The sequence below is a fragment of the Curtobacterium luteum genome (assembly GCF_014646995.1).
Classification (GTDB): Bacteria; Actinomycetota; Actinomycetes; order Actinomycetales; family Microbacteriaceae; genus Curtobacterium; species Curtobacterium luteum.
The window spans coordinates 1-211,007 of sequence record NZ_BMOI01000001.1 but is presented as its reverse complement, the minus strand read 5'-3'; the positions used below and the strand labels follow the sequence as shown (position 1 = coordinate 211,007).

General features: G+C 72.6%; 171 protein-coding genes, 4 tRNA genes, 1 other RNA gene and 3 pseudogenes. 64 read left to right on the top strand and 115 right to left on the bottom strand.

The features are described from left to right. Positions 1-213 precede the first annotated feature (213 nt). From prmC to argS, 9 genes are all read right to left on the bottom strand, one after another. Positions 214-1,089 (bottom strand): peptide chain release factor N(5)-glutamine methyltransferase, encoded by an 876-nt coding sequence (prmC, locus tag IEY20_RS00895; protein WP_372379377.1) that lies wholly within the window; start codon positions 1,087-1,089, stop codon positions 214-216. 20 nt (positions 1,090-1,109) lie between these two features. Next, positions 1,110-2,192, bottom strand: a complete 1,083-nt coding sequence (gene prfA / locus IEY20_RS00890; RefSeq protein WP_175329110.1) for a peptide chain release factor 1 — start codon at positions 2,190-2,192, stop codon at positions 1,110-1,112. A 3-nt stretch (positions 2,193-2,195) separates the two neighbouring features. Continuing rightward, complete coding sequence (rho, locus tag IEY20_RS00885; RefSeq protein ID WP_175329109.1) at positions 2,196-4,370, bottom strand: transcription termination factor Rho; 2,175 nt, start codon at positions 4,368-4,370, stop codon at positions 2,196-2,198. A 163-nt stretch (positions 4,371-4,533) separates the two neighbouring features. Beyond that, positions 4,534-5,445, bottom strand: coding sequence for a homoserine kinase (gene thrB / locus IEY20_RS00880; protein WP_229727783.1), 912 nt, complete (start codon positions 5,443-5,445; stop codon positions 4,534-4,536). Between the two features lie 80 nt (positions 5,446-5,525). After that, positions 5,526-6,605 (bottom strand): threonine synthase, encoded by a 1,080-nt coding sequence (thrC, locus tag IEY20_RS00875; RefSeq protein ID WP_175329107.1) that lies wholly within the window; start codon positions 6,603-6,605, stop codon positions 5,526-5,528. A gap of 59 nt (positions 6,606-6,664) precedes the next feature. Then, positions 6,665-7,996, bottom strand: coding sequence for a homoserine dehydrogenase (locus tag IEY20_RS00870; protein WP_175329106.1), 1,332 nt, complete (start codon positions 7,994-7,996; stop codon positions 6,665-6,667). A gap of 27 nt (positions 7,997-8,023) precedes the next feature. Continuing rightward, on the bottom strand, positions 8,024-9,505 hold the full coding sequence (locus IEY20_RS00865; RefSeq protein ID WP_175329105.1) for a diaminopimelate decarboxylase family protein: 1,482 nt from the start codon (positions 9,503-9,505) through the stop codon (positions 8,024-8,026). 43 nt (positions 9,506-9,548) lie between these two features. After that, positions 9,549-10,304, bottom strand: a complete 756-nt coding sequence (locus tag IEY20_RS00860; protein ID WP_175329104.1) for an LmeA family phospholipid-binding protein — start codon at positions 10,302-10,304, stop codon at positions 9,549-9,551. Between the two features lie 218 nt (positions 10,305-10,522). Further along, positions 10,523-12,193 (bottom strand): arginine--tRNA ligase, encoded by a 1,671-nt coding sequence (gene argS, locus IEY20_RS00855; RefSeq protein WP_175329103.1) that lies wholly within the window; start codon positions 12,191-12,193, stop codon positions 10,523-10,525. A gap of 58 nt (positions 12,194-12,251) precedes the next feature. Between argS and IEY20_RS00850 the strand changes: the two genes are divergently transcribed. Next, the gene (locus IEY20_RS00850) at positions 12,252-12,830 is read left to right on the top strand and encodes a hypothetical protein (RefSeq protein WP_022903539.1); all 579 of its coding nucleotides are present in this window, start codon (positions 12,252-12,254) and stop codon (positions 12,828-12,830) included. A gap of 211 nt (positions 12,831-13,041) precedes the next feature. Here the strand turns inward: IEY20_RS00850 and IEY20_RS00845 are convergent. Continuing rightward, positions 13,042-13,113 (bottom strand) — tRNA-Arg (locus tag IEY20_RS00845). 150 nt (positions 13,114-13,263) lie between these two features. Here IEY20_RS00845 and IEY20_RS00840 point away from each other — a divergent pair. Further along, positions 13,264-17,232 carry a Pls/PosA family non-ribosomal peptide synthetase gene (locus tag IEY20_RS00840; protein ID WP_188888847.1) on the top strand — a complete coding sequence of 1,323 codons (3,969 nt, stop codon included), beginning with the start codon at positions 13,264-13,266 and terminating at the stop codon, positions 17,230-17,232. An 8-nt stretch (positions 17,233-17,240) separates the two neighbouring features. Continuing rightward, complete coding sequence (locus IEY20_RS00835) at positions 17,241-18,566, top strand: M1 family metallopeptidase (protein ID WP_229727782.1); 1,326 nt, start codon at positions 17,241-17,243, stop codon at positions 18,564-18,566. A 48-nt stretch (positions 18,567-18,614) separates the two neighbouring features. Here the strand turns inward: IEY20_RS00835 and IEY20_RS00830 are convergent, their stop codons facing one another. Continuing rightward, positions 18,615-18,917 (bottom strand): helix-turn-helix transcriptional regulator, encoded by a 303-nt coding sequence (locus IEY20_RS00830; protein ID WP_022903381.1) that lies wholly within the window; start codon positions 18,915-18,917, stop codon positions 18,615-18,617. Positions 18,918-18,948: 31 nt separating this feature from the next. Between IEY20_RS00830 and map (IEY20_RS00825) the strand changes: the two genes are divergently transcribed. Then, the gene (gene map, locus IEY20_RS00825) at positions 18,949-19,716 is read left to right on the top strand and encodes a type I methionyl aminopeptidase (RefSeq protein WP_175329101.1); all 768 of its coding nucleotides are present in this window, start codon (positions 18,949-18,951) and stop codon (positions 19,714-19,716) included. Here map (IEY20_RS00825) and IEY20_RS00820 read toward each other — a convergent pair. Both IEY20_RS00820 and IEY20_RS00815 read right to left on the bottom strand, forming a co-directional pair. Further along, positions 19,700-20,266, bottom strand: coding sequence for a 4'-phosphopantetheinyl transferase family protein (locus IEY20_RS00820; RefSeq protein WP_175329100.1), 567 nt, complete (start codon positions 20,264-20,266; stop codon positions 19,700-19,702). The two genes, map (IEY20_RS00825) and IEY20_RS00820, sit on opposite strands and share 17 nt — an antisense overlap. Positions 20,267-20,307: 41 nt before the next feature. Next, the gene (locus tag IEY20_RS00815) at positions 20,308-20,511 is read right to left on the bottom strand and encodes a hypothetical protein (RefSeq protein ID WP_141399211.1); all 204 of its coding nucleotides are present in this window, start codon (positions 20,509-20,511) and stop codon (positions 20,308-20,310) included. 309 nt (positions 20,512-20,820) lie between these two features. On the opposite strand from IEY20_RS00815, the gene IEY20_RS00810 reads away from it, so the two are divergent. From IEY20_RS00810 to IEY20_RS00790, 5 genes are all read left to right on the top strand, one after another. Next, positions 20,821-22,743 (top strand): TPM domain-containing protein, encoded by a 1,923-nt coding sequence (locus IEY20_RS00810; RefSeq protein WP_175329099.1) that lies wholly within the window; start codon positions 20,821-20,823, stop codon positions 22,741-22,743. Positions 22,744-22,817: 74 nt separating this feature from the next. Continuing rightward, complete coding sequence (locus IEY20_RS00805; RefSeq protein ID WP_022902778.1) at positions 22,818-23,543, top strand: PspA/IM30 family protein; 726 nt, start codon at positions 22,818-22,820, stop codon at positions 23,541-23,543. Positions 23,544-23,622: 79 nt separating this feature from the next. Continuing rightward, positions 23,623-24,444 (top strand): arginase family protein, encoded by an 822-nt coding sequence (locus IEY20_RS00800; RefSeq protein ID WP_175329098.1) that lies wholly within the window; start codon positions 23,623-23,625, stop codon positions 24,442-24,444. Positions 24,445-24,514: 70 nt separating this feature from the next. After that, complete coding sequence (locus IEY20_RS00795) at positions 24,515-25,918, top strand: dihydrolipoyl dehydrogenase family protein (protein WP_175329097.1); 1,404 nt, start codon at positions 24,515-24,517, stop codon at positions 25,916-25,918. Beyond that, positions 25,915-26,271: a Fe-S oxidoreductase gene (locus IEY20_RS00790; protein WP_229727781.1), complete on the top strand. Its 357-nt coding sequence runs from the start codon at positions 25,915-25,917 to the stop codon at positions 26,269-26,271. The genes IEY20_RS00795 and IEY20_RS00790 overlap by 4 nt, the downstream gene beginning before the upstream one ends. A 549-nt stretch (positions 26,272-26,820) precedes the next feature. Here IEY20_RS00790 and IEY20_RS00785 read toward each other — a convergent pair. Further along, entirely contained in the window at positions 26,821-27,624 is an 804-nt protein-coding gene (locus tag IEY20_RS00785; RefSeq protein ID WP_148286031.1) for an ABC transporter ATP-binding protein, read from the bottom strand. Positions 27,625-27,632: 8 nt separating this feature from the next. Continuing rightward, positions 27,633-28,544, bottom strand: a complete 912-nt coding sequence (locus IEY20_RS00780; RefSeq protein WP_175329096.1) for a siderophore-interacting protein — start codon at positions 28,542-28,544, stop codon at positions 27,633-27,635. A 64-nt stretch (positions 28,545-28,608) separates the two neighbouring features. Between IEY20_RS00780 and IEY20_RS00775 the strand changes: the two genes are divergently transcribed. From IEY20_RS00775 to IEY20_RS00750, 6 genes are read left to right on the top strand one after another with little or no spacing between them, the layout of a single operon-like run. Further along, a complete protein-coding gene (locus IEY20_RS00775; protein ID WP_175329095.1) occupies positions 28,609-29,565 on the top strand; it encodes an alpha/beta fold hydrolase in 957 nt (318 codons plus the stop codon). 60 nt (positions 29,566-29,625) lie between these two features. Then, a complete protein-coding gene (locus IEY20_RS00770; protein ID WP_175329094.1) occupies positions 29,626-31,155 on the top strand; it encodes an ABC transporter substrate-binding protein in 1,530 nt (509 codons plus the stop codon). A 29-nt stretch (positions 31,156-31,184) separates the two neighbouring features. Beyond that, entirely contained in the window at positions 31,185-32,138 is a 954-nt protein-coding gene (locus tag IEY20_RS00765; RefSeq protein ID WP_175329093.1) for an ABC transporter permease, read from the top strand. Next, positions 32,135-33,031, top strand: a complete 897-nt coding sequence (locus IEY20_RS00760) for an ABC transporter permease (protein ID WP_229727780.1) — start codon at positions 32,135-32,137, stop codon at positions 33,029-33,031. Before IEY20_RS00765 ends, IEY20_RS00760 begins: the two co-directional genes overlap by 4 nt. Beyond that, positions 33,028-33,822 carry an ABC transporter ATP-binding protein gene (locus IEY20_RS00755; protein ID WP_175329092.1) on the top strand — a complete coding sequence of 265 codons (795 nt, stop codon included), beginning with the start codon at positions 33,028-33,030 and terminating at the stop codon, positions 33,820-33,822. Before IEY20_RS00760 ends, IEY20_RS00755 begins: the two co-directional genes overlap by 4 nt. After that, positions 33,819-34,601, top strand: coding sequence for an ABC transporter ATP-binding protein (locus tag IEY20_RS00750; protein ID WP_188888845.1), 783 nt, complete (start codon positions 33,819-33,821; stop codon positions 34,599-34,601). The genes IEY20_RS00755 and IEY20_RS00750 overlap by 4 nt, the downstream gene beginning before the upstream one ends. Before the next feature lie 183 nt (positions 34,602-34,784). Here the strand turns inward: IEY20_RS00750 and IEY20_RS00745 are convergent, their stop codons facing one another. Beyond that, positions 34,785-36,248 carry an amidase gene (locus IEY20_RS00745; RefSeq protein ID WP_175329090.1) on the bottom strand — a complete coding sequence of 488 codons (1,464 nt, stop codon included), beginning with the start codon at positions 36,246-36,248 and terminating at the stop codon, positions 34,785-34,787. 120 nt (positions 36,249-36,368) lie between these two features. Between IEY20_RS00745 and IEY20_RS00740 the strand changes: the two genes are divergently transcribed. Then, positions 36,369-36,674, top strand: coding sequence for a putative quinol monooxygenase (locus tag IEY20_RS00740; protein WP_175329089.1), 306 nt, complete (start codon positions 36,369-36,371; stop codon positions 36,672-36,674). Positions 36,675-36,716: 42 nt separating this feature from the next. On the opposite strand, the gene IEY20_RS00735 is transcribed toward IEY20_RS00740, so the two are convergent. After that, positions 36,717-37,343: a dihydrofolate reductase family protein gene (locus tag IEY20_RS00735; RefSeq protein WP_175329088.1), complete on the bottom strand. Its 627-nt coding sequence runs from the start codon at positions 37,341-37,343 to the stop codon at positions 36,717-36,719. A 71-nt stretch (positions 37,344-37,414) separates the two neighbouring features. On the opposite strand from IEY20_RS00735, the gene IEY20_RS00730 reads away from it, so the two are divergent. Then, on the top strand, positions 37,415-39,079 hold the full coding sequence (locus tag IEY20_RS00730) for an ABC-F family ATP-binding cassette domain-containing protein (protein ID WP_022902208.1): 1,665 nt from the start codon (positions 37,415-37,417) through the stop codon (positions 39,077-39,079). Between the two features lie 424 nt (positions 39,080-39,503). Beyond that, positions 39,504-41,540 carry a glycoside hydrolase family 43 protein gene (locus IEY20_RS00725; RefSeq protein WP_175329087.1) on the top strand — a complete coding sequence of 679 codons (2,037 nt, stop codon included), beginning with the start codon at positions 39,504-39,506 and terminating at the stop codon, positions 41,538-41,540. Positions 41,541-41,607: 67 nt separating this feature from the next. Here IEY20_RS00725 and IEY20_RS00720 read toward each other — a convergent pair whose 3' ends face one another. Both IEY20_RS00720 and IEY20_RS00715 read right to left on the bottom strand, forming a co-directional pair. After that, positions 41,608-42,090 carry a gluconokinase gene (locus IEY20_RS00720; RefSeq protein ID WP_083881886.1) on the bottom strand — a complete coding sequence of 161 codons (483 nt, stop codon included), beginning with the start codon at positions 42,088-42,090 and terminating at the stop codon, positions 41,608-41,610. A 47-nt stretch (positions 42,091-42,137) separates the two neighbouring features. Then, complete coding sequence (locus IEY20_RS00715; protein ID WP_229727779.1) at positions 42,138-43,667, bottom strand: GntP family permease; 1,530 nt, start codon at positions 43,665-43,667, stop codon at positions 42,138-42,140. A gap of 234 nt (positions 43,668-43,901) precedes the next feature. On the opposite strand from IEY20_RS00715, the gene IEY20_RS00710 reads away from it, so the two are divergent. Then, entirely contained in the window at positions 43,902-44,609 is a 708-nt protein-coding gene (locus IEY20_RS00710) for a FadR/GntR family transcriptional regulator (protein WP_175329086.1), read from the top strand. A gap of 305 nt (positions 44,610-44,914) precedes the next feature. On the opposite strand, the gene IEY20_RS00705 is transcribed toward IEY20_RS00710, so the two are convergent. The 5 genes and pseudogenes from IEY20_RS00705 to IEY20_RS00685 all read right to left on the bottom strand — a co-directional run bounded on the left by IEY20_RS00705 (position 44,915) and on the right by IEY20_RS00685 (position 48,676). Then, positions 44,915-45,529: a GNAT family N-acetyltransferase gene (locus IEY20_RS00705; RefSeq protein WP_175329085.1), complete on the bottom strand. Its 615-nt coding sequence runs from the start codon at positions 45,527-45,529 to the stop codon at positions 44,915-44,917. Positions 45,530-45,809: 280 nt separating this feature from the next. Then, positions 45,810-46,490 (bottom strand): uracil-DNA glycosylase, encoded by a 681-nt coding sequence (locus tag IEY20_RS00700; RefSeq protein ID WP_175329084.1) that lies wholly within the window; start codon positions 46,488-46,490, stop codon positions 45,810-45,812. Between the two features lie 5 nt (positions 46,491-46,495). Continuing rightward, positions 46,496-47,263: a Type 1 glutamine amidotransferase-like domain-containing protein gene (locus IEY20_RS17390; protein WP_373290322.1), complete on the bottom strand. Its 768-nt coding sequence runs from the start codon at positions 47,261-47,263 to the stop codon at positions 46,496-46,498. Beyond that, positions 47,212-47,746 (bottom strand): annotated as a pseudogene (locus tag IEY20_RS00690) (phosphoribosyltransferase). The gene IEY20_RS17390 and the pseudogene IEY20_RS00690 overlap by 52 nt, the downstream one beginning before the upstream one ends. A gap of 153 nt (positions 47,747-47,899) precedes the next feature. Then, positions 47,900-48,676 carry an SDR family oxidoreductase gene (locus IEY20_RS00685; protein ID WP_175329082.1) on the bottom strand — a complete coding sequence of 259 codons (777 nt, stop codon included), beginning with the start codon at positions 48,674-48,676 and terminating at the stop codon, positions 47,900-47,902. 92 nt (positions 48,677-48,768) lie between these two features. Between IEY20_RS00685 and IEY20_RS00680 the strand changes: the two genes are divergently transcribed. The 6 genes from IEY20_RS00680 (at position 48,769) to IEY20_RS00655 (ending at position 56,523) form a co-directional block, all read left to right on the top strand. After that, on the top strand, positions 48,769-49,854 hold the full coding sequence (locus IEY20_RS00680) for an acyltransferase family protein (protein WP_188888842.1): 1,086 nt from the start codon (positions 48,769-48,771) through the stop codon (positions 49,852-49,854). Between the two features lie 292 nt (positions 49,855-50,146). Beyond that, entirely contained in the window at positions 50,147-51,475 is a 1,329-nt protein-coding gene (locus IEY20_RS00675; protein WP_175329080.1) for a bifunctional o-acetylhomoserine/o-acetylserine sulfhydrylase, read from the top strand. Positions 51,476-51,860: 385 nt separating this feature from the next. After that, complete coding sequence (gene metX, locus IEY20_RS00670) at positions 51,861-53,060, top strand: homoserine O-acetyltransferase MetX (RefSeq protein WP_188888840.1); 1,200 nt, start codon at positions 51,861-51,863, stop codon at positions 53,058-53,060. Between the two features lie 181 nt (positions 53,061-53,241). After that, complete coding sequence (locus tag IEY20_RS00665; RefSeq protein ID WP_188888838.1) at positions 53,242-54,399, top strand: sensor histidine kinase; 1,158 nt, start codon at positions 53,242-53,244, stop codon at positions 54,397-54,399. 19 nt (positions 54,400-54,418) lie between these two features. Next, positions 54,419-55,741 carry an MHYT domain-containing protein gene (locus tag IEY20_RS00660; protein ID WP_175329077.1) on the top strand — a complete coding sequence of 441 codons (1,323 nt, stop codon included), beginning with the start codon at positions 54,419-54,421 and terminating at the stop codon, positions 55,739-55,741. Between the two features lie 110 nt (positions 55,742-55,851). Then, positions 55,852-56,523: a response regulator gene (locus tag IEY20_RS00655; protein ID WP_175329076.1), complete on the top strand. Its 672-nt coding sequence runs from the start codon at positions 55,852-55,854 to the stop codon at positions 56,521-56,523. A 230-nt stretch (positions 56,524-56,753) separates the two neighbouring features. On the opposite strand, the gene IEY20_RS00650 is transcribed toward IEY20_RS00655, so the two are convergent. From IEY20_RS00650 to IEY20_RS00630, 5 genes are all read right to left on the bottom strand, one after another. Next, positions 56,754-58,019: an MFS transporter gene (locus IEY20_RS00650; RefSeq protein ID WP_175329075.1), complete on the bottom strand. Its 1,266-nt coding sequence runs from the start codon at positions 58,017-58,019 to the stop codon at positions 56,754-56,756. A 268-nt stretch (positions 58,020-58,287) separates the two neighbouring features. Then, positions 58,288-58,467 carry a hypothetical protein gene (locus IEY20_RS00645; protein ID WP_148286059.1) on the bottom strand — a complete coding sequence of 60 codons (180 nt, stop codon included), beginning with the start codon at positions 58,465-58,467 and terminating at the stop codon, positions 58,288-58,290. Positions 58,468-58,622: 155 nt separating this feature from the next. Further along, positions 58,623-58,931, bottom strand: a complete 309-nt coding sequence (locus IEY20_RS00640; RefSeq protein WP_175329074.1) for a thiamine-binding protein — start codon at positions 58,929-58,931, stop codon at positions 58,623-58,625. After that, a complete protein-coding gene (locus IEY20_RS00635; protein WP_175329073.1) occupies positions 58,928-60,217 on the bottom strand; it encodes a glycosyltransferase 87 family protein in 1,290 nt (429 codons plus the stop codon). The genes IEY20_RS00640 and IEY20_RS00635 overlap by 4 nt, the downstream gene beginning before the upstream one ends. A gap of 242 nt (positions 60,218-60,459) precedes the next feature. Beyond that, positions 60,460-61,317 carry an ADP-dependent NAD(P)H-hydrate dehydratase gene (locus IEY20_RS00630; RefSeq protein ID WP_175329072.1) on the bottom strand — a complete coding sequence of 286 codons (858 nt, stop codon included), beginning with the start codon at positions 61,315-61,317 and terminating at the stop codon, positions 60,460-60,462. A gap of 24 nt (positions 61,318-61,341) precedes the next feature. On the opposite strand from IEY20_RS00630, the gene IEY20_RS00625 reads away from it, so the two are divergent. From IEY20_RS00625 to IEY20_RS00605, 5 genes and pseudogenes are all read left to right on the top strand, one after another. Further along, the gene (locus IEY20_RS00625; protein ID WP_175329071.1) at positions 61,342-61,980 is read left to right on the top strand and encodes an HAD family hydrolase; all 639 of its coding nucleotides are present in this window, start codon (positions 61,342-61,344) and stop codon (positions 61,978-61,980) included. Further along, a complete protein-coding gene (locus tag IEY20_RS00620) occupies positions 61,977-63,059 on the top strand; it encodes an NADH:flavin oxidoreductase/NADH oxidase (protein ID WP_022902607.1) in 1,083 nt (360 codons plus the stop codon). The genes IEY20_RS00625 and IEY20_RS00620 overlap by 4 nt, the downstream gene beginning before the upstream one ends. A gap of 62 nt (positions 63,060-63,121) precedes the next feature. Continuing rightward, entirely contained in the window at positions 63,122-65,083 is a 1,962-nt protein-coding gene (locus tag IEY20_RS00615) for a hypothetical protein (RefSeq protein ID WP_188888836.1), read from the top strand. 202 nt (positions 65,084-65,285) lie between these two features. Then, a pseudogene (locus IEY20_RS00610) lies at positions 65,286-66,755 on the top strand (hemolysin family protein). After that, a complete protein-coding gene (locus tag IEY20_RS00605; RefSeq protein WP_175329069.1) occupies positions 66,752-67,834 on the top strand; it encodes a hemolysin family protein in 1,083 nt (360 codons plus the stop codon). The pseudogene IEY20_RS00610 and the gene IEY20_RS00605 overlap by 4 nt, the downstream one beginning before the upstream one ends. 162 nt (positions 67,835-67,996) lie before the next feature. Here the strand turns inward: IEY20_RS00605 and guaB1 are convergent, their stop codons facing one another. Next, complete coding sequence (guaB1, locus tag IEY20_RS00600; RefSeq protein WP_175329068.1) at positions 67,997-69,436, bottom strand: GMP reductase; 1,440 nt, start codon at positions 69,434-69,436, stop codon at positions 67,997-67,999. A 253-nt stretch (positions 69,437-69,689) separates the two neighbouring features. Between guaB1 and IEY20_RS00595 the strand changes: the two genes are divergently transcribed. Continuing rightward, complete coding sequence (locus IEY20_RS00595; RefSeq protein ID WP_175329067.1) at positions 69,690-73,487, top strand: multifunctional oxoglutarate decarboxylase/oxoglutarate dehydrogenase thiamine pyrophosphate-binding subunit/dihydrolipoyllysine-residue succinyltransferase subunit; 3,798 nt, start codon at positions 69,690-69,692, stop codon at positions 73,485-73,487. Between the two features lie 213 nt (positions 73,488-73,700). On the opposite strand, the gene IEY20_RS00590 is transcribed toward IEY20_RS00595, so the two are convergent. The 3 genes from IEY20_RS00590 to IEY20_RS00580 all read right to left on the bottom strand — a co-directional run bounded on the left by IEY20_RS00590 (position 73,701) and on the right by IEY20_RS00580 (position 75,251). Then, on the bottom strand, positions 73,701-74,141 hold the full coding sequence (locus IEY20_RS00590) for a GNAT family N-acetyltransferase (protein ID WP_175329066.1): 441 nt from the start codon (positions 74,139-74,141) through the stop codon (positions 73,701-73,703). A 61-nt stretch (positions 74,142-74,202) separates the two neighbouring features. Continuing rightward, complete coding sequence (locus IEY20_RS00585; protein ID WP_022902600.1) at positions 74,203-74,445, bottom strand: zf-HC2 domain-containing protein; 243 nt, start codon at positions 74,443-74,445, stop codon at positions 74,203-74,205. Then, positions 74,442-75,251: a sigma-70 family RNA polymerase sigma factor gene (locus tag IEY20_RS00580; RefSeq protein ID WP_175329065.1), complete on the bottom strand. Its 810-nt coding sequence runs from the start codon at positions 75,249-75,251 to the stop codon at positions 74,442-74,444. The genes IEY20_RS00585 and IEY20_RS00580 overlap by 4 nt, the downstream gene beginning before the upstream one ends. A 114-nt stretch (positions 75,252-75,365) precedes the next feature. Here IEY20_RS00580 and aroA (IEY20_RS00575) point away from each other — a divergent pair, with 114 nt between their 5' ends. From aroA (IEY20_RS00575) to IEY20_RS00535, 9 genes are all read left to right on the top strand, one after another. Further along, positions 75,366-76,751 carry a 3-phosphoshikimate 1-carboxyvinyltransferase gene (gene aroA, locus IEY20_RS00575; protein ID WP_188888834.1) on the top strand — a complete coding sequence of 462 codons (1,386 nt, stop codon included), beginning with the start codon at positions 75,366-75,368 and terminating at the stop codon, positions 76,749-76,751. Continuing rightward, on the top strand, positions 76,748-77,788 hold the full coding sequence (gene rsgA / locus IEY20_RS00570; protein WP_175329063.1) for a ribosome small subunit-dependent GTPase A: 1,041 nt from the start codon (positions 76,748-76,750) through the stop codon (positions 77,786-77,788). Before aroA (IEY20_RS00575) ends, rsgA begins: the two co-directional genes overlap by 4 nt. Positions 77,789-78,196: 408 nt before the next feature. Then, the gene (locus IEY20_RS00565) at positions 78,197-78,433 is read left to right on the top strand and encodes a hypothetical protein (protein ID WP_175329062.1); all 237 of its coding nucleotides are present in this window, start codon (positions 78,197-78,199) and stop codon (positions 78,431-78,433) included. Between the two features lie 612 nt (positions 78,434-79,045). Beyond that, positions 79,046-79,603: an ABC-2 transporter permease gene (locus IEY20_RS00560; RefSeq protein WP_175329061.1), complete on the top strand. Its 558-nt coding sequence runs from the start codon at positions 79,046-79,048 to the stop codon at positions 79,601-79,603. 51 nt (positions 79,604-79,654) lie between these two features. After that, entirely contained in the window at positions 79,655-80,437 is a 783-nt protein-coding gene (locus IEY20_RS00555; RefSeq protein ID WP_175329060.1) for an inositol monophosphatase family protein, read from the top strand. 614 nt (positions 80,438-81,051) lie between these two features. Then, on the top strand, positions 81,052-83,751 hold the full coding sequence (locus IEY20_RS00550; RefSeq protein WP_175329059.1) for an AAA family ATPase: 2,700 nt from the start codon (positions 81,052-81,054) through the stop codon (positions 83,749-83,751). Positions 83,752-84,157: 406 nt separating this feature from the next. Then, positions 84,158-85,972: a glutamine--fructose-6-phosphate transaminase (isomerizing) gene (gene glmS, locus IEY20_RS00545; RefSeq protein ID WP_188888832.1), complete on the top strand. Its 1,815-nt coding sequence runs from the start codon at positions 84,158-84,160 to the stop codon at positions 85,970-85,972. A 185-nt stretch (positions 85,973-86,157) separates the two neighbouring features. After that, entirely contained in the window at positions 86,158-86,871 is a 714-nt protein-coding gene (locus tag IEY20_RS00540) for a M50 family metallopeptidase (RefSeq protein WP_175329057.1), read from the top strand. Positions 86,872-87,158: 287 nt separating this feature from the next. Further along, on the top strand, positions 87,159-87,791 hold the full coding sequence (locus tag IEY20_RS00535; protein ID WP_175329056.1) for an NUDIX domain-containing protein: 633 nt from the start codon (positions 87,159-87,161) through the stop codon (positions 87,789-87,791). 15 nt (positions 87,792-87,806) lie between these two features. Here the strand turns inward: IEY20_RS00535 and IEY20_RS00530 are convergent, their stop codons facing one another. Continuing rightward, positions 87,807-89,048, bottom strand: coding sequence for an amidohydrolase family protein (locus IEY20_RS00530; protein WP_175329055.1), 1,242 nt, complete (start codon positions 89,046-89,048; stop codon positions 87,807-87,809). 226 nt (positions 89,049-89,274) lie between these two features. Between IEY20_RS00530 and IEY20_RS00525 the strand changes: the two genes are divergently transcribed. Both IEY20_RS00525 and IEY20_RS00520 read left to right on the top strand, forming a co-directional pair. Continuing rightward, positions 89,275-90,699: an O-acetylhomoserine aminocarboxypropyltransferase/cysteine synthase family protein gene (locus tag IEY20_RS00525; protein WP_229727778.1), complete on the top strand. Its 1,425-nt coding sequence runs from the start codon at positions 89,275-89,277 to the stop codon at positions 90,697-90,699. A 2-nt stretch (positions 90,700-90,701) separates the two neighbouring features. Then, positions 90,702-92,057: an LLM class flavin-dependent oxidoreductase gene (locus IEY20_RS00520; protein ID WP_175329054.1), complete on the top strand. Its 1,356-nt coding sequence runs from the start codon at positions 90,702-90,704 to the stop codon at positions 92,055-92,057. A gap of 81 nt (positions 92,058-92,138) precedes the next feature. Here IEY20_RS00520 and IEY20_RS00515 read toward each other — a convergent pair whose 3' ends face one another. The 8 genes from IEY20_RS00515 to IEY20_RS00480 all read right to left on the bottom strand — a co-directional run bounded on the left by IEY20_RS00515 (position 92,139) and on the right by IEY20_RS00480 (position 100,154). Beyond that, on the bottom strand, positions 92,139-93,809 hold the full coding sequence (locus IEY20_RS00515) for an APC family permease (RefSeq protein ID WP_204620528.1): 1,671 nt from the start codon (positions 93,807-93,809) through the stop codon (positions 92,139-92,141). A gap of 125 nt (positions 93,810-93,934) precedes the next feature. After that, positions 93,935-94,693: a hypothetical protein gene (locus IEY20_RS00510; RefSeq protein ID WP_188888830.1), complete on the bottom strand. Its 759-nt coding sequence runs from the start codon at positions 94,691-94,693 to the stop codon at positions 93,935-93,937. 153 nt (positions 94,694-94,846) lie between these two features. Next, positions 94,847-95,223, bottom strand: a transfer-messenger RNA (tmRNA) gene (gene ssrA / locus IEY20_RS00505). 93 nt (positions 95,224-95,316) lie between these two features. Beyond that, complete coding sequence (gene smpB, locus IEY20_RS00500; RefSeq protein WP_022904941.1) at positions 95,317-95,793, bottom strand: SsrA-binding protein SmpB; 477 nt, start codon at positions 95,791-95,793, stop codon at positions 95,317-95,319. Positions 95,794-96,022: 229 nt separating this feature from the next. Next, a complete protein-coding gene (gene ftsX / locus IEY20_RS00495; protein ID WP_175329052.1) occupies positions 96,023-96,937 on the bottom strand; it encodes a permease-like cell division protein FtsX in 915 nt (304 codons plus the stop codon). Further along, the gene (gene ftsE / locus IEY20_RS00490; protein ID WP_031274382.1) at positions 96,934-97,692 is read right to left on the bottom strand and encodes a cell division ATP-binding protein FtsE; all 759 of its coding nucleotides are present in this window, start codon (positions 97,690-97,692) and stop codon (positions 96,934-96,936) included. Before ftsE ends, ftsX begins: the two co-directional genes overlap by 4 nt. Before the next feature lie 71 nt (positions 97,693-97,763). Beyond that, positions 97,764-98,873 (bottom strand): peptide chain release factor 2, encoded by a 1,110-nt coding sequence (prfB, locus tag IEY20_RS00485; RefSeq protein WP_175329051.1) that lies wholly within the window; start codon positions 98,871-98,873, stop codon positions 97,764-97,766. 96 nt (positions 98,874-98,969) lie between these two features. Then, on the bottom strand, positions 98,970-100,154 hold the full coding sequence (locus tag IEY20_RS00480; protein WP_175329050.1) for a cysteine desulfurase family protein: 1,185 nt from the start codon (positions 100,152-100,154) through the stop codon (positions 98,970-98,972). A 77-nt stretch (positions 100,155-100,231) separates the two neighbouring features. Between IEY20_RS00480 and IEY20_RS00475 the strand changes: the two genes are divergently transcribed. The 3 genes from IEY20_RS00475 to glgB all read left to right on the top strand — a co-directional run bounded on the left by IEY20_RS00475 (position 100,232) and on the right by glgB (position 107,230). After that, positions 100,232-102,271, top strand: a complete 2,040-nt coding sequence (locus IEY20_RS00475) for a glycogen debranching protein (protein ID WP_175329049.1) — start codon at positions 100,232-100,234, stop codon at positions 102,269-102,271. 247 nt (positions 102,272-102,518) lie between these two features. Further along, entirely contained in the window at positions 102,519-104,477 is a 1,959-nt protein-coding gene (locus IEY20_RS00470) for an alpha-1,4-glucan--maltose-1-phosphate maltosyltransferase (RefSeq protein WP_229727831.1), read from the top strand. Further along, positions 104,474-107,230, top strand: a complete 2,757-nt coding sequence (glgB, locus tag IEY20_RS00465) for a 1,4-alpha-glucan branching protein GlgB (RefSeq protein ID WP_229727777.1) — start codon at positions 104,474-104,476, stop codon at positions 107,228-107,230. The genes IEY20_RS00470 and glgB overlap by 4 nt, the downstream gene beginning before the upstream one ends. 141 nt (positions 107,231-107,371) lie before the next feature. Here glgB and IEY20_RS00460 read toward each other — a convergent pair whose 3' ends face one another. After that, the gene (locus IEY20_RS00460; protein WP_175329048.1) at positions 107,372-108,391 is read right to left on the bottom strand and encodes a tetratricopeptide repeat protein; all 1,020 of its coding nucleotides are present in this window, start codon (positions 108,389-108,391) and stop codon (positions 107,372-107,374) included. Continuing rightward, positions 108,388-110,124, bottom strand: a complete 1,737-nt coding sequence (locus IEY20_RS00455) for a DUF8094 domain-containing protein (RefSeq protein WP_175329047.1) — start codon at positions 110,122-110,124, stop codon at positions 108,388-108,390. Before IEY20_RS00455 ends, IEY20_RS00460 begins: the two co-directional genes overlap by 4 nt. A gap of 183 nt (positions 110,125-110,307) precedes the next feature. On the opposite strand from IEY20_RS00455, the gene IEY20_RS00450 reads away from it, so the two are divergent. After that, positions 110,308-112,182, top strand: coding sequence for a coiled-coil domain-containing protein (locus tag IEY20_RS00450; protein WP_175329046.1), 1,875 nt, complete (start codon positions 110,308-110,310; stop codon positions 112,180-112,182). A 112-nt stretch (positions 112,183-112,294) separates the two neighbouring features. Here the strand turns inward: IEY20_RS00450 and IEY20_RS00445 are convergent, their stop codons facing one another. The 10 genes from IEY20_RS00445 to IEY20_RS00400 form a co-directional block, all read right to left on the bottom strand. Beyond that, on the bottom strand, positions 112,295-113,059 hold the full coding sequence (locus tag IEY20_RS00445) for an alpha/beta hydrolase (RefSeq protein WP_175329045.1): 765 nt from the start codon (positions 113,057-113,059) through the stop codon (positions 112,295-112,297). Then, positions 113,056-113,358 (bottom strand): Rv1322 family protein, encoded by a 303-nt coding sequence (locus IEY20_RS00440; RefSeq protein ID WP_175329044.1) that lies wholly within the window; start codon positions 113,356-113,358, stop codon positions 113,056-113,058. Before IEY20_RS00440 ends, IEY20_RS00445 begins: the two co-directional genes overlap by 4 nt. A 12-nt stretch (positions 113,359-113,370) precedes the next feature. Further along, positions 113,371-114,375, bottom strand: coding sequence for an aggregation-promoting factor C-terminal-like domain-containing protein (locus tag IEY20_RS16980; RefSeq protein WP_229727776.1), 1,005 nt, complete (start codon positions 114,373-114,375; stop codon positions 113,371-113,373). A 60-nt stretch (positions 114,376-114,435) separates the two neighbouring features. Continuing rightward, positions 114,436-114,984, bottom strand: a complete 549-nt coding sequence (locus IEY20_RS00430; protein ID WP_022904073.1) for a DivIVA domain-containing protein — start codon at positions 114,982-114,984, stop codon at positions 114,436-114,438. A gap of 120 nt (positions 114,985-115,104) precedes the next feature. After that, positions 115,105-116,130, bottom strand: coding sequence for a phosphatidate cytidylyltransferase (locus IEY20_RS00425; protein WP_229727775.1), 1,026 nt, complete (start codon positions 116,128-116,130; stop codon positions 115,105-115,107). Further along, positions 116,130-116,684: a ribosome recycling factor gene (gene frr, locus IEY20_RS00420; RefSeq protein WP_022904072.1), complete on the bottom strand. Its 555-nt coding sequence runs from the start codon at positions 116,682-116,684 to the stop codon at positions 116,130-116,132. Before frr ends, IEY20_RS00425 begins: the two co-directional genes overlap by 1 nt. 46 nt (positions 116,685-116,730) lie before the next feature. Further along, the gene (gene pyrH, locus IEY20_RS00415; RefSeq protein ID WP_175329043.1) at positions 116,731-117,450 is read right to left on the bottom strand and encodes a UMP kinase; all 720 of its coding nucleotides are present in this window, start codon (positions 117,448-117,450) and stop codon (positions 116,731-116,733) included. Between the two features lie 111 nt (positions 117,451-117,561). Beyond that, entirely contained in the window at positions 117,562-118,389 is an 828-nt protein-coding gene (gene tsf, locus IEY20_RS00410; RefSeq protein WP_022904071.1) for a translation elongation factor Ts, read from the bottom strand. An 80-nt stretch (positions 118,390-118,469) separates the two neighbouring features. Beyond that, entirely contained in the window at positions 118,470-119,381 is a 912-nt protein-coding gene (rpsB, locus tag IEY20_RS00405) for a 30S ribosomal protein S2 (RefSeq protein ID WP_175329042.1), read from the bottom strand. Between the two features lie 324 nt (positions 119,382-119,705). Further along, positions 119,706-121,148 (bottom strand): sugar porter family MFS transporter, encoded by a 1,443-nt coding sequence (locus IEY20_RS00400; RefSeq protein WP_022904069.1) that lies wholly within the window; start codon positions 121,146-121,148, stop codon positions 119,706-119,708. A gap of 839 nt (positions 121,149-121,987) precedes the next feature. Between IEY20_RS00400 and IEY20_RS00395 the strand changes: the two genes are divergently transcribed. Further along, positions 121,988-122,374 (top strand): M23 family metallopeptidase, encoded by a 387-nt coding sequence (locus tag IEY20_RS00395; RefSeq protein ID WP_175329041.1) that lies wholly within the window; start codon positions 121,988-121,990, stop codon positions 122,372-122,374. 13 nt (positions 122,375-122,387) lie between these two features. Here IEY20_RS00395 and IEY20_RS00390 read toward each other — a convergent pair whose 3' ends face one another. The 9 genes from IEY20_RS00390 to rplS form a co-directional block, all read right to left on the bottom strand. Further along, positions 122,388-123,347, bottom strand: coding sequence for a tyrosine recombinase XerC (locus tag IEY20_RS00390; RefSeq protein ID WP_175329040.1), 960 nt, complete (start codon positions 123,345-123,347; stop codon positions 122,388-122,390). Between the two features lie 16 nt (positions 123,348-123,363). After that, positions 123,364-124,611 carry a DNA-processing protein DprA gene (gene dprA, locus IEY20_RS00385; protein ID WP_175329039.1) on the bottom strand — a complete coding sequence of 416 codons (1,248 nt, stop codon included), beginning with the start codon at positions 124,609-124,611 and terminating at the stop codon, positions 123,364-123,366. Beyond that, positions 124,608-126,137 (bottom strand): YifB family Mg chelatase-like AAA ATPase, encoded by a 1,530-nt coding sequence (locus tag IEY20_RS00380; protein ID WP_175329038.1) that lies wholly within the window; start codon positions 126,135-126,137, stop codon positions 124,608-124,610. Before IEY20_RS00380 ends, dprA begins: the two co-directional genes overlap by 4 nt. Continuing rightward, the gene (locus IEY20_RS00375) at positions 126,134-126,496 is read right to left on the bottom strand and encodes a YraN family protein (RefSeq protein WP_022902320.1); all 363 of its coding nucleotides are present in this window, start codon (positions 126,494-126,496) and stop codon (positions 126,134-126,136) included. Before IEY20_RS00375 ends, IEY20_RS00380 begins: the two co-directional genes overlap by 4 nt. A gap of 149 nt (positions 126,497-126,645) precedes the next feature. Then, positions 126,646-126,996: a histone-like nucleoid-structuring protein Lsr2 gene (locus IEY20_RS00370; RefSeq protein WP_175329037.1), complete on the bottom strand. Its 351-nt coding sequence runs from the start codon at positions 126,994-126,996 to the stop codon at positions 126,646-126,648. Between the two features lie 92 nt (positions 126,997-127,088). Further along, positions 127,089-127,412, bottom strand: coding sequence for a DUF2469 family protein (locus IEY20_RS00365; RefSeq protein ID WP_022902322.1), 324 nt, complete (start codon positions 127,410-127,412; stop codon positions 127,089-127,091). Positions 127,413-127,582: 170 nt separating this feature from the next. Further along, a complete protein-coding gene (gene rnhB / locus IEY20_RS00360) occupies positions 127,583-128,287 on the bottom strand; it encodes a ribonuclease HII (protein WP_175329036.1) in 705 nt (234 codons plus the stop codon). Further along, complete coding sequence (gene lepB, locus IEY20_RS00355; protein WP_022902324.1) at positions 128,284-129,027, bottom strand: signal peptidase I; 744 nt, start codon at positions 129,025-129,027, stop codon at positions 128,284-128,286. The genes rnhB and lepB overlap by 4 nt, the downstream gene beginning before the upstream one ends. A 201-nt stretch (positions 129,028-129,228) precedes the next feature. Further along, the gene (gene rplS / locus IEY20_RS00350; protein ID WP_022902325.1) at positions 129,229-129,585 is read right to left on the bottom strand and encodes a 50S ribosomal protein L19; all 357 of its coding nucleotides are present in this window, start codon (positions 129,583-129,585) and stop codon (positions 129,229-129,231) included. A gap of 178 nt (positions 129,586-129,763) precedes the next feature. Here rplS and map (IEY20_RS00345) point away from each other — a divergent pair, with 178 nt between their 5' ends. Beyond that, positions 129,764-130,555, top strand: a complete 792-nt coding sequence (gene map, locus IEY20_RS00345) for a type I methionyl aminopeptidase (protein ID WP_175329035.1) — start codon at positions 129,764-129,766, stop codon at positions 130,553-130,555. Positions 130,556-130,929: 374 nt separating this feature from the next. On the opposite strand, the gene trmD is transcribed toward map (IEY20_RS00345), so the two are convergent. From trmD to aroA (IEY20_RS00305), 8 genes are all read right to left on the bottom strand, one after another. Then, positions 130,930-131,634: a tRNA (guanosine(37)-N1)-methyltransferase TrmD gene (gene trmD, locus IEY20_RS00340; protein ID WP_175329034.1), complete on the bottom strand. Its 705-nt coding sequence runs from the start codon at positions 131,632-131,634 to the stop codon at positions 130,930-130,932. Between the two features lie 4 nt (positions 131,635-131,638). Continuing rightward, positions 131,639-132,196: a ribosome maturation factor RimM gene (gene rimM / locus IEY20_RS00335; RefSeq protein ID WP_175329033.1), complete on the bottom strand. Its 558-nt coding sequence runs from the start codon at positions 132,194-132,196 to the stop codon at positions 131,639-131,641. 19 nt (positions 132,197-132,215) lie between these two features. Next, the gene (locus IEY20_RS00330) at positions 132,216-132,452 is read right to left on the bottom strand and encodes an RNA-binding protein (protein ID WP_022902329.1); all 237 of its coding nucleotides are present in this window, start codon (positions 132,450-132,452) and stop codon (positions 132,216-132,218) included. Positions 132,453-132,456: 4 nt separating this feature from the next. Further along, the gene (gene rpsP / locus IEY20_RS00325) at positions 132,457-132,876 is read right to left on the bottom strand and encodes a 30S ribosomal protein S16 (protein ID WP_175329032.1); all 420 of its coding nucleotides are present in this window, start codon (positions 132,874-132,876) and stop codon (positions 132,457-132,459) included. Between the two features lie 143 nt (positions 132,877-133,019). Continuing rightward, entirely contained in the window at positions 133,020-135,140 is a 2,121-nt protein-coding gene (locus IEY20_RS00320) for an oxidoreductase (protein ID WP_229727774.1), read from the bottom strand. Positions 135,141-135,144: 4 nt separating this feature from the next. Then, on the bottom strand, positions 135,145-135,999 hold the full coding sequence (locus IEY20_RS00315) for an SDR family oxidoreductase (RefSeq protein ID WP_175329031.1): 855 nt from the start codon (positions 135,997-135,999) through the stop codon (positions 135,145-135,147). Positions 136,000-136,077: 78 nt separating this feature from the next. Next, positions 136,078-137,259: an acyl-CoA dehydrogenase family protein gene (locus IEY20_RS00310; RefSeq protein ID WP_175329030.1), complete on the bottom strand. Its 1,182-nt coding sequence runs from the start codon at positions 137,257-137,259 to the stop codon at positions 136,078-136,080. Between the two features lie 3 nt (positions 137,260-137,262). Continuing rightward, positions 137,263-140,514, bottom strand: coding sequence for a 3-phosphoshikimate 1-carboxyvinyltransferase (aroA, locus tag IEY20_RS00305; protein ID WP_175329029.1), 3,252 nt, complete (start codon positions 140,512-140,514; stop codon positions 137,263-137,265). A gap of 153 nt (positions 140,515-140,667) precedes the next feature. Between aroA (IEY20_RS00305) and IEY20_RS00300 the strand changes: the two genes are divergently transcribed. From IEY20_RS00300 to IEY20_RS00290, 3 genes are all read left to right on the top strand, one after another. After that, positions 140,668-141,798 (top strand): glutamate--cysteine ligase, encoded by a 1,131-nt coding sequence (locus tag IEY20_RS00300; RefSeq protein WP_022903586.1) that lies wholly within the window; start codon positions 140,668-140,670, stop codon positions 141,796-141,798. A gap of 97 nt (positions 141,799-141,895) precedes the next feature. After that, positions 141,896-143,026 (top strand): tetratricopeptide repeat protein, encoded by a 1,131-nt coding sequence (locus IEY20_RS00295; protein ID WP_175329028.1) that lies wholly within the window; start codon positions 141,896-141,898, stop codon positions 143,024-143,026. Between the two features lie 435 nt (positions 143,027-143,461). Further along, positions 143,462-144,724 carry an ATP-binding protein gene (locus IEY20_RS00290; protein WP_031273449.1) on the top strand — a complete coding sequence of 421 codons (1,263 nt, stop codon included), beginning with the start codon at positions 143,462-143,464 and terminating at the stop codon, positions 144,722-144,724. Between the two features lie 83 nt (positions 144,725-144,807). Here IEY20_RS00290 and ffh read toward each other — a convergent pair whose 3' ends face one another. Continuing rightward, entirely contained in the window at positions 144,808-146,370 is a 1,563-nt protein-coding gene (gene ffh, locus IEY20_RS00285) for a signal recognition particle protein (RefSeq protein ID WP_188888828.1), read from the bottom strand. Positions 146,371-146,448: 78 nt separating this feature from the next. Between ffh and IEY20_RS00280 the strand changes: the two genes are divergently transcribed. Genes IEY20_RS00280 through lipA form a run of 3 tightly spaced genes read left to right on the top strand, consistent with a single transcriptional unit; the run spans position 146,449 to position 148,780 of the window. After that, a complete protein-coding gene (locus IEY20_RS00280; protein ID WP_022905189.1) occupies positions 146,449-146,982 on the top strand; it encodes a hypothetical protein in 534 nt (177 codons plus the stop codon). A 44-nt stretch (positions 146,983-147,026) separates the two neighbouring features. Beyond that, positions 147,027-147,800 carry a lipoyl(octanoyl) transferase LipB gene (gene lipB, locus IEY20_RS00275; protein WP_175329026.1) on the top strand — a complete coding sequence of 258 codons (774 nt, stop codon included), beginning with the start codon at positions 147,027-147,029 and terminating at the stop codon, positions 147,798-147,800. Continuing rightward, positions 147,797-148,780, top strand: coding sequence for a lipoyl synthase (gene lipA, locus IEY20_RS00270; protein WP_022902334.1), 984 nt, complete (start codon positions 147,797-147,799; stop codon positions 148,778-148,780). Before lipB ends, lipA begins: the two co-directional genes overlap by 4 nt. A 214-nt stretch (positions 148,781-148,994) precedes the next feature. On the opposite strand, the gene IEY20_RS00265 is transcribed toward lipA, so the two are convergent. Both IEY20_RS00265 and ftsY read right to left on the bottom strand, forming a co-directional pair. Next, positions 148,995-149,153 carry a hypothetical protein gene (locus IEY20_RS00265; protein WP_175329025.1) on the bottom strand — a complete coding sequence of 53 codons (159 nt, stop codon included), beginning with the start codon at positions 149,151-149,153 and terminating at the stop codon, positions 148,995-148,997. Positions 149,154-149,284: 131 nt separating this feature from the next. Beyond that, a complete protein-coding gene (ftsY, locus tag IEY20_RS00260) occupies positions 149,285-150,154 on the bottom strand; it encodes a signal recognition particle-docking protein FtsY (protein ID WP_175329024.1) in 870 nt (289 codons plus the stop codon). 212 nt (positions 150,155-150,366) lie between these two features. On the opposite strand from ftsY, the gene IEY20_RS00255 reads away from it, so the two are divergent. After that, positions 150,367-151,392 (top strand): TerC family protein, encoded by a 1,026-nt coding sequence (locus IEY20_RS00255; protein WP_175329023.1) that lies wholly within the window; start codon positions 150,367-150,369, stop codon positions 151,390-151,392. Positions 151,393-151,521: 129 nt separating this feature from the next. On the opposite strand, the gene IEY20_RS00250 is transcribed toward IEY20_RS00255, so the two are convergent. From IEY20_RS00250 to IEY20_RS00220, 7 genes and pseudogenes are all read right to left on the bottom strand, one after another. Next, entirely contained in the window at positions 151,522-155,268 is a 3,747-nt protein-coding gene (locus IEY20_RS00250) for a chromosome segregation SMC family protein (protein WP_175329022.1), read from the bottom strand. 69 nt (positions 155,269-155,337) lie between these two features. Next, positions 155,338-156,309, bottom strand: a complete 972-nt coding sequence (mutM, locus tag IEY20_RS00245) for a bifunctional DNA-formamidopyrimidine glycosylase/DNA-(apurinic or apyrimidinic site) lyase (protein WP_175329021.1) — start codon at positions 156,307-156,309, stop codon at positions 155,338-155,340. A gap of 3 nt (positions 156,310-156,312) precedes the next feature. After that, a complete protein-coding gene (gene rnc / locus IEY20_RS00240) occupies positions 156,313-157,149 on the bottom strand; it encodes a ribonuclease III (RefSeq protein WP_175329347.1) in 837 nt (278 codons plus the stop codon). 49 nt (positions 157,150-157,198) lie between these two features. Beyond that, positions 157,199-157,402 carry a 50S ribosomal protein L32 gene (gene rpmF / locus IEY20_RS00235; RefSeq protein ID WP_079236346.1) on the bottom strand — a complete coding sequence of 68 codons (204 nt, stop codon included), beginning with the start codon at positions 157,400-157,402 and terminating at the stop codon, positions 157,199-157,201. Between the two features lie 45 nt (positions 157,403-157,447). Then, a complete protein-coding gene (locus tag IEY20_RS00230; protein ID WP_175329346.1) occupies positions 157,448-158,008 on the bottom strand; it encodes a YceD family protein in 561 nt (186 codons plus the stop codon). Positions 158,009-158,203: 195 nt separating this feature from the next. Further along, a complete protein-coding gene (coaD, locus tag IEY20_RS00225; protein ID WP_175329020.1) occupies positions 158,204-158,698 on the bottom strand; it encodes a pantetheine-phosphate adenylyltransferase in 495 nt (164 codons plus the stop codon). A gap of 19 nt (positions 158,699-158,717) precedes the next feature. Further along, positions 158,718-160,903: pseudogene (locus tag IEY20_RS00220) on the bottom strand (ATP-dependent DNA helicase RecG). A 180-nt stretch (positions 160,904-161,083) separates the two neighbouring features. Here IEY20_RS00220 and rsmD point away from each other — a divergent pair. Then, a complete protein-coding gene (gene rsmD, locus IEY20_RS00215) occupies positions 161,084-161,647 on the top strand; it encodes a 16S rRNA (guanine(966)-N(2))-methyltransferase RsmD (RefSeq protein ID WP_188888826.1) in 564 nt (187 codons plus the stop codon). A 238-nt stretch (positions 161,648-161,885) separates the two neighbouring features. Here rsmD and thiL read toward each other — a convergent pair whose 3' ends face one another. Further along, positions 161,886-162,881, bottom strand: a complete 996-nt coding sequence (thiL, locus tag IEY20_RS00210; RefSeq protein WP_175329019.1) for a thiamine-phosphate kinase — start codon at positions 162,879-162,881, stop codon at positions 161,886-161,888. Between the two features lie 24 nt (positions 162,882-162,905). Here thiL and IEY20_RS00205 point away from each other — a divergent pair, with 24 nt between their 5' ends. Then, positions 162,906-163,391, top strand: a complete 486-nt coding sequence (locus IEY20_RS00205) for a DUF3515 family protein (protein WP_022904717.1) — start codon at positions 162,906-162,908, stop codon at positions 163,389-163,391. A gap of 172 nt (positions 163,392-163,563) precedes the next feature. Here IEY20_RS00205 and IEY20_RS00200 read toward each other — a convergent pair whose 3' ends face one another. The 6 genes from IEY20_RS00200 to leuC form a co-directional block, all read right to left on the bottom strand. After that, on the bottom strand, positions 163,564-164,649 hold the full coding sequence (locus IEY20_RS00200) for a D-alanine--D-alanine ligase family protein (RefSeq protein WP_175329018.1): 1,086 nt from the start codon (positions 164,647-164,649) through the stop codon (positions 163,564-163,566). A 29-nt stretch (positions 164,650-164,678) separates the two neighbouring features. Further along, positions 164,679-165,692, bottom strand: a complete 1,014-nt coding sequence (locus tag IEY20_RS00195) for an NAD(P)H-dependent glycerol-3-phosphate dehydrogenase (protein ID WP_175329345.1) — start codon at positions 165,690-165,692, stop codon at positions 164,679-164,681. Between the two features lie 91 nt (positions 165,693-165,783). Beyond that, a complete protein-coding gene (locus IEY20_RS00190; protein ID WP_022904720.1) occupies positions 165,784-166,602 on the bottom strand; it encodes a lysophospholipid acyltransferase family protein in 819 nt (272 codons plus the stop codon). A 5-nt stretch (positions 166,603-166,607) separates the two neighbouring features. Further along, positions 166,608-167,975 carry a UDP-N-acetylglucosamine 1-carboxyvinyltransferase gene (gene murA, locus IEY20_RS00185; protein ID WP_022904721.1) on the bottom strand — a complete coding sequence of 456 codons (1,368 nt, stop codon included), beginning with the start codon at positions 167,973-167,975 and terminating at the stop codon, positions 166,608-166,610. Next, positions 167,975-168,571 (bottom strand): 3-isopropylmalate dehydratase small subunit, encoded by a 597-nt coding sequence (gene leuD / locus IEY20_RS00180; RefSeq protein ID WP_022904722.1) that lies wholly within the window; start codon positions 168,569-168,571, stop codon positions 167,975-167,977. Before leuD ends, murA begins: the two co-directional genes overlap by 1 nt. Further along, positions 168,571-170,034 (bottom strand): 3-isopropylmalate dehydratase large subunit, encoded by a 1,464-nt coding sequence (gene leuC, locus IEY20_RS00175; RefSeq protein ID WP_188888824.1) that lies wholly within the window; start codon positions 170,032-170,034, stop codon positions 168,571-168,573. Before leuC ends, leuD begins: the two co-directional genes overlap by 1 nt. Before the next feature lie 204 nt (positions 170,035-170,238). Between leuC and IEY20_RS00170 the strand changes: the two genes are divergently transcribed. Beyond that, positions 170,239-171,306: an FUSC family protein gene (locus IEY20_RS00170; protein ID WP_188888822.1), complete on the top strand. Its 1,068-nt coding sequence runs from the start codon at positions 170,239-170,241 to the stop codon at positions 171,304-171,306. A gap of 178 nt (positions 171,307-171,484) precedes the next feature. On the opposite strand, the gene IEY20_RS00165 is transcribed toward IEY20_RS00170, so the two are convergent. The 3 genes from IEY20_RS00165 to IEY20_RS00155 are packed head-to-tail and all read right to left on the bottom strand — an operon-like array spanning position 171,485 to position 172,973. Beyond that, complete coding sequence (locus IEY20_RS00165) at positions 171,485-172,090, bottom strand: histidine phosphatase family protein (protein WP_175329015.1); 606 nt, start codon at positions 172,088-172,090, stop codon at positions 171,485-171,487. Continuing rightward, positions 172,087-172,476 (bottom strand): fluoride efflux transporter CrcB, encoded by a 390-nt coding sequence (crcB, locus tag IEY20_RS00160; RefSeq protein ID WP_175329014.1) that lies wholly within the window; start codon positions 172,474-172,476, stop codon positions 172,087-172,089. The genes IEY20_RS00165 and crcB overlap by 4 nt, the downstream gene beginning before the upstream one ends. Next, a complete protein-coding gene (locus IEY20_RS00155) occupies positions 172,473-172,973 on the bottom strand; it encodes a fluoride efflux transporter FluC (RefSeq protein WP_229727773.1) in 501 nt (166 codons plus the stop codon). Before IEY20_RS00155 ends, crcB begins: the two co-directional genes overlap by 4 nt. Positions 172,974-173,173: 200 nt before the next feature. Between IEY20_RS00155 and IEY20_RS00150 the strand changes: the two genes are divergently transcribed. Next, positions 173,174-174,034 (top strand): ATP-grasp domain-containing protein, encoded by an 861-nt coding sequence (locus tag IEY20_RS00150; protein WP_175329012.1) that lies wholly within the window; start codon positions 173,174-173,176, stop codon positions 174,032-174,034. A gap of 12 nt (positions 174,035-174,046) precedes the next feature. Here IEY20_RS00150 and IEY20_RS00145 read toward each other — a convergent pair whose 3' ends face one another. The 13 genes from IEY20_RS00145 to IEY20_RS00085 all read right to left on the bottom strand — a co-directional run bounded on the left by IEY20_RS00145 (position 174,047) and on the right by IEY20_RS00085 (position 187,599). Continuing rightward, complete coding sequence (locus IEY20_RS00145) at positions 174,047-174,454, bottom strand: RidA family protein (RefSeq protein WP_175329011.1); 408 nt, start codon at positions 174,452-174,454, stop codon at positions 174,047-174,049. Between the two features lie 79 nt (positions 174,455-174,533). Beyond that, a complete protein-coding gene (locus tag IEY20_RS00140) occupies positions 174,534-176,870 on the bottom strand; it encodes a GNAT family N-acetyltransferase (RefSeq protein ID WP_175329010.1) in 2,337 nt (778 codons plus the stop codon). Next, positions 176,867-178,309, bottom strand: coding sequence for a lysine N(6)-hydroxylase/L-ornithine N(5)-oxygenase family protein (locus tag IEY20_RS00135; RefSeq protein ID WP_175329009.1), 1,443 nt, complete (start codon positions 178,307-178,309; stop codon positions 176,867-176,869). Before IEY20_RS00135 ends, IEY20_RS00140 begins: the two co-directional genes overlap by 4 nt. Beyond that, positions 178,306-179,808, bottom strand: coding sequence for a pyridoxal phosphate-dependent decarboxylase family protein (locus IEY20_RS00130; protein ID WP_175329008.1), 1,503 nt, complete (start codon positions 179,806-179,808; stop codon positions 178,306-178,308). Before IEY20_RS00130 ends, IEY20_RS00135 begins: the two co-directional genes overlap by 4 nt. Positions 179,809-179,930: 122 nt before the next feature. Then, positions 179,931-181,424: a reverse transcriptase family protein gene (locus IEY20_RS00125; protein ID WP_204620532.1), complete on the bottom strand. Its 1,494-nt coding sequence runs from the start codon at positions 181,422-181,424 to the stop codon at positions 179,931-179,933. A gap of 162 nt (positions 181,425-181,586) precedes the next feature. Continuing rightward, a tRNA-Glu gene (locus IEY20_RS00120) sits at positions 181,587-181,662 on the bottom strand. A gap of 57 nt (positions 181,663-181,719) precedes the next feature. Next, positions 181,720-181,795: transfer RNA gene (locus tag IEY20_RS00115), tRNA-Glu, on the bottom strand. 159 nt (positions 181,796-181,954) lie between these two features. Then, positions 181,955-182,590: an MBL fold metallo-hydrolase gene (locus tag IEY20_RS00110; RefSeq protein WP_022904244.1), complete on the bottom strand. Its 636-nt coding sequence runs from the start codon at positions 182,588-182,590 to the stop codon at positions 181,955-181,957. A gap of 217 nt (positions 182,591-182,807) precedes the next feature. Beyond that, the gene (locus tag IEY20_RS00105; RefSeq protein ID WP_175329007.1) at positions 182,808-183,809 is read right to left on the bottom strand and encodes a LacI family DNA-binding transcriptional regulator; all 1,002 of its coding nucleotides are present in this window, start codon (positions 183,807-183,809) and stop codon (positions 182,808-182,810) included. Positions 183,810-183,829: 20 nt separating this feature from the next. Next, positions 183,830-184,264: a hypothetical protein gene (locus IEY20_RS00100; protein ID WP_022904246.1), complete on the bottom strand. Its 435-nt coding sequence runs from the start codon at positions 184,262-184,264 to the stop codon at positions 183,830-183,832. Positions 184,265-184,269: 5 nt separating this feature from the next. After that, positions 184,270-185,181 (bottom strand): carbohydrate ABC transporter permease, encoded by a 912-nt coding sequence (locus IEY20_RS00095; protein WP_022904247.1) that lies wholly within the window; start codon positions 185,179-185,181, stop codon positions 184,270-184,272. After that, positions 185,178-186,152: a carbohydrate ABC transporter permease gene (locus IEY20_RS00090; RefSeq protein ID WP_022904248.1), complete on the bottom strand. Its 975-nt coding sequence runs from the start codon at positions 186,150-186,152 to the stop codon at positions 185,178-185,180. Before IEY20_RS00090 ends, IEY20_RS00095 begins: the two co-directional genes overlap by 4 nt. A 160-nt stretch (positions 186,153-186,312) precedes the next feature. Continuing rightward, a complete protein-coding gene (locus IEY20_RS00085; RefSeq protein ID WP_175329006.1) occupies positions 186,313-187,599 on the bottom strand; it encodes an ABC transporter substrate-binding protein in 1,287 nt (428 codons plus the stop codon). 325 nt (positions 187,600-187,924) lie between these two features. On the opposite strand from IEY20_RS00085, the gene IEY20_RS00080 reads away from it, so the two are divergent. After that, positions 187,925-189,256 (top strand): glycosyltransferase, encoded by a 1,332-nt coding sequence (locus IEY20_RS00080; RefSeq protein ID WP_188888820.1) that lies wholly within the window; start codon positions 187,925-187,927, stop codon positions 189,254-189,256. A gap of 310 nt (positions 189,257-189,566) precedes the next feature. Here the strand turns inward: IEY20_RS00080 and IEY20_RS00075 are convergent, their stop codons facing one another. Then, the gene (locus IEY20_RS00075) at positions 189,567-190,868 is read right to left on the bottom strand and encodes a glycosyltransferase family 2 protein (protein WP_175329004.1); all 1,302 of its coding nucleotides are present in this window, start codon (positions 190,866-190,868) and stop codon (positions 189,567-189,569) included. 145 nt (positions 190,869-191,013) lie between these two features. On the opposite strand from IEY20_RS00075, the gene IEY20_RS00070 reads away from it, so the two are divergent. The 4 genes from IEY20_RS00070 (at position 191,014) to IEY20_RS00055 (ending at position 194,972) form a co-directional block, all read left to right on the top strand. Continuing rightward, positions 191,014-191,175: a hypothetical protein gene (locus IEY20_RS00070; RefSeq protein WP_022903341.1), complete on the top strand. Its 162-nt coding sequence runs from the start codon at positions 191,014-191,016 to the stop codon at positions 191,173-191,175. Positions 191,176-191,266: 91 nt separating this feature from the next. After that, on the top strand, positions 191,267-192,193 hold the full coding sequence (locus tag IEY20_RS00065; protein ID WP_175329003.1) for a beta-1,6-N-acetylglucosaminyltransferase: 927 nt from the start codon (positions 191,267-191,269) through the stop codon (positions 192,191-192,193). Beyond that, positions 192,193-193,785 (top strand): lipopolysaccharide biosynthesis protein, encoded by a 1,593-nt coding sequence (locus IEY20_RS00060; RefSeq protein ID WP_175329002.1) that lies wholly within the window; start codon positions 192,193-192,195, stop codon positions 193,783-193,785. Before IEY20_RS00065 ends, IEY20_RS00060 begins: the two co-directional genes overlap by 1 nt. Further along, positions 193,782-194,972 (top strand): glycosyltransferase family 4 protein, encoded by a 1,191-nt coding sequence (locus IEY20_RS00055; protein ID WP_175329001.1) that lies wholly within the window; start codon positions 193,782-193,784, stop codon positions 194,970-194,972. Before IEY20_RS00060 ends, IEY20_RS00055 begins: the two co-directional genes overlap by 4 nt. Positions 194,973-194,988: 16 nt before the next feature. Here IEY20_RS00055 and IEY20_RS00050 read toward each other — a convergent pair whose 3' ends face one another. The 10 genes from IEY20_RS00050 to gltX all read right to left on the bottom strand — a co-directional run bounded on the left by IEY20_RS00050 (position 194,989) and on the right by gltX (position 210,885). Next, positions 194,989-195,573 (bottom strand): class I SAM-dependent methyltransferase, encoded by a 585-nt coding sequence (locus tag IEY20_RS00050; RefSeq protein ID WP_229727772.1) that lies wholly within the window; start codon positions 195,571-195,573, stop codon positions 194,989-194,991. A gap of 208 nt (positions 195,574-195,781) precedes the next feature. Continuing rightward, positions 195,782-196,693, bottom strand: a complete 912-nt coding sequence (locus IEY20_RS00045; protein ID WP_175329000.1) for a glycoside hydrolase family 16 protein — start codon at positions 196,691-196,693, stop codon at positions 195,782-195,784. Further along, positions 196,678-199,068, bottom strand: a complete 2,391-nt coding sequence (locus IEY20_RS00040; protein ID WP_175328999.1) for a PIG-L family deacetylase — start codon at positions 199,066-199,068, stop codon at positions 196,678-196,680. Before IEY20_RS00040 ends, IEY20_RS00045 begins: the two co-directional genes overlap by 16 nt. Continuing rightward, positions 199,055-202,645, bottom strand: coding sequence for a glycosyltransferase family A protein (locus IEY20_RS00035; protein WP_188888818.1), 3,591 nt, complete (start codon positions 202,643-202,645; stop codon positions 199,055-199,057). Before IEY20_RS00035 ends, IEY20_RS00040 begins: the two co-directional genes overlap by 14 nt. Continuing rightward, entirely contained in the window at positions 202,642-203,604 is a 963-nt protein-coding gene (locus IEY20_RS00030; RefSeq protein WP_175328997.1) for a glycosyltransferase family 2 protein, read from the bottom strand. The genes IEY20_RS00035 and IEY20_RS00030 overlap by 4 nt, the downstream gene beginning before the upstream one ends. Next, entirely contained in the window at positions 203,601-204,497 is an 897-nt protein-coding gene (locus IEY20_RS00025; RefSeq protein WP_175328996.1) for a glycosyltransferase family 2 protein, read from the bottom strand. Before IEY20_RS00025 ends, IEY20_RS00030 begins: the two co-directional genes overlap by 4 nt. 331 nt (positions 204,498-204,828) lie before the next feature. Then, positions 204,829-207,624: an alpha/beta fold hydrolase gene (locus IEY20_RS00020; RefSeq protein ID WP_175328995.1), complete on the bottom strand. Its 2,796-nt coding sequence runs from the start codon at positions 207,622-207,624 to the stop codon at positions 204,829-204,831. A gap of 649 nt (positions 207,625-208,273) precedes the next feature. Continuing rightward, positions 208,274-208,348: transfer RNA gene (locus IEY20_RS00015), tRNA-Gln, on the bottom strand. A gap of 45 nt (positions 208,349-208,393) precedes the next feature. After that, positions 208,394-209,371 (bottom strand): NAD(P)/FAD-dependent oxidoreductase, encoded by a 978-nt coding sequence (locus IEY20_RS00010; protein ID WP_229727771.1) that lies wholly within the window; start codon positions 209,369-209,371, stop codon positions 208,394-208,396. Positions 209,372-209,397: 26 nt separating this feature from the next. Further along, complete coding sequence (gene gltX, locus IEY20_RS00005; RefSeq protein ID WP_175328994.1) at positions 209,398-210,885, bottom strand: glutamate--tRNA ligase; 1,488 nt, start codon at positions 210,883-210,885, stop codon at positions 209,398-209,400. Positions 210,886-211,007: the final 122 nt, after the last annotated feature.

The following is a 211,007-nucleotide window of genomic DNA, read 5'->3' as shown; positions in this document are numbered from 1 at the left end:
CCGTCAACGTCGAGGGCGCCCGCAGCGTCGGCATCCACGCGGTCCTGGTCGAGGAGCACACCGACCTCCGGCAGGCGGTCCGCGCGTTCGTCGCGCAGCAGCGCGAGGCCTCCGCCGTCGTCTGACCGGGGCTGCGCGTCACGCCCGGCTCCGCCAGGCACGCGAGGGACGCCCGGCCGGGAGGCACGGCGCACGCGCGCCTCGGTGGTCGCGTCAGCGGGTGGCCGTCGTGGTGCGGTCGCGTCCGGTGAGGTCGACGTGCGTCTCCGGGCTCCGGAAGCCCCGGGCGGCGAGCACCTCGCGCACGCCCGCCCCCTGCGGTTCGGCGTGCTCGACCACGAGCACTCCCCCGGGCACGAGCAGCCGCCACGCGGTCTCGGCCAGGGCCCGCACGGCGTCGAGGCCGTCCGGTCCGCCGTACAGCGCCATCGCGGGGTCGTGGTCACGGACCTCGGGGTCGACCGGCACCGCGTCGTCGGGCACGTAGGGCGGGTTCGACACGACGACGGAGACCGTCCCGTCGAGCTCCGGCAGCGCGTCGGCGAGGTCGCCCTCGACGAGCCGGACCGTGCCGCCGTGGGCCTCGACGTTGCGCCGGGTCCAGGGCAGGGCCGCCGGGGACCGTTCCACCGCGTAGACCACCGCGTTCGGTACCTCGGTGTCCATCGCGATGGCGATCGCACCGCTGCCGGACCCCAGGTCGACGGCCACCGGCGCCGGCACCGCGGTCCCCCGCAGCGCGTCGATGCCGAACTGCACGACGCCCTCGGTCTCGGGTCGCGGGACGAAGACGCCCGGACCGACCGCGAGGGTCAGCGCACGGAAGTACGCCTCCCCCGTGATGTGCTGCAGCGGCTCACGGGTCCGCCGTCGGGCGACGGCCTGCCGGAAGCGTTCGACGTGCGCCCCGGCGATCGCGCCTCCCGTCAGCGCGCGCGCCTGCACTGCGCCGCGGGACGTGTCCGTCGCCCAGGCGAGCAGGAGCTCGGCGTCGACCCGCGGCGTCGGGACGCCGACGGACCCGAGCGCCGCGGCCGCCTCGTCGAGGAGGCGATCCGCGGCGAACGTCCCGTCCCCACCCACGGCGATCCGTGCCTCCCGACCGTCGATCACGCGTCCTGGTCGCCGATGGCGGCCAACCGGGCCTCTTCGTCGGCGCGGATCGCGGACTCGATGACGGGCTCGAGGGCGCCGTTCATGACCCGGTCGAGGTCGTACGCCTTGTACCCGGTGCGGTGGTCCGCGATGCGGTTCTCCGGGAAGTTGTACGTGCGGATGCGCTCCGAACGGTCCATGCCGCGGATCTGCGATTTGCGCGCATCCGAGGCGATGGCGTCGAGCTCCTCCTGCTGCTTCGCGAGGATGCGGGCGCGGAGCACGCGCATGCCGGCCTCGCGGTTCTGCAGCTGCGACTTCTCGTTCTGCATCGCCACCGTGATGCCCGTGGGCAGGTGGGTGATGCGGACCGCGGAGTCCGTCGTGTTCACGGACTGCCCGCCGGGGCCCGAGGACCGGTACACGTCGATCTTGAGGTCGTTCTGGTTGATCTGCACCTCTTCCGGCTCGTCGACCTCGGGGAAGACGAGGACGCCGGTCGTCGAGGTGTGGATGCGCCCCTGCGACTCGGTCGCCGGCACGCGCTGCACGCGGTGCACGCCGCCCTCGTACTTCAGGTGTGCCCAGACACCCTGAGACGGGTCGGTCGCGTTCGACTTGATCGCGACCTGGACGTCCTTGTAGCCGCCGAGGTCGGACTCGGTGCGCTCGAGCATCTCGATCTTCCAGCCCTTGGACTCGGCGTAGTGCGAGTACATGCGCAGGAGGTCGGCCGCGAACAACGCCGACTCCTCGCCGCCCTCGCCGCCCTTGATCTCCATGATCACGTCGCGCCCGTCGTCGGGGTCCCGCGGGATGAGCAGCCGGCGGAGACGCTCCTGGCGCTCCGTCAGCTGCTCCTCGAGCGCCGGGACCTCGTCTGCGAACGCCTCGTCCTCGCGGGCGAGTTCCTGGGCGGCGGCGAGGTCGTCCCCCGCCGCCTTCCAGGACTCGTACGCGGACTTGATCTGGTTGAGCTCGGCGTACCGCCGGTTCACCTTCTTCGCACGGACCGGATCGGCGTGGAGCGCGGGGTCCGACAGCTGCTGCGTCAGGTCCTCGTGTTCCGCCAGCAGCCCTGCCACCGACTCGAACACCGGTTACTCCTGGTGGCCGTTGTGGTGTCCGCCGGTCGTGGGGACCGACTTCTGCACCTGGACCAGGAACTCGACGTTCGACTGCGTCTCCTTGAGGTTCCGCAGCACGATCTCCAGCGCCTGCTGCGGGTCGAGCCCGGCGAGGGCACGACGCAGGCGCCACGTGATCGTGACCTCGTCGGCGGAGAGCAGCTGCTCCTCGCGACGGGTACCGGACGCGTTGACGTCGACGGCCGGGAAGATCCGCTTGTCCGCCAGGTGGCGGTTGAGGCGGAGCTCCATGTTGCCCGTGCCCTTGAACTCCTCGAAGATGACCTCGTCCATCTTGGAGCCGGTCTCGACAAGCGCCGTCGCGAGGATCGTCAGCGAGCCGCCGTCCTCGATGTTGCGCGCGGCACCGAAGAAGCGCTTCGGCGGGTACAGCGCGGCCGAGTCGACGCCACCCGAGAGCACACGGCCCGATGCCGGCGTCGCCAGGTTGTAGGCGCGACCGAGGCGCGTGATCGAGTCGAGCAGCACGACGACGTCGTGACCGAGCTCCACGAGGCGCTTCGCACGCTCGATGGCCAGCTCGGCGACCGTGGTGTGGTCCTCCGCCGGGCGGTCGAAGGTCGAGGCGATGACCTCGCCCTTCACCGAGCGCTGCATGTCGGTGACCTCTTCGGGCCGCTCGTCCACGAGGACGACCATGAGGTGCGCCTCGGGGTTGTTCTTGGCGATCGCGTTGGCGATGGCCTGCAGCACGACCGTCTTGCCGGCCTTCGGCGGCGACACGATGAGGCCGCGCTGGCCCTTGCCGATCGGCGACACGAGGTCGATGATCCGCGTCGACAGCTTCTGGGGCTCGGTCTCGAGGCGCAGGCGCTCGTTCGGGTACAGCGGCGTGAGGTCGGAGAAGTCCTTGCGGGCCGCTGCCTCCTCGGCGGTCTGGCCGTTCACGGTGTCGACCTTGACGAGCGCGTTGTACTTCTGCCGGCTCTGCTGCTCGCCGCCCTGGGGCTGCTTGATCGAACCGACGACGGCGTCGCCCTTGCGGAGGTGGTACTTCTTCACCTGGCCGAGCGAGACGTAGACGTCGCTCGGGCCGGGCAGGTAGCCGGTCGTCCGCACGAAGGCGTAGTTGTCGAGGACGTCGAGGATGCCCGCGATCGGGATGAGGACGTCGTCCTCGGTGACCTCGGGCTCGAGGTCGTCCTGCTGACCGCCACGTCCACGCTTGCGGTCGCGCTGGCGACGGCTCCGGCCCTCACCGTCCTGCTGGAGGTCCTGCTGCGGGCCGTTCTGGTTCTGGCCGTTCTGGTTCTGGCCGTTCTGCTTCTGCTGGCCGTTCTGCTGACCCTGCTTCTGCTGACCGTTCTGCTTCTGGTCGTCCTGCTTCGGCTGACCGTTCTGCTTCTGGTCGTCCTGCTTCGGCTGGTCGTCCTGCTTCTGCTGACCGTTCTGGTCGCCGTTCTGGGCGGCGTCGCCGTTCTGACCGCGACCACGGCCACGGCCACGGCTGCGGCGCCCACGACGCGAGCCGCCCTCGCCCTGGTCACCGGCGTCGCCGGAGTCGGCGCCCTGCTCGGCGGGCTGCACGGCGGAGTCGGCCGGTGCCTCCTGGCCGTCCTGCTGCTGCGCGGCCTGCTGGCCGTTCTGCTGCCCGCGCCCGCGGCGCTGGCCCGCGGCCTGCGCCGCTTCCTGCGCGTCCTTCTCGGCGCGCACCTGGTCGAGACCCGCGAGCAGGTCCTCGGTCCCGGTGTGGCCGTGGTTCTGGTGGTCCGCAGCCGAGGTCGGCGCGGCGTTGACGGTGCCGCCCGAGGAGGCGCGGCGCGAGCGGCGCGCACGGCCGCCGGCCGGCTGCTCGGTCGCCTCGGCGCCGGTGGCGGTCGGCTGCGTCTCCGCAGCGGGCTGCTCGGGCGCCGACGGCGCCGGCTGCTCGGAGGTGGACTGCGCAGGGGTCGACTGCGCGGCGACCGGCTGCTCGGCGACCGGCTCCGGCAGCGTCGGCTGCTCGGTCGCCGGGGCGTCGGCCGTCGCGGGACGCTTGTCCTCGATCGTGGCGATGAGGTCGCCCTTGCGGAGCTTGGAGAGCCCGGTGATGCCGAGCGAGGAGGCGATCCGCTGCAGCTCCGGGAGTCGGAGGGCGCGCAGGTCGCTGGGGATCTCCACCGGGGTGGAGTCGTTGACGTTCGTCAAGGTGGGTGTTTCCTTTCGAACCGCAGAACGCGGAGAGTTTCCACCAACCCGGATGCACAGGGATGCACGCACCGTCGTTCAGACGACGGACCGAGTACGGGTGATCAGGAAGAGAATGCCCCCGCGCACCTGACCCTGCACCGGCGAGGATCGTTCCTGCTGCCTATGCGGGATCGGCTTGGAGCGCCGAGTGCGCTGCCACTGTAGCACCACCCAGGTCCACCGCCAGCATGAGCGGCCGCCAGTCGGACTGTGCGTGTCGCGACACCAGGTCCGCCGCGGTGAGGCGCTGTGCCGGGTCGCTGCCGAGGACGAGCAGGCTGGGGCCGGCGCCGGAGACGACCGCGGCGAGCCCGTGCTGCCGCAGGAGTCCGATGAGGGCGTCGGTCTCCGGCATGGCACTCGCCCGGTAGGCCTGGTGGAGCCGGTCCTCGGTCGCCGCGAGCAGCAGCTCCGGGCTCTGGATGAGTGCCGCGACGAGCAGCGCCGAGCGGGACACGTTGAAGGCGGCGTCCGCGTGCGGGACGCTCGCGGGCTGCAGGGACCGCGCGAGCTTCGTCGACAGCGTCGACGTCGGTACGAACACCACCGGCGAGACACCTCGGTGCACCAGGAGCCGCTTGTACGCCGGCCCCTCCGCCGTCATCCACGCGATCGTCAGCCCGCCGAACAGCGCCGGGGCGACGTTGTCCGGGTGGCCCTCCATCTCGGTGGCGAGGGTCAGGAGCGTCGACGCGTCGAGGTCGACGATCCCCTCGAGGAGCCCTCGCGCGGCCATCAGCCCGGCGACGATCGCGGCGGCGGACGAGCCCATGCCGCGCCCGTGCGGGATGGCGTTGACGGCGTGCAGCTCGAGTCCGGGCTGCTCGGCGACGCCCGCGTACGCGAGCCCACGTCGGATCGCCTGCACGACGAGGTTCGTGTCGTCGGTGGCGACCTCGCCGGCACCGACGCCCTCGACGGTGACCGTCGCCCCGGCTCCGGGACGGACCCGGACGGTCACCTCGTCGTAGAGGGAGAGCGCGAGCCCGAGCGAGTCGAAGCCCGGGCCGAGGTTCGCCGAGGTGGCCGGCACCCGCACCCGCACCGCCCGTCCGGCCGGTACAGCGTGCTGGGCGGTCGCGCCCTCCCCCGGTCCGGACGAGCGGAGCACGCTCACTCCGCGCCGACCAGTCCGAGCACGTCCGCGACGGACTTGGTGTCCACCGGCACGACGGTGGGCTGCACCTCGCCGCCGTCCTCGGTGCGGAGGGCCCACTGCGGGTCCTTCAGGCCGTGGCCGGTCACCGTGATGACGACCTTCGCGCCCTTGCCGACCACGCCGGCGTCCGCTCGCTCGAGCAGCCCCGCGACGCCGATGGCCGACGCCGGCTCGACGAACACGCCGACCTCGGCGGAGAGGATGTGGTGCGCCGCGAGGATGGCCTCGTCGGAGATCGCACCGAAGTAGCCGTCGGTCTCGTCGCGCGCCTCGAGGGCGTACTGCCACGAGGCCGGGTTGCCGATGCGGATCGCCGACGCGATGGTCTCCGGCTTCGCGACGACCTCACCGCGGACGATCGGGGCGGACCCGGCGGCCTGGAACCCGAACATGCGCGGGAGCTTCGACGACCGGCCGGCGGCGACGTCCTCGCGGTAGCCGCGCGAGTACGCGGTGTAGTTGCCGGCGTTGCCGACGGGCAGGAAGTGGAAGTCCGGCGCGTCGCCGAGCACGTCCACGACCTCGAACGCCGCGGTCTTCTGCCCCTCGATGCGGTCGTTGTTGACCGAGTTGACCAGGTGCACCGGGTAGTTCGCCGCGAGGTCGCGCGCGATGTCGAGGCAGTCGTCGAAGTTGCCCTGCACCTGCAGCAGCTGGCCGTCGTGGGCGATGGCCTGGCTCAGCTTGCCCATGGCGATCTTGCCCTCGGGCACGAGCACCGCGGCGGTGATGCCCGCGTGCGTGGCGTACGCGGCGGCGGACGCGCTCGTGTTGCCCGTCGAGGCGCAGATGACGGCCTTCGCGCCGTGCTCGACGGCCTTCGAGATCGCCATCGTCATGCCGCGGTCCTTGAAGGAGCCGGTCGGGTTCATGCCCTCGAACTTGACGTAGACGTCCGCGCCGGTGCGCTCGGAGAGACGACGTGCCGGGATGAGCGGGGTGCCGCCCTCGCCGAGGGTGACGACGGGCGTCGCCTCGGTCACGTCGAGACGGTCGGCGTACTCGCGCAGGACTCCCTGCCACTGGTGGGCCATCAGGCTCCCCTTTTTGTTCGGTGTGGTGTTCGTGGGCGTGGTGCTCGCCAGGTCGCGGCTCAGGCGCCGGCGACCCGCAGCACGCTGGTGATCTCGGCGACGACGTCCTCGTTCCGGAGCGCCACCACGGTGTCGGCGAGGTCGGACTCGCGCGCCAGGTGGGTGCCGATGACGAGCGTCGCGGTCGCACCGGTGCGGTCGGCACCGGGAGCGTCCGTCTGCAGCGCACTGGTCTGTTCGACCGTCTCCACGCTGACGCCGTGCTTGGCGAGCACGCCGGCGACGGTCGACAGGACACCGGGGGCGTCCGCGACGTGCAGCGTGATCTGGTAGCGGGTGCGCACGGTCCCGATCGGGAACACGGGCAGGTCCGCCTGGGTCGACTCGGCGACGCCGGGGCCGCCGATGACGTGCCGGCGCGCGGCGGACACGAGGTCGCCGAGCACGGCCGATGCCGTCTCGACGCCGCCGGCACCCGCGCCGTAGAACATGAGGTCGCCCGCGGCCTCGGCCTCGACGAACACGGCGTTCTTCGCGCCGTGGACGCTCGCGAGCGGGTGCGACTCCGGCACGAGGGCCGGGTACACCCGGGCGGAGACGCCCTCGCGGCCGTCCTCGTCGGTCAGGCGCTCGGCGGTCGCGAGGATCTTCACCACGTAGCCGGCCTTGCGGGCGGCACGCACCTGGTCGATCGTGATCGCGGTGATGCCCTCGCGGTGCACGGCGACGAGCGGCACGGAGGTGTGGAACGCGAGCGAGGCCAGGATCGCGGCCTTCTGCGCGGCGTCGTAGCCCTCGACGTCGGCGGTGGGGTCGGCCTCGGCGTACCCGAGCTCGGTGGCCGTCGCCAGCGCGTCCTCGAAGGTCGCTCCCTTGCGGTCCATGAGGTCGAGGATGAAGTTCGTGGTGCCGTTGACGATGCCCATGATCCGGACGATGCGGTCACCGGCGAGGGAGTCGTGCAGGGGCCGGATGATCGGGATCGCCCCGGCGACCGCGGCCTCGTAGTACAGCTGCGCGCCCACCTGCTCGGCCGCGGCGAAGAGCTCCGGGCCGTGGGTGGCGAGCAGCGCCTTGTTGCCGGTGACGACGTCGGCGCCGGACTGCAGTGCCTGGAGCACGAGCGTCCGTGCGGGCTCGATGCCGCCGATGAGCTCCACGACGATGTCGGCGCCGAGGATCAGCGACTCGGCGTCGGTCGTGAAGAGCTCCTTCGGCAGGTCGACGTCCCGGGGCGCTCCGGTGTCGCGGACCGCGATGCCGACGAGTTCGAGACCGGCACCCGCACGCGAGGCGAGCTCGTCACCGTGCTCGAGGAGGAGCCGCGCGACCTGCGAACCGACCGAGCCGGCTCCGAGCAGGGCGACGCGGACGTTGCGGTATTCGATCATCTGGGGGTGGTTCCTGTCGGTCGGGGGTCAACGGCCGGAGCCGGCTGCGGGAAGGACCCCGGTGTCACGGGCGAGCAGGTCGTCGATCGACTCGCCTCGGACGAGGATACGGGCTGCGCCGTCGGCCACCGCCACGACGGGCGGACGTCCGACGTGGTTGTAGTTGCTCGCGAGGCTCCAGCAGTAGGCACCGGTCGCAGCGACGGCGAGGAGGTCGCCGCGGTGGACGTCCCCGGGCAGGTACTCGTCCTGGACGACGACGTCGCCCGACTCGCAGTGCTTGCCGACGACCCGGCTGAGGACCGCCGGGGCGTCCGACGACCTGGCGAGCCGGGCCGTGTAGTCGGCGCCGTACAGGGCGGGGCGGGCGTTGTCGCTCATGCCGCCGTCGACCGAGACGTAGGTGCGGGTGGCGACGTCGGCGGTCGGTTCGTCCGCCGCGACCGCGTCGTCCTCGGTCGCGACGACGGGCTCGTCACCGGGGTGTGCGTCCGCGGCCTCGAGCGTCACCGGCTTGATCGTGCCGACCGAGTACAGCGTGATGCCGGCGGGGCCCACGATGTAGCGCCCGGGCTCGACGGCGATCTCCGGGACGGGGATGCCGCGCTCGGAGCAGGCCTCCGCCACGATCGTCGCGAGGGCCCCGGCGACGTCCTCCGGCGCGAAGGCCGAGTCGGCCTCGGTGTAGTCGATGCCCCAGCCGCCGCCGAGGTTCAGCTCCGGCACGGGACCGGTGGCGACGAGGGCGGCGTGGACGTCCATGAGACGCCGGGCGGCCTCCCGGAACCCGGCCTCGTCGAAGATCTGCGAACCGATGTGCGAGTGCAGCCCGACGAACGCGAGCGACGGCTCGGCACGCACCTCGGCCGCCGCCTGCTCGGCCTCGGTGAGCGGGATGCCGAACTTCTGGTCCTCGCGGGCGGTCGCGAGGTACTCGTGCGTCGAAGCGTGCACGCCGCTGTTGATGCGGACGCGGACGCGCTGGACGATCCCGGCGTCGGCGGCCGCCCGTGCCACGCGCTGCACTTCCTCGTGGCTGTCGAGCACGATCGTCCCGACGCCGACCTCGACCGCACGGGCGATCTCGGCGTCGGACTTGTCGTTGCCGTGGAAGCCGAGCATGCCGGGGTCCACCCCGCCGGCGAGGGCGACCGCGAGTTCGCCGCCGGTGCAGACGTCGACGCGCAGGCCCGCCTCGGCCATCCACGCTGCGACCTGCGTCGTCAGGAAGGCCTTGCCGGCGTAGTACACGTGCGCCCGGGTGCCGATGCGACCGAAGGCCTCGGAGAACGCCGTGCGCACCCGCACGGCGCGGGACTGGACGTCGCGTTCGTCGACCACGTAGAGCGGCGTGCCGAACTGCCGGACGAGGTCGGAGGCGGTGATCCCGCCCACGGCGAGCTCGCCGTCGTCCGTCCGGGTCGCGGAGGCGGGCCAGATGCGCGCGGTCAGCGCGGAGGGGTCCGTCGGGAACCGCAGCCGCGGCGGGGCAAGGGGGTTCTCGCTCACGGGACCCGATCCTACCGAGCCGTGGCGGGCCTCCCGGCCGGTGTTACGAGCAGGAGCCCACCGACCGCAGCCCGTCCTCGCTGAGCGGCAGCGAATCCGCGGTCACGCGGACGGTCGCCTGTCGCGCCGTGATGTCCAGGTCGCGCACGGCGAGCTGGGACGGCAGGAAGCGCGCGGTGCACACGGTGACCGGGACGTTCGTGACGCCGGGGATCGTGTCGACCTTGAGCCCGAGCGACGAGTTGGTGATCCGTACGCTCTTCGGGGTGATCGTGACGCCCTTGCCGTCGTCCTGCGCGACGACGTCGCCCTTCGCGGCGTAGGTGATGTCGTACCCGAGGACCGCGGTGGAACCGGACAGCTCGACCCCGCCGTCGACGAGCTTCAGGCGGTCGAACAGCGGGCTGTACTTCGCGAGGTCCGTGATGCTGGCCGAGGCGAGCGTCACGGTGCCGTCGACGTCGCGGACGTCGCCCTGCCCGTCGACCGGCACGTCGTGCACGGTGACGTCGGCCGCGAGCGGGATGCCGTCGACCGTGATCCTCCGTGAGGAGATCTCGACCTGGTCGAGCTTCCCCGAGAGGAGCTGCGGGATGACGATGCCGTCGGCGTGTGCCTCGACCTGGCCGGTGGTGCCCTCGGGGAGGGAGCGTTCGACCTGCTCGGCGATGATCCGGTCGACCACGCCGCGGAGGACGAACTCGGCGACGACCACGAGGGCCGCGAGCACGAGGAGCACGACGACGAGGACGATCGGCCAGCGGCGGCGCTTCGGGCGGGCGACGGGGGCGGCGGTCATGCGTCCCACCCTGCCAGGACCCACCATCGACCCGCCTGGAGGCGCGGTGTGCGCCCGGTGTGTGCGCTGCGGTGCGGTGCGGTCTGCGTTTGCACAACCAAAGTCGTTCCAAACCACGCAAACGCGTGGTTCGGAACGACTTTGGTTGTGCGGCGCCCGCGGCGCCGGCGCGCACCGGCGCGCCCGGCGCGCAGCGCCGGCCGCGCGCAGCGCCAGCGCTACATGCGCTCGGGCGCGCTCACCCCGAGGAGCCCGAGGCCGTTGCGGATGACCTGCCCGGTGGCGTCGTTCAGCCAGAGGCGCGTGCGGTGGAGGTCCGTCACGGCCTCGTCCCCGAGCGGCGTGACGCGGCAGGAGTCGTACCAGCGGTGGTACAGGCCCGCGAGCTGCTCGATGTACCGCGCGATGCGGTGCGGCTCACGCAGCTCCGCGGCCTGCCGGACCACCCGCGGGTACTCGGCGAGGGCCCCCACGAGGGTGCTCTCGGTCTCGTGCGTGAGGAGTGCGGCGTCGAACGCGGACCGGTCCACCCCGGAGGCAGCGGCGTTGCGGGCCACCGACTGCGTGCGCGCGTGGGCGTACTGGACGTAGAAGACCGGGTTGTCGTTCGTCCGCTTCGTCAGCAGGTCGAGGTCGATGTCGATCGAGGTGTCGCTGGCGAACCGGACCAGCGCGTACCGGCCGGCGTCCACACCGACCGCGTCGACGAGGTCCTCCATCGTGACGATCGTGCCCGCGCGCTTCGACATGCGCATCGGCTCGCCGTCCTTGAGCAGGTTGACCATCTGCCCGATGAGGATCTCGAGGTTCTTGCCCGGCTCGTCACCGAAGGCCGCGCACATCGCCATCATCCGGCCGACGTAGCCGTGGTGGTCCGCGCCGAGCATGATGAGGTTCCGCTCGAACCCGCGCTCGCGCTTGTCGAGGTAGTACGCCAGGTCGCCCGCGATGTACGCCGGCTGCCCGTCGGACTTGATCACGACGCGGTCGCGGTCGTCGCCGAAGTCGGTCGTGCGGAGCCACAGCGCACCCTCGGCCTCGTACATCTTGCCGAGGGACTGCAGCCGCTCGATGGCCCGCTCGACGGCCTTCGACTCGTGCAGCGAGTTCTCGTGGAAGTACACGTCGAAGTCGACGCCGAAGTCGTGCAGGGACGACCGGATGTCGGCGAACATGAACTCGACGCCCTCGCGGCGGAAGAGCTCCTGCGCCTCGTCACGCGGGAGGTCGCGGACGTCGGTGCCGGCCGGAAGCGTGGCGATGACGCGCGCCGCGATCTCGCCGATGTAGGCGCCGCCGTAGCCGTCCTCGGGCGTGGGCTCGCCGAGCGCGGACGCCACGAGGGACCGGGCGAACCGGTCGATCTGCGCGCCGTGGTCGTTGAAGTAGTACTCCCGGGTGACGAGCCCGCCCTGCGCCTCGAACACGCGGGCGAGGCTGTCGCCGACCGCGGCCCAGCGGACGCCGCCCATGTGGATCGGGCCGGTGGGGTTGGCGGAGACGAACTCGAGGTCGATCTTCACGCCGTCGTAGAGGTCACCGTGCCCGAAGGACGCGCCCTGCTCGACGATGGTCCGCGCGATCGCACCGGCGGCCGCTGCCTCGAGCGTGATGTTGATGAAGCCGGTGCCGGCGACGTCGACCGAGGCCACGCCGTCGAGCTCGGTCAGCTCCCCCGCGATCTCCGTCGCGAGCTCGCGCGGGTTCGTCCCGACGCGCTTCGCGAGCTGCATGGCGGCGTTCGACGCCCAGTCGCCGTGTGCGCGGTTCTTCGGCCGCTCGAGGGCCGCGTGCGACTCCTCGACCGTCACCGTGTCCGACGCACCTCGTCGCTCCACGATCCCCGTCAGGATCGACAGGTACGCGGCGGAGAGTTCGGCTGGGGTCATAGCGGTCGATCCTACCGGCGTCCACGGGCCTCCCCGGACGATGCGCCATCATGGCCGGATGACCTCCCGCAGCCGCGTCCGGGCGATCAGCGCCGCCGTCCTCGCGACCACCTCCGTCGCCGTGCTCGCCGCCTGCTCCGGTGGCGGCCAAGCGGGTCCGACGGCCACCGCGACGCCGATCGGGACGCCGGTCACGCAGTCCTGCACCGACCTGCTGCCGCTGGAGTCGCTCGCGGTGTACGGGCAGGCGTTCGAGGAGGTCGGGTCCTACCGGCCGTCGAAGGGCTCGCCCGCGGCCTGGATCGCCGAGCACCGCGGACGCGTGTGCCAGTTCCGTGAGGTCTCCGACCACGCCGTGACGATCTCGTTCGCCGTGGCGCACCTGCCTGAGAAGTCGCTCACGAACCTCAAGGACGCGCTCTACCAGCGGGGTGGCTCGGTGCCGACGTACCGGGTCGAGGGGTACTTCGACCTCGCGGACGACGGGGTCGGTCGCGCGGACGCGTTCCCGGACCCGTACTGGGTCACCGCGTCCTCGACGCTCTTCACCGAGCCGGGCGGTGCCCAGCCGGTGGTGGACGCGATCCGCGGCGTGGTCGCGCCGAGCGCGACGTCGTCGGCGACGCCGACCCCCTGACGCCGACCCGCCGACGCCGTGCCCCTGAGGCGCGCTGGGCCGGACTGGAAGCCCGTGGCGGGCCCGCACCGTGCCTCCCGGCAGTCTGTCGGTGGCGGGAACGACCGTGACGCACCTGGCGGAAACACCACGGGGGACGGTCGCGGAACGCGACATCGCGCGCTGCCGGACGAGCGCAGCGAGGACGTCAGCTTGCGCGGGAATGTGTCTGTGCCCCCAGGAGGATTCGAACCTCCGCCCCTGCCTCCGGAGGGCAGTGCTCTATCCCCTGAGCTATGGGGGCCCGGGGTGTGATCAACCGTAGCAGGTCTCGGAGCCCCTCCCGGACCAGGGCGTGTCGCGTGCAGCGCGTCGTCGCAGTTTCCTCGGACGTCACTCCGGCCCTCTAGGATCGCGGCCCGACCGACCAGCGCACGGCCAGGGAGAGGACTCGATGACCACCGCCACCGGGAACCCGCAGCACGAACTCGCACGCGGAGCGCACGCCCCCGCGCCCCGGACGCTGCTCGACGTCCTCACCGAGACCGCGACGACGCACCCGGACGCCCTCGCGCTCGAGGACCCGGACGGCACGCTCGACTACCGCGCACTGCTCGGCGCGGTGCACGCGCAGGCGGACGACCTCGCCCGTCGTGGGGTCCGGCGCGGTGACCGCGTGGGTGTGCGGATCCCCTCCGGCGGGCGCGACCTCTACGTCTCGGTCCTCGCGGTGCTGGCCGCTGGTGCCGCCTACGTGCCGGTCGACGCCGACGACCCCGAGGAGCGCGCGTCGCTCGTGTTCGGCGAGGCCGGCGTCGTCGGCGTCATCGGTGCCGGTGGTGTCCTCGCCGACCGGCAGGGCGCTCCCCTGCCGGTGACCGACCCCGCGGCGAGCGCCGAGCTCCCCGGGCTGGACGACGACGCGTGGATCATCTTCACGTCGGGGTCGACCGGGGTCCCGAAGGGGGTGGCGGTGACGCACCGGAGCGCGGCGGCGTTCGTGGACGCGGAGGCGCGGATGTTCCTGCAGCGTGCGCCGATCGGTCCGGGTGACCGGGTGCTGGCGGGGTTGAGCGTGGCGTTCGACGCGTCGTGCGAGGAGATGTGGCTGGCGTGGGGGCACGGGGCCTGCCTGGTGCCGGCGCCGCGGTCGCTGGTCCGGACGGGGGTGGACCTCGGGCCGTGGTTGATCGCGCACACGATCACGGTGGTGTCGACGGTGCCGACGTTGGCGGCGCTGTGGCCGGACGACGCGTTGGAGCAGGTGCGGTTGGTGATCTTCGGCGGTGAGGCGTGTCCGCCGGAGTTGGCGGCGCGGATCGCGTCGCGGGACCGGGAGCTGTGGAACACGTACGGGCCGACCGAGGCGACCGTGGTGGCGTGCGGGGCGTTGATGGACGGGTCGGCGCCGGTGCGGATCGGGCTGCCGTTGGACGGGTGGGACCTGGCGGTCGTCGACGAGGCCGGCGTGCGGGTGCCGCCGGGTGATGTCGGGGAGCTGGTGATCGGCGGGGTCGGGCTGGGGCGGTACCTCGACCCGGCGAAGGACGCGGAGAAGTACGCGCCGTTCCCGGAGCTCGGGTGGGAGCGGGCGTACCGGAGCGGTGACCTGGTGCGGTACGAGCCGGAGGGGCTGGTGTTCCAGGGTCGGGCGGACGACCAGGTGAAGCTCGGTGGTCGTCGAATCGAGCTGGGTGAGGTGGATGCTGCCCTGCAGGCGCTCGACGGGGTGGCGGGTGGTGCCGCGGTGGTGCAGCGGACGCCGGCGGGGAACCAGGTGCTCGTGGGGTACGTGGCGCCGGTCGCGGGTCGGACGCTCGACGTCGGGGAGTTGAACGCCCGGCTGCGGGAGGAGCTGCCGGCGGCGCTGGTGCCCCTCGTGGCGGTGGTGGAGTCGTTGCCGACGCGGACCTCGGGGAAGGTGGACCGGGCGGCGCTGCCGTGGCCGTTGCCGGGTGCGTCGGACGCGTCGGTGCTGCCGGACACGGTGGCGTGGATCGCGGAGCGGTGGTCGGCGATCCTCGGGGTGCCGGTGACGGGGGTGGACGACGACTTCTTCGCGCACGGCGGTGGGTCGTTGACGGCGGCGCAGCTGGTGTCGGCGATCCGGGAGCGGTTCCCGACGACGACGGTGGCGGACGTGTACGACCACCCGCGGATCGGGGCGTTGGCGGCGGCGCTGGACGAGTCGGGCGCGGCGGCGGCGTCCGAGCGGGCGGTGGCGCCGGTGCCGCCGGTGACGGGGTTCGTGCTGACGGTGCTCGGGCTGCCGGTGCAGATCCTTCGCGGGGTGCGTGTGCTGACGTGGACGGCCCTGGTGTCGTCGGTGCTGCACGCGACGTCGTTGCCGTTCCTGCCGTCGCTGTCGTGGCCGGTGCTGCTGGTGGCGCTGCTGGTGTTCGTGACGCCGGTGGGGAAGATGGCGGTGACGGTGGTGCTCGCGCGGCTGCTGCTGCTCGGCGTCCGTCCGGGTGACCACCCCCGGGGCGGGTCGGTGCACGTGCGGCTGTGGCTCGCGGAGCGGATCGCGGAGGCGGTGGACGGTCCGTCGACGGCGGGTGCGCCGTGGATCAGCTACTACGCGAGGGCGTTGGGGGCGCGGATCGGTCGTGACGTGGACCTGCACGCGTTGCCGCCGGTGACGGGGATGCTCCGTGTGGGGGCGCGCGCGTCCATCGAGCCGGAGGTGGACCTCGCGGGGCACTGGGTGGACGGGGACGTGTTCCGGTTGGGTCCGGTGCGGGTGGACGCGGACGCGGTGGTGCGGAGTCGGTCGACGCTGCTGCCGGGGGCGCACGTGGGTGCTGGTGCCGAGGTCGAGCCGGGTTCGTCGGTCGTCGGTCGGGTGCCCGACGGCGAGCGGTGGGCGGGGTCGCCGGCGGAGCGCGTGGGGTCGGCTCGGCACGACCGGGAGGCCCGTCCCCCGTCGCGCCGCCGCTGGCTCGTCGCGTACGGGGCCGGTTCGGTCGCGGTCGCGGGGCTGCCGGTGGCCGGCGTCGCGGCGGGCCTGGCCGTGGTGGTGGCGCTCGTTGGTCCGGCGTCGACGCTCGGTGTGGCGCTGCTGCGTGCCCTCGCGGCGGTGCCGCTCGGGGCGCTCGTCGCCGGTGTCGTGTACGCGCTGCTGGTCGTCGCGTCGGTCCGGCTGCTCGGGCTGGGGCTGCACGAGGGCCGACACCCGGTGCGGAGCCGGATCGGCTGGCAGGTGTGGACGACGGAGCGGGTGCTCGACGCGGCGCGGACGCTGCTGTTCCCGGTGTACGCGTCCCTGGTGACGCCGCTGTGGCTGCGGCTGCTGGGCGCTCGGGTCGGGCGGAACACGGAGATCTCGACGGTGTTGCTCATCCCCGCGCTGACGCAGATCGCGTCGGGGGCGTTCCTCGCGGACGACACGATGGTGGCGACGTACGAGCTCGGTGGCGGGCGGGTGACGATCGGCCGGTCGAAGGTGGGTCGGCGGGCGTTCCTCGGCAACTCGGGCATGACCGGGGCGGGACGGTCGGTCCCCCGCGAGGCCCTGGTCGCCGTGCTGTCGGCGGTGCCGAAGAAGGCCAAGCGCGGGTCGTCGTGGCTCGGGACGCCCCCCGTGCGGCTGCGGCGTGCGGCGACCGAGTTCGACGAGGAGCGCACGTTCCGGCCGCCGCGGCACCTCAAGGTCGCGCGGGGCTGCTGGGAGCTGCTGCGGCTCGTCGCCCCGGTGGTCTCTGCGGCGATCGCGCTCGGGGTCGTCGGTGCCCTGCTCGCCCTGTGGTCCTCGGTCGGCCTGGGGTGGACGGTCGTCCTGGCGGGTCCGGTGCTCATCGCCGCCGGGGCCGTGGCGGCCGTCGTGTCGACGGCGGCGAAGTGGGCGTTCGTTGGCCGCATCGACGCCGGCGAGCACCCGCTGTGGTCCTCGTTCGTGTGGCGGAACGAGGTGCAGGACACGTTCGTCGAGACCGTCGCGCGGCCGTGGTTCGCAGAGCAGGCGACGGGGACGCCGGCGCTCGCGGCGTGGCTGCGCACCCTCGGCGCGCGCATCGGCCGGGGTGTGTGGATCGAGACGTACTGGCTGCCCGAGGCGGACCTCGTGACGATCGGTGCCGGCGCGACGGTGTCCCGGGGGACGGTCGTGCAGACCCACCTGTTCCACGACCGGGTGATGCAGCTCGACGCCGTGGACCTCGACGCGGGCGCGACCCTCGGGCCGCACAGCGTCGTGCTGCCGGCCGCCGGCATCGGCGCCGGCGCCACGATCGGGCCCGCGTCGCTCGTGATGCGCGGCGAGCAGGTGCCGGCGGGGTCGCTGTGGTCGGGCAACCCGATCGCGCCCTGGACGGCACCGCCGTGGACGGCCGGGTCGGCCGGGTCGGCAGGGTCGGCCGGGTCGGCAGGGTCGGCCGCCGACCGCGCCGCACGGACCCTCGACACCGCGGTCGTGCCAGACTGAGCGGCACCGTGAAGCCGCCGACGAACAGCCCCGCCGACCCGTACACCCCGCACAGCGGCGACCGCCGGTGGAGCGCCGTGCACTACGAGCTCCGGCTCGGGTACCGCGTCGCCACGAACCGGCTCGACGGCACCGCGACGATCACCGCACGGGCCGTCGAGGACCTCGACCGGATCGTCGTCGACCTGCACGGGCTCACGGTCGAGCGGGTGGACGTCGACGGGCACCGCGCGAAGAAGGTGTCGACGGCGACGCACAAGACCACCGTCACCCCGCCCGGACCGATCGCCGCCGGCACGGAGTTCACGGTCCACGTCAAGTACCGCGGGACGCCCCGGCCCATCCGCAGCCCCTGGGGCCAGGTCGGGTGGGACGAACTGACCGACGGCGTCATCGTCGCCGCCCAGCCCACCGGCGCACCCTCGTGGTTCCCGTGCAACGACCGGCCGGACGACAAGGCGACCTACCGGTTCGAGATCACCGCCGAGGCCGCGTACGACGTGCTCGCGAACGGCGAGCTGCTCGGCACCGACCGTGCCCGGGCCGGCACGACCTGGACGTACGCGACGACCGAGCCCATGGCGACGTACCTGGCGACCGTGCAGATCGGTCGGTACCGCACGACGAAACTCCGGAGCGCGGTCACGCCCGTCACCCTGCACCACCCCGCGGACCTGCAGGCGGCGGCGAAGACCGACTTCGGCCGGGTGCCGGACATGCTCGCGCTCTACGCGGACCGCTTCGGCCCGTACCCGTTCGGCTCCTACGGGGTCGTGGTGACCGACGACGAGCTCGAGATCCCGCTCGAGGCCCACGGTCTGGCGGTGTTCGGCCGGAACCACGTCGACGGCGAGCACGGCACCGACCGGCTGATCGCGCACGAGCTCGCACACCAGTGGTTCGGCAACTCCGTGACGGTCGCACGCTGGCGTGACATCTGGCTGCACGAGGGCTTCGCCTGCTACGCCGAGTGGCTGTGGTCCGAGCACCGGGGCGGCGACACTGCGGACGTCCTCGCCGAGCGCCACCGCGCGGGCCTGCTCGACCAGCCGCAGGACCTCGTGGTCGGCGACCCCGGCGCCCGCGACATGTTCGACGACCGGGTGTACAAGCGTGGCGCGCTGGCCCTGCACGCGGTCCGGCGCACGTTCGGCGACCGCGCGTTCTTCGCCGGTCTCCGGACGATCACCGAGCGACACCGGCACGCCAGCGTCGCCCCGGCGGACGTCCTCGACGCGTTCGCGGGTTCCGCGGGGGCGTCCGTCGACGCCGTCCGTGCCGTCACGGCGCCGTGGATCGACGAACCGGGCGTCCCCGAACTGCCCGCAGCCTGACGGCCGGCGGCGTCGGAGCGACGCGAGCCGAGCGGCCGGCCGGCAGCCTCAGGCGACGTCCGCCGTGTCGTCCGCGGAGACGGTCCGGCCGACGGCGACGTCCTCGCCGACCCGACGCACCTCGCGCCAGACCTCGTCGAGCGAGAGCCCCACGACCGCTGCCACGGCGGCGACCGTCCCGAACGACGGCGTCGCGATGCGTCCGGTCTCGATCTTCCGCAGGGTCTCGGGCGACACCCCGGCCGCGAGGGCGACGTCGAGCATCGAACGATCGGCGCGGGCGGCACGGAGCAGCGCTCCGAGGGCACGACCGCGGGCGAGTTCGACGGGGCTGAGCGGCAGACGGACCATGCACCGATAGTAATACCGGTACGATCATCCCGTGATCGAGATCCTGACCCCGGCAGAGGTCGACCGTGCCCGCCGCACCGGAGCGCTCGTCGGCACGATCCTGCAGACCCTGCGCGACCGCACCCGTGTCGGCACGAACCTGCTCGAGATCGACCGGTGGGCGAAGCAGCTCATCGAGGACGCGGGCGCCGAGTCCTGCTACGTCGACTACGCCCCGTCGTTCGGCCGCGGCCCCTTCGGGCACCACGTCTGCACGGCCGTGAACGACGCCGTCCTCCACGGACTCCCCCACGACCGGGCACTCGCGGACGGCGACCTCCTCACCCTCGACCTCGCCGTGTCGCTCGACGGCATCGCGGCAGACGCCGCGATCAGCTTCGTCGTCGGCACCGCGGACGCCGCCGACTCTGCCCTGATCGACGCGACGGAGCGTGCCCTCGCCGCAGGGATCGCCGCCGCCCGGCCCGGTGCCAGGATCGGCGACCTGTCCCACGCGATCGGCACCGTCCTCGAGGGCGCCGGGTACCCGGTCAACGTCGAGTTCGGCGGTCACGGGATCGGATCGACGATGCACCAGGACCCGCACGTGTCGAACGCCGGCCGGCCCGGACGCGGCTACACCCTGCGCCCGGGACTCCTCCTCGCCCTCGAGCCGTGGGTGATGGCCGACACGGACGTCCTCGTCACCGACCCCGACGGCTGGACCCTCCGCAGTGCCACCGGAGCGCGGACCGCACACACCGAGCACACCATCGCGATCACCGACGACGGCGCCGAGGTGCTCACGCTCCCCAGGTGACCGGCAGTCCCCCTGCCGCGACCGCGACCACGATGTCGGGTCCGGGGCGCGCGAGGACGACCGGCTGCACCCTCCCGTCGAGCGTCGCCCGCCCGCGGTCGACGTCGACGTCGACCGCGCGCGGGTCCACCCGCAGGCCCCGGCCGTCCCGTTTCAGGACGGCTTCCTTCGCCGCCCAGCAGGCCGCGAGCACGCCGACGTCGCCGACCGCACGGTCGAGCTCCGCCGGGGTGAAGGCGTCCAACGACGCAGCGGCCACCCGCGACACGCGCTCGACGTCGACGCCGACGGCGTCGGGCGCGACCGCGAGCGCCGTCAGGGCGGTCGTCCGGGACATGCTGACCCCGACCTCCCGGCCGTCCACGGTGGCCCAGGGCCGACCGTGCGCGGTGCTGCCGCAGTGCGCGCAGACGCGCCCCGCGCGCACCGCGGCCACGTCGACACCCGTCGCCGACGCGACGGCGGTGAGCAGGGCCTCCCGGTCGGCCGCGCGGTCCGCGCCCGCCGGACGGATCGTCACGACGACGGACTGGAGGCACGACTCACCCACGCAGGAAGCCTACGTCGGTGGGTGGTGCTGCCCGTGCCGTGTCAGGCGTGCGTGAGCGCGATCAGCGCGACGTTCATCGTGCTGTAGAGGCCCTCGGAGCGCGTCGCCTGGCGGACGCGTCCACGCAGGACCTCGTAGCGGCCGTCGTGCTCACGCACGAAGCCGATCACACCGCTCGCCGGCGTCGACACCCGGTGGTAGCCGTCCTCGAGCGGGACGACCTCGGTGTTCAGTGTTCGCTCCATTGCTGTCCCCTTCCGCTCGTCGTCGAACAGTGCGGTCAGCATACCCCGGCCCGGGGGACAAACCTCCCGGACCTGTGCGGATGACGATGGTTCGTCCACAGTCCCCGGATCACTGGTCCCCCGCGTGCGCGCCCTGGATAGACTCCGGGCGACGGCGCCCCCAGGGGGCCGTCCGGGGGCGCCGACGGCGGTCCCCGGGGGTTGGATGGAGGACGGATGCACACGGTCCACGATGGACGATCGGTCGGTACCGGACACGGTGCCCGGACGGCCACGGGCCGGCCGGCGGTCCGGTGGATCGCTCGTCTCGTGGCGGTGCTGGTCGCGGCCCTCGTCCTGCTCGCACCCGCGACCGCGGCCCGCGCCACCGAGCCCTTCACGCTGCAGGGCGGCGTGTACGTCGTCGACCGGGCCGACGCCCTGACCAGCGCGCAGCAGTCGCAGGTCGAGCAGGCCGTGCAGGACCTCTACGACCGGACGAAGACGCAGCTCTACGTCGTCTACGTGAAGACGTTCTCGAACCCGACGGACCACACCGCGTGGGGCGACGCCTTCCGGCAGCAGAACCAGATCGACTCGGACAGCATCGTGCTCGCCGTCGCGGTCGACGACCGGATCGCGGACGTCCACCAGACCAACGAGACCGCGCTCTCGTCGTCGGACGTGCAGCGCGCATACCAGGACGACGCCGTGCCGCGGTTGCGGGACGGCAAGTGGGCTGCCGCCGCGACCGCGTTCGCCGACGGCCTCGCGCAGACGCAGGACCCGCCGGACCTCACCGCGCTGTGGGTGGTCCTGCTCGTGCTCGTGGTCGCTGGTGTCGTGGTCGTGCTCGTGATCCGTGCCCGGAACAAGCGCCGCACCGCCGCCGCCACGAAGGCGCAGCAGGAGTCGCTCGTGGGCCTCGAGCGCTCCGCCGGTGGCGCGCTCGTCACGATCGACGACGAGCTGAAGACCGCCGAGCAAGAGGTCGGGTTCGCCACCGCCCAGTTCGGCGCCGACGCCGCGAAGCCCTTCGCCGAGGCCGTCGAGACCGCCAAGCGCGACGTCCGCCAGGCGTTCACCTACCAGCAGCAGCTCGACGACGAGATCCCGGACACCCCGCAGCAGCGCGCCGAGTGGGCGAACCAGATCATCGCGATCTGCGAACAGGCCCACGCCGCGATCGAGCAGCAGACCGAGGCGTTCGACCGGCTCCGCGCGCTCGAGGACGGCGTCGCCGACGCTGCGACGGCCCTCCGTGCGGACGTCGCCCGTGCACCGGAGTCCGTCACCGCCGCGGCCGTCGCACTCGACCGGGTCCGGTCCGCGTACTCCGGACGGACCCTCGCGACGGTGTCCGACTCCGTCGAGCAGGCGCAGCAGGTGCTCGCCTTCGCCACCGAACGGTCCGCGGCAGCGGACGCAGCCCTGGCCGCCGGCGACAAGGGCGAGGCCGTCGTCGCGGTCCGTGACGCACAGCACGCCCTCGCACAGGTCCAGCAGCTGACGACCTCGGCCACGAACGCCGAAGCGACCTTCGCCCAGGCCACCGCCCGTGCCGAGGCGATGCGCGCGGACATCGCCGGCGACGTCGCGGCCGCGCGCACGCTGACGTCCGGCGGCCCCGAGCTCGCCGCCGCCGTCACCCGCGCCGAGACGGTCCTCCGGCAGGGCCTCGACCCGAAGGACCCGATCTCCGCGGTCGACGCGCTGACCCGGGCGAACACCGACATCGACGCAGCCCTCGCGACGGCCCGGGGTGTCGAGGAGCAGAACCAGCGCGCCGCCCGGGCCCTGGACGACGCCCTGCGTGACGCCCGCTCGCGGATCAGCCAGGCACGCGACTACATCGCGCTCCGGCGCGGCGCCGTCGGCCCGACCGCCCGCACCCGCCTGTCCGAAGCCGAACGCGCGCTCGACGACGCGGTCGACCTCGCCACGACCGACCCCGGCCGCGCACTCCAGGCAGCCCGCGCCGCCGAGCAGTACGCGGCTGCCGCGATGGACGCAGCCGGCAACGACATGGGCGGCTGGCCGGGCGCAGGCGGCGGGGGCGGGGGCGGCGCCCAGCTCGGCGGGCTCGTCACCGGGCTCGTGCTCGGCGGACTCCTCGGCGGGCGCGGCGGCAGCTTCGGCGGCGGGTCCTTCGGCGGTGGCGGCTTCGGGGGCGGGGGGTTCGGAGGCGGGGGCGGCGGCTTCGGCGGGGACGGCGGCGGAGGCGGCGGTTTCTCCGGCGGCGGACGCTTCTGACCACCCGGACACCGCGCTCCTCGCCCGCACGACCACACACCACGAACCGGTTCTTCTCCAGAAAGGGAACAGCAATGGCCAAGCAGACGATCCTCGGTCGCATCTCCTCGCTCATCCGGGCGAACGTGAACCAGATCATCGACAACGCCGAGGACCCGCAGCTGATGCTCGACCAGCTCGTGCGGGACTACTCGAACAACATCGCCGACGCGAAGACCGCGATCGCCCAGACCATCGGCAACCTCCGCCTGCTCGAGCAGGACCACGAGGAGGACAAGAAGGCCGCCGTCGAGTGGGGCCAGAAGGCCGCCAACGCCTCGGCCGCCGCCGACAAGTACCGTGCCGAGGGCAAGACCGCCGACGCGGACAAGTTCGACAACCTCGCCAAGATCGCCATCGGCAAGCAGATCGCCGCCGAGCAGGAGGTCAAGGACAACGAGGGGCCGCTCGCCACGCAGAACGAGCAGGTCGAGAAGCTCAAGGCCGGCCTCGCGGGCATGGAGCAGAAGCTCGAGGAGCTCAAGTCCAAGCGGGACTCGCTCGTCGCCCGGCAGAAGACCGCCGAGGCGCAGTCGAAGGTCAACGACGCCATCGGCAACATCGACATCACCGACCCGACCAGCGACCTCAACCGCTTCGAGGAGAAGGTCCGCCGCGAGGAGGCCAAGGTCCTCGGCCAGCAGGAACTCCAGTCGTCGAGCCTCGACGCGCAGTTCGAGAGCCTCGAGGACGTCGGTAAGGACGCCGAGGTCGAAGCCCGGCTCGCCGCGCTCAAGAACGGCGGTTCGCCGACGATCTGACGCGTGTCCGGGGCGCCGGTCCAGCCGTCGCCCAGCACGCACTCCGGACGACGCCGGACCCTGCTGACAGACTGTGACGATGCACTTCATCGTGGTCGGTCAGTGGCAGGGTTCGGCGTCGTCGCGTGCGATGCGGCTCGCAGACGGTGCGGCGGCCATCGCCGCGGACCTGCCGCGCGCCTCGACCACGGTCGTCGAGGTCCCGCCCGGCGCCGGTGACCGTCTCGAGACCGCGATCGCCCGGTACACCTCGGTGCGGTCCGTGGCCGAGCGGGTCACCGAGGAGTCGAGCGTCGCGCCCGAGGCACCGTTCGTCATCGGCGGGGACGGGTCCGCGTTCCTCGGCGCCACCGTCGGCCTCGACGACGACACCCTCATCGTCCGGATCTCGGGTTCGAGCGGCTACCGGCCGCTCAACCGTGCGCAGCCGGTCGCGGCGGAGTCGGCGGCGCTCCGGGTCCTCGTCGACCGACCGGACGACCTCTTCCCCGACCTCCCGGTGCTCCCGGGGTCGCGGGTCGTCGTCGCCGGGATCCGCGGGGTGGAGGACAGCGAGGTCGCCGCGCTCGACCGTGCCGGCATCCGACGCCTCGACGTCGACGCTGCGACGCCCGAGGCCCTCGCCGAGACCGTGGCGGCGACCGGGTCCGGATCGGTCTTCGTGCACGTCGACCTCGACGTGCTCGATCCCTCGGAGGTCGACGGCCTCCTCGAGCCGGTCCCCTTCGGACTCGACGGTGCCGGACTCGTGGCGCTGATCCAGGCGGCGACACGCGGCCGACGGCTCCTCGGCGCGGCACTCACGGGGTTCGCGCCCGTCGATCCCGACCGCGCGGTCGACGATCTCGGCGTGATCCTCCGTGCGGTCGGCGCCCTGGCGAACGCGGCGAAGACCCCCTGACCGGGAGCCGACACCCCGCTGTACTCCTCCCGCTCGGCATCCCGTCGGACGGGCCGCGTAGGTTGGCGGCATGACGGACTACGACCTCATCGTGATCGGCGCCGGCGCAGTCGGCGAGAACGTGGCGGACTACGCCCACAAGCGCGGGCTCTCGGTCGCGATCGTGGAGGCGGAGCTCGTCGGCGGCGAGTGCTCGTACTGGGCGTGCATGCCGTCGAAGGCGCTCCTCCGCAGCGGTCACGCGCTCGAGGCCGCCAAGCGCCTCGACGGCGCGGCACAGGCCGTCACGGGCTCCCTCGACGTCGCGCGGGTCCTCGCCCGCCGCAACTCGTTCACCTCGGACTGGAAGGACGACGGGCAGGTCGCGTGGCTCGAGTCCGCCGACATCGCGCTCATCCGCGGTCGCGCGCGCATCACCGGCGCGAAGACGATCGAGGTGGACGGCGAGACGCACACGGCCCGCGCCGCCGTCGCCGTGGTCACGGGCTCACTGCACACCCTGCCGGACGTCCCCGGGCTCGCCGAGGCAGCACCCTGGGGCACCCGTGAGGCGACGAGTGCCCAGCAGGTGCCGGAGAGCCTCCTCGTGATCGGCGGCGGGGTGTCCGGTTCGGAACTCGCGACCGCCTGGGCATCGCTCGGTGCGAAGGTCACCCTCGTCGCGCGGCACGGTCTGCTCGGCGGCATGGAGCCGTTCGCGGGAGAGCTCGTCGCCGACGCACTCCGGGCACGCGGCGTCGACGTCCGCACCGGCGTCAACCCCGTCCGGGTCGACCGCGACGAGCACGGTCTGGTCACGACGACGCTCGACGACGGCGAGGTCGTCATCACGAGCGAGGTCCTCGCCGCGACCGGCCGCCGGGCACACACCGCGGACCTCGGACTCGAGACGGTCGGGCTCGAACCGGGCGCGTGGCTCGACGTCGACGACACCATGCTGGTGCACGGCACCGACTGGCTCTACGCGGTCGGCGACGTCAACCACCGCGTGCTCCTGACGCACCAGGGCAAGTACCAGGCCCGTGCTGCCGGAGAGGCCATCGCGGCGCGGCACCAGGGCACACCGCTGCACACCGAGCCCTGGGGCGCCCACGTCGCGACCGCCGACCACGCCGCCGCACCGCAGGTGACCTTCACCGACCCCGAGGTCGCGAGCGTCGGGCTCACCGAGGCGAAGGCCCGTGAGCAGGGCATCGACGTCCGCACCGTCGAGTACGAGCTGGGGAACGTGGCCGGCGCCGCGCTCCAGGCCGACGGCTACACGGGTCGCGCGAACCTCGTCGTCGACGAGTCCCGCGGGGTCGTCGTGGGCGCGACGTTCGTCGGGCAGGACGTCGCCGAGATGCTGCACGCGGCGACCATCGCCGTCGTGGGCGAGGTGCCGATCGACCGGTTGTGGCACGCGGTCCCTGCCTACCCGACGATGAACGAGGTCTGGCTGCGGCTGCTCGAGACCTACGGCCGCCCGGCGTGAACCCCTTCGTCGACTCGGTCGTGTCGCGGGCAGGCTGGCTGTTCGCGACGGCGGTCGGGCTGGCGGTCGGTCTGCCCCTCTCCACCGGACCCGTGCGCGTGGTCGACGGCCTCATCGTGTGCTCCGGACTCCCCCGATGGGCGTTCCGTCGCGGCGGCACGTGCGTCGGCTCGGTGTACCTCACGCGCGACAATGACGGCGACCGGGTGCTCCGGCACGAACGGGTGCACGTCACGCAGTGGCGCCGGTACGGCTTGGCGATGCCGCTCCTCTACGCGACGGCGGGACGCGACCCGCTGCGCAACCGGTTCGAGGTCGAGGCCGGCCTCGAGGACGGCGGCTACGTCCGCTGAGCCGACCGCCCACCGGGCGCGAGGTCACTTGACGGCGCACCACGCGCCTCCCGTCCGTCTGCCGTCGGCCGTGACACCCCGTCCGCGGCCCGCGTAACGGTCACGGGTGGTCGCTCCGCAAGCCCGCGACCGACACATCGTGACCGCTCGACAACGGTTCTGCGGGGAGTCGCGACCGCACGCCGAACACTCCGCTCGAGCACGCGCAACACGCCCTGCGCGTCACACCGCCGCGGGACCGCCGAGTTGCGCCGTCCGCGCAGTCGGTCGCAACACCCCGTCCGCGTCTCGCGGAACGGTCACAAGTGGTCGCTGCGCAAGCCCAGAGCCGACATCTCGTGACCGCTCGGCGACCTTCGTGCGGGGAGTCGCGACGGATCACCGGCCGCTCGGGTGCGCCCGACGCGCTGCCCGCAACACGATGTGTGCGTCGCGCCGCGGTCGCAGAAGGGGCCGCGCGGCACGAACGTGAGCGGCACGTCACGCGACCAACCGCGTGCCGAGGAGCCTCAACGCGCCGCGTGAGCCGCCCGTCGGTCCCGCGGGGCGTCAGGCAGCCGGCCGCCGCGGGACGACCAGCGGCGTGCCCGTCTCGGGGTCGGGCACGACGACGCACGGCAAGCCGAACACGTCCTCCACGAGCGACGCCGTCAGCACCTCGGACGGGGTCCCCGCCGCGACGATCGAACCCGCCCGCATGGCGACGAGGTGCGTCGCGTACCGGGCCGCTTGGTTGAGGTCGTGCAGCACCGCCACCACCGTCCGCCCCGCCCGGTGCAGCTCCGCGGCCAGCTCGAGCACGTCGTACTGGTGCGCGATGTCGAGGAACGTCGTCGGCTCGTCGAGCAGGACGATGTCGGTCTCCTGCGCGAGCACCATCGCGATCCACACCCGCTGCCGTTGCCCGCCCGAGAGCTCGTCGACGCTGCGGTCGGCGAGGGACACGGTGTCGGTCTGCTCCAGCGCGGCCTGCACGGCGGCCCGGTCCGAGCCGGACGACGGGTGCAGCAGGTCCTGGTGCGGGAACCGGCCGCGGGACACGAGGTCGCGGACGGTGATGCCGTCCGGTGCGATCGGCGTCTGCGGCAGCATCGCCACCCGTCGTGCAGCCGCCTTCGGACGGAGGGAGGAGATCGGCACGCCGTCGAGGTACACGGTGCCCGCGCTCGGCTTGAGCGTGCGCGCGAACGCCTTGAGGAGGGTCGACTTCCCGCACGCGTTCGGCCCGATGACCACCGTGAGCTCGCCGTCCGGGACGTCCACGTCGAGGGAGGACACGACCACGCGGTCGTCGTACGCGAGGGTCAGCCCACGGGCACCGAGTGCGGTCGTCGGCAGGGCGGTGGTCGGCACCGCCGTGGTCAATGCTCGGCCTTGCCGTTCCGCCAGTACCCCATGAACGCGACCTGCTTGCGGTCGAGACCGACACCTCGCACGAGGTGACGGCGGAGTTCCTTGACGCAGCCGGCCTCGCCCGCGATCCAGGCGTAGACCGGACGCTCGTCGACGGGGGCGGGGACCTCCCAGAGGACCTGCTCGTCGACGTCCACCTCGGTGAAGTCGGCGCTGTCGGCGCAGATCGCGGACGCGCCACCGGCCGCCGCCGTGACGGTCGAGGCCCACGCGTGCACCTGGTCGGTCATGCGGACACCGTGGGTCGCGCCGTTGCGCGCGATCCAGCGGACCTCGACCCCGGAGGGCGCGGTCACGGGCAGCCGGTCGGCGTCGGTGGGGACCTCGATGAAGACGTGGCCGACCGTGGCGACGTCGAGCGCCTCGAGGATGGCGCAGATGGCGGGCGCGGCGGTCTCGTCGCCGGCGAGCAGGATGCGGGTCGCGGTGCCCGGTGCGAACTCGGCGGCACCGGTCGGCAGCTCGTCGGGCGACTCGGGCACGCGCGGGCCGACGATGCGGAGTTCGTCGCCCACCCGGCAGTCGGACACCCAGCGCGAGGCGGGGCCGGCGTCGCCGTGCGCCACGAAGTCGATGTCGAGCTCGTGCGCGTCCGGACGGAAGGACCGCACCGTGTAGGTGCGGAGCGGGTTCCGCTGCTCGTCGGGCAGGGCACGCCAGGCGCCGTACCAGTCGCCGTCCTCCGGCAGCTCGGTGAAGCCGTGGCCGTCGATCGGCAGCATGACCTTGATCCGCTGGTCGAGCCCGACCGCGGAGAACTCCGCGAGCGCGTCACCCGTCAGCGTCACGCGCACGAAGTGCGGCGTGAGGGACGTGACGGCTGCCACGCGGACGGAGAAGATGCGGTACCGGGCTGCCACGAATCCAAGTATGGCATGCCTTACCTAACGCGACCAGGGTACGTGGCGGTGGCAGGATCGTGCCGTGTCCGATTCCGCCCTGCCCGACCCGAACGACGAGTTCGCCGACCTCGCCGCGCTCGCGACCGCGAGCGGCGTGGCGGAGCCGCTCCGCGCCTCCAGGCAGGTGGTCCGGACCGCGGACGGGCACGACGTCTCCGCGATCCGCTGGGGCGACGGCCGGGAGGCACGGATCACCTACCTGCACGGGCTCGGCATCGACGCGCACAGCTTCGACCAGACGGCGATCGCCGTCGGCACGCCGGCGGTCGCCCTCGACCTCCCCGGCCACGGCCGGTCGTCGTGGCGGGAGGACGCGGACTACGCCGCGAGCGCGACCGCACCGACGGTGCTGGCCGCGCTCGACGCCCTCGCCGTGCCGCCGGGGATCCTCGTCGGGCACTCCCTCGGGGCGATCCTGGCCGCGCGGCTGGCGGCGACCGCGCCGGAGCGTGTGACCGGACTCGTGCTCGTCGACATGTCGCCGGACTTCGCGCAGCGCGCCGTCGACCGGATCGCCCGCGCGCTCGAGGACGAGGAGCCGTTCGCGTCCCTGGACGAGGTCGTGGACCGCGCGGTCGAGGCACGCGTCGGGGACGACCGAGCCGTCCTGCTGCGCGAGGCACGGCACACCACCCGGCTCGGTGCGGACGGGCGACTCGTCCGACGCCACCACTTCCCGCACCTCGGGACCGGCCGGACCTCCTCCGTGGGGCGGTTCGCGGACGCCTGGCCGGACCTCGAGGCACTCGACGTGCCGATCCTGCTCGTGCGCGGCGACCGCGGCTACGTCTCCCCGAAGCTGCACGCGGGCTTCGCCGAGCGGCTGCCCGGAGCGCGCATCGTGACCGTCGAGTCGCGGCACGCCGTGCAGAACCAGGCGCCCCTCGAACTCGCCCGTGCGATCCGGGCATGGGCGGACGACCACGGATTGTTACACCCCGACGAGAAACCGTCGCAGGGCGACACCGCACGCCAGTAGTCTCGTGCGAGCGCCACGCGACGACCGTCGCCACGAGCGCCCGGAAGGAACCCACAACCCATGAGTCCGCTCCTCCCCCGCACCGCCGCGGCACGGCTCGCCGTCGTCGCGACCGCGGTGGCCGTCACCTCCGCACTCGCGCTGACCGGCTGCTCCGGATCGTCGACCGAACGCGGCGGCACCGACGCCACCGTGCGCGTCGGCCTGGTGCTCGAGCCCACGAGCCTCGACATCCGCACCCAGTCCGGTGCCGCGCTCGACCAGGTGCTCATCGACAACGTGTACCAGGGCCTGGTCGGGCGCACCGCCGACGGGAACGTCCGGGACGTGCTGGCCTCCTCGCACGAGGTCTCGTCGGACGGACGCACCTACACGTTCACGCTCCGCAAGGGCACGACGTTCCAGGACGGCAAGCCGGTCACCGCCGCAGACGTGGTGTGGTCGCTCGAGCAGGTCAAGTCGAACGACACGTACGTCGACTCCGCCAAGCTCGCCAACGTCTCGTCCATCACGTCCCCGTCCGCGGACACGGTGGTCCTGCAGCTCGCGAAGCCGGACTCGGACCTCCTCTGGAACCTCACCGGACGCGCCGGGCTGGTGCTCGAGAAGGCGGCGAAGAACGACTTGTCCGACTCGGCGAACGGCACGGGACCGTACGAGGTCACCTCGTGGAAGCAGGGCGACTCGCTCACCTTCGACCGCAACGACGACTACTGGGGCACCAAGGCGAAGGTCGCGAAGATCGAGTTCCGGTACATCACGCAGCCGTCGACGGCCGTGAACGCCATGGCGAACGGCGACCTCGACGTGCAGACCGCCGTCGACGGCACGCTCCAGAGCCAGCTCGAGGGCAACCAGGACATCACGCTGCACACCGGCAAGACGACCGACAAGTACACCCTCGCGTTCAACGACGCGAAAGCGCCGTTCACCGACAAGCGCGTCCGCCAGGCGATCCGACAGGCCATCGACGCGAAGGCGATCATCAAGGCGATCGGCGGGACGGGTGTCGAGCAGGGCGGCCCGATCCCGGCCCTCGACCCCGGCTACCAGGACCTCACCTCGATCGACGCGTACGACCCCGCGAACGCGAAGAAGCTCCTCGCCGCAGCCGGGAAGCCGAAGCTCTCCCTCACGCTCACGTACGCGAACATCTACCCGACGACCATCGGCGACGTCCTGAAGTCGCAGCTCGCCGACGTCGGGATCACCCTGACCGTCAAGCGTGTCGACTTCGCCACCTGGCTCTCCACGGTGTTCCAGGCCCCGAAGTCCGGTGAGCGGACGTTCGACATGAGCCTGGTGGACCACGTCGAGGCGCGGGACTTCGGCAACTGGGCGAACCCGGACTACTACTTCGGGTACGACAACCAGGAGGTCCAGGACCTCTACGCGCAGTCCGTCGCCGCGACGAGCGAGTCGGCCAAGGTATCGGCGCTCGAGAAGGCCGCCCGGATCGTCTCCGAGGACGCCGCCGGCGAGTGGCTCTACACGTCGACGTCGATCACGGCGGTCCGGAAGGGCGTGACGGGGGTGCCGTTCAACGGGACGAACTCGCGTCTCGACCTGTCGGAGCTCGCGGTCGCGTGAGCGTCCTGCGCCGTCAGTAGCATCGTCACGTGACCCGGTTCCTGGTCGGGCGGCTGCTGCTGCTCGTCGTCGGCCTGCTCGTGGCGAGCATCATCGTGTTCGCCACGCTGCGCGTGCTGCCCGGCGACGTCGCGCAGATCGTCGCGGGGACGCAGGCGACACCGGCGCAGGTCGCGCAGCTCCGGCAGGAGCTCGGCCTCGACCGTCCCGTCGTCGTGCAGTACCTCGACTGGATCGGGGGACTCCTCCGCGGCGACCTCGGTCGGTCGCTCGTCACCGACGGTCCGGTCGCCCCGGAGCTCGTGCAGAAGCTCGCCGTCACGCTGCCCCTCGCCGGCATGGCGCTCGTCGCGGCGCTCGCGCTCGGGGTGCCACTCGGTGTGCTCGCCGCGGTGCTCCGGCGCCGTGCGGGGGGCGCGGTCATCGGGTTCGTCGCGCAGGCGGTCGCGGCCGTGCCGATCGTCTGGGCGGGCATGCTCCTCGTCGCGCTCTTCGCCGTCACCCTGCACTGGCTCCCCACCCAGGGCTTCCCGCTCGACGGGTGGGACGAACCCGGACGCGCGTTCTCGTCCCTCGTGCTCCCCGCCCTGACGATCGGGGCGGTCGAGGGTGCGGTCATCCTCCGGTTCACCCGGTCGGCCACGCTCAGTGTGCTCGACGCGGACCACGTCCGGACCGCGGCGGCCATCGGCCTCACGCGGACGCAGTCGCTCCTCCGGCACGGGCTGCCGTCGGTCGCGCTGACCGTGCTCGCGGTGCTCGGCGTGCAGATCGCGGGTCTCCTCGTGGGCGCCGTCGTCGTGGAGCAGCTGTTCTCGCTCCCCGGCGTGGGCCGCATGCTGGTCGCCGACGTCGGGCGCCGGGACGTCACGAAGGTGCAGTCCGAGCTGCTCGTGCTCACCGGGCTCGTGCTGCTCGTCGGGTTCGCGGTGGACGTCGTGCACCGGACGCTCGACCCCCGGCAGCGGGAGGCGTCGTCGTGATCCGTCGCCTGCTCGCCCGGCCGACCGGGGTGTTCGCCGTGGTCGTGCTCGGCCTCCTCGTCGTCCTCGCCGCACTGTCGCTCGTGTGGCTGCCGCAGGACCCGTTCCGCGCCGACCCGTTCCACCAGTGGGAGGGTCCGAGCGCCGCGCACTGGTTCGGTACGGACGCCTCGGGACGGGACATCGCCAGCTACCTGCTCGCCGGCACCCGGACCACGGTCGTCGTGGCCGTCGGCTCCGGAGTGATCGCGAGCCTCGTGGGCATCGTCCTCACCGCCGTCGGGTCGCTCACCGCACGGTGGGTCCGCGAGGGCACGGCGGTCCTGCTCGACATCCTCGTGGCGTTCCCGACCCTGCTGACCGCGATGCTCCTCACCGCGGTGTACGGCGGCTCGCTCGGCGTCGTGGTCGTCTCGGTCGGGCTGTCGTTCGGCGTCACGATCGCCCGGGTGGCCCGCGGCGAGATCCGGCGGATCGCGCGGAGCGACTACGTCACTGCGGCACGGGCGGCGGGCGTCGGCCCGGGCGGCGTGCTCCTCCGGCACCTCGTCCCGAACGCCGCGCCGCTCTTCACCGTGCAGCTCTCGCTCGCGATGGCGACGGCGGTGCTCGCGGAGGCCGGCCTGTCGTACCTCGGCTACGGCGCCGGGTCGAACACCGCGTCCTGGGGCTCGCTGCTGTCGGACCTGCAGGCGTACATCGGCGTCCACCCGTGGAGCGCCACGTGGCCCGGTGCCTCGATCGCGCTGGTGGTCGCCGCGCTGTCCCTGCTCGGCGACGCCGTCCGGGACGCCACCGACCCCCGCCTGACGACGAGCGACCGGGAAGCCGACGCCGGCGCGCACGCGGACGGCAGCCGCGCAGCGGGCGCCGCTCCGGGGGTGACCGCGTGACGGGCGGCACCGGCGGGCTCGAGGTGCGCGACCTCACGGTCCGCATCGCGGGACGGACGATCCTCGACCGTGTGACGTTCACCGTGCCTCCCGGCCGACGCCTGGGCGTCATCGGCGCCTCCGGCTCCGGCAAGTCGATGACCGCGCTCGCCCTGATGGGGCTCGAGCCCACGGGGGCCGCCGTCAGCGGGAGCATCCGCCTCGACGGCACCGAACTCGTCGGTCTGCCGGACCGGGAGCGTGCGCGCCACCGCGGCTCCGGCATCGGCATGGTGTTCCAGGAGCCGGGGACCGCCCTCGACCCGCTCCGTCGGGTCGGGTCGCAGATCGCGGAGCCACTCCGACTGCACCACGGCCTGGACCGCCGCGCAGCCGGTCGCCGGGCCCTCGCCCTCGCGGCGGACGCCGGCCTGCCCGACCCGGAGTCGCTCCTGCGGCAGTACCCGCACCAGCTGTCGGGCGGCCAGCGGCAGCGGGTCTGCATCGCGATGGCGGTCGCGGGTGAGCCGGCCTACCTCGTGGCGGACGAACCGACAACCGCGCTCGACGTCACCACCCAGGCGCGTATCCTCGACCTCTTCGAGGGGCTCCCCGCGGGCATGGTGTTCGTCACGCACGACCTCGCGGTCCTCGCGCGCATCGCCGACACCGCGGTCGTGCTCGACGCCGGTCGGGTCGTCGAACGCGGCGCGGTCGAGGACCTGTTGGCCTCGCCGCAGCACTCCGCGACCGCGGCGCTCGTGTCCGCAGCGCGGGCGACGGTCCGCCGCACCCCCGGAGGAGACCGGTGACCGCACTGCTCGAGGGGACCGGGCTGCACCGGCACTACCGACTCCCCCGCCGGGGCCCGTTCGAGCCCGGCCCGGTCCGCACCGCGGTCGACGGCGTCGACCTGGCGGTGACGGCCGGGGGTTGCCTCGGCATCGTGGGCGAGTCCGGCTCCGGCAAGTCCACCCTGGTCCGGCTGCTCGCCGGCCTGGAGGCACCGACCGCCGGCACCGTGACGGCCTCCGGGCGTCCGGTGGTCGCCTCCAGCTCCGCACGCGCCCTGCGCTGGTACCGTCGCGAGACCGGCGTGGTGTTCCAGGACCCGTACGCCTCGCTCGATCCGCGGATGCGGGTGGGGGCGATCGTCGCCGAACCCCTCCGGGCGCTCCGGGTGCCCGGCTCGCACGAGTCGCTCGTGGCCTCGGTCCTCGAGCGCGTCGACCTGCCCGCCGACGCCGCCACCCGGTACCCGCACGAGTTCTCCGGTGGGCAGCGGCAGCGGATCGCGATCGCGCGGGCCGTCGTGCACTCCCCGCGCATCCTGTTCGGGGACGAGCCGATGAGTGCCCTCGACGTGGTGGTCCGGGCGCGCGTGATCGACCTGTTCCGCTCGCTCGCGGACGACCTCGGGTTGACCCTGGTGCTGGTGTCGCACGACATCGGTGTGGTGCAGCGGCTGTGCGACACCGTGGCGGTCATGTCGGGCGGGCGGATCGTCGAGCACGGGCCGGTGTCGTTGCTCGACGCGCCCGAGCACCCGGTGACGAGGGCGCTCGTGGCGGCGGCGCCGACGCTGCCGTAGGCGCGGGCGCGGGCGCGAGCCGGGTCGGGTCCGGCTTGGTCGTGGGCTTGGTCGCGGGCTTGGTCGTGGGCGGCGGATCGGGGAAACGCGCGCGCTTCGACGCTGCACGCGTCGAACGACGCGCGCAGTGTCGCAACGCGTGCGCTCCCCCGGTCCGGCGAGCCGTTGGACAGGCCGGGCGGGTCAGGCGGTCCAGGCCGCGGGGTGCCGTCGCTGCCAGCGGAGACGACGCTCGAGCTGGGCACCGATCGCGAGCAGGACCCGCTCGCCCCCGGGCCGCCCGATCAGCTGGACCCCCATCGGCAACTCGCCGCCGTCCGGGTGGTCGTCCGCCGTGACACCGACGGGCAGGGTGATCGCCGGGAGGCCCGACACGTTCGCCATCGAGGTCCACGGCGAGTAGGCGCACTGCCGCCGGAAGTCCTCCTCCGGATCGTCGCCGTACCAGCCGAGCGGCCGCGGCGTCAGCGCCAGCGTCGGGGTGAGCACGGCGTCGAAGCGGTCGAACGCCCTGATGAGCGCGACGGAGAAGGCGTCGAGCGCCGTCATCGCGTCGAGCACCCGGGTACCGGTCAGCCGCTGCCCGCGCTCGACGAGCCACGCCACGAGCGGTGTCAGCTGCGCGAGGTCGATCCCCGGCACGGTCGGGAGGCGTGCTGCGCTCGACTCCCACGCCACCCGGAACGCCTCGGCGTAGGGAGCGCGCGGCATGCGGACGTCCTCGACCCCGTGCCCGACCTCACCGAGAGCGCGGACCGCGGTCTCGACGGCTGACCGCGCCGCCGGGTCGACGATGACGTCGACGGTGTCGTCCCACGGGGAGCCCTCGAGCACCCCGACGACGAAGCGTCCCTCGCCCCGGACGGCGGCGGCGGTGAACGGGCCGTCCCCGACGTCGGGCGTGACGAGCGCGTACGGTTCCGGCTCGTCGAGCCCGGTCGGACGGACGAGCGCGTCGAGCAGCATGCCGGCATCCGCCACCGACCGGGTCAGCGGTCCGGCGACCGAGAGGCCGCCCACGCCGGACCGGCCGGGCATCGCGGGGACGCGTCCGCGGCTCGGCTTCAGACCGACGAGGCCCGTGGCCGCGGCGGGGATCCGCACCGAGCCTCCGCCGTCGGTGCCGATCGCGGCGGGGAGCAGCCCGGCAGCGACGGCGACCGCGGCCCCGCTCGAGCTGCCGCCGGGCGCGCGCTGCGTGTCGTACGGGTTGCGGGTGGTACCGAACCGGGTCTCGGACGACGAGGACATCCCGAACTCGGGCGAGGCCGTCTTGCCGAGGCTGATGCTGCCGGCAGCGTCGGCAGCGGCGACCAGCGGGTGGTCCGCCGGCGCTGCGCGCTCGGGCAGGCTGGCCGTGCCGTTGCGGGTCACGACACCGGCCCGGTCGTACAGGTCCTTGTCGCCGGCCGGGAGGCCCCACAGCGGACGCGACGTCGGCACCCGCTCGCCGAGGTGGTCGGCGCGATCGCGAGCGGACTCCGCGGTCACGGTCACGAAGGCACCGAGCCCCGGCCCGTCCGCTCCCGCCGGGTCGAGCCGCGCGATGCGCGCCAGGTAGTGGTCGACGGCCTCGCGCGCGGTCACCTCACCACGACGGATCCAGTCCCAGAGGTCCTGCGCGGAGAGGTGGTGGAGTTCGAACACGCGGCCAGCCTAGGCGGGACCGCACGAGTACCGAGGCGTCGACGGCGGCCTGTGGACTGATCCGGAATCCCACAGGGTGGCGGCGAGTTGTCCCCCGCAACGACGACGAAAGGTGTCCCCATGTCGATGACCGTCCTGCTCGAGGTCCAGCTCCGCGACGACCTGCCCGCCGGTACCGTCGAGGCGGCGATCCGGGAGACGCTCGCACAGACGCGCGCGTTCGACGGGAACGAGTCGCTCGAGGTGATCGTGGAGGACACCGACCCGCAGCACGTCGTCGTCGTGGAGCGCTGGGCGAGCACGGCTCACCACCAGGCCTACGTCGCGTGGCGCGGGACGCCGGAGGGAGCCGCGAAGGCGCTCGCGGCGGTCATCGCTGAACCGCCGGTCACGCGGACGTTCGACCGCACGATCAGCCTCGGCTGACACCGACGCCGACACCGACACGCGTCCCGCACCGTGGGCGTCTCAGCCGCGCTTCCGGCGGTACCGGACGTGCGTGGTGAGGCGGGAGTGCAGCACCTCGACCGGTTCGAACCCGAAAGTCTGCGACCCGTCGAAGATCCGTTCACCGCTCCCGAGCAGGACGGGGGCGATGTCGAGGATGAGCTCGTCGACCACGTCCGCTGCGAGGGCCTGGCGGACGGCGGACGCTCCCCCGGCGATGTCGACCCCGGCTCCGTCGGCCGCGTCGAGCGCCCGCGCGTAGGCGGCGTCGAAACCGTCGGTCACGAAGTGGAAGACCGTACCGCCGTGCAGCTCGATCGGCGGGTGCTCGTGGTGGGTGAGCACGAAGACCGGCGCGTGGTACGGCGGTTCCGGTCCCCACCAGCCGTCCCACGGTTCGTCCCAGGCACCGCGGACCGGGCCGAACATGTTGCGCCCCATCACGTACGCGCCCCGCGGCCGCATCAGCCACCGAGCGGCGGTCCGGTCCGCGTCACCGACCTCGACGCCGGGCATGTGCCACGTGTGCAGCTCCCCGCCCCGGACGCCGAGCGGATGGTCACGACCCTGGTCCGGACCTGCGACGAAGCCGTCGAGCGACATCGACATGTGGCAGGTGGTGTCCCCGGTGCTCGCGTCCGCCGCCATGGGGTCCTCCTCGTCCTCGTGGTGGCACGATCATGGCAGATCGAGCGCTTCCGGGATGGGACGATTGCTCCATGACCGCCACCCTCGTCGCCAAGGACCTCGCCGGCGGGTACGCCGCCCGGACGCTGTTCGAGGGGGTCGACCTCACTGTGGCGCCCGGCGACGTGATCGGCGTCGTCGGGGTGAACGGCGCCGGGAAGTCGACGCTGCTCCGACTGCTGGCCGGCGTCGACGAACCCCTCGCGGGGACGGTGTCCACCGCGCCCGCGGACGCGTTCGTCGGATGGCTGCCGCAGGAGCACGACCGGATCCAGGGCGAGACGGTCGCGGCGTACGTCGCGCGGCGGACGGGCTGCACGGCAGCGACGGTCGCCATGGACACAGCGGCGGAGGCCCTCGGCGCTCCGGACGCGGGTGACGCCGCGGCGGACGCGTACTCCGTCGCACTCGAACGCTGGCTGGCGTCCGGGGCCGCGGACCTCGAGGAGCGACTCCCCGCGGTCCTCGCCGAACTGGGACTCGAACGCGCGGACGGCGCACTCGGCGTCGGTCCGGAGTCGCTCATGACCGCGCTGTCCGGCGGGCAGGCGGCGCGGGTGGGCCTCGCTGCGCTGCTGCTCTCGCGGTTCGACGTCGTGCTGCTCGACGAACCCACGAACGACCTCGACCTCGACGGTCTCGCCCGACTGGAGCAGTTCGTGCAGGGCTTGCGCGGCGGGGTCGTCCTCGTCAGCCACGACCGCGAGTTCCTCGCCCGGTCCGTCACCGCGGTCCTCGAACTCGACCTGGCGCAGTCCTCGAACCGGCTCTTCGGCGGCGGCTACGACTCGTACCTCGAAGAACGCGCTATCGCCCGGCAGCACAAGCGCGACGCGTACGACGAGTACGCCGCGACCAAGGCGGACCTCGTCTCCCGTGCCCGGACCCAGCGGGAGTGGTCGAGCCAGGGCGTCCGCAACGCGATGCGGAAGAACCCCGACAACGACAAGATCCGGCGCCGCGCGGCGAGCGAGTCGAGTGAGAAGCAGGCGCAGAAGGTCCGGCAGATGGAGTCGCGGATCGCGCGGCTCGAAGAGGTCGAGGAGCCGCGCAAGGAGTGGCGGCTCGAGTTCACCATCGGCCAGGCACCTCGGTCGTCGGCCGTCGTGGCGACCCTCGCGGACGCCACCTTCACGCAGGGCGGGTTCACCCTCGGGCCGGTGTCGCTGCAGGTCGACGGCGGGGACCGGATCGGCATCACCGGCCCGAACGGCGCCGGCAAGTCGACGCTGCTCCGCGCCCTGCTCGGTCGACAGGCACCGACGACCGGCTCGGCGTCACTCGGGTCGAGCGTCGCGATCGGGGAGGTCGACCAGGCACGCGCGGCGTTCTCGGGGCCCGAACCGCTCGCCGCGGCCTTCGAGGCGCTCGTGCCGGAGTACGCCACCGCAGACGTCCGTACCCTGCTCGCGAAGTTCGGCCTCAAGGCGGACCACGTCGGACGGGCCTCGGCCGACCTGTCGCCGGGCGAGCGCACCCGTGCGGGCCTGGCGCTCCTGCAGGCCCGCGGCGTCAACGTCCTCGTGCTCGACGAGCCGACGAACCACCTCGACCTCGCCGCGATCGAGCAGCTCGAGCAGGCGCTCGACTCGTACGACGGCACGCTGCTGCTCGTGACCCACGACCGGCGGATGCTCGAGACCGTCCGGCTCGACCGCCACTGGCACGTGGAGGACGGGCGCGTCACCGAGCGCTGAACACCCGAGCGTCGTCCGCGGCGGACGGGAAGGTCAGGCCGTCGGGACGCGTGGGCTCCGCCGTCGGGCTCGGCACCGCGCACCCACGAGCCGAGGGCCGGTCGGACCTCGACGGACCCGCCCTGCACCGTCGCGGGGCTCGAGCGGGCGAACGCGACCCCGGTGTCGAGATCGGGCGCCTCGATCACTCCCATGCCGTCGCGCGCACCGGCGCCGGCCGCGCCCGGAGCCGGTCCGTCGCGCCCGCGACGAGGCCGGACACGGATCCAGTCCCGAGCCGACGGGACGGGCACGACCGAGCGCAGGGTGCGGGCTTGGGTGGCAACACGTGGCAACGCGGGGCGACCCCTTGCACCGCGGCAGCGACGTCGCGATCATGTTGACGTTGCCATCGGGGGCAACGACGACAGGAGGGGGCGGATCGATGGGGATTCGCAACACCAGGCCCGGTTCGACGGGCACCACCAAGCGAGGACTGACGACGCGAGCGGCACTCGCCGCGGTCGGCGTGGCCGTGACGGCAGCACTCGGCGTCGCCGGTCTGACGGCCGCGCCGGCCACAGCGGCCCAAGCGGCGTCGAGGTCGACCGCACCAGCGGCATCGACGTCGCCGGTGCGCTCCACGGACGGTGCGTTCCACCCGGGCGAGCCGTGGCTCGACGACCAGGGGCAGCCGATCCGGGGGCACGGCGGCCAGGTCGTCACCGCCGAGGACGCGTCCGGGAGGACGATCTACTACTGGTACGGCGAGGACCGGGTCAACGGCTACAGCGACACCCGCGGCGTGCACGTGTACTCGTCGTACGACCTGTACGACTGGAAGGACGACGGGCTGGCGCTCCGCACCATGACGAGCCGTTCGGACTTCGACGCCCCGTACTTCTCGGCGCTGTACGGCGGCTACGACCAGACCCAGCGGGACGCCGTGTACCGCGACCTCGGGGTCACGGCTCCGAGCTCGACCCGTCCGGGTGCGATCCTCGAACGACCGAAGGTGATCCACAACGCACGGACCGGACAGTGGGTCATGTGGGTCCACGCCGACGGCCCCACCGCGACCTCGGACGCGCAGTACGCGAAGGCACAGGCGGGCGTGGCCGTCTCCGACTCCCCGACGGGGCCGTTCCGGTACGTCGACTCGTACCGCCTCGACCACGTGGCCGCCGACGACCCGACGAACCACCAGCCGGACTCCCCGGGCATGGCGCGGGACATGAACCTCTTCGTCGACGATGACGGCACCGCCTACATCGTGTACGCGAGCGAGGAGAACCTGACGCTGTACATCTCGAAGCTCGACGACGACTACACCGGCCTGTCCACGGACCCCGCGGAAGCGGTCGAGGGCGTCGACTTCCGTCGCCCGCAGCCGTGGATCGGCGGGCAGCGCGAAGCGCCCGCCATCACCAAGGTCGGCGGTACGTACTACCTCGTGACGTCCGGCGCGACCGGATGGGCACCGAACGCCGCCGCCTACGCCACCGCGACGAACATCCTCGGGACGTGGACCGCGCACGGCAACCCGGCCACCGGAACCGATGCGGGCACCACCTGCGACTCGCAGAGCACGTCCCTGCTGAACCTCGGCGACGGTCGCGTCGTGTACCTCGGAGACCGGTGGAACAACGCCGAGGACCTCCGCACCGCTCCGTCCGTGTGGTTGCCCGTGACCTTCGGCGAGGGCGGCTCGATGTCGTTCTCGTGCGACACCGGCACCTGGAGCCTCACCGACCTGCACCCCTACTCCCCCTGGACGGTCACGACCACCGTGCCCGGTCAGGTCTCGCTCGGCGACACCGGCGCGCTCCCGAAGCGGGTCAGCGTCCGAGAGGGCGCCACCGGCACGACCCACCGCGTCACCTGGACGACCGCGCCGCTCCGGACCGCCGGCGAGCAGACCGTGACCGGCACGCTCGACGACGGACGGACGTTCACGCGGCTGGTGACGGTGCTGCCGAAGCGCCTGGTGTACTTCATCGACGCGGGTGGCCAGGCAACGGCGGACCACACCGCCGACCTCGCGTTCCTGCAGCGTCGCGGCGACCGGCTGCGCAACTCGGTGGCCGACCAGCGTTTCGGCGCCGATCCGTCGCACGGGACGCACTGGGGGTACTTCGGCACCACGGGCGGGACCAGCGGCACGTCGGGCGGTTCGATCACGAGCACCGTGCGCTGGCAGGCTGACGCGACCGACCTCGAGTACGCCCTCGGTGGCCTCGGGAAGGGGCGCTACCGGGTCGACGTGGGGTTCTGGGACCCGTGGACGAAGAGCGCTCCGGGTCGTGCTGCGGCCGTGCACGTCAACGGGACCTCCGTCGCGACCCACCAGCCGATCGACGGCACCTTCCGCACCCTGACGTCGACCACGCGCGTCGGCAAGGACGGCATCGTCGACCTCCGGATCTCACCCGCGACGAAGTACGGCATCCAGGTGAGCTGGGTCATGGTCTCGAAGGCCTGAACACCCGACCACGGCGCGCCCCTCCCTGATCCGGAGGGGCGTGCCGTGGGATCGGCGCACCGGGGAGTCAGCGCACCGCGAGCCCGAGCCGCTCGACCACCTCGTCGGCCTCCTCGTCCGGGGTGCGGTCCGCCGCCACGGTGATGTGCGCCTCGTCCGGGCCGGGGACCTCCAGCGTCGCGAGCTGCGAGGCGAGGAGGGACGTCGGCATGAAGTGCCCGGTCCGCTGCGCCATCCGGCCGCCGATCAGGTCCGCGCTCCCCGCGACGTGCACGAACACCACACCCGGCGCGCGGAGCACGTCTCGGTAGGAGCGCTTCAGCGCCGAGCAGGTCACGACGCCGGGCGTCCCGGACCCGAGGTGCTCCCGGACCCAGCCGCCGACGACCTCGAGCCACGGCCAGCGGTCCTCGTCGGTGAGCGGTGTCCCCGCGTGCATCTTGTCGACGTTCGCCTGCGGGTGCATCGCGTCGCCCTCGGCGAAGTCCCACCCGAGCCGCTCCGCCACGGTCGCGGCGACGGTGGACTTCCCGGAGCCCGAGACGCCCATGACGACCAACACGCGGGCGTCGAGCACACCCTCGGAGCCGGCCCCGGTCACAGGAACACCCCCGCGAGCAGGACCCCGAGCAGGCCGAACACCGAGATGAGGCACTCGAGCACCGTCCAGGTCTTGAACGTCTGTCCCACGGTCGTGCCGAGGTAGCCCTTCACGAGCCAGAACCCGGCGTCGTTCACGTGCGAGAGGAAGACCGAGCCGGCACCGATCGCCAGCACGAGCAGCGAGGTCATCGGCTGCGACAGGTCGTGCGCGATGGGCGCCATGATCCCGGCGGCGGTGACCGTGGCGACGGTCGCCGACCCGGTGGCGACCCGGACGAGTGCCGACACCACCCAGGCGACGAGCAGCACCGAGATCCCGGAGTCCTTCACGGCGTCGGCGATCACCCCGCCGATCCCGGTGTCGATGAGCACCTGCTTGAACCCGCCGCCGGCGCCGACGATGAGCAGCACGCCGGCGACCGGCGGGAGGGCGCTCTCGAGCGATCGCGACACGGCCGTCCGGTCCATGCCGCCACCGATCGCGAAGAACACCATCGCGAAGACGGCGGCGATGCCGATGGCGATCATCGGCGTCCCGAGGAAGTCGAGCACGCTGACCCACGACCCGGCGGCGTCGGGCGCGACGGCCTCGCGGATCGCCTGCGCGAGCATGAGGACGACCGGCAGCAGGATGCCGACGAGCGCGGTGGTGAACGACGGGCTGCGCGGTTCGCTGATGACGCGCGTGAAGTCGCTCTTGCCGTGGGGCAGGGACGCGGTGTCCTGCGTGGCGGGGCCGCGCCGCGCCTCCCGTCCGGCCGAGGCGGGGTCGTCGTGACCGCCGGCCGGTCCGCGCGAGCCGAACAGGTCGGGAGCCGGGATGTCGACCCAGCGCGCGGCGAATCGCGCGAAGACCGGACCGGCGAGCACGATCACGGGGATCGCGAGGACGATGCCGAAGGCGAGGGTCGTACCGAGGTTCGCGCCCACCGTCGAGATCGCGACGAGCGGGCCGGGGTGCGGCGGGACGAACGCGTGCATGGTGGAGAGACCGACGAGCGCCGGCACCGCGATCTTCATGATCGGGACGTCGCTCCGCTTCGCCACGAGGACGATGATCGGGATGAGGAGGACGAGGCCGACCTCGAAGAACATCGGCAACCCGATGAGCGCTCCGATCAGCGCCATCGTCCACGGCAGCGCGGCCTTCGACGAGCGGCGGACGAGGGTGTCGACGACGCGGTCGGCCGCCCCCGAGTCGACGAGCAGCTTGCCGAACATCGACCCGAGACCGACGAGGATGCCGACGCTCGTCATCGTGGCGCCGAACCCGTTGCCGAAGCTCGTGACGGCCTTGTCCGGTGCGAGGCCGGCACCGATGCCGACACCGAGCGCGCCGATCGTCAGCGCGATGAACGGGTGGACCTTGAGCCACGTGATCAAGGCGATGATGACGACGATGCCGATCAGCGCGGCGACGATCAGTTGCACGACCGGCCCGGACGGGTCGACGGTCGGCGCTGCACCCCCCTCTGCTGCGAGGACGGTCGTGTGGGCGGTGGCCGCCGTGAGCGCGTGAGGCATCTGCGCCCCTTCCTGGAGTCGCATCCGCGGGACTCCGTCGCTTCGTGTCCTGATCCGAGCGCGCGTCGACGCGCTTCAGAATAATCTGATTAATCAGACTATACGATGATCCGCAGCGCGGCACCCGCCCTCCGGCGCAGTCTGCCGCTTCGATGGACCAGACGTCACGACCCCGCGTGACGCGTACTGCACGGAGGAACGATGTCGACCGGCCGCGGACTGCACGGAGGAACGATGTCGACCGCCCGCGGACTGCACGCCCAGGTGCTCGACACGCTCGGGCAGCGCATCGTCGACGGGGACCTCGCCCAGGGGACGGTGATCCGGCCCGAGCTCGTCGCGGAGGAGTTCGCCGTCTCGCGCTCGGTCGTCCGCGAGGCGCTCCGGGTCCTCCAGTCGCTCGGCCTCGTCGAGCCCCGGCAACGGGTCGGCACGCAGGTCCTCGGCATCGGGTCGTGGGAGCTGCTCGCGCCGACGGTCATCCGGTGGCGTGGGGCGTCCCCCGCGTACTTCGTGCAGCAGCGGGAACTCCTCGAGCTCCGGCTCGGGGTCGAGCCCGTCGCAGCGTCGCTCGCCGCCCGCGCGGTGTCGACCGCCGGTGCCGAGGCCGTCACGGCAGCAGCGGAGGACATGCTCGCCGCGTGCGACCGTGACGACAGCCGCGCCTACCTCGAGGCCGACGTGCGCTTCCACCGGGCCCTGCTCGAGGCCTCCGGCAACGCCGTGTTCACCCACTTCGCGGGCACGGTCGAGGCGCTCCTCCGGACCCGGACCTCGGAGTCGCGTGACACGATCACGCGGTGGACCCGGGACGCCGCGGCACGGCACGACGCGGTCGCACGGGCGCTGGTCCGCGGGGACGGGGACGCCGCGGCGGCGGCGGCCGCCGAGCTCGTGCGGGTGACACGCGACGAGTTCATCGCGGAGGCGCCGGCAGGCTGAGGTCGCGACCGGGGCCGGTCACCGGTGGTCGCACGACGTGCCGTCCCTCGGCGCCACCGGCGACACGGTCCGCGACCAGGCCGGGGCGCGTCAGCGCGTGGTGACCCCACCCCGGACGGGAGGCGCGGTGCCGGCCCGCCACGGGCCTCCCGGCCGTGACGTGCGTGCGTGGTGTCCGGTGGTCGCGCGATCTGGCGCGCGAGTGGGGCGTCGGTCGCACGACCTGCCGCGCGAGGGACATGTCGGTCGCAGGACGTGTCGTCGGCGCCGTCGCGCGGCGACGACCTCCGCGACCCGACGAGGGATCAGCGCGAGGCGCGCCCTCGTGCGAAGAGCCGCGGGCCGCGCAGGCGGAGCCGCATCGTCACCGTACCGAGCCACCGGTCGTACTTGTAGCCGACCTTGCCCATGCGGCCGACCTCCTCGAAGCCGAGGCGTTCGTGCAGGCGGATCGACGCCTCGGCCTGGCGATCGGCGATCACCGCGACGACCTCCCGGACGCCGGCCGCACGACAGTCGTCGATCAGGGCCTCCATCAGCGCGCGGCCGAGCCCCTTCCCGCCGGCGGCAGCACCGAGGTAGATGCTGTCCTCGACGGTGTGGTTCGACCGGTCTCGCGGGTTCCACGGGTCCACGAGCGCGTACCCGAGCACCTGCCCCGAGGGGTTCTCGGCGACGAGGAACGGCAAGCCGCGCCGGCGGATCTCGTCGTAGCGCTGCTTCCACGCGGCGAACGTGAATGCCGACGGGTCGAAGGTCACCGAGGAGTTCCGGACGTAGTGCGTGTGGATCTCGCGTACGTCGGGCAGGTCCCGCGGTTCGGCGGCGCGGATCGAGTACGTGAACGCCGCCTCCTGCGGGACGGGCGCGCGCAGGTGTCGCGGCAGGACCCGCCGTCGCTGGTATTCCTCCTCGAGCACGGGTCGAGCCTACGGGGCGACGCACCGGGTGGGCGGGGCACGACGCGCGGTGGGGTCTCGCGTTGAGCGCCCCGAGTCTCGGGCCCGGCGCCGCGAGTCTCGCGCCTGGCGACCGATCTCGTGGTCCGGGCCGCGAGAACCGTCGCTCAGCCCGAGACTCGGTACGAGCGACCGATCTCGTGGTCCGGGACGCGAGAACCGTCGCTCAGCCCGAGACTCGGGCCCGACGCCGCGAGACTCGAGCCCGGCGCCACGAGACTCGGGCCCGGCGCCGCGAGTCTCAGGCCGGTAGGGACCAGTCGACCGGGTCCGCGCCCTGCGCCACGAGCAACTCGTTCACCTGCGAGAACGGCCGGCTGCCGAAGAACCCGCGCCGCGCGCTGAGCGGCGAGGGATGGGCGGACGCGACGACCGGCGTGTCCCCGAGGATCGGCCGCACGGACGCGGCCTGGGCACCCCAGAGCACAGCGACGAGGGGCCGACCCCGAGCGACGAGCGCCCGGACCGCCTGATCGGTGACGGCTTCCCACCCCTTGCCGCGGTGGCTGCCGGCCTCACCCGCGCGGACCGTCAGCACGCGGTTCAGGAGCAGCACCCCGCGCGACGACCACGCCCGGAGGTCGCCGTGAGCGGGCGGCTCGACCCCGAGGTCCGCACGGAGCTCCGTGTAGACGTTCGCGAGGCTGCGCGGGACGGGACGGACCCCGGGGTCGACCGCGAAGGACAGGCCGATCGGGTGCCCGGGCGTCGGGTAGGGGTCCTGCCCGAGCACGAGCACGCGGACCTCGTCGAACGGATCGCGGAAGGCCCGCAGCACGTCGGCGCCCGCGGGCAGGTACGGCCGACCGTCGGCGACCTCGGCGCGCAGCCAGGCACCCATCCGGTGCACGTCGTCCTCGACGGGCGCCAGGGCGGTGGCCCACCCGGGGTCGACGAGCTCCGCGAGGGGCTTCGGTTCCACGACGACTAGGCGCCCATGGTGGCGACGGACACGGACTCCTCGCCCGCGATCACCCGCCAGACGCTGCCGGTCCCGCGGACCTCGAGCGCGCCCTCGCCGACGACGAGCGTGGTGTCCTCGTCGATCGCCAGCCCGGCCGCGACGAACTCGGCCTCCGCGCTCGCGATGAGGCGGGCGAGGGTGCCGGCCTGAGCAGCGTGCACGTCGACCGTGAGGTCGATGAGCCCGAGGCCCTCGCGCAGCTCGACCTCGTCGAGCCCCTCGGAGGCCTCCTCCGGGCAGATCTCGACGCCGCCGATGCGCCACCCGCCGACGAGTGCGCGGTCCGCGGCGATGACGGCACCGGCCGAGTAGCCGAGGTAGGGCAGGCCGTCGCTCACGAGCAGCCGGACCTGGTCCACGATCGGTGCGATCGCGTCGAGGTAGTCGGGCGTCACACCGCCGGCGACGACGAGGGCGTCGACGTCGCTCAGCACGGTGGTGTCGAACGCCGCGCCGGCCGCGACCTCGGTCACGACGGTCTCGGCCAGGCGTGCGCCGCCGAGGGTCTCGGCGATGTCCGCGGTGCTCGACGGCGAGGACCCGTCGGCCCGGGCGACCGAGAGCACGGCGATCCGAGGGGTCGTGCGGCCGACGGCGGCGGCACGCGCGGTGGCCTCGGCGGTGAACGGCGCAGCGACGTCCGCCGCGGCGAGGAGTCCCCCGCCGACGAGGTGGATGCTCACGACTCGGCCGTCACCGGGGCGAGGGCGCTCCACGGGAAGGTGATCCACCCGTCGACCCGGCGCCACACGTGGTCGGGTTCGAGGACGGTGCCGGGCTTGGAGTACAGGCACGCGCTGCGGACGTCGGCGCCGGCGTTTCGCGATGATGTCGACGACGAGGCGCAGGGTGCGGCCGGAGTCGGAGACGTCGTCCACGACGAGGACCTTCTTGCCGGCGAGGCTCGGGGCGTCGAGCGCGGGGGCCAGGATCACCGGCTCCTCGAGGCGCTGCTCGACGTCGGTGTAGAACTCGACGTTGATCGAGCCGCACTCCTTGGTGCCGAGCGCGTAGGCCACGGCACCGGCGATGATGAGGCCGCCGCGGGCGACGGCGACGACGACCTCGGGCTCGAACCCGGACGAGAGCACGTCCTTGGCGAGCAGGCGTGCGGCGTCGCCGAACTCCAGCCAGCCGAGCACCTCGGGCCCGCTCGTGACGGTCACGGTCGACGGAGCCTGGGCCACGGGCTCGGGTTCGCTGCTGATCGGCATCCGACCACGGTACCGGCACGGACCCCGCCGCCGCGACCCGCAACCCGACCCCGGGCGCGTGCCCACCAGCAGCACCCCCGCGACCCGAGGCCCGACCCCGGGCGCGTGCCCACCAGCAGCACCCCCGTGACCCGAGGCCCGACCCCCGACCCGCTACCCCCGCGGCCGGAGCTCGCCCCGGGCCAGCTTGTGCTGCGCCGACTGCGCGACCGGCCGGACGGTCACGAGGTCGAGGTTCACGTGCCCCGGGAGCTCGACCGCGTGCACGATCGCCTCGGCCACGTCCTCCGCGACGAGCGGTTCGGGCACGTCGTCGTACACCGCGGCCGCTTTCGCCTCGTCGCCACGGAACCGGGTCAACGCGAACTCGTCGGTCTTCACGAGGCCGGGGGCGATCTCGACGACACGGATCGGCTCCCCGTTCAGCTCGAGGCGGAGCGCGCCCACGAGCGCGTGCTCGGCGAACTTCGCGGCGTTGTACCCGCCGCCGTTCTCGTAGGCGACGTGGCCCGCCGTCGACGTCACGGTCACGACGTCGGCGTGCCCCGCGGTGCCGGCGGTCGACCGGAGCGCGGGCAGCAGCGCGGCGATCACCTGCTTGGTGCCGATGACGTTCACCTCGAACATCGCACGCCAGTCGTCGACGTCGGACTCCTCGACCGAGGCGGACCCGAGCGCTCCGCCGGCGTTGTTCACGAGGACGTCGAGTGCGCCGGTCTCCGCCACGCGTGCGGCGAGCGCCGCGACGTCGGCCGGGTCCGTGACGTCGACGACGAGGTAGGTCGCGCCGGTCTCCGCGGCGAGCGCCTGCAGCTTCGCCTCGCGTCGGGCGACGGCCAGGACGTCCCACCCGCGGGAGCGGAAGAGCCGGACGGTCGCGGCCCCGATGCCCGAGCTGGCTCCGGTGACGACTGCGCGACGAGATGCCATGGGTGTTCCTCCGAACGCCTGGGTGTGGGACACGGGTGTGGGAGACAACCGTACCGATCACGGCGCCCCGTCAGCCGGTAGCGTGGCGGGCCATGACGAGAGAAGCCGCTCCCGTGGCCCCGACGCAGGGCCTGGAGCCCGGACGGTCGGTGCAGCGCATCCCGATGTGGGACACCGCACGCTTCCTCGCGGTCACGCTCGTCGTCATCGGCCACGCGATCCAGCGGCAGACGGGTGCGAGCGAGCACGCGTTGGCGCTCTACACGTTCATCTACGCGTTCCACATGCCGGCGTTCGGCGTGATCAGCGGCTACTTCTCCTCGGCGGCGACGCCCACCGCGGACCGGATGAAGCGGACGATCACGGACATCGTCGTGCCGTACATCATCATGCAGACGATCTGGACGGTGGTGCAGGCCGTCGTCGAGGGCGGCAAGCAGTTCAACCCGACGCAGCCCACGTGGACGCTCTGGTTCCTGCTCGCGCTCGGGATCTTCCGGCTGATCCTGCCGTACCTGGCGCAGCTGCGATGGCCGCTGTTCTGGGCCGTGGTGTTCAGCATCGGTGTGGGGTACTTCGACAACGTGGACTCGACGCTGTCGCTGTCCCGCGCGATCAGCCTGCTGCCGTTCTTCCTCGTCGGCTGGCCGGTGAAGCAGTGGGGGGTGTTCGACCGCTGGTACGACGCTCCCCGACGGACCGTGGTCCGGGTGCGGATCGTCGCGGCGGCGGTGTTCGCGGCGTGGGCGGTGTCGTGTGCGGTCTGGATCCCGCAGTTCAAGGAGTTCGACCTGCACCACTGGTTCTTCTACGACGACTCGTACTCGGGTCTCGGGGAGGACGCCTGGTGGGCCGGGGCGGTCCGCCTGGGCCTGATGCTCCTCGCGGCGGTGCTCACGGCGTCGTTCCTGCTGCTCGTCCCGCGGCGTCGCGTCTGGATCACCCGGTTCGGCGCGGCGACGATGTACGTGTACCTGCTCCACACGTTCGTCCTCTACCCGATCCGCGAGTCCGGCGTCCTCGCCGGGGAGCACTCGGCGTGGCCCTACGTGCTCCTCATGGTCGTGGTCGCATGCGCCGTCAGCCTCTTCCTGGCGCAGCCGTTCGTCCGTCGCGGGATGCGGTGGCTGCTGGAGCCGAAGGTGGACTGGTTGTTCCGGAAGGAACCCGTCGCGTAGACGATCGCACGGTGCGAGCCCGCCCGTGCACGGTGCGAGGTTCCGCACTCGGTGCGGGGTCCGCGGGGTGCCACCGTGCGTGGAACCTCGCACCGAGGGTCGCGGCGCGCTGCCTCGCCGCCGCCACCCGGCCTGGAGGCGCGGCTCGCCGCCGCCACGTCCGTTACGTCGTGAGGCGGGCACGCTGGTGCCCGCCCGGCCACCTGCGTACCGTGACGTGCGACGCAGCGTTGCCCGGGCCTCCCGGCCGGTGCGCCGCCCGTCCCGACCACCGCACCCGACAGGAGCACCGATGAGCACGAACGACGCCGCCGCCTGGCGGTTCGAGACGACCCAGGTCCACGCCGGCGCACAGCCGGACCCGACCACGGGTGCCCGCGCGACGCCGATCTACAAGACGACCTCGTACGTGTTCGAGAACTCGGACCACGCCCGCGACCTGTTCGCGCTGGCACAGCCGGGCAACATCTACTCCCGGATCATGAACCCGACGAACGACGTCGTGGAGCAGCGGATCGCCGCGCTCGAGGGCGGGTCCGGCGCGCTGCTGGTGTCGTCGGGGCAGGCGGCCGAGACGTACGCGGTGCTCAACATCGCGGGTGCGGGTGACCACATCGTGTCGTCGTCGTCGATCTACGGCGGCACGTACAACCTCTTCAAGTACACGCTGGCGAAGCTCGGCATCGAGACGACCTTCGTCGAGGACCAGGACGACCCCGAGGAGTGGCGTCGCGCGGTCCGGCCGAACACGAAGCTGTTCTTCGCGGAGACCATCGGCAACCCGAAGATCAACGTCCTCGACATCGCGACGGTCGCCGGGGTCGCGCACGACGCCGGCGTCCCGCTCATCGTCGACAACACGATCGCGACGCCGTACCTCATCCGTCCGTTCGAGCACGGCGCCGACGTCGTCGTGCACTCGGCCACGAAGTTCCTCGGCGGCCACGGCACCGTCATCGGCGGGGTCATCGTCGACGGCGGGACGTTCGCCTGGTCGGAGCACCCCGAGAAGTTCCCCGAGTTCAGCACGCCGGACCCCTCCTACCACGGCGCGGTGTTCTCGCAGGCGGTCGGCGACCAGCTGGCGTACATCATCAAGGCGCGGGTGCAGCTGCTGCGCGACCTGGGGGCGTCGAACTCGCCGGACACGGCGTTCGCGCTCCTCCAGGGCATCGAGACGCTGAGCCTGCGGATCGAGCGGCACGTGTCGAACGCGCAGGAGATCGCCGAGTGGCTCGACCGGCACCCGGACGTGGCCTCGGTCTCGTACGCGGGCCTGCCCACCTCCCCCTGGTACGCCGCGGCGACGAAGTACGCGCCGAAGGGCGTCGGGGCCGTGCTGTCGTTCGAGCTGAAGGGCGGCGTGGACGCGGGCAAGGCGTTCGTCGACAACCTGCAGCTGTTCTCGCACCTGGCCAACATCGGTGACGTGCGCTCGCTCGTGATCCACCCGGCGTCGACCACGCACTCGCAGCTCACGCCCGAGCAGCAGCTGACGACCGGGGTCACGCCGGGGCTCGTCCGCCTGTCGGTCGGGATCGAGAACATCGAGGACCTCCGGGCCGACCTCGAGGCCGGGCTCGCCGCGGCCCGGGCGGAGTCGGAGCGCTTGCGCGCCTAGCGCCGGGTCCGGGCGGGGCCGCGCCGTGAGCCCGCCGCGGCCGCTGCGGAACGACGCCGCCGCTGTCGAACGACAGCGGCGGCGTCGTTCGTTGCGCACGCAACGATTGCGCGCGCGGGGCGACGACATCGCCGTCGTCGCACGACGACGGCGATGTCGCACAACAGCGTCCGGCGCCGCAAACGACCGCACACCGGACGCCGCGCCACCCGCAAACGGGACACCGGACGCCGCGCCACCCGTAGACCAGAACCCGCACCGCCGCCGGCCGCGCCCGCACCGCCGCGGGCCGCACCCCGGAACGCGCGCGACCACCGCGACCACACGCCCGGGGTGACGTAACACGGCGGCGGCGACCCGCGCCTCCCGGCAGACTGGTCGGACGATGGACTGGCAGACGACCCCCGAGGACTCCGTGCCGTCCTCCCTCGTGCCCGGCGCCGAACTCGGCACCCTCGGCAAGCCACCCGTCACCGGCGCCTGGCGTCCAGGCGACCACCCCGGGAACCGTCGCTTCGAGAACACGGGAGAGCACTGGGTCCGCGGGGGACGACTGCCCGCGGTCCGGGTCGCCTACGAGACCTGGGGCACGCTCTCCCCCGAGCGGGACAACGCCGTGCTCGTGTTCCACGCACTGACCGGTGACTCGCACGTCGCCGGGAGCGCCGGCCCCGGACACCGCACCGCCGGCTGGTGGGGCGACGTCGTGGGTCCCGGGCGGGCGATCGACACGGACCGTTGGTTCGTCGTCGTGCCGAACATGCTCGGCAGCTGCCAGGGCACGACCGGGCCGTCCTCGGTCGCGCCGGACGGGGTCGAGTGGGGCTCGCGCTTCCCGTTCGTCACCGTGCGCGACCAGGTCGCAGTGCAGGCGCGGCTGGCCGACCGACTCGGCATCGAGCGCTTCGCGGGCGTCGTCGGCGGGTCGATGGGCGGGATGCACGCCCTCGAGTTCGCGATCACCCACCCGGACCGGGTCGCGCGGTTGGCCGTGCTGGCCTCGACGGCGCAGACCACCGCCGACCAGATCGCCGCCAACTCGCTGCAGCGCGCGGTGATCCAGATGGACCCCGGGTTCGCCGGCGGCGACTACCACGACGCCGGCCCCGGCGAGGGCCCGCACCGCGGCCTCGCGCTCGCCCGACGCATGGCGATGCTGACCTACCGCGCATCCGACGAGCTGAACGGTCGGTTCGCGCGCTCGTGGCAGAGCGACGTGTCCCCGCTCGGCGACGACGGCCGGTTCTCGGTGGAGAGCTACCTCGACTTCCACGGCAACAAGTTCACCCGGCGGTTCGACGCGAGCTCGTACGTGACGTTGACGCACGCGATGGACTCGCACGACGTCGGGGCGGGGCGGGGCGGTGTCGACGCGGCGCTCGCGCAGGTCTCGGCACGGACGCTCGTCGTCGGGGTGTCGAGCGACCGCCTGTTCCCGGTCGAGGACCAGCACCGCATCGCCGCGGGCATCCCGGACACCGTCGACGGCGACCGGGCAGCGGTCATCGAGAGCGAGTTCGGGCACGACGGCTTCCTCATCGAGCACGAAGCGGTCGGGGCGCACCTCCGACGGCTGTTCGGATGAGGCGGCTGCGGGCACGCGGCCGCTGCCAGCCGTTCCCATCGCACCTGCGATCACGATTCGACCCCATCCGGCGTGGCATGGCGCGCCGAACACCCCCCAACGGGTGCCGTGCGTGGAATGATGGCGTGGTGCTCGGCCTGACCGAGTCTCGACTTCACCAGCTCGACCGCACAGGACATCGATGGATCTGATCGCACAGGAACGCGACCGACTGCTCCGGTCGACCACCCGTGTCGTCGGCATCGTGTGCGTCGTGATCAGTGTCGTCGCCGTGCTGTCCTCCCTCGCCGTCCCCCTCGGGCTGCTCGTCGGGGCCCTCGCGTGCATCGCCGCGATGATCGTCGGCTTCGTCGTCTTCGGGTCGACCGGCTCCGTCTGGTGGACCGCCGTCGTCCTCGCGGGCGGCCTCGGAGCCCTCGCGATCCTGCTCCTCGGCGTCGACGACACGGTCCGGCCGGTGATCGCGAGCGCGGTCCTCCCGCTCGCGGCCGGCGGCATCTCGGCACCCCTCATGGCGCAGCGCGGTCACCCGGTCGGCCTCGGGCTGACGATCGTCGCCGGTGCCGCCGTGGTGGTCGCGATGATCTGGGCGACCGGCTCGTTCTTCTCCGCGCCCGTGGGCGGTGCGCTGCTCGGCTGGGTGCTCATCGCGGTCGTGACCGTCTGGATCTCCCGGAGCATCCCCCGCGTGGCGCGACGGATCTACAGCATCGGCACCGCCCACCGTGCCGAACGCCAGGCGAGCGAGACCGAGGCACAGCGCCGCCAGGGCGCCCGGCTCCTGCACGACACCGTGCTGGCGACGCTGACGCTCCTCGCCCACTCCGGCGTCGGCGTCTCCGAGCAGGCCATGCGTGAGCAGGCGGCCGAGGACGCCCGGCTGCTCCGCCACCTCCGCCTCGGAGCGACCCCGCAGCCGCAGCAGTCCGGCGACTACTCCCTCACCCGCGAGGAAGAGTCGCCCCTCGGACAGACCCTCGAGTCCGTGAAGCAGCGCTTCGGGCGGATGGGCCTCGAGGTGAGCTGGCACGGCACCGGCCAGGTCCTCCTGCCGTCGAACGTGCTCGACGCCTTCCTGCTCGCCCTCGGCGAGTGCCTCGAGAACGTCCGTCGCCACGCCGGCGTCGGCGAGGCCCACGTCACGATCGTGCACGACAACGAGATGGTGCGCGCGATGGTCACCGACTCCGGAGTCGGCTTCGACCTCACCAACGTCAGCGCCGAACGGCTCGGCTTCAAGGAGAGCGTCGTCAACCGTCTCCGCGAGGTCGGCGGCGACGCGAAGCTCTTCTCCGCGCCGGGGTCCGGCACGACCGTGGTCCTGGAGGCCCCCCGATGAGGCAGCAGGAGGCAGCACCGTGAGCCGCGTCCCCGAGGACACCATCAGCCGCGGACTGCCCGGCGAGACCGTGCAGCCCGCTCCGCGGACCCGCCGGGAGGCCCGTGAGCGGTACCGGGGCAGCGAGCGTCGGCAGGCGCGCGGCCTCCCGTCGACGTCCACCGGTGCCCGTTCCCTCCGGCAGGCGGCGAAGCCGGGTGCGAGCCTCGGCGCGGGCTACCTCGGCGCGGGTGCGGCGGTCCTCACCGCGATCGAGGCGGTCGCCGGCATCGTGTTCTTCCTCGTGCGCTGGCCGGAGTACACCGACCCGTGGCTCCCGGCGGCGGCGTGGGGCCTGTACGTCGTCGCGGCGCTCGGGGTGGGGCTGAGCCTCCTCACCTACGGCGAACGACTCACCGGCGTCGCGTTCGCCCTCATCGGCGTAGTGCTCGCGTGCGTGGTCACGCTCGACTTCATCGGCATCTGGCCCGACCACGACATCGCCCACCTCGCCACCGCATCGGTCGCCGCGGGGTTCGCCCTCCTCCCGATCGCGTCGCTCCGCCCGGCGCGGGAGGTCGCGGTCGCGATCGTCGTGCTCGGCGCCGCGTTCGTCGTCATGTGCCTCGTGTCGAGCCCGGTCACGCCGGACACGCTGCCGGGCATGGTGTCGCTCGTGGCCTTCGTCGTCGTGCCGCCGTCGATCGCGCTCTTCGTGGTCCAGCGGTTCCGACAGCTCGTGCAGCGGGAGCTCGACCGCGTCCTCGTGCAGAGCAACGTCCAGGCGCCGCAGTTCGCCCTGGGCATGCTCGCGTCGGACGAGCTCGCCCGGCTCGACCTCGCGGCCGAGAAGCTCCTCGACGCCGTCGCGAACGGGTCCGACCCGCTGCCGCTGTCCGACGCCTCCGCCTCGGTCGCGGCCTCGCTCGCGACCGAACTGCGCCTGCACCTCATCGAAGGCCGCCGCGAGACCTGGCTCTACCACGCGATCACCGAGTCCGACCACCTCGGGCGGGCCGTGAGCGTCGCCGACCCGGCCTCGCTCGCCGGGCACCTCTCCCCGGCGCAGCGCGACGGCCTCCTGCAGGCCCTGTGGCAGATGGCCGGCGACGGGCGCACCGCACAGCCCGGCCAGCCCGTCGTCTCCGTCACGCTCGGCCCGGTCGGCTCGGACGGGCACCCCGTCACGGACGAGACGATGGACGTCCCGATCGTCATCGAGTCCAGCAGCGTCAGCCGACGCCGACTCGGCCCGGCCACCTGGAGCGCGCTGCAGCGCATCGGCCCGTTCACGGAGGCCGTGCAAGACGGCTCGCTCCGCATCGTGTCGCACTGCGTCGTCAACCGCCACCCGACGATGTAGCCGGTGCGGACCCGGCTGGGACCCGAAACCAGCGGACACCCTGACCAGCCTGCCCGTACCGTGCGTTCGGTCCCCCTAGGATCGGCACAGCCCCCGAGAAAGGACGCCAGATGGCGACTCCAGAGGAACCGATCCGACTCGCGCTCGTCGACGACCACAAGATGCTCCTCGGCGCACTGACCGAGTGGATCCGCAGCGCCGCGGACGACATCACGCTCGTCGCCGCGGTCACGACCTGGCCGGAACTGCTCACCAGTCCCGCGTTCCCGGTCGACGTGGTGCTGCTCGACCTCGACCTCAAGGACTCGATCCCGGTCTCGCTGAAGATCTCGACGCTCAAGACCGCCGGGGTGAAGACCGTCGTGATGAGCACGTACTCCGAGCCCAACGTCGTCCGCGAGGCGCTGGCGGCCGGCGCGCTCGGCTACCTCGTGAAGAGCGAGGACGCCGAGATGATCGTCGAGGCGATCCGGTCGGCCCAGCGCGGCGAGCAGTACGTCTCCGCCGAGCTCGACCTGGCCATCAACTCCGGCGACGTCGGCGGCGTGCCGAAGCTCAGCGCCCAGGAGCGCCGCGTCATGGCCCTCTACGGCGGCGGCGAGCCGGTGAAGAGCGTCGCGTACCAGCTCGGCATCTCCGAGGAGACTGCGAAGAGCTACCTCAAGCGCATCCGTGAGAAGTACCGTGTCGCCGGCTTCGACGTCGGCACCAAGGTGGCGCTGCGGAAGCGGGCGATCACCGACGGCATCATCGTGCAGGACGGCAGCCCGCTCGGGCTGTAGTCGCCCGGGTCGCAGCCCGCTCAGGCGGCAGCCCGCTCGGTGCGACGCGTTCGCACCGTCGCACAACCGAAGTCACCCAGCACCGCGCAACCGCGTGGTTCGGGGTGACTTCGGTTGTGCGAGCGCGAAGCGCGCCGACAGCGGACGCCGACGACCGCGCCGACAGCGGACGCCGACGACCGCGGCGCGCCGACGGCGACGGCGGCGCCGCGGCGTCCGTCGCGCCGGCGTCAGACGGTGGGCACCGGCGCGGTGATCGGCCCGGTGGACGGGTGCGAGGAGCGGAGCGCGGCACGAGCGCCCGACCGACGCTCCACGCCGTAGCTGATCGCCGTGACACCGACGCCGAGCAGCGCGAGCACGATACCGAGCCACGCCGGGGCGAGGAAGCCGAACCCGGCAGCGATCACCGCGCCACCGAGCGCCGCGCCGAGCGAGTTGCCGATGTTGAACGCCGAGTGGTTGAGCGCCGCGGCGATCGTGCGCGCGTCACCGGCGACGTCCATGAGCCGCGACTGCACGGCCGGCGGGATCGCGGACGACGTGGCGCCCAGCAGGAACGCGCCGGCGACCATGCCGACCGTCCACTGCGCGGTCAGCACGGTGAGGAGCAGTGCACCCACGAGCGCCAGCAGGCCGACGTAGATCGTCCGCTTCACGCTGTGGTCGGCCAGGTGTCCGCCGACGACACCACCGACCACCATGCCCAGCCCCACGACGACGAGCACGAGCGGGACCGCGGACTCGCTGAGCCCGGTCACGTGCTGGACCAGCGGCGAGATGTACGAGTACACCGCGAAGAAGCCGCCGAAGCCGATCGCCCCGAGGCCCATCACGATCCAGAGCTGCGGCTTCCGGAACGCGCGGAGCTCCCGACCGATGGTGGCGTGCTCGTCCCGGGGCGACCGGGGCACGAAGGCCGCCACGGCGAGGAACGTCGCCCCGAACAGCGCCGCGACGACGCCGTACGCGGTGCGCCAGCCCGCGACCTGGCCGACCCAGGTGATCGCCGGGACACCGACGACGTTCGCGACGGACAGGCCGAGCATCACCATCGCGATGCCCTTGCCGCGCTTGCCGGGGCCCATCATGTCCCCGGCGACGATCGACGCGATGCCGAAGTAGGCCCCGTGCGGGAGTCCGGCGACGAACCGCGCGACGAGCACGAGACCGAACGTCGGCAGGACCGCGCTCGCGACGGTGGCCAGGACGAAGCCGACGAGCAGCACGAGGACGAGTCCCTTGCGCGGGAACTTGGCGGACATCGCCGCGATCGTGGGCGCGCCGACGACGACCCCGAGTGCGTAGGCGCTGACGATCCAGCCCGCGTGGGCGACACCGGCGTCCGGGTCCGCCGCGTACTGGCCCGGCAGGAGCGCCGCCGCGATGTTCGGCAGGAGCCCCATCGCGACGAACTCGGTCGAACCGATCGCGAACCCACCGAGGGCGAGGGCGACGAGCGCGGCAGTGCGGCGCGCAGGCGTGAGGTTGGTCATGGTGCCTGTTCTCGGACGGGAGGTGGGTCGAGCGGGGCGTCACGCGCTCGAGGTGTCGCGCGTTCCCTGCCGACCGGCTCGCCGTCGACGGGTGGGCACCAGCACTCGGAGGGCGTCCCGGTTCGGCGTCGAACGGGTGACGGGACGGCCGGGCCGACCCGCTCCCAGCAGTGTAGAACGCTCCAACGGCCGGACGGAAGACGACAGGCCGAATCGATTCGACCGACACCCGGCGCCCTCGGGCGACCTCGACGGGCCAGCCGGTGGGTCAGGCCGCGCGGCGCTCCGTGGTGCTCGGGGCGGCAGCCGCGGACTCGGGCAGCTCGTCCCGGTGGACCCAGCCCGCACCGCACTCGGAGCAGGTCGCCCAGGCGTGCTCGCCGGCGTCGTCCACGTCGATGACGACCGAACGCAGGTCGCAGTCGGGGCACCAGCCGTCGTGCATCATGAGCAGCTCCTCGTCGTCGTGCGGACGCCTGTCGCGTCCGTCACCGACAGGAGACACCTGACCACCGACATCCGCGGGAGGCGTGCGGCGTGTCGTCGGCGCGCAGAGCGGTCGATCAGCACACCCACCCGCGACCAGCGCGAGCTCGCGCACGCTCAGCGGTCCAGCGCCGCCTCGAGCCGCTCCACCTTGCCGTCGATCTCCCCCGCGTGCCCGGGCCGGATGTCGGCCTTGAGCACGAGCGACACCCGCGTGCCGAACGGTGCGACGGCCTCGGTCGCACGCTTCACGACGTCCATCACCTCGTCCCACTCCCCCTCGAGCTCCGTGAACATCGACGAGGTGCGGTTCGGCAGGCCGCTCTCGCGGACGACCCGCACGGCGGCGGCGACGGCGCCGTGCACGGACCCGTCCTCGGTTGCGGCGGGACCACCGGACGGTGCGACGGAGAACGCGACGATCATGCGTCCATCCTGCCCGGCTCGAGCCGGGAACGCGACGACGGAGCAGCGGACGCCAGCGACCCCCGCGCCCGCCCCCGCGCCCCGAGCCGCACGAGCTCGACCACGCCCCACACCAGCACGACGACCTCGAGCACGTTCCGGAGCGTCAGCACCACGAGGATCCACGGCTGCACCGTCAGGACCTGGTCGTAGTAGCCCGGGTAGACGAGCTGCGTCAAGAAGGCCATCGGGAGCGCCAGCAGGGCCAGCGGCAGGAACCGCCTCGCGCTCGGCCGGCCCGCGACGAGCCCCCACACGACCGGCACGGCGAACCAGCCGATGTACTGCGGAGACCCGACCTTGTTCGTCGCGACGAGCGCGGCGACGAGCACGAGTGCGAGCAGCGGCGCGGCCTGGGTCCGGGAGGCACCCCGCCGGACCGCCCGGAGCGCCAGCACGACCCCGGCGAGCACCACCAGGGCCATGAGGGGCGTCGACACCGCCGCCGCCGCGTGGGTGCCGGCGCCGGACACCTCGAAGGTCAGGATCTCGCGGTCGTAGTAGACGGCGGCCCCCGGCACGTGGGCGGCGGCAGCCCACAGGAACGGGGTCGCGAGGGGCGACTCGATCTGGAGCGCCCGACCGCCCTGCTCCCCGATGAACGAGAACAGGTAGGGTGCACCGCCGTAGAGCACGTCCACGAGCACGATGAGCGCCGTGGTCACGAGCGCACCGACGACCACGCCCCGCCGACGTCCGCGCCGCAGGAGCGCCAGGACGCCCACGAGCGCGGCCGGCCACACCTTGGTCCACGCGGCGGCGGTGAACAGCACGGACGCGACCGCCGGACGGGTGGCGACGAACGCGACCCCGGCGAGCGCGAGCACGGTCGCGATGCTGTCGATCCGGCCGAGCGCGATCGGGCCGAGGGCGAGCAGGAAGACGAGCCACCACCAGACGACACGGACCCGTGCCGCACCGACCCAGGTGCGGTGCCGCCAGAGCAGCAGGCACGCCGCGGCGTCGAGGAGCACCACGAGGACGAGCCAGCCGGTCCCGATCGCGGCGACGCCGCCGAGCGCCGCGGCCGCCATCGGCACGATCGCGAGGATCGGGTACACCCAGGCCTCGTCGACGCCGACCCAGAAGTGCGACTGCTGCCCCGTCTCGATCCACCGTCGGTAGGTGATGGTCACGTCGCCGAGCGGGAGGTTGGCTGACACCGTGGTCAGCCACCACAGCGCGGCGTGCACGGCGACGAAGGCCGCTCCGAACAGGACGGGCTCGACCCAGGCTCTTCGCTGCACCGGACGAGCGTACCCACCCGCACCCATGGAGCACCGGGGAGCGCGTCGCCGGCCGCGACCCGACAGCCGGCCTGGAGGCACGAGGCGGGCCCGCCACGAGCCTCCCGGCCGTCACGTGGTGACGTCACGACCGATGCGGGACGGCCGATGGTCACCTCGCGACCGACGCGCGACGACCGCACCGCTGTCGTGCGACGACGACACCGTCGCCACACGGCGGCCGAGGTCCTGCCGGGCGGTGGTCAGGCCGCGTCGCCGTCGACCGCGAGGTCGCGGACGACGCCGGGCAGCTGCTCCACGAGCGCCGTGATCGGGAAGGGCCCACCACGGGAGGCGCGGCGCGCCGCGAGCCCGTGCACGACCGCGGCCGTGGCGGCGAGGTGTGCGAGGTCCGACGGCGTCAGCGCGCTGCCCGCCGCCTCGACGGCGCCCTGGCGGCCCGCGACGAGCGCACCGAGCACGCCGCCGAGCGCGTCGCCGGCGCCGGCGGTCGCGAGCCAGGGGGTCGCCGAGGACGCGACGAGCGCGACGCCGCCGTCCGGGGTGACCACGTGGGTGCGCTCCCCCTTGAGGAGCACGACGCTGCCGGTCTGCCGTGCGGCACGGAGCGCGGCGGCGGCCGGGTCGGCCTCGACCTCCTCGCGGGACTCGCCGAGGAGGGAGGCGGCTTCGCCCGCGTGCGGCGTGAGCACCGCGAGCGGGCCCAGGTCGACGAGCGGGATCGCACCGGCGTCGACGACGACCGGGACGCCGTCGTCGGAGGCGTGTCGGAAGGCGTCGGCGGTCGCGTCGTCGAGGTCGTCGAGGGACGGGGCGGAGATGCCCGACCCGACGAGCCACGCCTGGACGCGTCCGACGCCGGACACGGACTCCGGTCGACGGGTCAGCACGTGGTCGGTGGCGCGCGTCGGACCGACGTAGCGGACCATGCCGACCCCGGTGTGCACGGCCGCGTCGACGCCGAGGACGGCCGCGCCCGGGTACCGGTCGGAGCCCGTCGCGACGCCGAGCACGCCGCGGCGGTACTTCGTCGACTCGCCGTGCGGCACGGTCAGCCAGCGGGCGGCGTCGGACGGTCGGAAGGGCACGGGCTCGCTCATCGTGCCCACAGTACGGTGGGGCGCATGAGCCTGTTCCTCCCCGGTCGCGTGGTGGTCTTCGACTACGGGGAGGTGATCAGCCGGACGCCGCACGCGTCCCGGGACGCCCTCGTCGCTGCGACCGGTGTGCCGGGCGAGGAGCTGTTCCCGGTGTACCAGGAGCTCCGGCACGACCTCGACCGTGGCGACCTCTCCGTGCTGGCCTACTGGCGGGCGATCGGCGACCGGGTCGGGCGACGCTGGAGCGTCACGGACGTGCACCGGTTCTGGGCGATCGACTTCACCGGCTGGTTCGAGGTCGAGCCGGAGACCCTCGCGCTCGTGGAGGAGCTGCACGACGCCGGCACCCGGCTCGCACTCCTGTCGAACGCCGGCTTCGACTTCGGCGACCCGTACCGCCGATCGCCCATGGGATCGCTCTTCGAGACGGTCGTCGTGAGCGCCGAGGAGCACGTGCTGAAGCCCCACGCATCCATCTACCGAGACACGTGCGCACACCTGGGAATCACGCCCGCGCAGATGGTGTTCGTCGACAACAGGGCCGAGAACGCCGCCGGTGCGGAAGCGATCGGGGCGGTCGGCCACCACTACACGTCCGCCGCCGGGCTGCGGACCTTCCTGCAGGACCTGGCGACGACGACCCCCGAAGGAGCACCCGCGTGACGCACGCCCTGTTCGAGCCCATCACCATCCGCGACCTCACCGTCCGCAACCGCATCTGGGTGTCGCCGATGTGCCAGTACTCGGTCGAGGCGCAGGACGGCGTGCCGACTCCCTGGCACCTCGTGCACCTCGGGTCGTTCGCGAAGGGCGGCGCGGGTGCGGTCGTGGTCGAGGCGACCGGGGTCGTGCCGGAGGGCCGGATCAGCCCGCAGGACCTCGGGCTCTGGAACGACGAGCAGCGTGACGCGTTCCGTCCGATCGTCGACTTCATCCACTCGCAGGGAGCCGCCGCCGGCGTGCAGCTCGCCCACGCCGGCCGGAAGGCGTCGACGTTCCGCCCGTGGGAGTCCACGCGCGGCTCGGTGCCGGTCGAGGACGGCGGCTGGCAGACCGTCGCGCCCTCGCCCGAGGCGTTCGACGGCTACGCGGTCCCGCGGGAGCTCGCCGCGGAGGACGTCCGGGTGCTCGCCCTGTCCTTCGCCGCATCGGCACGCCGCGCGATCGAGGCCGGCTTCGACCTCGTCGAGGTGCACGCGGCGCACGGCTACCTCCTGCACCAGTTCCTGTCCCCGCTGTCGAACCACCGCGAGGACCAGTACGGCGGCTCGCTCGAGAACCGTGCCCGCGCCCTGCTCGAGGTGCTCGACGCGATCCGCGCCGAGGTCGGCGACGGCTTCCCCGTGGTGGTCCGGTTCTCCGCGACCGACTGGGTCGACGGCGGCCTGACGCTCGAGGAGACCACGCAGGTCGCGCGGTGGGCGGCCGAGCACGGTGCCGACCTCGCGGACGTGTCGACCGGCGGCAACGTCGCGAGCGCCCCGATCCCGGTCGGCCCCGGCTACCAGGTGCCGTTCGCCGCGGCCGTCAAGCGTGACGCGGGCATCGGCACGATCGCCGTCGGGATGATCTCCGAGGGGTTCCAGGCCGAGCAGATCGTCGCGACCGGGCAGGCCGACGTCGTGATGGTCGGGCGGGAGTTCCTCCGCGACCCGTCGTTCCCGCTGCGCGTGGCGGTCGAGCTCGGCGTGCACGTCGACTACGAGCCGCAGCAGTACCACCGAGCACGGGTGACCGCCTAGGACGACGAGGGGCAGCTCGGGATGTTGTACATTACATACTTCACCTCGAGCAAGGAGCCCAGTTGTCCCACCCCCTCATCCGTGTGCAGCACGGTCGTCTCGCTGTCGTGGTGGCGTGCATCGTCGGCGGAGCGCTGTCGGCGACCTCGGTGACGGGTGCCGTCGCGGCCCAGCCGACCACGACCGCGACCGCGACCGCGCGGAGCGGCGCAGCCCAGGCGGCGCCGCTCCCCCGTGCCGCCCCGCCGTTGCACGCGGTCGCGACGTTCCTGCCCGACCGGTCGCGTGAGCTCGTGGTCGAGGGCAGCACCACGCCGGGCGACCGGGTCACCGTGACGTCCACGGACACGGACCTCACCGGGGTCGCAGCGACCGCCGACCCGTCCGGTGCGTTCCGGATCCCTGTGCCTGCCGAGCACCTCTCCGGGGAGCACGCGTTCCAGGTGTCCGACGCGGCCGGACCGTCCACGACGGTCGACGCCGACTTCGGCGACGCCGTCACGATCACCAGCCCGGCCGACGGCGCGGGCGGTGTGGACGTGCCGTTCACCGCGACGGGTACCGGAGAGCCGGGGTCCGACGTCTCGCTCACCTTCGACGACCACGTCGTGAGCGGTGCGGTCGCCGCGGACGGACACTGGTCGATCCCCGTCGGCCCGGACCCCGTGTTCGCCGTGACGCACCCGACGGCCGACGACACCACGGTCGAGTACGGCGGCGACCTCCCGGCGATCGGCGGGACCGGGCTGCCGGGGTCGACTGCTCGCGTCGTGCTGCGTGACACCGCCTCCGGTCGAGCGGTCACGAAGACCGCGACGGTCGGGACGGACGCGCTCTGGAACCTCCCGCTCGACGACGACGACGTCGTGTTCCCGAACCGGTACGAGGTCGCTGCCACGGCGTGCGCCCCGACCTGCGGGACACCGACACCGCGCTTCACGCTGGCGGCCGCTGACGACGCCTTCACCATCGAGTCGCCCGCTGCCGGCGCGGTGGTCACGACCGACCGCTTCGTGACCTTCACCGGACGGGGCATCCCCGGAGCCCTCGTCGACCTGTCGGTGGGCGGCACGCCGGCCGACGGCCAGGCCCGCGTGCTGTCGGACGGCACCTGGTCCTTCACGACGGCGTTCGACGCCAGCACCGCGGGAGCGGTCTCGGTGCGTGCGGGCGGCGAGTACGGCAGCGCCACGTCGACGGTCGAGGTCCGCGTCGGCGACCCCGCCGCACAGCAGTTCGCGATCACGTCCCCGGTGGCCGGCTCGTCCGGTCCGGCGATGCCAGGCAACTACGTGATGGTCGAGGGAACCGGCCCGGCGGGCGAGCGCATCGTCCTCGGACCCGACTCGAGCACGACCCAGCGGACCGTCATCGGGGCCGACGGCACATGGCGCTTCCTGACCCGGCTGACCGGCACCGGCCCGCAGACCGTGACGGTCCGCCGCGCCGACGGGACGGACGCGCGCCGGTCGTGGACCACGACCGCGCGTCCGACGGCGACGGACACGTTCTCCGTCACGGCACCCGTCGAGCGCCTCGGCGTCCTCGCCGGCTACGACCCCGTGGTGTACGCCGGGACGGGTCGGGCCGGGGGAACGGTCCGGCTGGAGGGCCGCCCGGAGACCGCCGTCGTCGGACCGGACAACACCTGGACGCTCGAGGTGCCGTACGACACCTCGACCGTGTGGGGCGTCACGACCTCGACGCTCGTCGGGCCCGACGGCGAACGGGTGACGCGGACCTTCTCGAACGACGTCGTCACGCAAGACCTCTTCCGCGGTCCGGACACGCCGGTCAACTTCTCGACCGTCGACCGTGACGCGGACGGCACCGTCCGCGCCGTGGGACCGGCGTACGACTTCCCCGTCGTGCACGACGAGTCCGGGGCGACCATCGGACGGTTCGATCTCATCCCGGGCACCTTCGACGCGTTCTTCGACTTCCGGGTCGGAGCGGGCACGCACCGTTTCCTCCTCGACGCCCAGGGGCACAACGACTACCGGCTCGAGTTCACGGCGCGCTGAGCCGGTCCCGGACCGGTGCCACGGGTCGTGCGGTCCCCGCGGGCCGCACGACCCGCACCTGTACGTCCTCACGGCTCCGACACCCCCGACGCAGTACGATGGTCAGCACTGTGGACGATCCTCCGAACGCATCTTCGCCCTCCCACTCATCCGCCGCTCACACAGTGAGCAGCCCCTCCCCGCACGTTCCGGGAGGTGAAGAATGAGTCCGATCGACGTCGTCATGCTGATCGGCGGGATCCTGCTGACCCTCGGCACGGGGGTCTTCGTCGCGTCCGAGTTCGCGCTCGTGAACCTCGACCGCGCCGACGTCGAGGCTCGGCGCGACCGCGGCGAGACCGGCCTCGCACCGGTCATCGGTGCGCTCAAGGTCACCTCGACGCACCTGTCCAGCGCGCAGCTCGGCATCACCCTGACGACGCTGCTCACGGGCTACCTGCTCGAGCCCTCGATCGCCACGCTGCTCGAAGCGCCCTTCCTCGCGCTCGCGTTGCCGGAGACCGTCGTCGAGACGGTCGGGTCGATCGTCGCGCTCGTCATCGCCACCCTGCTGTCGATGATCCTCGGCGAGCTCGTGCCGAAGAACTTCGCCCTCGCGCTGCCGCTGCAGACCGCGAAGCTCGTCGTCCCGCTGCAGATCGCGTTCACGACCGTGTTCAAGCCCGCCGTGGCCGTGCTCAACGGCACCGCGAACGCCGTCCTGCGGGCGATGGGCATCGAGCCGCAGGAGGAGCTCTCGGGCGCGCGCAGCGCCGAGGAGCTCACCTCGCTCCTCCGCCGCTCGGCGTCCGAGGGCTCGCTCGAACAGGACACCGCGACGCTCCTCCAACGGACGATCTCGTTCTCGGAGCTCGACGCCGGCGAGGTCATGACCCCGCGGCCCCGGCTCTCGACCATCCGGGTGTCGGACTCGGCCGAGGACGTCATCGCCCTCACCCGGCGGACCGGGTTCAGCCGCTTCCCCGTCATCGAGGAGGACGCGGACGACGTCGTCGGCATCGTGCACGTCAAGCAGGCCGTCGCCGTGCCCCGCGAGAAGCGTCCCGAGGTCCCGGTCGGCGCACTCATGACGGACGCCGAGCGCGTGCCCTAGACCATGCCCGGTGACGCCCTGCTCGCCGAGGTCCGCAGCCGCGGCTACCAGATGGTGATCGTCGTCGACGAGTACGGCGGCACCGCCGGGGTCGTCACGCTCGAGGACCTCGTCGAGGAGCTCGTCGGCGAGGTGTCCGACGAACACGACCGGCTCCGCATCGACGTCGTCCGGTCCCGCGGCTGGCTGACCTTCCCCGGACTCCTCCGCCCCGACGAGCTCGAGGACCGCGCAGGGGTCACGGTGCCGGAGGACGGCGCCTACGAGACCGTCGGCGGGTTCATCATGTCGACGCTCGGTCGCCTGCCGGTCGTCGGTGACGAGGTGGCGATCGACGGGGGTGTGTTCCGCGTCGAGCGCCTCGACGGCCGCCGCGTCGACCGCATCCGCTGGACACCGACCGCGCCGGAGCCCGCCGTGGCGGCCGCCGAGTCGGCACCCACCGCGTCGACGTCGACCGCGTCGCGCACGGCCGGTCGCCGGAAGACCTCGCAGTCCCCCGCGACCGGCATCATCATCCCCGCGACCCGGTCGACCCCGACCGTGGACGACACCTCCGCGAAGGGCGGCACCCGATGATCCCCGTCACCGTGCTCGCCGCCGGAGGGTCCGCCTCGACGACCTCCGACTGGTGGGGCATCTTCTGGCTCGTCGTCCTCCTGCTCGGCAACGCCTACTTCGTCGCGGCCGAGTTCGCCGTGATCTCCGCCCGACGCTCGCAGATCGAGCCGCGTGCCGAGGCCGGGTCGAAGGCGGCGCAGATGACGCTCTGGGCGATGGAGCACGCCACGCGCATGCTCGCCACCACCCAGCTCGGCATCACGGTCTGCTCGCTGCTCATCCTCAACGTGTCCGAGCCGGCGATCCACCACCTGCTCGAGGGCCCGCTGCACCTGACCGGCTGGAGCGTCGAGGTCATCGGCGTCGTGGCGTTCGTGTTCACGCTGCTGCTCGTGTCGTTCCTGCACGTCGTGTTCGGCGAGATGGTCCCGAAGAACATCTCGTTCTCGATGCCCGACCGCGCCGCGCTCATGCTCGTCCCGACGCTCTGGTACATCGGCCACGGCCTGCACTGGGTCGTCGTCGGCCTGAACGAGGCCGCGAACGGCGTCCTGCGCCTGTTCGGGGTCGAGCCGAAGGACGAGGCGGTCAGCGCCTTCACCGTGGAGGAGGTGCAGACCATCGTCGAGCAGTCCCGCCGTGAGGGCACGCTGGTCGACGACGGCGGGACCCTCCGGATGGCGTTCGAGTTCACCGAGAAGCAGGTCCGCGACGTCGCCGTGCCGATGGCGGAGCTCGTCACCCTGCCGGAGGACGCCACCCCCGGCGACGTCGAGCGAGCGGTCGCGCAGCGCGGCTTCTCGCGGTACGTGCTCGTCGGCGAGGACGGCTCCCCCACGGGCTACGTGCACGTGAAGGACGTCATCGACCTCCGCCCCGACGAGTACGACGACCCGGTGCCGCCGAAGCGCATCCGGCAGCTCATCTCGCTGTACACCGAGACCGACCTCGAGGACGCCCTCGCGACCATGCGCGGCGCCGGCCGCCACGTGGCCCGCGCGTTCGACGCGGAGGGTCGCACGCTCGGCGTCCTGTTCCTCGAGGACATCCTCGAGGAACTCGTCGGCGAGGTGGAGGACGCGACGCGACGCCGCTGACGGACGGGAGGCGCGGTGCCAGCTGGCACCGCGCCTCCCGTCCGTCCTGGGGTCGCGACCCGAGACTCGACGTGAGCGACAGGACTCGCGCTGACGAGCGCGAGAACTGTCGCTGGGACCGAGACTCGGTCCTGCTGACCCGAGTCTCGGGAGCGGCCGGCGCTACCAGCTGACGGGCAGCGGCTTGCCTTCCTCGTAGCCGGCGGCCGACTGGATGCCGACGAGGGCGCGCTCGTGGAACTCGGCGAGCGACGACGCCCCCGCGTAGGTCGCGGAGCTGCGGATGCCCGTGGTGATCATGTCGAGGAGGTCCTCGACGCTCGGCCGCTCCGGGTCGAGGTAGATCGTCGACGACGAGATGCCCTCGGCGAAGAGCGCCTTCCGTGCGCGCTCGTACGGGTCGAGGCGCTCGAACCGCTCGCGCACGGCCTTGGCGCTCGCCATGCCCCAGCTCTCCTTGTAGGCCTTGCCCGCCGCGTCGCGGCGCAGGACGCCGGGTGCCTCGAGGGTGCCCGCGAACCACGAGCCGATCATCACGGCCGAGGCCCCGGCGGCCAGCGCGAGCGCGACGTCGCGCGGGTAGCGGACCCCACCGTCGGCCCAGACGTGGGCGCCGAGCGACTTCGCCGCGGCAGCGGTCTCGAGGACCGCGGAGAACTGCGGCCGGCCCACCGCGGTCATCATGCGCGTCGTGCACATCGCGCCCGGGCCGACGCCGACCTTGATGATCGACGCGCCCGCGCCGACGAGGTGCGCGACGGCGTCGGCGGTGACGACGTTGCCCGCGACGAGCGGGATGCCGAGGTCGAGCGACGCCACCGTGTCGAGCGCGCGGAGCATGCCCTCCTGGTGACCGTGCGCGGTGTCGAGGACGAGCACGTCGACGCCCGCGGCGGCGAGGGCCTTCGCCTTCGCGGCGACGTCGCCGTTGATGCCGAGCGCTGCGGCCACCCGCAGGCGACCGTCGGCGTCGACGGCAGGCGTGTAGATGTCGGAGCGGATCGCGCTCGTGGGGCTCGTCGTTCCGACGACGCGGCCGTGGCGGGTGACGGGTGCGAAGTCGACCTCCGCCGCGGTCAGGACGTCGTAGACGTGCCGGGAGGTGCCGGCGTCCTCGGCGTCGATGCCGGTGGACGCGCCGTGCAGCAGGTCGCCCAGGGTCGCGTCGGGGCCGGCGGTGCCCAGTCGGGTCGCCGGGACGCAACCGAGGTACTCGCCGCGGCCGTCCCGCACGACCACACCACGCCCGGCGACCGGGAGCAGCTGCTCGAGGGCCTCGGCGACCGTGGTGTCGGCCCCGAGGTCGTAGGCGGTGTCGAAGGCCACGGGCTGGTCCTTCACCCAGCGGATCGCGGCGTCGAGGTCCTGCAGGTGCATGTCCTGGGGCAGGACGCCGAGGCCACCGCGCCGGGCGAGCGTCGCGGCGAGGCGCGGCCCCGTGACGGAGTTCATGTTCGCGCTGATGATCGGGATCGTCGCGCCGGAGCCGTCGTTCGCGGCGAGGTCCACGTCGAAGCGACTCGTCACCCCGGACCGGCTGGGGACGAGGAAGACGTCGGAGTAGGTCAGGTCGTGCGTCGGCCGCGTCTCGTAGAACCTCATGGGGCCACTGTACGGCGGCACAGGGCACGCGGACCGGTGTCCGGCCCCGTCGGGACCGCGGTCCTGCCCCGTCGGGACCGGCTGTCGGGCCGCGCCCGCGCGACACGCGCGAGCCCCGGACGGGAGGCGCGAATCACGTCCGGCGGTCACCGAACGGTCATCCGGGAGCGGCTAGGCTCTCTGGCAGTACGGCAGCAGGGTTGCTGCGTACGACACACACGAGCATCTATCGACGGAGAGTGGGCGATCGGCTGTGTCGAGCCATCTGACCGGAACTGACGAGACCGCGGGCGACTTCGGGGCGAACGAGTGGCTCGTCGACGAGCTCTACGAGCAGTTCGTCGCGGACAAGAGCTCGGTCGACGAGTCCTGGTGGCCGGTCCTCGAGAAGTTCCACCGCTCGCAGACCGGGCAGGGGTCTGCTCCGTCCGCCCCCGCAGCATCCACGCCGGCTCCGTCCACGTCCGCCCAGGGCACGCCTGCCTCGGCCGCACCCGCGCCGTCGGGCACCGCGCCCGCAACGCAGTCGAGCACGCAGCAGCCCGCCACCGGCGACGCCCCCGCCGAGGCCAAGTCCGGCCCGATCCAGGCGCGCACCACCTCGCGCCAGCCCGCCCCGCAGCCGATCCCCGCGGAGGCGAACGACGCCGCCGACGAGCACGAGGAGACCCACGAGGACGTGGCGACCCCGCTCCGGGGCATGGCGAAGACCCTCGCGTCGAACATGGACGCGTCGCTGACCGTCCCGACCGCGACGAGCGTCCGGACCATCCCGGCGAAGCTCATGATCGACAACCGCATCGTTATCAACAACCACCTGCGGCGTGCCCGCGGCGGCAAGATCTCGTTCACCCACCTGATCGGCTGGGCGATGGTCCAGGCGATCAAGGAGTTCCCGAGCCAGAACGTCTTCTACGAGGAGCGCGACGGCAAGCCGTTCCTGGTCGAACCGGCGCACGTGAACCTCGGGATCGCGATCGACGTCCCGAAGAAGGACGGCAGCCGGTCACTCCTCGTCCCGAGCATCAAGCGCGCCGAGACCCTGACGTTCGGGCAGTTCCTCTCCGCCTACGAGGACCTCGTCAAGCGTGCCCGCGACAACAAGCTCACGCCGGCCGACTTCCAGGGGACGACGATCTCGCTGACGAACCCCGGCGGCATCGGCACCGTGCACTCGGTCCCGCGCCTCACCAAGGGGCAGGGCTGCATCATCGGCGCCGGAGCGCTCGAGTACCCGGCGCAGTTCCAGGGCTCCGCGGAGAAGACCCTCGTCGAGCTCGGCATCGGCAAGACCATCACGCTGACGAGCACCTACGACCACCGGGTGATCCAGGGCGCCGGCTCGGGCGAGTACCTCAAGAAGGTGCACGAGCGACTCATCGGCGGGCACGGCTTCTACGAGGGCATCTTCGCGGCACTCCGCATCCCGTACAAGCCCATCCAGTGGGCGACCGACATCAACGTCGACCTCGCGCACCGCGTCAACAAGACCTCGCGCGTGCAGGAGCTCATCAACAGCTTCCGGGTCCGCGGCCACCTCATGGCGGACATCGACCCGCTCGAGTACCGCCAGCGCACCCACCCCGACCTCGAGATCGAGAACCACGGGCTGACCTTCTGGGACCTCGACCGCGAGTTCGTCACCGGCGGACTGGCCGGCACCACGAACGCACCGCTGCGCGACGTGCTCGGCATCCTTCGGGACGCGTACTGTCGCACCACCGGCGTCGAGTACATGCACATCCAGGACCCGGAACAGCGTCGGTGGATGCAGTCCCACATCGAGGTCCCGTACGCGAAGCCGTCCAAGGAGGAGCAGCTCCGCGTCCTCGGCAAGCTCAACGAGGCCGAGGCGTTCGAGACCTTCCTGCAGACGAAGTACGTCGGGCAGAAGCGGTTCTCGCTCGAGGGCGGCGAGTCGACGATCGCGTTCCTCGACACCCTCATCCAGCATGCCGCCGGCGCCGGGCTCCGGGAGGTCGCGATCGGCATGGCCCACCGCGGTCGCCTCAACGTCCTGACGAACATCGCCGGCAAGACGTACGGGCAGATCTTCCGTGAGTTCGAGGGCTCGTCGCTGCCGGGCTCGGTCTCCGGCCAGGGCTCGGGTGACGTGAAGTACCACGTCGGCACCGAGGGCGTCTTCCGCGCGAGCGACGGCACCGCGATCCCCGTGACGATCGCCGCGAACCCGTCGCACCTCGAGGCCGTCGACGGCGTGCTCGAGGGCATCGTCCGCGCGAAGCAGGACAAGCAGGGCCCGGGCTCGACGAACGTCCTGCCGGTGCTCGTGCACGGCGACGCGGCGATGGCCGGCCAGGGCGTCGTGGTCGAGACGCTGCAGATGTCGCAGCTCCGCGGCTACCGCACCGGCGGCACGGTCCACCTGGTCATCAACAACCAGGTCGGCTTCACGACCCCGCCGGAGTCGGCGCGCAGCTCGGTGTACTCCACCGACGTCGCGAAGACGATCCAGGCGCCGATCTTCCACGTGAACGGCGACGACCCCGAGGCCGTCTCCCGCGTCGCGGAGCTCGCCTTCGCCTACCGCGAGGAGTTCCACCGCGACGTCGTCATCGACCTCATCTGCTACCGCCGCCGGGGGCACAACGAGGGCGACGACCCTTCGATGACCCAGCCGCTCATGTACAACCTCATCGAGGCGAAGCGCTCCGTCCGCACGCTCTACACCGAGGCGCTCGTCGGCCGCGGCGACATCACGCAGGAGGAGTACGACGAGGCGCACCGCGACTTCCAGGACCGCCTGGAGCGTGCCTTCGCCGAGACGCACGAGGCACAGACCGGCACGATCCCGGTCATCACGGGCGACGACGACGGCGCGGTGAACGGTCTCGAGCGTCCGGCCGCGCAGCGCGACGACTCCGAGGTCGACGTCCACGAGACCGCCGTGTCCGAGGAACTCGTCCGGATGATCGGCGACGCGCACAGCAACCCGCCGGCAGGCTTCTCCATCCACCCGAAGCTCCAGCAGCTCCTGTCCAAGCGCACCGACATGACGCGGAACGGCGGCATCGACTGGGCGATGGCGGAGCTCATGGCGATCGGGTCGGTGCTCGTCGAGGGCAAGCCCGTCCGGCTCGCCGGGCAGGACGCCCGCCGCGGGACCTTCGTGCAGCGGCAGGCGGTGTTCCACGACCGCGTCAACGGCCAGGAGTGGCTGCCGCTCGCGAACCTGACCGAGGACCAGGCGCGCTTCACGATCTACGACTCGCTGCTGAGCGAGTACGCGGCCATGGCGTTCGAGTACGGCTACTCGGTCGAGCGTCCCGAGGCCCTCGTGCTCTGGGAGGCGCAGTTCGGCGACTTCGCGAACGGCGCCCAGACCGTGATCGACGAGTTCATCTCGTCCGCCGAGCAGAAGTGGGGACAGCGCTCCGGACTGGTGCTCCTGCTCCCCCACGGCTACGAGGGCCAGGGACCGGACCACTCGTCGGCACGCATCGAGCGCTACCTGCAGCTCTTCGCCGAGGACAACATGGTGATCGCGCGCCCGTCGACGCCGGCGTCGTGGTTCCACCTGCTCCGTCGGCAGGCGTGGGAGCGTCCGCAGAAGCCCCTCGTGGTGTTCACCCCGAAGGCGATGCTCCGACTGCGCCAGGCGACGAGCCCGGTCGAGGCCTTCACGAGCGGCACGTTCCAGGAGGTGCTCGACGACGACCGGCAGCTCGACACCGGTGCCGTGCGCCGGGTGGTGCTGCACTCGGGCAAGGTCCACCACGACCTCCGCGCCGAGGTCGAGAAGTCGGCCCGCACGGACGTCGCACTCGTCCGGCTCGAGCAGCTCGCGCCGCTGCCGCTCGAGCGGATCCTCGAGGTGCTCGGCCGCTACCCGGACGCCGAGGTCGTCTGGGCGCAGGAAGAACCCGAGAACCAGGGCGCCTGGCCGTTCGTGTGCATGAACCTGTCGCCGCACCTGCAGGGCCGGCCGCTGTCGGTGGCGTCGCGTCCGGCGAGTGCCGCACCCGCCACGGGTTCGTCGAAGCGCTCGGCGCAGGAGGCCAGCGAGGTCATCCGCCGGGCCCTCGGCTAGCCGCACGCGACGCCCAGCCGCACGCGACGCACAGCCGCACGCGACGCAGCTCGCGCCCCGCACGAACATCGCGCCCCGTCCCGACGGGGCGCGATGTGCGTACGGGGGGCGGAGCGCTCACGGCGCAGCCGTCCGGACGCGCAGCGCAGCGCCAGCCGTCGGGACTCGCAGCGCAGCGCCAGCCGTCCGGACGCGCAGCGCAGCCCGTCGGGCCTACACGATGCGGGTGTACCGGACCCCCGCCTCGTGGTACCCGCGCTTCTGGTAGAACCGGTGCGCACTGTCCGTCGCGGCCGCACTCACGGGGCTGAGGCGACGCGCACCCTGCTCGGCCGCCCACGTCTCGAACGTGCCGAGGAGCGCAGAACCGGTGCCGTTCCTCCTGGCCGTCGGGTCGACGACGAGCAGCAGCAGCTGCGCCGTCGGCTCGTCCGAGACGTAGGCCCAGGTGAGCTGCGCCCCGGCGACCGCAGCCACGCGACCGTCGTCACCGCGCACCAGCCAGGTGCGGTGTCCGGCCTCCGGCGTCAGCCGCTCGAGCCGGGCACGCATGCCCGCCGGAGCGACGTCGTGGCCGAGCAGCCGGACGAGCGCGGTGACGTCGGCGACGTCCGTGTCGGACCAGGTGGTGATCGACTCGACGAGAAGGGTCATGCGGCGACCCTACCGAGCGCGGTGGGCGTGTGACGACACGCCGACCGCACCCGTGGCGGGGTCAGTGGGTGGCCTGCTCCACGCGGATGCGCGCGAGGACCTCGGCGCGGAGCTGTTCCGGCGCGGTCTCCTTGCAGGCACGTCGGACTGTCTCGATGAGGACGACGCCGACGCGGTGCTCGGTCGTGCAGTCCTCGCAGCCCTCCATGTGCTCACGGATGTCCGCCGCGTCCTCACGGCAGAGCTCGCCGTGCAGGAACTCCTCGAGCTCCGCCTTCGCCTTCGAGCAGTCGCAGCCGCTCATCGCGCTTCCTTCCCTTCGACGCGACCCGAGGTCGCAACTGGCTTCCGGCCGCGTCCGCGCATCGTCGCCGTCGACGCTGCGTCCGGGACGATGCCGGTCTCGCGGGCGTGGTCCGCCAGCAGCCCCCGGAGGAGGCGGCGGCCACGGTGGAGGCGGCTCATGACCGTCCCCACGGGGGTCTTCATGATGTCGGCGATCTCCTGGTACGAGAAGCCCTCGACGTCCGCGAAGTACACGGCCATCCGGAAGTCCTCGGGGATCGCCTGCAGGGCGTCCTTGACCGCGGACGACGGCAGGTGGTCGATGGCGTCCGCCTCGGCCGAGCGCGCGGAGATCGACTGCGTGACGCTCTCCGCACCGCCGAGCTGCCAGTCCTCGAGCTCGTCGATCGTGCCCTGGTACGGGTTCCGCTGGTTCTTGCGGTACGTGTTGATGAACGTGTTCGTGAGGATGCGGTACAACCACGCCTTGAGGTTCGTGCCCTGCCGGAACTGCCGGAAGGCCGCGAACGCCTTGACGAAGGTCTCCTGCACGAGGTCCGACGCGTCGGCGGGGTTGCGGGTCATCCGCATCGCCGCACCGTACAGCTGGTCCATGAACGGCAGCGCCTGGGTCTCGAACAGCGACCGGAGCTCGCTCTCGGACACGGTGGTCTCGTCGGCGAGGACCTCGTCCTCCTCCTCGACCGCGTCGAGCTGCGCCTCGGTCGCCGCGACGAGGTCGTGCGGAGCCGCCACGTCGTGCGCCGCCGCGCCGTGCGGCCCGGTGACGTCGTGCGGTGCTGCCTGCGGTTCGTCGGTGGTCATCACGGCCGAGTCTAGGCCGAGCGTGGTGACCGCGACGGGCAGGTGCGTCCGCTCGCGCGTCAGTGTTGCTGTCGCCAAGGATCCTCCCGGTGGATTCAGTACCCTGGTGAACCGATGGCTGCCACGACGCATTCCCACCAGGCTCCTGCTCCCTGGACCGCCCCGCGCGCACGGGGCCCGCTCCGCGGCGACGTCGCGCTGCCGGGGTCGAAGTCGCTGACGAACCGGGAGCTCGTCCTGGCCGCCCTCGCCGACGGCCCCTCGACCATCCGGCTGCCGCTGCACTCGCGGGACTCGGCCCTGATGATCGCCGGCCTCCGGCAGCTCGGGGTCGGGATCGAGGAGCTCCCTCCGGCGCCCGGCACGGACGGAGCGCCAGGTGTGCCGAACCCGTACGGACCGGACCTCCGGATCACCCCGGCACCGATGCGCGGCGACGTCCGGGTGGACTGCGGCCTCGCCGGCACCGTGATGCGCTTCCTGCCCCCGCTCGCGGCGCTGGCGACCGGCCCGGTCACGATCGACGGCGACCCGTACGCCCGGAAGCGTCCGATGGGCGCGATCATCCAGGCGCTCGTCGACCTCGGGGTGGACGTCACCGACGACGGCGACGGCGCGATGCCCTTCTCCTTCACGGGCACCGGTGCGGTCCGCGGCGGCTCGCTGACGATCGACGCGTCCGCGTCCTCGCAGTTCGTCTCCGGCCTGCTGCTGTCCGCGCCGCGCTTCACCGAGGGCCTGCACCTCGTGCACGCGGGCGAGCGGCTGCCGAGCCTGCCGCACATCGACATGACCGTCGAGGTCCTGCGCGCGCGGGGTGTCCGCGTCGACCAGCCGGCCGTCGGCGAGTGGGTCGTGCACCCGGGTCCCATCGCCGCGCGGGACGTCACGATCGAACCCGACCTGTCCAACGCCGCACCGTTCGCGGTGGCCGCGCTCGTCGCGGGCGGCTCCGTCCGCATCCGCACCTGGCCGACCGAGACGACCCAGGTGGGTGCCGACCTCGAGACGCTCCTGCCCCTGTGGGGCGCGACCGTCACGAGGGACGGCGACGACCTCGTGTTCGACGGCGGGCTCGGGGTGGCGGGTGGTGCCCCCCTGCCGGGCGTCGACCTCGACCTCACGCGCGGCGGCGAGCTCGCGCCGGCGCTCGTCGCGCTCGCGGCCCTCGCCGACGGACCGAGCGAGGTCACCGGGATCGGTCACCTGCGTGGACACGAGACGGACCGGCTCGCCGCGCTCGCTGCGGACCTGAACCGGACGGGAGGCGCGGTGCGCGAACTCGACGACGGCCTGCGGATCGAGCCGGCCCCGCTCCACGGCGCGGCGTGGGCCGCGTACGACGACCACCGGATGGCGACCGCCGGTGCCGTGGTCGGCCTCGTCGTCGACGGCGTCGCCGTCGACGACAGCGGCTCGACCGCGAAGACCCTCCCCCAGTTCCCGCAGCTGTGGGCGGAGCTCGTCGCGACCGCCGGCTCCCCGGGGGCCGCTCCGTGAGCTGGTGGGACGACGCCGACGGAGACGACGGCGAGGACGAGCCCTACGGCGACTACGAGTCGCGGGTCCGGATCCGTCCGAACCCGAAGGGCAACCGGCCGCGCACGAAGGTCCGACCGACGCACGAGGACGCGACGGCCGGCTGGGTGACGAACGTCGACCGCGGGCGCTTCGGCGTGCTCGTCGGGGACGCGGTGATCACGGCCACCAAGGCCCGGGAGCTCGGGAAGAAGTCCGTGGTCACGGGCGACCACGTGTCGCTCGTCGGCGACACCTCCGGCGAACCGGGGTCCCTCGCACGGATCGTCAAGGTCGCCGAACGCACGACGCTGCTCCGGCGGAGCGCCGACGACACCGACGAGGTCGAGCGGGTGATCGTGGCGAACGCCGACCAGATGCTCATCGTCGTCGCCGCGGCCGACCCGGAACCGCGCACCCGGCTGATCGACCGGTACCTCGTGGCCGCGTTCGACGCCGGCCTCGACCCGGTCCTCTGCATCACGAAGACCGACCTCGCCGACCCCGCGCCGTTCCTGGAGCACTTCGCCTGCCTCTCGCTGCGGATCGTGACGAGCCGCTCGGACGACGTGCCCTTCGCAGCGCTCCACGACGTCCTGGACGAGAAGGTCACGGTGACCGTCGGCCACTCCGGCGTGGGCAAGTCGACGCTCGTGAACGCCATCACCGGGGCGACCCGGGCGACCGGACACGTCAACGCCGTCACCGGACGGGGGCGCCACACGTCGTCGTCCTCGATCGCGCTGCGGGTGCGGGACGGCGGCTGGATCATCGACACGCCGGGCGTCCGGTCGTTCGGTCTCGGCCACGTCGACCCCGCGAACGTCTTCCGGGCGTTCGCGGCGCACGCGGTCCCCGTGCGCGAGCCGGCCGACGGCATCCCGTTGTCGCAGGCCCACGACTGGGAGATCGTCGACCGGGTGGCGGACGGCGAGCTCGGCCCGACGGGCGTCGAGCGGCTGGACTCCTTCCGGGCGCTGCTCACCGGGATGGGCGCGGAGGACCCCGGGCAGGAGTAGGCCTGCGGCGGGTGGCTGGCGGGCGGCTGGCGGCTGGCGGGCAGCGCGCGCCTGGCTTCCGGTCGGCGCCTGGCTTCCCGTCGGCGCCTGGCTTCCCGTCGGACGTCGCCGACTCCGGAGGGTCACGACTCCCCGCTCAGGCCCCCCGCGCGGTCACGAACGGTCGCTCCGCCGGCGCCGCACCGACGCGTCGTGACCACTCGACGCCGCGGACGCGGGGTGTCGCGACCGCCGAGCGGACGCCGGGATCCGCGGCCGCCCCCACCCACGCCGTCGGACGCGTGCACGACGACGCCGGGGACCAGCCCTCGGCGACGTCGGGGCTGCGCCCGGCGCGGTCACGACTCCCCGCTCAGGTACCCCGCGCGGTCACGAACGGTCGCTCCGCCGGCGCCGCACCGACGCGTCGTGACCACTCGACGCCGCGGACGCGGGGTGTCGCGACCGCCGAGGGGACGCCCGGGGCCGCGACCGCCGAGGGGATACCGGCATCCGCCCGCCACCACCGACGCCACCACCACCGACGCCGCCGCCGCCGACGCCACCACCGACGACGCCGCCGCCACCACCGACGCCGCCGCCGCCGACGCCGCCGCTGCCATCACCGCGCCGCGGTGGCGGTGTACCGTTGCCCCACGTGTCTGAAGTTGCAAAGTACAACTTTGCGCCGGCCAGCACGGTCGACGCCCCGTCCCCCCACGTGTCCGCGCCGCACGCACCCGCGGCGCACACCGCGGCGACCCACGCCGCCCCGAAGCCACCGCGCCGCTCCCCGGGCAACGGCGTCCTCCGTCCCGACGGCCTCGGCGCGACCCTCCGGCACTTCGCCTCGCACACCCTGGTCCCGCTGTTCCTCGCCGCCGGCATGGGCCTCGCGTACCTCGGCGCGTTCCACGCCCCGACGCCGCACGACCTCCCCGTCGGCATCGTCGGCCAGGGTGCGGCCACGCAGGTGTTCGCGCAGACCGTCACGGACCAGTCCGACGGCGCCCTCGTCGCGCACGTCGTGACCTCCACCGACCGCGCCGAACAGCAGGTCCGCGACCGCGAGCTCGCGGCGGTCTACGCCCCGACGACGAGCGGCGCGACCCTCTACGTCTCGACCGCGGCGTCCGAGACCACCGCGACCGCCGCGCAGAAGGTCTTCATGCCCATCGCGTTCCGGCAGCACCTGCCGTTCCGCGTGGTGGACGTCGTCCCGCCGGCGAGCAGGACTCGACGGGGCAGGGGCTGTTCTTCCTCCTGGTCGGCCTCAGCGTGGGCGGCTACGCATCGGCCATCGCGGTCGCCGCGGTCGCCGCACGCCTCCGGCCGTTCTGGACGACCGTGGTGGGGATCGTCACCGCGGGCGTCGTCGCCGGCATCGGCATCGTCGTCGCCGGCCCGGTGTACGGCGTGGTCACGACGCACCGGTGGGAGGTGTTCCTGTTCGCGTGGCTGTACGACGCGATCATCGTGGCCCTCGGCGTCGGTCTGCACCCCGTCCTCGGACGGTGGACCACGCCGATCCTCACGATGCTGTTCGTGATGCTCAACTTCACCAGTTCCGGCGGCATCTTCCAGCCGGCGTTCCAGCCCGGGTTCTTCGCGGCGCTGAACAGCTTCTGGAGCGGTGCTGCGTGGCTCCGGGCCGCCCAAGACCTCCAGTACTTCCCGGACGCGTCCCTCGGGCGTCCGAGCCTCGTGCTCGCGCTCTGGCTGGCCGCCGCGGTCCTGCTCTGCGTCGTCGTGCACGGCCTGGTCGCCCGGCGGACCCGCATCGCCCGCGAACGCGCCGTCTCCGCGCAGGAGGAGGACGAGGTGGTCGCCGCCTGACACCCCCGCATCCCATCCCGGCGTGCCGCACCCGAGCGCTACGCTCGACGCGTGGACCTCAGCGCCGACCTGGACTTCGCCCGCTCCCTCGCCGACACCGCCGACGCGATCAGCCTCGAACGGTTCCGCGCCGCCGACCTGCACGTGTCGAAGAAGGCCGACAGCACCCACGTCACGGACGGCGACCAGGCGGTGGAGCGGGCCATCCGCGACCGCCTGGCGACGGAACGCCCGGACGACGCGTTCCTCGGCGAGGAGACGACCGCGGACGCGGGCGGCGAGGCCGTCAGCGAAGGACACCGCCAGTGGGTCGTGGACCCGATCGACGGCACGGCGAACTACCTCCGCGGCGTGCCGGTCTGGGCGACGCTGATCGCCCTCGCCGTCGACGGTCGGCCGGTGCTCGGTGTCGTCAGCGCTCCCGCGCTCGGCAAGCGTTGGTGGGCGGCCGAGGGTCTCGGTGCGCACTCGTTCGACGGCCCGCTGCACGTCTCCGGGGTGGCGGACCTCGCCGACGCGAGCCTCAGCTACAACAGCATCCAGCAGTGGGACGAGGACGACCGGCTCGAGCCGCTCGTCGCGCTGTCACGGAAGGTCTGGCGCACCCGGGCCTACGGCGACATGTGGCCGTACATGATGGTCGCGGAGGGTGTGCTCGACGTCGCGGGCGAACCCGACCTTAAGCAGTGGGACATCGCCGCGCTCGTCCCGATCGTCGAGGAGGCCGGCGGACGGTTCACCTCCCTCGACGGCGATCCCGGACCGTGGCACGGCAGTGCGCTCGCGTCGAACGGCCTCGTGCACGACGCCGTCGTCGACGTCATCCGTCGCTGACGGCACCGCGGGGCGATCCGAAGAACGCACATCGCGCATCCGGGTACCCCGACGGCAGCCCCTCGCGCCGACCCCTCCGCAGGACGGCATCCGACACCCGCGCGTACCCCGCTCGACCGGGACTCGTGAGGACGCCACCGCCGGGCGCCCGGGCGCCCGGGCGTCCGCCACCGACCGCCCCCGTCGCGGTCAGGACGACGGTGTACCCCGAACGCCCGGCACGTGTCCCGTGGCCAGCCCCCGCGACCGCGACGCCGCCCCCCGGACTGGGGGCAGTCGAAGGGAGAAAACGTCGGGAACGACCGGTCCACCTCGCCGGGACCTGGGTTACTGTCAACGAGACGCCAGGTCAGGTGACGTCTCGGATTCCCTAGATCCGGCACGGAACGCGACCCGGTGCCAGTTCGTCGAAGACCCTAACCCGAGGGGTGATACAGACGATGACATCATCGTTCCCGAGCGGAACCGAGTGCACCCTCACTCGTCCGCATTCCAACCACGAAGCTCTCGCACGTCCGGTCACCGGCGCGGTCACCCGCCACGCCTCCGTCCGGTCCGCCTCCGCGCGCCCGTCCGTCGCAGCATCCGTCTCCGGACCCGGAGGCCGGTGAGTCATGGCACTCACCGGTCGCCGTCTCGAGGTCGACCGGATCGCGACCCTCGCAATGCTCCCTCGGGAGTCCGCGATGGTCGTCGTCGGCGACCCTGGTTCCGGGCGCAGCAGCGTCCTCGACGCGGTGGCTCACCGCGTCTCCCTCCCCGTCGTCCGCGTCGGTGTGAACGGGAGTGAGTCCCACTGGCCCCTGGCCGGCGTGACCGCACTGTTCACCGCCCTGGACGACCCCCGCGCCACCGCGCACATCGCCCACCTGCTGCAGGCGGGCTCCACCGGTGGTCAGGTCCCCGAACGCGCCGGCCTCGCCGCTGCGCACGACTTCCTCGAAGCCGTGCACACGCTCACCCTGCCGCCGACGGTCGTCCTCATCGACGACCTCGACCGGATGGACGTGGAGAGCCAGGAGCTCATCGCGTTCCTCGCCGGCCGACTGGCAGGGACCGCACTGCGTGTGGTCGCGTCCGTCCGCACCGTCCCCGCCGACGGCCCGCTCGCGGCGCTGCCCGCGCTGCGGCTCGAACCGCTCAGCGAGGACGTCGCCCTGACGCTCGCCCGCAGCACGGCTCCGGACGACGCGAACGACGGTGTCCTCGCGATCCTCGCGCAGGAGACCGGAGGCAACCCCGGCGTACTGCGCGAACAGCTCGCGAGCCTCACCCGCGGTCAGCTGATCGGCACCGAGCCGCTCGTACTGCCGCTCCGCCCCACCAAGACGACGGAAGCGATCGCCGCGACCGTGCTCGACGCCGCTGCGGGACGCGATCTGGACGTCCTCGCTCGGCTCGCGCTGGTCCCGACGGCCAAGGCCGCCACGTGGGACCGCGACGCACTCGACGACCTCGCGGACGCGGGACTCGTCGCCGTGCGGGGGCAGCACGTGGAGGTCGCGAACCCCCTCGTCCGCTCGTCGTTGTACTGGCGGACGCCCTCCCGGGAGCGCCGGGCCGCCCACACCGCCCTGGCGGAGGTCACGGCGGACACGGACGCACGAGCCCACGCCTGGCACCGCAGCTTCGTGGACGACGTCCCCGACGCCGTCGCGCTGCTCCGGGCCGCGCGGTCGTACGTCGTGGACGGCAACACCACCGCGGCGACGTCCCTCACCGAGCGAGCCCTGCTCGTCGGGGGCGGCACCGCGGACGAGCACGAGGCGCTGCTCGGCGTCGCCGAGGTCATGCTGGCGAACCGGCTCCTCAGCGCCGCCGCACGGTACCTCGCCGCGATCCGACCGTTCCGCGAGACGACCACCGAGGTCCGCCGGCTGCGCCTGCAGTACTCCGTCGAGTTCCTCAGCGGCGACGCTGTGCACGCGGACGAGCTGCTCCTGCCGGTCGACGCCGGCGACCCGGTGGAGACCGACGCCGTCGCGGGCCTGCTCGCGACCGTGGCGTGCTTCCGCGCCGAGGTGTGGGAGCTCGACCAAGCGCGGGACCTCCTGGCCCGCGCCGAGCCCTTCCTCGACTCGGCCTCCGCGCACACGCTGGAGATCACGGCGACGGCCCGCGAGCTCATCGCCGCCGTCGACGGGACCCTCCCGGCGGACGCGGACCTGCACGACGGGCTCTCGGCCGCCGTGTTGACGGGCATGTCCGACGCCGCCCTGCTGCTGCTCGCCCACGCCCTGAGCATCGGTGAGCGCTACCGCAGCGCCCGTCGGGTCTTCGCACTGGTCCTCGCCCGGGGTCCGCAGACGCCGCTCGTGTGGACGGAAGCGGCCCGCTACCTGTCCGCCGAGAACGAGGTGCGCTCCGGGAACTTCCGGCAGGCGCTCCGCGCGATCGACGTCTGGGAGGCCGGTTCCGCGGCGTCCGAGCGGTTCCGAGAGCCCTCGCGGGTGATCGCGATCGCCTGGCGCCACTTCGCGGAGGGTCGTTCCTCGGAGGCGCTCGACGTGCTGGACCGCTGCCTCGCGCAGCGCTCCACGAACCGGCTCTGGGGCGCGACGGCGAAGCTGCACGCGTTCCGTGGTCGGGTCCTGCTGCTCGACGGTCGGCTCGAGGAGGCCGCCGTCAGCCTCGAGGCGGCCGACGCCATCGGCCGTTCCCTGCGGAACCCCGCCGTGCTCCGGCACCTCGGAGACCTGGTGGAGGCGTACGCACGCCTCGGCCGGATCGACGACGCGCGGGCGATCACCGCCCGGCTGGCCGCGGACCACCACTCCCGGCCGTCGCGCTGGGGCGCGCTGGTCCTCGCGCGGAGCCTGGCGCTCGTCGCGGACGACACGACGCGCGAGACCGCGAGGCGTCGCGCGCTGGAGCTGTTCCAGCCGCACGACTCGCAGTACGAGCGGGCTCGCACCTTCGCGGCACTCGCCGCGGTCGGCACGGCCACCGAGCGTCCGCGGCTCGGCGCCGCAGCGGCGGCCGCGTACGAGGCCGCCGGCCTCCGGCGTCCGCTCGTCACGCCCGCCCCGTCGGTCGCGATGCCGTCGTTCGGCGGTTCGCTCCTCCGGTCCGGCCCGACGGGCTCGGCGCCGCAGCCCGGCACACCGCGGAGCGCGCCGGACGCGTCCGCAGCGCTGACGTCGCTGACCGCCGAGGAACGCGCCGTGGTGCAGAAGGTGACGGAGGGCTACCGCAACCGCGAGATCGCCTCGTCGCTCTTCATGTCGCAGCGCACGGTGGAGCTGCGGCTCACGCAGATCTACCGCAAGGTGGGCGCGCGCTCGCGCTCGCACCTCGTGGCGCTGCTCACCTGATCGCGGTCGCGACGCGACCACGCATCGGACGGGAGGCCCGGTACCAGCTGGTACCGGGCCTCCCGTCCGTTCCCGGGTTGCGTGGATGCGGGGTCCCGCAGTGTCGCACCCGCGGTGCGGGCCCCGCGCGGGGAACCGCAAGAGCGGTCGACGGGTGTTGCCCCGCCCCCGTCCGCGGGTGACGCTTCTCCTGCACCGACCGCCGTGCTCCTCCCGGAGCCCGTCCGCGGTACCCCGTTCGATACCCGAACCGTCGGCCCTGAGACCGCCGTCGTCCGTCCTCGCCTGATCCGAGGACGGGCGGCGGCCCCCGAGCCGGCGGACCGAGCGCGCGGCTGACCCGACGGCGGTCGGTGCCGTTCCCCCGAGCACCACCCCTGCAGTTCCCGACCCGAAGGGACGCCCGATGTGCGGCATCATCGCGGCCCGCGTCAGTGACGACGCGAGCCCCTACCTGCTCGACGGCCTCGAGCGACTCGAGTACCGCGGCTACGACTCCGCCGGCATCGCGGTCCGGACCGCCTCCGGCCGCACCGAGACGATCCGCTCGGTGTCCCGGGTCGGCGACCTCCGGACGCTCGTCGCCGCACGGTCCGGCGACGCACTGACCGGGATCGGCATCGGCCACACCCGCTGGGCGACCCACGGTGCCGTGCGGGAGGCGAACGCGCACCCGCACGCGGACTGCGGCGGCCGCGTGAGCGTCGTGCACAACGGCATCGTGGAGAACGCCGACGAGCTCCGCGCGACGCTCGAACGCCAGGGCCACGTGTTCCGCTCCGACGTCGACTCGGAGGTCATCGCGCACCTCGTCGAGCGCGCCCTCGCGGTCGACCCGGACCTCATGCTCGCGGTGCAGATCGCGACCGCACAGCTCGAAGGGTCGTGGGCGATCGTCGTCCTCGACGCCCGCGACGGCCGGATGGTCGTCGCCGCCGACCGGTCGCCGCTCGTGGTCGCACGGTCGGCCCGCGGCGACTTCGTGGCGAGCGACATCGGCGCGATCGCCGAGTGGTGCGAGACCTTCGTGGCGCTCCGCGACGGCGACGTCGTCGAGCTGAGCGAGGCGTGGACCTGGTCGTCCGGCGGTGTGACGGTCCCGGTCCCCTTCCCCACGCCGTCGCCGTTCGCCGCGGCCGCCCTCGACCTCGGCGACCACCCGGACCACATGGCGAAGGAGATCGAGGAGCAGCCGGCCGTCGTCAGCTCGATCCTCGAGCGGGTCGCCCGTCGTGCGGTCGACGGCAGCATGTGGATCGGACTCGGACTACCCGGGTTCCACCGGCTCGCCGTCGTCGCGTGCGGCACCTCCCTGAACGCCGGGCACGTGATCGCGACCGCACTGCGCGGCATCGGCGGGGTCCCGACGGACATCGTGGTGGCGAGCGAGGCGGACCAGGTCGTGCTCGGCCCGGGCACGCTCGTCGTCGCGATCAGCCAGTCGGGCGAGACCGCCGACGTGCTCCGGGCGCTCGACCGCTTCGACGACAGGCACCCGGTGCTCGCGCTCACGAACAACCTGCACTCGTCGCTCGCCCGCCGGGCGGACGCGGTGCTCGACTGCCACGCCGGCCCCGAGGTCGGAGTCGCGGCGACGAAGACGTTCACCGCGCAGGTCGTCGTCGGCGTCGCGGCGATGATCTCCGCGATGGTGGCCTCCGGCCGGATCGGGACCGCCCGTGCCGCCGCGCTCGTCGCCGAGCTCTCCGAACTGCCGGCCCGCGTCGAGCACGCGGCGCCGGTCGCAGCCGACCGCATCCCGCTCCTGGTCGCGAACGTCCGGAAGGCGTCCGGCTTCCTGTTCCTCGGCCGCGGCCAGGGTCTGGCGTACGCGGCGGAGGGCGCGCTCAAGCTCAAGGAGCTGAGCTACCGGTGGGCCGAGGCGTACCCCGCCGGCGACCTCAAGCACGGACCGCTCGCGCTCGTCGACGAGGGCACCCCGGTCGTCGTGGTCGACCACGGCGAGCACCGGATGCAGGCGAACATCGCCGAGGTGCGGGCCCGTGGCGGCTTCGTCATCACCATCGGCGGCGAGGGCTCGGACATCCCCGCGCTCGCCGGCCGCGCGACCGGTGGCCTCACCTGGGGCGCGAGCACCGCGCCGTGGGGGCCGCTCGAGGCGGTCGTGCCGCTGCAGATGCTCGCCCGCGAACTCGCGCTCCAGCTCGGGTGCGACGTCGACAAGCCCCGGAACCTCGCGAAGTCGGTGACGGTCGAATAGCCAGGCACCGGCCCGTGAACCGCCTGACGGTGTTCCTCGCCGTCCTCGCCGGACTGACGATCGTCGCGACCGCCGCGGTCGTCGTCTGGGCGCTCTCCACCTGACCCCTGTCGGGTCGCTGACCGTTCCCCCCCGGGGCCCTGGCGGTGGGCCCGCTCCTCGGGCGGGGCTGCCATGCTGGTCGCTTGACCACCGCAGCCCCGCCCCTCGTCTTCGTCGCCCTGCTCGTCGGGGCCGCCCTGCCGTTCGTCCCGGTCGTCGGCCGGGCCGCCCGCATCGCCGCGACGATCGTGCACGAGGTTGGCCACGTCGTCGTCGTGGTGCCGTTCGGCGGGCAGATCCGCCGCATCGACCTGCACCCGGACGGCTCCGGCGAGGCCTGGGTCCAGCTCGGCCGCGTGCCGGGCGCGATCCGCTGGCTCGTGCGCGTCCTCAACCTGTACGCCGGCTACAGTGCGCCGCTCTGGGCCGGGGTGTTGCTCGTGACCGGTGTGCTGCACGGGTCGCGGTGGCTGCCGGTCGTCGTGCTCGGCGTGGTCGGCGTCGTCGCACTGCTGTTCGTGCGGAACTGGTTCGGGCTGCTCGTGGTGGTCGGCTTCGACGCGCTCGCGCTGTGGGTCGCGGTCCGGCCGTCGGACGCCACGGTGCTCGTCGTCGCGGCCGTCGGGGCGCTCTTCGTGGTGGACGGCCTGCGGTCGGTGGTGCAGGTCGCACGGTGGCTGCTCACCGGTGCCCGGGTCCAGACGGACTTCCACATCGCTGCGGCCGAGATGCGGGTGCCGGCGTCGCTGTGGTTCGTGCTGTTCGTCGCGGTGAACGCCGTGGCGGTGTGGCTCGCACGGGTACCGCTCGCCGAGTCGTGGGAGGCCGTCGCCGCGGGGGTCCGCGCGCTGGTCTGACGCGCCCGGCGGGCGGGGCGGGGGTGCCGGTGCCGGGACGGCTGTCGAACGACACGTCCGCTGTCGCACGACGACGGCGATGTCGTCTGTGCCCGTCCGCAACAGTTGCACACGCGCTGCGACGACGACGACGCTGTCGCACGACGACGGCGATGTCGTACCGCCCGCCCCGTCCGAGCACCCGGGAACCGCCCGGAACCCGCCCACCCCGTCCGACGCACCCGGGAACCGCCCGGAACCCGGCCGCCTTTCCCCTACGGCCGCCGTCGGCCTGCCACGATGGCCGGATGCGCCTCGACGACGTGACGACCGCCCTCGCCCGGACGCCCGACGACGTGCCCGGGGTCCCCGCGGCACGCCGGTTCGTCGAGCAACACGGTGACGCAGCACTCCGGCGCGAGGGCGGCCCGGAGCACCTCACCGCCTCGTGCTTCGTGTTCTCCCCCGACCTCGAGCGGACCCTGCTCTGCCTGCACCGGAAGGGCGGGTTCTGGGTGCAGGTCGGCGGCCACCTCGAGCCGCAGGACACCTCCCTTGCGGCCGCCGCCCGCCGAGAGGCACGTGAGGAGTCCGGGATCGCCGGTCTCGAGCTGCTCGACGGCAGCGTCGTCGACGTCGACCGGCACGACCTGCACAGCGGGTTCGGGATCTGCGCCGCGCACTGGGACGTCGGCTTCGTCGCGCTGGTCGACCCGGAGGACCCGTCAGCGGCGACCGCGGTCAGCGACGAGAGCGACGACGTCCGGTGGTTCCCCGTCGAGGCGCTCCCGGACGCGGTCCCGTCGACGTTCCCACACCGGCTGCTCGCGGCACGCGAGACAGCACGCGACGCCGCGCGCGAGGCAGCACGCGACGCCGCGCGCACCGCAGTGCGCGAAGCCGGCCGCAGCACAGCACCCGCTGCCTCCCGCGACGACTGACCCACGCACGCAGGCTCACTCCCAGGGGTGCTGCTCCAACGCCACCGGATCGATGACCTGCCCACCGGCGACCACGAGCGCCCGCGGGACCCGCCGAACGAGTGCGTCCATCGGGTTCTCCGCATCGACGAGCACCACGTCCGCCCGAGCCCCCGGCACCAGGTCGTGCACCTCGTCCGTGACGAACGCGGCGCCGTCCCGCGACGCGATCTCGACCACCCGACGGAGGTCCTCGTCCCGCACCATTCCCCCGGCCCGCGCGTACTGCCACGCGATCCCGAGCAGGTCGCCGTCGCCGTAGGGGCTCCACAGGTCGCGGATCCCGTCCGTCCCGAACCCGAACCGGACCCCTGCCTCGTCGAACTCGTGCAACGGGAGCTGGCGCATCCGCAGCGGTGCGACGGTCGTCATCGTGACGCCGAGGCCCGCCATCCGTTCGAGCAGGTCGCGGCGCCGGACCGGGTCGACGTCCACGACGGCGAAGCCGTGCGCGATGTTCACCTTCCCGGGAGCGATCCCGTCCCGCTCCACCCGGTCGAGCACGAGGTCGATCGCGAACGCGCCGAGGTCCGCCGGTTCGTGCAGGTGCAGGTCGATCCCGCAGCCGGTGTCCGCCGCGATCGCGAACAGGCCGTCGAGCTGGCCGACCGGATCACGGTCGATGAGCGACGGGTCGAGGCCGCCGACGTGCGCGACCCCGGCGAGCGCCGCCTGCCGGAGGAGGTCGAGCACGCCGGGTCGGCGGAGGACCCCGTCCTGCGGGAAGGCCACGATCGACACCTCCACGGCGCCGTCGAGTGCCTCGGCCGCCGCCTGCACCGCGTGGACCCCGCGGAGGCCGACGCCGAGGTCGACGTCGACGTGGGTCCGGACGCGCGTGGTGCCGGTCCGGAGCCCCTCGCGGAGCACCCGGGTGGCGACGTCGACGCCGGGGATGCCGAGTGCGTCGCGACGGGCACGCTCGTGTGCGATGCGGCCCTGGGTGCCGCCCTCGCCGCCGTACGACTCCCACGGCCGGCCCCACCAGCTCTTGTCGACGTGCGCGTGGGCGTTGACGAGGCCGGGCAGCGCGAGCAGCCCGGAGCCGTCGACAACCGTCACCCCCGCAGCCGCGATCGACCCGACGGACCGCACGCCCCCGCCGACCCCGCTCGGCTCCACCGCGACGATCCGGTCCCCTGCGATGTGCACGTCGGCCGGGTCACCTCCCCACGGGCGGACGGAGCGGAGGACCAGGTCGACGTCGTCGCGGAGCATGCGACCAGCCTGGCAGACGACAGGCGGACGCCGAGCAGGCCGACGGGCGAACTCCGAGCAGGCCGACGGGCGGACTCCGAGCAGGCCGACGGGCGGACTCCGAGCAGGCCACCGTCCCGCACCCGGCACCGGATTGGACCGGCCACACGTAACCGGGTGCAGCATTCGACTGTCCGCGCGGCGCGGCGTGCAAGGGTACCGACACCCGACGACCGTGGAGGACCCGATGACCGACGAGGAGCGCGCCGACGCGGCGCACGGCTTCGCGACCGAGCAGGTGCACGGCGGTTTCGTGCCGGACGCGGCGCACGGAGCACGGGTCCCGGCGATCCACATGTCCTCGGGGTTCGTCTTCGACGACTTCGACCAGGCCCGTGAGCGCTTCGCCGGGTCGGACGACGGTTACACGTACACCCGGCTCGGCAACCCGACGAACGCCGACGTCGAACGGCGCGTGGCCCTCCTCGAGCGGAGCGCCGAGGCGATCCTGGTCGGCAGTGGGCAGGCGGCCGTGACCGTCGCCCTCCTCGGGTTGCTGCAGGCCGGCGACCACGTCGTCAGCGCCCGGAGCATCTACGAGGGCACGCGCGGCCTGCTGGTGCAGAACCTCGGTCGGCTGGGCATCGAGGTGGACTTCGTCGGCGACGCCCGCGACCTCGACGCCTGGGCGGCGGCGGTCCGCCCGAACACGAAGGCGTTCTTCGCCGAGACGATCCCGAACCCGAAGAACGACGTCCTGGACATCACGGGCGTGGCCGACGTCGCACACCGGGCGGGCGTTCCGCTCGTGGTCGACAACACCCTGGCGACCCCGTACCTCGTCCGTCCGGTCGAGCACGGTGCGGACATCGTCGTGCACTCGGCGTCGAAGTTCCTGTCCGGGCACGGCGCCGGCCTCGGCGGGGTCGTCGTCGACGGCGGCACGTTCGACTGGTCTGCGGCGCCCGAGCGGTGGACGCACCTGACGAGCCCGGAGCGTTCGCTCGGCGGGCAGAGCTACGTCGAGCGGTTCGGCAGCCGCGCGTTCGTCGTGTACGCACGCGACGTGATCGCCTCGCGCATCGGCCCGACGCCGTCGCCGTTCAACGCGTTCCTGCTCCGCCAGGGCATCGAGACGCTGAGCCTGCGCGTCGAACGCCACAGCGCGAACGCGCTGGCGATCGCGGAGTACCTGGACCAGCAGCCGGAGGTGACGAGCGTCGACCACGCGGGTCTCGCCTCCAGTCCGTTCCACGACCTCGCCCAGCGCTACCTGCCGCGTGGGGCCGGTTCCGTCTTCGCCTTCACCCTCGCCGGCGGCGAAGCCGCCGCACGGACCTTCATCGACGCGGTGGAGCTGTTCAGCCGGATGACCCACCTCGGCGACGTGCGGTCGCTCATCCTGCACCCCGCGACGACCACCCACGCGGGCCGCACGCCCGAGGAGCGCGCCGAGCAGGGCATCGACGACGGCTTGATCCGCCTGTCGGTCGGCATCGAGGACGTCGCGGACCTGGTCCGCGACCTCGAGCGCGGTCTCGCCGCGGTGCGCGCGGGTCGCGTCGACACGGCGGCGAGCACCGGCCTGGAGGCACGGGTCGGGTCCGTCTCGGACCTCGCCGCGCTCGCCCACACCGTCCCGCAGGGCCACGTCATCGCCGAGGAGCTCTGACGGTGGCGGAGCTGCAGCACTTCGGGTACTTCTTCTCGCGTGGGTTCGGTCCGCAGGCCTGGGGTCGGGACGACTGGCACTGGGGCCACGACTGGACGAAGCCGGACCTCTACCAGCAGTCGGTGCGGGCGTTGGAGCAGGCCGGGATGGACCTCGTCATCGCCGAGGACGCGATCTCGCTCGGCAACCCGTCGACGCTCGACCTCCGCATCCGGCAGGCCTACGGCGGTCCGAAGCACGACCCGCTGCTGCTCGCGCCGTACCTGTTCGCCGCCACGTCGCACATCGGGATCGCCCCGACCATCAACGCCGGGTTCACGCCGCCGTACCTCGCCGCACGTCAGGCCGCGACGCTCGCGCACCTGTCCGGCGACCGGTTCGGCCTCAACGTCGTCACGGACACCGGGAGCGCGCGGCACGCCGGGCTTGCGCCGTTGCCGCACGACGCCGCGTACGACCGTGCCGAGGAGTGGCTGCAGCTCGTACGCCGGCTCTGGCACTCGTGGGGGTCGGACGGGTACGTGGCCGGCGCCGCCGGGACGGGCGGTGTCCACGGCGACGGCCGCGCCCCGGGCGACGGTGCCGGCTGGCACTTCGCGGACGGTGGCGCGCTCGATGCGTTCCACCACGAGGGCGCGTACTTCACCGCTGACGGGCCGCTCAACGCGCTCCCCACCGACACCGACCCGGTGATCGTCTCCCCCGGTGGGTCCGGTCGCGGGCTGGGGTTCGCCGGCACGCACTCGGACGTGCAGCTCGCGCTCGCGCCGCTCTCGGCCGGCGCGGTCCGGGACTACCGAGCGCGGGTGCTCACCGCCGCGTCCGACGCCGGCCGATCAGCCGCCGACATCCGGGTGCTCTTCGTCCTCAAGCCGGTGCTCGTGTCCTCCCCGGAGGAGGCCGACCGCATCGTCCGCGCCTCGGCCGACCCGACCGACGAGGCCCTGCGTGCCGCCGCGATCGCGTGGTCGAGCGACTCCGAGACCGACCTGCTCTCGCTCGACCTCGACGCACCGATCCCCGCCGGGACCTTCGGCGACCACGTGTCCGCCGGCACGATCCGGGGGCTCGTCGGGGACACCCCCGACGCACCGCTGCGCGAACTCCTCACCCGGAAGGCCCGGCTTGGCAGGATCACCACGAGGGACGGCTTCGTCGGCACCGCGGACGAGTTGGCCGACTTCGTCGAGGAGCTCGGCGCGGACGCGGACAACGACGGCATCATCTTCTCGGGCGACCTGCACCCGGCGCAGGTGTACCGGATGCTCGGTGACCTCGTCCCGGTGCTCCGGCGGCGCGGGCTGCTGCGGCGCGAGTACGGCGACGGTGGCATCCGCGGCAACCTGTTCGACTTCTGACCCACGAGACGGACGGGAGGCCCGTGGCGGTGTCGCCACGGGCCTCCCGTCCGTCTCGTGCAGCGTCGCGTGACGCTGCGCTCAGTGGTGGACCGGCTCCACCACGTTGGACTCCTCGACCTCGCGGACGTCCTCGGCGGTGCGGAGGATCTCCTCACGCGTGCTCGCCGAGTTGATCGCCCAGTAGTAGATCACCAGCGAGAAGGCCGCCACGACGACGATGTCGACCCACAGCGGGAACACCGGGTTCGTGAGCGGACCGAAGTCGCTCAGGAACACGATGAGTCCCATGCCGACCAGGTAGGGCAGCAGCCACTGCGCCGCCTTCCAGTCCCACCGCGGCCGGACGCTCGAGGCGCCGCGGAACACGTTGTTCAGGACGATGACGACGGCGCCGATGAGGATCGCGACGCCGAGCTTCCAGTCGGTGTCCCACCCGGTCCAGAGGATGATGAGGTTCGCCACGATGAACGCGATCGGCGAGAACACGGCGGCGGCCGGCATCCGGTACGGACGCTCGATCTCGGGGATGCGCTTCCGGAACGCGCCGAGGGCGAGCGGGGCCCCGGCGTACATGAGCACCGAGGCGCTCGTGATGAGGCTGACGAGCCCCTGCCACGACGGGAACGGTGCGAAGCAGGCACAGCCGACCACGAAGGCGGTGACGAGGCCGACCCACGGCACGCCGGCCTTCGTCGTCCACTCGAACGCCTTCGGGAAGTACCCGTTGCGGCTCAGACCGTAGGAGATGCGGGTCGTCGCGGTGACGTAGATGAGGCCGGTGCCTCCGGGCGAGATGATCGCGTCGATGAAGATGATCACGGCGAGCCAGGTGATGCCGGCGGCCATCGCGATGTCGGCGAACGGGCCGGTGTACTTCGTGAAGTCCGCGGTGGCCCACGAGCCCTGGATCGCACCGGACTGCAGCGCGCCGAGGAACACGACCTGCAGCAGCAGGTAGATCACGAGGCCGATGACGACCGAGCCGATGACCGCGCGCGGGATGTCGCGCTTCGGGTTCTTCGCTTCGCCGGCGAGCTGGTCCGCCTGCTCGAACCCGAGGAACGCGAAGATGATGCCCGACGTGGAGACCGCCGCGAGGATGCCCTTCGCGCCGCCGGGCAGGAAGCCGTCCGCCGCCGTGAAGTTGCTCCCGTGGAACCCGCTGAAGGCCAGGACGATGATGACCAGCAGGGGGATGGCGACCTTCCACCAGGTGGCGGCGGAGTTCGTGTTCGCGAGGATGCGGACACTCAGCAGGTTGACGACCGTGACGACCGCCATGAGGAGGATCGCGACCATGATGCCGGAGCCGGTCAGCAGCTGCTGCGTCTCACCGTCGACGACGACCGTGTGCAGCCACGGGTGCGCGAACTGCCAGTGCTGCGCGTACTTGATCATCGCCTCGACCTCGATCGGCGCCACCGTGACCGACTGCAGCCACGAGAACCAGCCGAACGAGGCACCCGCGACGCCACCGAACGCGATGTGGGGGAAGCGCGCGGTACCGCCCGCGATCGGGAACATGCCGCCGAGTTCGGCGTGCACGAGCGCGAGGACGAGGACGGCCACGCCGCCGATGAGCCACGAGATGATCGCGGCGGGACCCGCCGTCTTGAGGGCCTCCTGCGAGCCGAAGAGCCAACCGGACCCGATGATCGATCCGGTCGAGGCCCAGATGAGCCCGATGAAGCCGACGTTCCGCTTCAGGCCGGAGTCCGGCAGCGCCTGTGTCGTCGTCGTTGTTGCCACTGTTGCTCCTGTCGAGTGACGCCGACCCGTGTTCGGGGGCCGCGTGCTTCGACAATGGCACTGGACAGGATGCTCGCCGGATTATTTAACGAGGTGGAAACACAAGTGCTGTAAAAGCACTCAGGCTACTTGTCCTTCGACCTGGCCTTCTTCTTGCCGCCCTTCTTCTTCTCGGCCTTCTTGCCAGCTTTCTTCTTCTCGGCCTTCTTACCAGCTTTCTTCTTCTCGGCCTTCTTGGCAGCCTTCTTCTTGTCAGCCTTCTTGGACGCGTCCTTCTTGTCAGCCTTCTTCGACGCCGTCCCCACCACCACCGCAGCCCCCGTGTCCGCAGTGACGTCGACGACCTCGGCCTCGAGCTCGGGAGCGAGTGCGTCCTCCACCCGCTCGACGACGAGCTCCGCGCCGTCCTCCGCGAGCCGGAGCAGGGCCTGCGCCGCACGGACGCGAGTCGACGTCCGGCGGGCGAGGACGTCCGCACGGGCGCCCTCGAGCAGGGACCGCAGCGAACGCTCGGCGACGGAACGGCCCCGCGGCGCCGACCGGTCCAGGCGGTCGAGTTCACCGGCGACCCCGGCGACGTCGTCCTCGACGTGCTCGTGCCGCACCGACTCGATGAGGGCGGCGACCGCGGACGCGGCGCGCTCGACGGCCGCTGAACGCTGGTCGAGCACCACGAGCATCTCGAAGACGGCGCCGTAGGACACCGTCTCGAGCCGGACGGGCTCCGCCGCCCGGCCGCGCAGGACGAGCCGGGAGTCGGGCGCGGGGAGCCAGGCGACCAGCGCCGCCACGGTGGCCACGGACCCGACGAGCCGCTCGTACTCCCCCAGCCCGAGGCGCTCCTGCTCACGCAGACGGACACGGATCGCGATCTCCTGCACCACACTCGCACCTTTCGTCCCGGGGGCGCGGGGCGTCCCACCGCGCCGGTTCCCCGAGCGTAGCCCCGTGGGGTGGCAGGACGACGAACGCCCCACTCCGCTGGAGTGGGGCGTCCGGTGACGACTCGGCGTGACAGTGGCCCGACGACCGGCAGGTGGTGGAGATGGGGGGAATCGAACCCCCGTCCATCGCTGCAATTCGACGTCTTCTACGGGCGTAGCCGGATCAGGCGTTCTGCTCGGCCCCGTCCATTGCTACCGGCTTCTTGGACGACGGGCCCAGTCTCAGTGCAAGTCCCGCACGGCCCTGAGGCGCAACCGTGCAGCAAGTCCTCTTGATGACGCCGGGATCAGGTTAGGGGACGGTCACCTGGCCGACGGACTTCATGTGCTGGGCTGCTTACGCAGCGAGAGCGAAGTCAGTGCGCTTGGAATTGGCACTTGTTGTTTTCCACGGATCGTTCACGAGATGACCGTGGGTCCTCGGCCCGCTTCCCGTCGGCACACAGGCAATGTCGAAACCGATCATCCCCATGCAGGCCGGACGTGCGAGCCACTGTCACGCTGTTGAGTTGCCAACCGCCGTTCAGGCGGTCTTCCAGTCTAGTCGACCGGCGTGTGCGGCGCTACTCGCCGACGCGGTTCCGGGTGCGCATCGCCCGCTCGGCCTCACGCTTGTCGGTCTTCTCGCGGAGCGCCTGACGCTTGTCGAACTCGCGCTTGCCCTTCGCCACGGCGATCTCCACCTTGGCCCGACCGTCGTGGAAGTAGATCTGCAGCGGCACGAGCGTGTACCCGCCCTGCGCGGTCTTGTGCGAGATCTTCACGATCTGCTGCTTGTGCAGGAGGAGCTTCCGCTTGCGCCGTGGCGAGTGGTTGTTCCACGTGCCCTCGGTGTACTCGGGGATGTGCACGGCGTCGAGCCAGGCTTCTCCCCCGTCGATGAAGGCGTACCCGTCGACGAGCGAGGCGCGCCCCTGGCGGAGCGACTTGACCTCGGTGCCCGAGAGCACCATCCCCGCCTCGTACGTGTCCTCGATGAGGTAGTCGTGTCGGGCGCGACGGTTCGTGGCGACGATCTTCTCACCGCGTTCCTTGGCCATGACGACTCCTCCCGAGTCCGTGCGTGCGCCCCGGACCCGGTGTCCGGCGCAGCCTTACAGACTACTCAACACCGACGGCGCAGCGCACCTTCCCGGCGCGCCGCCCGCCCCGAGTCTCGCTGTGAGCGACGGTCCTCGCGGCACCGGCCCCGAGCATTGTCGCTCATGACGAGACTCGGTCAGCGCGGACCGCGGCGCGCGACCGCAGCGCGCGCCGCAGCGCGCGCCGCTACACCTTGAGGTAACGGCGGATGGCGACGAACGCCGACAGTCCGGCGAGGAGCACACCGATCACGACCACGGCGGGCACGACGACGGCCGCGTCCCCCATCCCGATGAACGCCGTACCGGAGAACCGGACCGCCAGGTAGTTCCGGACGAAGAACCACACCACGGCGACGATCGCCCCACCCGCGAGGACCGCCCCGATGGCCGCGGCGATCACCCCCTCGAGGACGAACGGCGTCTGGATGAACCGGTTCGACGCGCCCACCAACCGCATGATGCCGAGCTCCCGCCGTCGACTGAACGCCGACAACCGGATCGTCGTGGCGATGAGCAGCACGGCAGCGACGAGCATGAGCGCGGCGATGCCGATGGCCGTGTACGACGACGCGTTGAGCAGGTTGAAGATCGGTTGCAGGTACCCGCGCTGGTCGACGACGCTCTGCACGCCGGCGACCTTCGACAGGCTCTCGACGAGCACGTCCGACTGCGACGGGTTCTTGAGGTTCACCCAGTAGGTCTCGTTGAGGTACTCGGGCTTGACGAACTCGGTCGCCGGCGAGTCCTTGAACTGCTGCTTGAAGCGGGTGAAGGCGTCCTGCTGGTTCTCGAAGTAGAACTTCTCGATGTACGGCTTCAGCGTCGACGACTCGAGCTGCGCCTTGACCTGGTCGCGCTGGTCCGCGGTGGCCTTCGCCCCGGTGCAGTTGCCGGTGGTGTCGGTGTCGGTGCACAGGTAGACGGCGACCTGCGCCCGGTCGTACCAGTACCCCTTCATCTGGTTGATCTGCATCTGGAGCAGGATCGCCGTGCCGACGAACGTCAGCGAGATGAAGGTCACGAGGACGACCGACACGACCATCGAGGCATTGCGTCGCAGGCCCGAGCCGACCTCGAACATGACGAGTCCGAGCCTCATCGTATGATCCCCGGGATGGTCTGGATGCCGGTGGTGTTCGACACGGTGTTGCCTCGCTGGATCGGGACGGCCTGGGTCTGGTAGCCGCCGGACTGCTCGTCGCGCAGGATCGTGCCGTTCGACAGCTCGATCACGCGGCGCTGCATCTGGTTCACGATGCTCGCGTCGTGGGTCGCCATGAGGACGGTCGTGCCGCCCTGATTGATGCGCTCGAGGAGGGCCATGATGCCGGCCGACGTGGTCGGGTCGAGGTTGCCCGTCGGCTCGTCGGCGAGCAGGATCGCCGGCTTGTTCACGACGGCCCGCGCGATCGCGACGCGCTGCTGCTCACCACCGGAGAGCTCGTGCGGCATGCGCGTCGCCTTGCCGGCGAGGCCGACCAGCTTGAGGACGTCGGTCACGGCCTCGCTGATGAAGCCCTTGCTCTTCCCGATGACCTGGAGCGAGAAGGCGACGTTGTCGAACACCGTCTTGTTCGGCAGCAGGCGGAAATCCTGGAAGACGACGCCGAGGTTGCGCCGGAAGTACGGCACCTTGCGCGACGACAGGGACCCGAGCCGCTGGCCGAGCACGTGGATCTGCCCGCGCGAGGGCTTCTCCTCCTTGAGCACGAGGCGCAGGAAGCTGGACTTCCCGGAGCCGGACGCGCCGACGAGGAAGACGAACTCGCCCTTGAGGATCTCGAGGGAGACGTCGTCGAGCGCGGGACTCGGGTTGCCCGAGTACACCTTGGTGACCTGGTCGAATTTGATCATGACCGGTTCAGGGTAGGTCGGTCCGGGCCGGAACGGGCCGAGGCGCGCGGCTCACGTGTCCGCGGATCCACTCAGTCGTCGTCGGACTGCTTGCGCCAGCGGATGCCCGCGTTGATGAAGCCGTCGAGGTCGCCGTCGAACACCGCGGACGGGTTGTTGACCTCGTGCTCGCTCCGCAGGTCCTTCACCATCTGGTACGGCGCGAGGACGTACGAGCGGATCTGGTCGCCCCAGCTCGCGGTGATGTTGCCCGCGAGCTCCTTCTTCTTCGCGTTCTCCTCTTCCTTCTTCAGGAGGAGCAGGCGCGACTGCAGGACGCGCATGGCTGCGGCGCGGTTCTGGATCTGCGACTTCTCGTTCTGCATCGACACGACGGTGCCCGTCGGGATGTGGGTCAGACGGACAGCGGAGTCGGTCGTGTTGACGGACTGCCCGCCGGGGCCGGACGAACGGAAGACGTCGACGCGGATGTCGTTCTCCGGGATGTCGATCGACTCGGTCTCCGGCATGAGCGGGATGACCTCGACCGCGGCGAAGGAGGTCTGCCGCTTGCCCGCGGCTCCGAACGGCGACATGCGGACGAGCCGGTGCGTCCCGGCCTCGACCGACAGGGTGCCGAAGGCGTAGGGCGCGTCGACCTCGAACGTGGCCGACTTGATGCCGGCCTCTTCCGCGTAGGAGGTGTCCATCACGGTCGTCTTGTAGCCGTGCTGCTCGGTGTAGCGCAGGTACATGCGCAGGAGCATCTCGGCGAAGTCGGCGGCGTCGACACCGCCCGCACCGGCGCGGATCGTGATGACCGCCGGGCGTTCGTCGTACTCGCCGTCGAGGAGCGTCTGCACCTCGAGGTCGCCCATGGTCTTCTGGATCGCCTTGAGCTCGGCCTGGGCCTCGTCCGCGGAGTCCTGGTCGTCGGCCTCGTTCGCCATCTCGACCAGCACTTCGAGGTCGTCGATGCGCGCCTGCGTGTCGGTGATCTTCCGGAGCTCGGACTGCCGGTGCGACAGCGCGCTCGTCACCTGCTGCGCGTGCTCGACGTCGTCCCACAGGTCGGGTGCGCCCGCCTGCTCGCTGAGTTCGGCGATCTCGCGCTGCAGGCGGTCGACGTCGACCACCGAGCGGATGTTGCCGAACGTCTCGCGGAGGGCGGAGAGTTGCTCGGAGAAGTCCAGTTCGACCATGATCGTCGATCCTACCGGCGCAGCACGGCCGGGAGGGACGGCTCGGCTCGACCTGTGGGCGAACGGGTCGACGTGGCCGGCTGTGCAGGGATCGCGTCAGCGGCCGAGCACCGGCTCGCGGGCCGCCATCCCGGCTGCGCTCGCACGCGCCACGGCGTCGGGCAGCGCGGCGAGGAAGGCGTCGACGTCGGCGTGCGTCGAGGTGTGCCCCAGCGTGATCCGCAGCGCGCCGCGGGCGTCCGCCTCGCTGAGCCCCATCGCGAGCAGCACGTGCGAGGCCTCGGGGACCCCCGCCTGGCACGCCGAGCCCGTCGACACGGCGACCCCGGCGGCGTCGAGCAGGAACAGGAGCGAGTCCCCCTCGCACCCGGGGAAGGTGAAGTGCGCGTTGCCCGGGAGCCGGTCGACCGGGTCGCCCATGAGGACGGCGGACGGCACCGTCGCCCGGACGCCAGCGACCAGTCGGTCCCGCAGTGCACGGACCTCCGGGTGCAGCACCGAGCCGTCGGCGGCGATCGCGGACGCCGCCGCGCCGAACGCCGCCGCCGCCGGGGCGTCCTGCGTCCCGCTCCGCACCTGGCGCTGCTGTCCGCCGCCGTGGATGAGCGCCTCGACGGTGGCGCGGCGGCCGAGGACGAGCGCGCCGGCCCCCACCGGGCCCCCGACCTTGTGGGCCGAGACGCTCAGGGCGTCGAGGCCGGAGTCGCGGAACGACACCGGCACCTGCCCGTAGGCGGCGACCGCGTCGCTGTGCACCGGTACGCCCGCCGCGTGCGCAGCATCCACGATCTGCCGCACCGGCTGGATGGTGCCCACCTCGTTGTTGGCCCACAGGAACGTGACCAGGGCGACGTCGTCGGCGGAGGCGAGTCGTGCCTCCAGGGCGGCCGTGTCGACGCGCCCCTGCGCGTCCAGCGGCACCACGTCGACGACCGCACCCTCGTGACGAGCCAGCCACTCGACCGTGTCGACGGTCGCGTGGTGCTCGCCCGCCGGGACCACGATCCGGGGGCGCGGACGCTCCTGCTGTCGAGCCCAGAACATGCCCTTCACGGCGAGGTTGATGCTCTCCGTGCCGTCGGAGGTGAAGACGACCTCGACCGGGTCGGCGTCGAGGGACCGCGCCACCGCGGCCCGCCCGTCCTCGAGGAGCATCTTCGCGTGCTGCCCGGCGCTGTGGATCGACGAGGGGTTGCCGACGGTCTGCAGCGCTGCGGTGAACGCGGCGAGCGCCTCCGCGGTCATCGGCGTCGTCGCGGCGTGGTCCAGGTAGACCGTCACACTGCTCTCCCATCGACGAGGGTGCCCCCTGATCGGGCGTTTCCAGGATACCCGCGGGCCCTCGTACCCTGGTGACCATGCACGAGACCGCGACCGACGCCCTGCCGGGGATCGTCCTCGGCGACGGCGGGGCGCGGTTCACGGTCCGCTCGGCGTCGGCGACGGGCATCACGCTCGTGGTGGCCGGACGCGGCGCACACCCGCTGCGCCGCGTCGACGAGTCCGGCGACACCTGGTCGGCCGAGGTGCCCGGCGTCCGGGCGGGCGACCGCTACCACCTGCTCGCGACCGGCCCGGCCGGACCGCGACACGCGTTCGACGCGGCGGCCCCGCTGCTCGACCCGGCGGCCCGGGGCATCGTGCCCGTGGCCGACGCCGGCGCCGGCGTCCGCTGGACGTCCGAGGTCGTGGACGAGTCCTTCGACTGGGGCGACTCGGTGGCCCCGCGGACCCCGCTCGACCGGGCGGTCGTGTACGAGGCGAACGTCCGGACCCTCACGGCCGCGAACCCGCACGTCCCCGAGGACCTCCGCGGCACGTACGCCGGGATCGCGCACGAGAGCACGATCGCGCACCTCCACCGCATCGGGGTGACCACCCTCGAGCTGCTGCCGGTGCACGCGTTCGACACGGAGCGGTGGCTCCGGGACGCCGGGCGCGAGAACGCGTGGGGCTACAACACCCTCGGGTTCTTCGCGCCGCACGCCGCATACGCCTCCCCCGCCGCACGGGCCGCCGGCGCGTCCGCGGTCCTCCGTGAGTTCAAGGGCATGGTGCGGATCCTGCACGAGGCCGGGATCCAGGTCGTCCTCGACGTCGTCTACAACCACACCGCCGAGGAGGGCCTCGGCGGCCCGACGACCTCGCTCCGTGGGCTGGACGGCGCCGGGCGTTACCGGTGGGCCGCCGACGCGGACGCGTACTACGACACGACGGGCTGCGGGAACACCCTCGACACCTCCGTCGCCGCCACCGCCGACCTGGTCGTCGACAGCCTCCGCTACTGGGCGCGGGAGGTCCGGGTCGACGGCTTCCGGTTCGACCTGATGGTCTCGCTCGCGCGGGACGCCCGGCACGTGTTCGACCCGGCGCACCCACTGCTCACGGCGATCCGGGAGCACCCGGACCTGCAGGACGTCGTGGTCGTGGCGGAGCCCTGGGACGTCGGCCCGGACGGGTGGCGCACCGGGTCGTTCGGTGCGGGGACGAGCGAGTGGAACGACGGCTTCCGGAACACCGTCCGGCAGTTCTGGTTGACCGACATCGCGGAGGAGCGCCGCAACGGCGCACCCCGGACCGGCATCGGCGCGCTCGCCGGGGCCCTGACCGGGTCGCGGCACCTCTTCGGCGCCGAGCGCGGACCGCTCGCCGGCGTGAACTTCGTCACCGCGCACGACGGCTTCACCCTGCTCGACCTGGTGTCGTACGACCGCAAGCACAACGACGCGAACGGCGAGGAGAACCGCGACGGCTCGGACGACAACCGGTCGTTCAACCACGGGATCGAGGGCGACACCGCGGACCGCGGTGTGCGCGCCGCACGCGGCCGGAGCATGCGGAACCTGCTGGGGACGCTCCTGCTCTCCGCCGGGGTGCCGATGCTCACGGCCGGCGACGAGCGCAGCCGCACGCAGCACGGCAACAACAACGCGTACGTCGTGTCGGACGACCTGACGCCGGTGGACTGGTCGGACGACGAGGACGCGGAGTCGACGACCGCGACGGTCGCGGAGCTCACACGGTTGCGCGCGGCGCACCCGGCGCTCCGGCCGACCCGGTTCGGCGTCGAGGGGCAGGAGACCCCCGGGGCGTCCCGGATGACCTGGTACGGCCCGGACGGCGGCCCGATGACGGTCGAGGGCTGGGACCAGCCGATCCACCGCGCGCTGCAGTACTTCGTGGAGTCGACCCCCGAGCACGAACCGTACGACCGGGTGCTCGTCGTCGTGCACGGGAGCGGGCGGACGCGGGACATCACGCTGCCGGTCCGCGAGGACGTGCTCGGGTACCGGCTCGCCTGGTCGAGCGAGAAGCACCGCGACCACCAGCGGCTGCGTCCGGCGGGGCAGGTGTTCACCGCGTACGGTCCGGGCATCCACGTGTTCGAGATCGCGTAGGGCGCCGGGCGTCGCGTCGCGGGCATCGCGTCACGGTCGCGACCAGTCGCCGGCCTGGAGGCGCGTGGCGGGCCCGCCGCGCGCCTCCAGGCGGTCGCGGTGCCGGTCCGGCGCCGCTCCTCCACAGCCGCCCCGCTCGCGTCCGTCGTCCACACGACACGCGTTCCGGAGAACGCCGACGCGCCTTCCGGGTAGCGTCGGCTCCGCGGCCACCGCAGACCGACCCCGGCGACCGAAGCCCGGGCGCATCCCCATCACCCAACTCGCACCGACGACGCCGAACGGGTACCCGAGCAAGGCGTTCGACGGCGAGGTGATCACCTTCGGCGCGACCGTGTTCCGCGAAGGGCACGGCATCATCGGCGCCGACCTCGTCCTGGAGCGTCCCGACGGCGGCACCCGCACCGTCCCGCTCACCCTCGTCGCGCCCGGCACGGACCGCTACGAGGCCACCGTGCAGGTCGACCACGTCGGCGTGTGGTCCTGGCACGTCGAGTCGTTCTCCGACGACTGGGCCACCTGGGTGCACGCCGCCCGACTCAAGATCGCCGCCGGGGTGGACACCGAGGCCACGCTCCTCGACGGCGGTGTCCTGCTGGACCGCCTCGCGACCGAGACCGACTCCCCCGCCGCGGCCCGGGCCGCGGCACGAATCCGCGACACCTCCCTCGAACCCGCCGAGCGGCTCGCCGCGATCGACGACGCCCGCATCACCGGCGAGGTCGAGGACTCCCCCCTGACCTCGCTGCGCACGCACTCGCCGACGCAGCTGCTCGACGTCGAACGCACCCGCGCCGGGGTCGGCGCCTGGTACGAGTTCTTCCCCCGCAGCGAAGGCGCGAAGAAGAACGCCGACGGCTCGTGGAAGAGCGGTGACTTCCGCACCGCCGCACGTCGGCTCCCCGCGGTCGCCCGGATGGGCTTCGACGTCGTGTACCTCCCGCCGATCCACCCCATCGGGACCACCGCGCGCAAGGGCCCGAACAACACGCTCACCGCGGGCCCGCACGACCCCGGGAGCCCCTGGGCCATCGGCTCGGCCGACGGCGGCCACGACGCGATCCACCCCGACCTCGGCACCGAGGACGACTTCCGGGAGTTCGTCGAGACCGCGAAGAACACCGGGATGGAGGTCGCCCTCGACTTCGCCCTGCAGTGCTCGCCCGACCACCCGTGGGTGACCGAGCACCCCGACTGGTTCACGCAACGCGCGGACGGCTCCATCGCGACCGCCGAGAACCCCCCGAAGCGCTACCAGGACATCTACCCGATCCAGTTCGACGCCGACCCCGAAGGCCTCGTCGCCGAGGTCCTCCGGGTGCTCCGGCACTGGATGTCGTTCGGCGTGCGCATCTTCCGCGTCGACAACCCGCACACGAAGCCGCTGTGGTTCTGGGAGCGCGTCATCCGGGAGATCCGCGACGAGCACCCCGACACCGTCTTCCTCGCCGAGGCGTTCACCCGTCCAGCGATGATGCGTGCGCTGGCCGAGGTCGGGTTCCAGCAGTCGTACACCTACTTCACCTGGCGGAACACCCGCGAGGAGATCGAGTCGTACTTCGACGAGCTCAGCCACGAGACGAGCGCGTACCTGCGCCCGAACCTCTTCGTGAACACGCCCGACATCCTCACCGAGTACCTGCAGTTCGGCGGACGCGCCGGGTACAAGATCCGCGCCGCGCTCGCCGCGACCGGGGCCCCGACGTGGGGCATGTACTCCGGGTACGAACTCTTCGAGGACGTGGCCCGCCCCGGCTCTGAAGAGAACATCGACAACGAGAAGTACGAGTACAAGCCGCGCGACTTCGCGTTGGCGGAAGCCGAGGGTGCGAGCCTCGCGCCCTACGTCACCATGCTCAACCGCTTCCGCGCCGCGCACCCGGCACTCCGGCAGCTCCGGAACCTGCACGTGCACCACGCGGAGGACCCGGCGATCGTCGTGTACTCGAAGCACCTCCCCGGACGCTTCGTCCGGTCCGGCCGGGACGACACCGTGATCGTCGTCGCCAACGTCGACCCCCACTCCGCCCGGGAGACCACGGTGCACCTCGACCTCGGCGCCCTCGGGCTGGCGACCGAGGAGCCGTTCGACGTCCGTGACGTCGTCACCGGACAGCGGTTCGTCTGGGGTTCGTCCAACTACGTGCGCCTGGATGCCTTCCAGGAGCCCGTGCACCTGCTCGTCGTGGAGGGACCACACCGATGACCGACGCCGACAAGACGCCGAACGACCGCGAGCCGGACGAGCAGGTGACGCCACAGCAGCCGCCGCGCCAGCCCGGCCGCGGCCATGGGCCGAGCACGCCGCCGGTGCCGCCCCCGCCGCCGCCCGTGCTGCCGCGCCGGATGCCGGAGGACACGCCGCGACCGACGCACCCCGCGCAGCACGTCGCCGCTCCGGCACCGTCCGGCCCGCCCGCGGTGCCCCCGGTGCCCCCGGTGCCCGCGGTGCCCTCGGTGCCCTCGCCCACCGCTGCACCGAGGGCGGACGCCGCGCCCGGACCCCGCTACGAGCCCCGGGTCTCCGCTCCCGGCGAGGACCTGCCCGGTGCGCCCGCCGCGCCGAGGGAGTCGCCCGACCGCGACGTCCCCGAATCGGCGACGCTCGCCGGTCACGCCCCGGACAGCGCCCACCCGCGCCACCTGACCACCGCGGCCGACGACGGCACCGACGCCCCGACCTCCGAGGGCGGGTCCCCGATCTCCGAGGGCGGGTCCTCGGCCACCGCGACGAACGATGGCGACCCCGTCGTGACCGGATCGGGTTCCGCACCCTCCCCCGACGGCCCACGGCCCGCTCCTGTCGAGGACTGGCTCCGACAGCAGGTGGCCGAGGCCCGGTGGTCCCAGCCGCACGACGTCCTCGGACCGCACCCGGTCGACGGCGGCACGAGCGTGCGCGTGGTCCGGCACCTCGCCACGGCGGTGCGGATCGTCCGACCGGACGGCGACGACGTCGAGCTGACGCACGAGGGCGACGGACTCTGGGCCGGCGCCACCGCGGGCACGCTCGGGCGCTACCGCGTCGAGGCCGACTACGACCCGGACCCCTCCGGCGACGGCGACGACATCACCTGGACGACCGACGACGCCTACCGGTTCGCCCCGACGATCGGCGAGATCGACCTCCACCTGTTCGGTGAGGGCCGCGACGAGCAGCTCTGGCACCACCTCGGCGCACACCTGCGCACCGAGGACGGTGTCGACGGCGTCTCGTTCACCGTGTGGGCGCCGCGCGCGACCGCCGTACGCGTGATCGGCGACTTCGAGGGCTGGGAGGGCCGCACGACCGCGATGCGTCGCCTGAACGACCTCGGTGTCTGGGAGCTGTTCTGGCCGGGCGCGCTCGAGGGGCAGCGGTACAAGTTCCAGATCCTCACGGACTCGGGCTGGGTGGAGCGCGCGGACCCGTTCGCACGCCGGACGGAGGTGCCGCCGGCGACCGCGTCCGTCATCACCGCCTCGCGCTACACGTGGTCCGACGGCGACACGGCATGGATGGAGCAGCGGGCCCGGACGACCACCCACGACCGACCGATGAGCGTGTACGAGGTGCACCTCGGCTCGTGGCGCCCCGGCCTGTCCTACCGCGAGGTCGCCGACCAGCTGATCGGCCACGTGCAGTACCTCGGGTTCACCCACGTCGAGTTCCTCCCCCTCGCCGAGCACCCGTTCGGCGGGTCCTGGGGCTACCAGGTCACCGGCTACTACGCGCCGACCTCCCGGTTCGGGTCCCCGGACGACCTCCGGTACCTCGTCGACCGGCTGCACTCCGCGGGCATCGGCGTGATCATGGACTGGGTCCCCGGGCACTTCCCGAAGGACGAGTGGGCACTCGCGAAGTTCGACGGGCACGCCCTCTTCGAGCATCCGGACCCCCGACGCGGCGAACAGCTCGACTGGGGCACCTACGTGTTCGACTTCGGGCAGCCCCAGGTGCGCAACTTCCTCGTCGCGAACGCCCTGTACTGGTTCGAGGAGTTCCACATCGACGGGCTCCGCGTCGACGCCGTCGCCTCGATGCTGTACCTCGACTACTCCCGGACCGAGTGGCTGCCGAACATCCACGGCGGCCGCGAGAACCTCGAAGCGATCTCGTTCCTGCAGGAGACCAACGCCACCGCGTACAAGCGCTACCCGGGCATCGTGATGATCGCCGAGGAGAGCACCTCGTGGCCCGGCGTCACCCAGCCGACGAGCGCCGGCGGCCTCGGGTTCGGGCAGAAGTGGAACATGGGGTGGATGCACGACTCGCTCCAGTACATCGGCCGCGAGCCCGTGTACCGCAGCTACCACCACGACGAGATCACCTTCTCGCTCGTCTACGCCTTCAGTGAGCAGTTCACGCTGCCGATCAGCCACGACGAGGTCGTGCACGGCAAGGGCTCGCTGTACGGGAAGATGCCCGGCGACGAGTGGCAGAAGCTCGCCAACGTGCGCGCCTACCTCGCGTTCATGTGGGCGCACCCCGGCAAGCAGCTGCTGTTCATGGGTCAGGAGTTCGCCCAGGTGCAGGAGTGGTCCGAGGCCCGCGGGCTCGACTGGTGGCACGTCGACGACCCGGGGCACCGTGGCGTGCAGAGCCTCGTCGCCGCTCTGAACGGCGTCTACAAGGACACGCCGGCGCTGTGGACCCACGACTCCACGTCCGACGGGTTCGAGTGGATCGAGGGCGGCGACGCGCCGCACTCGACGCTCGGGTTCCTGCGGAAGGACGGCGACGACCGGCTCGCGGTGTTCGTCAACTTCTCCGGGGTCCCCGTCGAGCGTCGCTTCGGCCTCCCGGCTGCCGGGTCGTGGCGCGAGGTCCTCAACACCGATGCCGTCGAGTACGGCGGCTCGGGCGTCGGGAACCTCGGCGTCGTCACGGCGGAGGACACCCCGTGGGCGGGACGCCCCGCGTCCGCGCACCTCGTGGTGCCGCCGCTCGGTGCGGTCTGGCTGCAGCTCGAGCGGTAGCGCGACGAGCGACCGCGACGCGGCGCGACGCAGCGCGACCACATGACGGACGGGAGGCCCGGTGCCAGCTGGCACCGGGCCTCCCGTCCGAGCAGCGGTCGCGTCCGTCAGCCGGAGCCGTCAGCGCACGCGCTCCGCGCGTCAGTACAGCGCGCTCGCGAGCCGCCGTCGGGCGGCGACGACGCGGGGCTCGTCGCTGCCGATCAGCTCGAAGTACTCGACCAGCCGGACGCGCAGGGCCTCGCGGTCTGCACCGAACACGGTCGGCACGAGGTCGAGCAACCGGCCGAAGGCGTCGTCGACGTGACCGCCGCTGATGTCGAGGTCGGCGACCGCCATCTGCGCGGCGACGTCCGACGGCCCCGCGGCCGCGGCACTCCGGATCTCGTCGGCCGTGTGCCCCTGCAAGCGGTCGAGCAGCGACACCTGCGCGAGCCCGGCGACGGCCATCTGGTCGTGCGGGTCCTGCGCGATCGCGGTCGTGTACTCCTGGATCGCCGTGGCGTAGTCGCCCTGCTCGATCGCGTCGTACGCGGCCTGGTGGTGCGGCGGCAGCGGCTCCGGCTCGGGCTCGCCCTGGTCGGCGGCGTCCACCGGGGCGGCGCCGTCCACCGCGACCCGACCCGACACGCCGTTCTGCTCCGCGGCCGCGAGGACCTGCTCGTACACGTCGCGCACCTGCGCCTCGGGCAGCGCGCCGACGAACAGCCCGAGGGGCCGGCCGCCGATGAGCGCGGCGACCGTGGGGATCGACTGCGCCTGGAAGGCCTGCACGAGCTGCGGGTTCGTGTCGGCGTCCACCTTGGCGAGGAGGACCCGTCCGTCGTACTCGGCGGTGAGCTGCTCGAGGATCGGCGACAGCTGCTTGCACGGCCCGCACCACTCGGCCCAGATGTCCACGATGACCGGGACGATGGTCGAGAGCTGCAGGACGTCCTGGAACGTCTGGTCGGTGACGTCGAGGACGAGCGACGGCACGGTCAGGTCAGCGGCACCGTCGGCAGCAGCGGACACCCCGCCGGCGGGAGCCGCACCGGCCGGAGCGCCACCCGCGCCCGGCGCGGTCGGGGCCGTGGCCGCCGGGCGCTGTGCGCGGTCGACGAGGGACGACAGGTCGACCGCGCCGCGGAGGCCGGACGGGGTCGGGGGGACGTTGCTCATTGGACCTCACTCGCGGCGGTCAGGCCCTGCGTGAAGCCGAGCAGGACCGCCTTCTCATCGGAGCCGACGGGCGGCACGTAGAACAGGACCTGCACGCCGTATGTGGCGCTGATGCCCTTCTTGCTGGAGTCGACGCCCGAGAGCGCCTTCACGGCCCCCTCGGTGTTCACCTCGGCGCCGGACGCCGTGGGCGTGACCTTCTCGACCTCGTCGAGGTCGGCGGAGACGAGCGCACCGGCCTTGTCGGTGGCGAACGCGACGGCACCGTCGTCCGGGATCTCGGACGAGTACTCGATCTTCGCGGTGTCGGGCAGCGCCTTCGCCTTCTTGTCCTTGTAGGCCTTGCCGATCGTCTTCCGGAGCGCGTCGTCCTGCACGGCGAACAGGTCGGCGTACTCGCTCGCGGTGTCCTTCGAGAGGATGTCCGCGTAAGCCGTCGCCACCTGGTCCGGGGCGATCGTCAGGAGCTTGGTGTTCGCGGCCAGCAGGGCAGCACCGATCGAGGTCGGCGCGAGCGTCGGGATCTGCGCGTCGGCCTCCAGCGAGACGTCGTACGCGACCTTGTAGGGGTCGCGGGCGGTCTCCTGCGTGAGGGTCAGCGCCTGCGGTGCGGCCGTCTTGGCCGAGCAGTCCGCCGCGGTGATCGCGAAGATCGTCCGGGGCCAGGTGTCGGTCTGCTGCGGCAGCGCCACGCAGACCTCGTCGGCCGAGATCGCCGGCGGGGCGTCCACGTCGGAGTCCTTCGCGCGGATCGTGTAGTTGGCCTTCCGCAGCTCGAGCGCAGCGCCGGTGAACCGCTGGGCGGCGAGCGTGGCGTCCCGTGCGGCGTCGGCCCGCTTCGCCACGGAGGCCACGCGCTGCACGATGCGGGTGATCTGCTGCTTGGTCGCGGCGACCGGCTCGGCCTGGTCGGCGGCCCCGGTCGCGGTGGCGGTCGGGGTCGGTGACGCTGCGCCGCCCTGCGGCCAGTACTCGGACGAGCACCCGGCGAGGGTCAGGGCGCCGACGAGCAGGACCGGTACCGCGACGAACGCCCGCCGTCCGCGACGACCGCGGCTCGGCACCTGGGCTCCGGCGGCGGCGGCACGGCGGGAGGCGCGGACGCGCGGCGGTCGCGTCCCACCGCTGCGCCGACGCGGGCCCCGGCCACGCCGCTGGTGGAGGACGGCCCAGACGAGCAGCGCGATCCCGCCGAGCAGGAACAACCCGCCGGCGACGAGGAGCGGCCCGACGGACGGCGTCGCCGTGTCTCGGGGCCAGGTCACGGACACGTCGCTCGGGGCTGCGTCCTCGCCGTCGCCCACGATCACGACGGAGACGTCCTGGGGCAGGCGGACCGTGAACTGCCCGGCGCCGTCGTACTCCTGGTACCAGAGGTCACTGCCCTTCGGGTCCGGGACGCTCGTGTCCGTGCCCGTGGTCCGCCCCGTGAGCGAGCCGTCCTGGGCGTCGAAGCGGAGCGTCGTGTGCTCGGCGTCCCCGATCCAGGCCTGGACGTCCGAGGTCGTGCCGTAGGCGGCGAACACGTCACCGGAGCCCCGGACGTTGATCTCCTGGTAGCCGGGGTTGGCGTTCAGCGTCGTGCCCGGGATCACCGTCACCGGGGCGGACGACTTCGCCGTGGACTGCGCGACGAGCGAGGACGGGGGTGCGAAGACGGTGCGCTGACCGACCGCGAGGCCGACCAGCAGCAGGCCGACCACGAAACTGACGATCGCCAGGACGAAGCGCACGGAACTCTCTCCCTACCGCGCCGGGGTGGGGAATCGGCGCCGGATCAGCGGTCCACGATACCGAGCATCCCTGGGGAGTGCATCCCCGCCGGGTGCTCTGCGACTCAGAGTCCTCCGGTCGGGCCCACGCTACGATCGATCCGCGGGCCGCACGGGTCCGCCGGCGAGCACCAGGAGCGACACGTGGCGAACGACGAGGCAGAGTTCGGTTCGGAACTGCGGGGGTACCGCCGCGACGAGGTCGACCGTGCCCTCGGGGACCTCCGCCGCGAGCTCATCAAGTCGAACAAGGACCGCGCGGACGCCGCCAAGGAGATCCGTCTGCTGCAGTCGCGCGTCGCCGACCTCCAGGGTGAGCTCGACGAGGCCGGCACCCCGACGTACAGCGGACTCGGGACCCGCCTCGAGTCGACCCTGCGCGTCGCCGAGGAGCAGTCCACCCGCCTGATCAGCCAGGCCGACATCGACGCCCAGCGTCTCCGTGCGTCCAGCCGTGCGGAAGCCGACCGTCTGGTGCGCGAAGCCAAGGAGGAGGCCCGAGAGACCCTCGAGGACGCCCGTGCCCGCGCCACCGACGAACTCCACCGTGCCCGGGCCGAGGCCGCGGACACGGTCGAGCGCGCCCGTGCCGAGGCCGGTCTCCTGCTGCAGGACGCGCGCAACGAGGGCGCCGCGGTCCGCGGCGCGGCCGTCACCGAGGCCGCCGAGGTCCGCTCGGTCGCGATCCGTGAGACCAACGCCCTCCGCGCGCGGGTCGAGCACGAGGTCGCCGAACTCCGCGAGACCGCGCACCGCGAGTCCGCCGACGCCCGGGCCGCCGCGGCCGACCTCGACCGCGAGACGGAACACCGCCGTTCGGTGTTCGAGGCCGACCACGCCCGTCGTGTCGAGGACCTCGACCGCACGGAGACCGAGCGCCGCGCCGCGCTCGAGCGCGAACTCACCGAGGCCCGCGCGGCCTGGCAGCACGAGCGTGACGAGCAGCAGCGCGTGCACGCCCTCGAGCTCGAGACCGGCCGCGCCGACCTCGCAGCCGAGGTCGAGCGCCGCCGTGCCGACCTCGACACCGAGCTCGCCGACCGCCGCCGCGACACCGAGGAGCAGCTCGCCGCCGCGCGCGCCGAGTGGGAGCGTGAACTCGCGACCGCCCGGACGTCCCTCGAGCAGGAGGTCGAGGCCGCCCGCGCCCAGCTCCGCGTCGACGAGGAGCAGACCCGCGCTGAGAACGCGCGGCTCGTGCAGGAGATTGAGGACCGCATCGCCCGCGAGCTCGAGGAGCACCGGACGCGCATCGAACGGGAGCGGGCCGAGGCCGAGACCGCAGCCGAGCGGGCCTCGCGCGACCACGAGGCCGAGCTCGCCGCCCGACGCGAGCGCGAGCACGGCGAGCTCGACACCGAGATCGCCGACCGCCGTGCCGCGGACATCGGCTCCCTCGAAGCCGAGCGCACCGCACTGCGGCAGGAGATCGACACCGCCCGGGCCGCCCTCGCGCGCGAGCGGGACGAAGCTGCCGCGGAGATCGCTCGGATGCGTGACGATGCCCGGACGACGCTCGAGTCCGAGCTCGCCGCGCGTCGCGACGACGCCGAGCAGGAGTACCTGCAGAAGCACCACGAGACCGTGACCGAGACGCAGAAGTACCTCGACGAGGCGAACCTGCAGCTCGCCGAGGCCACCCGGCGGGCGAGCGAGGCCCGGGAGCGAGCGGAGCGCCTGCAGCAGGAGGCCGACGACCTCGAGCGCACCAGCACCGCCGAGGCGCAGGAGCACGCACGCACGATCGTCGCGGATGCACAGGAGCGGGTGCACCGCATGGTCGAGGACGCCGAGTCCCGGACCGCGGGCATCGTCGCGGACGCGGAGGACCGCCTCGCCGCGATCCGCACCGAGCGTGACGCGGTGGCCGGCTACCTCGAGAACTTGCGGGGCGTGCTGACGCACGCCACGGGTCTCCTCGGCGACCCGGGCGCACTCGCGGCCGTCCGCCAGACGCCGGACGCCGGAGCGGACGCCGAGCACGACGCCGACGAGCCCCAGGACGTCGACGCGCGCTGACATCGAGACGGACGGGAGGCCCGTGGCGGCGTCGCCACGGGCCTCCCGTCCGTACCGGGGTCGCGTCCGCACCGTCGATGCATCTGGGCGACCCGAGCGACCGCCGCGCCCGTCAGGCGGGCCAGTGCGTCGGCAGCGGGGTGCTCCCGGGCACGACGAGTTCCGCGATGCGGTCGAGGACGATGCGCACGTACCGCTCCCCCACCCACAGGTGCTTCGCACCCTCGATCGGCTCGACGCGCACGTTCGGTGCCAGCGCGAACCGCGCTGCGGCGGCGTCGGGGCGCAGGAAGTCGTCGTGCTCCGGGACGAGTGCGACGACCGGGATGCCCGCGCCCGCCCACGCGGCGAGCTCCTCGTCGCTGGTGCGGTGCAGCGGCGGCGACAGCAGGACGACGCCCGCGATGGTGCCGGCGCGGACGTGCTCCAGGGCGTGCTTGAGGATGACCTCGGTGCCGAACGACCACCCGACGAGCCACGGCGTCGGGAGCCCGCGGTCGACGACGTCGGCGACCGCCGCGCGGAGGTCGAAGCCCTCGGAGACACCGTCGCCGAAGGTGCCCTCGGACGTCCCGCGGGGGGAACTGACCGACCGGAAGTTGAAGCGCAGCACCGCGATGTCGGCGAGGGCCGGCAGGCGCGCGGCCGCCTTCTTGAGCACGTGCGAGTCCATGAACCCCTGCGCGGTCGGCAGCGGGTGGAGGGTCACGATCGTGCCCCGAGCCGGCCGACCGTCCGGCTCGGCGAGTTCCCCGACGAGCGTGAGGTGGTCGTCGGTCACGAGCTCGACGTCGGTCCGACGAGCGGGCAGCTCGGTGCCCGAGCGGATCTCGATCGGCTCCTGCGGCGTCGGGTCGTCGGTCGGGTGCACGGTCATGCGATGCTCCAGCAGTGGTTGTGCCAGTGGCGCCGGGACGCCAGGTCGGCTTCGTCGCCGAGGACGCCGTCCGCACGCCAGACGACGACGTGCGCGGTGCCCGGCATCACCGTGCCGCCGCAGCCGGGGCAGACGTACTCCTTCTGCGCCGACGCGGCGGAGACGGGCTGCACCGTGTACTCACGGCCGCGCCGGACCTCGGTCCGCCTCCAGCCGCTCATGAGTCGGTCGAGGCCGGACTCCTCGTCGGGTTCGGGCCCGCGACCGTGCGGTCGCCGCGGCCGGTTGCTCCGCGGCACCCCGGCTGCCGATCAGTACCAGTTGTTGGCGACGCTGTGGGCCCAGGCACCGCAGGGGGTGCCGTAGACACCGGAGATGTAGTTGAGACCCCAGGTGATCTGCGTGGCCGGGTTGGTCTGCCAGTCGGCGCCCGCGGAGGCCATCTTGCTGCCGGGGAGCGCCTGCGGGATGCCGTACGCACCACTCGGGTTGTAGGCGTTGACCCGCCAGCCGGACTCCTTGTTCCAGAGCGAGACGAGGCAGTTGTACTGGTCGGTCCCCCATCCACGGGCGGAGACCATCTGCTGGGCGATCGCCTGCGCGCTGCCCGGGTCGGGCGTGGCCGCGGTGGCGGCGAGGGTGTTCGTGGCCGAGACCTGGGTCGACGCAGCCGCGTCGGTGGTGGTGTCGTCCGTGGCCGTGGCGTCTGCGGTCGCGTCGGCCGTCGGGGCTTTGGTCACCTTCGGCTTCGGCACGGTGACGTCGTAGCCGTCGCGCCCGGCGTCGAAGGCCGCGTAGGTGCCGTGCGGCGTGAACTGCTGGGGCGCGGCTGCCGGAGCCTTGGCGAGCACGGCGGACTGCACCGCTGCCTGCGCGACGTCGGGCTGCATCGGGTTGAAGAGGGACCCGCCCACGAACCCGAAGACCGCGAAGAAGGACAGCGCCGGGATCGTCGCACGCTTGCGCATGAACGAGTTCACGCCGCGCATCGGCGCGTCGTGCGCGGGGGCCGCGACGGCCCGCGCGCGACGCTGCTTGACGATGCGCGGGTCGGCCGGCGTCCGCGGGACGGCGTGCGCGACCGAGGCGTCGGACACCCGGTTCGCCGCGACCGACTTCGGCGCGATCGTCACCGGACCGGTGACCTCGGGGACCGTCTGCGGAGCGGCCGTCGCGAGCGACGTGTCCGCGGTGAGGACCGAGGAGCCCACCGTGCGGGTTCGGTTCAGTGCCGCGCGGCGCTCACCCGAGACCGTGCGGTCGAGGTGCTCGCGAGGATCGCGGTCGGAGCTGGAGTCTGCCGTGTGCCTGCCCATGAGTCCGACCAGGATAACGGAAGCATCACGGAAAGCGAAGCACCGGTCACCCGCGCGTCGTCAGCGCACGGCGAGCATGACCTCGACGACCGCGTCGAGGAGTGCGTCCACCTGTGCTTCGCGGTAGCCGCCGTGCTTCGGACGGAACACGACGGACCGGACCTCGGTCAGGCTCAGCGGCTTGCCGTCACGGAAGTAGCCCGCGAGCCGCTCGGCGAAGGCGTCGACGTCCTTCGTGTGGTACCCGGTGCCGAGGAAGCTCGTCCGGGAGAATCGCTGGCCGTCCGGGCGCTCGAGGCGGGCGACGACGTCGGAGGCCTTGGTGCGTGCTTCGGCGTACCAGGCCTTCTGGCCGCTCGAGGCGATCTCGCGCTCACGCTCACGTGCGGCGAAGGCGTCCTCGAGGCGTTCGAGCGCGGCGTCGACGTGCGCGGTGGAGTAGCCGCCCTTGCGCATCGAGAACGCGGTCGCCCGGATCTTCGCGGCCTCGAGACCCGGCTCGGTGTCGTTCGCCGTGTAGGCACGACGTGCATCCTCGAGGAAGCGCTCGACCTCGTCGACGTCGTACCCGAGGGTCTTGCGTGCTGCGTTCGGGAAGGTGGTGGCCACGGCGACATTCTGCCAGGACCGTTCCCTGGTGCGACCTGGACGCGCGGACGGGGGCGCTCAGGCTCGCGCTCGACCGACGGCTGGCGGTCTGCGCTCGCGGCGCAGGACCGCGCTCGCGCCTCAGTGGTTGACGATGAGGTACAGCACGTAGGCGACCGCGGCCGACGGCAGGATGCTGTCGATCCGGTCGAGCAGCCCACCGTGCCCGGGGAGGAACGACGAGATGTCCTTGATCCCGAGGTCGCGCTTGATCATCGACTCGGTGAGGTCCCCCAGCGTCGCGGAGCCGGAGATCAGGACGCCCAGGACCACCCCGGTCCACCAGGGCAGTCCGAGGAGCAGCCAGCTCACGATGATCCCGACGACGATGCTCGCGGCGACCGACCCCGCGAAGCCCTCCCACGTCTTCTTCGGGCTGATGCGCGGCGCCATCGGGTGCTTGCCGAGGTTGAGCCCGGTCGCGTAGGCCCCGGTGTCGACCGCGACAACCACGAGGATGAACGCGATCACCCAGAACTGCCCGTCCCGTTGTGCGGAGAGCAGGACGACGCAGGCGCCGAGCAGCGAGATGTACGCCTGCACGAACAACCCGTTCGTCAGGTCACGGACGACGTTCCCCGCAGGCGGCTTCGTCCGGGCCGTCGCGACCTCGACGAGCCGCCAGGCGCTGATCAGCACGATGCCGCCGAGGAGCGTGAAGAGCGCCGCCGCCTGACCGAACAGGAACGCCGCCGGGACGACCGCGATCGCCACGGCGACGCTCGGGATCCGCGGCACGTCGCGCCCGGCGAAGCGCATGGCGCTCGCGAGCTCGTACACGCCGACGCCGAGCAGGAACGCCGCGACCACCATGAACGCGGGCTTCCAGATGAGGAGCGCCCCGAGCATGACGACCGCGAACGCGAGCGCGATGCCGATCGCCGCGGGCAGGTTTCGCCCGGTCCGCGCCGTCAGTGCTTCGTTCCGCGCGTCGAAGTCCGCCCGGCGCTGCCGGATCGACGCCTCGAAGTCGGACCTCGCCGCCCGAGCCCGGGCGTCGAAGTCCGACCGCGCGGCCCGTGCCCGGGCGTCGAGGTCGTGTCGGAGTCCGCGCTTGGCGGGTTCCTCGGTCGTGGGGCGCTCAGCGCCCTGGTCGTGACGACGCATCAGACCTCGAGGAGTTCGGCTTCCTTCTTCTTCAGCGCGTCGTCGATCTGGTCGACGTGCTTCTTCGTCACGACGTCGAGCTCCTTGTCGGCGCGGGCGATCTCGTCGTCCGAGATCTCGCCCTTCAGCGCGTCGAGGTCGTCCTTGGCCTTGCGACGGATGTTGCGCACGACGACCTTGTGGTCTTCACCCTTGCCGCGGACGAGCTTCACGAACTCCTTGCGGCGGTCCTGGGTGAGCTCCGGGATCGTCACGCGGACGACCTCGCCGTCGTTCGACGGGCTGGCGCCGAGGTTCGGGAACGTCGCGATCGCGCGCTCGATCTCCTTGAGCGCGGACTTGTCGTACGGCGTCACCACGAGGGTGCGCGCCTCCGGCGTCTGCATGCCGGCGAGCTGCGCGAGCGGCGTCGGGGTGCCGTAGTAGTCGACCGGGATCTTCTGGAAGAGCGCGGCGTTGATCCGCCCGGTGCGGACGGTCGAGAAGTCGTCCTTGGCGACCTCCACGGCCTTCGCCATCTTCTCGGTGGCTTCGGTCAGGACATCACTGATCACGGTGGTTCTCCTTCGGTACTGCGTCGAGTCTAGTCAGCGGTCGAGGTCAGTTGCTGACCACCGTGCCGATGCGCTCGCCCCGGATGGCCGCCGCGACGTTGCCCTCGCCCTCCATGCCGAAGACGTGCATCGGCATGCCGTTGTCCATGCAGAGCGAGAACGCGGTGGCGTCGACGACCTTGAGGCCCTTGAGGAGTGCGTCCTGGTAGGTCACGTGGTGCAGCTTCTCGGCCGAGGCGTCCTTCTTCGGGTCGGCGGTGTACACGCCGTCGACGCCGTTCTTCGCGACGAGGACCTCGTGCGCGTCGATCTCCAGCGCCCGCTGCGCCGCGACCGTGTCGGTCGAGAAGTAGGGCAGGCCCGCACCCGCGCCGAAGATGACGATCCGGCCCTTCTCGAGGCGCCGCTCGGCGCGCCGCGGGATGTACGGCTCCGCGACCTGGGTCATGCTGATCGCCGACTGCACGCGGGTCGCGGCTCCCGCCTGCTCGAGGAAGTCCTGCAGGGCGAGCGCGTTCATGACGGTGCCGAGCATGCCCATGTAGTCGGCACGCCCGCGGTCCATCCCGCGCTGCGAGAGCTCGGCCCCGCGGAAGAAGTTCCCGCCGCCGACCACGATCGCGACCTCGACGTCCTGTGCGGCGGCCGCGATCTCCTTCGCGATCGTGCTGATGACGTCCGGGTTCACCCCGAGCGACCCGGCGCCGAACGCCTCCCCCGACAGCTTCAGCAGGACGCGGCGCCGTCCGGTCTTCTCGTTCGTCATGTGGTCGCACCCTTCGTCGAATGTCTCGTGGGAATCTACTCGCGCACCCCACGGCGCGCGAAAAACGGGGCCCGGAACCAGGTGTTGGTTCCGAGCCCCGTCACGGGTTCGTTACGCGCCGACCTTGACGCGGGCGAAGCCCTGGATCGTGATGCCGGCGTTCTCGGCGGCCTTCGCGACGGAGATCTTGTTGTCCTTCGCGTAGTCCTGCTCGAGGAGCGCGACCTGCTTGCGGTACGCGTTCAGACGACCCTCGACGATCTTCGGGAGGGCGGCCTCCGGCTTGCCCTCCTCGCGCGTGATCGCCTCGACGGTCGCGCGCTCCTTCTCGATGTCCTCGGCCGGGATCTCGTCACGGGTGAGGAACGTCGGGTTCGCGAACGCGATGTGCTGCGCGATCGAGCGTGCCTCGGCCGCGTTGTCACCCTCGTAGGCGACGACGACGGCGATCTGCGGCGGGAGGTCCTGCGACGTCTTGTGCAGGTAGATCTCGAAGGCCGAGCCCTCGACACGGCGGACCGTGCGGATCTCGATCTTCTCGCCGAGCTGCGCGGCGGCCTCGTTCACGACGTCGAGGACGGTCTTGCCGTCGACCTCGGCGGCGTTCGCGGACGCGACGTCGGTCGCGTCCGCGGCGGCGACGGCCGCGAGGACCTTGTCGCCGAGCGCGACGAAGCGCTCGTTCTTCGCGACGAAGTCGGTCTCGCTGGCGAGCTCGACGACGGTCGCGGCGCCGTTCGCGGCCGAGGCCACGACGATGCCCTCGGAGGTGGCGCGGTCGTCGCGCTTGGCGACGGCCTTGGCACCCTTGATGCGGAGGAGCTCGACGGCCTTGTCGTAGTCGCCGTCGGCCTCGACGAGCGCGTTCTTGGCGTCCATCATGCCGGCGCCGAGGTCGTCACGGAGCTTCTTCACGTCAGCAGCGGTGAAGTTTGCCATTGACTGGAGTCCTTTCTGGACTTGCGTGTGTGGGACGTGGAGAGGGGCGTCGGACCGGTCCGGTCCGACGCCCCCGGATGTCACTCGGCGGAGGTGGCGTCCGCGTTCTTGGAGGCCTCGGCGACGGGCTCGCCGATCTCCTTCTCGGCGACCTGCGCGTCGGCGTCGTTCTCCTCGACCGGCGTCTCGGCGGTCGGGGCCTCGGCAGCGGGCGCCTCGGCAGCGGCCGGCGCGGCCTGCTCGCCACCGAGGAGCTCCTGCTCCCACTCGGCGAGCGGCTCGGCCTCGTCCTCGTCGCCGCCGTTGTGGCGGGTCTTGAGGCCCTCGGCCGCGGCGTCGGCGACGATGCGGGTCAGGAGACCGACGGAGCGGATCGCGTCGTCGTTGCCCGGGATCGGGTACGTGATCTCGTCGGGGTCGCAGTTGGTGTCGAGGATGCCGATGATCGGGATCCCGAGCTTCTGCGCCTCGTCGACCGCGAGGTGCTCCTTCTTGGTGTCGACGATCCAGAGCGCGCTCGGGGTCCGCGTGAGGTTGCGGATGCCGCCGAGGGTCTTGTGGAGCTTGTCCAGCTCGCGCTTCTTGATGAGGAGCTCCTTCTTGGTGAAGCCCTTCGTCGTGTCGTCGAAGTCGATCTCCTCGAGCTCCTTCATGCGCGCGAGGCGCTTGGAGACCGTCTGGAAGTTCGTGAGCAGACCGCCGAGCCAACGCTGGTTGACGTACGGCTGGCCGACGCGGGTCGCCTGCTCGGCGATGGAGCCCTGCGCCTGCTTCTTGGTGCCCACGAAGAGGATCGTGCCGCCGTGCGCGACCGTCTCCTTGACGAAGTCGTAGGCGCGGTCGATGAAGGACAGCGACTGCTGGAGGTCGATGATGTGGATGCCCGAGCGCTCGGCGAGGATGAATCGCTTCACCTTCGGGTTCCACCGACGGGTCTGGTGTCCGAAGTGGACGCCGCTGTCGAGCAGCTGGCGGATGGTGACGACGGCCATGCCGTCCCTCCTTGTTCTCGGCGCGCGGCTGTTCGAGCCGCGTGCACGGTTGCGGTTGTGTCGGTCACGACCGGTGGTCGTGGCCCCTGGTGCCCCACCCCGGACGGCCGCCCGCTCGCGAGAGCGGGACCGGTGGCCGTGGGGTGCGTGTGGACACGCGAAGTCAGCGCGCTCAGCGCGCTGCTGGACACATGCTAACAGACAGGGCCCCTGTCGCCGGTACCGGCACGACGCGCCAGCGGCGTGTCGGCCGTGCCGACAGGGAGAGGCGCGGTGCGGGACGGACCCGCACCGCGCCTCCCGGCCGGTGGTGACGCTGGTGCGTCAGGCCTTGGCGTCCACCGTCTCACCCTCGGCCGTGATGCCCATCTCCTCGAGCGAGCGGCCCTTCGTCTCCGGGATCTTCTTGATGACGAAGAAGAGCGACAGCAGCGCGAACAGGGCGTAGATGCCGTAGGTGACCGTGAGGTTGAACCCGGACAGGACCGGGAACGTGATCGTGACCAGGAAGTTCGCGATCCAGTTCGCGGCCGACCCGACGCCCAGCGCCGTGGCCCGGATGCGGTTCGGGAACATCTCGCCGAGGAGCACCCACATGAGCGGACCCCACGTTGCACCGAACGACACCACGAACAGGTTCGCGAAGATCAGCGCGATGACGCCCCAGGCGCCCGGGAGCTGCGGCTCTCCGTTCACGATGGTCGCCTGCGAGAACGCGATCGCGACCATCGCGAGCGACACGAACATGCCCGAGGACCCGGCGACGAGCAGCGGCTTCCGGCCGAGCTTGTCGACCGTGAAGATCGCGATGAACGTCACCGCGACGTTGACGACCGAGGTGATGGTCGAGATGAGGAACGACTGCTCCTCCTTGAAGCCGACGGCCTGCCAGAGCGTCGTCGAGTAGTAGAAGATCACGTTGATGCCGACGAACTGCTGCAGCACGGCGAGGATGATCCCGACCCAGACGATCGGCTGCAGGCCGAAGCGGTTGCCCCGGATGGAGCCCTTCTTCTCGTTGGCTTCCTTCTCGATGCCGTCCTGGATCTCCTCGAGGCTGGTGTTGACCGTGTCGCGGGGGACGATCTTCTCCATGACGCCGCGGGCGTCGTCCTTCCGGCCCTTCGCGAGGAGGAAGCGCGGCGACTCCGGCAGCGTGATCGCGAGCACGCCGTAGACGACCGACGGGACCACGCCGACGAGGAACATCCAACGCCAGGCCGCGAGACCCAGCACCTGCTCGGACGCGCCACCGGCGGTGACGGCGAACAGCTGGTCGGAGAGCAGGGCGGCGAAGATACCGAGGGTGATCGCGAGCTGCTGGAACGAGGCGAGACGACCACGGATGGCCTTCGGCGAGACCTCCGAGATGTACGCCGGCGCGATGACCGACGCGGTCCCGATGCCGAGGCCGCCGATGAGCCGCCAGACCACGAGGTCCCAAGTGGCGAAGGCGAACGCGCTGCCGATCGAGCTCACGAAGAACAGGACGGCGGCCCAGAACATCACCCGGGTGCGACCCCAGCGGTCCGCGAGGCGGCCGGCGAAGTAGGCGCCGAACGCACAGCCGATCAGGGCGGAGGCGACCGCGAAGCCGCTCGCGGCGTCGGACAGGCCGAACTCGCCCTTGATCGCGTCGACGGCTCCGTTGATGACGGAGGAGTCGAATCCGAAGAGGAAGCCGCCGACCGCCGCCGCGATGGCGAACAGGGTGACCTTCCCCTTGAACGCACGGTCCTCGCCGTGCTGGGTGGACGTGTTCGACACGGTGCTCCAGGTTCTTGCCGCCGTGCTGGGTGGCGCACGGTGCCCCGGCGGTCGGCTGGTTCGCCGTCCGAGCGGCGTTGCGTGGTCCGGAGCGGCCCCGACTGTACTCCTCGGGCGGCGTGTGGTCATAACCGGTTCGCGGTCGGGGGGCCGCTTCGTCGAAGCGCGCGCGTTTCGACGAAGCGCGCGTCGATCGACTGGTGTTCCGTCGCGCGCGGTGCGCAGGCGGCCACTCACCCGGCGCGCGTTCGGTGTCTCGCGCGGCGTCGCGCGCGGCGTCGCGCGCGGCGTCGCGCGCGGCGCGCTTGCCGTCGGGCGTGCGGCGTCCCGCGCGGCGCGCTTGCCGTCGGGCGTGCGGCGTCCCGCGCGGCGCGCTTCCTCGCGGGCGTGTCCACGCGGCACAGTCCGACTGTCGTCCCTGCACAGGCCGGGAGGCTCGGCGCACCCTCCACAGGCGGCGCCGGGTCCGCCGCGTGGTCGGCTCGACACGCCACGATCGGCGGATGGGAGTTCGGTTGCGGGCGCTGGTGGGGCCCATCACGGGCACGGCGCTCGGCGCGGTGGTGGTCGCGGGCGCGGTGTGGAGTACGGGAGCGGTGTCGTCGGGAGTCGGCACCGGGTCGTCGACAGGCGTGAGATCGGGATCGCCGACGGTCGCGCAGTCGGGGGCGCCGACGGTCGCGCAGTCGGGATCGCCGACGGTCGCGCGGGCGGGGGCGCCGGTGGTCGCGCGCTCCGGATCGCCGACCGCCACGGGCGCTCCCGACGGGAGCGGCGCCGATGCCGGGTCGGTCCGGGAGGGGAACGCGATGTGGGTGTGGCCGACCGGCACGAGGGTCGTGACACGTCCGTGGGAGGCACCGTCGGACGACTACGCCGCCGGACACCGGGGCATCGACGTGCGGGCGCCGATCGGCGCGGTGGCGGTCGCGGTGGCCGCCGGGACCGTGTCGTTCGCGGGCCCGGTCGGCGGCCGGAGCGTGGTGTCGATCGACCACGGCCACGGCCTCGTGAGCACGCTGGACTCGGTGCTCCCCTCGGTGTCCGCCGGCGACGACGTCGACCAGGGCAGCCCCGTCGGGACGGTGACGGTCGGCCACTGTCCGGCCGCCGCGCCGTGCGTGCACCTCGGCGCACGTCTCGACGGCAGGTACACCGACCCGACGCCGTTCCTGCCCGCAGCCGAGTGGCCCGTGCTGCTCCCGGAGTCGGCCTGGCCGGGATGATCGGCCGCGGGCGTCAGGCCCGGGGGTGCGCGGTGCGGTAGACCTCGCGGAGCCGCGCCGACGACACGTGCGTGTAGATCTGGGTCGTCCCGAGGCTCGCGTGCCCGAGCATCTCCTGCACCGCGCGGAGGTCCGCTCCCCCGTCGAGCAGGTGCGTCGCCGCGGTGTGCCGGAAGGTGTGCGGCCCCGCTGGTCCCTCGCCCGGGAGGTCCTCCAACAGCCGGGCGACGATCCGGTAGGCGCTCCGCGTCCCGAGCCGGCCGCCGCGGTCCCCGAGGAACAGCGCCCGCTCGGCGTCAGCAGTGGCAGGGGCAGCGGCAGCGGCAGCGGCCCGGCGTGCTGCGAGGACGGGACGCCCGCGGTCGAGCCAGGCCTCGAGGGCGTCCCGCGCCGGCACACCGAAGGGGACGACCCGCTCCTTCCCGCCCTTGCCGAGCACCCGCACGGTCAGCCGACTCCGGTCGACGTCCAACACGTTCGTCCCCACGAGCTCGCTCACCCGGATCGCCGCGGCGTACAGGAGCTCGACGACCGCCAGGTCACGCAACGCACCGGGATCGTCCGTCTCCGCCCTGGCCGCGAGCCCGTCGAGCATCGTCCGCACCTGGTCGCCCGTGACCACCCGCGGGAGGTGCAAGGCTCCCTTCGGCGCCCGGAGCCGGACGCCGGGGTCGGTCGGCACGACCCCGCTCTCGCTCGCCCACCGCGTGAAGGCCCGCACCGAGGAGGACCGCCGCGCGATCGTGGAGCGCGCGAGCGATCGCTGATCTGCTTCCCACAGCCAGTCGCGGAGCAGTTCGAGTGAGACGTCGTCGACGCTGGCCGCCCCACGTCCGCGCGCGAACCCGACGAACTGCTCGAGGTCGTTCTCGTAGGCGCGGAGTGTCTGCTCGCTGAGCCCGCGCGCGTGCCGGGCGTACCCGAGGAACGCATCGACCACCCGGTCAAGGTCCCTGCCGCTCGCGTCCGTCACGGCCCCAGGCTACGGCTCACCGTGCCGCCGTCCGCGACCACCCGCCGACCCCGTGCTGGGTGAGCCCCTGGATCTGCGCCAACGCGAGCGCGTCCGTCGCGTCCGCGACCGACAGCCCGCTGCGCCGAGCGAGTTCGTCGACGGACAGCGATCGACGTCCGAGCGCGTCGAGCACCCGGAGGACGTCCGGGTCGTCGTGCACGAGCAGCGGCGTCGCCGACGGCAAAGCGACCTCCCCGCCCCGGTGCGCGACCGCGGCTGCCGCGGCCTCGTCCGGGTGCACCATGAGCTGCGCACGGCCCTGCGCCACGAGCCGGTGGCAGCCGACCGACGCGGCCGAGGAGAACGCCCCGGGAACCGCGAACACCGTCCGCCCGAGCTGCCCGGCGTGGTGTGCGGTGTTCAGTGCCCCCGAGCGGGCACCCGCCTCGACCACCACCGTGACGTCGCCGAGCGCGGCGATCAGCCGGTTCCGAGCGAGGAACCGCCAGCGCGAGGGCCGGGTGCCCGGCGGGGACTCGGCGATGACCGCACCCCGCTGGGCGACGCCCCGGAGCATCTCGACGTTGCCCGCCGGGTACAGCTGGTCGACGCCGCCCGCGAGCACGGCGACGGTCGTCGCGCCGGCCGCGATCGCCACGCGGTGCGCGGTGGCGTCGATGCCGTACGCTCCCCCGCTCACGACCACGCACCCGGCGTCCGCCGTCCGCGACGTGATGTCGGCCGCGGCCTCGGAACCCGCGACGGTGTTCGCGCGCGACCCCACGACCGAGACCGCCGGCGGGTCGCCCCAGTCGGCGACGGAGCCGTGCGACGACCGGCTCCACAGCACGAGGGGGGCATGGTGCCCGAGGTCGTCGACCGCCCGCGGCCACGCCGGTCCGTCGGGCAGGAGCAGGCGCGCTCCGACGGCGTCCGCTGCGGCCAGCACGGCCCCGACGTCCGCGTGGGCCAGCCGTGGGCGCCACCGCTCGACGGCCTTCGTCAGCGCCCGGCCGTAGCCCGTCGGGTCGTCCGTCCCCGCCACACCCCGTTCGACGCAGAGCGCGAGGAGCCCGCCGATCCCGTCGTCGACGGCGCCGAGGACCCCCTCGAACGCCGCGGCGGGACCGAGCCCCTCGATGAGTCCGCCCGCGATCGCGTCCCCGGGCTCAGCGACGACCGACCAGGCGACACGGGTGCAGGCCACGACCGGATCAACGTCACGCGAACCGGTCGCCCGGAGCACGGCCTCGAGGAGTCCCGGCTCTCCGTGCGGCGTCACAGCGCGCTCCGCAGCGCGAGGGCGTCCTGGACGTGCTCGGCGGTCGGGCGGTCCGCCTCCGCGAGGTCGGCGAGCGTCCAGGCCAGCCGCATGATCCGGTCCCAACCGCGCATGGTGATCGTGCCGAGGTCGAGCGCTCGGTCGATGGCCTTCGTGGACCCGGGCGCGCCGGTGCCGTCACGACGGAGCCACGTCCCGGCGACGTCGGCGTTGCGGGTCCATCCCGTACCGCGCAGCCGGGTGCTCGCGCGGTCTCGCGCTGCCAGGACCACGGCCCGCGCCTCCGCGGTCGTGGGCGCACGGTCGTCCGCGGCACGCACCGCGGCCGTGGTCACACGTGGGATCTGCACACGGATGTCGATGCGGTCGAGGAGCGGGCCGGAGAGTCGCGCCAGGTACCGCCGGACCGTGCTCGCCGAGCACTCGCACGGTGTGCCGTGCGCGACCCCGGCGTGCCCGCACGGACAGGGGTTGGCGGCGAGCACCACCTGGCACCGTGCGGGGAACTCGACCGCGCCGGCGGAGCGATGCACGGCGATGCGCCCGGACTCGAGCGGCTGCCGCAGCGCGTCGAGGACCGCTCGGGGGAACTCGGGTGCTTCGTCGAGGAACAGCACGCCGTGCGTCGCCCGCGAGACCGCTCCGGGGCGGATGACGCCGCTGCCGCCACCGATGAGCGCCACGGCCGAGGCCGAGTGGTGCGGAGCTTCCCACGGCGGCCGTCGTGTCCACGACCGCGCACCGTGCCCGGCGACCGACCGGATCGAGGCGACCTCGAGGGCAGCTTCGTCGGTGAGGTCCGGCAGGACGCCCGGCAGCCGCTCGGCGAGCATGGTCTTGCCAGCCCCGGGCGGCCCCAGCATGAGCACGTGGTGACCGCCCGCTGCGGCCGCGAGGACCGCCCGGACGCCGATCGCGTTCCCCACCACTTCGGCCAGCTCCGGCTCCGGCCGATCAGCTGGGTCGAGCGGCCCCACCGCGACCCGGACCGGCTCGACCTCGACCGGCGGGAGCGTCGCACCGGCATCGATCGCGGCCGCCCGCAACGAGTCGACGCCCGCGACCGCGATGCCCTGCACGATCCGGGCCTCGTCGAGGTTGCCCGCGGGGACCACCACACGCTCCGCGCCCGCGTCCCGCGCCGCGAGCAGCATCGGGATGATCCCGACCACGGGACGGGTCCGGCCGTCGAGGCCGAGCTCGCCGACGTAGACGGTGCGTGCCGACGTGCGCGGGGCGGCGCCGGCCCCGGCGAGCACCGCCATCGCGATCGCGAGGTCGAACCCGGACCCGCGCTTCGGGACGGCTGCGGGCGTGAGGTTGACGGTGATGCGGCGGGCTGGCAACGGGCAACCCGCGTTCGCCGCAGCCGATCGCACCCGCTCACGGGCTTCGCCGAGTGAGGTGTCCGGGAGCCCGATGATCCGGAACGCCGGCAGCTGGCTGGTCAGGTGCGCCTCGACCTCGACCAGGCGCCCGGTCACCCCGAGCAACGCCACGGCCGACGCCCGTCCGATGTCGGTCACAGCGCACCCACCACGAGCTCGACCGCACTGCGCGGACCGTCGACGTGCACGGCGACGGCGTCGATCCGGACCGCTCGAGCGGAGACGTCCGGGTGGTCATCGAACCACGCCGGGACGAGCCGGCGGAGTCGGGTCAGCTTCGTCGCGGTGATCGACTCGAACGGGTGCCCGGTCGCGGCACCCGCGCGGGTCTTCACCTCGACGAAGACGAGCGTGTCCCCGTCCCACGCCACGATGTCGACCTCGCCGCGAGCACACCGCCAGTTCCGTTCGACGATCCGGTATCCCCGTTGCCGGAGCCAGTCCGCCGCGAGGGATTCCCCGTGGACGCCGAGTCGTGCCGTTGTTCCGTGTTCCATGTCCGCCTCCGCGGAACAGGTTCACGCACCACCGGATCGGTCCGATGGACACGATCGAGAGCTGTGGAGGACCACTTCAGCCATGGCCGTTGTGCAGGAATGACGAAAGGGACCCGGACGAGATCGTCCGGGTCCCTTTCGGCAGGGGATCAGTGCGCGGCGGCGTAGGCCTCCTGCACCTGCGTGGAGATGCGCCCGCGGCTCGACACCTCGTAGCCGTTGTCCTTCGCCCATTCGCGGATCTTCGCGAGTTCCTCGGAGTTGCCGCGCTTCGGTGCCGGCTTCGACGCGGTCGCGCCGCCGGACCGACGTCCGCTCACCTTGCGCGCGGCGGCGACGTAGTCGGAGATCGCTTCACGGAACTTGTCGACGTTGTCGTTCGAGAGGTCGATCTCGTACGTCGAACCGTCGAACGCGAACTCGACCGTGCGGCCTTCGCTCGCGGTGATGGGCGAATCGTCGAGGTCGTCGACGAGCTGGACGGTGACCTTCTGTGCCATTGCGACTCCTTGATCGGGGAAAGTCTTTCCCGATCACGGTATCCGAAAGGAATGCACTCCGTCACTTCCGCGCCGGTGATTCCCGGAAATGGTCACTCGTCGAGCGCGAGTTCCTTCGGCAATTCGAGTTCCCGCGTGGTCAGTTCTTCCACGTTCACGTCCTTGAACGTGAGGACTCGAACAGATTTCACGAACCGGTCGGAACGGTAGACGTCCCACACCCAGACATCGGTCATCGACAATTCGAAGTAGAAATCATGCTCGGTGTCCCGGCGGACGAGCTCGACCTCGTTCGCCAGGTAGAAACGTCGCTCGGTCTCGACCACGTAGCGGAACTGCGACACGACGTCGCGGTACTCGCGGTACAGGGCAAGTTCGACCTCGCGGTCGTAGTCGTCGAATTCGTCGTCATCCATCGCGTCCCACAGTCTACGGCGACCACGACGGCCCGTCCCACCCCGACGCCGCGACGCGCGAGCGGCGCCCCCACCCGGACGCCGCGACGCGCGAACGGCGCCCCCACCCCGACGCCGCGACACGCGAACGGCGCCCCCCACCCCGACGCCGCGACGCGCGCGCCTCGGCCTCAGCCGACCGCGCCGAGTTCCTCGAACCCGTCCAGCGCCACGGTCGACGCCTGGTGCAACCACGACGTGCGGTGGAGCGCGTGCGCACCGGCGCTCCGGATGCCGTCGTAGTGCGCGGTCGAGCCGTAGCCCTTGTTCGATGCCCACGCGTAGTGCGGAGCGTCCTCGTGCGCGGCGACCATGAGCGCATCTCGGGCGACCTTCGCCACCACGGACGCTGCAGCGACCGAGGCGCAGTCCCGGTCCGCCTTCACCCTGACGACGACGTCCAGCGGGTCGACACCGGCCAGGAGCGCCGTCGGCACCGCGCGGCTGAGCCAGTCGAAGGAACCGTCGAGCACCACCACGGCGCCGTCGAGCGAGACACCGCCCGCCACCAGCCGCGCGAGTGCTGCGGCTCCCGCCTGTCCGAGCGCCGGCACGATGCCCTGCCGGTCGACGACCTCGGCTGACGCCATGCCCACCGCGGTCGGCGCCCAGCGCTGCACGACCGGCACCAGGGCGTCCCGGCGCGACGCGGAGAGCAGCTTGGAGTCGGCGACGCCCTGCGGCACCCGACCGACGTCGACCGTGACGGCGGCGACACCGACCGCCACCGGTCCCGCGATCGCGCCACGGCCCACCTCGTCCATCCCGATGACGGTCACACGGCCGGAGCCGAGCAGCCGCTTCTCGACCCGGAGCGAGGGGCGGACCGCGGTCACCGGTCCCGCTCCTCCACGCCGGCGAACACGTCCGGGTAGTCGTTCAGCCAGGTCCACCGGCTGGTGGGCCAGGAGATCACGAACGCGCGGCCGGTGACGTCGGACAGCGGCACGAAGCCCTTCGAGGGCGTGTCACCGTTGTACCGGGAGTCCTTCGAGTCGTTGCGGTTGTCGCCCATCACCCAGATGGTGCCCTTCGGCACGGTCACGGAGAAGTCGGTCGCGGAAGCCGGGGCCCCCGCTGGCAGCTTGAGGTACGGCTCCTTGATCGGAACGCCGTTGACGGACATCTGCCCGAGGTCGTTGCAGCACGACACGGTGTCGCCGGGGAGTCCGATGACCCGCTTGATCAGGTGGTCGTCGCTGTCACCGGTCCCGAGGCCGATCTGCGTGAGCACCCAGTCGGCGGCCTTGCCGACCGGGGTCGTCGGCGCGACCTTCGGGACGTCCGACCCGGTCAACCAGCCGCCCGGGTCCTTGAACACCACGACGTCACCGCGCTTGAGCGACACGACGTCCGGAACGAGTTCGTTCACGATGACACGGTCGTTGATCTGCAGCGTGTTCTCCATCGACGCCGACGGGATGTAGAACGACCGGATCAGGAAGGTCTTGACGAGGAACGACACGAGCAGCGCCGCGACGAAGATGATGAGGAGGTCACGGAGGAAGGTGAGGACACCGTTCCGCTTCTTCCCCGAGCGCGGCCGGAGCCCCGGTTCCTTGGTCGTGTCCGTCATTTCCACTCTCGATCGTGCAGGCTCCCCCGGCGGACTGCGGCCCTCCACCCGGTCATGCCGGCAGGTGCCGACACCTGGTGGAGCCGACACCGGGAGACCCGAGGACGCCGGGAAAAGGAAGAGCCCTCGTCCACGCACAACCGTACATGGACGAGGGCCCGTCAGCGGCGTCCGGCTCGCGGCCACCCACTGTGAAGGCGATCAGGCGTCGCGCTTCTCCTTGATCTTGCGACGGGCGGCCTTGCCGCGCAGCTCGCGCAGGTAGTAGAGCTTCGCGCGACGGACGTCACCGCGGGTGACGATCTCGATGTGGTCGATGATCGGCGAGTGCACCGGGAACCAGCGCTCGACGCCGACCTGGAAGCTCACCTTGCGGACCTTGAAGGTCTCGCCGAGGCCGTGACCCTGACGCGCGATGACGACGCCCTGGAAGACCTGGATACGCGAGCGCGTGCCCTCGATGATGTTGACGTGCACCTTGATGGTGTCGCCGGGGCGGAAGTCGGGGACGTCGGTGCGCAGCGATGCTGCGTCGACGTGGTCGAGGAGCTGGCTCATGATGGGTTCACTCTCTGCGGACGCGCACGGGTCGCCGCGGATCGGTTTCGGAAACGTGTGTGGTTGTGCCCGGTGTCGGCGACTCCCCCGTGGCAGAGTCCAGCCAGGGCACAGCGTCCCATCTTGCCACACCGGGAGCAGGACACAAAACGACGGACGCTCCCGGCAGGATGGACCCATGATCGAACTCCGCACGCCCGCCGAACTCGACGGGCTCCGCGCCGCCGGACGCTTCGTCGCCGACGTCCTCGACGCACTCCTCGACACGGTCGACGTCGGCGTGAACCTGCTCGAGCTCGACCGCGTCGCCGCGCGGATGATCGGCGAGCGCGGGGCGGTGAGCTGCTACGTCGACTACCACCCGTCCTTCGGGAAGAGCCCGTTCGGCAAGCACCTCTGCACCTCGGTGAACGACGCCGCGCTGCACGGCCTGCCGTACGACCGCGTGCTCGTCGACGGCGATCTGGTGAGCCTCGACTTCGCCGCGAGCCTCGACGGCTGGGTCGCCGACTCCGCTGTGACCGTGCAGGTCGGGACGCCCCGTGAGGACGACCAGCGACTCATCGCGACGGTCGAGTCCGCCCTCGCCGCCGGGATCGAGCAGTTCCGCGTCGGCAACAAGCTCGGCGACGTCTCGTACGCGATCGGCCACGTCGCCCACGACGCCGGCTACGACGTCAACACGCAGTTCGGCGGGCACGGCGTCGGCCGGACCATGCACGGCGAACCGCACGTCCCGAACGACGGTCGACCAGGCCGCGGCCTGAAGCTCCGGCCCGGACTGGTCGTCGCGATCGAGCCGTGGCTCATGCAGGGCACGGACGAGCTCTACCAGGACGACGACGGTTGGACGCTCAAGAGCGCTGACGGCTCGCGCGCCGCGCACGTCGAGCACACGGTCGCCGTCACCGACGCGGGTCCCGAGGTCCTGACCCTGCGTCGCGCCCAGCGCGAGGTGGCGTCCGCCTGACGCGCCTCGCAGCCTCGCGCGCAGCACGAGGCTGCGACCCACCCCGCGACTCGCGCGCAGCGACAGTCCTCGGGGCGCCAGCCCCGAGGACTGTCGCCCTGCCCGAGCTCGGTCACGCCGGGCGGCCGGGTCGAGGACGCGGCCAGACGACCGCCTGGAGGCACGGTGCGGCCTGGCACCGCGCCTCTCCCCACCGGCACGGCCGGAACGCCGCTGGCGCGTCGTCCCGGAACCGGCGGCGTGGGCCCAGGCCGATGGTGCGCAGCACCGAACCGCACCGCTGACGCCCCGAGACTCGCGGTGAGCGACACTCCTCGGGCAGCTGGGCGCGAGGAGTGTCGCGCAGCCCGAGACTGGGGCCAGCGCGGAGGCGGCTACTCGGCGCGCTCCGCGTCGGGCAGCAGGTCCGGCCGCACGCGTCGCGTGCGCTCCACCTGCTGGTCGTGCCGCCAGGCGGCGACGCGGGCGTGGTGCCCGCTGAGCAGGACGTCCGGCACGTCGATGCCACGCCAGGACGCGGGCTTCGTGTACGAGGGGTACTCGAGCAGGCCGTCCTCGTGGGACTCCTCGACGAGCGACTCGGGGTTGCCGACGACGCCGGGCACGAGCCGCCCGACCGCTTCGATCATGGCCATGGCGGCGACCTCGCCACCGTTGAGCACGTAGTCGCCCAGCGAGAGCTCCACGACCGAGCAGCGGGAGGCAGCCCACTCGAACACGCGGGCGTCGATCCCCTCGTAGCGCCCGCAGGCGAACACGAGGTGATCCGAGGTCGCCGCGAGCGAACGGGCGATGGACTGCGTGAACGGGGTCCCGGCGGGGGTGGGCACGACGAGCGTCGACGACCCGTCCTCGCGGAGGACCGACGACAGCGCCTCTGCCCAGGGCTCGGGCTTCATGACCATGCCCGCTCCCCCGCCGTACGGGGTGTCGTCCACGGTGCGGTGTCGGTCGGTCGTCCAGTTCCGCAGGTCGTGCACGTGCAGGTCCAGCAGACCGTCGACCCGGGCCTTCCCGAGCAGTGAGACGTCGAGCACCGAGAAGAACTCGGGGAAGATCGTGACGATGTCGATGCGCACGGCGCTACCCCTGGTCGGTCGGCGTGACAGTCTCGGGGCGCGAGGTGTCCTCGGGGTCCTCGAACAGCCCGGTCGGCGGCGTCACGGTGATCGTGCCGGCCGCGATGTCGACGGCGGGGACGATGGCCGAGACGAACGGCACGAGCACCTCGCCGCGCTCGGGGGTGTCGATGGCGAGGAGGTCCTGCGCAGGCAGGTGGTCCACACGGGCCACGGTCCCGACCTCGGTGCCGTCGCGGAGGACGCGCAGGCCGACCAGCTGGTGGTCGTACCAGGCGTCGTCCTCGCCGGTCTCGGCGTCGGCGTCCTGCTCGACCCAGAGGATCGCCCGCGCGAGGGTCTCAGCAGCGGTGCGGTCCTCGATGCCCTCGAAGAAGGCGACGGGGTGGCCGTTGTACCAGCGGAGTTCGTCCAGCGTGATGGTCTTGCCCGACCACGGGGAGTCATCCGGGACCTGGAGCGTGAACGTCGCTCCGGACGTGAACCGACGATCCGGGTCGTCGGTGTAGAGCTCGAGCTTGATGCCGCCCTTGAGCCCGTGCGCCTTCGTGATGCGACCCACCCGGAGCTGGGTCGTCTCCCTAGGAATCGGTGTCGACCACGTCGACCCGCACCCGCTTGCCGTCGGCGAGAGCCGAGACGAGGGTGCGGAGCGCCTTTGCGGTCCGTCCGGCGCGACCGATCACGCGGCCGAGGTCCTCGGGGTGCACACGCACCTCGAGGACCTCGCCCCGCGCGGAGGTGGAACTGGCGACGCGCACGTCGTCCGGGTGATCGACGATCCCCTTGACGAGGTGCGTCAGCGCGGATTCGAGCAAGGAATTACGCCTCGGTCGTCTCGGCTGCGTCGTCGGCCGGGGTCTCGGCAGCGGCCGGAGCCTCCGCCTTCTTCTCCGACTTCGGCTTGAGGACGGCCTTCTTGGCCGTGTCCGCGACGAAGGCCTGCTTCGGCTCGCGGGCCTTGACCTTCGACTCGGTGTCCTTCTCGCCCTTGAACTTGGCCCAGTCACCGGTGAGCTTGAGCAGCGCGGCGACCTGCTCCGACGGCTGCGCGCCGACGGAGACCCAGTACTGCGCACGCTCGGAGTCGATCTCGATGAACGAGGGCTCCTCGGTGGGGTGGTACTTGCCGATCTCCTCGATCGCGCGACCGTCGCGCTTGGTGCGCGAGTCGGCGACGACGACACGGTAGTACGGCGCACGGATCTTACCGAGACGCTTGAGACGGATCTTGACAGCCACAAATGCTCCTGTTGCGTGTTGTTGTGGTTGAACCGGACCGCGGGCGTGGGGGCACACACGGTGGAAGCTCGATGGAAAGCGCGGACTGCTGGATAGAGGGTCGAGCAGCCACGATTCGACCGTTCATTGTTGCAGATTCCGCGTCAGGGCGCGAGTCGACGCACCGCTTCGAGTGCTTCACTGGTGGCCCGGACGGCGTCCACGCTCCGAGCGTCCCGTGCGCCGCCGACCACCTCGAACGGCACACCGGCCGCAGCCAGGCCCGCCAGGAGCCCCTCGGGGTCCGTCCCGTCGAGGTCGACCGCCCGCTCCTGCCCGGCGCAGACCACCACGGTGTCGGCCGGCACCGCCCGCTCGACGCCGTCCTCGTCGCGGATCCAGAGGACGCCGGGCTCGATGCGCAGGTACTCCTGCACACCGCCGACCATGCGGACGCCCGCGTCCCGCAACCGCCCGACGGCGACCCAGCGCGAGGTGATGCCGATGCCGGTGCCGAACTTGCCGCTGCGCCGGAGCACGGTCACCTGTGAGCCGGGCCGCAGGACGCGGTCGGCGACCGGCAGGCGCTGCGGCACGTCGCCGACGATCTCACCGCTGACGTCGACCTCCCAGCGCAGGCCGAACTCGGTCGCCCGCGTGGCCTCGTCGGGCGACTCCACGAGGAACGCCGCCGTGTCGACGCCGATGCCGCCGCCGCCGATGATCGCCACGGTGCCCGCCGGGACCCCCTCGCGGAGCGCCTGCTCGTAGGACACCACGTGGGGCAGCGACGACCCGGGCACGTCGATCCGCCGCGGCACGACCCCGGCGGCGACCACGACGGCGTCGGCGCCGACGAGGTCCGCCGGGGTGGCTGCCCGCCCGAGGTGCACGGTGGCGCCGCGGGCGTCGAGCTCCGCCCGGGCCGCCCGGACGGTCGCGGCGTAGTCCTCCTTGCCGGGCACCATCGCGGCCAGGTCGAACTGGCCGCCGAGCCGGTCGGACGCCTCCCAGAGCGTCACGACGTGCCCGCGGCGGGCGGCGTCGACGGCGGCGGCCAGCCCGGCGGGCCCACCGCCGACCACCTCGACCCGCTTCGGCGCGACGGTCGGGCGGAGCGGGAACGCCAGCTCGCGGCCGGCGCGCGGGTTGACCAGGCATGAGACCGGGGCACCGACGATGGAGCGGTCGAGGCAGGCCTGGTTGCACCCGATGCACGTGTTGACGAGGTCGTAGGCGCCGGCGAGCGAGCGCTCGACGAGGGCCGGGTCGGCGAGGAACGGTCGCGCGAGCGCCACCGCGTCGACCAGACCGTCGGTGAGCACGGCCTCCCCGTCCCGGAGGTCCGTCATGCGGTTCGACGCGATCACCCGGACCTCCGGGTGCGACGAGGCCCGCACGACCCCGGCGATTCGGTTCGCGTACGACAGCCAGGCGCCGTGGGGCACCGCTGCCTGCACGGTCGGCGTCCGTGTCTCGTGCCAGCCGATCCCCACCGAGATGCCGTCGAGTCCCAGGGGCAGCAGCTCGTGGACGAGCGCGTCGACCTCGTCGTCGGTCGTCGAACCCGGCATGAGGTCGGCACCGGACAGCCGGATCGTCACCGCGAGGCCGGGGACGGCAGCGCGGACGGCCGCGACCACCGCCACGGCGAAGCGGCGACGTCGCGCCGGCGAACCGCCCCACTCGTCGTCGCGCAGGTTCGTCAGCGGCGACTGGAACTGGTTGATGAGGTAGCCCTCGGAGGCCATGATCTCGACGCCGTCGAAGCCGATGTCACGGGCCGATCGAGCCGCCGCGGCGAAGTCCTCGATCGTCCGCTCGACCTCGGCGCCCGTCAGCTCCTCGGGGACGACGCCCCGCGCGGCGGACCACGGGAGCGCGGACGGCGCGACGGCACGCTGCGGCTGCCCGTGCCGGTCGACCATGCCGTTCACGAGCGCGTACCGGCCGGCGTGGAACAGCTGCGCGAGCACGGCGCCGCCCTCCTCGTGGACGGCCTCGACCGCGGCCCGGAAGCGTTCGTCGGCGCCCCCGACGCCGAACACCGCGAAGTCCGGGCCCCCGCGGGCCTCGTCGCTCACCGCGATGCCGCCCGTCACGATCAGGGCGGCGCCACCGGCCGCCCGCTCACGGTAGAACGCCGCCATGCCGGCCCCGCCGTCGTCGTGCACCTCGAGTCCGGTGTGCATCGACCCCATGACGACCCGGTTCCGGAGGGTCAGCGGCCCGAGGGTCCACGGCGAGGAGACGACGGCGAGGTCGGGCATGGCGACGGTGCTCATGCCCCTACTCTGCCGTGTCGGACGCCGTGTCGGCAGCAGCGTCGGCCGGAGGCAGCACCGCGTCGCGAAGGGGCGACGTCGTGTCCGCCCAGAACGGCGGCGCGACCACGGTGAGTCCGCCGTCGACCGAGAGGGTCTGCCCGGTGATGTAGGACGCCTTGTCGGACAGCAGGAAGTCGACCGCGTCCGCCATGTCGTCGGCGGTGCCCGGGCGCTGCAGCGGCAGCTTCGACAGCACAGAGTCCATCGGCGCCATCCCCGGCACCGAGTTGTAGAAGTAGTCGAGCGAGTCGGTGTCGATGAGCCCGCCGTTCACCGCGTTCACGGTGATCTGACGCGGACCGAACTCGACCGCCATGTACTTCGTGTACGCCTCGGTCATGGCCTTCGCAGCACCGAGCGCGGCGTAGGTCGGGAACGCCCGGAGCGACCCGTACGAGGTCACGACGACGATGCGGCCACCGCGGTCCATGAGCTCGGCGGCCCGCTGCGCACCGAGCACGAAGGAGCGCGCGTTCGTCGCGTAGCTCCGGTCCAGGTGGTGCAGCTTGAGGTCGGCGACCGGCTTGAACGCGCTGGCCGCGGCGTTCGCGACGAACATGTCGAGCCGCCCGTAGGTGTCGCGCACCAGGTCGAACAGCGCGTCGATCGACTCCGGCTGCTCGATGTCGACCTGGGCGGTGATGCCGTCGCCGCCCGCGGCACGCACGTCGGCGAGCGACTCCTCGGCGAGGTCGGCGTTGCCCTTGTACGTCACCACGACGGTGACGCCGCGCTGGCCGAGCTTCTGCGCGAGCAGGCGGCCGATGCCGCGGGAGGCTCCCGTGATGAGGGCGATGGGTGCGGTGGTTGCAGCCATTGTGTTCCTTGCGTCTTCAGGGCCTGGAGGCGCGGGGCGGGCCCGCACCGCGCCTCCCGTCCGGTGGGTGGTGGCGTCCTAGAAGCCGGCTTGGCCGGTCACGACGGCGCGGCCGACGACCAGCTTCTGGATCTCGTTGGTGCCCTCCTCGAAGCGCTGTGCGCGCGCGTCGCGGTAGACGCGCTCGATCGCGTTGCGCTTCCAGTAGCCCTGGCCGCCGTGCACCTGCAGGGCCTTGTCGGTGACGCGGGCGAGCATGTCGACGGCGACCATCTTCGAGGCGCTCGACAGCGTGCCGGCGTCGGGGCGGTCCTCCTCGTAGGCGCGTGCGGCTTCGAGCACGAGCGCCCGGGCCGCGGCGATGTCGGCGTAGTTCTCGGCGAGGTAGAACTGGATCGCCTGCCGGCTGGAGAGCTTCTTGCCGAACGTCTCGCGCTCGTTCGCGTACGCGACGGCGAGCTCGTTCGCCCGCTCGGCGAGGCCGACGGCGCTCATCGCGACCGACACGCGGCTCGGCAGCAGGAAGCCGCCGAGCGCGACCTCGAGGCCCTGGCCCTCCTCGCCCAGGCGGGCGGAGGCCGGGATCGGGGTCTCGGTGAACCGGAGGATCGCGTGGTCGGTGCCGCGGATCCCCATCGTGTCGGAGTCGTCGATCACCTCCGCGCCGGGCAGCCCGCTGTTCGGCATGAGGAACGCGACCGTGCCGTCCTGGCCGGAGGTGCCCTCGAGCCGCGCGGCGATGAGCCAGTAGTCGCACCGCACCCCGAACGTGATGAGGTGCTTCTCGCCGTTCATCACGTAGGTGTCGCCCTCGCGGCGGACCGTGGTGCGGATGTCCGCCCCCGTGCCGGCCGCGGCCTCCGTCAGGGTGAACGCGACGAGCTTCTCGCCCGCGACGCTCGGCTTGACGACCTCCTCGATCTGCGCGGGCGTCGCGTACGGCGCCATCGCACGCCAGGTGCCGTTGATGACGTGCACGAGCATCCGGATCGAGGCGTGCGAGCGGGAGACGATCTCCATGACCTCGAGGTAGCGCGAGAACGGGATGCCCCGTCCGCCGAGCTCGGCCGGGGCGGCGAGGCTGAGCCGGCCCCGCTCCTTGAGCTCCTGGAAGAGTTCGGGGGCGACCTGGCCGGTGCGCTCGATCTCCTCCGCCCACTCCTCGCCGCGGCCGCGGACCCATCCGGTCACCTCGGCCTTGAGCTGCTGGAAGGCGGCCTCGTCGAAGGCCGTGCTCGTCGTGTCGTCGACGATCGTCATCGTTCAGTTCTCCTTCGTGGTGGTCGCCGCGCCGCTCGCGACGAGCGCCGCAGCCCGGTCCCGCAGGACGTTCTTCTGGACCTTCCCGACGGCGTTCCGCGGGAGCTCGTCGATGTCCTCGAGGCGCTCCGGCCAGTAGTACTTGCTCACGCCGGCGGCGTCGAGGTACTGCTGCATCGCCCGGAACGAGAGCCGCTCCCCCGCCGCGGGGACGACGAAGGCGCAGGCGCGCTCACCGAGCCGCTCGTCGGGCATGGCCACGATGGCGACGTCCGTGACCGAGGGGTGCTGGTAGAGCAGGTTCTCGATCTCCACGACCGGGATCTTCTCACCGCCGCGGTTGATGACGTCCTTCACGCGGCCGGTGATCGAGAGGAAGCCCTTGTCGTCCACGGTCGCGAGGTCGCCGGTGCGGTACCAGCCGTCGTCGGTGAAGACGTCGTCGGTCAGGTCCGGCCGGTCCAGGTACCCGTCGAACATGGTCGGCGAGTGCAGCTCGAAGTTGCCCTCGGTGCCGGCCGGCAGCTCGTGGCCTTCGTCGTCGACGATCCGGATCCGGATGCCCGGGAGCGCACGGCCGTCGTGGCCGTACGCGTCCGTCGGGTCGTCGTCCGGGCCGGAGAGCGCGCCGAGGCAGGTCTCGCTCGTCCCGAATGCCCCGAGGATCGCCGTGCCGAGCACGGTCGCGGCCCGCTGCGCGAGTGCCCGCGGCACGGCGGCACCGGTCGGCACGAAGATCCGCAGCGACTCGGGCTGCGCGGCACCGGCCTCGACCAGGTCGACGAGGTCGGTCAGGAACGGGGTCGCGCACTGCACGAACGACGCCTTCGCGACGCCGAACGCCTGCTCGAGCGCGACCGTGCCGTCCCAGACCGGCTGGATGACCTGCGGCGCGCCGAGCCGGAACGCGAGGAGCATGCCGTAGAGGAACCCGGTCTGGTGCGCGAGCGGCGACGGGATGTAGATCCGGTCCGCGCTCGTCAGACCCGACTGGGCGACGTGCATCGCGGTCGCCAGGCCGAGCGTGCGGTGCGGGTGCTGCACGCCCTTCGGCTCGCCGGTGGTGCCGGAGGTGAAGAGGAGCTGGCACACGTCGTCCGGCCCCGGTGCCCGGGAGCGGATCTGGTCGACGTCGACCTGCACCGAGCCGAGCGCCGTGTCGAACCAGCGCCAGTTCCAGTCGCTCGCGGCCACTCGGTCCGCGGCGTCCGCGGGCAGCGGCGGCTGGTCGTTCGGCAGGTCGCCCTGCCCGCGGGCCTCGGCGCGCAGCACGACCACGTGCTCGACCGACAGGCGCCGGCGCTGCGCCTTCGCCTCGTCGACGACGTCGAGCAGCTCGAGTGCGGGGCGCCGCTTCCGGAACACGTTCGGCAGGAACACGACCCGGGCCTTCGACCGCGCGAGGGTCATCGTGGTCTCGCGCGGGCCGAAGACGGGCATGATCGGCGTCGCGACCGCGCCGATCTGGACCGCGCCGAGCGTGATCGACACGAACTCGCGCCAGTTCGGCAGCTGCATGGCCACGGAGTCGCCCGTGCGGACGCCGAGCTCGAGCAGGAGCGCGGACACCCGGTCGGCCTCGTCCTGCAGCTGCTTCCAGGTGGTCTCGACCGGGGCGGTCCCGCCGACCTCGACCACGGCGACGCCGTCCGGGTCGGTCTCCGAGAGGGTGCGGACCCGCTCGCTCAGGACGAGCGGCTCCGCGTCGACGCCGACCGTCGCCGTCGCCGGCAGGTCGGTGCGCCCCGCGGCGGACGTGGACGGCGCGGCGACCGGCACGGTCGCGTGCGCGCGGCGGGTCTGGTCCGTCGCGTCGGGCCGCGCCACCGGGACGGACTCGTCCCCGCCCAGGTCGGTGCGCTCGGACACCGTGTCGGCGTCGTCGATGCGGGTGTCGTGACCGCCGCCGTGCACGGCACCGACGGACATGTCGAGTCCGACGGCGTTCATCGCCTCGAGGAAGGTCGGGTACGAGATGCGGTACGCACGGGGGTACGTGAGGGAGCTCGTCCCCTGCGCCTTCGACGCGGCGACCGCGAGGGACATGAGCACGCGGTGGTCGTTGAAGGACGACATCGGGGAGCCGTGCAGGGCTCCCGGTCCGACCCCGGTGACCCGGAGTTCGTCGACACCCTGCTCCGCTCGGCCGCCCATGCGGTTCAGCTGGAGCATCGCGGCGACGCGGTCGGACTCCTTGAGACGGATGTGCGCCACGTTCCAGAGCCGGGTCGTGCCCTCGGCGAAGGTCGCCATCGTGGACAGCACGGGGAGCAGGTCGGGGATCGGTCGGCAGTCGATGTCGAGTGCGCGCAGCGGCGAGCCGTCGTGCTCGATCCGGACGAACCCGGTCGCCTCGTCGATCCGCATCGGCACGCCCATCGCGCTGGCGAGGTCGAGGAACTCGCTCTCCGGGTGGTCCGTGCCGGCCGTCGTGGTGGACGTGAGGCCCCGCAGCAGCACGTTCGACTCGCGGATACCGGCGGCCGCGATGCCGAACGCTGCGGAGCCGATGTCCGGCGGGATGACGTAGTCGTGCGGGGTCGCCTGCTGGCCGGCCGGGATCCGGTACTCGAGCCAGTCGTCGGACACCTCGACCGTCAGACCGAACTGCCGCATCATGCGCACGGTGAGCTCGACGTACGGCTGTTCGTTGAGCCTGCCGCCGGTGATGTGGATGCGCGTCTCCTGCTCGGCGAACGGCGCGACGAGCAGCAGTCCGGAGACCCACTGCGACAGGGTCCCGGCGATGGTGACGTCGCCGCCGCGGGGCCGCCGGGGCTGGACCGTCACCGGCGGGCAGTCGTTCGTCGCCTCGAGCTCGACGCCCATCTGGGTCAGCGAGGTCAGGAGGGCCTTGATCGGGCGGCGCTGGAAGTACTTCATGCCCGAGAGCGTCATCGGCTTGTCCGCGAGGGACGCCAGGCCGGTCATGAAGTAGAGCGTGGTCCCCGAGGAGCCCATGTTGAGCAGCCCGTCGGCGCCGCGCGACCCGTGGTCGACGACGTCGGTCGCCTCGTAGCGACCGCCGAGCCCGGTGACGAGGTAGTCGTCGCCGCGGCGCTTGACGTCGACGCCGAGCGCCCGGAGGGTGCCGACGGTCCACTCGACCTGCCGGGTCGAACTGATGCCGGAGACGGTGCTCGTGCCCTTCGCGAGCGATGCCAGCACCAGCGCGCGGTGCGCGTGGTACTTGGAGACCGGGACGTCGATCTCCCCGACGAGTGGTGCGGACGAACCGCGCACGACCAACTGCATGCGGACCTCTTCCCTGCGAGCGAATCCACGGTAGTACCGTCATGGAACGATTCCCACGGTAGTACCGTTCTGGAACAACTGGGTGGAGCGAGGTGCACGACCGGCGCGGGCGTTCGTTGTGCGTGTCCGACAACCGACCGGCAGGATGGCCGCATGGACATCCGCTTCACAGAGTCCCACCCGTCGACCATCGGTGTCGAGTGGGAACTCCCGCTGGTCGACCGGGACACCGGGGACCTCACCCCGCGCGCCCCGGCGGTGATCAGTGCGGTGCAGGAGCGGCTGGGCGACCCGGACCGTGTCACGGAGGAGCTCCTGACCAACACCGTCGAGGTCGTCACGGGCGTGCACACGACGGTCGGCGGGGCCACCCGGGAGCTCTCCGGCATCATCGGCGAGGTCGTCGACGCCGCGGACCCGCTCGACGCGCAGGTCATGTGCTCCGGCACGCACCCGTTCGCCCTGTGGGACCAGCAGGAGATCACGCCGGACAGCGAGCACTACACGACCCTCATCGACCGGACGCGCTGGTGGGGACGCCAGATGCTCATCTGGGGCGTGCACGTGCACGTCGGGATCGACCGGCGCGACAAGGCCGTGCCGATCATGAACGCGATGCTCGGCTACGTGCCGCACCTGCAGGCCTTCACCGCGTCGAGCCCGTTCTGGGGCGGCATCGACACCGGGTACGCCTCGAACCGGGCGCTCATGTTCCAGCAGCTCCCGACCGGCGGACTGCCGCCGGGCATCGGCGACTGGAGCGGTTTCGAAGGCGTCGTCGACGACCTGACCCGGACCGGTGTGATCGACGGGTTCAAGGACCTCCGCTGGGACATCCGCCCGTCACCGGGCTGGGGCACGCTCGAGAACCGGGTCTCCGACGGCATCTCGACCCTGCACGAGGTCGGCGCCGTCACCGCGCTCGTCCAGTGCCTGGTGACGGCGCTCTCCGACCGGCTCGACCGCGGCGAGGAACTGCCGACCATGCAGCAGTGGTTCGTCCGCGAGAACAAGTGGCGCGCAGCGCGGTACGGCATGGACGCGGAGATCATCACGAACGCCGCGGGTGACGAGCGGCTCGTCACCGACGAGGTGCACGACCTCGTGCAACGCCTCGACCCGATCGCGGAGCGGCTCGGCTGCCAGCAGGAGCTGCACCACCTCGACACGATGACCGAGCAAGGGGCCTCGTACCAACGCCAGCTCCGGGTCGCGCAGGAGAACGGCGGCGACCTCCGCGCCGTCGTCCGCCACCTGGTCACCGAGCTGCGCGAGTCGCTCTAGTCGCCACCACCTCCGGCCGGGAGGCACGGTGCGGGTCCGCCCCGCGCCTCCCGTCCTGGGGGCTGGCACCGCGTCGGACGATCGGTACAGTTCGGATGTGACGGGGACGAGCGCCGGGGGCGCGTCGAGGGTCGGTGTCCACCGTGCGGCGGCCTTCGTCGCCGCCGGGCAGCCGCGCGAGGCGCTCGCCGTGCTCGCTGCGGCCGGGCCCGAGGAGAACGAGACCGCCGCCGCGCAGCGTGTCCGCGCGCTGGCTCTGCTCGCGGTCGACGAGGTCGACGACGCGCTGGGAGCGGCCCGCCAGGCGGTCGGCCTCGACCCGGACGACGGGACCGGGCTGTGGCTCACGTCGACGCTGCTGCTCCGGACCGGAGACCAGGCGGGCGCAGTGGACGCAGCCCGGCGAGCCGTCGTCGTGGCCCCGACGTCGTGGCGCTCGCACGCAGCGGTCGCCGACGCGCTCTTCCTCGACCCGGCGCGACGGGTCGAGGCCCTCCGGGCGAGTTACGAGGCCGTCCGGCTCGCGCCCGAGGAGCCCGACGTGCACCGACGCCACGGGGACCTGCTCCTCGCCGCGGGACGACACCGCGACGCGCAGGCCGCCTACCGGCGCGGCCTGGAGCTCGCCCCCGGGACGACCGGCACACGGCACAACCTGGCGGTGTCCCGCCTCCGCGGCGGACACGAGGGCGAGTCCGCGCTGGCGTTCTCGAGCGTCCTCGCCACCGACCCGACCGACGCCACGGCGCGACGGAACTTCGTGGTCGCCGTCGTGAACCCGCTCGCGCGAGTACGGGGCATGCTCGGGTTCACCGCCGTGATGACCGGCCTGATGTCCCTCGGGGTGACCGGCGATGCCGAGATCGCGCGCCTGACCACGATCCTGCTCCCCGTCACCGGGATCGTCGGAGCCGTGGTCGTCGCGCTCCGGTTCGTGGCCGAGACCCGCAGCCGGACGCGTTCCGTCGTCGCGACCGCCCGCCGCGCGGTGCCGGGCTGGACCGCCCTCGCGGCGGTGACCCTCGCGGCCCTGATCGTCTCCGTGGTCAGCGTCTTCCTGCCGCTCGCAGCCGCCCTCGTGGCACAGGCGGTCGTGCTCGCCTGCGCCGTCCTCGGCTCGCTGCAGTCGCGACGCATCCTGGTGGCGTTCCCCCGGACCCGCCCGGCGCCGCCCACCGTGGCCGCGGCCCCCACCGACGAGTCCTCGCCGTGGCGGAACCCGGCATGACGGACACGGTGTGGACCGATCCGGACGGGCCGGCGTCGACGTCCGGGTTCTGGAGCGTCGTGCACGACCGACCCGACAACGCTCCGGCCGTCCGCGGACTGCGGCGCTCGGTCCTCGGGACGCTGCAGCGGCTCCGGGTCGTCGTCGGCGGCAGCGCCATCGCCGGGTTCTTCGTGGGCGTCCCGCTCGGCGCACCCGGACCGACGCTCCTGCTCGCTGTCACCAGCTGGCTGATCGCGGCCGCACTGATCGCCATCGGGGTCGTGCTCGTCACCCGGACGGTGCGGCAGAACCGGGAACCGCTCGTCCGGCTGCTCCGCGGATCGACGTTGCTCCGCACGGTCGTGGTCCTGCTCACCGTCGCGGCCGTCCTCGTCCTGCTCGCCCCGGCCCTGCCGTTCGCCGCCCCACCTCCACCTGACCACCGAGGACCCCATGGACCACGAACCGACCGACCCCGTGATCGACGCCCTCCGTCGAGCCGTGGCGTCCGCGCCGCACGACGTCCCGCTCCGCGTCCATCTCGGTCGTCTGCTGCTGGACGCGGGCAGGACCGCCGAGGCGACCGCCGAGGCCGCGGCCGCGCTGGCTGCCGAACCGACCGACGCCGCAGCCGGCACGCTCATGCTCGACACCCTCCGCGGCGGCTCCGCCCCGGTGTCGAGCGCCGCGCCGTCGAGCGCACCGTCGTCGAGCGCCCCTGAGGAGACGGCGGACGACCGCACCTCCTTCGACTGGCACGCGGCGGAACAGGAGGTCGAGCACCTCGTCGGACCGGCCTTCGTCGACGACCTCGACGCCGACGACCCGGACCTCCCCTCCGCGTTCTCCGTCGAGGACCCCGGGACCCGGTTCACCGACGTCGGGGGCATGGAGCACGTCAAGCAACGGCTGAACGCGGCGTTCCTCGCGCCGCTCGCGAACCCCGAGCTCCGCGCGCTCTACGGCAAGAGCCTCCGCGGTGGACTGCTCCTCTACGGACCGCCCGGGTGCGGCAAGACCTTCATCGCGCGCGCCGTCGCCGGCGAGCTGGGCGCACGGTTCCTCAGCGTCGCGATCACGGACGTCCTCGACCCGTACATCGGCGTGAGTGAGCGGAACATCCAGGCGGTCTTCGAGGCCGCTCGGGCAGCGGCGCCGTGCGTCGTGTTCTTCGACGAGGTGGACGCACTCGGCCAGCGGCGGAGCCAGACGCGCAGTTCGCACGTCCGCGGCATGGTGAACCAGCTCCTCACCGAACTCGACGGGATCAGCGGCGGCAACGAGGGCGTGTTCGTGCTGGCGGCGACGAACCAGCCCTGGGACGTCGAACCCGCGCTGCGACGGCCGGGCCGCCTCGACCGGACGGTGCTGGTGCTGCCGCCGGACGCTCCTGCTCGTGAGGCGGTCTTCCGCACCCACCTCCGGGACCGACCGCTCGAGGGCGTCGACGTCGGGGTGCTCGCGAAGCGCACCGAGGGCTTCTCCGGCGCCGACATCGCCTACGTCTGCGAGGTCGCCGCCGAGCGGGCGCTGATGGACAGCGTCGCCAGCGGCACCGCCCGGCTCATCGGGATGCCCGACCTCCTCGACTCGGTGGCGGAGGTGCGACCGTCGACACGGTCGTGGCTCGACACGGCGCGGAACGTCGTGCTCTTCGGCGAGGACGACGGGACGTACGCGGACCTCCGCGCCTACCTCAAGAAGTCGAAGCGCTGAACGACGAACGGGAGGCGCGGTGCCAGCCGACACCGTGCCTCCCGTCCGTCGTCGGTCGCGTCAGCGACCCACGGCAGTCCGCGTCAGCGGCCCAGGAACTTCTGCAGCGACTGCATCTCTTCCTCGGTGGGCGCCTTCGGGTTCTTCGCGTTCGCGCCGCCGAACCCGAACCCGGACCCCTGGGGGGTCTGCTGCTGGGGCTGCGCCGCGGCACCCGAGGCGAGCGCCGCACGCTTCGCCGGGTTGCCGACCTTCTTCTTCTTCGCGCCGCCCTGCTGCTGCTTCTTCTTGCCGCCGTGCATGCCCGGGATCGGACCCATGCCCGGCATCTGCGGCACGCCGCCGCGCGCGACGGTCTTCATCATCTTCGCCGCCTGCTCGAAGCGGTTCACGAGCGCGTTCACCTCGGTCACCGTGGTGCCGGAGCCCCGGGCGATGCGGAGACGACGGGAACCGTTGAGGAGCTTCGGCAGCTCGCGCTCCTGCTTCGTCATCGACTGGATGATCGCCTCGGTGCGGACGATCTCGCTCTCGTCGAAGTTGTCGAGCGCTTCGCGCATCCCCTTGGCGCCCGGGAGCATGCCGAGCATGCCCTTGATCGAGCCGGCCTTGCGGAGCTGCTGCATCTGCTCGAGGAAGTCGTTCAGCGTGAACGAGTCGGAGGCGATCTTCTCGGCGACCTTGCGGGCCTCGTCCTCGTCGAACGCCTGCTGGGCCTGCTCGATGAGCGAGAGGATGTCGCCGAGGTCGAGGATGCGGCTCGCCATGCGGTCCGGGTGGAACGGCTCGAAGTCGTCGAGGCCCTCACCTGTGGACGCGAACATGATCGGGCGACCGGTGATGCTCGCGACGGACAACGCCGCGCCACCGCGGGCGTCACCGTCGAGCTTCGACAGGACGACACCGGTGAAGTCGACGCCCTCCTGGAAGGCGCGGGCGGTGGCGACGGCGTCCTGACCGATCATCGCGTCGATGACGAACAGGACCTCGTCGGGGTCGACGGCCTTGCGGATGTTCGCGGCCTGCTTCATCAGCTCCGCGTCCACGCCGAGGCGGCCGGCGGTGTCGACGATGACGGTGTCGTACTGCTGGTCCACCGCGGCCTTGATCGCGTTCTTCGCGACCTTCACCGGGTCGCCGACGCCGTTGCCGGGCTCCGGGGCGAACACGTGCACGCCGGCCTGTTCACCGACGACCTGGAGCTGCTGCACGGCGTTCGGACGCTGGAGGTCCGCCGCGACGAGCATCGGGGTGTGGCCGTCCTTCTTGAGCCACTTGCCGAGCTTGCCCGCGAGCGTGGTCTTGCCGGCGCCCTGGAGACCGGCGAGCATGATCACCGTCGGCGGACGCTTCGCGAACTCGAGCCGACGCTGCTGCCCGCCGAGGATGCCGACGAGTTCCTCGTTGACGATCTGGACGACCTGCTGCGCGGGGTTGAGCGCCTTGTTCACCTCGTCGGAGAGCGCGCGCTCGCGCACCGCGGCGGTGAAGGACTTGACGACCTCGAGCGCGACGTCGGCGTCGAGGAGCGCCCGTCGGATCTCGCGGACGGTGCCGTCGACGTCGGACGGGGACAGGCGACCCTTGCTCCGCCGGTTGCGGAAGGTCTCTGTCAGCCGGTCGGAGAGTGAACCGAATTGCGCCATGATCCGTCGATTCTACAAGGCGGCCGCCGACAGCCCGACCGCGACCGCGCCGGCACCCCGGGGACTACCGTCCACACCGTGCACCTCAGGGAGATCGACGCCGCCGGTTGGCTGCGGGCGACCGGCGCGGCCGTGTCGGGCGGCTTCACGGCGGCGGTGTTCTCCACACGGTTCACGGGGTCCGTGACGGTCGTCGTGCTCGTCGGCGTGGCCACCGCAGTCGGTCTCGTGGTCCTCGTGGTCGCGGCGTGGGCCGGCGGGGGCGGGTACGCCGCACACCGGGCACTGCGGACTTGGGTCCGCGGCGGCTCGGAACCCGGCGGCGTGCGGCGCGACCGCAAGCTGCGGTTCCTGCGCGACATCGTCGACCGGACCGGCTGGCACCTCTGGCTCGGCGCGGCACTGGCGGTCGTGTTCGGCGCGACCGCCGTCGCCGACCTGGTCGGCGACCACGACGTCGGCGGTGCGCTCCTGACGGGCAGCTCCGCAGTCCTCTGGGCGGTCCTCACCGTGCGCGGGATCGTGGTGGACCGACCGCACCGGGAGCGTGCGCAGCTGCTGTACGCCGAGCTCGTGATGGTCGAACGCCCGACCGAGACGCCCGACGCGTGATCGGTTGTTGTACGGCGTCCAGAAACTGACGTACGCTGGCGCCCATGCCGGAACTCGAGATCGTCCGGGTGCCGGGCCTCCTCGCCTACGACGAGGGCCTCGCACTGCAGCAGCGCCTCCGCGCCGACGTCCTCGCCGGCCGTTCGCCCGGCGCGCTCGTCCTCTGCGAGCACCCGTCCGTGTACACCGCCGGACGCCGGACCGAAGCGGGCGACCTGCCGACCGACGGCTCCCCCGTGGTCGAGGTCGACCGCGGCGGCCGCATCACGTGGCACGGTCCCGGGCAGCTGGTCGCCTACCCGATCGTCCGGCTCGCGATGCCGCTCGACGTCGTGGCGTGGGTCCGTGACCTCGAACAGGTGCTCATCGACGCCGTTGCCGGCGTCGGTGTGACGGCAGAGCGCGTCGAGGGTCGCAGCGGCGCCTGGGTCCCCCGGCCCGACCGGGCGAACCACGACAAGGTCGGAGCCATCGGCCTGCACGTCGCCGAGGGGGTGACGAGCCACGGCATCGCCCTCAACTGCGCGAACGCCCTCGACGCGTACGCCGCGATCGTGCCGTGCGGCATCGCCGACGCCGGGGTCACCACGCTGAGCCGTGCCGCGGGACGCCACGTCACCGTAGACGAGGTCGCCGCGCTCGTCGCGCCGGTCGTGCAGGCGGCGCTCGACGGCATGCACACAGGCCACCGCATCGCAGCCGCCAGTAGGACGACCAGCCCGGACCACCCGACCAGCGCGGACCGGTCCGCCGGGGGCGAGCCGCGCCTCCAGGCCGGTCGGGTCCGCACCACCCACCTGCAGGAGGTCCCAGCATGACCCTCGCCCCCGAAGGCCGGCGCATGCTGCGTGTCGAGGCCCGGAACGCCGAGACGCCGATCGAGACGAAGCCCGCGTGGATCAAGACCCGCGCGACCCAGGGACCGGAGTTCCGGGACCTGTCCGCCCTCGTCAAGGACAAGCAGCTGCACACGGTCTGCCAGGAGGCCGGATGCCCGAACATCTTCGAGTGCTGGGAGGACCGGGAGGCCACGTTCCTCATCGGCGGCTCGCAGTGCACCCGCCGGTGCGACTTCTGCCAGATCGACACCGGCAAGCCGTCACCGCTCGACCGCGGGGAGCCTCGACGGGTGGCGGACTCGGTGGTCTCGATGGGCCTCAAGTACGCGACCGTGACGGGCGTCGCGCGGGACGACCTCGACGACGGCGGTGCGTGGCTGTACGCGGAGACGATCCGGCAGATCCACGAGCACTCCCCCGGCACCGGTGTCGAGATCCTCGTGCCGGACTTCAACGGCCGCCCGGACCAGCTCGGGCAGGTCTTCGACGCGCGCCCCGAGGTGTTCGCGCACAACGTCGAGACGGTCCCGCGGATCTTCAAGCGCATCCGGCCGGCGTTCCGGTTCGAGCGGTCCCTCGACGTCATCACGCAGGGGCGGGATGCCGGGCTCGTGACGAAGTCGAACCTCATCCTCGGCATGGGTGAGGAGCGGCACGAGGTGATCGACGCGCTCGAGCAGCTGTACGAGGCCGGGACGGACATCATCACGCTGACCCAGTACCTCCGGCCGTCGCCGCGACACCTGCCGGTCGCCCGCTGGGTGAAGCCGGAGGAGTTCGTCGACCTCCGCGAGATCGCCGAGGACATCGGGTTCTCGGGGGTGCTGGCCGGGCCGCTGGTGCGGTCGTCCTACCGGGCCGGACGGCTGTGGGCGCGGGCGACGGTCGCGCGTGGCGGCGCGGTGCCGGAGCACCTGTCGCACCTGCTCGAGGCGCCGGCCGGCCGCCAGGCCGTCTGAGGCGCGCGCCGCGCGCCGCGCGCCGCGCGCGTGGCCGGCCGCGGCCGAGTCTCGCTCTGAGCGACGTTCCTCGCGCTCGGGACCCCGAGATCAGTCGCTGGTCGCGAGTCTCGGCCGGCACGATGCGGCAGCGCCAGCGGCAGCGGCACCACACGACGGACGGGAGGCGCGGTGCCAGCTGGCACCGCGCCTCCCGTCCGTCAGTGGGTCGCGGCTACGCGCGTCCGCGGATGCTGCGCAGCAGCCACCCGATGATCGCGAGCAGGATGAGCGCGATGCCGATGAAGAGCAGGAACTTCAGTGCTGCGACGAAGATGCCGCTGAAGAGCAGGACGAGGCCGACGATGATCGCGATGATCAGCAGTGCGGGCATGGGGGTCTCCAATCCCTGGAACGAGACCGAGCGGATGCCCGGGCCGACGGAGACGGTACTCGTCGCGGGGTGACCGCGTTCACTGACAGGTGTCGAGCAATGCGCCGAGACCCCGGAGGGCGCTGGACGTCTCAGCCGACGAGGTTCTGCACGAACACGTGCGGCGTGAAACCCGTGAGGTCGTTGATGCCCTCACCCTGTCCGATGAGCTTGATCGGGATGCCCGTCTTCTCCTGGACGCTCAGCACGAAGCCGGCCTTGGCCGACCCGTCGAGCTTCGTGATGACGAGCCCGGTGACCCCGGCACCCTCGATGAACGCCTGCGCCTGGGCCAGCCCGTTCTGCCCGGTGGTGGCGTCGAGCACGAGGAGCACCTCGGCGATCTCGGTCTGCTTCTCGACCACTCGCTTGATCTTCGTCAGCTCGTCCATCAGGCCGGCCTTGGTGTGCAGCCGGCCGGCGGTGTCGATGACGACGATCTCGGTGCCCTCGCGGATGGCCTTCTCGACCGTCTGGTACGCCACCGACGCCGGGTCCTGACCGGGCTGCGCGGGGCGCACGACGTCGACCCCGGCGCGCTCGGCCCAGGTCGCGACCTGCTCGACCGCTGCCGCGCGGAAGGTGTCCGCCGCACCGACGACCACCGTGCGGTCGTACGTCTTGAGGAACTTGGCGAACTTGCCGATCGTGGTGGTCTTGCCGACTCCGTTCACCCCGACGACGAGCACGACGGCCGGCCGGTTGCTGAGCTTCAGCGTCGTGTCGAGCTTCGACAGCCGTTCCTCGAGGACCTCGCGGAGCATGCGCTGCAGGTCGGCGGGGTCGGTCGTGCCGTAGCGGTCGACACGCGCGTGGAGGTCCTCGATGATCGCCTCGGAGACGTCGGGACCGAAGTCGGCGCCGATGAGCGCGGTCTCGAGGTCGTCCCACGTGGTCTCGTCGATCGTCTTGCGCTGGAAGAGCCCGCGCAGCCGGGAGGACAGGGACCAGGAACTCGCCATGTTCCCAGCTTAGAGCGCGACACACGTGCGCTGTGCCGGGTACGCTCAGAACCACGAAGGGGAGTATTCCCTCTCGGTGACCCCGTCAGTACGGTCCGGAACGATCCGGACCCGGGGCGCCGGTCGCGGCCAGCACATCGTGCGGCAGCGGCGGAAGAGACCTTCAGGCTCCGGCGCGCCGTCCAGGCCCGCCCCCGACCTGAAGGAAACCCGTGGACGTCCCACTCTTCGTCTGGCTCCTCACCATCGCCGGCATACTCGCGCTGCTGGTGTTCGACTTCTACTCGCACGTGCGCACCCCGCACGTGCCGCACATCAAGGAGTCGGCGTTCTGGTCCGCGTTCTACGTCGGGCTCGCCATCCTGTTCGGTGTCGGCATCCTGGTCTTCGGCGGCGGGCAGGCCGGTGGCGAGTACTTCGCCGGCTGGCTGACCGAGAAGGCGCTGTCGGTCGACAACCTGTTCGTCTTCCTCATCATCATGTCGAGCTTCGCGGTGCCGAAGGAGTACCAGCAGAAGGTCCTGCTCGTCGGCGTCGCGATCGCCCTCGTCGCCCGCGGTGTGTTCATCGCGCTCGGCGTCACGATCATCGAGAACTTCTCGTGGGTGTTCTACCTGTTCGGTGCGCTCCTGTTCTGGCTCGCGTGGTCGCAGGCGAAGGGCGGCGGCCACGACGACTCCGAGGGCGACTCGAAGCTCATCCGCACGCTGCGCAAGGTGATCCCGACCACTGACGACTACCACGGCGACAAGCTCACCGCGAAGATCGACGGCAAGCGCCTCTTCACGCCGATGCTCCTCGTCATGGTCGCGATCGGCCTCACCGACGTGCTCTTCGCGCTCGACTCGATCCCGGCGATCTTCGGGCTGACGCAGGACGCGTTCATCGTGTTCACCGCGAACGCGTTCTCGCTCCTCGGGCTCCGGCAGCTGTACTTCCTCATCGCGGGGCTGCTCGAGCGGCTCATCTACCTCGGCCAGGGCCTGGCCGTCATCCTCGCCTTCATCGGTGTCAAGCTCGTGTTCCACGCCATGCACGTCAACGAGCTGCCGTTCATCAACGGCGGCGAGCACATCGAGTGGGCGCCGGAGATCCCCATCTGGTTCTCGCTGACCTTCATCGCGCTGACGATCGCGGTCGCGACGGCCGCCTCGCTGGTGGTCTCGAAGAAGCGGCAAGAGCGCGGCCTCACCCCGACCGGGGAGCCGAAGCAGGCCGTCGAGGCCGACGCGAAGTAGTCGCGACCCACGTCCCGGCCCGCGCGCGCCGGATCCCGGCCCGCGCGCGCCGAGTCTCGGCCTGGGCGACAGTTCTCGCGCTCCGGAGCGCGAGAACTGTCGCTGCGTGCGAGCCTCGGTCGGCGCGCGCTACGCGACCGCGCCGGCCGGCTCCGCCGACCGCGCCTGCACACGCTGCCCGACGACGGCGGACACCCCGTCCTGCCGCATCGACACCCCGTACAGGGCGTCCGCGATCTCCATCGTCCGCTTCTGGTGCGTGATGACGATGAGCTGCGACGACTCCCGCAGCCGCTCGAACACGGTCAGGAGCCGCCCGAGGTTCGCGTCGTCGAGCGCCGCCTCGACCTCGTCCATGATGTAGAACGGCGACGGGCGCGCGGTGAAGATCGCGACGAGGAGCGCCACCGCCGCGAGGGACCGCTCCCCGCCGGACAGCAGCGTCAGCCGGTCGATCTTCTTCCCGGCGGGCTTCACCTGCACGTCGATGCCCGTCGCGAGCAGGTCGTCCGGGGTCGTCAGCGTGATCGACCCGGAACCGCCCGGGAAGAGGATCGGGAAGATGACGTCGAACGCCTCGCGGGTGTCGTGGAACGCCGCCTCGAAGATGGTCTGCATCTTCTGGTCGAGCTCCTCGATGATCGTCATGAGGTCCGTGCGGGTCTTCTGCAGGTCCTCGAGCTGCTCCGCGAGGAACGCGTGCCGCTGCTCGAGCGCCTGGAACTCCTCGAGCGCGAGCGGGTTCACCTTGCCGAGCCGGCCGAGGTCGCGCTCGGCGGCCGCGAGGCGTTGCTCCTGCTCGGCGCGGACGTAGGGCACGGTCTCGACGTCGGCGGGGTCGACCTCGTCGGTGGCGTCGTACTCGGGCAGGGCGGGGCCGCCGGGCAGCGTGGACTCGGCCTCGACGACGACCTCGTCCGGGTCGAGGTCGGCGGTCGCCGCGTCGCCGACTGCCGTCCCGTCGGATCCGTCATCGGCCGCTGCCGTCGCCGCCGCCCGGGCGCGTTCGGCCTCCCGGTGCTTCCGCGCCAGGACCCGGGGGTCGACGAGCACGTCCACCGGCACCGGTACGTGCGGCCCGTACTCCGCGACGAGGACGGCCTCCACGAGTCCGAGCTCGCTCTGCGCCCGGTCGAGGATGCCCGACACGTGGAGCTTCTTCTCGTAGATCTCCATCTCGAGCGAGTGCACGCCGTCCGTCAGGGTCTGCAGGCGGTCCCGGAGCTCGCGCTCCTCGTTCCGGATCGTCTGCAGCTCGGTGTTCCGCTTCGACCGCTCGGACTCCTCGTTCGCGAGCCGGACGCGGGCCTCGGCGAGGGACCGGTCGACCGCACCGAGGAGCCCGGGGAGGTCGGCGAGCACCCCCTCCGCGACGGCGATCTGCGCACGGCGGACCACGGCTCGACGGGCGGCTTCCTCGGCAGCGGCCCGCTCGGCCCGGAGCTGGCGCTCGAGCCCGGCTGCCCGGTTCCGCTCGGCACGCGCCCGCTCGCGCACGGTCTCGACCTGGATGCGCTGCTCGATCTCTGCGGCGCGCGCGGCCTCGAGGGCGTCCAGCAACGCCGGCCGGCCCGACGCGTCGACGGCCGGACGGGGCCGCTCGGTGAAGGCCGCGGACGCCGCCTCGGCCTCCGCGAGCACCGCCTCGGCGGACTCGACGGCACCGTCCGTCTCGGCCAGCGCGGCGTGGAGCCGCTCGACCTCGGCCGTGGCGTTCTCCGCCTTCGCGCGTGCGGACGCGCTGCTGCGGTCGTACTCGGCCGTGGCCCGGGCGTGCGCGCGGGACGCGTGGTCGGCCTCTTCCGCCCGGCGGCGTGCGTCGTCGACGGCGGTGCGAGCGGCCTGGAGGCGCGTGGCCGCGTCCTCGACGTCGACCGCGACCGCGTCGCGCCGGGGCACGGCGTCGTCGCGTCCCGCGACGAGTTCGATCCGGCTCGTCACGCGCTCGCCGCCGCCCGTCACGCGGACGGCCCGGACGACGTCGCCGGACCGCGTCACGACCGTGGCCAGCGGGGCGGCGGTGAGCACGGCCTCCAGGTCAACGTCCTCGTCCACCGCGACGAGCGTGTCCCGCAGGATCGCGGTGAGTGCCTGCGGTCCCTGCACCAGGTCGAGCGCGGGGCGGACGCCCGCGGGGAGTCGGTCCGGGAGTCCCGCCGCGGGGACCGCAGCAGGGTCGGCGTCGGCGACGACGACGTCGACGCGACCGATGTCGGCGGACCGGGCGTGCGCGACGGCGTCGAGCGCGACCGCACGGTCGGCGGCGAGCACCGCGTCGGCGAGCCCGTCGAGCGCCATCGCGACCGCGCCCTCGAAGCCGGGCTCGACGGTCAACGCGTCCGCGAGGCGTCCGGCGATGCCCGCTCGTCCCGCGTCGATGAGCGCCTGGGACCCGTCGCGGACGTCGATCGACATGCCGAGGGCGACGACCCTGGCGTCGAGCGCGTCCCGCTCGCGTTCGAGGGTGTGCAGACGGTCGCGGAGCTCGTCCCTGGTGCTCTGCGCTGCCCGCTGCTGCTCGCGGGTCGTCTCGACGGCGGCGGTGAGCGCCTCCTCGTCGACACCGTCGGCGGGGTCCACGCCGATCTCGGCGAGGGCGGCGGCGGCGCGGTCCGCACGCTCGGAGGCCTCCGCCAGGGCGCGTTCCCGGCGTTCCCGGTCGGCCGCCGCGGCGACGCGCTTCGACCGCGCGACGTCCACCGCCGAGGCGAGCCGCTGGGCTTCCAGGTCGTGCTGCGACACCAGGGCCGCCTGCGCGGCGATCTGCTCGTCGAGGGCGTCGAGCGCGGCGCGGGCCTCCTGCACGCGGGCGGCGACGGCTCCGGAGTCGGCGGCCATCTCCTCGGCGCGCGTCTCGAGCCGGTCGGCCTCGTCGCGGACGGACTGCACCCGCTCCGGGGTGACCGTCGGCCCCTGCTGCGGCGCGTCGGCCTGCTGGGCGAGGAACATGAGCCGCTGGTTCGCCAGGCTCGACAGGCCGCGCAGTCGCTCCTGCACGCTCTCCAACCGGTGCACGACGGTCCGGGCGCGGTCGACGTCGTCGCCGACCATGCTCTGCTCGACCTGCTGCTGCCGGGTGCGGGTTCGGTCGAGACGCTCCTGGAGGACGATGCGCTCCGACTTCCGACCGGTCTCGACCTCGAGGTGGTCGTGCAGCTCGCGGCGGAGCCGCACGACGTCGTCCGCGAGGAGGCGGGCCTTCGCATCGCGGGCGACGGCCGCGACCGACTGGGCCTTCCGGGCGACCTCGGCCTGGCGTCCGAGGGGCTTGAGCTGGCGACGGATCTCACCGGCCAGGTCGGACAGCCGCGTGAGGTTCGTCTGCATCGCCTCGAGCTTGCGGAGCGTCTTCTCCTTGCGGCGGCGGTGCTTGAGGATGCCCGCGGCCTCCTCGATGAAGCCGCGGCGGTCCTCCGGCGTCGCGTGCAGCACCTTGTCGAGCTGCCCCTGGCCGACGATGACGTGCATCTCGCGCCCGAGGCCGGTGTCGCTCAGCAGCTCCTGCACGTCGAGCAAGCGGCAGTTCTCCCCGTTGATCGCGTACTCGCTGCCCCCGTTGCGGAAGAGCGTGCGGGAGATCGTCACCTCGGAGTACTCGATCGGCAGGAGCCCGTCCGTGTTGTCGATCGTGAGGAGCACCTGCGCACGGCCGAGCGGACCACGGGTCGAGGTCCCGGCGAAGATGACGTCCTCCATCTTGCCGCCGCGGAGGGTCTTCGCCCCCTGCTCCCCCATCACCCAGGCGAGGGCGTCGACGACGTTCGACTTGCCCGAGCCGTTCGGTCCGACGATGCACGTGACCCCGGGCTCGAACGCGAACGTGGTCGGCTGCGCGAAGGACTTGAACCCCTTGATGGTCAGGCTCTTCAAGTACATGCGGTCTCCGGGCGTTCTGCTGCGCTGCTGCTGGCGGGCTGTGCTGCTGGCTGTGCTGCTGCGGGCAGGCTAACGCCTGCGGGCGCGCGGGCGCGGTTGGCACACGGGGCAGATGTGGCTGGACCGGTTCATGAAGGCCTCGCGGACGATCGTCGTGCCGCACCGCGGGCACGGCTTGCCCTGCTGGCCGTACACGTTCAGGCGCTGCGAGAAGTACCCGGACTGCCCGTTCACGTTCACGTACTGCGCGTCGAAGCTCGTGCCTCCGTCCTCGAGCGCCCGTCCAAGGACGCTCCGGACCTCGGTCAGCAGGGTCCGGAGGTCCGCTCTGGTCAAGCGCTCCGCTGGTCGGTCGTAGTGGAGCTTCGCCGCCCACAGGGACTCGTCGGCGTAGATGTTGCCGATGCCGCTCACGACGCCCTGGTCGAGCAGGACGCGCTTGATGCCACTCGCGCGCTTCCGGGCGGCCGCGATGAAGCGGTCGTCGTCGAACGCCGGGTCGAGAGGGTCACGGGCGATGTGCGAGACCGGGTACGGGATGCCGCGGCGCCACGAGGCGTCCGGGTCGGCCTCGTCGATCGCGCCCGCGGCACCGGCCGGAGCACCGTCCACCGTCGGCACCATGCGGTCGATCGCCATCGACCCGAAGGTGCGCTGGTCGACGAACTCGAGTTGGACGACGGGCTCCGGCACGCCGTCACGATCGGTGGTCGCGGGCTGCACGTCGATGAGGATGCGGCGGTGCCTCGCGGCGGGTCGACCGCGCCCGAGGAGCACCTGCCCGGACATGCCGAGGTGGGTGACGAGGGCCTCGGGCCGGTCGTCGCCGTGCTCCGGCTGCAGCGGGAACCAGAGGAACTTGCCGCGGCGGACGGCGGCGGCGATCGTGCGGCCGGTCAACCGGTCGGCGAAGTCCTCGGCGGGGCCGTCGTGTCGGGTGAGGGCGCGGTCATCGACGACGTCCACGTGCAGGACGCGTGCGCCGGTGACGGCGGGTTCGAGACCGGCGCGGACGACCTCGACCTCGGGGAGCTCCGGCACCGGTCAGGCAGTCCGAGCGGCGTCGTCGGCGGTCGTGCTCACAGCGGCGCTGCCGGCGGCCGTGCTCGCGGCGGCGCCGTCTGCGGCCGTGCTCGTGGCGGCGCTGCCGGCGGTCGTGCTCGCGGCGGCGCTGCCGGCGTCCGCGCGCGGCGAGCCGTCACGGCCGGAGAGCTTCGTCCAGGCCTGCAGCGCAGCGGCCATCTCGGCTGCCTTCTTGCTCGACCCGGCGCCCGAGGAGATGTCCTCGCTCTGGAGCACCACGGTGGCGTGGAAGGTCTTGTCGTGGTCGGGGCCCTCTTCGGTCACCCGGTAGGAGGGGTTGCCCAGACCGAGCGACGACGCGAGCTCCTGCAGACTCGTCTTCGGGTCCATCGCGGCGCCGAAGCGGTCCGGGTCGACCAGGAGCGGCTCGACGAGGCGCAGCACGAGCTCGGTCGCCGGGTCCGGACCCGCGGAGAGGTACGTGGCACCGATGACGGCTTCGACGGTGTCGGCGAGGATCGACGACTTGTCGCGGCCGCCGGTCTGCTCCTCGCCCTTGCCGAGCCGGAGGTACTTCCCGAGCCCGATCATGCGGGCGATCTCAGCGAGGGCGACCGTCGAGACGAGGCTCGCCCGACGCTTGGCCAGGTCGCCCTCGTCGAGGTCGGGGAAGGACCGGAAGAGCTTCACGGTCACTGCCTGACCGAGGATCGAGTCACCGAGGAACTCGAGCCGTTCGTTGTGCCCGATGCCCCCGTGCTCGTACGCGTACGAGCGGTGGGTCAGGGCGAGCTGGAGCAGCTCGAGATCGATGTCGACCCCGAGGATGCCCTGCAGACGAACGACGTCCGGCCCCACGGGGCGGGACCCCGTGGTGCCGGACGTATTGGTCACGCGGTCGGTCCGATCAGACGTCGGCGACCTTGCGGCCCTTGTACTCCAGGTACAGGGGGGTGCCGGCCGAGTCCTCGACGACCTTCGCGCGGTGCGGGAGGCTGTAGGTGACCTTGCCGTTCTCGATCGTCTTCACGAGCTGGACCGGCGCGGCCTTCCACTGCGAACGACGGGCGTGCGTGTTGGCACGGGACTGCTTGCGCTTGGGAACGGCCATGGTGGTTCTCTTTCGGTTGGTCGGTTGGTCAGTGGCGAGGGCGGTTCAGGCCGACGTGCGGCCGTCGCCCTCGGGGCTCTGGTCAGGGGTACTGCTGTCGTCGCTCGCACGGAAACCGCCGAGGGCGGCCCAGCGCGGGTCCAGGACCTCGCGAGGAGTGTGGTCCTCGAGGTCGGCCAGACGTTCACCCGTCTCCGGGTCGAGGCCTGGGCAGTCCGGTCGGCAGACCGGCTGGAACGGCAGCGACAGCACCACCGCATCTCGAACGACCGGTTCGCAATCCACGTGGTCATCGCGAACGAAGAAGTCGAAATCCTCCGAGACATCGTACGCGAAGAGCTCCGCGAAATCGACCTCGACGGGTTCGCTGATCTCGATCAGGCACCGGGAGCACTCCCCGAACGCCTCGGCCGACGCGTGTCCGGAGACGAGGACGCCCTCGTGCAGCCCCTCGAGTCGGACGTCGAGGTGCATCGGCGCGCCCTGTCGGACGGCGATGACCCCGGCACCCATCGCGTCCGGCACCTCGACGTCGAGCGACTGCTCGCGCATCTCGCCCGGACGGTGCGCGAGGTCGCGCACGCGCAGGGCGTAGGGGCTGTTCACGGGGGAAGACACGATCGACGATCCTAGCGCGAACCGGGCGGCACGTCGAGGCGGCGCCCCAGCGTGTCCGTCGCGCGGACGCGGGGGCGCGCCGTGCTGCCGGTGTGCGCGGTGCGGCGCGCCTGCCCCGGCGCAACGGGCTGTGCGCCCGGCTCAGCGGCCGGTGTGCCCCGCTCAGCGGCCGGTGTGCCCCACTCAGCGGCCGGTGTGCTCCGCCAGCGCACGCGCCACGACCCCGGGCACGTACGGCGTCACGTCCCCGCCGAGCGTCGCCACCTGACGGATGAGCGAGCTCGACACGTGCGCACGCGAGGCCTCGGGCAGCAGGAACACCGTCTCGACGTCCGCGAGGTGCCGGTTCATGATCGCCATCGGGGTCTCGTACGCGACGTCCTCGCCCGAGCGGACCCCCTTCACGAGGACCGTCGCACCGACCTGACGGCAGTAGTCGACGAGGAGCCCGGCGGTCCACTCCCCGACGCGCACGTTGTCGCGGACGCCCGTCTCGACCAGCGACTCCTCGATCAGCCGGACCCGCTCGCCGGCCTCGAACATCGCGGGCTTCTTGTCCGGGTTGTGAACGACGAGCACGTGGACCTCGTCGAAGAGCCCGGCCGCACGCCCGATGACGTCGAGGTGCCCGAGGGTCACGGGGTCGAAGGAACCGGGGACGACCGCGATCTGCGCCATGCAGCGACCCTAGCCGAGGTCAGTTCTTGCCGAGGAAGGCCGCGTCGGACTCGTCGAGTCGGCGGGCGAGCGCTTCGCGGAGCGCCGGGTGCCCCTCGAGGTCGGGGTCGGGCCCGAGCACGCGCTCGGCTTCCTCGCGCGCGTCGACGATGAGGTCGGCGTGCTCGACGACGCGCAGCAGGTTCAGGGACGAACGACCACCGGACTGTCGCTCCCCCAGCACGTCACCTCGCGCCGGAGCTCGAGGTCGACCCGGGCGAGCTCGAAGCCGTCGTCGGACGCGGCGACGGCGTCGACGCGCTCCCGCGACGGGGACTCGAGCTCCGCCGTGGTCACGAGCAGGCACACGCCGGCGAACTGCCCGCGGCCGATGCGGCCGCGCAGCTGGTGGAGCTGCGACACCCCGAACCGGTCGGCGTCGAGCACGGCCATCATCGAGGCGTTCGGCACGTCGACACCCACCTCGATCACCGTCGTCGCGACGAGGACGTCGATCCCGCCGGCCGCGAAGGTCGTCATCACGCGGTCCTTCTCGTCCGCGGTCATCCGTCCGTGCAGGACCTCGATCCGTCTGCCGTCGAGCACCGGCATCCGGCGCATCCGCTCGGCGGTCGCGATCACCGTGGCCGGCGTTCGTTCCGGGGTGTCGTCCTCGGCGGGTGCCTCCGGCGCAGGTTGGCCGTCGTCCTCGGCGTGCACGTCGTCGATGGCGGGGCACACCACGAACGCCTGTCGACCGGCGGCGAGCTCCTCGGCCATGCGCGACCAGATCCGGGACTCCCACCCCGGGTGCTCCGCCAGGCCGACCGTGAAGGTCTCGACACCGGCACGACCCGACGGGACCCCGGCGATGGTGGAGACGTCGAGGTCGCCGAAGACGGTCATCGCGACCGTGCGCGGGATCGGGGTCGCGGTGAGGACGAGCACGTGCGGCGGGGTCTGGCCCTTCGTCCGGAGGGCCTCGCGCTGCTCGACGCCGAACCGGTGCTGCTCGTCGACGACCACGAGCCCGAGCTCGGCGAAGTCGACGCGGTCGCCGAGGAGCGCGTGCGTGCCGACCACCAACCTCGAGCTCCCGGACGCGGCCGCGAGCAGGGCTCGGCGACGCTCGTCGGTGGACTGGGACCCGGTGAGGATCACCGGACGGAGCTCCGCCGCGAGGTCCGGGCCGAGGAACTTCACGATCGACCGCAGGTGCTGGGCGGCCAGGACCTCGGTCGGGGCGATGAGCGCCGACTGCCCGCCGGACTCCGCCACGGTGAGCATCGCGCGGATCGCCACGAGGGTCTTGCCGGAACCGACCTCGCCCTGCACGAGCCGGTGCATCGGCCAGGTTCCGGCGAGGTCCGTCGCGATCTCGGCACCGACCGAGCGTTGGTCGTCGGTGAGGGTGAACGGCAGCGAGGCGTCGAACCGTTCGAGGATGCCCCCGGGCGAGGCCGAGCGCGGGGTCGAGGCGACCGCGCGGGCGGCGATCCGACGCTGCACGAGGGCGGTCTGCAGCACGAAGGCCTCGCGGTAGCGGAGGGCGTCCTGCGCACGCTTGAAGTCCGCGACCTTCTCCGGGCGGTGCAGCAGTTCGAGCGCGCGCCGGTACGGCACGAGGTCGAGTCGGGAGCGGACGGACGCCGGGATCGGGTCGTCGAGGTCGGGCAGGGTGTCGAGCACGACGCCGATGGCCTTCGCGATCTGCCACGAGGACAGCGACGCGGTGGCCGGGTAGATCGGGATCGGCTGCCGCGACCAGCGGATCGCCTCGTCCGAGCCGGGGTCGGCCAGGGAACGGGGGTCGTCGCGGTCGAACAGCTCGTAGTCGGGGTGTGCCAGCTGCCGAGCGCCGCGGTAGTCGCCCACCTTGCCGGCGAACACCCCGCGGGCACCGGGGACGAGGTCCTTCGTGCGCCAACCCTGGTTGAAGAACGTCAGGGTCAGGAGCCCCTTGCCGTCGCCGATCTTCGCTTCGAGGATCGAACCCCGTCGAGCCCGCATCGTGCGCTCGCGGACGTCGACCACCTCGGCCACGATCGTGACGGACTCGCCGATCGCCAGCGAGTCGAGCGCCGTGAGGGCACCGCGTTCGGCGTAGCGACGGGGTGCGTGCTCGAGGAACTCCCCCACCGTGCGGTACCCGAAGGCCTTCTCGATCGCGCTCGCGGTCCGGCCGCCCAGCACGCCGGACAAGCGGGCGTCGAGCCCACCGACCACGGCCGACCCGGAGGCGCCGTCGACCGTGGGCGCGTGCCCGCTGCCGGGCGCGGCCGGGGCAGCGTTCGTACCAGGGGTGACCACATGCCAACGGTACCCGGCACGACCGACTCGCACCGTGCCTCCAGGCCGGCCTGTGGAGAACCCGGGCGGGCCGTCCCGGGCCGCTACGGTGGCTGCATGACCCGCATCATCGCCGGCGCCGCCGGCTCCACGACGCTCCGGGTGCCGAAGTCCGGCACCCGGCCGACGAGCGACCGCGTGCGCGAGGCGCTGTTCTCGTCGCTGGAGTCGCGCGGGCTCGTCGACGACACCGCGGTGGCCGACCTCTACGCCGGCACCGGCGCCCTCGGGCTCGAGGCGGCGTCGCGCGGTGCGGTCGAGGTCGTCCTGGTCGACCGGGCCGCGGGCGCGGCGGCAGCGTGCAAGGAGAACGCGCGCACGGTGCAGAAGCGCGTGCCCGGCGTGCGGATCGACGTGCACGCCCAGCCCGCCCTGGGGTTCCTGCGGCAGACCGTGCGGACGTTCGACCTCGTGTTCATCGACCCGCCGTACGAGGTCAGCGAGCAGGAGCTCGGCGAGGTGCTCGAGGCGCTGGTGCCGCGGCTCACGCGGGACGTGGTCGTCGTCGTCGAGCGCAGCAAGCGGTCGCCGGAGCCGACGTGGCCCGCGGGGCTCGAGCCGTTCAGCAAGCGCAGCTACGGGGAGACGGTCGCGTGGGAGGCCGTGGTCGCGACCGCCTGACGGTGCAGCCTGGGCGGTGCGGCCCGGCTGGTCCGGCCCGGACAGTCCGGCCCGGCTGGTCCGGCCTGGCTGGTCCGGCCCGGATGGTCCGGCCCGGCTGGCCCGGCCTGGAGGCACGGTCCGGCTCAGACGCGGAGCTCGCGTCCGCGGCGGGGTCCGGCCCCAGCAGGCGGCTCCGGTCCCAGCAGGCGGCTCCGGTCCCAGCCGGCGGCACCGGCCCGAGCCGGCGGCATCCGCCTCAGCCGGCGGCGCCGTCCCAGTCGGCGTAGGGGTCCCAGCCGGACGTCGGGACCGGACGACCGCCCCGGAGGACGTCGTGCTCACCGCGTTCCCGGACGGAGCCGATCCGCCGGAACCCGGCGGGGAGCGGCATCCCCGGCGGGAACGTCGCGAGGAGCCCGTGGTCCTCGCCGCCGTGCAGGGCGGGCCCCTCCTCGACCACCGTCGGGTCGAGGTCGAGCGTCACCCGGCTGGCCCGCGCGAGTCGTCCACCGTCGATCGCGAGGCCGTCGGACAGGTCGAGCATCGCCGTCGCCCCCGCGCCCGCGGCGGCCACACCGTCCGCGATCGGCGGGACGGGCCGCCGCTGTCGGAGGGCGTCGGAGTCCGCGTCCGCGCCGCTCGCGACGGTCGCCGCCCGGGACGGTTCCCCCGCTGCGTCGACACCGTCGCGGAAGAGCCGTGCCAGGCCGCGGGCAGCTCGGCCGAGCTCACCGGAGACCGCCACCACGTCACCCGGCTCCGCGCCCGAACGGAGCACGGGCGCCCGGCCGCCGAGGTCGCCGAACGCGGTGACGGAGACCGTGAACGTCGAGGAGGTCGAGAGGTCACCGCCGACGACGCCGCACGCCGGTGCGAGGGCCTCCACCGCGAGCCGGACACCGTCGGCGAAGCGTTCCAAGACGCTGACCGGGGTGTCCTGCGGCGCGGCGAGGGCGATGACGAGCCCGGTCGGCGTCGCACCCATCGCGGCGACGTCGGAGAGGTTCGTCGCGGCGGCCTTCCAGCCGATGTCCTCGGGCGACGACCACGCCCAGCGGAAGTCCGGGCCGTGCACCATCATGTCCGTCGTCACGACGTAGCGCCCGTCCGGGGCGGCGAGGACAGCGCAGTCGTCGCCCGGTCCGATCACGGGGTCACCGGCAGGGAGCCGTCGGACGATGCGGTCGAGGACCTCGAGTTCCCCGACCTCCCCCACGGTCGGGCCGGGCTGGCTGTCGTCCTTCGCGTCCACACGAGAACGGTAGCCTGGACGTCGATGGACACCGCGCGACGCACCACTCGGACCGCCGCGATCGTCGGCGTGGCGATCGCCCTCGCGGCCGGTCTCACGGGGTGCACGAACGCCGTCTCGATGACCGCCGCACCCTCCGCGGACGCCGCTGCCTGCGCCGCGGCCCAGGTGCGGCTGCCGAGCGTCGTGGGGCAGAGCGATGCGCTGCGGAACACGACCGCGCAGTCGACGGCGGCGTGGGGCGACCCGGCCGTCGCGATCTACCACTGCGGTGTCGCCGTGCCGACGGTGTCCGATCTACCGTGCTTCTCGAAGGGCTCCGTGGACTGGATCCGCGACGACCGCGGGGCGCAGGTCGTCTACACGACGTTCGGCCGGTCGCCGGCGGTGCAGGTCGTCATCGAGTCGTCGGGGGCGACCGACCAGGTGCTGCAGGACATCGGGACGGCGGTGTCGACGCTGCCGAAGGACGGGCACCGGTGCCTCGACCCCTCCGAGGTCAACGGCTGACGGTCCCGCTCGGGCACGAGACTCGGCCGCGCTCGCACGAGCCTCGGCCGCGCCCGCACGAGTCTCGGCGTCAGCGACTGATCTCGTGCCGATGCGCGCGAGACCTGTCGCCCAGCACGAGTCTCGGCTCGCGCCACCGCGGCGGTGCGGCGGCGCGGCGGCGCACGACGCCTCAGCGGACGGCGGTGCGGCCCAGCTCGATGAGCTCGGTGACGAGCTCGCCGTACGAGACACCCGTGGCGGCCCAGCAGCGCGGGTACATCGACAGCGGCGTGAACCCCGGCATCGTGTTGACCTCGTTCACCACGAAGCCGTCGTCGGTCAGGAAGCAGTCGACCCGGGCGAGTCCGGCTCCCCCGACGGCCTCGAACGCGCGGGCACCGATCGACCGGATCTCGTCGGTCTCCGCGTCGGTGAGGGGCGCCGGGCAGAGCAGGGCCTCGTCGCCGCCGAGGTACTTCGAGTCGAAGTCGTAGAAGCCGTCCTCCGCCACGACGATCTCGCCCGGGAGGCTCGTGCGCGGGACACCGTCGCGGCCTTCGAGCACGGCGACCTCGACCTCGCGACCGACGACCCGGGGCTCGACGATGACCTTCGAGTCGTGCTCGAACGCCAGGTCCATCGCGGCGCCGAGCTGCGACGGGTCGTCGACCCGCGAGACGCCCATGCTCGAGCCGGCGCGCGCGGGCTTCACGAACACGGGCCAGCCGTGTGCGGCGACCGACTCAGCGACGTCGACCGGATCGGCTGCCCACTGGCGTCGGAGCACCGTGGTCCACGGCGCGACCCGCAGCCCGGCGTGCTCGAGCACGGCCTTGGCGACGTGCTTGTCCATCGCCAGGGCGCTCGCGAGCACCCCGTCGCCGACGTACGGCAGCCCGGCGATCTCGAGGAGGCCCTGGATCGTGCCGTCCTCACCGAAGGGGCCGTGCAGGATCGGGAAGACCACGTCGACGTCGGGCACGGTCGTCACGGTGCCGTCGGCGTGCGACACGACGAGGTCGCGGGTCGCCGGCGAGGTCGGGAACGCCACGCGCGTGCCGTTGTCGAGCACCTCCGGCAGGTGCCGGTCGTGGATCGCCCAGCGTGCCGGGTCGTCCGGCTGCAGCGTGAACGCGCCGCCCTTCGTGATCCCGATCGGCACGATCTCGTAGGCATCGCGGTCGACGACGTCCATGATGCCCCCGGCGGTCACGCAGCTGATCGCGTGCTCGCTCGAACGGCCGCCGAAGAGCACGGCGACGGTGGTCTTGGCCATGGAGGACCCCCTGGGTGGTCGCGGACCCGTCACTCGCCCTGGGGCTCGTCGGTCTCGGTGAGGTGCGGCGCGATGTTGCGCGGGTCGAGCCTACCGGCGAGGACCTCGCCCACCTGGCTCACGATGGGCATGTCGACGCCGTTCGCTGCCGCCAGCTCGAGGATCGGGGCGACCGAGGCGAGCCCCTCCGCGGTCTGGTTCATCTGCCGCACGACCTCGTCGAACCGGTAGCCCTGCCCGAGCAGCCGGCCGGCGGTGTTGTTCCGCGAGAGCGGCGACTGGCAGGTGGCGATGAGGTCCCCCAGCCCGGCGAGGCCGGACAGCGTCGAGGACTGCGCGCCGAGCGACACCGCGAACTCGGTCATCTCCGCGAGGCCCCGGGTGATGATCGACGCCTTCGTGTTCTCGCCGTAGCCCACGCCGTCCACGATGCCGATGGCGACCGCGATGAGGTTCTTCAGCACACCGCCGAACTCGGTACCGATCACGTCGGTGTTGGTGAACGACCGGAAGTACGGGTTCGTGGCGACGGTCGCGACCGCGGTGGCGGTGTCGAGCGACGTCGACGAGACGACGGCCGCGGTCGGCTGCCGCCGTGCGATCTCGAGCGCGAGGTTCGGTCCGCTGGCCACCGCGATGCGCTCGCGGTCGATCCCGAGGCCCTCGTGCAGGACCTCGCTCATCCGGAGGCCCGTCGCCTTCTCGACGCCCTTCATGAGGCTGACGACCGGGACGTCCTCGGGCAGGAGGGAGGCGATCGCGGCGAGGTTCGAGCGGAGCGACTGCGACGGCACCGACACGTACACCTGCTGTGCGCCGTCGAGCACGGCGGACAGCGACGTCGACGCGGTGAGCGTCCGCGGCAGGTTGATGCCCGGCAGGTACTCGGAGTTCCGCTTCGTCTCGGTGATCTCGCGCGCCACCTCGGGTCGGCGTGCCCACACGACGGTGTCCGCCCCGCCCTCGGCGAGCACCTTCGCGAACGTGGTCCCCCAGCTGCCGGCGCCGATCACGGCCACCCGTGGCTTGTCGGTCGTCTGCATGACGACGCGGATAGCGGCGGTGTCGACGGCACCGGGAGCGGCGACGACGGGGTCCGGGTGGTCCTCGTGCGGGCGGAGGCCCGTTCCGTGGTCACTCAAACTTGCCGGTCTCCTTCTGGTTGTTCGCGGCCGGGTCCCAGCGCGTGGCCGGGGCCGTCTCGCCGCGGAGTTCCTCGAGCAGCTCGGTGATGCGCTGCATGACGATGCCGGTCGCCTCGACGAGCATCTGCTGGTCGATGGGCCGTCCGCGGTAGGCGGACAGGTCGACGGGGTCGCCGACGATGACGTCGACGCGGGTCGGCGGGAAGAGCTTCAGCTTCTTGCCGTAGCGCGCCATGATGCCCTGCGTGCCCCAATGGGCCATCGGGATGAGCGGCACGTCGTTCTCGAGCGCGATCCGGACGGCACCGGTCTTGCCGCGCATCGGCCAGAGGTCCGGGTCGCGGGTCAGGGTGCCCTCGGGGTAGACGATGATCGCGCCACCCTGCTCGATGACGGACCTGCCGCCGCCGAGCGGGTCGCTGAGGCGCGTGCGACCGGAACGTTCGACGGGGATCTGCCCCATGCCGGCCATGAGCTTGCCGAACACGGGGACGTTGAACAGCGACGCCTTCGCGAGGAACCGCGGCGCCCGGCGGGACAGCCAGACGGCGGTCCCCACCACGAGCGGGTCGATGTTCGTGAAGTGGTTCGGCGCCAGGACGAACGCGCCGCCCTCGGGCAGACGCTTCGGCCCGTGCCAGTGGTACCGCGCGGAGAACCGGAAGACCGGGATCACGACGGACGCGGTGATGCGGAACGCGGTGTTCAGCTCACCGCGGCGCCAGCGCCGCCCGGGGTTGGGCAGACCGGTCGAGACCTGCGAGGCGGACGCGCGCCGCGCCTCCAGGCCGTCACCTGAAGCAGCCACGACGCTCAGCCGGCGAAGTCGAAGTCGGCGCCGAGCTTGCGGAGCTTCGGGATGAAGTGCTCGTAGCCCCGGCTGATGATGCCGACGTTGGAGATCCGCGACTCGCCCTCGGCGGTCAGCGCCGCGATGAGGTGGCTGAAGCCGCCGCGGAGGTCGGGGACGCGGACGTCCGCAGCGTGCAGCGTCGTCGGCCCGGTGATGACCGCGGCCTGCTCGAACGGCCGACGCGCGACGCGGCGGTCGTGTCCGGGCAGCCCTTCCTTGTGCACGACGATGTCGGCGCCCATCTCGTTGAGGGCGTCGGTGAAGCCGAAGCGGTTCTCGTACACGGTCTCGTGGACGATGCTCTGCCCGTCGGCCTGGGTGAGCGCCACGATGAGCGGCTGCTGCCAGTCGGTCATGAAGCCGGGGTGCACGTCCGTCTCGACGACCACGGGGCGCAGGGTCTCGCGCTCGCGGTAGAAGCGGATGCCGTCCTCCTGGACGTCGAACCCGCCGCCGACCTTGCGGAAGACGTTGAGGAACGTCATCAGCTCCTGCTGCTTCGCGCCCTCGACGAAGATGTCACCGTCGGTCGCGAGCGCCGCCGAGGCCCAGCTGGCGGCCTCGTTGCGGTCGTTGATCGCGCGGTGGGTGTAGCCGCGGAGCGACTCGACGCCCTCGATGAAGATGGTGCGGTTCGGCTCGACCGTGACGATCGCGCCCATCTTCTGCAGGATCGCGATGAGGTCCATGATCTCGGGCTCGATCGCGGCGTTCCGGAGCTCGGTGACCCCGGTGGCGAGGACGGACGAGAGCAGGACCTGCTCGGTCGCGCCGACGCTCGGGTAGGGCAGCTCGATCTCCGCACCCCGCAGGCCGTTCGGCGCGGTGAGGTGGATGCCGCTGACCTGCTTGTCCACGACCGCGCCCATCGCGCGCAGGGCGTCGAGGTGGAAGTCGATCGGGCGGTCGCCGATGCGGCAGCCGCCGAGGTCGGGGATGAACGCCTCACCGAGCTTGTGCAGCAGCGGACCGCAGAACAGGATCGGGATGCGGCTCGACCCGGCGTGCGCGTCGATCTCGGCGAAGTGCGCCGACTCGACGTTGGACGGGTCGAGGATGAGCTCGCCTCGTGCAGGGTCCGTGATGCGCACCCCGTGGACCTCGAGCAGGCCGCGCACGACCTGGACGTCGGAGATGTCCGGCACGTCCTTGAGGATCGAGGGGGTGTCGCCCAGCAGCGCAGCGACCATGGCCTTGGTCGCGAGGTTCTTGGCTCCGCGGACCTCGATGCGTCCCACGAGCGGCTTGCCGCCCCGGATGACGATCTCGTCCGACTTGAGACCAACGCGAGCCCCTGCGGCCGCTGCGTCCTGTACGAGAGAGTTCACTACTTCACCGGCAATGTCTTCGGCCGCCAACTGGAGCGGCGGGATTCGAACTCCGTGATCGAGGACTCGTCACGGAGGGTGAGCCCGATGTCGTCGAGCCCTTCCATCAACCGCCAACGAGTGTAAGCGTCGATCTCGAAGGGCACGTCCACATCGCCCAGCGACACGCGCTGCGCCACGAGGTCGACCGTGGCCGATGCCCCCGGGTTCCGCTCGATCTCGGCCCAGAGCGCCTCGACTTCCGATTCGGTCACGATCGCCGTGACGAGTCCCTGCTTGCCCGCGTTCCCCTTGAAGATGTCCGCGAACCGAGAGGACACGACGACGCGGAAGCCGAAGTCGCGGAGTGCCCAGACGGCGTGCTCGCGCGACGAGCCGGTGCCGAAGTCCGGACCGGCGACCAGCACCGCGGCACCCTGGTACTCGGGCTGGTTGAGCACGAACTCCGGGTCCTGGCGCCACCCGGCGAACAGGGCGTCCTCGAAGCCGGTCTTCGTGACGCGCTTGAGGTAGACCGCGGGGATGATCTGGTCGGTGTCGACGTTGGAGCGCTTCAGCGGCGCGGCGACGCCGGTGACGGTGGTGATCTTGTCCATCAGAACTTCCCCTCGGTGGTCGCGGTCTCGGTGTCCGTGACGGACAGCAGAGCGTCGTCGGTCGCCAGGTCCCACGGGCTCGACAGCGTGCCGCGGACCGCGGTGGCAGCGGCGACGAGCGGCGACACCAGGTGGGTGCGCCCGCCCTTGCCCTGCCGGCCCTCGAAGTTGCGGTTCGAGGTGGACGCGCAGCGCTCCCCCTGCGCGAGCTGGTCGGGGTTCATGCCGAGGCACATGGAGCAGCCGGCGAACCGCCACTCGGCGCCGAAGTCCGTGAACACCTTGTCCAGCCCCTCGGCCTCGGCCTCGAGCCGGACCCGAGCGGAGCCCGGCACGACCATCACGCGGACGCCGTCGGCCTTCTTCCGGCCCTCGATGATCGACGCGAAGGCCCGGAGGTCCTCGATGCGGGAGTTCGTGCACGACCCCATGAACACCGCGTCGACCGCGATGTCCTTCATCGGGGTGCCGGCCTCGAGGTCCATGTACTCCAGCGCGCGCTGGGCGGCGGCCTGGTCGTTCGGGTCGGTGTAGTCGGACGGGTCCGGGACCGTCTCGGAGAGCGAGACGCCCTGGCCGGGGTTGGTGCCCCAGGTGACGAAGGGCTCGAGCTCGTCGGCGTCGATGAACACCTCGGCGTCGAAGACCGCGTCGTCGTCGGTCGCGAGCGTGTCCCAGTAGGCGACGGCGTCGTCCCAGTCCTGACCCGTCGGCGCGTGGTCGCGGCCCTGCACGTAGTCGTAGGTCGTCTGGTCGGGCGCGACCATGCCGGCGCGGGCGCCGGCCTCGATCGACATGTTGCAGATCGTCATGCGGCCCTCCATCGAGAGCGCGCGGATCGCGGAGCCGCGGTACTCGAGCACGTAGCCCTGGCCGCCGCCCGTGCCGATCTTCGCGATGACCGCGAGGATGATGTCCTTCGCCGTGACGCCGGGGCGGAGCGTGCCCTCGACCGTGATCGCCATCGTCTTGAACGGCTTGAGCGGCAGCGTCTGCGTGGCGAGGACGTGCTCGACCTCGGACGTGCCGATGCCGAACGCCATCGCGCCGAACGCGCCGTGCGTGCTGGTGTGCGAATCGCCGCACACCACGGTGATGCCGGGCATCGTGAGTCCGAGCTGCGGACCGACGACGTGCACGATGCCCTGTTCCTTGTCGCCGAGCGAGTGCAGGCGCACCCCGAACTCCGCGCAGTTGCGTCGGAGCGCCTCGATCTGGGTGCGGCTCGTCGGGTCCTCGATGGGACGGTCGATGGCGAGCGTCGGGGTGTTGTGGTCCTCGGTCGCGATCGTGAGGTCGAGGCGACGCACCGGGCGGCCGGCCTGGCGCAGGCCGTCGAACGCCTGCGGGCTCGTCACCTCGTGCACGAGGTGGAGGTCGATGTAGAGGAGGTCTGGCTTCCCGTCCTCGCCCCTGACCACGACGTGGTCGTCCCACACCTTCTCGGCGAGCGTCTTTCCCATCGACTCGACCCTTCCTCGTTGTCCGTCGATGCGCCGCTGTCGCGGCTCGTCCGGCCACTCTAGCAGGTTGGTATACCAAGCCGCGTCGGTCCGGACGCCAGGCGCGTGGCGAGCCCGCCACGCGCCTCCAGGCCGGTGGCGGGGACCGCCTGGAGGCGCGGCCCGGGTCGGCGACACCCGTCGCGGTGGGAAGATGGAGGCGACATGACGACACCTGCGCACTCGACCCGGACCGTGAACCTCGAGGGCGCAGCCCGCGCCGCGATCGCCGGCGGCGCGCCGCTCGCGCTGCTCATCGCCCTCGGGATGCCCGGGTACGCGGCGTTCGCGATGTTCGCCGGGTTCACCGCGATCTTCGGCGCGACGGAGCCGTACCGACAGCGCGCCGTGACCACGGGTGTCGCCGGGGCGCTGCAGGCGGCCTGCATGCTCGCGGGCATCGGGGTGGCGCTGCTCGGGCACCCGCTGTGGCTGCAGGCGATCGGCCTCGTGGTCGTGCTGGTCGTCGCGGTGTGCACCCTCACGGCGCTGCAGACGATCCCGGCGCAGCCGATCTTCCCCGTGTTCGCGTTCGTCGTGTCCGCGCTCGTGCCGCTCCGGCCGGCCGACGTCCCGACGGTCCTGCTCATCATCGTCTGCTCGGTGGCGTGGGCGTGGCTCGTGGCGATGTCCGGCGTCGTGCTCCGTCGGGTGATCCACCCGCACGCACCGCACCGCTTGCGACCGCTCGGCGAACGCAAGCACCGGACGCTCGCCGTCCTCCGCACGCGGGCGCTCCGCGAGACGGTGGCGCTCAACGTCGTCGGGTCGCTGGTCGCCGGCGGTGTCGCCGAGGCGCTGCCCGGCCTCGGACACCCGTACTGGGCGGTCATCGCCGTCGTGTCGACGCTCCCCGCGCTCCGCCAACGCCACACGCTCCGCCGCGCCTGGCAGCGCGTGGTCGGCACCGTCGGCGGGACGGTCGTCGCCGTGGGGATCCTGCTGCTCGAGCCGGGCGTCTGGTGGATCGTCGTGATCGCCGTGGTCGGGCAGTTCTTCGCCGAGATCTTCGTGGCGCGGCACTACGCGGTGACGCTGCTCTTCCTCACGCCCCTCGCCCTCGCGGTGTCGTGGCTGAGCCTCCCGGAGGCGCCGCAGCTCCTCGCGCTCGACCGCATCGTGCAGACCGTGCTCGGTGCCGTCGTGAGCGTCGCGCTGCTGCTCGTCGGTCGGGCGGTCGAGCGTCGCCGAGGCCGTCCGCTGGGTGCGACGAGCGCGGTGCCGACCATCTGAGGCGGGGCGCTCCGGGCGTCCCTGGTCGTTCCGGGCGTGCCTGGTCGTTCCGTTCGACCAGGGACGCCCGATCACGCCAGCCATCGCACGTGACCGGGGAAGGAACGTGCGCAGCGGACGGACGGGAGGCCCGTGGCGGCGCCGCCACGGGCCTCCCGTCCGATGTGCGCTCGCGACGTCAGTCGCGCGGCTGGATGTTCCAGGCGTCGATCACCGGGCGGCCGTGCTCGTAGCCGAGGATGCTCACCGAAGCGGTGCCGAGCTTGAGCACGGCACCGTCCTGCGGCGCCAACCGGATCCAGGCGGCGCCGAGTGCGCGGAGGACGTGGCCGTGCGCGACGACGATGGCGTCCTGGCCCTCGGCGAGGACGGGTCGCGCACGGTTCAGGATGCGCTCGACGCGGACCCGGACCTCGGCGGCGTTCTCCCCCGGGGTCTCGCCGGCCGGCACCCCGTCGGTCCAGAGGTCCCACGGTCCGTGGCGCAGCACCTTGATCTGCGGGGTGGTCAGCCCCTCGTACGCGCCGTAGTCCCACTCGAGGAGGTCCTCGTCGAGCTCCGGGTCGACGCCGACCAGCCCCGCGGTGTCCCGTGCGCGCTGGAGCGGGCTCGACAGCGCGAGCGCGAAGGTGCGGTCGGCGAGGAACCGACCGGCACGCTCCGCCTGCTCGACGCCGTTCTCCGTGAGCGGGATGTCCGTGCGGCCGGTGTGCTGCCCGCTCTTCGACCACTCCGTCTCTCCGTGGCGGACGAGGACGAGTTCGCCGGGGCGTTCCGAGGTCATGTGTTCCTTCCGATGAGCAGGCCGAGCGCGGCTGCGCCGACCGAGACGACGAGCATCCCGAGGCCGTTCAGGACGGCGAGCCGGGACTTGCCGGATCGGAGGAGCTGCACGGTCTCGACGCTCGCCGTCGAGAACGTCGTGTACCCACCCATCATGCCCGTCCCGAGCACGGCGACCATCGGGAGCGGCAACGCACCGGCCTGCCCGAGCCCGGTGACGAGCCCGAGCACGAACGACCCGGTCACGTTGATCACCAGCGTGCCGAGCGGGAACCGTCCGAGCGCGGTGCCGCTGACCCGGGCCTTGACCGCACCGTCGAGGAGGAAGCGCAGAGCGGCTCCGACTCCGCCACCGACGGCGACGGCGAGGAGTTCCAGCGGGGTCACGAGGCGTCTCCCGCCCGCTCGACAGCGCTCGGATCGACAGCGCCCGGACCGACCGTGCTCGGATCGACTGCGCCCGGACCGACCGTGCTCGGACGGAACCGACCCGCGACGAGGACCCCGGCTGCGACGGCGACCAGCCCGAGCCCGACGGAGAGGAGCGCGTACCCGGCGCCGGCGCCCCAGCGTCCGGCGTCGAGCAGCTGGGCGGTGTCGTCCGCGAGGGTGCTGTACGTCGTGAAGCCGCCGAGGACACCCGTGCCGACGAGGAGGCGGAGCGTGCGACGGCCACCGACGTCCGGACCACGGTGCGCGAGCGCCTCCAGGAGCAGGCCCAGGCAGAACGCCCCGACCACGTTGATCGCGAGGATCGTCCAGCTGATCCCGGCGCCCGGCGGGAACGCGGCGGCGAGCGCGGCCCTGGCGCCGGTGCCGACCGCTCCCCCGAGGGCGACGACGCCGAGGTACCGCCAGCGCAGGTGCACGGGACGTTCGGACAACGCTGGTGCCTCGTGGGGCGAGGGTCGTTCCGGGGACATGGCTCTCCTATCGCCGAGCACGCAGCACCGTGGCGCGTGCGACTCATCTCGGGATAGGGACCGTTGGCGGCTCGACCGCGGTTGGGTCCGGCAGGCCCCACTGCCGGGTCTGACGACGCACCCACTGTAGCGCGGCCGCCCCGGACCGACAGACTGGGTCCGTGACGATCTCCGCCCTCGCCTGGACGACCACCGGCCCCGCACGGGGACTCGACGAGGACGAGGACCTCGCGCTCGCGGCACTCCGCCGGAGGGGCGGCGTGGTCGACGTCGTGGACTGGGACGACCCGGACGTGGACTGGTCCGCGTACGACCGGGTCGCCCTCCGGTCCACCTGGGACTACGACGACCGCCTCACCGAGTTCGTCGCGTGGCTCCACCGCGTCGACGCCGTGACCGAGCTCGTCAACCCGCTGCCCGCGGTGCTCTGGAGCACCGACAAGCAGTACCTCCGCGAGCTCGACGCCGCCGGGGTCCCGACCACACCGACGCGGTTCGTCCCACCCGGCGAGCGCCCGGTGTTCCCGGCGGGTCGGTTCGTCGTGAAGCCGGCCGTCGGCGCCGGGAGTCGGGGCGCGGCGTCGTACGGTCCGGGCCAGCACGCCGCCGCTGCCGCCCACGTCCAGAACCTGCACGCAGCCGGGCAGGTCGTGCTCGTGCAGCCGTTCGTCGCGTCCGTGCCCATCGACGGCGAGTGGCCGCTCGTGTTCCTCGGCGGCGAGTACAGCCACGCAGCCAGCAAACGGGTGGCGTTGCCCGAGGCTGCGCTGGTCGAGGGGCTGTTCGCTCCGGAGGACAACACCCCGCACACGGCGAGCGCCGAACAGGTCGAGGTCGCCACGGCCGCGATGGCGCTCGTCCGCGAGCGGTTCGGGGTACTGCCCTACGCGCGGGTCGACCTGGTCCGTGCGGACGACGGGTCCTCGCTGGTGCTGGAGCTCGAGCTGGTCGAGCCGTCGCTGTTCCTGCCACAGGCCGACGCCGCAGCAGCCGACCGGCTCGCCGCGGCGCTGGTCGGCTGACGCGCGGTCCGTTCAGTCGACGACGGCGGCGACGGCCTCGATCTCCACCAGCTGATGGTCGTACCCGAGCACCGTGACCCCGAGGAGTGTGCTCGGCACGTCGTGGTCCCCCATCGCCCGGCGGACGACCTCCCACGCGGAGACGAGGTCGACCTGCCGCGACGACGCGACCAGGACCCGGGTGCTGATCAGGTCGTCGAGCGTCGCGCCGGCCGCGGCGAGCGCTGTCCGGAGGTTCGCCACGCACTGCTCGGCCTGGCCGGCGTGGTCACCGACCGCCACTGTCCGACCGCTCGCATCGAGGGGGCAGGCACCGGCGAGGAACACGAGCCGTGCCCCCGCCGGTGCCGTCGCGGCGTACGCGTACTCCGCGACGTCGCTGAGCGCTGCGGACCTGATGAGCTGCACGGCGGAGGGCATGCACCGACCCTGCCAGGGCCCCGCCGACCGCGCCACCCGCCGCGGACCGTCCCGCCGCGCGGCCCGGCCGCGCCGCCCGTCAGCGCCGCCCGATCGGGTTCGGCATCCGCCCCGCCCGGATCAGGGACTCCGTCTGGCCGGAGAGGTCGACCATCTGCACCGTGTTCCGGAGCTGCAGCCGGTTGAGGCACGAGTGCTCGAAGTCCGGCACGCGGAAGTCGATCGGCCGGGTCCGCCCGACGGAGCCGTCCACGCACTCTCCGACGAGCCGCCAGAACTGCGCTGCCGGCAGCACCCCGTCCTCGTCGAGGATCGCGGCGAGGTACCGGAGCACGCCGTCGAACACGTCCGTGAACACGCCGAGCGCGGCCTCGTCGTCGTCCGCGGGCTGCACGATCCGCTCGGTCCCGGCGGGCACGGCGACGTCACCGACGACCACGACCTCCTCGCCGATGTCCTTCATGAAGACCCGCGACACGACGCCGTCGCGGAGGACGAGCACGAGGTTCTCGCCGTGCGGCATGAAGAGCAGCTGGTGCTCGGTCAGGCAGTGCACGACCGGCCGGACGTAGGCGGCGAGGTACCGCCGCACCCAGACCACGGCGTCGAGCCCGGACTGCTCGACGAGGGCGGCGGCGACCGACCGCCCGCGCGCGTCCCGGTGCAGGAGCGCGGCCATCGTGATCGGTCGCTCCCCCGGCGCGAGCCGTGGCACGGGGCTCTCCCGCCAGAGCGCGGCGAGCATCTTCCGCTGCGGCGACACGACGTCGACCCGGTGGTACGCGTCGCCGGTGTAGCCGATCGACGCGTGCTCCCGCAGGACGCCGAACCCGGCGTCGGCGAGCACCGGGTCCGCCTCGACCAGCCCGGCGACCCAGTCGTTCACCGCCGGCGCCGCCCGCATGTACGCCGGCGACATGCCCCGGAGGAAGCCCATGTTCTGCACGGCGAGCGCCGTCTTCACGTACGACCGCGCCGGTCGCGAGCGGTTGAACGCCGTCCGGATCGACTGCTGCGGCTGGTGTTCGTCCGGCCCCTCGCCGAGGTCGACGAGGTCCTGCCGTCCGAGGTCCGGCGCGAAGGTGACCGCGATCCGGTGCTGCCACTGCCACGGGTGCACCGGGAACCACGTGTACCCGGCGGGGTCGAGACCACGGCGCTCGAGGGTGGCGCGGAAGCCGGCGACCGTCGCCGCGTCGAGCTCCGCGGCCCAGTGCTGCGCCTCGGTGCGGTCGGCTGCGAGCGCGAGGTGCGTGTGCTCCCGGCGGGCGGCGAGCCAGCGGTAGCGGAACCGTCCGCCCGTCTCCGGGGCGTACGCACGGTACTCGTCGAGCCCGAACCCGATCCGGCCGTTGGCGGCGACGAACGCCGGGTGCCCCTCGGTCATCGCGGCCTCGGCGTCCTGGAACGACGCGACGACGTCGCCGTCGGACCGTCCCCGGGCGAGCTGCGCGGCGGACGGACCACCCCGGCGGTGCTTCGCCGCGGCGCTCGCCAGCGTCGAGGCGATCTCCTCGAGGTAGGTGCCGAGGAGTTCGTCCGGGATGCCGAGCACGGCACGCAGGGCGAGCACGAGGTCCTGCGCGTCGATCGGCACGGGCGACCCCGCGCGTGTCCGGGTCAGGGATGCTTCGTCGAGCGCCCAGTGCTCGAGCGCGTGCACCCGGGCCCGGAACCGGTAGGTCGAGTCCCCGGCGTCGAGGACCCACGCGTCGCCGTCGGCCCGGGGCGCGATGAGCCGCTCGTGCGTGAACTCGGCGATCGCCTTCGCGACCAGGTGCCGTTGGGCCGGCTCGAGGTGCTCCGGCCGCAGGTGCGCGGCGGGGCCGTCGTCGTCGGGACGCCCGATCCGCCCGGTGTCGAGGACCGACAGCAGCGCCCGCTTGCCGTCCACGTCCACCACTCGTAGCGCTCGGAACCCGACCTCGGCGTTCTTCCGCTGCACGGCCGTGTTCCGCTCGTCCGGCTCGACGACGACGCGGCGAGCGCCGAGCACGTCCCGGCAGTGCTCCACGACGGCCCGCATCACCGCACTCGTCAGGCAGTGCACACGGCCACCGCCCGACGCACCGGCCGCCGGCGGCGGGGCGACGAGCAGGTGCATGCCGACGTCCCCGGGCTCGGCGTCCCACACGTCGGTGAGCAGCACGGTGGCCGGGTCGTACGTCTCGGCGTAGGCGATCGGCTCACCGTGGCGGCGGAGCAGCCAGCCCTGCTGGGCGGGGTCGTCGCCGACCGCACGGAGGTACGCGCGGACCGCGTCCACGTCGTGGTCAGGCATGCCCCACCAGGACGACGCCGGGTGGGCGAGCCACGACTGGACGACGGCGGCGTCCCGTCCCGGGTCCACGGGGTGCACCGACGGGAGGCCCGTGGCCCGGCCCGACGGGACCGCGACCGTCACCGGGGCGCTCACGCGGACACCTCGGTGGTGGCGGTCCGACGGTCTGCCGCGACGACGTCACTCGGGGCGGCGGTCGGGGCGGCGCTCGCCACGGGGTCGGGAACCGACCGTCCGCCGGGCAGGCCGAACTCCTGGAAGGCGATCCGTTCCTCCAGGCCGTACACGGCGCGCCCCGTGACGGACCGGATGATCGACGCGTTCCGCCACGCGCCCATCCCGAGGTCGGGGGCCGTGAGGCCGTGCGTGTGCTCCTCGGCGTTCTGCACCCAGATCCGCCCGCCGAGGGTGTCCACGTCCAGGTCGCGCCCGACCGCGAAGCGCCCCCGGTCGTCGCGTGCCACGAGGTGCTCGACCGGGGCGAGGAAGTCCGGTGTCCGCGGGCGGTACCCGGTGGCGAGGACGATCCGCGCGACCTCGTGGGTCGCCTCGGTGCCGAGCTGCCCGTGCCGCAGGGTGAGCCGGTAGCGGTCGGCGTCGGGCGACCACTCGGCGGCGACGACACTGGTGTCGGTGCGGAGGGTCGTCGGGACGGGGCCCCGCGCGCTGATCCGGTAGAGGGTGTCGTACACCTCGTCGACGAGGTCGGCGCTGATGCCCTTGTAGAGCCCGCGCTGCTCGCGGCCGAGGCGGTCACGGACCTCGCGCGGCAGGGCGTGGAAGTGGTCGGTGTACTCAGGGCTCGTCATCTCGAGCGTGAGCTTGGTGTCCTCCATCGGGAAGAACCGCGGCGACCGGGTGATCCAGTCGAGGCGGTACCCGCCGTCCCGGATGCCCTCGAGCAGGTCGCGGTAGACCTCGGCCGCGGACTGCCCGCTGCCGATCACCGCGATCGACTCGGCGTCGCGGAGCGCGTCGCGGGCGTCGAGGTACCCGGCGGAGTGGACGACCGGCCCCTCGAGTCCGCGGAGCGCGTCGGGCACGGCCGGCTCGGTGCCGATGCCGAGCACGACGTGGCGCGCCCGGTACCGCTCCGGCCCGTCAGCGGTCTCGGCGTGCACCGTGAAGAGGTCGGTGCCGTCGTCGTGCTCGACGGCGACGACCCGACGGCCCCACCGGAGCGTCCCGAGGCGGTCGGCCGCCCATCGGCAGTAGGCGTCGTACTCCACGCGCAGGGGGTGGAAGTCCTCGCGGATGTAGAACGGGTAGAGCCGTCCGGTCTCCTTGAGCCATGCGAGGAACGAGAACGGCGACGTCGGGTCGGCCATGGTCACGAGGTCCGCCAGGAACGGGACCTGGATCGTCGCGTCGTCGAGCATCATGCCGTGGTGCCAGGCGAAGCCGTCGGCCTGGTCGAGGAACACCGCGTCGAGGTCGTCGAGCGGTTCCGTGAGGCAGGCGAGGCCGAGGTTGAACGGCCCGATGCCGATGCCGATGAGGTCGTGCACCGTGGCGGTGGCGGTGGCGGTGCCGGTGGCGGTGCCGATCGTGCTCGTGCTCGTGCTCGTGCTCATCGCCGTGCTCCCGTCGTCTCGGTGGCGTGCCGTGCGCTGCGCTGCCGCTCGACGTGCAGTCGTCGGGCCGTCGCGGCGACGTGCCCGAGCGCCGCGACGACCTGGTCCTCGGTCGCCCCTGGGTTGAGCAGCGTCAGCTTGTTGCAGGGCCGACCGTCGATCACGGTCTTCGCGATGAGTACCCGGCCCTCGGCGAGCAGCGCCGCTCGGAGCGGCGCGACGAGGGCGTCCGCGTCGTCGTCGCTCACGTCGTCCGGCTGCCAGCGGAACAGCACCGTGCTCAGGTCCGTCGGCGCGACGAGCACCAGCTCAGGGTGCCGACGGACGTGCTCGTGCACCCGGCCAGCGACGTCGATCACCGTGTCGAACGCGCGTCCGATGGCCTCCGCACCGCTCGCCCGGAGGCTCGCCCAGAGCTTCAGCGCGTCCAACCGGCGGGTCGTCTGCAGCGACTTGTCGACCTGGTTCGGCTCCTCGGCGTCCTCGGGGTTGAGGTAGTCGGCGTGCCAGGCCGCGAGCCCGAGGTCCTCCGGCACCCGGACGAGCAGCGCGCTGGACGACACCGGCTGGAAGAACGACTTGTGGAAGTCCGCCGTCACGCTGCGGGCCCGCTCGACGCCGTCCAGGAGGTGTCGTCTGGTCGGCGACACCAGCAGGCCGCACCCGTAGGCCGCGTCGACGTGGAGCCAGGCCCCCTCGAGGTCGCACACGTCGGCGATCGGCTCGAGCGGGTCGATGCAGCCGCGGTCGGTCGTGCCCGCGGTCGCGATGACGGCCATCGGGGTCCGTCCCTCGCGGCGGGCGTCCGCGATCGCGTGGGCGAGGGCGTCCGGGCGCATCCGGCCGGCGGCGTCCGTGGCGACGTCCACGACGGCGTGCTCCGGCAGCCCGAGGACCATCGCCGACTTCCGGACGCTGAAGTGGCTCGACGCCGTGGCGAACACGACGAGGTCGTCGAGCGAGGGACGGCCACGTCGACCGGACGCCGGACCGCGGAGGGTCGCGGCCTGCCGGGCGAGCAGCAGCGCGTGCAGGTTCGACTGCGACCCGCCGGAGGTGAAGACCCCGTCGCCGTCCGCGAACCCGATCGTCTCGGTCGCCCAGCGGACCACACGGCGTTCGATCTCGGTGCCGATGCGCGACTGGTCCCACGTGTCGACCGAGGGGTTCACGGCGGCGAGCACGGCCTCGGCGGCGACCGCGGGGAGCGCCACCGGGCAGTTGAGGTGGGCGAGCGACGCGGGGTGGTGGAACCAGACGGCCTCGGCGCTGAAGAGTCCGTCGACCTCGTCCACGGCGGCCTCGGCGCTGTGGAGCGGGGCGTCGAGGTCGATCGACTCGACGCGTGCCCGCAGGGTCGCCGCGGGGGTGTCGGTCGTGGGGGTGGTCACGGCGGCGAACCGGTCAGCGGTGTGCGCGACGGCCGCACCCACGAGGTCGCGGTACCGCTCGGCTCGGTCGGTGTCCAGGATTTCGAGCTGTGGTGTAACGCTGTTCACGTTAGGTAAGGCTAACCTCACTTCGCTGTAGACGGAACCGCGAACGGGGGAAGAACGATCGTTCCACCTCCGGGCATGGGCGGTGGGCGCGAGGCGGAGCGGGGGCGGGCGTGGGCGCGGCGTCAGCGCCAGTCGATGCGGTCGAACTCCGCGCGCAGCCGCGCCGCCCGAGCGGGGTGCGTCTGGCCGACCCAGCCGATGCGGCCGAGCAGGTGCGCCCGGAACTCGGGGTGACCGTCGCGGTTCTGGGACGCCGGCCCGTGGCGGACGCAGTTGTGCAGGATCGCGTGGAGTCGGTCGACCTCCGCGCGACCGGGCGACAGTCGGTCGTTCACGACGACGCCCGTGACCGCCTGCCGGACACCCCGCCGGCGGACCCGGGTCTTGTGCGGGTTCACCTCGTGCCCCTGGTCGCGGACGATCCGGTCGACCCCGGCGATGAAGGCGTCGACCCGGGCGGCCAGCGCCGCTCCCCCGCTGAACGTCAGGTCGTCGGCGTACCGCGTGTAGGTCGCTCCGGCCGCGGCGGCCCAGCCCGTGAGCCGAGCATCGAGGTGCCGCAGGGCCAGGTTCGCGAGCGCCGGTGAGGTCGGCGCCCCCTGCGGCAGGTGCGCCTCGGCCAGCGCCCGACGGAGGGCGACCCGCTCGTCGAGGGACCCACCTCCGCCGCCGGGCATCGCGCGCAGGACGTGCGGCGGGACCTCGTGCACGCAGAGCCCGGTGAGCACGTGCGCCACCGGCTCCGCGAACCCGGCGTTCCGGAACACGCCGTAGACGCTCGGCGCCCGCACCGTGGCGAAGAACGAGGTGAGGTCCATCGTCACGACGACCTCGGTCCCGACGTGCCGGGCCGCACTCGTCACGATGCTCCGACCCGGCACGAACCCGTGGGCCGCGTCGTGCACCGGTAGGGTCGTCAGCAGCTCGTCGAGGACGGTGCGCTGCGCCCGGCGGAGCAGGTGCATCGGGGCCTCGAGCAGCCGGGGCGTGCGCCCGGGCCGGACCGTCCACGTGTGCCGGTAGTGGTGCAGCGGTCCGTCGGGGTCGGCGTGGCGGTTCCACCCCTTCGTGTCCGCCAGCCAGAGGAGCCGACCCACCGTGAGGTCGAGCGCCCGTGCGAGTTCCGGCAGCGTGTCGACGAGCAACGGCCCCTCGACGTGCCGAGCAGCGTGGACCGGGGCGACGGGGCGTGCGAGCACCCGGACGGGCCGTCGCCGGGTGCGACGCCCGTGCTCGGAGACCAGCCTCGGGGTCCGGGCGAGCACCGCGGCGAGCGAGCCGGGGGCGTCGGTCGGGGGTCGTGGGAACGCGTCCAGTGCGGCGGCCACGGCAGCGCCGACGATCACACGCTCGATCCCGACGACGTCGAAGCCCGCTGCCCGGAGCGTCGGGAGGTCCCAGGCGTCCGCGGCGAGGAAGCCGTCCGCGAGGGCGACGGCGATCGCGTCGAGGGGCGTGGCGTTCCCGGGGGACCCGTCGGTGCCTCCGTGCGGCGTCGCGCGCGGAGCGCGCCTGCCCGCTCGGGGCGTGGTGTCCTGCTGGTCCTGCGTACCCCGGGGTGACCCCGGAGAGGACGACGCACCGCGTGCGTCATCCGCCTCCCCCGGGAACTCCACGGGATCACCGTACGCGAGACCGCCGACGGTCGCGTCGGCCGCGGAGGGCGAACGCCCCGGCGCTCACGGACGCGGACCGGGAGACCACGGATCCCTGCACCCGGCGGACGCGGGACCCCGGGGACGACGAACGCCCCGCTCCTGCTGGAGCGGGGCGTCCCGTGGTGACCCCAGCGGGATTCGAACCCGCGTTACCGCCGTGAGAGGGCGACGTACTAGGCCGCTGTACGATGGGGCCGTGGACCCGCTCGGGAGCGGGACACACACGTTGTCGGACTCGGAGGCGAGCCACCTGTGGTGACCCCAGCGGGATTCGAACCCGCGTTACCGCCGTGAGAGGGCGACGTACTAGGCCGCTGTACGATGGGGCCGTTCCGACAACTCGACAAGTATGGCACAGCGCCCGCTCCTCGCCAAAACGAGGCGTGTCGCCCGGGTGTGCCGTTCGTACCGGAGCCGACCCCGTCGCGGCCGCGACCGGAGTGACGGCCTGGAGGCGCGCCTCCCGTCCGCCCGTCCGCGCGCGTCGATCAGACGGTGACGGTGTCGCCGGGGGCGATGACGACGACCTCGCCGCCGGGCTCGACCACCTCGCGGAGGCGGCCGACGTGCATGCCGAGGCCGACCTCGGACAGGGTCGCCTCGTGGATCGGGTACGCCCGCCGCGGGGCGACGGCGGCGACCCAGTCCATCAGTTCGCCGATCTTGAGCCACGGCGCGCCGATGGGGGTCGCGAGGACCTCCACGGGCACCGGCGGCACCGTGTAGGCGTCGCCCGGGTGGAACAGTCGACCGTCCACCAGCACTCCGGTGTTGTCGATGACCGGGATGCTCGAGTGGATCAGGTTGTGACGTGTGCCGTGGAAGGCGAGTCCGAACGGCCCGACCGTGCGCTGGTCGCCGTCGGTCACGACGTCGACCGGGATGCCGGCGTCGGCGAGCGCGGTGGTGACCCCGGCCGGGCCGATCACGACGGCGTCGGGGTTCGCGTCGAGGATCCGCCGGACCTGCTCGGGCGTGACGTGGTCGGGGTGCGCGTGCGTGACGACGATCCCGAGGACGCCCGTGAGGTCGACCGGACGGGTGAAGTTCCCCGGGTCGAGGACGAGCCGTGCACCATCGCGGGTCAGCACCTGACAGGCGTGTTCGAGCTTGGTGACCTCCATGCCGGCGACCCTACGCGCGCTCCCGACCCGCGGGCCGGCGGGACGGGGGCTGGCGCGGCGCGGCGCGGCGCGTTCCGCGTTCCGCGTTCGCACAACCGAAGTCACGGCGAACCACGGATGCCGGTGGTTCGTGGTGACTTCGGTTGTGCGAACGCACCGCACGCCGCCGACGGGCCGCACGCCGCGAACGGGACGACGCCGCCGCCGCACCGTGCGCTCACCGCGGCGGCGCCGTCGTCCCCCGCACGACGAGCTCGGCCGCGGCGGGCGTCAGCGGCCCCGTCGGCAGCCCCTCCACCTCGGCGAGCACCGCCCGCGCGGCCGTCCGCCCCTGGTCCTCCGGGTCCTGCGCGATCGTCGTGAGGCCGACCGTGGCCCCGTACTCGTGCCCGTCGACCCCGATGACGGACAGGTCCTCCGGCACCCGGAGCCCTGCCCGGCTCGCGGCGAGGAGCAGCCCGAGCGCCATCTCGTCCGAGGCGCAGAAGACCGCGGTCGGCCGGTCCGTCGGGTCGGCGAGCAGGGCTGCACCGGCCTCGACCCCGCCCGCGAACGAGAACCGCCCGTCCACCATCCACGTCGGACGGGGGTCGACGCCGCAGGAGGCCATCGCGTCGACGAACCCGTCGTGGCGCAGGTACGGCACGGCGACGTTCATGCCGTCCTCGTCCTGCCCGCCCATGTAGGCGACGGCACGGTGCCCGAGCGAGACGAGGTGCCGGACCGCGAGGTGCGACACGACCGCGTCGTCGACCCCCACGTTCCGGAGCCCGGGAGCGGGTCCGCCGATCACGATCATGGGGTGCCGGGCGAGTTCGAGCTCCGCGCGCTCGGTCTCGTCGAGCACGAGGGAGAGGAGCACGAGCGCGTCCACCCGGTGCCGGAGCATCGAGCGTCGGAAGGCCCGGTCGCGGTCTCCCCCGGGGCCGCCGAGGTTGTAGAGCACGAGGTCGTGCCCGGCCCGTCGGAGCTCGGCGTCGACCCCGCCGAGCGCCTTGACGTAGAACCACCGGTCGATCACGGGCACGACGACCCCGACCGCCCGCTGGCGCCCGGTGGCGAGGCCGGCCGCCGCCGAGCTCGGGACGTACCCGAGCTCGTCGGCGACCCGTCGCACTTGGTCGATCGTGGTGCCGGCGACGGACGGCAGGCCGCGCAACGCTCGGGAGACGGTCGACTTCGAGAGTCCGGTGACGGTGGCGATCTCCTGGATGCCCATGGATCCGGCCTGGAGGCGCGTCACCCGTCCGTCGGACGGCGCGCGTCCGACGCGTGGGCGGCGGTCAGGGCGTGCACGGCACGGCTCGCGGCGGTCGACGCGCGCCCAGCGCGGCGCGCACTGCGGCGTCCGTCCGCGACCTCGTCCCACCCGGCGTGCGCGTGGCCGCCGGAGGCACGGACCGAGCGGACCGGCGGGGTGTCACCGGGGTCGGACCCGACCCCGTCGACCTCGCCGGTCCCCGCGCGGACGCGGCGGAGCACCGACACGCGCCACCGGTCGAGGAGGACGACGGCGACGACGGCGACCAAGAGCGTCAGCGCCCAGCCGAGCGCCGGGCGCCCGGTGACCTCGCAGAAGATCGTCACGCCGAGGAACAGCACGCCGAACATGCCGACGAAGCCGATCGCCTCCTCGATGCGGGCGGTGGGACGGGTGGGTCCGCGCTGTGCCATGGTCGTCAGCCCTTCACACCGCCGGCGGTGAGGCCGGCCACGATGCGCCGCTGGAACACCAGCACGAGGATCACGAGCGGGATCGTGACGATCGTGCCCGCTGCCATGACCGCCGTGTACGGCTCCTGGTGTGGCTGCGACCCGGCGAACGACGCGATCGCGACCGTGACCGGCTGGGTGGCGTCCGATGACAGCTGGGACGAGATGAGGTACTCGTTCCAGGACGAGATGAACGCCAGGATCGCGGTCGTGAACACGGCGGGCGCGGCCAGCGGCAGGATGATCCGCCGGAACGCCTGGATGCGGGTGCACCCGTCGATGCGGGCCGCCTCCTCGAGGTCCCACGGCATCTCGCGGAAGAAGCTCGCGAGCGTGTAGACGGTGAGCGGCAGCACGAACGAGATGCTCGGGAGGATGAGCGCCTGGTACGACCCCATCCAGCCGATGTCCGTGAACAGCTGGAACAGCGGCGAGATGAGCGCGACGCCGGGGAACATCGACGCGGCGAGGATCGCTCCGGCGATGAGCGACTTGCCCTTGAACTCCAGCCGGGCCAGGGCGTACGCGGCACTCGTGCCCACGAGCAGCGCGATGATCGTCACCGTGACGCCGATGAACAGGCTGTTCAGGAGCGCGCGGCCGAGGTGGTTGCCGAGTGCGGTCGAGAACGCCGTCGTGTAGTTGGCGAACGTGAAGTGCGTGAACCACGGGGTCGGGTCAAAGGTGAACCCGACGTCGCGGAAGCTCGTCACGATCATCCAGTAGAAGGGCAGCAGGCACCAGACGGCGATCACGACGGCCTGGATGCCCGTGCGCCACTTCTGACCGAGGTGGCGCTTGACGCGCACCTGCGTGGTGTCGGTGGTGCGCTCGCGACTGCCGGCGAGTGAGCGGGGACGGTCGGCTGCGAGGGTCACTTGAGCTCCCCCTTCTGCTGGGCGGCCTGGGTCTGCACGACGTTGGCGCCGAGGAACCGCACGAAGATGAACGCGACGATGAAGATCACGAGGAACGTGATCGTGGACAGTGCGGAGGCGGAGTTGAAGCCCTGCCGGACCTGGTCGACCACGAGGATCGACAGGGTGGTCGTGGCGTTGCCCGAGCCGCCGCCACCGCCGGTGAGGATCGCCGGCAGGTCGTACATGCGCAGGGCGTCGAGCACGCGGAACAGGATCGCGACCATCAGCGCGGGCTTGACGAGCGGCAGCGTGATGTTCCAGAACCGCTGGATCGTCGACGCGCCGTCCATCTTGCCGGCCTCGTAGACCTCCTCCGGGATCAGTTGGAGCCCGGCCAGGATGAGGAGCGCCATGAACGGCGTGGTCTTCCACGTGTCGGCGATGATGATCGCCCAGCGGGAGGCCCACTCGCCGCTCGTCCAGAGGATCTGCTGCCCGAGGACGTGGTTGAGGACGCCGTTCGCGTCGAAGATGAAGTACCAGAGCTTCGCGGTGACGGCGGTCGGGATGGCCCACGGCACGAGGATCGCGGCACGGACGAACGCGCGGCCCTTGAAGTCGCGGTTCATGATGATCGCCATCCACACGCCGATGACGGTCTCGAGCGCGACCGTCACGACGGTGAAGAAGAAGGTGTTGCCCATGGACACCCAGAACTGGGAGCCGATGCTGCCGGGCGGGCAGGTGGTGTTGCCGCACTGCTGGGCGAGCCAGTGCACGTAGTTCGTGACGCCGGCGAAGCCGCCCTGCACGAACAGCCCGGTCGCCTTGTCCAGGCCCTGGTCGAGCTGGAACGACTGGACGACGGCGCTGACCACCGGGTAGCCGATGACGACGGCGAGGAGCACGATCGTCGGGCCGATGAGGTAGACCGCCCAGCGGCCGTGCTCGGCGTTCAGGCCGCCCTTCCGCCGCTTCGGCGGCTCCATCCCGGTGGGGTTGGGGATGGCGGCGGGGATCTCGGTTGCTGCTGACACGTGACGGCCTCCTTGCCGGGGTGTGTCGGGACGCGAGTGGGGGCGGGCGGGAGGCACGGTGCACGCTGGCACCGTGCCTCCCGTCCGATGCGGCGTCAGCCGCTGATCGGCGTCAGTTGCCGTTGCTGGTGGCCGTCTTGAGGGCCGCCTGCATGTCCTTCAACGCCTCGTCGACGCTCTTCGAGCCCTTGAGCGCGGCGTAGGTGTTGTCCTGGATCGCCTTCGTGACGGCCGGGTAGAACGGCGTCACGGGACGCGGCTCGGCCGACTCGATCGACTTGAGCAGGGTGGGCAGGTACGGCAGCTTGCTCGTGAGCTCGGAGTCGGTGTAGAGGTCACCGACGACCGGGGCGAGCGAGCCCTGCGTCGCGAAGAACTTCTGGGTCTCGTTCGACTCGAGGAACTCCAGGAAGTCGTGCGCGGTCGCCTTGTGCTTCGAGTAGACGCTGATCGCGGCGTTGTGGCCTCCGAGCGTCGAGGCGCCGGTGCCGTCCTTGCCGGGGATCGGCGCGATGCCGAAGGTGTCCTTCACCTTGCTCGAGCCGTCGGTCTTCGCGAGGTTGTAGACGTACGGCCAGTTGCGCAGGAACAGCAGCTTGCCGTTCTCGAACGCGGTGCGGCCCTGCTCCTCCTGGTAGGTGATCGCCTCGGCCGGGATGTTCCCGTCCTTGAACGCGTCCACGAGGTTCTGCAGGCCCGCCTTGGCGTCCGAGGTGTCGACGTCCGCCGCACCGCTGCTGTTCAGCACGGAACCGCCGGAACCGTTGATCGCTTCGGAGGCGTTCACCGTCAGGCCCTCGTACTTCGCGAACTGCCCGGCGTAGCAACCGATGCCGGCCTTCTTGGCGATCGAGCAGTCCTGCATCATCTCGTCCCACGTCGTCGGGGGCGTCTTGACGAGGTCCTTGCGGTAGTAGAGCAGCGCGCCGTCCGAGGTCTGCGGCGCGGCGTAGAGCGTGTCGTTGTAGGTCGCGGTCTTCACCGTGGCGGGCAGCAGCTTGGACGTGTCGATCTTCATCTTGCCGGTGAGCGGCGTCAGCCAGCCCTTCGCGGCGAACTCGGCGGTCCAGACGACGTCGACGTCGACCACGTCGTAGTTCTCGTCCTTCGCCTGGAAGTGCTGGACGAGGTCGTCGTGCTGCTGGTCGGCCTGGTCGGACTGCTCCTTGAAGGTGACCTTCTCGTCCGGGTGGGCCTTGTTCCACTTCGCGATCAGCGGCCGGACGACGTTCGAGTTGTCCTTGCCCTGCACGTACGTGATCGGGCCGCGGCTGTCCTGCCCGTTCTGGGCGTCGCCCGAGTTCGCGGATCCGCCGCTCGAGCAGCCGGTGAGCACGAGCCCGATCGCGGCGATGCCGGCGACCGAGGCGAACCGCACCTTGGCGCGTGTTGTCTTCACAGGGATGTCTCCTCATCGAGATCACCAGGCCGCGTCGATCGGGTGCTCACGACGATGCCTGGAGCAGGCGGCACTGCCCGCTGACGGATGAAGTTACGCCCGGAACGACCCCACCGCAACCGGTTGCATCGGTTCCGTGACCTGGTCGTGATGACCTTCCGACGGACGGTTTCTGCGAACTTGCCGAAAGTGTGCGCTCACTTTCCCGTGCCGCCTGGGATCGGCGTCGAACGCGTCGTGCCGGCCCTGCGGGGTTCCGCACGAACCCCGCCGTCGGATGCGGCGACCGTTGTCCGGCGCGCGCAGGCTCCGTAGCGTCGCGGACATGGTCCTGATCCCCTCCGTCTCCGTGCCCGGCCCCCGTCGTGTCGTCAGCCTCGACCTCGACGCGCCGCTGCCCGAGCTCGTCGCCGACGAGACCGGCTCCTCCGCGCTCGTGGTCGGCTACCGGGGCGGCTTCCCGGTGACGACGCTCGACGTGCTGCTCACCGACGACCCGGCCGATGCCCGGCGCGCCGTCGAGCCGCTCGTCGCGCAGACCGCGGACGCACCGGCCCCAGACGCCGGCGACGTCGTCCGGGACGAGGACCTCCCGCTCATCTCGGTCGTCGTGTCGACGATCGTCGCCCGGATCGAGACCATCACGACGCTCCTCGGCGTCCTGGAGCAGCTCGACTACCCCCGGTACGAGGTGATCATCGTCGACAACCGCGTGAAGGTGCCGGAGCACGACCTGCTGCCCGGCATCCTCGAGGGCCACAACGTCCGCCTCGTGGTCGAGCGCCGACCGGGTTGCTCGGCCGGCCGGAACGCCGGGGTCGCCGCCGCGAAGGGCGAGGTCATCGCGTTCACCGACGACGACGTCCGGATCAGCCCGCAGTGGCTCCGGATGATCGGATCACGCTTCGTCCGCGAGCCCTCCCTCTCCGCGGTGACCGGGCTCATCCTGCCCGAGGAGCTCTCGACCCCGGCGCAGATCTGGTACGAGGCCTACTACGGCGGCTTCAGCGGCGAGCGCACCTTCGAGCCGGTGACGATCGTCCCCGAGGACGCGCCCGGTGCGATGCGCCATGCCCGGGTCTCCGCGATCGCCCCTGACGGCACCGTGCGGAAGCACTTCGCCGTCTACGGCATCGGCGGGTACGGTGCCGGTGCGAACTGGGCCGTGCGTGCGTCGGCGTTCCGCGCGGCCGGCGGGTTCGACCCCGTGCTCGGCGCCGGTGTCCCCGCGCGCGGCGGCGAGGACCTCGCGATCTTCATCGACATCCTGTGGGGCGGCGGCCGGATCGGCTTCGAGCCGAAGGCCGTCGTGCACCACACGCACCGGCAGGACCTCGAGGGGCTGCACCACCAGCTGCACTCGAACGGCGTCGGGTTCACCGCGCTCATGTGCGCGCTCATCGCGAAGGACCGCCGGCACCTCGCTGCGCTGACCCGGCTCATGCCGATCGCGGCGAAGGTCAAGTTGAAGCAGCTCGTCACGCGTCTGGCGGGCAAGCGGGACGCGGCGCCGGAGACCGTCACGGAGGCGTCGACCACGCGCATCCCCCGGTCCCTGGCCTACCACGAGTTCCGCGGGTTCCCGGCGGGTCCGGCGGCGTACTTCCGGAGCCGGCGGTTCTGGCGTGACGTGGAGGAGGGGCGCTTCCGTCCCTGAGGCGCTGCGCCGCCGGGCCCGCGTCCGTTCGCCGGGCTCGGTGCCGCTGTCGTACGCGTCCGTCCGTCCGCCGGGCCGGTGCGCGCGCGTCGCGGTCGTCCGACGGAGCCGTCGTCGCACGACAACGACCACGTCGCTCCCCAGCGCCCGCGACGACCCGCGCCCGCAACGAACGACACCGCCGTCGTCGCACGACAACGGCCACGTCGCTCCCCCGCGCCGGCAACGCTCCGCGCCCGCGCCCGCGCCCGGACCAGCCCGCGCCCGGGAACCAGCCCGCACGCGGACCAGCCCGCGCCGGCGCCGCGCCCTACCGCGCCGCGAGCCGCCCGCGCACGTACCGCCACGGCCCGCCGAGCGCCGCGACGAGCTCCGCCCGCTTGAGCCCCGCCGTCGCCGCACGGAACTCGTCGTCCACCGGCCACCCGCCGACCGCGTCCACCGCTGCCGAGACCTGGTCGCCGCTGCCCTGCCCGAGCGCGCCGAGCTGCCGGAGCGCCCCGATCGCCCGCCGGAGCACGGCGAGGGCGGTCCCGGGCCGGCTCATCAGCTTCGCGACCCAGGCCCCGAGGCCCGTCCCGTACCCGAGTGCCTGCGATCGCAGGGCCTCGCGGTCGGCGCGGTGCTTGTGCCAGACGATCGCGGAGGGCTCCACGGCGAGCGCCCCGCCGGAGAACAGCACCCGCGTGAAGAGGTCCGGGTCCTCGCCCGCACGCGCCGGGGTGCCGGGGCCGAGGGCGACGTCGAACCCGCCGAGCTCGAGCGCCGCCTCGCGCCGGAGCGACATGTTCGCGCCGGTCCCGAACGCCCCGACCGAGAACGGGAACAGCGGCAGGTCCGCCGGCGGCTCCGCGGTCCGGTACACCCGGCGGTCGGTGTTGCGCGCCCAGGTGACCCGTTCGTCGAAGTACCGCTGCGTCGGGGTGCGGAGCTCCCCGCTCGGCACGAGCCCGGTCACGCACACGACGTCCGCGTCGCGGGCGTACGCGGCGGCGAGCGCCGCTGCCCACCACGCGTCGACGACCACGTCGTCGTCGACGAAGGCGACGACGTCGCCGGTGGCCGCCGCGAGACCGGCGTTGCGTGCGCGCGAGACCCCGGCACGGGCCTCCAGGACGTACTGCAGGCGTGCGTCCGCGAACGACGCGACCACGTCGCGGGTGGCGGACGTGCTCGGCGCGTTGTCGACGACGATCACTTCGAGGTCGTCCCACTCCGACGCCAGGACAGACGCGACGCAGCGTCGGACGTCCTCGGGTCGGTCGCGGGTGGCGACGACGACGGTGATGCGGCCGACGGGCGCGCCCGTCGGCCCGGCCGGGAGGCCCGTGGCGCGGAGTGCGCGCAACGCGCGTGCCGTCTCGGCCGGGTCCAGGGCGCCGCCCGGTCCGATCGCGACGTCGACGGACCCCGCGAGTTCGCGGCCGTCGCGGACGAGGAGCCGCGCGCGACGGAAGCCCTCGGCGTCGGCGAGCACGACCGCGTCGGCTGCGAGTGCCCGGTGCCGGTCGACGGCACCGACCCAGGCAGCTCCGGGCCAGGTCGGCGGCTCCGCGGCGGGCATCGCGGGCTGCAGGGTGAGCACGCCGGTCATCGTGGGACGGTCGGTCATGCTCCGATGCTCCGGTGGTGGCGTGCGGGGGTCAACGAGGGCCCCGGCGCGTGCGCGGACCTTGCGGTTTGCCGCCACCTGACAGCCGGCGCTCCCCTAGGATCGTGGGGATCCCGGGCATCAGGTCGGGGCACGAGGAGGACGCATGCCGCTGGACCCGATGCCCGAGTCCTCCGCTGTCCTCGAGGTCGTGCTCGAGGACGCCCCGACGTGTGTCTGCGGTCACGTGCGGGACGCGCACGAGCACTACCGTCCCGGCACCGACTGCGCACTCTGCGACTGCCCCCGGTTCCGCAAGAAACGCTGATGAGGGGCCTGGGTGCGGGAAACCGCTGCTTCCCCGCACCCGGTCCGACCCCGCCTTGTCGGTGTTCGGCGGCCACCGTAGCGTCGCGGACATGGCCAACTCCCCCGCCGTGGCGTGCGTCGTCCTCGCCCACGAGGACCCGGCACACGTCCGTCGCCTGATCGAGGCGCTCGACCCGTTCCCGGTGTTCCTGCACTGCGACGCGCGGACGCCGGACGACGTGTGGGCCGCGATGACCGCCGACCTGCCTGCACGGGTGCGCCTGCTGCCGCGGATGCGCACCGGCTGGGCGCGCTGGGAGAACGTCGCCGCCGAGGTCGAGGGCTACCGGGCCGCCCTCGCGGAGACGGACGTGTCGCACGTCGCGGTCCTCACCGGCAGCGACTACCCGCTCGGGAACCCGGCGGAGCTGACCGCGCTGCTCGAGGCGAACCACGGGACCTCGTTCCTCGGCGTGCACCCGCTGCCGTGGTCGGAGTGGGGCCGTGGGGGCGGCCTGCCGCGCCTGCGGTTCCCGCACTGGGCGTGGCGCAAGCACATGATCCGTGTCCCCGTCCCGCGTCGACTCCCCCGCGGCGTCACGCCCGCCGGTGGGTCGCAGCTGAAGGTCCTCGCACGGGAGCACGCCGACGCCGTCGTGCGCGCCGTCGACACCCGGCCGGACCTCGTCCGGTTCTGGCAGCGCGTGTGGATCGCCGACGAGACGTTCGTGCCGTCGGTGCTCTGGACCGAGTCGCTGACGCCGGGCTTCCGCCAGGCCCACCTGCCGCACTCGCTGTGGTGGATCGGGTGGGACGGCTCCGCGATGAAGAGCCCGCCGTGGCTGACGATCGCGGACGCCGGCCGGCTGTTCCAGTGGCGGACCCAGCCCGTCGCCGAAGCCCGGGAGGTCCCGCAGCTGTTCGCACGGAAGTTCTCGACCGACCGGAGCGCGGAGTTGCTCGACCTCGTCGACGCGGCGTTCGGGCTGCGGCCGACACGACCCGAGCGCGTGGCGGCCGAGGTGGTGCCCTCGTGATGCCGTCGCAGGACACCGGGGCCGCGCAGCCGACGACCCGCCGCGAGGCCCGTGCAGCGCGCGAGGCCGCCGCCGCGACCGGCACCGCGGTCGCGGAACCCACCGCCGTCGCGGATCCCGCCACCGGCACGGACCCCGCCGCCGGCACGGACCCGGCCGGCACGGACCCGGCACCCGCCACCGGCTCGACGCGCACGGTGTCGTCGGTCCTCTTCGGCCGGGGCCTGCTGTACGTCGTCGTCTGGTCGATGCAGCTCGTCGTGTCGTCGCTGATCTCCCCCGTGCTCGCGCACCTGATGCCCCCGGCCGAGTTCGGCGTGCTCGCGTCCGCGATCGCCCTGTACCAGGCCCTCGGTGTGCTCGCCGTGGCCGGGCTCGACCAGGCGACCGTGCTCCAGCGCGCCGAGGACGGGGACGACCGGCGTGCGCGGGGCCTGCTGAGCGTCGGCATCACCACCGCGGTCCTCGTCACGGTGGTCTCGCTCGTCTCCATCCCGGTCTGGGGCGACGCCGCCGGGTTCGTCGGGCAGCACCCCTTGCTGCTCATCGCCGTCCTCTGGGTCGGTCCCGCCGCGGTCGTGCAGCTGTCCCTCGCGCTGCTCGTGGCGCAGGACCGGATCCGTGTCTTCGCCGTCACGAGCCTGCTGTCGTCGATCGGCGGCTCGATCATCGGGCTCGGCCTCCTCACCTTCGTGCACGCCGACGCGGTCACCTACGCCTGGGGCGGGGTCGTGGCGCAGGGGATCGCGATGGTGATCGGCATCGTCGCGACCCGTCCCCGCATCGCGGGGCTGTTCGACCGGAAGACCACCGCCCGGGCGTTCCGGCTGGGCATCCCGATCGCGCTCGGGAACCTGTCGTACTTCGTGCTGAACGCCGGCGACCGCATCGTCATCCAGCGGCTCCTCGGCCCGGAGGAGGTCGCGCGCTACCAGATCGCCTACGTCGTCGGGTCGGCCGTCATCCTCCTGCTCTCCTTCACGAACCAGGCGTGGGCACCCCACTTCGCGGCGCTCCGCGACGCCGTCGCCCGTCGTGAGCTCGCCATGCACTCCCGCGACGAGCTGTACCGCATGCTCGCGCCGGTGCTGCTCGCCGTGACGCTCGTGTCGCCCGTCGCCCTGCCGATCCTCGCCCCCGCGTCCTACCGGGTGCACGAGCTGACCGTCGTCGTGCTCATCGTCGCCGTGACCGCGCTGCCGGTGGTGGCGAGCGGCGCGACCGGACGCCTGCTCGTCATCGAACGGCGGGGCGTGGCCGTCGGCGTCATCGCCGCGATCGCCGGCGCCGTGAACATCGGCGCGAACATCCTCCTGGTGCCGTGGCTCGGCCTCGCGGGCGCCGCCGTGTCGACCGTCGTCGCCTACGTCGTGCTCGCAGCCCTCCAGCAGGCGGTGCTCCCCGACCGTCGGGCATGGCGCGGGCCAGGGTGGCGGATCGTCGTGCCGGTGGCTGCGGGCCTCACGGTCGCCGTCGCGTCGCTGTTCGTGCCCCAGGACCTGTTCTGGAACTGCTTCCGGATGGCCGGCGCCGTCGCGTGCCTGCCATGGTTCGTCCGCCGACTCCGTGCCGCCCGAGGAGGGACCGCATGACCACCGGACGGCCGCTCCGCATCGCTCTCGTCACCTCCGGACTGGCGATCACCGGCGGCCTGGAGCGGTGCGTCCTCGAGGACACCGAGGAGCTCGTCGCCGCGGGCCACGAGGTCCTCGTCTGGCACCGGGACGACGGGATGCCGCGGGCGGGTGAGGGCCGTCCGGCCTTCGAACGCCTCGGCGTCCGGCTCGTGCACGGCACCGACCCGCGCTTCGGTGTCCGCTCCGCGCTGCGGGACGTCGTCCGCTTCGTCCGCGAAGGGCTGCGGCTCCGCAGCTGGGCACCCGACGTCATCTGGCTGAACCGGCCCGAGTACCTGCCCTACGGTCGCGTCGTCTCCGCCGTGTCCCGTGTCCCGCTCGCGGTGCACCTGCACCATGCGCCGAACTACGGGCGGCTGCGGCCCTTCGCCGGCGGCCGGACCCGCTACCTCGCCGTGTCCGCCGCGATGGCCGACGCGTGGGCCGCCGTGGGGGCGCCCCGTGACCGCACCACGATCGTGCCGAACGGGGTCGACACCGCCGAGTTCCCCCCGGCGACCGAGTCCGCCGCCCGCGACGCGCGAGCGCGCCTCGGGCTGCCCGAGGACGCCCCCGTCGTGCTCTACTACGGCCGGCTCAGCCGCGGGAAGGGCGTGGTCGCCCTCCTGGAGGCATGGGGTCGCGTCCGTTCGTCGGCTCCCGTCCGACGGCGGGTGACGTGCCCGACCGCGGGCGGCGCGACACACACCGCGCCCGTCCTCGTCCTCGCCGGCGCGCTCTACCCCGACGAGGAGGCGGCCGTCCAGCGGGCCGTCGACGCGCTCCCCGAGGGTTCGGTCGTCCTGCTCCCGGAGCGTGACGACGTGCTCCCGCTCCTGCACGCCGCGGACCTCGTGGTCGTCCCGTCCGTCGAACCCGAGGGCTTCGGCAGGACGGTCGTCGAGGCCATGTCGACCGGCACGCCGGTGGTCGCGGCCGCGTCCGGCGGCACGGCCGAGATCCTCTCCGGCGAGTGGGCGCGGTACACGGTCGACCCGAGCGACGCGGCGGCCCTCGCGGCCCGCATCGTCGACGTGCTCGAAGAGGCGGCGACGGACCCGTCGCTCGGGGCCCGCTGCCGGGAGTGGGTCAGTGCCCGGTACGGCCGGACCCCGCACGTCGCTGCCCTCCTCGCCGCGCTCGAGGAGCACGCCCGACGCTGAGCGCCCGCGGCGGCGCTCAGTCGCCGACGGCCGACGCGACGACCACCATCACCGGACTGTCCTCCCGGAGCGGTCCCCGCTGCCAGTCACCGAAGACCTCGACCGCCTCGAAGCCGGCTGCACCGACGTCGCACACCAGCTCGTCGTGGCCCCGGAACCGCAGGTCCTCGCTGTACGCCAGGGTCTCGTCCGTGTCGACGAAGCGGTTGGACGCCACGAGACGGACGACGCCCGGAGCGATCTCGGTGGCCTCGGACCACTCCTCGAGCGGACCGGCCGCCGTGACCCGGGTCGACCGCCCGTCGGAGGTCCAGGCCTCCCAGGCCCGCGCGGCGGGGTTCCGGCTCTCGAACGCCACGGTGCCGCCCGGCACGAGCACGGACCGCAGGTCGCGCAGTGTGCGCTGCCACGCAGCGTCCCCGATGTGCTGTGCGACGTTCCCCGTCATCAGCGCGAGGTCGCGGGGCTCCGCCGGCACGTCGCGGCTGTCACCGAGGATCCACGAGACGCTCCCGCCGCCCGGACGTCGTCGCGCGGCGTCGAGCATCGTGGCCGAGGGATCGACGCCGAGCACGTCGCGGTCGACACCGGCGAGCGTCACGGTCAGGATCCCCGGTGCCGCAGCCCAGGTCGACGATCCTCCGGGCGCCGACGTGGTCGGCGAGACCGCGCCAGAAGTCGTGGTCCGGACCGTCCGGGTTGTCCACGTCGTACAGGTCCACGAGCCGTCGGTCCAGGTCCACCACCCCGCGACCGTAGCGCGGCTCGCCCGGAACGCGCCGCGGGCCGGGCGCGTCGGCCGGGTCGGGTCAACCCTTCGGCACGTCGACCGTGATCCAGTCGATGAGCAGCGACCCGTCCGACTCCTTCGGCGGCACACCACCGAGCGACCCGGCCTGCACCACGAAGTGCATGGGCTCGACCGGGATGTCCTTGTCCGTCGAGGCGATCTCGTGCCCGTCGATCGAGAACGTCATGCGCTGCGGCGTCCAGTCGATCGTGTACGTGTGCCAGTCCTTCAGCGAGGCCGCGGTCTCGAGGTGGACGCACTTCTCCGCGGGCGCGGCGAGGCAGTGCACGTTGAGCCACGCGGGCGCTCCGAGTGCGCCCTCGGGGAAGTCGACCTCGCCGTCGGCCCAGACGTTCCGGTCGCTCCACAGCAGCACCGCGACGCCGTACCCGTCGACCTCGTCGCTGCGCATGCGGATGCTGTAGCGGCCGGCGGTCTGGCCGCCCCACTTGCCGTCGACCAGCGGCACGATCCCACCCGCGAGCGGGGTCCCGCCTGCGGTCGTGCGCATCCGCATGTCGAGCACGCCGTCGTGCGCGGTCAGTGCGGACGCGGAGTAGCGACCGGTCCCCGCGGTGTCGGCGAAGCCGTGGTACACGGAGAACCGGTCCGCGTAGGGCTGTTCGAACCCGCCGGTCGCGGTGGGCTCGGCGAAGTCCTCCGAGAACGCCCGCGTCCACCCGGCCGCAACTGCGGTCGGCATGGTCTCACCACTGGGGTCGACCGCGGTGCCCGAGGACGCACCGGTGGCGGCCGCGGCGACGATCCCGGCGGTGACGACGACCGCGCCCGCGGCCAGCCCGAGGCGACGGCGGCCCGGGCCGGCCGGGCGGAGGTGCCTCGAGTGACCCGCACCGTGCGCGGGGGCGGCACCGTGCGCCGAGGCGGCGTCGGTCGTCAGCGTGGACGGCGGGGTCAGGTCGTCGTCCACGCGCGCACCTCCGAGAGCCCGGCGTTCTGGGTGCCGGAGGAGACGCCGGTGACGGTGAACCGCACCCAGGTGACGGTCCGCCCGGAGAAGTCGACGTCCAGCGTCGAGCCGTCGTTCGGCAGCGAGCCCACGCGCACGCTCGTACCGTCCGAGAAGGTCAAGGTGCCGCTCGTGACGCGGTCGGTGGTGTTCGGGCGGTCGTGGAGCTCGATCCGGCCGAGGCGCTGCGCGGAGGCCCAGGTGAGCTGGATCCAGGTTCCGGACCGGCCGTTCGGCGCGACCCACTCCGCCGACGGGTTCACCGGGTAGCCGGACACGACGCCGTCGACGGCCTTCTGCACGGTCTGCCCGTCCGCCGGGTTCTGCGCGCTCGCCGTCGGGGTGGCCGACCCCGTGACGTCGCGGGGCGCCGGAGTCGGTGTCGGAGTCGGCGTCGGAGTCGGCGTCGGCGTCGGCGTCGGCGTCGGCGTCGGCGTCGGCGTCGGCGTGGGCGTCGGCGTCGGCGTGCTGCCCGTGCCCGACGCGCCGATCGCCCGGATCTCCGCGAGCCCGGCGTTCTGGGTCCCACTACTCACCGACGTCACCGTGAACCGCACCCAGGTCACGCTCCGGGCGGCGAACGACACCCGCTGGACCGTGCCGGCGTTCGGCAGGGCCGACACCGCGACGCTCGACCCGTCCGAGAACGTCAGGGTCCCGCCGGTGACCTGGTCGGTCGTGTTCGGCCGGTCGGCGAGGTCGATCGCCGTCAGCGACGTCGACGACGGCCAGGTGAGCTGGAGCCAGGTACCGGCGCGACCGTTCGGGGCGACCCACTCGGCGGACGGGTTCGCCGGGTAGCCGGACACGACGCCGTCGACGGCCTTCACCGCGGTCTGGCCGTCCGCCGGGTTCTCGGCGCTCGCGGTCACGGTCGCCGCCGACGTGACGTCGACGGTCGTCGGCGGCGGGGTCGTCGACCCGGAGCCGGACGTGTACGCCCGCAACTCGGCGAGCCCGGTGTTCCGGGTGCTGCTGCTGACCGAGGTGACGGTGAAGCGCACCCACGTCACCGATCGGGCCGCGAAGGTGACCTGCTGCAGCGTGCCGCTGTTCGGCAGCGCCGGGACGGCGACGCTCGAACCGTCGGAGAACGTCAGCGTGCCGCCCGTGACCTGGTCGTCGCTGTTCGGTCGGTCCGCGAGGTCGATGCTCGACAGGGCCTTCGCGGACGACCACGACAGCTGGATCCACGTCCCGGCGCGACCGTTCGGGGCGACCCACTCCGCCGACGGGTTCGCCGGGTAGCCCGAGACGACGCCGTCGACGGCCTTCGCCGCGGTCTGGCCGTCCGCGGGGTTCTCCGCACTGACGGTGACCGTCGCCGACCCCGTGACGTCGGTGCGGTCGCTGCCGGGATCCGACGGGTTCGTGGGCTGCGACGGATCCGCCTGTCCGACCGTGTACTGCCGCTGGAGCCAGGACGACTCGGGACGGGAGGAGCACGCCGTCCAGGTGGCGCACGTCTCGCTGTCGTGGGCGGCGTAGGTGAAGAACGCCGACGACTTCGCCGCGACCTGGGCCGAGGTCAGGTTCGTCGGCCGTCCCTCGATCGGGTACCCGATGTACCCGGTGAACGTGTGCGCTCCGGTGTACTGCTGCTGTGCCGCGTCCGTGAGGTACGCCACGGTGTGGTGGTCGCTGTGGTCGCCGTCGCCGTACCCGCCGGAGTGGTCGAGCGTCCGGACGGCCGTCGGGGCGTACCCGCTGACGAGGCCGGCGATCGTCGCGCGGAGCTCAGCGAGCGTGTAGGTCGCCGGGGACGGGGCGTCCGCGATCGTGGAGAGGGTCTGCACCCACCCCTGGTAGAGCTGCTGCAGGCTCGTGTACCCGGTCGCCCAGAAGCCGTTCCCGCCGAGGTTCCCGTCGGGGAGGTCCATGAAGACGAGGCTGAGGCGGGGGTCCGCGGTCAGGGTCTCGAGCCGGAGTGACTTGCCCGCCACCGCGATGGTGCTCGTGGTCGTCGCGGGGTCGACCCCGGCGATCGACGCGTACGCCGCCACCAGTCCGGTCTGCCGTTCGCGCCAGTACCACGCGGGGTAGCCCGCGTCGGCGGCGGTCACGACGACGGTCCGGACGCAGGCGCCCGCCTCGATGCTCGCCCGCAGGTCGGTGCCCTGGAAGAGCAGGTCGTCGTCGGGGTGCGCGACGACGTCCAGGACCCGTCCGGCGCGGCAGTCCGCGCCGGCCCCGGGGTCGGTCGTCGCCGCGTCCGCAGCGTCACGCGCGCCGAGCACCGTCGTCATCGCCAGGACGACGGTCAGGGCCGTCACCGCGGCGGTGACGAACCGGACCGACCCTGACCGTCGGCGCTGCGGCTCCTCAGGCTGCGCCATGGCGGAGCCCCTCGGGCGTGAGTTCGTACACGACGGTCGTGCCGGACGACCAGACGGGCTTCCAGTACGGCGAGTCCGCCATGGCGGCCGACAGCTCCCGGTAGTCGGACTCGCTCTGGTACCCGTACCGCTCATCGTAGGCGCCGAACGGCGCGGCCACGATCGCGTAGTACTTCGTCGCCGCCCAGGTGCTGACGAGCTTGCGCGTGACGTTCGAGACGTCCGCCGTGGCGTCGTAGTCCTCGCTGGCCGGGTAGGCACCGAACACCTCGCGCGAGAGCGCGCCGACGTCGAAGTACCGGGACCCGATGTTGCTCGGGACGGCGTTCGCCGACCCGGTGAGCAACATGATCGAACCCTTCGGCGCGGTCCGGTCGTAGAACTGCATCGCGGCGGCCTGGCTCCGGGTCGGGACCCGGTTCCAGTCGAGCGAAGTCTGCCCGAAGGACCCGACGGCGACCAGCCCGGCGACGAGGACCGTGACGGCGACGAACCGGACCGCGACGGGACGTCCGACGCGGCGGACGAGCCGGCCCGCCCAGGCGAGACGACCTCCGGGCACGGGCAGGCCGGCGGCGAGGACGGCGATCCACGGGGTCGCGAACAGCACGACGCGGAAGATGCCCTCCTGGCCGTAGTTCGTCGCGACGAGGAGCGAGATCGGGCTCGCGGCGGCGAGCAGCAGCCCCCAGTGCACACGGTCGCGACGGACGAGGACCGTGATGATCGCGGCGAGTCCGAGCACCACGAGCGCGGCCGCCGGCACGTCGAACGCGAGCCGCGTCACGAGCGGCTTCGGCAGCACGGTCATGTCGTGCGCCGGCGGCTGGACGTTGGTGAGCACCTGGCCGACCGCGGCGAGCGACAGGAACTTGTCGAGGATGCTGCCGTTGAGGAGCGCGAACACGACCGCCGGGACGAGCACGACGAGCGACACCCACCAGGGGCGGAGCAGGCGGAACACGACCAGCACGACGATCGCCGCCACCGTCAGGTACGGCGAGATCTGGTGCGTGACGGCCAGCACGATGCTGATCGCTGCGATGCCGATCAGCCGGGACAGCCCGACCGCCTGCGGACGGAGGACCGTCACCGGCTCGCCGTCCTCGCCCGTCACCGTGGCGCGGCGCAGCGTCCCGGTGGCGAGCACGAGGATCGCGACCGACAGCAGGATCCCGGTGGACTGCGGCGAGAAGTACGTCGTGTTGAGCGACCCCGTCATGGCGGTCAGGAACGCCGCGATCCACGGACGACGGGCGCCGGGCAGCCAGTGCGCCGCGAGCACGCCGACGCCGATGGTCGTCGTGAAGGCCAGCAGGACCGGCACCCACGCCGCGATGGTCATCGCGTCGACGATGCCACCGACGTCCGCGACCCACGCACCGCCGGCGAACAGGCCGGACCAGGTCTGGAAGATGTCCGACGCGGGGTCGGTGCGGCCGAACTGCCGGATGTACTCGAGCACGCCGATGTGCCGGGCCGCGGCCATGACCGTCGGCATGCCGTACGTGATGGCCTGCGCGAGCTGCACGACGCCGCCGAGCACGACGACCGGCACCGCGACGCCCTTGCCGCGCACGAGCGCCACGACGGCGGCCGCGACGACCAGGGCGAGCCCGACCGGCAGACCGACCCCGAGCGAGCCGAACAGGCCGTCCGGCACGGGGTCGCCGACGTGCGTGACGGCTGCGACCACCACGACGAGCAGCCCCGCGACCGACGCAGCGGTCACCGTCCGGGTGGTCGTCCACGTCCAGCGGCGGCCGTCCGGCTGCGCGGCGCGATCGAGTCGCTGCCGGTGCAGGTCGCGGAGGTCGCGCGGCACGGCGGTGGCGACCGCGATCGCGGTGAGGAGCACCACGGCGGCGAAGGGCACCACGGGTGCCCACAGGCCGGCCGTGGCCATGGTGTAGCCGATCGCGATCGTGCCGACGATCGACGTCGACACCGCGAAGAGCGTGAACCGGGCGAGGGGCATCGGGCGCAGCAGCAGCATCGGGGCGATCCCGACGACGGCGAACAGGAACACGCCGACGGCCGAACCGCGCAGCACGGGGACGTCGAACGCGGCACCGATCGCAGCCGCGAGCAAGGTGACGACGACGAGGGCCGCGGCGGTGAGCCGGGCGGCGGGTCCCATCACCCCGGTCGCGACCGGAGCGGGAGCAGCCGTGGCGAGCTCGTGCCGTCCCCGGCTGGTGCGGTCGATGGTGCCCGCTCCCCCGAGGCGTTCGGCGAGCGCGAGGAACGGCGCCGTCACGACCGAGCGCCGCTCGACGCGACGCAGTCGGCGGGCGGTGTCGGTCCAAGCGGCCTCGACCGAGGCGGGCCCCGGGTCGACCGCGGTCGCGCCGGACGCCGCCACCGCGGTGGCCCCGCTCGGGACCCGTCCGGCGACGCGACGTCCGCGCTCGCCACCGAGCTCCGTGACCGGGTCGCCCTGCTCGAGTCCGAGCCGCGCGAACGCGGCGATGGCATCGGGGACGGTGTCGACGGTCGCGGCGACGGTGTCGCGGTCGAGGGCGTTCTTGGTCATCCAGGCTCCGAGTCCGTGGCCGTGCGCGGCGGCGGTGCGGCGGAGCGACGAGGAGTCGTCCGCGGGGCGCCACCAGGCGATCGCGGCGGGTTCGACGGCGATCGCGGAACCCGCGAACAGCAGTCGGGTGAAGAGGTCGAGGTCGTCGCCGCCGCCGACGCGGGTCCCCGGCCCGAATGCGGTGTCGAACCCGCCGATGGCGAGCGCGGCACGGCGGCGGACGGCGAGGTTGGCGCCGGTGCCGTACGCGGCGGCGGCGAAGGGGTGCAGGGGCGCGTCGGCCGGTTCGTCCTCGCGGCGGAACACCCGCCGCCGGATCGTCCGCGCCGCCGGCGTGTGCTCGTCGTGCCAGCGTTGCGCCGGGGTGCGGATCTCGGCGGTGGGCACCAGGCCGGTCACGCAGGCGACGTCGTCGTCCTGCAGGAACGGCGCCGCGATGGCGGCCGCCCAGTCCGGGTCGACGACGGCCCCGCTGCCCAGGAAGGCGACGACGTCGCCGGTCGCGGCGAGCAGTCCGGCGTTCCGGGCCGCGGCGAGTCCGCCGCCCGGGGCCGGCACGGTCGTGACGGTCCGGCCGCCGATCTCGGTGCGGCCGTCGCCGTCGGCGCCGGTCGAGACGACGACGACGTCGAGTTCGACGCCCCGCGACGCCAGCACCGAGCGCATGGTCGCGCCCGCGTCCCCGTCCGTGCAGAGCACCACGGTGACGGACGGCAACGCCTGATCAGCGGCCGGACGTCGTTCCGGGGTGGGCATGTGCCGGACGGCACGCTCCAGGGTGCGGAGCTCGATCGAGGGTCCGACGCGGCGACGGTCGGTGACCTCCGCCTCGACGAAGCCGACGGGCTCGCCCCGGTCGCGCACGAGGAGTCGTGCGCGCCGGTAGCCCTCGGCGCCGGCGAGGCCGACGGCGTCGCGGTGGCCCCCGCCGTGGAGTTCGGCGCGGTCGACCTCGCCGATCCAGACGGCGCCGTCCCAGGTCGGCACGAGCGACGTGTCGACGACGGGGCGGAGCACCCGGTTGAGGGTCGTCCTGGTCATGGTGTGCCGATCGGTTGGCGGACCGCGGGGGTGACGGGTGCGCTGACGACGAGGCCGCCGAGGAGCCGGCCGACCGCGTACCCGGTGATCGTCGAGGCGACCGACAGGACGATGGCGGCGGCGCGGACGCCGCCTCCGCGGCCGACTGCCCGCAGCTCACGGGCGATCGCCCCGGGGATCACCCGGGTGAGGTACGTCGACTCGCTCGACAGGGAGTCGCCCGTGCCGACACGACGGCTCAGGACGGCCTTCGAGATGCCCTCGTAGTAGCTGCGGCGCCGCAGGTACCGGACGGTGACCCGGTCCGCGGAGACGCGGTGGGAGACGTTCGACCGGGGTTCGTGCCGGATCCGGGTGCCCGGCCGGGCCTGCGCGAGCCGGATGCAGAGCTCCGTCTCCTCGCAGCCGAGCGGCTGGTTGCCGACCCGGCCGATGCCGGAGCGGAACCCACCGGCGGCGAGGACCGCCTCGCGGCGGAACGCCATGCTCGAGCCGATGACGTTGCGCACGTCGCCGGCGGTCTCGGGGAGGCCCGCGTAGCTGCAGCCGACGATCCAGAGCAGCTCGTCGGAGTACGGACCGGAGCCGGTCGCGTCGGGCCAGGACGGCGTCGCGCGTCCGCCGACGCCGACGACCTCCGGGTCCTCGAGCGCGGCGAGGAGGTGTCCGAGCCAGTCGTCGTCCGCAGTGGCGTCGTCGTCGAGGAACGCGACGACGTCGGCGTCCGTGAGCGCGACCCCCGTGTTCCGGGCGCCGGACAGGCCGCGGTCCTCGGCGTTCTCGACGACGCGCAGCTCGGGCCATCGCGCCTTCGCCCGTGCGTACAGCTCGGGCTCGTGGTCGATCACGACGACGACCTCGGGGTGCTCGGGCTGGCGCTTCGCCGACTCGACGCTGTCCTGCAGGTCGCCCCACCGCAGCTGCGTGTAGGCGCAGATGACGACGGCGACGCTGGTCACGCGAGGTCCCCGTCGAGCGCGCGGGCGTCGACGACGGCCGGCTCCGTGGCGGCGCTGACGGGTGCCGTGATCTCGCCGGTCGGCGCGTCGATCGGCGAGACCGGCGCCGGCAGCGTGAGTGCGGCGGCGGCGACACGTGCACGGCTCTTCGCCTGCGACGCGCGACGGCGCTCGTGCATGATCGACGTCAGCACACGGATGCCGTCGGTCACGGCGTTGAGGTTGCTCGCCCCGTGCACCCGCAGCTTCTCGTGGCTGCCGACCTCGGCGATGCGGAGGTCCGCGGCCGACCAGCGGCAGGTCAGCACGGTCTCGATCTCGAACCCGTCGCCCCACAGCATCGACCCGTCGGTCGGCTTCGGGAGCGTCGAAGACAGCAGCCCGATGGCCGGCAGGGTGTCCGCCCAGAAGGCGTTGTAGCCGTAGCAGAGGTCGCTGTAGCGGGTGCCGAGGATGGCATTGCAGACGATGTTGAGTCCGCGGTTCCCGAGGTTGCGGACGATCGTGATGTCGTCGCTGCCACCGCCGAGGGCGTAGCGGGTGCCCTTGGCGACGTCGGCCCCGTCCGTCAGCGCCTGCACGAAACGCGGGATCTCGTCGGGGTCGGCGGAGCAGTCGGCGTCGAACATCACGACGATGTCGCCCGTCACGGCCTCGAACCCGCAGGCGAGGGCGTTGCCCTTGCCCTTGCGGGTCTGGTGCACCACGCGGATGTCGGGCATGAGCCGCTGCGCGGTCGCGACGGTGTCGTCGACCGAGTTGCCGTCCACGAGGATCACCTCGTACACCGGGGGCAGCTTGGGCAGGATGATCTCGAGGTTGCGGGCTTCGTTCCGTGCCGGGATGACGACGGAGACCCGGGGGTCTGCGGGTCGGACGGTGTTGGCGGGCATTGGACGTGCTCCTGTCGGGTTCAGGTTGCCGTGTTCGGTGCGTTCGGACGTGGCGCGGACGCGGGGTCCGCGGTCCGGCAGGGGCGCGGGTACGACGCCGCCGGGAGGGCGAAGAGGGCGGGTCCTCCCCCTTGTGCCTCAACCCTCGCGTCGCCGGGATGGCCGGTCAATGCGCTGCGGGGCCGCTTGCGGACCCTCGGGTGCGGATACGGAAACCCGCAACCGGTGCCGGCCGCGGTTCCCCGGCCCACCGGACGACGGCCTGGAGGCGCGTGCCGGGCTCGACACGCGCCTCCAGGCCGTCACGGGGTCGCGCCCCGCAGAGCCGGGATCAACCGGTCGTGACGGGTGCGTCCGCGAACGCGGCGCGCAGCGCCGCCGCGAGTTCGGCGACGTGCGGTTCGCGGAGCAACGAGGTGTGCTCGCACGCCATGCGGACCGTCGCCGTGTCACCGACGAGGATCGCGCCCCAGCCGTCCGCATCGGGGTTCGCGTCGGCGAGGACGTAGGTCGACCGCCCGCGGAACGGTGTCGGGTGGTGCCGTCGGGTGACGATCTCGGCCTGGTCGAAGAAGGCGTCGAAGTCGTCCTGCCCGCCGAAGCGCACGACGCCGGCGGCGTACGCACGGAGGCGCTTCGCGGCCTGCGCGCCGTACGGGACGCCCGCGGGCATGATGCGCCCCGCGACGCGGTCCACACCCGTCCGCAGCGCACGCAGGGCCGGGTTCCGCGGCGGGCGCGGCTCCATCCGGCTGAAGAGCAGGCGCGCCTGCTCGCTCTTCGTGCGCGGGAGGTAGGTGTCGAGGAGCGCCAGGTGCGCGACCTGCTCGCCGTTCTCCACGAGCAGCCGTGCGATCTCGAGCGCGACGAGGCCGCCGAGCGAGTGCCCGACGAGCAGGTACGGGCCGCGCGGCTGCACCACCCGCATGAGCGCGAGGTAGCGCCGGGCGCTCCGCTCGATGCTCCAGTCCGGCACGCCCCGGCGCTCGAGACCGTGCTGCTGGAACGCGTAGACGTCGTGCTCGGTGAGGTGCCGCGAGAGCGGCAGGAAGGTCAGGGCGAGCGCACCGCCGCCCGCGAAGCAGAAGACCGGCGGCCGGCCCGGCGTCCGAGCGGTGGAGACCTTCACGACGTCCGGGTGGCTCGGCAGCGCGCTCGTGCCGGACCGGACCCGACGCGCGAACTGGCGCAGGGTGGGGTGCTCGAGGAGCTCGGAGGACCGCAGGTCCACTCCGAGCCGCTCCTGGACGACCGCGAGCATCTCCTCGGCCGACAGGGAGTCGCCGCCGAGCGCGGTGAAGTCCTCGTCGAGCGGCACGCCCGGCAGCCCGAGCACCTCGGCCCAGATCTGCCCGAGGACGAGCTCCCACTGGTCGTACGTCGCCTCGGTCATGTCGGCCTCGACCTCGGGGGCGCCCGGCAGTGCGGACCGGTCGACCTTGCCGCGTTCGTTGCGCGGCAGCTCGGTCATCGGGACGATGGCCGCGGGCACCATGTACTCGGGCAGGCGCTCCCGGAGCGCCTTGCGGAGCGCCGCGGGCGCCGGGGTGCGGTGGCCGGGCCGGGGCACGACGTACGCGACCAGCCGGGTCACCGCCGGGGGCTCCACGAGCGCCGTGACGACGACGTCCAGGAGGTCGGGCACGGCCCGGAGCGCCGCTTCGACCTCGCTCGGCTCCACCAGGTAGCCGCGCACCTTCACGGCGTCGTCCGCCCGGCCGAGGAGGACCAGTCGCCCGGCCTCGTCGATCTTGGCGAGGTCGCCCTGCCGCCACGTCGGGGTGCCGTCGTCCGTGCGGCCGAGGCGCTGCGCCGTCTGGTCGGGTGCGCCCCAGTAGCCGGTGGTCAGCCCGTCGCCCACGACCACGAGCTCACCGGTCTCGCCGACCTCGGCCAGGCTGCCGTCGGGGCGCTCGATCCGGAGCGACTTGCCGGGGATCGGCCAACCGGCGGGCACGACGCCGTCGGGGACCGCGTCGTCCGGACCCACGGGGCAGAACGCCACGCTCGCCAGTTCGCTGGCACCGAAGCCGTTGACGAGCACCGTGTCCGGCCCGAGGTGGGGTCGAGCCGCGGCGACGTCGGTGCCGGTGCTCGGTTCCCCGACCGTGACGACGACGCGGAGGCCGGTGAGTCCCGCCCGGGGTCCACGGCCGGCGCCGGCGACGCTGCCGACGATCGACCGGAGCATGTGCGGGGTGCAGAGCATCGCGGTGACACCGTGCGCCTCGAGGTCCGCGAGGGTGCCCTCCACGCCGCGGTCTCGCGGTTCCAGGACGACCACCGCGCTGCCGTCCATGAGCGCGGCGAGCGCGTACATGAGCCCGGCCGTGAACGACAGCGGCGCCGCGATGCCGAGCCGGTCGCCGGGCCCGAAGCCCAGCAGCACCGCGTCGGCCTCGGCGTCCCGCACCTGCTGCCGGTGCGTCACGACGACGCCCTTCGGCAGGCCGGTCGACCCGGAGGTGAAGACGATGACGAGCGGGTCGCTCCCACCGGGTCGTGGCGCCGGGTCCGGCGCGAACCCGTCGTCGTGTGCCGCAGCAGCCTCGCCCTGCACCGTCGCCTCGTCCAGCACCGCCGCCTCGTCCAGCACCGCCGCCTCGGCCAGCACCGCAGCCTCGGCCAGCACTGCGCCGAGCAGGTGCACCCGGCCGTCGACGTCCCCGAGGGCCGCGGTCGCCCGGTCCGCGAGGGCTGCGGTCGCCACGATCTCCTCGACGCCGGCGAGCTGCACGACGTGCGTCAGCCGAGCCGCCGGCAGGTGGTCGTCCAGGACCACCACCGTCCGTCCGGCCCGCACGAGGGCCAGGACCGCGACGACGGTGTCCGCGGTCTGCCCGCTCATCAGGCCGACGGGCCGAGACGCGCCACCGCGGACCGGTCCGACGCCGGCACCGCCGTGGTCATCGGGCCGGAGGGTCGACGCCAACACCCGGGCGAGTGCCCGCGCGGCGTGGTCGGTCTCGGCGAACGTCCGGTCGGGACCCGATCCGGTCAGGGCCAGCGCGTCGCCGTGCGCCGCCACGACCCGGTCCCACCGGTCGAGGACGGAGTGGTCGTCGGCCGCCTCGATCACGGGGACGTGGTTCCACGGCGCACTGCTGGTCGTGACGGGTGTGGGCACGGAGTCTCCCCTGGCGGCTCGGCTGCTGGCACCGCGGACGTGCGGTGACCCTGCGACGGTACGGCGCGGGCGGACCGCAGCGGGCGAGGGTGGCGACGTCGTGCGGTTCCCCGCAACCAGCTCCGGGTGCGGCACCGGTCCGACCGGGTGTGCGGGACCACGGGGCGGACCCTGTCGATCCGCACAGGGACGCGGAAGCGGGCCCCGAGGGTCCGCGAGCACCCGCACCGGTCCACACTGCGCGCGCACCGTACGTCGGTGCACCGCGCGCTCGACCGGGGTGCCCTCGCGGCCCGGGAGTCCCGGACGGTCTGCGGTTCCCCGCAGCACCGGAGGGCCGATCGTCCGCGGGCGCGACGGCCGGTTCCCAGCGCAGACGACGGCCGGTTGCCCGCGCGGCCACGACGCGTGGGGTGGACAGGCGCATGTGGACAGGCGCAGGTGGACGGACGCGGCTGCTGCCGAGGGATCTCGCCGGTGAGACGACCGTCGGGCGTGTCGCTCCTGCGGGACCGCGTGTCGCGCTGGCCAGAGCGACTCACGACCGGCGTGTCGCCGCGGACCGCGGTCGACGCCCAGCGCGCCGCGGGCGCCACGCACCGGGAACGAGAACGGCCCCCGACATCTGTCGGGGGCCGTTTCACGATGGTGGCTGGGGTACCTGGACTCGAACCAAGAACGACGGTACCAGAAACCGCTGTGTTGCCAATTACACCATACCCCAAGAGGCCGTTCGGCCTCGTGTCCCGGTCGCCCGGGGCACGATCAACTACTGTACAGCATCCCGGACGTCTCTGAGACCACCGACCAGGTCGCGGTGGACAGCGGAGGCCGTCCGCGCTCCGTGACCGGCCGCGACGATGAGCTGTTCGGGCCCGGGCGGGGTCACGTCGCCGACCGCGTAGAGGCCGGGGACACCGGTACGCCCGGACGCGTCGACCACCAGCAGTCCCTCGGCATCGCGCTCGACGTCCGCCCCGAGCCAGTCGAGGTCCACGTGCCAGGTCGGCCGGACGAACCCGCCCGTCCGCGGCTCCACGTGGCCGTCCTCGAGCCGGACGCCCGTCATGCCGGAGCGGTCGCCCTCGAGGTCGGCGACCGGTCGCTCGTCGACGCGGATGCCGGCCGCGGCGAGCCGCTCGCGTCCGGCTTCGTCGAGCGTCGGTGCGCCGTTCGTGTAGACCACGAGGTCGTCCGTCCACGCGGCGAGGTACAGCGCGCGGTCCACGACGTCCGGCGTCTCGCACACGAACGCGAGGGCCTCTCCCGCCTTCTCGTACCCGTCGCACTCCACGCAGCTGTGCACGGACGTGCCGTAGAACGCTCGGAGCGACGGCAGCGACGGGAACTCCTCCCGGAGGCCCGTGGCGACCACCACCGCCCGCGCGGTCGCGGAGACGGCCGTTCCGCGACCCGTCGCGTGCACGCGCCACCCGGCCCCCTCGGGGACGACCTCGTCGACCACGGCCTGCACGACCGTCGCCTCCGGGTACGCCTCGACCTCGGCTCGACCGAGCTTCCGGAGCTCGAGCGGCGAGATGCCGTCCCGCGTCAGGAAGCCGTGGGACTGCAGGGTGGCGGCGTTCCGCGGCCGGTTGGCGTCGATCAGGAGCACCGTCCGCCGCGCGCGGACGAGGTTGAGCGCGGCGCTCAACCCGGCCGGCCCGGCGCCGACGACCACCACGTCAACCACGAGGACCCCGGCGTCCGTCCCGGCCGACGTCGCAGGACGCGAGACCTGCCCCACCCCGTCGCTCCTGGCGTCCACGACCGCTAGCGGGCCGCGAGCGAGCGGAGCCGGGCGAGGGTCGAGTCCTTGCCCAGGATCTCCATCGACTCGAAGAGCGGCGGCGAGATCCGCCGACCGGACACCGCGACCCGCAGGGGGCCGAACGCCAGGCGCGGCTTCAGCCCGAGGCCGTCGATGAGCGCGGTGCGCAGCGCACCCTCGATCGCCGGCGACTCCCAGGCGTCCAGCGGCTCGAGTGCCGCGATGCTCGCCGACAGCACCGCGCTGGCGTCGTCCTTGAGCGTCGCTGCGGCGTCGTCCTCGACGACCAGGTCGTCGTCCGCCGTGAACAGGAAGCCGAGCATGGCCGGCGCTTCGCTGAGCACCTGCATGCGTTCCTGCACCAGCGGTGCGGCGGCCGCGAGGACCGCTGCCTGCTCGGGCGTCGGCGGCGACGCGACGAAGTCCGTCAGGTACGGCAGCAGGCGGTCGCGGAAGTCGTCCGGAGCCAGCAGCCGGATGTGGTCGCCGTTGATCGCCTCGGCCTTCTTCTGGTCGAAACGCGCCGGGTTCGGGTTCACGTCGGCGACGTCGAACGCCGCGACCATCTCGTCGATCGAGAACACGTCACGGTCGGGTGCGATCGACCACCCGAGGAGCGCGAGGTAGTTCACGAGCCCCTCGGGCACCATGCCGTTCGCACGGTGCAGGAACAGGTTCGACTCGGGATCACGCTTCGAGAGCTTCTTGTTGCCCTCCCCCATGACGTAGGGCAGGTGACCGAAGACCGGGATGGACTCCGCCAGGCCGATCTCGTACAGCGCCTCGTACAGGGCGATCTGCCGCGGGGTGGAGGACAGGAGATCCTCGCCACGGAGCACGTGGGTGGTGCCCATCAGGGCGTCGTCCACGGGGTTCGTGAACGTGTAGAGCGGCTTGCCGTTCGGACGGACCACGACGAAGTCCGGGAACGTGCCCTGCTTGAACGTGATCTCCCCGCGGACGAGGTCGTCGAACGAGAGGTCACGATCGGGCACACGGAGCCGCAGCGCGGGCTCGCGCCCCTGGTCGCGGAACGCCTGGCGCTCCTCGTCGGTGAGGTCGCGCTCGTGGTTGTCGTAACCCTGCTTCGGGTCACGGCCGGCTGCCCGGTTGCGGGCCTCCATCTCCTCGGGCGTGACGAACGACTCGTACACGTGGCCGGATGCCCGGAGCTTCGCGATCACGTCCTCGTAGACGTCGGTTCGCTGCGACTGCCGGTACGGCCCGTGCGGTCCGCCGACGTCGACACCCTCGTCCCAGTCCAGGCGCAGCCACCGGAGCGCGTCGAGGATCTGCTCGTAGGACTCCTCGCTGTCGCGGGCGGCGTCCGTGTCCTCTATGCGGAACACGAGCTTGCCGCCCGTGTGGCGCGCGTACGCCCAGTTGAAGAGCGCCGTGCGGATCAGACCCACGTGGGGCGTCCCCGTCGGGCTCGGGCAGAAGCGGACACGGACATCGGAGCCGGAAGCGGTGGTGAACGGTGCAGTCATGACCCCCACAGCCTACCGGGCCAAGTGGCGGCGGAACCGGGCCGGGAACGCAGAAAACCCCTGACCACGTGGTGGTCAGGGGCTCCCTGGTGTTGCAACGTTGAGTCCGGCGGCGTCCTACT

Coding starts and splice junctions, on each gene's coding strand:
- IEY20_RS00100 (WP_022904246.1), bottom strand. CDS start 184,264: ATGGCACAGCGCGGACCCACCCGTCCCACCGCCCGCATCGAGGAGGCG.
- IEY20_RS00060 (WP_175329002.1), top strand. CDS start 192,193: ATGCCGTCGCAGGACACCGGGGCCGCGCAGCCGACGACCCGCCGCGAG.
- ftsX (WP_175329052.1), bottom strand. CDS start 96,937: ATGAGGCTCGGACTCGTCATGTTCGAGGTCGGCTCGGGCCTGCGACGC.
- IEY20_RS00870 (WP_175329106.1), bottom strand. CDS start 7,996: ATGATCGAATACCGCAACGTCCGCGTCGCCCTGCTCGGAGCCGGCTCG.
- IEY20_RS00590 (WP_175329066.1), bottom strand. CDS start 74,141: ATGACCCTTCTCGTCGAGTCGATCACCACCTGGTCCGACACGGACGTC.
- IEY20_RS00655 (WP_175329076.1), top strand. CDS start 55,852: ATGGCGACTCCAGAGGAACCGATCCGACTCGCGCTCGTCGACGACCAC.
- IEY20_RS00070 (WP_022903341.1), top strand. CDS start 191,014: ATGCCGCTGGACCCGATGCCCGAGTCCTCCGCTGTCCTCGAGGTCGTG.
- IEY20_RS00740 (WP_175329089.1), top strand. CDS start 36,369: ATGTCGATGACCGTCCTGCTCGAGGTCCAGCTCCGCGACGACCTGCCC.
- IEY20_RS00075 (WP_175329004.1), bottom strand. CDS start 190,868: ATGACCGACCGTCCCACGATGACCGGCGTGCTCACCCTGCAGCCCGCG.
- lepB (WP_022902324.1), bottom strand. CDS start 129,027: ATGACGGACACGACCAAGGAACCGGGGCTCCGGCCGCGCTCGGGGAAG.
- metX (WP_188888840.1), top strand. CDS start 51,861: ATGGACTGGCAGACGACCCCCGAGGACTCCGTGCCGTCCTCCCTCGTG.
- IEY20_RS00585 (WP_022902600.1), bottom strand. CDS start 74,445: ATGAGCGGCTGCGACTGCTCGAAGGCGAAGGCGGAGCTCGAGGAGTTC.
- IEY20_RS00840 (WP_188888847.1), top strand. CDS start 13,264: ATGACCACCGCCACCGGGAACCCGCAGCACGAACTCGCACGCGGAGCG.
- IEY20_RS00665 (WP_188888838.1), top strand. CDS start 53,242: ATGGATCTGATCGCACAGGAACGCGACCGACTGCTCCGGTCGACCACC.
- IEY20_RS00110 (WP_022904244.1), bottom strand. CDS start 182,590: ATGGAGGTCACCAAGCTCGAACACGCCTGTCAGGTGCTGACCCGCGAT.
- IEY20_RS00795 (WP_175329097.1), top strand. CDS start 24,515: ATGACGGACTACGACCTCATCGTGATCGGCGCCGGCGCAGTCGGCGAG.
- IEY20_RS00800 (WP_175329098.1), top strand. CDS start 23,623: ATGCACTTCATCGTGGTCGGTCAGTGGCAGGGTTCGGCGTCGTCGCGT.
- IEY20_RS00445 (WP_175329045.1), bottom strand. CDS start 113,059: ATGACCGTGCACCCGACCGACGACCCGACGCCGCAGGAGCCGATCGAG.
- IEY20_RS00680 (WP_188888842.1), top strand. CDS start 48,769: ATGACGAGAGAAGCCGCTCCCGTGGCCCCGACGCAGGGCCTGGAGCCC.
- IEY20_RS00550 (WP_175329059.1), top strand. CDS start 81,052: ATGGCACTCACCGGTCGCCGTCTCGAGGTCGACCGGATCGCGACCCTC.
- IEY20_RS00605 (WP_175329069.1), top strand. CDS start 66,752: ATGATCCCCGTCACCGTGCTCGCCGCCGGAGGGTCCGCCTCGACGACC.
- glgB (WP_229727777.1), top strand. CDS start 104,474: ATGACCGACGCCGACAAGACGCCGAACGACCGCGAGCCGGACGAGCAG.
- IEY20_RS00025 (WP_175328996.1), bottom strand. CDS start 204,497: ATGCCCGCCAACACCGTCCGACCCGCAGACCCCCGGGTCTCCGTCGTC.
- IEY20_RS00525 (WP_229727778.1), top strand. CDS start 89,275: ATGACCGACGAGGAGCGCGCCGACGCGGCGCACGGCTTCGCGACCGAG.
- IEY20_RS00720 (WP_083881886.1), bottom strand. CDS start 42,090: ATGGGCGTCTCGGGCTCCGGGAAGTCCACCGTCGCCGCGACCGTGGCG.
- IEY20_RS00725 (WP_175329087.1), top strand. CDS start 39,504: ATGGGGATTCGCAACACCAGGCCCGGTTCGACGGGCACCACCAAGCGA.
- IEY20_RS00320 (WP_229727774.1), bottom strand. CDS start 135,140: ATGAGCACCGTCGCCATGCCCGACCTCGCCGTCGTCTCCTCGCCGTGG.
- aroA (WP_188888834.1), top strand. CDS start 75,366: ATGGCTGCCACGACGCATTCCCACCAGGCTCCTGCTCCCTGGACCGCC.
- IEY20_RS00830 (WP_022903381.1), bottom strand. CDS start 18,917: ATGGTCCGTCTGCCGCTCAGCCCCGTCGAACTCGCCCGCGGTCGTGCC.
- map (WP_175329035.1), top strand. CDS start 129,764: ATGATCGAACTCCGCACGCCCGCCGAACTCGACGGGCTCCGCGCCGCC.
- ffh (WP_188888828.1), bottom strand. CDS start 146,370: ATGGCGCAATTCGGTTCACTCTCCGACCGGCTGACAGAGACCTTCCGC.
- IEY20_RS00460 (WP_175329048.1), bottom strand. CDS start 108,391: ATGAGCAACGTCCCCCCGACCCCGTCCGGCCTCCGCGGCGCGGTCGAC.
- IEY20_RS00715 (WP_229727779.1), bottom strand. CDS start 43,667: ATGCCTCACGCGCTCACGGCGGCCACCGCCCACACGACCGTCCTCGCA.
- IEY20_RS00675 (WP_175329080.1), top strand. CDS start 50,147: ATGAGCACGAACGACGCCGCCGCCTGGCGGTTCGAGACGACCCAGGTC.
- IEY20_RS00815 (WP_141399211.1), bottom strand. CDS start 20,511: ATGGAGCGAACACTGAACACCGAGGTCGTCCCGCTCGAGGACGGCTAC.
- rpmF (WP_079236346.1), bottom strand. CDS start 157,402: ATGGCCGTTCCCAAGCGCAAGCAGTCCCGTGCCAACACGCACGCCCGT.
- IEY20_RS00640 (WP_175329074.1), bottom strand. CDS start 58,931: ATGATCGTCGCGTTCTCCGTCGCACCGTCCGGTGGTCCCGCCGCAACC.
- ftsY (WP_175329024.1), bottom strand. CDS start 150,154: ATGGCGAGTTCCTGGTCCCTGTCCTCCCGGCTGCGCGGGCTCTTCCAG.
- gltX (WP_175328994.1), bottom strand. CDS start 210,885: ATGACTGCACCGTTCACCACCGCTTCCGGCTCCGATGTCCGTGTCCGC.
- IEY20_RS00145 (WP_175329011.1), bottom strand. CDS start 174,454: ATGCCCTCCGCCGTGCAGCTCATCAGGTCCGCAGCGCTCAGCGACGTC.
- IEY20_RS00105 (WP_175329007.1), bottom strand. CDS start 183,809: ATGGGCATCCAGGAGATCGCCACCGTCACCGGACTCTCGAAGTCGACC.
- IEY20_RS00300 (WP_022903586.1), top strand. CDS start 140,668: ATGGACATCCGCTTCACAGAGTCCCACCCGTCGACCATCGGTGTCGAG.
- IEY20_RS00535 (WP_175329056.1), top strand. CDS start 87,159: ATGCGCCTCGACGACGTGACGACCGCCCTCGCCCGGACGCCCGACGAC.
- coaD (WP_175329020.1), bottom strand. CDS start 158,698: ATGGCGCAGATCGCGGTCGTCCCCGGTTCCTTCGACCCCGTGACCCTC.
- pyrH (WP_175329043.1), bottom strand. CDS start 117,450: ATGACGAACGAGAAGACCGGACGGCGCCGCGTCCTGCTGAAGCTGTCG.
- IEY20_RS00625 (WP_175329071.1), top strand. CDS start 61,342: ATGAGCCTGTTCCTCCCCGGTCGCGTGGTGGTCTTCGACTACGGGGAG.
- IEY20_RS00080 (WP_188888820.1), top strand. CDS start 187,925: ATGGTCCTGATCCCCTCCGTCTCCGTGCCCGGCCCCCGTCGTGTCGTC.
- IEY20_RS00475 (WP_175329049.1), top strand. CDS start 100,232: ATGCACGAGACCGCGACCGACGCCCTGCCGGGGATCGTCCTCGGCGAC.
- IEY20_RS00645 (WP_148286059.1), bottom strand. CDS start 58,467: ATGATGCACGACGGCTGGTGCCCCGACTGCGACCTGCGTTCGGTCGTC.
- IEY20_RS00710 (WP_175329086.1), top strand. CDS start 43,902: ATGTCGACCGCCCGCGGACTGCACGCCCAGGTGCTCGACACGCTCGGG.
- IEY20_RS00195 (WP_175329345.1), bottom strand. CDS start 165,692: ATGCAGACGACCGACAAGCCACGGGTGGCCGTGATCGGCGCCGGCAGC.
- aroA (WP_175329029.1), bottom strand. CDS start 140,514: ATGCAGTTGGTCGTGCGCGGTTCGTCCGCACCACTCGTCGGGGAGATC.
- thrC (WP_175329107.1), bottom strand. CDS start 6,605: ATGGCCCACCAGTGGCAGGGAGTCCTGCGCGAGTACGCCGACCGTCTC.
- IEY20_RS00250 (WP_175329022.1), bottom strand. CDS start 155,268: ATGTACTTGAAGAGCCTGACCATCAAGGGGTTCAAGTCCTTCGCGCAG.
- IEY20_RS00425 (WP_229727775.1), bottom strand. CDS start 116,130: ATGCGTCGTCACGACCAGGGCGCTGAGCGCCCCACGACCGAGGAACCC.
- IEY20_RS00135 (WP_175329009.1), bottom strand. CDS start 178,309: ATGAGCACGAGCACGAGCACGAGCACGATCGGCACCGCCACCGGCACC.
- ftsE (WP_031274382.1), bottom strand. CDS start 97,692: ATGATCAAATTCGACCAGGTCACCAAGGTGTACTCGGGCAACCCGAGT.
- IEY20_RS00205 (WP_022904717.1), top strand. CDS start 162,906: ATGGACACCGCGCGACGCACCACTCGGACCGCCGCGATCGTCGGCGTG.
- rsmD (WP_188888826.1), top strand. CDS start 161,084: ATGACCCGCATCATCGCCGGCGCCGCCGGCTCCACGACGCTCCGGGTG.
- leuC (WP_188888824.1), bottom strand. CDS start 170,034: ATGGGAAAGACGCTCGCCGAGAAGGTGTGGGACGACCACGTCGTGGTC.
- IEY20_RS00735 (WP_175329088.1), bottom strand. CDS start 37,343: ATGGCGGCGGACGCGAGCACCGGGGACACCACCTGCCACATGTCGATG.
- leuD (WP_022904722.1), bottom strand. CDS start 168,571: ATGGACAAGATCACCACCGTCACCGGCGTCGCCGCGCCGCTGAAGCGC.
- IEY20_RS00090 (WP_022904248.1), bottom strand. CDS start 186,152: ATGGAGCCGCCGAAGCGGCGGAAGGGCGGCCTGAACGCCGAGCACGGC.
- IEY20_RS00040 (WP_175328999.1), bottom strand. CDS start 199,068: ATGGCGCAGCCTGAGGAGCCGCAGCGCCGACGGTCAGGGTCGGTCCGG.
- IEY20_RS00310 (WP_175329030.1), bottom strand. CDS start 137,259: ATGACGATCGTCGACGACACGACGAGCACGGCCTTCGACGAGGCCGCC.
- IEY20_RS00860 (WP_175329104.1), bottom strand. CDS start 10,304: ATGACCGCCGCCCCCGTCGCCCGCCCGAAGCGCCGCCGCTGGCCGATC.
- IEY20_RS00580 (WP_175329065.1), bottom strand. CDS start 75,251: ATGACCACCGACGAACCGCAGGCAGCACCGCACGACGTCACCGGGCCG.
- IEY20_RS00630 (WP_175329072.1), bottom strand. CDS start 61,317: ATGAGCGAGCCCGTGCCCTTCCGACCGTCCGACGCCGCCCGCTGGCTG.
- IEY20_RS00055 (WP_175329001.1), top strand. CDS start 193,782: ATGACCACCGGACGGCCGCTCCGCATCGCTCTCGTCACCTCCGGACTG.
- rplS (WP_022902325.1), bottom strand. CDS start 129,585: ATGAGCCAGCTCCTCGACCACGTCGACGCAGCATCGCTGCGCACCGAC.
- IEY20_RS00065 (WP_175329003.1), top strand. CDS start 191,267: ATGGCCAACTCCCCCGCCGTGGCGTGCGTCGTCCTCGCCCACGAGGAC.
- glmS (WP_188888832.1), top strand. CDS start 84,158: ATGTGCGGCATCATCGCGGCCCGCGTCAGTGACGACGCGAGCCCCTAC.
- IEY20_RS00685 (WP_175329082.1), bottom strand. CDS start 48,676: ATGGCATCTCGTCGCGCAGTCGTCACCGGAGCCAGCTCGGGCATCGGG.
- IEY20_RS00530 (WP_175329055.1), bottom strand. CDS start 89,048: ATGCTCCGCGACGACGTCGACCTGGTCCTCCGCTCCGTCCGCCCGTGG.
- IEY20_RS00165 (WP_175329015.1), bottom strand. CDS start 172,090: ATGACCTCGGAACGCCCCGGCGAACTCGTCCTCGTCCGCCACGGAGAG.
- IEY20_RS16980 (WP_229727776.1), bottom strand. CDS start 114,375: ATGGGCAGGCACACGGCAGACTCCAGCTCCGACCGCGATCCTCGCGAG.
- IEY20_RS00650 (WP_175329075.1), bottom strand. CDS start 58,019: ATGACCAACCTCACGCCTGCGCGCCGCACTGCCGCGCTCGTCGCCCTC.
- tsf (WP_022904071.1), bottom strand. CDS start 118,389: ATGGCAAACTTCACCGCTGCTGACGTGAAGAAGCTCCGTGACGACCTC.
- argS (WP_175329103.1), bottom strand. CDS start 12,193: ATGACCCCAGCCGAACTCTCCGCCGCGTACCTGTCGATCCTGACGGGG.
- IEY20_RS00375 (WP_022902320.1), bottom strand. CDS start 126,496: ATGGAACACGGAACAACGGCACGACTCGGCGTCCACGGGGAATCCCTC.
- IEY20_RS00370 (WP_175329037.1), bottom strand. CDS start 126,996: ATGGCACAGAAGGTCACCGTCCAGCTCGTCGACGACCTCGACGATTCG.
- IEY20_RS00770 (WP_175329094.1), top strand. CDS start 29,626: ATGAGTCCGCTCCTCCCCCGCACCGCCGCGGCACGGCTCGCCGTCGTC.
- smpB (WP_022904941.1), bottom strand. CDS start 95,793: ATGGCCAAGGAACGCGGTGAGAAGATCGTCGCCACGAACCGTCGCGCC.
- guaB1 (WP_175329068.1), bottom strand. CDS start 69,436: ATGAGGTTCTACGAGACGCGGCCGACGCACGACCTGACCTACTCCGAC.
- IEY20_RS00315 (WP_175329031.1), bottom strand. CDS start 135,999: ATGGCTGCAACCACCGCACCCATCGCCCTCATCACGGGAGCCTCCCGC.
- IEY20_RS00035 (WP_188888818.1), bottom strand. CDS start 202,645: ATGACCAGGACGACCCTCAACCGGGTGCTCCGCCCCGTCGTCGACACG.
- IEY20_RS00265 (WP_175329025.1), bottom strand. CDS start 149,153: ATGCCCGCACTGCTGATCATCGCGATCATCGTCGGCCTCGTCCTGCTC.
- IEY20_RS00730 (WP_022902208.1), top strand. CDS start 37,415: ATGACCGCCACCCTCGTCGCCAAGGACCTCGCCGGCGGGTACGCCGCC.
- rpsB (WP_175329042.1), bottom strand. CDS start 119,381: ATGGCCGTCGTCACCATCCGCCAGCTGCTCGACAGCGGCGTCCACTTC.
- lipB (WP_175329026.1), top strand. CDS start 147,027: ATGCCGGAACTCGAGATCGTCCGGGTGCCGGGCCTCCTCGCCTACGAC.
- lipA (WP_022902334.1), top strand. CDS start 147,797: ATGACCCTCGCCCCCGAAGGCCGGCGCATGCTGCGTGTCGAGGCCCGG.
- IEY20_RS00290 (WP_031273449.1), top strand. CDS start 143,462: ATGGACCACGAACCGACCGACCCCGTGATCGACGCCCTCCGTCGAGCC.
- IEY20_RS00850 (WP_022903539.1), top strand. CDS start 12,252: ATGACCTCCCGCAGCCGCGTCCGGGCGATCAGCGCCGCCGTCCTCGCG.
- IEY20_RS00805 (WP_022902778.1), top strand. CDS start 22,818: ATGGCCAAGCAGACGATCCTCGGTCGCATCTCCTCGCTCATCCGGGCG.
- prfB (WP_175329051.1), bottom strand. CDS start 98,873: ATGGTCGAACTGGACTTCTCCGAGCAACTCTCCGCCCTCCGCGAGACG.
- IEY20_RS00200 (WP_175329018.1), bottom strand. CDS start 164,649: ATGGCCAAGACCACCGTCGCCGTGCTCTTCGGCGGCCGTTCGAGCGAG.
- IEY20_RS00170 (WP_188888822.1), top strand. CDS start 170,239: ATGACGACACCTGCGCACTCGACCCGGACCGTGAACCTCGAGGGCGCA.
- IEY20_RS00365 (WP_022902322.1), bottom strand. CDS start 127,412: ATGGATGACGACGAATTCGACGACTACGACCGCGAGGTCGAACTTGCC.